The sequence below is a fragment of the Winogradskyella sp. PG-2 genome (assembly GCF_000828715.1).
GTDB lineage: Bacteria > Bacteroidota > Bacteroidia > Flavobacteriales > Flavobacteriaceae > Winogradskyella.
The window spans coordinates 1,891,102-2,121,787 of record NZ_AP014583.1; the positions used below are offsets into that span (position 1 = coordinate 1,891,102).

Below are 230,686 nucleotides of genomic sequence, written 5' to 3' on the forward strand. Positions count from 1 at the left end.
TTTGCACAGTGGGTACTATTTATTTCTGGGGGATCGCTTGTTGAAATGCTTCGTTATGGAATTACCAATAATGGACTGGTAAGGTTTCTTTCGGGAGCCACAGAAAAGAATAGGGATCAGTTAATAGGAGCTAATGTACTTATTAGCTTATTGGCAACTTTGATTATAGCCATGTTGTTGGTTAGTGTTAAATTAATTTTTGGTGATGTTATTAATACATCTTCGTACGTGCTCTTTTTTAGCTGGTATCCAGTTCTGGCATTTGTAAACCTTCCGTTTAACAATGCGCTTGTAGTACAACAGGCAAAAATGAGGTACGACAAAATTTTAATTATTAAAGCATTAAATAGCGGGTTGTTCTTTAGCTTTTTGGTAGTGAATACTTTTGTTTTAAAATGTTCTGTCTTAGAGATTACCTTAGTGTTTTTGGGTGTAAATACAATCACTTCTTTGGTTTGTATAGGTAAATCCTGGGATGGTTTAAAGCTAATTATAAAAGCGACTAAAACAACACTAAAAACCTTATTGAACTTTGGAAAGTACAGCACGTTTACACTTATTGGAACAAACTTATTGCGTAATGCAGATATTTTAATTATTAGTGTAAGCCCTTTTGGAAGCACTGCCGTAGCCTTGTTTAGTATCCCGTTAAAACTAACTGAGATCCAGCAAATTCCTTTACGAAGTTTTACGGCAACAGCTTTTCCTAAAATGTCAAAAGCGAGTTTAGAGGGAAAAACAAATGATGTAAGAGTATTATTTAATACTTATTCAGGTGCATTAACCTATTTGTTTTTTGCCGTGTCTATAGGAACCTTTGTTTTTGCGGAAGCATTTGTAATTCTAATATCCGGATGTCAATATTTAGATACCAAGATAATGGGAATAGATATTGTAGCTATTGTGAGAATATTATCGGTTTATGGTTTATTGCTTCCTGTAGATAGAATGACAGGGATTGGTTTAGACAGTATCAATAGACCTAATATTAACGCCTTAAAAGTGGCCATAATGTTAGGTGCTAATATTGTTGGTGATTTGATAGCTATATATGTCTTCAAGTCCATCGAAATGGTTGCTGTTTCAACACTTGTATTTACAACTGTTGGGATTATAGTAGGTGCTTATTTCCTAAATAAGACATTTCGTGTTTCTCTATTGGAAATTTTTAAGAGCGGTCATGCATTTTATAAAAGCCTTTGGCGTCAATCAAAACAATTTATCTAAGAGTTTTAGGTTTAACTAACCGATAATAGTATTTTATTTAGAAGCTACGATTAGAGATTGTGGCTTTATATTTTGGTTCAAAGTATAGGTCTTCAGGAATACATTAAGAAAACTTAATAACATTCCCTTATCAATAATAGTTTTCTATTCGTCTACACTTAATGATTATTAGTCGAAATCTAGCCGACATCACTCGGTTTAGAATTTATGTTTGTAATGTAAAGCATTTAATACGTCAAGTTTTACTGAATAAACAATGGACATATTTAAAAATCATATTAACCCTTTTGAAAATAACTCGGGCTCAATGCGCGTAACCAAGCTCAGTAGTGCAATTATACTTTTTGCACTACTCACTGTCTTGGGATTTGTTATTGTTAAAACTAAGGTTACAGGGGTTGCATTTTGTGTTGGTTTGTTTTTTGTTGTAGCCTTAATATATGTCATATTTAAATCCCCTAAAATCGGAATCTATATTAGTATCATTCTAGGCTTTTTTGCAATAGGTGCTTCACGATATGTGGAAGCTCCATGGGGATTAACTATAGATGCTTTACTGGTATTAATATATATTGCTTTATTCTTTAAGGCATTTAGAGTGAAACTAGCATGGCATAAAGCCAAATCTAGTTTAACCCTATTAGTTAGCTTATGGATGGCCTATGTGTTATTACAATTAGGAAATCCAGAAGCATTGAGTAGAGAAGCTTGGTTTTATGCAATGAGAGGGGTTGGTCTCTACCAGTTTTTAGCAATTCCACTACTCTTTATGCTTTTTAATAAGCAAAAAGATTTAAATAACTTTTTCATTATTTGGGGAATTTTGTCATTATTAGGAACCTTAAAAGGAATACAGCAATTTCAGTTTGGAGTAGATCCTTTCGAACAGCGTTGGTTAGAGTTGGGTGGAGCAGAAACACACATCCTTTTTGGGAAGTTAAGGATTTTTTCATTTTACTCAGACGCTGGGCAATTTGGTGCCTCTCAAGCACATGCGGGTGTTGTTTTTGGAATTTTGGCACTGTTCAAAAAAACAAATCTTCGACTTAGATCCTTTTTTATAGCTGTTGCAATAGGCGGTTTTTTTGGCATGATGATATCTGGAACCAGAGGAGCTATTGCTGTGCCAGCTATTGGTGGATTTGTATTTTTAATACTCAGTAAAAACATTAAAATTCTCATTCTAGGGGGAATGTTAGTTGCAGCTGCATACATATTTTTTGCACATACCACTATAGGACAGGGAAACTACGAAATTAGAAGAATGCGTACTGCCTTCGATCCTAATGAGGCATCATTGCAAGTTCGTTTATCCAATCAAAGAAAACTTAAAGGATATCTAGCAACAAGGCCATTTGGTGGTGGGCTTGGTGCTACGGGAAACTGGGGATTGCGTTTTACACCTCAGAGCTTTTTAGCCAATACAGCAACAGATAGCTGGTATGTAATGATTTGGGCAGATACAGGTGTGGTTGGATTAGGGTATTATTTATTTATGTTGTTTTTTATTCTTGTTTCTGGAGCTCGAAATGTCATGTTCAAAATAAAGGATCACAATTTAAAAATACAGATAACAGCGATTACCTGTGGTATGGCCGGCATTATGATGGCCTCTTATGGTAATGGTGTTTTTGGGCAAATGCCGACGGGGATACTTATGTACGCAACCATGGTTTTTATGTTTGTTTCTCCCCAATTAGATAAAAATAAAGCATTAAAAACTTATAAAATAATGGATTTATGAATTACAGAAGTATTAGCGATTTAAACGAAACGATATTAAGAAATCTTCATTTGATATCTAGAGATATAGATTTGGTAGTAGGTGTACCAAGAAGTGGAATGTTACCCGCAAATCTATTAGGGTTATATCTTAATTTACCTTATACAGACATCCATTCATTTATTAATGGCTTCGTATATAAGGCAGGTGCTAGAAGACAATTTTTTGACAGTTTGGACTATAAGAATATATTGGTTGTAGATGATAGTATTGCTTCTGGTTCTGCATTGGCAGAGTGTAAGGAGAACTTAGCACATCTAACATCAAAATTCAATTTTAAGTATGCAGTAGTTTATGCTACGCCAGGCAAGGAAAACCTCGTGGATTATGCCTTAGAAACTGTAGCTACGCCGCGTTATTTTCAGTGGAACATCTTTAACCATTCTACTTTAGATAAAGCGTGTTTCGATATTGACGGTGTGCTATGTGAAGATCCAACTAATGAACAGAATGACGATGGACCAAAGTATGTCTCGTTTTTACTAAATGCGGTACCATTATACCTCCCAGGAAGTAAAATAGGAACATTAGTTACCTCTCGATTAGAGAAATATAGAGCTGAAACCGAAACTTGGTTAGAAAACCATAGAATTAAATACGAAAGACTTGTAATGCTAGACCTGCCAGATATGAAAGCTAGGCAAAAAGCCAATTGTCATGGCATTCATAAAGCCAATGAATATAAAAAGAGCAAGTATAATCTATTTGTGGAAAGTGATTTAAAGCAAGCCATAGAGATCAATAAGCTTACTAAGAAGCCTGTGTTTTGTACAGAAAACTTCAAGATGATTTACAATTCTCAGTCTCTTACTTATAATATAAAAAGTGGTAAATATCTGCCGTTTGTAAGAGAATTTGCTCTCAAATTAAGAACGGTAATTAATAAGTTTAAAAGTAGAGAATTAGCAGTTAAATAAAACGAATTATTCACTATCAAAAAAATAATTACCATGGAAACTATAATTCAGATATTTCAATATTTAGGGCAGGGTACAGAAATGATATTTGCTGTCTACTTTGCAGTATCAACTCTATATGTTTTAGTGTTTGCTTCTGCAGGACATTTCTATAAAAAGCGCAAGCAAAATACGGATGACAAGCTTAGTAAAATGGCCATATTTATTCCCGCTTACAAGGAAGATGCTGTTATTGTAGGTGTTGCAAAGAAAGCATTGTTACAACAATATCCACCAAGTTTTTATGATGTTATTGTTATTGCAGATTCATTACAATCTAAAACGCTAATAGAACTTCAAAAACTACCTATTAAAGTAGTAAAAGTAAGCTTTGAAAATAGTACCAAAGCGAAAGCCTTAAATGCCGCTATACAAGATTCGGATAAAGATTACGATTATGCTATAATACTTGATGCGGATAATATTATGGAGTCTCATTTTTTAATGAAAATGAATACGGCTTTTCAGAATGGTTTTCGTGTAGTACAAGCGCATAGAAAAGCAAAAAATCAAAACACTTCTTTTGCTATTTTAGATGCGGCTAGCGAAGAAATAAACAATCATATTTACAGAAGAGGACATCGTGCTTTAGGATTATCTTCAGGGTTAATTGGTTCGGGTATGGGCTTTGATTACAAAATATTTGAGTCCATTATGAAAAAGATTACAGCTATTGGGGGATTCGATAAAGAGCTTGAGTTTAAATTGGCTCAAAAGAATATTTCTATAGAATATCTTCAAGATACTGTTGTTTTAGACGAGAAAGTTCAGAAGTCAACAGACTTTTCAAAACAAAGAAGACGTTGGTTGGCTACTCAGTTTGTATATCTAAAAAGATATTATAAATCTGGATTAAGAGCGCTTTTTTCAAGTGGTAATGTAAACTTATTTGATAAGGTTTTTCAGATGATAGTACCACCTAGAATTTTATTGCTTGGAATAACAATTATAACTGCACTTGTTTATTGCCTGTTAGATTTTGGATTAAATATTAAAACCTACGTATCTAGCTTCGTCTGGGTAGTAAATCTTACGCTTTTGGTTGTAGCTTTTGTATTAGCACTTCCAAGATCGTTTTACAATACCGCAACTTTGAAAGCAATGGCTTCTATGCCTTCTGCTTTTCTAAGGATGTTCTGTCTGCTTTTTAACTTAAAGGGAGCTAACACAAAATTTATTCATACATCACACGGTGTAATTAAAAGATAAGGAAAATGAGAATTGGTATAGAGGCACAGCGTTTATTTCGTCTGCAGAAGCATGGTATGGAAAGGGTTGCTCTTGAGTTAATTAAAAACTTACAAGTGTTAGACAAGGAGAATGAGTATTTCATCTTTGTAAAACCAGATGTCGATAACAAGGTTATCTCCAGTACTGATAATTTTCATATCGTTGAGGTTGAAGGTGGAGCATATCCTATTTGGGAACAATTCAAACTGCCTAAATTGGCTAAAGCTTACAACTGTGATGTTCTACATTGTACAAGTAATACAGCGCCTTTGGCTTTGAAAATACCATTGGTAACTACGCTCCATGATATTATTTTTAAAGAAAGAAGTGTACTAGAACAATTGACAAGTAGCGCTTCTTGGTATCAAAAAATAGGAAATCTTTACAGAAGATTAATTGTTAACAGCATAGTTAAGAAGAGCGAGCGACTTATCACGGTATCTAACTTTGAAAGACAAAATATTTCTAAAATTTATAAGTTAGACAATAACAAAATACAAACAGTATATAATGGTGTTAATGAGTACTTTAAAGCTGTAATTGATAACAAAACAAAGGCAAAAGTTAAACAGAAATATAATTTGCCAGAGCACTTCTTGTTGCATCTAGGAAACACAGATCCTAGAAAAAATACAGCACGTGTTTTAAAAGCCTTTTACATGTATATTTACGAATTTACAGAAGATTTAAAGTTAGTTCTTGTTGGTCTTAATCAAGCAAAACTAAGTACGATCTTAAAGTCTATTGACTTAGAAAAAGAGTTAAGTGATAAAATAATACTTACAGGGTATGTTGCAGACAAAGACTTACCAGTATTATTTGGTCTGTCCGAGTTATTTTTATTTCCTTCATTACGAGAAGGCTTCGGTATTCCAATTATCGAAGCAATGGCTTGTGGAACTCCTGTGATTACTTCAAATACATCCTCTATGCCTGAAGTTGCAGGTGATGCGGCTTGTCTGGTAAATCCAAACAGTACAGAAAACATTTATGAAGCTATAGTAAAAGTACGTTCGGATAAAAATTATAAAGAACAGCTAACTGAAAAGGGATTTACAAGGTATACCAAATTTACTTGGGAAAATACCGCAAAAAAGGTCTTGGGAATTTATCAGAGGTTTAACCACAACAATATATAGAAATGACTATAAGAGGAAAAGATATAGTAATAGTAGGAATTCAACCGTGGGATATTGAAATAGGCAGTAACTGTAAAAACATTGCTACAGAATTCGCTAAGCAAAATAGAGTGCTTTATGTAAATCCACCGTTAGACAGGATTACTAGATATAAGCAAAGGCAAAAGGAGACGATTCAAAAGCGAATAAATATTTCTAAAGGCTATCTACCAGATATTGAGAAAATTGAGTTGAACTTATGGAACCTATACCCAAAGAACATCGTAGAATCTATAAACTGGATTAATTCTCATCAGATATATATGTTTTTAAATAAGCGAAACGCAAAATTATTTGCTGACAATATTAAAGATGCGGTTAATCGCTTAGGTTTTAAAGATGTTTTGTTGTTCAATGACAGCTCAATGTTTTTAGGACTTCACTTAAAAGAACTATTACAACCAAAGTTGTATACTTACTATGTTAGGGATAACCTGGTTAAAGTACCCTATTGGAAAAAACATGGCGAGCGTATTGAGCCCATGATGATCGAGAATGCAGATGTTATCGTGAATAATTCAGAATACTATGTAGACTATAGTTCAAAGTATAACAAGAATAGTATTATGGTTGGGCAAGGCTGCGATGTTAGCATGTTTAACGATACAAATAATAGTATTGAAGTACCAGAAGAATTCAATGTAATTCAAGGACCTGTAATTGGCTACGTAGGGTCCCTTACGACATTGCGATTGGATATAGAATTATTAGAGTTTATTGCATCACAGAGATCGGATTGGAATATTGTTCTTGTTGGTCCAGAAGATGAAGATTTTAAACAATCTAATTTACATCAGTTACAGAATGTATTCTTTCTTGGGAACAAACCGGCAGACCAATTGGCATCTTATATCAAAGGCTTTGATGTAGCTGTTAATCCTCAGGTGGTTAATGAAATTACTATAGGAAATTATCCTAGAAAAATAGACGAATACTTAGCTATGGGAAAACCTGTAGTGGCTACAGAAACAAAGGCAATGCAGATGTTTAAGGACTTTGTTTATTTAGGAGAAACAAAAGAAGACTATATTTCGCTTATCGATAAAGCCTTAACAGAGCATTCAAAAACCAATGTAAAAGTACAAATAAACTTTGCTAATAAGCATACTTGGACAAATAGCGTAAATTATATTTACACGGCTATGGAATCAACTTTAAAACAACTACAGTGATGGAAATAGCAGCAAAAATAAAATCAAACAGCAAATTAAAAAGATTAGCGCACTGGTCAATCTTAATCCCCAATCAAGCCAGACCAAGGTTATGGATAAAATGGTTTGTAAACCCATTTATCCACAAAAGAGGAAAAGGATCTTGTATAAGAAGACGAACCAGATTGGATGTAGTGCCCTGGAATAAATTCAGTCTTGGTCAAGCGTCAACCATTGAAGATTTTTCAGCAGTAAATAATGGTGTAGGAGATGTTATCATTGGTAATAGGACAAGAATAGGTTTAAGTAATACCATAATCGGACCAGTAAATATTGGAAATGATGTAAGACTGGCGCAGAATGTTGTGCTTTCTGGATTAAATCATAATTACGCAGAGATCGATAGTCCAATTCATGAGCAGGGAGTTTCTACTAAGCCCATTATTATTGAAGATGAATCTTGGATTGGAGCTAATGTTGTCATCTTACCAGGTGTTACGATAGGCAAGCATTCAATTGTTGCGGCAGCAAGTGTAGTTACAAAAGATATCCCTAAATATACCTTAGCTGCAGGCAACCCTGCTAAAGTATTAAAGAAATACAATTTTGAAACTCAAGAATGGGAAAAGTTAAGTTGAAAGCAAGAATAACTCAAAATACGAATTTTTAAATTCCTATTAGGTAAAAATTTGAGACGTATTATACTCAATTGTTTACAACTAACGCATCATGAGGTTGATAGAATAAAGATTGAACTTTAATTGAAATTTTAATAATAAACATTGGGTTACACTAAATGATTTCTACTGAAGCTTCATTTAGAATAAATCATGTAATGAGATGGAAATTAGATTTTGATTCTCGTTAGAATAAAAAATTAGAAAACATAGAATATGAAAAGAAGAGATGTATTAAGAGGATTTTTTGGATTTACAGTTATAGGTTTGTCTTCTTATTATGGAACGAACTATTTTTTTAGAGATTCCACTTCAAATTTAAAAGACATCAGAAAATATTCAAGTCTCATTGCCGAATTAGTTGAAGTAATTATTCCGATATCAGATACTCCTAGCGCAAAAGATGCACAAGTCCATAATTTCATAATTAGTTATTTAGAGAATTGTGCTAGCCGCAAAGAATATAAAAATTTCATGAATGGATTAAATGATATTGAGTCTGAGAGTAAGACTAGATTTAATGAATTATACAAGGATTGTAGAGTAGATCAAAAGTATTTGCTTTTAAAAGAATTAGACGATTCTTCAAACAATTCTTTAATAAAGAAGATTAGTAATAAAATTATGGGAAGATCTTTTTTTGATTTGCTTAAATCCTTAACTATTGAGGGATATTGTACCTCGGAGGTGGGTGCAACAAAATTTCTGAGATATCAGCCTGTTCCAGGTAATTATGAGGCCATAACTAATATTAGAAAAAATCAAAAAGCTTGGGCAACAAAATAAAATTATGATGATAAATATGTCTGAAGAAAATACATTCGATGCTATTGTAGTTGGTTCTGGTATAAGTGGAGGTTGGGCAGCAAAGGAATTAACGGAAGCAGGATTAAAAACTATTGTTCTTGAAAGGGGGCGAAATGTTGAGCACATTAAGGATTATCCAACAGCGAATACGCATCCCTGGGAATTTAAGAATAGATCTCATTTGAATAAAAAGGAGATATCGGAAAGGCCCATACAGAGCAGTCATTGTGATGACACTAACAAGCATTTTTTTGTAAAGGATATTGAGCATCCATATATTGAAGAGAAACCATTTAAATGGATAAGAGGTTATCAGGTTGGGGGAAGATCTTTAACCTGGGGTAGGCAATGTTATCGTTGGTCTGATTTAGATTTTGAAGCCAATAAAAAAGATGGTTATGGAATAGATTGGCCAATTAGATATAAGGATTTAGAAAAATGGTATGATTATGTTGAACAATATGTAGGAATTAGTGGAGATTACGATAATTTACCTCATTTACCAGATGGAGTTTTTTTGCCACCTATACCAATGAATGTAATAGAAAAGCATCTAAAAAAGTGTCTTGATGAAAAATATACAGATAGGAAGGTGATTACCGGCAGAGTCGCAAATTTAACTGAATTTAAAAAAGGTCGTGGTAAATGTGTTTATCGAAATATGTGTAGTAGAGGATGTCTTTTTTCAGGATATTTTAGCAGTAATTCAAGTACTTTAAAGGACGCTAAAATCACTGGTAATTTAACAATTAGGCCTTACTCAATTGTAAAAGAGGTTATATATGATGAAGATAAGAAGAGAGCCATCGGCGTTGTTGTTATTGACAAAGAAACAAAAGAAGAATTAAGGTTTTTTTCTAAAATTATATTTTTAAATGCATCTACAATAGCAACTACTGCAATTTTATTGAATTCTATTTCTAAGTCATTTCCTGAGGGACTCGGTAATTCAAGTGGTCAATTAGGTCATAATTTAATGGATCATGTAATTAATGAAGGCACTTACGGTATACATGAAGGATTTATAGATAAATATTATGAAGGTAGATCTCCAGGGACTATTTATATACCTAGATTTCAGAATGTTAGTAAAAAGACAAAAAATAAAGAGTTTTTAAGAGGTTACGGTATTCAGGGTAAGGGAGAAAGAGAAAACTGGAGGTCAAAATCTAGTCCAGGGATAGGTCTAGAGTTAAAAAAGGCTTTGCAATATCCTGGGAAATGGAAGATTTCTTTGGGAGGTAGAGGAGAAGTTTTACCATATTTTGAAAATAAGATTTCTTTAGATTTTGATAAAAAAGATCAATGGGGAATTCCCTTGGTAAAAATCAATTTTAAGTATGGTGATAATGAAATTGCTATGATGAAACATATGACAAAGGCAAGTGAAGAAATATTATTGAATTCTGGCTTTAATAAAGTTCAAAGCTACAGGTCAAGCCCCACCCCAGGTTCAGCTGTGCATGAAATGGGTACGGCTCGAATGGGTAGAAATCCAGAATCATCGGTGTTAAATAAGCATAATCAAATGCACGATGTTAAAAACGTATTTATTACCGATGGTAGTTGTATGACATCATCAGGTTGTCAAAACCCATCTTTAACTTATATGGCTTTAACAGCTAGAGCTTGCAATTATGCTGTAAATCAAATAAAGAAAGGTAGATTATGAAAACAATAAAACATGCAATCATAACTGTAGGTTTAGGCTTCTTCGTAATTATAGTAATAATTCTAATTTCTAGAAGACCCATTTATTCAATACAGGCATCAGGTAAATTAGTAATAGTAAATAAACTAAGTAGTAGTATAATTATCTTTAATTTAAAAGAAGGCAAAAGAATATCAGAGATACCTGTAGAAATTGAACCTCATGAAGTTATATCTTTAAAAAACAAGAATGAATTTGCTATAACCAATTATGGTGCTCCTCATGTCGTAGGTGAAAGCATTTCTATTGTAAATGCCAAAACTTCACAAATAGAAAAAACGATAGATTTAGAAAAAAGTCCTCGACCTCATGGAATTACAAGAGCGTTAAATTCAAATAACGTGGTAGTTGTGACCGATATTGGGAATGAACTATTAGTTGTTAATACTCAAACAGGAAATATTGAAAAAAGAATCTCGACAGAACAAGAGCTAAGTCATATGGTTGTTCTACATCCCCATAAATCTTTAGCCTATGTAACCAATATAAATTCTGGTTCAGTCAGTGTAATTGACCTTGATATGGAAAAGGTTATTCAAATTATTTATTGTGGATCAGGGGCTGAAGGTATTGATATTACACCTGATGGGAGAGAGCTTTGGGTTACGAATAGTAAAGAAAATACAATTTCTGTTATCGATACTCGAACTAACCAAGTGTTAGAATTATTAAAAACTGGAAATGAAGCATTGCGGTTAAAATTTTCTGTTGATGGGAAATATTGTTTAGTTCCAAATTCAAAGGATGGAACGATAAGGGTTTATAATCAAAAAACAAAAAAACAAATAAAGATTATAAATGTTCCTGGTAAGAAAAACATAATTGATAGAATACTATATCATACTCCAAGGCCTGTTGGTATTTTAATGCACCCTAATGGGAACTATGCATTTGTTGCAAATTCTAATGCGGATAAGGTTGAAGTAATTGATATGAAAACGTTTGAAATTGTCAGTAAAATAGGAACAGAAAGAGTGCCTGATGGACTAGCCTTTATGGAATAATATTATTGTTTTAAATAGTTATCAACATCAAAAAAGGATGCAATTGTAAGAAGTGGTCCAAAATTTAGTCTACAGTAAGTAGCATTTCAACATTAGAAATTAGGATTTAAAAGAAAACCTACTCTAAACTTCATTTTTTAAAAATAGATTTATCATTCTATTAACTTAATTAAGATAAAAATGAGAAAGTATTTATTAATTTTCATTCTTTTGACGCCTATTATTTTTAGTTGTACGAAAGAATTTCAAGAAGAAGCTGCAGATTTTACAGATGAAAATCAAGATGAGACGACTTCATTAATTGTGCCTGATGGTCATGATCTAAGACCAGTCAATCTTCAAAATGCAACCATAATTTTGTCTGACGAATCTATTGCAGACATGGCTAAAATTAGAGTTTATAAAATTGAAGGTGAAACCAATAAATTATTATTCGAAGGAGCAGTTGAAAAAAATCAATCGTTAAATAAACAATTTTTAATACCAAACCATACTGAAACGGTGTTAATTGAAGCAGACCTTGCAACAAACACAAGACAATATTACATTTCACCAGACCAATTAGAAAATCTTATTTTAACAGATAATATTGTAGAAGAAGAAAGTGAAGAGACAGGAAAGTCTTTTTCTTCGGACGATCCGCCAAGTTGGAATTGTAATAACTATTCTGAGTTTAATGGAAGCGATGGGGGGAATTATAAAATAACTGGTAACTCGACACAAGGGGTAAATATTAATTCTAATACCAAAATTTATATTTGTAGTGGAGGTTCATGGACCCCATCTTATTTAAATGATAATTCGAGTAAATTAACAATATATGTAGGTCAAGGGGGGACTTTAAATCTATCAGGTACTATAAATTCAAAAATTTATAATGAGGGTACTTTTAATGGAGTAAATGCAAATATTGCTGAGGATTTTGATAACTGGGGATTAACTAATATTACTGGAAATCTTTCTGTATCCGATCATGTTCAGAATTTTGGTGGAACTATAAACATCACCGGTAACTTCAACAATAATGAACATTTTAAAAATGAGGGGGGATCAGTTATTATTGCGGGTCACGTAACGCTTTCAGATAAATTTGATAATAAAGAAGGTTCAGAATTGATTGTTTCTGGAAATTTCATTGTAAATGACGGTAAATTTAAAAACTATTGTTATACCACAATTTCAGGGACAGTAATAAATAATGATGAAGTAGAGTTTAAGAATGCATCATATACGCTCATTACAGGGGCATTCATGAACAATTCAAATAAAGAAGTTAAAGTCAAAGAAGGTTCTATATTTAAATGCGCAAGCATTATTTCAAGTGGCAATATTAAAGGTGATCATGCTTATTCTATAATTGAAACTGGCGCTATAACATTCAATGGTGGTAAGAAATTTAAAGGAGAGCTAGATATATGTTCTAACAGCTATACCAGTTCTATCGGAGATAATGATGTGATTAATACATGTTCTACGTTTATATCATCAAACTCATGCTCGCCTGGTTACAACAATATGGTTGATAATGATGGAGATGGAAGTGAAGGAGGCGTTGACGTTGACGATAATAACCCTGATATAGCAACTTATAATTATCCTCAAGGACAAGGTTTGTATTTTACATCTGTCTATGAAGATTTATACCCTTGTCAAGGAGATTATGATTTTAATGATTTAGTCAATAATTACAGTTATAAGGAAGGATTGAATAATGGGGATAACAACGACGGTCAAAATACTTATATCACAACTATTGAATTTAATTATAAGTTCCCTGCATTAGGAGGCGGTTTTAATAATGGTTTTGTATTAAGGGTAATAGATGGCGACAACGATGCTGTACTAACCTTAGATGCTTCAGATAGTTACGAATCAAGTCACATTACAAGATTACATGACAATAATAACGGCACCACCCTATTTGTATTTGCAAATCTTAAATCTATTTATGTCGATAATCCCGATGCTATAATTAATAGCGTACAAATAGACTACGCAAATATTCCAGTAATTTCTGGTACTGTAACTAAATTAAATGGTGCTTATGATGAATTTTTATTGAGAGATGGTGTGTCAGGGCAGGAAATACATCATTTATATAACACAATTCATATCAATTATCCAGCTTTGAATTTACCATCTATGTTTAATGATGACAGTAATTTTTCTGAGTGCGATGACTTGTCAACTGGTAGTAATTTATTTGTCAATGCTAATGGTTTCCCATGGGCACTTAACGACTTGCCAATTGATTGGCCATGGCCAAAGGAGAATACAACCATTCTAGAAGCTTATCCAAATTTTGATGATTTCGTTACTTCAAATCCAGATTTAGATTGGTACTCCGACATTAACGGTAATAGAAATAATTCTAAACTAATTTTTAACTAGAAATTAATAGTTAGTTGATTAAAAAGTCGCTCAAAGATTGGTAAAGCAAATAATCTAGAGCGGCTTTTTATCTGAAAGTATTTTAGCCATTTTAAATTGAGTTTATGACCCTTTATACGCACTTTTTAGATCATTTTTCATTTATCTACATTAAATGGCTAACTAACTCTCAAAAGCAGCTAGTGAAAGAAAAAAATAAAATTTAAAAAAATTTCTCCTTTATTTTGAGAATGTAGAAAAATAATAGCTCATGGGTAGAAAAATAAACATCCGAATTTTTATAGTATTACTATTGTTTAATAGCTCATGTGCTAAACCTGATTTTAATGATGGATCATCAGAGAATACAGATATTGAATCAATAAATATTCCTGACGGTTTTGACTACAGTACATACCGAAAAGTAGATATTAAGATTCATGACAACTCACCGTATTCTAAATATAATGTGTATGCTTACACAGAAGGCTTACATTCTGTAGGATATGAAACTTTTGAAAATCAGGCTGGGGAGATTGTAACTGAGGAGATATTTAAAAACGATGTTCTTAATAAACTGATTTTTTCGGGAGTTCCAAAAAATGGAATATTAGAGCATTCAGTAAATATTCCAAATTTTTATGATCAATTATATATCCGAAGAAAGGATAATTTAAAGTATTCAGCATCTGTTGAGTTAATTACAAGTGATCAAGTTGAACATTATTATAGTGAGGCCTCAAATAACAATTATGGGCGAGATAACGTTGAAGATTATTTGTATTGTGTTAACGGATCAGCTGAACATTTCCAGGTAAATCCATTAGATGGATCGTTAACTTATCTTTCCGATATGCCTATGGGCAGTTATACGGCTGCTATAGACCAAGAAAATGGACTAATGTATTCAATAGGTAAGAGTAGCCCGCATCCTTTAATGAAATACGATATTGCAAGTAATTCGTGGCAAATTATTGCAAATCTTGGAATCGGTGGGCCTAGATTAGATTTTAACGTTAATGATAGGTTGTTATATTTTTCAAAAAATGATAAATTATATACGTTTGATCCTATTGATGGCACAAATTTAAATATTTGGAACATTAATGGATTACATAACACCCATGGCGGAGATTTAGCATTTGCCGCAGATGGGACATTATTTTTATGCTCATTTTCTGGTTTATATAGACTGGAATTAAATGAGAATAATGAATATGATAGTGTTCGGATTAGTGGGGATAATTTACCTTTTCAGCCCACTTCTATGACATTTGATTCTAATCAAGATTTATGGTTGGCTAATAATGCTTCGAGTTCGGATTTAATTATAATGGATACAGTTACAGGTGGCTGGGAATATGTATATGGCATAAATTCAAACAATGGTACAGATTTTGGAAGAACAATTAATGATTTAAGCACTTTTAGGATTTTTTCAAATGATCCTGATGAAATCGATACTGATGGGGATGGTGTTGTAGATAACGATGATGCCTATCCTAATGATCCAGAAGTGGCTTATGAAGTTTTTACTCCTAGTAAATATGGTACGGGTAGTATTGTTTTTGAAGATTTATGGCCGTCTAGCGGTGATTATGATTTTAATGATATGGCTTTAAATTATAAAGCGATTGCATTATTGAACTCGGATAATTTAGTGGTAAGAGTGGATTTTTTATGCAATGTTAAATCTAATTCTGCTGGTTTTACAAATGGTATGGGTATAGAGATAGAAGGATTGGTGCCATCTGATATTGAAAGTGTTTCTGGCACTTCTTTTAGTGAAAACTATATAAGTTTAAATGCGAATGGTACAGAAAGTGCTCAAGATAATGCGGTCATAATTTTTACAGATAATTCCGATAATTTAATTACAGAGAGAACTATTACAATTAATTTTGTAAATCCTGTAAGTACTGCCATACTAGGCGAGGCCCCATTTAAACCATTTTTAATTGCAAATAAAGTTAGAGAGCACGAAATTCACCTTCCTTATAATGCAACAACTAAGCTTGGTCAAAATTTAGTAGAAACTAGTGGAATGCACGTAGATCCTGATGGTAATTATATATCCGACACAGGTTATCCTTGGGCATTAAGTATAATCCATGATTTTAAAGTTCCTAAGGAATCAGTAAGAATTTATGATGCTTATAACTATTTTAGTGATTGGGCTATTTCTGGTGGTAATAATTATAAGGATTGGTATAAAGATAATCCAGGTCATAGAAATGACAATTTGTTGGTCAACTAGAGTATTTAAATTTAAACCAAGGTGATAATATATAAGTTTAGAATTTTAAATTATAAAAAAGAAGCCTTTTAATTTTTAATAAATTTCAATTGGTAGGTATTCAACCTTTTTTCAGTAAAAGCAATAATTCTAAACTAATTTATTAAAGAGAAATTAGAGGTGATTTGAAAGTTACTCAACGATTGATAAGAAATACTCAATCTAGAGTGATTTTTTCATTTAAAAGAGATTTTAACCTTAACCGACTTTCGATTCTATTTATCAAAATTATAATTAATAATAAAGACAGTTTTTATTATAGTCTTTTCTTTTCGCTTTTCATAAAATGTTTTGTTGTTGAATGATAGTTCTATGTTTTTAGAACTTCACTTAAAAGAGTTTTAACCAGATCTATCTATGTACTGTCTTAGAGAAAATTTTATTAAAGTATAATAATTTTAGGTATAAAAATGTCTGTAGGTAAGGTGTTAAACCTTATCAAGACGTTAATTGACCATCTATCGAAACTAAAAGGTAATTCATCTATATTGAATGTAGGATGAAAGAATTATCTTAAAATACATGAATTGTGTGGCTAATTTTACTTGAGAAATATTACTATGGAAACTTTAAAAATATTGTTTTGGATACTATTAATTATAATTTTATATACCTACATAGGATATGGAATTCTACTATGGATTATGGTAAAAATTAAACGACTAATTTTTATTAAGAATAATACCAAGATAATTTTAAATCCATTACCAGAAGTTACTCTTTTGATTCCTGCCTACAATGAAAGAGATTATGTCAACCAAAAAATGGAAAATACAATGAGTCTTAATTATCCAAAAGATAAATTGAAAATAGTTTGGGTGACAGATGGTTCAAGCGATGGGACAAATTCAATGTTAGGGGGTTATGATAATGTTCAGCTTTTTCATCGCAATGAAAGAAAAGGTAAAATCAATGCTATAAATAGAGTCATGCCCCATGTAAAAACACCAATAGTGGTTTTTAGTGACGCGAATACAAACTTAGGGTTAGATTCTATTATACATATTGTAAATGGTTTTAATAACGATAAAGTAGGGTGTGTCTCTGGAGAGAAACGAATCGTTAACAAAGCTAGTGATTCAGCAGCAGGAGCTGGTGAAGGCTTGTATTGGAAGTACGAATCAAGACTAAAAAAATGGGATGCGGAATTGTATTCAGCTGTGGGAGCGGCAGGAGAGTTATTTGCTATTAGAACGGAATTATATAAGGAAGTTGAACCTGATACTATTTTAGACGACTTTATTATTTCCCTGAGGATAGCTCGACAAGGATATATGATACAATATAATCCTGAAGCATATGCTGTAGAAAATGCCTCAGCTAACGTGAAAGAGGAGTTAAAGCGAAAAATTAGAATTTCGGCAGGAGGTATTCAATCGGTCATTAGATTAAAATCTTTGCTAAATGTTTTTAAGTATGGCTTATTATCATTTCAGTATATCTCTCATCGAGTTTTGCGTTGGACAATAACACCTTTATGTCTATTGCTGATAATTCCTGTTTCTTTTGTATTGGCTTCCATGGAAGGGTTAAGCAACTATTCATTTTACAATATCGTTTTTTGGTTACAGATTACTTTTTATGTCTCTGCTCTTTTGGGTTGGTTTCTTGAAAATAATTCCACACGAATAAAGCTATTATTTGTACCATACTACTTTTTTATAATGAATTTAGCAGTGATATTAGGCTTTTTTAGACATATAGGTAATAATCAATCGGTTAATTGGGAACGCTCCAAAAGAGCGACTTAAATTAGAATTATTTACTAATTAAATAGTAGAAATAATGAATGTAGGATTAATTGTAGTAATTAGGACTCTTAAGAACGAGGCACATAAATTGTCTTTAACATCATCCATAAATAATATGAATGATGTTAAGGTGTGCTTGGTATGCAACAGTAATGATGCAAAAGTCTATGAAACCCTTACTGAAATTGCAGATCAGTGCAGTAATACCAATGTTGTTAATGCAAAAATGAAAAAAACGAGTTCAGCTTCAATTAGAGCAGGTGCAAGATTTTTACAGAATGAATTTAGTTTGAAGCATATTGGATATATATCAGAGATAGACCATTTAGAAGTATTAAGTGTATTAGAAAAATTCATAGAATATCAAGAGACAATTATAGCTTTAAATAAAAGAGAGAAAAATAATAAAAATGTAAAGCCAACATTTTACCAAAGTCTATTTTCTATTTCAGAATATTTAGAGAAAATAATAGCTAATTTGATTGTTTAGAGTCATTCTTAGAGTTTTTTATTGTTGTCTAAGATTCCAATATGCTCTACCTTACTATTTATCGATAGTAAAGTGTCATCTGTCCTATATATAAGCCATGGTAAAGAAAAATTCATAACTCATCAATAGAACCCTATAAATTTACATGCGAAATGATGGTTCTTAAAAGGATTAATACATTATAGATTATGAAAGAATTGATAAAAATTGGAGGCTCAATTGCTCTTCTGCTCTTATTTACTTGTACTCAACCAGAAATAGCTAATGATTTGCCTGAAGATGAAAATTTAGGTAGTTGGATAGACATTCCTTCTGGTTTCGATTACAGTACGCACGAGAGTGTAAACATAAAAATAAATGATAATTCTAATGCTGTTTATGAAGTCTTTGTAACTTCAAATGACCCTAATTTTTTAGGATCGAAAACCTTCATAGATGAGTCGGGTAATACTGTAACTGATGATGTCTACAGAGAGGATATAATCAACAAGCAAGTACTTAAAGGAATACCTAAAAACGGTATTTTAGAACAATTAGTGACTTTACCAAAATATTGCGAAAAAGTTTATATCAGAAGAAATAATAGATTGAACTTTTCTGGCGAATTTGTTAATGTTGTGAACGGCGAAGTCAATTATACATTTCAAAATTCAGCTGGTAGAAATACTACACAATTAGAAAGAAATGGGGTTAATGATTATTTGTATTGTGTAAATGGTCAAGGCGAGTTGTTTCAAATTGATCCCCTTAATGGTGATTTAACTATGATATCAGAGATGCCTATGGGAAGCTGGACAGCCGCCATTGATCAAGAAAGTTTAATGCTATACTCTATCGGAAGATCAAGTCCATATCCTTTGATGAGATACTCAATTGAAAATGATGAATGGTCTACAGTAGCCAACTTAGGTATGGGAGGCCCTAGGTTAGCTTATAATTCAAATGACAATTTATTATATTTCTCAGATAACAATGGAGTTTTGTTCACAATAAACCCTATATCTGGTGCGATATTAAATTCATGGCAGATTATAGGATTACACAATACTACTGGCGGAGATATTGATTTTGCAGAAGATGGGACTATTTACGTTTGTACATTTTCAGGGCTTTACAGTATTGAATTGAATCAGAATAATGATTATATAGCAACTAGAATTAGTGCAGATAATTTACCATTTCAACCTACATCCATGACCATTGATTCTAACCAAGAATTATGGTTAGCTAATAACGGATCAAATTCAAGTTTGATTATTATGGATACCACAACTGGAGGATGGCAATATCAATATGGAATAGGTGCTGGGAATAATACTAATTTTAATAGAACCATAAATGATTTAACCACACTTCGTGTTTATTCTGATAGTGTAGATACAACAGATACAGATGGAGATGGTATAATCGATTCGGAAGATTCCTATCCTGATGATTCAGAAAAAGCATTTGAAGTCTTTACGCCTAGTAAATACGGGAAAGGAACTATTGCTTTTGAAGACTTGTGGCCGACATATGGTGACTATGATTTTAATGATCTTGCATTTAGCTACAGAGCTATTGTTATTTTAAATTCAGATAATGAAGTTGTTCAAGTTGATCTCATTTGTCGTGTAAAAGCTAATGGTGCTGGCTACGATAATGGTTTTGGGATAGAGATAGATGGTTTATTGCCAGATCAAGTTGAAAGTGTCACAGGTACAACATATAGCTCGGATTACATAACACTTAATGCAAATGGAACTGAAGCTAATCAGGACAAAGCTGTAATTATACTAACAGATAATGCAGACAACTTTTTAAATGAAAGAACTGTTTCGATAACGTTGACAGCACCTGTAAGTACATCAGAATTAGGAGTAGCTCCATTTAATCCATTCATAATTATTAATCAAGAACGTCACAAAGAGGTCCATCTTCCTAATAGAGATAGAACCAATTTGGGAACAAATGTGAGTATTTCTGAAGGAATTAATTCTGACATTGATGGGAACTTTATTTCCGATAATGGAATGCCTTGGGGTATTAGCATTATTCACGATTTTAAGGTGCCAAAGGAAAATACAAGGATTGACAATGCGTATAATTTTTTTGTAGCTTGGGCTACTTCCGGCGGTGCCACACACAATGACTGGTATAAAGATAATCCAGGGTTTAGAAATGAGAATTTATTAGACAATTAAGAACAATATTAACCTATAAAAAATATGATTTATGGCCTTGCGAATTAAAGAAAAAAAGGTGTAATCATTGTAGAGGGTTTCCTTAAAACTAAGGCTGCATTGGCATTCAAAAACCATATAGATTTACTTTTGAAAAATTGCAGTGATGTAATTGTAAATTTAGAGAAAGTCTCAGAAATAGATGAAACATACAGAAATGGTATAATGAACAAATTGGTTTTTTCAGGTGTACCATTAAATGGCATACTAAGCCAGACAATTAATTGCCAAAATTTTGTGATAAAGTTTACATTAGAAGAAATGAAAATTTAAACTTTACTTCATCAATAGAGAATATCTATAATCAAAAAGTAAATTACAACTTTTTATCAGCAGATTTAATAACAAATGGAACATCACCAAATGACTATTTATTTTGTGTCAATGGTTCCGGTGAATTATTTGAAGTAGATTCTTTAGATGGCTTGCTTACGTATCTCTCTGATATGCCCATGGGCAGCTTTACTTGCGCTATTGATCAAGAAAATAAAGTTCTTTATTCAATAGGTAAAAGTAGTCCTTATCCATTGATGAAATATTCTATAGAGTTTAATACATGGGAAACAATTGCTGAACTTGGAATAGGTGAGCCAAGACTAGATTATAATGATGAAGATGGATTGTTATATTTTTCAAAAAATGATAGATTGTATACATTTAATCCTAATAATGGATCAAATTTAGATCAGTGGGTAATAAATGGCCTTCACAATGTTAGTGGAGGTGATTTAGCATTTGCTGAAGATGGAACATTGTTTTTATGCACCTTTTCTGGTCTTTACAGGTTAGAATTGGATGAAAATGATGAATACCAAAGCACAAGAATAAGTGCAGATAATTTACCATTTCAACCTACTTCAATGACTTTTGATTCTAATCAAGAGTTATGGTTGGCTAACAATTCAAGTAGTTCGGATTTAATCATTATGGATACTGTAACGGTAGGGTGGCAATATAGGTACGGAATAAATGCAAATAATAATTCAGATTATGGTAGAACGATTAATGATTTAACAACATTTAGAGTTTATTCAGAAAACCCAGAAACTATAGATACTGATAATGATGGTATTCCAGATCAAGATGATTCTTACCCAGAAGACCCAGATAAAGCATTTGAAGTATTTACACCAAGTAAATATGTTACAGGAACTATCGCTTTTGAAGATTTATGGCCTTCTGATGGGGATTATGATTTTAATGATATGGCATTAAACTATCAAGCTATTGCAGTTTTGAATTCAGAAAATTTGGCAGTTCAGATTGATTTTATTGCCAGAGTGAAGTCTGATGATGCAGGTTACACCAATGGCGTGGGCATAGAAATGGAGGGAATTAGCCCTTCTCAGATACAAAGTGTCATAGATCCTATATATACTGAAAATTTTATAAATTTAAATACAAATGGTACAGAAGTAAACCAAGATAATGCCGTCATTATTTTAACTGATAACGCAGGAAACTTAACAAACGAAACTTTTATATCGGTAAAGTTTGTAAAGCCAATTACAACCACAGAATTGGGGGTTGCCCCATTTAATCCATTCATTATTGTAAATAAAGAGAGAGAGAAAGAAATACATTTACCTTATTATAATACTACAAGTCTGGGCAATAGATTTTTTGATGTAGAAGGCGTGAATAATGACCACAGTGGTAATTACATTTCGAATAGTGGATTTCCATGGGGTATCAGTATAATTCACGATTTTAAAGTGCCTAAGCCATCTGTTGCTATAAATGAGGCCTATAATTTCTTTAATAACTGGGCGGAATCTGGTGGTACAGATTTAAAAGATTGGTATAAAGGTAATCCGGGAAATAGAAACCCAAGTTTGTTAAAAGACTAATGAAGGTATCTGATTAGACTAGAAGGATATTATACTTTGAATTAATATAAGAACAATAAATCTCAAATTTTTAAAAACACCATTTAAACGAGTATATGTGGTGAGTTCAGTTTGATTTTTTACGACTGCAACTTTAAAAAATGATTCATTAAGACAAAGTTCACATATCTATTGTTTGATAAAAAATTAAATACTCTTTTTTAGTTTAATTAGTTTTTGGGTCATAATCACATTATTTAATTGAAATAAGTACTATTTTTATTGAATTAAATTGCGTAATTATCAAGGTACTAAATTATTTAAATGGAAGCGTATCCAATAAAATTCAAACCAATATTAAAGGAAAAAATATGGGGAGGCGAAAAACTTTCCCAAATCCTAAATAAGGATTCAGATTCGAAAAATGTAGGTGAAAGTTGGGAGATATCTGGTGTACAAGAAAATATCTCCATAGCATCAAATGGGGTATATAAAGGACAGTCATTAAATGAACTTTTAACAACCTTTAAAAGTGATTTTTTAGGTAGAAAGAATCTTCAAAGATTTGGCGAAAACTTTCCACTATTAATTAAATTCTTAGATGCTAAGACACATCTGTCGGTTCAAGTACATCCTGATGATAAAATGGCTAGTGAAAAACACAATTCTTTCGGGAAAACCGAAATGTGGTACATTATGAATAGCGATGATGATGCAGAGATTGTACTTGGTTTAAAAAATAGTGATATCGATAAAAACCAGTTAGGTCATGTTAATGCAACAAATGTTGATTCTATTTTTAACACCATTAAAGTGAGGCAAGGTGATAGCTATTTTATACCTGCTGGTAAAATACATGCTATAGGTGCAGGTGTTTTAGCTGCAGAGATACAACAAACAAGCGATATAACCTATCGAGTTTATGATTGGGACAGAAAAGACGATAGTGGTCAAGGTAGAGAGCTACATATAGCTTCAGCCATAGAAGCAACTAAAGTATTTGAGTCTAGCGGTAAAAGTGATTATAAGTTAGAGAAAAATAAAACAAGTAATCTTGTAGATTGCGATTTCTTTACAACTAATATTTTTGAGGTAAATGGTGAACAGACAAGAGATTATAGTAGGTTAGATTCCTTTATAATTTTAATGTGTGTTGAAGGAAGCACAGAAGTTAGCATGAATAATAAAATGGAAAGCCTTAAAATGGGTGAGACTATTTTACTTCCAGCAACATCAGATAAAGTGACCTTTAACTCAGAAACAGGAAAATTACTAGAAGTTTATATTGATTAAACAAGGTTTTAAACTTTTCACTTTTATATCATTGCCAGATGCCATTAGTTATATTTGTGGATATAAAAGAATCTATGAGCCTAGAGCGTATACTTAAGCAAAGAAGTAACACTACTTGCGAATTATGTGGTGATACAGATAAGTTATCAGTTTATAATGTTCCTGATATTAAAGAGCGTGCAGATAAAACAGCCCTTTATGCCTGTAATATTTGTATTGAGCAAATGACTGACTCTGATCAAATAGATGCTAATCATTGGCGATGCCTTAATGATAGTATGTGGAGTGAGCATGAAGCTGTAAAGATTATGGCATGGAGAATGCTAAATAGAATTCAAGCAGACTGGACACAAGATTTATTAGGTATGATATATCTAGAAGATAATGTTTTAGAACTAGCTAAGGCATCTGGTGATGGGGAAGACCAAACTGATAAGTTAATTCACCGAGATGTTAATGGTGTAGTTTTAAATCATGGTGATTCTGTAGTTTTAATAAAGGATTTAAAAATAAAAGGTTCTAGTATGGTAGCTAAGCAAGGTGTCGCTGTTAGAAATATTAGACTAGACCGTGATAATGCAGAGTATATTGAAGGTAAAGTTGGGCCAACGCTAACAGTAATCATTACTAAGTATGTAAAGAAAATATAATTTCTCCACTTAGATAAGGCAAACTTGAAAACTGCAATAAATATAGAGTTCAATGCCTTAAAGCCTTAAAATTTTAGATATTTATACGAATTCTAGAAAGTTAAAAACGAATTAGTTTTTAGCCAATTTACTATTTTTTAATCCTATAAAAAGTGTGTTGTTTATCGAAAAAATAAACAGACTCTTCCGAATAATCTAGTCAAAATCACCATTTATCGATTTTATAATGTAACACTCGTAGATATGTGAGATATTGTGGTCATCCCTCTAAATAATAGTACACAAAATACTGGTGGATAGCCCCGAATTAGTATCAACGCTTAAACATTATTTATTATGGATTTAGAAATTACAAACTACAACAATCGTTTTCAGATTAAAGGATCTTTAAACAAATTAAACTTAAAAACTTTTAACGCCCACTTTGCTAACATTTTTGATAAGTTAGATGATATTCATATCAATATAGAAAGTGTAGAGAGTATAGATAGAGCAGGTGTGATGGCTTTAGCTAGATTACACAACGAGTCTATTAATAAATCAAAGAAATTATCTATCATAGGATGTGGATGCAAAGAACTTTATCAGCACTTTAAAGCTGAAGAGCCACAAGTTGCTGTTCCAGCAAACGCTATTGTAGTGGCTTAATCCATTTTTTGTAGTTTAAATCCCTCTTAATATATATTACATTAAGTGTTTCCGACTAGTATTCTTCTTGACCGTTGAGTACTCTTGGAAACACTTTTTTTATTCAATTGAGCTAGTTCTTAACAAGACATATCTGCCACAATTTTCCATTCTCCATTAATTTTTTTGAAGATAATAATAAAGACTCCATCTGCATCTCCAACTTCTCTTTTTAGATGATATTCTCCCATGACCCAATAATTGTCTCCTTCAATTTTAGAAATATCATTAATTACAAAATTAAGTGTACCACTTTCTGCTTTTGTAGGATAGCCTTTTTTGTAGTTGGCTAAAGTGTTTTTCCAACCTTTAGTAAGACCATTACTTCCATAGAATTTTAGAGAATCACTTTTCCAATAGCCTTGCATAAACCCTTCTAAATCATGATTGTCCCATGCAATTTCTTGGGCTTCCATGACTAATCGAATTCCAGCTTCTGCATCAGTACGGCTTGTTGTAGTTTGGTTGCTTTGCTCTGTTGTAACATCAGCTCTTACACTAATGCAGCTTACAAATAATAGTGCAATTACTGCGGTATAGATAAATTTCATAAGGTTGACTTTTAATTTCAACCTAAAAGTAATAACTAATTTTTAAAGCACACCTTTCTGTTTCTTTAAAAAAGCATCGGCTTGGTGTTGCATCAATTCACGAGCTTTTTTGCGCTTGTAGTTCATCACTTCTTCTTCATCAGCAATTTCATTATAAACTTTGTTATTAATGTCATTATCAGTTTTCACCAAAAGTTGACGTTCTGTAACCTGTTGCGTTGTCCAAGCTTTAATAGCAGTTTCCTGGTCTTCTAGCTTAAAATCAAATTCACCTTTAGGTGATAAGAGTTTTGCAAAGATTGGTGAGGTTTCAATAGCTAAGAATAATAGAAATATAAAAAATGATGGTAACCAAGGTAATTTACCTAAAGCGTTAACACGTGCCATTAAACCATCAAAATTATCAATTACTGGTTGTGACTGAGCAACGTTTGCGGTATAATCCCCTTGCAAAGTTGAAATCTGAGTTTCTATGGCTAAAATTTTAGCTTTATTATCAGTCTTTAATTGTTGTAGTTCTGCTAAACCAGCATCATGTTTTTCGCGTTTTTCTTTATAAACAGGTCCTTTGCCTAATAGCTTAGTGCCAGCTGTACCTTCGGCTTCAGAAATGTAGATGTCATATAAGGCATTTACTTCGGTCTCTTTGGTATCAATTTCTGCCTGCAATCCTAAAATCTGACTTTCTAATTCGGCAATTTGTGGGTCAAATCGTTGAGCAATTTGATTTTGATTCGCTAAGGCTAAATCATTCTTTTGCTCTAATAGAACCTGATTGATTTCTTTTTCAAAAATTTTGAGCTCTAAAGGTTTAGAGATTACAATAGCTATGATTACGGCTAGAAAAATTCGAGGAGTGGCCTGCAGAATCTCATCGATTACATTATCTCTTTTTTTGATTGTTGAAACTATATAACGGTCTAAATTAAAAATAAGTAAACCCCAAATTAGCCCAAAGAATACAGATGAATACAGGCTATCAAAAACCGTGTAAAGTGCATAACTAGAAGCTATAGTCGCCATTATAGCCGTAAAAAAAACGGTAGCTCCAATACCAGCATATTTGTTTTGTTCACCTATAGAACAGTCATTTAAAATATCGGTGTCTGCTCCCGAACACAGGATGAAGAATTGCTTAAGCATAAGGTTTGATTTTTGATTGATTGTCTATTAGAACGCTAAAGTTGTCTATTTGTTACATTTTTAGATTAAAAAAGCCTCATTAATGAGGCTTTTTTAATAAACTTAAATACTTATTTAAATAGTATTAATTTTTACAATAGGCGGATTTACTGAGGAAATGACTTCAGCTTTAGGGTTTCTTTTTATAAAACGTTTTGCCTTACTTAAATTAATCTCTTCACTATTTAAATAGAATTTTGCTCCAATACTACTAATCACATTAAAATGATCAATTCTATTATTGGATGTTAGTATGGGAATTGTATTTTCTATATTATTAGAAATCAAAACTATATAACCACTATGAGGTCTATTATATGGATAAAGTCTCATTTTTGAATTATTTTTAATCAAAGAGATTGCTTTATCTAATGTTAGATGAGTATTATAAAATGGTACTTTGGCGGGTTGTGCATCAACTTGAGTTAAGATAGCCCCTTTATTATTAGCCTTTATTAGAAAATCTATCATAACTTGTTGGTTACCTGCATTCGGGCCACCTTTTTCTTTTTTAGAATCTTTACCTTTTACTCCAACATGTATCGGTTTATTAGACATATAAACTAGAGGCTCTTTTGTATCTGTCTTTTGTGCATTGATATGTGTATTAGGATTCTTTTTTAATATGTCAATAGCTTTATCAGATGATATAGGCTTTAACTTATAAAAGAATTTAGCATTCGCTTTTGCCATTCTAATTACAAAATCTAAAGTAGATTCTGGTGCTGGTGGTGCTGGTGGAGGTGGAGGTAAAATATCACCTTTCTTATTTGTGATGAAACCATCTTTATTATAGTACGTTTTTTTGCCTTTGTAAACTGTATAGTAATGAGAATCAACGTTTTCTAACATCTCACAACCAGATTTTACACTTTTTGGTGTTTCTTTTATGATTTCATTTAAGGTTTTCTTTTTACCATTTTTATATTGAGCAGCTTTTGTTGGCGGAGGTGGGGGTGGTATTTTATTTATATCCACTTTATTACCTTGGCGATCGTAATACGTTGTTTCTCCATCTTTTGTTTTAAAGAAATACTCTTTTCCTGCAATCTTAGTTTTGCCCTCCTTATCTACAGGGATCTCAACAATTTCAACAACTTCTCCATTTATATTTGCTTTGGTTACACTTTCTGGGTTTTTGTCTCTGTATTTTTTAATTAGTTCCTTCTTATGCTTAATTTCTTGCTCTTCAATTACTTCTGGTCTTGGAGGTGCAGGTGGAGGTGGTACTTTTGAAAAATCGGGATACGATTCTGCATTCTTTTTTTGATCTTCAGACATTATGCCATATAAGTATTCTATTCTTTTTACATCCTTGACTTTTATGATTGGAAACTCGCTTTCAAGATCAGAATTACAGTGCTTAGCCAATTTATTATATTCTGCAATTTGCTTTTTTGTAGCACCTTGTTGTTCGCTAGCTTTTGCCTCTAGACCTAGAAAAGGATATTCAACAGCTTTTGTCTTCTGTTGCTGTGACATTCTATTATATATATCAGTAAATTTGATAAATTTTTGTTCGTCAATAGGTGGATACCAAGTAGCATCACTTGAAAGTTTTTTACTCTTGCCATGTATCTTTTTAGCCCAAGCATTATATGTTGCAACTTCTTTATGTGTTGGTAGTTTTTGCTGATGCGATATATGACTATTAATTGCAAATGGAGTATTACCTTTTACTCTATTTATGACCTGATTTGGAGTTACAATACGATAAAATCCATAGTCTTGAAGCGCATTATAAATAAACCAAGTTTCTTTGTTAGAAATCTCTTTGGATGAACTCACATGGATATTCATAATATTATTTCTAATCTCTGGTGTAATATCTTGGTGTAGTTGATTAAATACATTATTAAATGTTCGTTTAGTTGCTTTAATGCCATCTATAATATAAGAGCCATCATTTAAAATTTTTAAATCAATACTTCTAGCATAATTTTTATTTTTCTCAGGGCTAGATAACTTAACAACATATTTACCATCAGCGTCTTTTTGGGTTAACATCTCCGTGCTTTTGCCTTTATTATTAGTGGCAATAGATTTTGCTTTTTTAGCAGATATTTTTTCATTATCTAAATAGAAAGAAGCTCCTTGTTGTTCCATCTCTATAATGTATTCTAAAAACGATGGATTGTAATAATTCTGTGCTTCAGGACCGCCTTTAGATTTTTTTATTGGTGGTGGAGGTGGTGGAGGTGGTGGAGGTAAAGTTGCTTTTTCTTCTTTAGTTAAGTCTTTATATTCCTTATAGTACGTTTTGCCATTTAGTGTGATTTTCGCATAAGGTTTAATAGGTGCGATAGGTCGTTTTACTTTTGCTTTATTTACTCTAGATAGTCTAAAATACATGCCCCCAAGATCTGAGAATAAAGCATCCATTTCATTTTGTTCTTGCTCTGATTTTTTGATGTAGTGTGGTTTAGAGTTTCTTAGGGCTTCATATTTTTTATTTTTTTTATATATGCTTTAACTTGCTCTTTGTTTTCAGATGGTATAGGTTGAGCCGAAAGAATATCATGTTTTTTTAATTCTTCTTTTGTAAATGATTTATAAAGCCTGTCTAACCGAGCTTTTAAAATCTGCAAATCAGAAGACTCTATTTTAAGTCCTTGTAGATAGTTGTTTAATGCTATTGAGTATTGCTTTGTTAAAGCATTATATTTTTTAATGTCAGATTCTATATAAGTTTTTTCAAAGCCCACTTTTGTGTATAAATGATATTGGTATGATTGTGGAAATTTATTACTTCTTGCATTTTTATGAACAAAACTTCCTGAGTAATACACAATGTCCGTAACACTAAGATTATTTAATTTAGAATTAGGGATTGATTCTCCATTTAACCATAAAGCATATTCTGAAGGATCTTTCCATGAATTAAATTCTGAAACAGGTGGCCTTTTTGTATTTATGTCGGTTAAATTAATATTTGGAACTTTTGGCAATGGTTTTACAGAAGCACGTTGTTCATTGGACATTAGATCGTAGTATATAGTATAGGCACGCTCATATTTATTGCCTCTAATTAATTTAGTTTTTTCAACTGTTTCAATAAAGTCACGATACTCTTGCATTAATTTTTCAGAAGCTTCTTCAACATAAATCATTTCTAATTTGTCGGCTTCATCTAATTCATCTTTGATTTGTTGAACAAGATCTGTATTATCTTTTTCGACATATTCTTTTTCAGCAAAACTATAATATAGAATAGTGATAATTGGAAGTAGTAATAAACTACTAATCCAAATTTTGGTTTTTGATGTTTGTGTTTTCATAACTGTAAATCGTTTTTTGATGGATGAATAATTGATGGCACTGCTAAGTTGATACTCGTCAGTGTTTGATGAAAATTGTAATAATATATTTTGATAGGTTTTGGTGTCAATACCTTCTTGCAGTACGGCCTGATCGGCTAAGAACTCATGATTTAATTTAATATGATGTTTTAAAATGTAAACCAATGGATGAAACCAAAATACAATCTGAAGTAATTCTATAATTATAATGTCTATACTATGTAATTGTTTGGCATGCGTTTCTTCATGCAAGATGACTTCTTTTGGAATAGCGTTTGTTTGATATTTTGATTGATTAAAAAATATGTACTTAAAGAATGAATGTGGAATACGAAGTTCTTCTAATAATACATAGATAAAAGAACGTTCTAATACTTTTTCGTGCCCAGCGATTCGCTTAAACATTTTAAATAGATTAATAACAAAACGACCAAAGAATACTAAAACACCGATACCATAAATTAGCCAGAGTATTTTTTCTAAATTCCAAAATGGTGGAGTTACTTCTTCCATAACTTCATATATTGGCTCAATAGGAATAAATGTTTGAGCAACTTCAAAATCAGGTACAATAGGTTCGATGTAATAGGTAATTGTCAATAACGGAATTACTAACGCCAAAATCACTGATCCTAATAGGTAAAAACGTTTTAATTGATGCATTTTTTGACGTTCTAATAAGAGCACATAGACAAGCCAAAACACAAACAAGCAAGCCGAAAATTTTAATAGATAGGTTTCCATAATTACTTGTTTTTTATTTCTTTATCTATAATAGCTTTTAATGCTTTTAACTCTTCTTTGGATAAATCCGTTTTGCGTGTAAAAAATGATGCGAACTGCGATGCACTATCATTAAAAAAAGTTTTAATGAGTCCGTTAACATGCTTAGAGAAATAATCTTCTTTCTTTACCAAAGGGAAATACTCTCGAGATTTACCATAGGTTTTATAGTCTACAAAACCTTTACCAATCATACGCTTTAATAATGTTGCAACTGTAGTAGTAGCTGGTTTAGGTTCTGGGTAGATATCTAATAGGTCTTTCATAAAAGCCTTTTCGAGTTTCCAGAGATATTGCATTAGTTGTTCTTCAGTTTTTGAAAGTTGCATGTTCTACATATTTAGAATTAACTCTACAAATGTAGAATATAAAATTGAAATATCAAAATCACTAAAGCTAAAAACAGGTAAATTCTTATATTTGTTACAGCTGAAAAAGAAAATATCGAAATGAAAAATAGAACCATTTTATGTGTTTTAAGCGCAGTACTATTTATTAACGTATCTGCGTCTCAATCTATTCAAGATATTATAAATCAAGTTAGTAACGCGAATTTACAATTAAGTGTTGGTGAACTTTCTGGTGAAGAAGCAACGATGATAAATGGAAGCCTGCAGACTATCAATACTCGTGTACAAAGTAATAATGATTTAGCGGCAGATTATATTGAAGAACGGTTATACTCCTTTCCCAATCTTACAGTTAGTATTCAAGAATTTAATACTAATGGCAAAAATGTTATTGCCACACAAATGGGAAAAACTACTCCTGAGAACATCTATATTGTTTGTGCACATTATGATTCTGTAACTACATTTTGTGCAGATGATAACGCTACTGGAGTTTCAGCGGTCATAGAAATGGCACGTATATTATCAAATGAATGCACAAATAGTACGATAGTTTATGCACTTTGGGATGAATAGGAAATAGGTTTACTTGGAGCAAATTTTTATGCGCAACAAGCGGCTGATGAAACTAATGGAAATACAAGAGATAATATTTTAGGCGTTATAAATATGGATATGATTGGTTATGATGGTGATGCACCAGGTACAGCTGGAGATAACGATTTTGATATCGATGTCCGTAACATCGCAAATTCAGTTTCTATAAAAGATGATTTAATTACAATTTTAAATACTTATAGTTTTGATTTAAACCCTATTGTAGTAAATCCAGGTACAGCTGCTAGCGACCACTCACGTTTTTGGAATCAAGGCTATTCTGCAGTTTTAGTAGGTGAATCCTGGGAAACTAATGATCAGACACCAGATTATCATACTTCTGGAGATCAAAAAGAAGATATTGATTTTCAGTATATGACAGAGATTACAAAATTAATTACGGTATATTTAGCAACTGCCGCTGGATTTGATCCAACACTTTCTAATGCTGAGCTGTCTAATTCAGAAGTTATAATTTTTCCTAATCCAGTATCATCAGTTTTAAACGTTAGTAATAATAGTCTTCAAGACCTCAAAATTTCTATTTATGATATCACTGGGAAGTTGATAAAATCTAAAGAATCTAACTCGCAAAATATAGAACTCGATGTCAGGCAAAATAGAACAGGCGTATATTTTGTTAATGTAGCTTCAGAAACTAAATCTTCAACCTATAAAATTGTAAAAGAATAATTAGAGATTATAAGGACGTTCATTTATCCAATGAAACGCTCTACTTTTAAGCGGAAAATCATTGAGGTCTTTTTTAAATAACTTTACATTAATACTATCGTTTTTGAGCCTTCCTTCTAGTTGAAGATAATCTTTGTCTCGAGCCAAATAACTTAAGTTAAGGCTATCAGCATTACCCTTAACTCTATACATGCTAATCTTTTGATTTGTTGTATCAGTGATAAAATTATAACGTAATATCTGGTTATCCATTGTTTTTACAATAGCATTTCCTTTCCGTTCTATTATTAAGTAATGCCATCGTTGCGAATCTGTAATTAGAGGTGTGATGGTGTCACTATTTTTTATAAATAGTTCACTTTCCCAGATGCCATAAAATGAAGGCTTATGATTTTTATCACTTACATTCAGTTCTCCTAAATAACCTAAAAAACATGCTACAATTATAATTAATGGTACCATTATGTATTTTAAAGTCCGGATCGTTTTATGATAACTTGGAGATGAAATAGGGTAATAGTAGTTGTAACTTTCTGTTGACTTATTTTTAATAAAAACTGAGAAAAAACGCTTTATATCTGTAATAAAAATCATGGCTGCCATAAATACCAGATGAATTGAAAAAAGTTTAACAGGAATATCAAACATTAAATTCATCATGGCCACTTGTGTCATAACTCCAATAATAACAAAAGCGCCCAGAGTGGTAGTTTTTCTTGAGATTAATAACAAACCACCAATAATCTCCATAAGGCCTGCGAATATGCCAAAACCTTTAGAATAACCCATATACATCCATGCTAATCCCATTGGTGAAAATTCACCTAAGGGCTGTAATAAACGCAGTAATGATGGACTTTGAAATTGAATTTGAAATACTTTAACAAATCCATATAAAAACATAAATCCAATAAGGAAAATACGTACAATGACTAAAAACCAATAAAAGAGTTTGTTATAATTCTTTCTTTGGCGATCTAATATAGACCATATAGTAAAAATTATAACGGCTAAAACGACATTAACAAAAAGATTAATGTAAGCATAAGTATGGTCTCCACTTCCAAACCCACTTACATTGTAGTTATAGTCTATATTTAGAATTGTAGAGCCAATCCATCTATAAAGAGATTCAAATAATGGGCTCAAAAACATTAAAATGATATACAGAGCGAAATAGGAGAAGATGAATCTAAAAAATAGTTTACTCTTATTTTTCCAGTGTTCTATATGTTCTTGACTTAGTAACATTTATTTTTTTAATTCAGTAAAATATTTATAAAACCAAGGAATAGTCTCAATCCCTTTCAAGTAGTTCCAAATTCCAAAATGTTCATTTGGGGAATGTATGGCATCACTATCTAACCCAAAGCCCATTAAAATAGTTTTGCTCTTGAGTTCTTTTTCAAAAAGAGAAACAATAGGAATGCTTCCGCCACTACGTTGCGGAATTGGTGTTTTACCAAAAGTTTGCTCATAAGCTTTTGAGGCTGCTTTATAACCAATACTATCTATTGGAGTCACATAACCTTGTCCTCCATGATGTGGCGTTACTTTTACAGTGACACCTTTAGGCGCAATATTTTCAAAATGTGTTTGGAATAGTTCAGTAATCTCTTCCCAATCTTGATTTGGTACTAAACGCATCGATATTTTTGCAAAGGCTTGGCTAGCAATTACTGTTTTTGCTCCTTCTCCAATATAACCGCCCCAAATTCCATTAACGTCTAAAGTTGGTCTAATTGAATTGCGTTCATTAGTAGTGTAGCCTTCTTCACCATATACAGCTTCAATATCTAAAGATTTTTTATATGCCTCTAATGAGAAAGGCGCTTTTGCCATTTCGGCAAGTTCAGCATCCGATAAGTTTTCAACTTTATCATAAAATCCTGGTATGGTAATGTGGTTATTGTCATCATGAAGTGAAGCAATCATTTTAGTTAATACATTTATAGGGTTAGCCACAGCACCTCCATATAATCCAGAATGTAAATCACGATTAGGACCAGTGACTTCAACTTCAACATAACTTAAACCTCTTAAGCCAGTTGTAATAGAAGGTACATCTTTGGCTATCATTCCTGTGTCAGAAATTAGTATAACATCATTGGCTAGTTTCTTCTTGTTGTTTGCTACAAAGATTCCTAAATTGGCACTACCAACTTCTTCTTCACCTTCAATCATAAATTTAACGTTGCAAGGTAATTCGTTATTCGAGGTCATGTATTCTAGAGCCTTAACATGCATATACATTTGGCCTTTATCATCACAAGCACCTCTTGCAAAAATCGCACCTTCAGGATGTAAGTCTGTATTCTGTATCACAGGTTCAAAAGGTGGTGAATTCCACAAATCTAATGGGTCTGGTGGTTGCACATCATAATGTCCATAAACTAAAACCGTTGGTAAATTATTATCTATTATTTTTTCACCATAAACAATAGGATAACCATCAGTTTCGCATATTTCAACATGGTCACAGCCTGCATTTTCAAGACTTGTTTTTATAATTTCTGCGGTTTTTAAGACATCGTTTTTGTAAGCAGAATCAGCACTTATTGAAGGGATTTTTAAAAGTTCTATAAGTTCATCAAGGAAACGGTCTTTATTTGCATCGATGTAAGATTGAATAGATTGCATATTAGTGTTTGATTTATAACAAAAATAAGAAAAACTAATGCGAAATATTTCTTGTTTAATTGCTATTTGAATATTGAAACTATTGTTTATATTTGCAACCCGTTTTTACGGGAATTTAATGCAGGCGTGGTGGAATTGGTAGACACGCTAGACTTAGGATCTAGTGCCGCGAGGTGTGCGAGTTCGAGTCTCGCCGCCTGTACTATTATAGTTTAAAGCTTCTTGGAAACAAGGAGCTTTTTTTGTTTCACAAATTTTGGTATATACTGATTAAGAAAATCTTATTACCTTATAATATATCAAATTTTATTTACGATTACTTTTTAGCTCTATTCGGCGCATTGGCATAGTATCAATAGTTTCATAGAGTTTAGAAGGTTTGATAATGTCAGTAGTTTCAAACTTTATAGATCCATCAAGACCAATAAGGATAATCTTAAAATCTAATTTTTCTTCATTATAAAATTGAAAAATTTTCTTTGACTTTGTCCAAGTTTTATGTTTAGGATTGTTCAACTTATATGAGTCTAGAAGGACTTTGTAGATTATTAGTTTACGTTCGTTAAATTCTAAATTTTGATTTTTAAATAAATTCAACTGTTTTACTAACTTAGAGCTTTTAGGTGTTTTTGAAATTAATAATACGACGCGCTTATTCCATTTGTGTTCTTTTATATTTTGCACCTTAGATTGAGAAGTTAACATAAGTGCACCTGCAATTAAGATGAATTTTAATATGCTTTTCATGCTAATTTTTTATGAAATATAACAAAAAAAGAGCTTCACTAGGAGAAGCTCTTTTTTTGTTCAACTAATTCTTAATAGTTAAAGCTTTACTAGTTTGGTAGTCATAATTTGACTGTTAGCGTCTACGACTTTAACAATATACATTCCTGTATTTAAACTTGAAATATCGAAAATATCAGTTCTTGTATAGTTACCATTGAAAGACTTAACTAGTTTTCCTGTAATATTATAGATTTCAATATCCGATACGTTTCCATTTACACTAAATGAAGTATGTGATGGATTTGGATAAATACTAAACTTAAATAATTCATTAGTATTTACACTTAATACATTTGAACCAACATTTCCTAAAATTCTAAACTGCCCAGCAGGAATTGTAATTGATGTTGTTGAATTACTAACAGTAGTACTTCCTGTTTCATCCATTAAGTCATACCAAGTAGAGGTAACACCTCCAGGGAAATTTGTATTCACTGTTTGAGGAGTAACATCAAAATTAGCAAGAATAATAACATTTCTTAATTCATTTGAAGGAATTGAATTATCAAAAACATCAATTCTTGGAGTTAAGTCACCAGATGTTATCGCATAGTCTCCTTCGAAAACAGGTTCATTAATTTTTAATGCATGTAGTTTAGACCAATCTGCGTATATCTGACTTCTTAAAGCATCAGTTAACCAATTATTTGCCCACTGTGGTTGAGGTTTTGTATCAAGTTTACAACCATCATTATCATAACTTCCATCTTGACAAGTGAAAATGGAATTTTCCATACCCAATTCTCCAAAATGCCAAATCATTTTTGGACCAGGTACCATAACAGAAATTGCTCCCAAAGCTGACATTCTCGAAAGTGCAGTATTTAAATCTTGTACATTATGGCTACCATTACTAGTATTTCCAAAAGCAATGTTTTTATACATTAAGCGCTCTTCATCATGACTTTCGGGATAACCTACAACACGAGGGCCATTAAACCCGGTATGTGCGTTATGACCAATTCTACTAATATTTTTGTCACCAGTCTGAGCCATAGTAAGCTCATTATATGGATCAGTCATTTTCCCCCACATCATAATACCTTTACCTTCACCTAAACGATAATTTGCCCATTCTTTTTCTTCATTATCTGAACCTAGATGCTCAAAAATTACATAATGGTCTGGGTCAATTGACCAAGAATGATCTGCATATTCTTTTAATACGTCTACACGATCTTGTTGATAGTTTTGAGTACAACCAAAATCACCATCAAATGTTCCATTACCGCAGTTTTGTGTAAACCCTTTGGTTAAATCCCAACGAAAACCATCAATTTTGTATTCATCAATCCAATAGCTTACAACTTGTTTTACATAATCCCTAGTCAATGTAGAACTATGATCAAAATCACTTCCTACATTAAATGCATGTTGTGGAAAAACATTAAAATAAGGATTCTCAGTTGAAGGGCCTCCCCAACCATCACCATCAGGATCATCCATCCACATGCGGACCATCGGGTTACGGCCAAATGCATGATTAAAGGCAATGTCTAAAATCACAGCAATTCCATTCTGGTGGCAAATATCTACGAGTTCTTTAAATTTATCTTGCGTACCATAAAACTTATCTAATGCCATATGAAAAGCAGTGTTATAACCCCAACTTTCATTACCTTCAAATTCCATTACTGGCATTAATTCAATGGCATTGATATTTAAATCTTTGAAATAATCGATACGGTCAATTAAATCTTGGTAGTTTCTGTCGGCATCAAAATCTCTTACTAAAACTTCATAAACTATTAAATCTTCTTCTACTGGTTTTGTAAAATTTGTGACTTGCCAGTTATAAGGTGTTTGTCCTGTTTGCAATACAGTAACTTCTCTACTTTGACCAGTAGGATAAGTGGGTAAGTTAGGATACGTGCTTGCAGGAATAAAAGGATCATCAAAAGGAGATAATACTATTGCAGAGTATGGATCCGCAGTTTTCACTAAACTTGGTGAGTCAGTAACTGGATTGGTGTCATATACCCAATATTGGTAAGTTTCAATTTGCCCAGAAGTTAAACCAGTTATTTCTAACCAATATTTACCAGTACTTGGGTCACGTTTCATAACATCACTGTTGGTTGGCGTGTAGTTATTCCAACTTCCAGCAATTTGAATGAATTCTTTCCCAGGTGCAGTTAAGACTAAAGTTGCTTTTGTTGGATCAGTACCATAATTTATACCATCGTTAATCCCAGAAGGAAGCGCTTCTTCTATTACAGTTGGAGCAACGATAACTTCAAAAGAAGCTGAACCAGTTTCAGATGAAGATAATGGTGAACCATCTATTCTAACAGTACCATTAGTGGTAATATTATTTATTACACCTTGATAAGTTGTAAACCCATTACCTCCTGTTTGAAAAACGTTATTAAAATATAATTCAAAAGCACCAGGAGTTAAATTTCCTTGAAAATTTAAACTAGTTCTAACGGTTAAATTATCTCCAGAGTTAACAACAACTGTTGAACCTGTCGGTTCAATAATATTAATATTTACGATTCCTACTCTTAAAATGAAATCATCGCAACCATTGGCTTTTAACTCTTGAGTACCATCTTCATTTCTAAATACAATACCAAGTTGTGTAGCATTTTGCGCTTGAGTAGCATCAAGTCCATAGTATGTTTCGGGTGTAATTGTTATACTATGTGTGCCATCTCCATTATTAGTCATTTGGCCTACGCCATCATCTTGTCCCCAATTACCAATGACACTAAACCCAAATGCATTCGTATTATCACCTATTCCTGAGTGCATATAAACTGAACCAGGATTACTAATACCGTTACAGTCAGAATCTGTACTGTTAATATCTACAGTAATAGTAATTTGTTGATTTACTTCAAAAGCTGCAGGATTTGATGTGATTTGAGCATAAGCTTGAAATGTAAATAGTAATAAAAAAAATTGTAATGTTTTTTTCATAGCATTGAAATATTATAAGAAAGGCTATGTTATTGACAACATAGCCTTTTCAACTAATTATTATATATTAATAAATTTAGAAAACTTAGACTACTCTAAAGTAATGGTCTTATTTACCGTATCAATAGTTGTGTAATATTGACCATCTGTTCCAATAAACGCAAAATTTAAGTCACCATCTTCAGCATTCTCAAAATTTGCATCTATAGTATAACCAGCATCAGCAAAGAATGGATAGTTTTGTCCAGATCCCCAATCTGTAGCTGTTGTAAAGAATCTAAAGTTGTTTCCATCAACAGAACTAGTATAATTTACCCAACCAGCATAAACTCCATCACCTTCACACATTAATTGAACTGGTGTTCCCCAGTCCCAGCCAGCATCTGGTAAACCTGCACCAACAGCCCATAACTGATCTAAATCACAAGAACCTTGAGAAGTTGGATCGTCTAAAGTAATGGTTTTATTTAATGCATCTATAGTTAAGAAATATTTTCCTGAAGGACCAGTGAATAGGAAATTATTATCACCATCCATTGCATCTTCAAACATAGGATCGATAGTATAACCATCATCTATAAAACCTGGATAGTTAATTCCAGAACCCCAATCTGTTGCAGTAGTAAAGAATCTAAAGTTACCGTCACCATCAACATTGTTGATTAAATCAACGTTAACAGTATATACGTTAGTGCCTGTACAAACAGCACTTTGAGGTGTTGTCCAATCCCATCCTGTAAATTTCACAGCAGCACCAACTAAGAAGTATTCATCTAAATCACAAACTGCTGCTTGCGTATCAGTGATTTCTTGCATTACCATAGTTAAAGCTTGAGTAGGAGAAAAGTTCTCAGAACCTCCACCACCTAAAAATGATTTAAGTCTAAAATATACAATACCTGTATTTGGTTCTGGTGTTGTAGGATCTGCATCTAATCCAGCTTGGTTTGCATATGCAAGCATATCTCCAATTGTAATTGCAATTTCGTTACCAGTTGTTGCACCTACAGTTTCTAAATCTGTAAAATCACCTGAGATAGATTTCTCTAATTGGTAAGTTACATTTGTTGGAACATCTAGTGCAGCATTATTCCATGTAAAACGCTCTCCTAAGTTACCAGCAGTTTGTGGAGAAAGAATATATTCTGCTGAAAAATTGTTAGTGAAAACTAATTCACCATTATTATCTGTTGTGAAGACGACATCATCTTCTGTTTCACAACTATTAAAACTTATTAAGGCAAAGATGAAAAGGCCTAAAATTGATAATTTTTTCATGTTAATCTATAGTGTTAATTAGTATCCTGTATTTTGTTCTAAGTTTGTATTAATTCCTAAGTCTGTTGCAGGAATTGGCATAATGTCTCTGTAAGATTCAGTAGTTGCTCCTTGAGGAACTCCACCTTTCCATTGCCAAATACCTTGATTTGAAAACTGACCAAATCTTACTAAATCTTGTCTTCTATGCGCTTCAAAATATAATTCTCTTGAACGCTCATCGATAATAAAATCTAATGTTAAATCTGTTTCGGTAATGTTTCCACTAGTATCTCCATAAGCACGTTCTCTTAATTCGTTGATATATCCAACTGCTGTACTCATAGTGCCACCTCCACCTCTTAGTGTTGCCTCTGCATACATTAAATAAGCATCAGCTAATCTAAACATTGGAAAGTCGATATCAGTATGATCACCAGAAGAATCAGACCCTGGATTACCATTTACATCTACATTTCTGTATTTTGCTACGGCATAACCTTGATTAAAAGGTCCAACTTCTTCAATATCTTTGTTTTGACCGTCAGTGTATAAAAGCGCACGTCCATCTGCAGAATTTTCTTCTCCAGGAAATTGCTCAACAAATGTAGGTGTAGTACGGACTCCAAACCAGCCACCATTAATTCCAAAATCAGCAGGATTCATAGAACCACCAACTGGTGCATGTACTAGAAAAGTCATCCCGCCAAAGGCTTGAGTTCTTAAACCATCGAAAGGAATTGTAAATATAACTTCTTCTTGAGCTCCATTAGAATCATTATCTGCTAAGAAAGAATGGAAGTAAGGAATATTTGGAATAGAATATCCAGATCCGATAATATTGTTAATATAAGTAAGTACATCAGCATTACGTGCTGTGCCTGTATATACTTCGGCATTTAAATATAGTTTAGCTAAAACCATCCATGCTGCAGCTCTATCTGCTCTACCATATTCGTTCATACGTGGCGCAGCCATTTCAGCTAAAATTGCTAACAATTCAGATTCTACATAAGTAAATAAATCAGCACGTTGAATTTGCTCAGGAAGAAAAGCTCCTGAAGCATCATCTTCAGTTACAAACGGTGGATTAGCAAATAAATCCATAGCATGCCAATAAGTTAATGCTCTCATGAATCTTGCTTCAGCTCTATACGTTTGGATTTCTGCTCTCAGTGTAGCATCTACTCCACGACCATCTAATTTAGAGTCTGTAGTTTGACGTAAAAATTCATTAGTTAATGTAACTTGATACATTAATCTAGTATACATTGTTCTGATAAATTCGTTTCCAGAGGTCCATGTTTGACCATGCAAATCTTGAATTGTACCGTCATTCCAACCAATGATAGCTTCGTCTGTAGTTAACTCTTGCATCTTCCAATACAGTCTTAAATAGTTGGAAAATCCTTCATCTAAGCCGGCTAAATCAGGTGCACCAGCTGGTCCTTGTTGTCCACTTAAAGAAATACCTGCGTAAATTTTCGCTAAAGCTTCCTTATAAGCTGCAGGATCTTCAAATGCCGCATCAGCTGTAAGACGTTCGTCTTCTGGCTGTAAATTTAGTCTGTCATCACAAGATTGCATAAAAAATGCGAGTGTGATAACAACTAAAATACTTTTAATTGTTCTTAACATCATAGCTTTGTTGTTTATATAATTATTCATCATTTTTTAAAAAGTAAAGTTTAATCCTAATACAACATCTCTTGTTCTTGGATAGAAATTATTTTCTATACCATTCCCTATTTCAGGATCAAGACCACTGTATTCTGTTATTACAAATACATTTGTAGCTGTCAAAGATGCTCTCATCGTCATTTTTGAAAACGGGATCGTATAACCTAAAGATATATTATCTAATCTTACAAAATCTGCGCGTTCTATGTAAGCATCAGAAAATAAATTCTGATTTGCGAATCCTGTATTTAATACATCAGAATGTGCATTAGCTAAATAACCAGCCTGACCAGTAATGGCATTAATATTACCATTAGATGATGCATTGTTATTATAAACATAGTTTCCAAAACTTCCTCTAAACGTAAAGTTTAAATCTAAATTCTTATATCTAAAATTGTTTGTGAAACCAATGAATGCATCTGGCGTTGCTTTTTTGTAGGCCTGTCTATCTGCTTCTGTTATTTGGTTATCACCATTAACATCTACATAGGCTCCTTCAATTGGTTGACCTGCACTATCATATACTTGTCTAAAGACAAAGAATGTAGATGGGTCAAAACCTGGCTTCCATAATTGAATGTTGTTACCAACACCACCAGAAATACCACCAGTTTGTATAAAGAAATTAGGATCATCACTTAAACTTAATTTTGTAATTTCTTGTTCTTGGAAAGTTACATTGAAGTTTGTATCCCATCCAAAATCTTCTTTTTGAGCAATAACTCCATTTAAGCTAAATTCGACACCCTTACTTGTAATAGCACCAACATTTGTAGTAATTAAATCTGTAAGGTTAGAACCAGCAGGTACAGGTACTGTAGCTAATAAATCTTCAGTTTCTCTATAATAAGCATCAACTGTACCAGTTAATCTATTATTGAAGAAACCAAAATCTAAGGCAACATTATATTGCGTTGTTTCCTCCCATTTAAGTTCTTCATCAAAACCTTCTGGTCTTAATGTTTGTATAAAAATAGGTTCTCCATTCACAGTTGTACCAAATTGAATATTAGCTTGGTTATTTCTAGATGGAGTATATAAACCTAAGTAGCCATAGTTTGGACCAATCTCTTGTTGACCAGTAACACCCCAACCACCTCTAAGTTTTAAGTTAGAAAAGAAAGAATCTTCCATAAAGTCCTCATTCATTATTTTCCAACCTACAGATACTCCTGGGAAAGATCCCCAACGATTATCTTCGCTAAATCTTGAAGATCCATCACGTCTATAACTTGCAGAGATTAAATATTTATCAGCAATATCAAAACTCGCTCTTGCAAAATAAGATTCTAAGGCATTTCTGTTAATATCTGTATCTACTGTTACATTAGGACCAGAAGTTTCGTCTATATCTGTACGAACATAGAATTCTTGAAAAGCATGACCAGCTGTAACATCTAACTTGGTATTAATAGATTCAATATCCGTTTTATAGTTAAAGAAAAAATCTAGAGCCGTATTTCTATTTAGTCCATTAGAAAATCCTACAAAAGGAAAAGCATCATCATTATTAGGATTAGCAGGACCATAATTTGCTCCTTCATTTTCTGCGTAATCGATACCAGCATTTAAGTTAAATTTTAAACCTTCTAAAAACCATAGCTTGTAATCTATGTTAAAGTTTGAGATAACACGTTTAATACGTTGTCTGTTATTTGTGTTTTCTAATCTCCATACAGGATTAGCAGGAGCTAAAGCAACACCTAATTGCGTAAAATTACCATTTTCGTCCAAAACTGATTGTGTTGGGTCAAATCTAACGGCTTCTCCAATAGCACCGTCAGGAGCATAATTGTATTCATCTTGAATTGCTCTAGCAACTAAAGTTAATTTTAAATCGTTATCTAAAAAGCGATGTACAAAAGAAGTATTGAAACCATTTCGTTCATACAAATCTCCTAATAAAGGCCCTTCTTGTGATACGTGGTTAAAATTTACTCTAAAGTTAAAATTCTCATAACCTTTAGAGGCTGTTATATTATGAATTGCACCAATGCCTGTGGTGAATATTTGGTCTTGCCAATCTGTACTTGAATTCCCGAATGATGTAGAGGCAACCCCATTTTCAGAAGCTAATGCTCTGTATTGCTGTGCGCTTAATACATCTACAGTATTTGTTATACGTCTAGTAGAAGCTTGAAGTCCATACTCAACTTTTAAAGGTTGATTAGCAGTACCTTTCTTAGTTGTAATTAAAATTACACCATTAGAAGCTCTCGAACCATATATAGCCGTAGCAGAAGCATCTTTTAAAACAACAAAATCAGCAATATCAGCTGGGTTGATTGCATTTAAAGCATTACGGCTTCCTTGAGAACCACCACGCTGGTCAATAGGTAAACCGTCAATTACAATAAGTGGGTTGTTGCTTGCAGATAATGAAGCACCACCACGAATTCTAATTTCACCACCTTCACCAGCAGCTCCTCCGCCAGATGTAATTCTTACACCAGCAGCTTTACCAGCTATAAGTTGTTGAGGTGCGACAATGGCACCTCGATTAAATTCTTTGTCATCTACTTTTTCAACAGCACCTGTGGCATCTTGTTTTGTAGTAGAACCATATCCAATAAGTACTACTTCATCTAATTGAGCAGCATCTTCTTCTAAAACTACATCAATTTTCGATTCACCATTAAAGACAATTTCTTGAGTGGTATAACCTAAATAAGATATAACAATAGTTTCTCCTTGATTGACTTGCAGAGTATAGTTTCCATCAAAATCCGTGGAAGCACCTCTTGAAGTACCTTTAACAATGACGTTTACGCCTGGTAAAGGCATAGCGTTTGCTTTATCTGTTACTGTACCAGTGACGGTTGATTGCGCTATCAATGTAGCGGGTACCATGATGAGACAGAATAGTAAAGCATTTAAGAATGTTTTCATACAATGTTTTTAAGTTAATTGCTTAGTTTTTTGATTTATATTTTCACTTCTCGGGTTAAATCTATGTAAAATAAATATGTTATAAACGTTAAAACTCCCGTCAACACTAACGAAAACGTTTTCGTGTTAAAAACTTTTTTCGAAACACAGTATTAATAGAAAAAATAATGAAAAACTGAGGCTTTTTCAAAAAAAGCGTGTTAAAATTGAGAATTCAAAAAATCGTAAACTTTTTTTTAACTTATCTTCGCGAGTAACTTTTAGTTAAAATGAAACGAAAAATCACCCTCAAACAGATAGCTCGAGAATTAGATGTTTCTATCTCAACAGTGTCTAAAGCATTAAGAGATAGTTCTGAGATTAGTGCAGATACTATCCAAAAAGTTCAAGCTTTTGCTAAGCTATATAACTATCGTCCTAATAATATTGCTTTAAGCCTTAAAAACAGAAGGACTAACACTATTGGGATTATTATTCCTGAGATAGTACATCACTTTTTTTCAAAAGTGATTAGAGGAGTAGAATTAATAGCTAATAAAAGAGGCTATAATGTAATTATTGGGTTGTCCAATGAGTCTTTTTCCAAGGAAGTTATCAATATGGAAATGCTTGCGAATGGGAGTATAGACGGTTTTATATTGTCAATTTCTAAAGAAACACAGCAACTTCAAGATTATCATCATTTTAACGAAACTATGAGTCAAGGTATGCCTATTGTAATGTTTGATCGTGTTGTGTCAGATATGCAATGCGATAAAGTTATTGTTGATGATTTTAAAGGCGCTAGAAAAGCAGTTGAAAAATTGATAGAAAATGAATGCAAGCATATCGCTTTAATAACTACCAAGGATTATGTAAGTGTTGGTAAATTGAGAACTCAGGGTTATTTGGAGGCTTTGGAAGATCATAAAATAACTCCTCAAGCTAATTTAATATTGAAGGTAGATGACACTCTCGATTATGAAGTTCATCTTGATGCGCTCGAAAAAGAGATAGAGCAACTTTTTAAATCAAATAATTCTATTGACGGTGTTTTTGCAGTAAATGAACTGTACGCACTATCTGCTATGAAAGTGGCAAGGAAATTAGGATTAGATATACCTAATGATATACAAGTTATAGGATTTACAGATGGCGTTCTGTCAAAGCATGCTACACCAGGTTTAACTACTGTTAGTCAACATGCACAACAGATGGGTGAAAGAGCTGCAGATTTATTAATTGACAAATTAGAGAGTGAAAATGAAGAAGAAGATGAAGTCTACCAAACAGTAGTTATTCCTACCGATTTAATAGAACGAGAATCCACTAAATAGAAATTTAATATTGCTATTTTAAAATCTTTTATATCTTTACCGCATAATCAAAACTTATATTTTCACTTCTACGCATAAGTTTTGATAAGCATAGCTTGTCAGAATAGTATTAATTTAAACATACTATTTCATGGAAAAGCGTACACTCGGATTTTGGGAAATTTGGAACATGAGTTTCGGTTTCTTAGGTATTCAAATGGGTTTTGCCCTACAAAATGCTAATGTTAGTAGAATTTTTCAAACTTTAGGAGCAGAAATAGAAGACATCCCTATTTTATGGGTTGCTGCACCACTTACAGGTTTGATTATTCAGCCTATTATAGGTTATTTTAGCGATAGAACATGGCATCCTAAATTAGGAAGAAGAAGACCTTATTTCTTAATTGGAGCTATCCTTGCCTCTCTGGCATTATTCATTATGCCAAATTCACCAGTTTTATGGTTTGCTGCAGGAATGTTGTGGATTATGGATGCTTCTATTAATGTCTCAATGGAGCCTTTTAGAGCATTTGTAGGGGATAATCTACCAGACCATCAAGCCACAAAAGGATTTGCAATGCAAAGCTTTTTTATCGGAATTGGAGCTTATGTAGCTTCAAAACTTCCAAATATTCTTACCTATTATGGTGTTGCAAATACAGCTCCTGAAGGAGTTATACCAGATTCTGTAAAATATTCATTTTACATTGGAGGTGCAGTTTTTTTAATTGCAGTTTTGTGGACAGTTATAAAATCAAAAGAATATAGTCCGGAAGAAATGAAGGTTTTTGAAGAGGCTGAATCTAATAACTATAAAGTAGAAGAAAAATCAGAAAGTTGGTTCACTTCCAATGGAAAATCACATATTAAAAATGGTTTAATTGTTTTTATCATTGGTTTAATTACGAGCTATTTAATTTATAGGTACGAACTTAAAAAAGATTTATATGTTTTAACCATAGGCTTATTAACTTTTGGTGGTTTGTCATTAATTGTTTCAGGATTTATGCAGAAAAGTGGGAATCATAAAAATGGTTTTGTCGCAATAATGAATGACTTTCAGAATATGCCAACAGTTATGAAACAACTTGCTTGGGTTCAGTTCTTTTCTTGGTTTGCATTATTTTCAATGTGGATTTATATGACACCTGCAGTTACTGAACATATTTACAGTACTGTAGATGCAACTTCAGAGGCATATAATACTGGTGCTAATAGAGTAAATAATATGTTTGCTAATTATAATATAATAGCAGCTGCTGTTGCATTTCTATTGCCATTGTTAGCTAAACGTACCAGTAGAAAGTTTACACATTTTTTAGCTCTAGTTGCTGGTGGATTCGGTTTAATGTCTATTTATTTTATTAGTAATCCTACTTCAATAAATTTAGAATGGTTACCTATGATAGGAATAGGTATAGCATGGGCATCAATCCTTTCAATTCCTTACGCTATGTTATCTGGATCATTACCGGCTAGTAAAATGGGCTATTATATGGGAGTATTTAATTTTTTTATTGTAATTCCGCAACTTGTAGCAGCTTCCATATTAGGATTTATGGTTTCAAAATTTTTCAATAATGAACCTGTTTACGCTTTATTTGTTGGTGGAATTTCAATGATAGTTGCAGGACTTCTAACATTAAGAGTAAAAGATTCTATTTCAAAATAAATTTAATGAACAAAAAAGGATTCATATTCGATCTAGATGGTGTTATTGTAGACACTGCTAAATATCATTTTTTAGCATGGCAAAGACTAGCTAAAAGTTTAGATATAGACTTTACAGAAGAAGAAAACGAGCAACTTAAAGGAGTAAGTCGTGTACACTCATTAGAAAAAATATTAGCTTGGGGAAATAAAACTATATCCGAAGCTCAATTTACTGAGCTTATGGGTAAAAAGAACGAGGAATATTTGAGCTATATCGCAGAAATGAGTAGCGATGAAATTTTGCCAGATGTACCAAGGGTTTTAGAAACATTGATAGAGAAACAACAACCAATATCATTGGGTTCTGCAAGTAAAAATGCTAGAATTATTTTAGAACGTGTTGCATTAAAAAAACATTTTGATGCTATAGTAGATGGCAATGATGTTAGTAAAGCTAAACCAGACCCAGAAGTGTTTTTAATAGCAGCTAAATTATTAAATATAAAACCAAAAGATTGTATTGTTTTTGAAGATTCAGTTGCTGGTGTAGAAGCTGCAAATACAGCTAATATGATATCTATTGGTATAGGTAATGAAGCTGTTTTAGGTGATGCGCAATATGTATTCAAAGATTTTACTGAAATCTCAGATGATTTCATCAATAAATTAATCAATAATTAAAAAAAACATAGCCTTATCATTAAGGTTTTAAAAAAAAATAAATGAATCTAGATTATATCATACCAAATTCTTGGTCAATTGTAGAAGAAGGATTTCATCCAGATCGAGTTAAGGCATCAGAAAGTCTATTTAGTATAGGTAATGGTGCAATGGGACAACGTGCAAATTTTGAAGAGCAGTATTCTGGCTCAACATTTCAAGGGAGTTATATCGCAGGAGTTTATTATCCGGATAAGACAAGAGTAGGTTGGTGGAAAAACGGTTATCCAGAATATTTTGCCAAAGTGCTTAATGCACCAAACTGGATAGGTATTAACGTTTTTATAAATGATGAACCTTTAGATCTTAACACCTGTAAAAAGGTTGAAAATTTTAAAAGGGAGCTTAACATGAAAGAAGGTTGGTTGTCTAGAAGTTTTGTAGCCACCCTTCAAAATGACATTAAAGTTGAAGTCAATGTAAAGCGTTTCTTAAGCTTAGATATAGACGAATTAGGTGTTGTTGAGTATTCGGTAAAACCATTGAATACAGATGCTACAATTAACTACAAACCATACATTGATAGTGGTATTACAAACGAAGATACCAATTGGGATGATAAGTTTTGGGATACTTTGAATGTGAGTCACGAAAATAATCAGGCTTTCATTCAAGCTAAAACTATGAAAACAGATTTTTACACTTGTACGTTCATGGAGTCGCAAGTTTTTATCGATGGAAAATCAGTTATCATAGAACCAAATATAAAGGCTGATGCTAATTATGCTTCTTTTAGCTATAGCTATGAGGTAAAGCAAAATGAAATATATTCAATTCATAAGTTCGGTGGTTATACTGTAGATAGAAATCATAGTAAAAATGAATTGGTAAGTATTGCAAAATCAATTTTAAAGAAGGGTACAAAGTCAGGTTTTTCATTTTTGCTAAACGCGCAAAAAAATGCTTGGGCTAAAATTTGGGATATGGCTGACATTACTATTGATGGTGATGTTAAAGCTCAGCAAGGTATTAGATTTAATATTTTTCATTTAAATCAAACCTATCTTGGGACTGATCCACAATTAAATATTGGACCAAAAGGATTTACTGGCGAAAAATATGGAGGAAGTACCTATTGGGATACCGAAGCCTATTGTATTCCTTTTTACATGGCTACCAAAGATCAAAGTGTTGCAAGGAATTTACTAACCTACAGGTATAAACATTTAGAAAAAGCTATTGAAAATGCTGAAAAACTAGGTTTTAAAAATGGTGCGGCTTTATATCCTATGGTAACCATGAATGGTGAAGAATGCCACAACGAATGGGAAATTACTTTTGAGGAAATTCATAGAAATGGAGCCATTGCATTTGCTATTTTTAACTATTACAGATATACAGGTGACTATAGCTATATACCAGAAATGGGATTAGAAGTATTAATAGGTATTGCTCGTTTTTGGCATCAAAGGGCAACATTTTCAACAGAAAAAAATAAATACGTAATTCTTGGAGTTACAGGACCTAACGAATACGAAAATAACGTTAACAATAATTGGTACACAAACTATGTAGCACAATGGTGTATTAACTATGCCTTAGAAAATATAGAAAGGATAAAAGGTGGTTTTGAAGATGACTATACTCGAATTTCTGGCAAAACAAAAATTACGCATGAAGAATTAGCACTTTGGAAAAAAGTAGCTGATGATATGTATTTCCCATATTCTGAAAAACACAATGTTTATTTACAGCAAGATGGATTTTTAGATAAAGAATTAATTACAGTGGCTGACTTAGATCAGTCGCAACGTCCAATAAATCAAAAATGGTCTTGGGACAGAATATTACGTTCTCCATACATAAAACAAGCAGATACACTTCAAGGCATGTATTTCTTTGAAGATCAATTTACAACTGAAGAATTAGAACGCCATTTCGATTTTTACGAACCTTTTACAGTTCACGAAAGTTCATTATCTCCTTGCGTACATAGTATTCAGGCTGCAAAGTTAGATCGTATGGAACAAGCTTACACCTTTTATCTAAGAACATCGCGTTTAGATTTAGATGATTATAATCACGAAGTTGACGAAGGTTTGCACATTACATCAATGGCTGGTACATGGATGAGTATAGTAGAAGGTTTTGGAGGTATGCGTGTTAAAAATGACACCTTAACTTTTGAACCAAAAATTCCAGAGCAATGGAAAGCGTATTCATTTAAAGTCAATTTTAGAAATCAAATTTTAAAAGTAAGTGTAAATCAAAGTGAAACACATTTTGAGTTGGAAGGAGAACATGATTTACAAATTAAGGTAAATGGAAAATCAGTAACCATATCACCAAATGGTTTGGTAACAGTGTAAAACATTTAATTCTCCAAATTTGAGAACGTTAAAAAAGATATAAGTATGAAAAACAAATTAAGAAGTCTTTCAATATGCATGTTAATTTTAATGTCATCTTGTAAGGAGAAAACAAATACAGAGAACACGACCTCAGTTTCAAATGAATCTTTTGTTGAAATAAATGATATTAAAAAAATTGAACCACCAAATTGGTGGATTGGATTTAAGAGCGATAGTCTTCAACTTTTAGTAAAACACCCTAGTATTTCAGATTATAAACCAAGTATAACCTATTCAGGTTTATCAATAGAAAACGTTACAAAAGGAAATAATAGTAACAATTATTTATTCATAGATCTGGTAATATCTGAAACGACTTCAGCCGGTAAATTCAATATCAATTTTAAAAATGATAAAGGAGAAGAATTAATAGCAACTTATGAACTCAAGGAGCGCATAAAGTCAGCTGAGGATTATATTGGTTTTGATAGTTCTGATGCCATTTATTTAATTACTCCAGATCGTTTCGTCAACGGAATTACAGCTAACGATACACCTTTAGGAATTGAAGGTCATCCTGAAATGCTCGAAACCACAACAGATAAAACCAATGATTATGCAAGACATGGTGGTGATATTGCAGGAGTTACTAAATACATCGATTATATTCATGATTTAGGATTTACAGCAGTTTGGCCTCAACCCTTGTTAACCAATGATATGCATCAAGGATCGTATCATGGCTATGCGGTTACAGATTTATACCAGATAGATCCTCGTTTCGGGACTATAGAAGAATATAAAGATTTATCCGTAAAGCTTAAAGAAAAAAACATGAAGCTTGTTATGGATCAGGTTGCAAACCATTGTGGATTAGAACATTGGTGGATGAAAGATTTGCCATTTAAAGATTGGGTAAATTTTCAAGAAAACTATGAGAGTAATATTAAAAATTGGAACTGGGAGGTAACCAAGTTTTCTAATCACAGACGTACAACTAATCAAGATATTTATGCTTCTAAAGCAGATAGAAAAGGCAACAATGAAGGTTGGTTTGTAGATGCAATGCCAGATTTAAATCAACGTAACCCTTTTATGGCCAAATATATTATTCAAAATAGTATATGGTGGGTTGAAACTGCTCAGTTAGGGGGTATTCGTCAAGACACTTATCCTTATCCAGATAAAGATTTTATGAGTGATTGGGCTGGTGCAATAATGACCGAGTATCCAAACTTTAGTATTGTTGGAGAAGAGTGGAGTTACAATCCGCTACTTATTGGGTATTGGCAAGAAGGAGCAAATAACAGAGATGGTTACGATTCTAACTTAAAATCTTCAATGGATTTTGCCATGCAACAAAAAGTTGTAGAAGGTATTAAGGAAAAAGAATCTTGGGATAAAGGCTTAGTAAAAATATATGAAGGCTTAGCTAATGATTTTCATTATGCGAGCCCAAAAGATATTATGGTTTTTGAAGGCAATCATGATATGAGCCGAATTTTCACCCAAATGGATGGAGATATTGAAAATACCAAAATGGCAATGGCAACCTACTCTGTGATGCCTAGAATTATGCAGATGTATTATGGTACTGAAATCTTAATGAATGATTTTGCGAAACCAGGCGACCATGGATTAATTCGTACAGATTTCCCAGGTGGTTGGCAAGGAGATACTGTAAATGCATTTACAGGAGAAGGTTTGACTGAAGATCAAAAGAATATGCAGTCGTTTATTAAAAAGCTCTTTAATTATAGGAAGAATAGTAAGGCTATTCATGAAGGTAAAACAGTACATTTTGCGCCATTTGTTGGTACTTATTTTATGTATAGAATTCTTGGAGATGAAATAGTCGTTTTAATATTAAATAAAAACGAAGATATTATCACCATTGATCTCAATTACCAAGAAGAAATGGGACTAAAAGGGAAAACACTTAAGAATGTCATTACTGGCGAAACAAAGCTTTGGGGAGATGTCATAGAGTTAAAGTCCAAAGGTGTAACCATATTAACGACTAAGCTTTAATTATGAAAAAGATAATTTACATTTTAATTATTTGTTTAAGTTTTTCATGTAAAAACACAAAAGATACTAAAACAGATAATTTTGAAACGGATATTCAAAGTACTACAGCACATCAATTTAAAAGTGTTGATGAGGTAAAGCTTTACGCTGGTAAATTATTGAGATTTGATAGCTTTCCGTCTAAATATATTACACCTAGACCTGTAGATATTTGGTTGCCTAAAAATTATTCAAGTGATAAAAAGTATAATGTATTGTATATGCACGATGGTCAAATGCTATTTGATAGTAAAATGACATGGAATAAGCAAGAATGGAAAGTTGATGAATGGGCAACTCAATTAGTTGAAGAAGGAAAAGTTAAGGATTTTATTGTGGTGGCAATACATAACATTGCACAACTACGTTGGCAAGATTTATACCCTCAAAAGTCATTTAATTTTATAGATGAAAGTGTAAAAGATTCTCTAGTAGATATTGCAGGTAAAAAGAATATAAAACTGAATGGTGACAACTACTTAAAATTTGTCGTTGAAGAACTAAAACCCATCATTGATAGTTCTTATTCTGTTTATACTGATAGAGAACATACTTTCGTAATGGGTTCAAGTATGGGAGGTTTAATGTCTATCTATGCGATTAGCGAATATCCAATAGTGTTTGGAGGTGCAGCTTGTCTATCAACGCATTGGGTTGGAGCTATGCCAATGGAAGATAACCCATATCCTGATGGGATTTTTAAATATATGGAAGCAAATTTATCAAAAGCTGGCACACATAAATTGTATTTCGATTATGGTAATAAAACTTTAGATGCGCATTACCCACAATACGCACCGAGAGTAGATGAAATTTTAAAAGCAAAAGGTTATACAGAAGAAAATTCAAAGAATCTGTTTTTTGAAGGTACAGATCACTCTGAAAATTCTTGGAATAGTAGATTAGACCAACCAATAATATTTTTATTAGGAAAATAGTTTGTCATTCTGAACTTGTTTCAGAATCATCACAAATAAATAATATGAAACATATACTTCTATATATATCGGTTTTACTGTTTACAGTTACTATTACTGCTCAAAACGCAAACCGTATTTTTAAAAGTGCTCAAGTTGAAGGCCTATATGTAAAAGTTACAGTTAATGATGGTTACTACATTATCAACCCATATTCTTCAACTATTATAGAGACTACTTTTGTTCCAAATGGTGAAATGTTGAATTCAGAGTCACATGCAGTGGTTTTAAGTCCTAGTAATTCCACCATTGAAATAAACGAAAGAGCTAATGATATTCTAATAAATACTAATGGTGAACTTTATATTACAATAACAAAAAGCCCATTCCAAATCTCATACTACTACAAGGACAAGCTCATCACATCGGAAAAACAAGGCTACCACAAGAGTAAACATGAGCTAATGGACATGGTAAAAGGCAACATCGTTGCAGATTCTACCGAAAAAATAGAATTCAATCTAACCAAAGGCGAAGTGTTATATGGAGGAGGAGCAAGAGCTTTGGGCATGAATCGTCGTGGAAACCGGTTACCATTATACAATAGAGCGCATTATGGATATGAGACCAGAAGCGAGTTAATGAACTTTACATTACCAATTGTATTATCATCTAATCAATACATGATTCATTTTGATAATGCACCAGTAGGCTATTTAGATTTAGACAGTAAAGGTGATAATAGCTTAACTTACGAGACTATTTATGGTCGAAAAACTTACCAAGTCATAGTTGGTGAAACATGGTACGATATTATAAATAATTATACAATCTTAACAGGAAAACAACCCATGCTACCACGTTGGGCTTTAGGGAATTTCTCTAGTCGTTTTGGATACCATTCCCAAGAAGAAGTTGAAATGACCATTGATAAATTTAAAGAAGAGGAAATCGCTGTTGATGCTGTAATTTTAGATTTATTTTGGTTTGGAAAAGAGATACAAGGGACTTTAGGAAATTTTGAATTTTATAGAGATTCGTTTCCAGAGCCAATACAGATGATTAAGACTTTAAAGGCGAAAAATGTTGAAACCATTCTTATTACCGAACCTTATGTTTTAACAACTTCTAAACGTTGGGATGAAGCTGTAAAGGCAGATATCTTAGCCAAAGACTCTATTGGTAAGCCAGCTGTTTTTGACTTTTATTTTGGTAATGGTGGTATTATAGATATTTATAGCCCAAAAGGAGAACAGTGGTTTAAAAATATTTATAAAGGTTTGTCAGATTATGGTGTTAACGGATTTTGGGGGGATTTAGGTGAACCTGAAGTATTACCATCTTGGGTGAATTTTGAAAGTGGAACTGCAGACGAATTTCATAATATCTATGGTCACGACTGGGCAAAATTAGTTTACGAAGCGAGTTTAGAATCAAATCCTAACAGAAGACCTTTTGTTTTAATGCGAGCTGGTTACTCAGGTTCGCAACGTTATGGCATGGTGCCTTGGTCTGGTGATGTTAACAGAACTTGGGGAGGTTTCCAAAGTCAACCTGAAATTGCATTACAAATGGGAATGCAAGGTTTAGCTTATATGCATAGCGATTTAGGAGGATTTGCAGGCGATAACCTAGATGATGAGTTGTATTTGCGTTGGTTACAATATGGTGTGTTTAACCCAATTTTCAGACCTCATGCTCAAGAGAGTGTAGCAAGTGAACCAGTTTTTAGAAGTGAGAAAACAAAAGCTTTAGCTAATGAAGCTATTGAGTTACGCTATAAATTACTTGAGTATAATTATAATTTGGTTTATCAAAACAACCAATTTGGAAAACCGTTAATGCGCCCTTTGTTTTTTGAAGAACCAGAGAATAAAGATTTGTTTAACTATTCCAAAACCTATTTATGGGGAAATGATATTTTGGTGTCACCTGTTTTGGAAGCTGATATAACTGAACAAGAAATATACTTTCCTAAAGATAATGTATGGTTTGATTTTTATACAGATGAAAGATTTGAAGGTGGACAAACAAGAACTGTTTCGTTAAAGGAGAACTCAATTCCGACTTATGTGAGAGCTGGTGCTTTTATTCCTATATCAAAACCTGTGCCAAGTACTAAAGAATATAATAGTTCTTTAAAATTACACTATTATTTTGATATTACGAAAGCTGAAACTGAACAATACATTTACTCCGATAATGGAAGTGATACCAATGCTATTGAAAACAATGCGTATGAGGTTTTAGAATTTGAATCAAAATATAAAGGAACGAAACTAGAATTCGAATTTGAATATGAAACTGAACTTAAAGAAAGATATGGTGATTTGATGACAATAGTATCTGGAAAGAAATCAATTCATTTAATTATTCATAAGATTCCAAGAGAACCGAAATATATTAAGGTTAATGGTAGAAAAGTATCTGGAAAATGGGATTCTAAATCTAAGACAATATCAGTTTCGGGAGTTATAAAACCATCTGAAGCACTAAAAATCAAAATCAAACTAAAAAGATAAGCTATGAACAAAAAAATTAGCATATTAAGTGTCATTGCTTTAGCCTTCGTGTTTGGTTGTAAAAAGGAAATAAAAGAAACTTCCAATACCGAAGAAATGAAAACCCAAATGAAGAAAAAAGAAGTCGTTTACCAAGTGTTTACAAGGTTATTTGGAAATATAAATACCACAAACAAACCATGGGGAACTTTAGAAGAAAACGGTGTAGGAAAGTTTAATGACTTTACTGATAAGGCTCTAAACGAAATTAAAGATTTGGGAGTGACACATATTTGGTATACAGGAGTACCTCATCACGATGTAATCACCGATTACACAAAATACGGTATTTCAAACGATGATCCAGATATTGTGAAAGGTCGTGCAGGTTCCCCTTATGCAGTTAAGGATTATTATAATGTCAATCCCGATTTAGCTGTAAATATAGAAAATAGACTTGAGGAATTTGAAGCTTTAATAGCGCGTTCTCACAAAGTTGGGCTTAAAGTTATTATAGATATTGTTCCAAACCATGTCGCTCGTAATTATCAGAGTTTAACTAATCCTGAAGGAGCTTCAGATTTTGGTGCTGAAGATGATAAAACAAAAATTTACGACGTTAATAACAATTTCTATTACAATCCAGGTGAAGCTTTTAAAGTTCCAGAATGGAATCATGGTTACCAACCTTTAGGCGGCGAAAAACATCTACTCGCAGATAGTAAATTTGAAGAAGTGCCTGCAAAATGGACAGGAAATGGTTCAAGAGCATCACAACCAAATATCAATGATTGGTACGAAACCGTAAAAGTTAATTATGGTGTGTCACCAGACGGTAAAAAAGATTTTGACGAATTACCAGATGCTTATGCTGGTGAAGCTTATGAATCTCATTATGAGTTTTGGCAAGATAAAACCGTACCTAGTTCTTGGAAAAAATTTAAAAATATCGCCTTATACTGGACAGATAAAGGAGTAGATGGTTTCAGATTTGACATGGCAGAAATGGTGCCTGTAGAATTCTGGAGTTATATGAATTCGCATATAAAAATGAAAAATGCAGATGCCTTTTTATTAGCTGAGGTATATAATCCGAGTTTATATCGCGATTACATCAAGAAAGGAAAAATGGATTATTTGTATGACAAAGTTCAGTTATACGATACTATAAAACATGTAATGCAAGGTCATGGAAAAACGGATAATATTCCTCCAATTTTAGATGACTTAAGCGATATAGAACATCACATGCTTCATTTCTTAGAAAACCATGATGAGCAACGTATTGCGAGTCCAGATTTTGCTGGTAATGCATTAAAAGGAAAGCCAGCAATGGTTATTTCGGCAACTTCTACTACAGCACCAACAATGATTTATTTTGGACAAGAATTTGGTGAACCTGGAGATGAGGATTTAGGATTTGGTGACCCAACTAGAACTTCGATTTTCGATTACGGTTCAGTGCCAAGTCAAGTGCGTTGGGTAAACGATAATAAGTTTGATGGTGGGCAATCTACTGATGAAGAAAAAGAGCTTCGAGATTTTTATAAACGTTTATTGAATTTTACCATTAATAGTTCAGCTTTAGCAGAGAACTATCAAGACATTCATATATATAATCAACAGCATACAGAATGGTATAATGATAAAGTGTTATCTTATGTTCGTTGGAGTGACGATGAGCAGTTAATTATTATTTCAAATTTTAATGCAGAAAACACATATGGTTTTGAATTACAATTACCAGAAGATTTAGTTTCAAAATTAGAGTTAAAAGACGGTGAATATGAGTTAAAGGATCAATTATATAAGGCTTATTCGTCAACTTTAAAAGTTAATAACGGTAAAGCAAAAGTGCGAATAGATATTAAACCATTAGAATCTTTTATTCTTAAAATTAAATAAAGAACGATATGAAACATTTGAAAAATGTTCGTGAACACTCAAGCAATAGAACCCTTGTGAGTAAAAAATTAGTCCTATTAATTTGTATCAGTTTTATGATTTCAAATTGTGAAAATAAAAATAAATCAGAGGAAGTTGTAGTTGCTTCTGAAGTCTCTTCGGTAGCTGATGCACCTTTCGTTTGGGAAGGAGCTAACTTATACTTTTTGTTAACAGATCGCTTTAATAATGGTGATACTTCAAATGATATTAATTTCGATAGAACTAAGGAAACAGGAATGCTTCGTGGTTTTAAAGGAGGAGATATAAAAGGTATAACTCAAAAAGTAAAAGAAGGTTATTTTACTGACTTAGGAATCAATGCCATTTGGATGACACCAATTGTAGAACAAATTCATGGTGGAACTGATGAAGGTACAGGAGTGACTTATGGATTTCATGGGTATTGGGCAAAAGATTGGACACGCATAGATCCTAACTTTGGGACAAAAGAAGATTTACATGAGTTAGTAAAAGAAGCGCATGCTAGAGGGATTAGAATTGTACTAGATGCAGTAATTAATCACACAGGTCCTGTGGCAGAAAAAGATCCTGTTTGGCCAGATGATTGGGTAAGAACTGGTCCACAATGCAAATACGATAATTACGAGAATACAGTGACTTGTACATTGGTAGCAAATTTACCAGATATTAAAACAGAATCTAATGACAATGTAGATTTACCACCACAATTAGTAGAAAAATGGAAAGCAGAAGGACGTTACCAGCAAGAAATTAAAGAGCTCGATGACTTTTTTGAGCGAACTGGGCATCCAAGAGCACCACGTTTTTATATAATGAAGTGGCTTATAGATTACATTACCGAATTTGGCGTAGATGGTTACAGAGTAGATACTGTAAAGCATACTGAAGAATATGTATGGCAAGAGTTTAAAACGGAGTGTGATTATGCTTTTTCAGAATTTAAAGAGAAGAATCCGGAAAAGGTATTGGATAAAAGCGATTTTTATTTGGTAGGTGAAGTTTATAATTACAATATAAGTGGAGGTAAACTTTTCGATTTTGGTGATAGAAAAGTGAATTATTTTGAGCCAGAAAGCTTCCATAGTTTAATAAATTTTGAATTTAAATGGAACTCAAAAGAATTAAGTTATGAAGCATTGTTTAAAAAATATTCAAATATTTTAAATGGTGAATTAAAAGATTTTGGAACATTAAATTATTTAAGTTCACACGATGATGGAAGCCCTTTTGATGCTGTAAGAAAGAAACCTTTTGAAACAGCGAATAAGTTGTTATTATCACCAGGCACGTCTCAAGTTTATTATGGTGATGAATCGTCACGTTCATTAGTTATAGCAGGTACAGAAGGAGATGCTACTTTGCGTTCTATGATGAATTGGGATTCGATAGCTAAAAGAAAACGAACAAAAGAAGTGTTATCGCATTGGCAGAAATTAGGGAAGTTTAGAGCAAATCATCCGGCTGTTGGTGCTGGTGTTCATCAAATGATTACAGAACGGCCTTATTATTTCTATAGAAGTTATCAAAAAGAAGATTACAAAGATGTTGTAGTAATAGGTTTAGATGTGCATAAAGGTGCGAAATCTATAGATGTATCCAAGATATTTAAAGATGGTGATGTAATTTATGATGCCTATTCTGGTATTACTACAGAAATTAAAAATGGAAGGGTTATAATTGATTCGGAATATGACATAGTATTATTAGAAAAAATGTAAGTATGAAAACTCTATTATTATTATTATTTACCGCCTTAAGTTTGAGTCTTAATGCACAAGTTGATGGTGTAGGTATTAATACTGATGACCCACAAAGTACTCTAGATATTAATGGAAATCTATCTGTTAAACATGTAACGCTTACAGGGTCTGGTACTGCAACGATAATAGATGACGGTGTTTATTTGTCTATAAATCCAACATTAACTAATCAAGAGTTTCGTTTGCCCGATGCAACATTATTCCCAGGAAGAATATATATACTAAGAAATATTACCAATGGAATAGATGCTTTAATCACTACAACTGGGACAGACCCAACTGCAGGTGTTGGTGTTGAGTTTTTTGCTGGTGATAATAGTACATCAGGTACAAAAACAGTTACTTTAGCTGGAAATGATATTACAACTAAAACTTTAATTTTTATAAGTGATGGTTCTAATTGGACCTATGGTTTTTTAGGTTTTTAAAATGTCTTAACAAAAAGATTTTTGTAACAAAAGACCTGTAAGATAGTCTCACTTTTAACGACTATTTTAAATATTTGTAACTTTACTATTATATAAATCTTTTAGTTTTGGATATCAACGACAATATAGATTCACCCTTAATCATCAAGGTTAGTTTTAATAAGTTATTAAATCAATATAAAGATTTAATTGTGGCTGATAATGATTTTATTGCTACAAATGCGCGTCGCGTACTCAAGATAGCCGAGGATAATCCGATTTTGAGAGATGGATTTAGTGATTTAAAATTACTGAATACCTATGAGAAAGAAATAGAAGGAATTCTTCAAGATTCTTTTAGTCCTATTTTAACTAAAAATGAAATTAAGACGGCTTCTGTCCCATTTCAAGATGTTATTTTTAATTCTTCTAAGCGTTTTAAATCATTACTAAAAACAGCAGGTGATGATTTTGAATTGCAGATTAAAAATATGCCTACAGATCAAAGGTATATTATTGCTTGTACCATAATTTTAAACTTTTGTTATGGTTATAACCTTAATTTTAAGAGACCATTCTTTTATGAAATACCGGATGCTAATGGAATAATGCGTTATTATAAAATTTTATATAATGCAGATTTTACCGAAATAGTACCTAAGAAGAATGCGCCTAAAATTACTCAAGAAGATTATGATGAGTTATTAGATAATTTTGAAAATATTGATCTATGGAGACAAAAATTTCCTCCAAATAGTTACGAGTTTAAAGGCTTTGTAATTTCTAATATTTTTGATGTTACAGACGATCAATCGATTTCAAATATAAAATCATCTTTAATAGGTGAAGACAAGCGTAAAGATGAAAGCTTTATGAATAGCTTTTATGAAATCTTCCGTTCTCTATTTGGATTTAAAAATTTAGAAGTAGGATTTTCTATATTTAATGAAGAAGAAGGTTCTTTTGAGCGTGTTTATGGTGTGGGTATGAATAGTTTTTTACTTAATAAAGAAGAAAAACTATCTTGTGGAGATGCGCTTTGCGACTGGTCTTATAACAGACTAATAAAAGAGAAGTCTTATTTTTCTGTTTCAGATGTGGATCGACTTTATAAACTTTCAGAAGGTCAAGCGCCACATATTAAAGTATTGCACGATCAAGGTTTTAAGAGTGCCATTTTTGCTCCAATAGCAAATGACGATGGTTTAATGGGCATTCTAGAAATTGTTTCTACTGAGCCAAAGGTTTTAAATAGTATTATTGCCAATAAGTTGGTAGATGTAATGCCATTTATTGTATCTGCTGTTGAACGTTCTAAGAATGAAGAAGAGAACTTGATCGAAGCTATTATTCAGAAAGAGTGTACATCGATACATCCAAGTGTACATTGGAAATTTGAAAAAGAAGCTAAAAACTTTATTAAAGCTCAAATGAATGGTAATGAACCAAGCTTTAATAAAATTGCATTCGAAAATATTTACCCGCTTTACGGTCAAATAGATATTAAAGGGTCTTCTGATGCCAGAAATTGGGCAACACAACAAGATTTAACACTTCAACTAAACACTATAAAGCAAGTTTTAGATGCGGCTAGTGATTTAGAAGAGTTACCAATCTATGAGCAGTATAATTATCAAATTAATGAATTTTTAAATGGACTTTCTTCAAATTTTCAAGTAGATAGTGAGCACCAAATTTCAGAATTCATCAAGGAAGACGCAGAACCTCTTTTAAGGCACCTTTACATTAAAGACAATTTAAAGGATTTAATAGATAACTATTTTAATAAAATAGATGATGACGTAGATGTGTTATATCATCATAGAAAGCACTATGATGATACCATTGCTTTAATTAATAAAGAGATGGCTGCGCTTTTAGACCAAAAGCAAGTAGAGGCACAACTCATGTATCCACATTATTTTGAGCGTTTTAAAACAGATGGAGTAGAACATAATATGTATATAGGTGAGTCTATTACTAAAGAAGATAGTTTTAATCCAATATACTTATATAATCTTAGGTTGTGGCAATTGCAAGTGATGGTAGAAATGGAAAACTCATATTATCAAATGCAATCTGAATTTCCAGTAGCATTAGATGTTGCATCTATGATTTTGGTTTTTAATCAGCCTTTATCCATTAGTTTTAGAATGGATGAAAAACATTTTGATGTTGATGGTACTTATAATGCACGTTACGAAATCGTAAAAAAACGTGTAGATAAAGCCTATATTAAAGGAACAACAGAGCGCGTTACCCAAAAAGGAAAAATAAGTATTGTTTATTCTCAAAAAGAAGATGAAAGAGAATATATGAGATATATTAAATTCTTACAGTCTAAAAAGTACTTAGATGATGATGTAGAGGTTGTAGAACTTCAGGATTTACAGGCTGTTACTGGTTTAAAAGCAATTCGTGCAAGTGTATTATATCACAAAGAAAAAGACGATAAGGCCTTTTATACCTATGATGATTTAATGAAAGAAATTAAAGCTTAATTTACAATACATTATCTACTAAAGTTTCTGCTCCTGAAAATTGAAATGCTACTGCAAATGCGATAACACTTATAATAATGCCTATTGCAAAGACCGTATATGTAAGACGCAATAAACTATATTTTCTATTTAATACTAAGCCTAAGAAATATAGGTCTTTTGTTAGCGAACCATATAAGTAATCTTTGTCTTGCATCATTTCTTGCATAGCCCATTCAAACTCATCAAGCTTCATTTTATGAAAATTCCCAAAGAATAGAAGGTTAACTTTTTTATTAGCGACATCTTCTTTGGTGAATTTTCCTCCAGATACATTTGGTCTTGTGGCCAGTACAGATAATATAATTGAAATAACTGTAGATGCTGCAAATATAGCAGTAGGCCATATTAAATATGCGTTAGATGGATTATCTAACTTAGAAACCAAATTAGATAATACTAAAGAGATGATAATGGCATTTACGGATAGTAGAATATTGGCCTTAGTATCTGCAATATCACTTAACGTAATATGGTTTCTCAGCGCAACTCTAAACATTGTTTCAATACCACGATCAGGCAATTCTAATTTTTCTTTTTTAAAAGTTAATTCTTCTTTCTTTTGTTCTAACTTACTTGAATCTACTTTGGTTTTGTTATAATTCTGTAGAAGACTAGCTAGGTTTTTACTTTTTCGACCTTCCCACTTCTTTGTAGCTAAATCTGTATTAAAAGAATGGCTAGTTAAAAAAGAAATATTTTCTTGTAACCAATCTTGTTTAGATACTTTTTTATCAAGTGTCAATTCCCACTCCTTTCTAAGTAATGCGGCATAATCAGCATAATTTTTACTTGATAAATGAGCACAATCTGCATCTCTTATATAACCTTCAAGTTTGTTTTTAGGTTTATAATGCATTTGAGTTGCTTGAATAAGTTCTTTAATAACTTTTATACTTTCATCAGAAACGTTATTCAACTTTAAAAATTCTGAAGCTATTTTAGCACTTTCTTTTTCATGACCTTCAATAGTTTTTGTAAAACCAATATCATGAAACCATGCAGCAATAATGACCTGTTGTTTCTCAATCTCACTTAAATCACTTTCATTTGTTAATTCTATGGCTTTTGCAACAACACGTTGAGTATGCGCTAAATTATGATAAACAAATGAAGGGTCTAAATTCTCATTTAGATAAGAAGTAACGTATTTCTCTGCTTCCGCGATTAAGTTTTTCATATGCTGTAAATATGAGCCTAAATTAAGAATTATTTATAATCTTTTTCAATTACTATTTTAGTAACTTAACATTTATGATCTAAAGCAAGGTTGTTATTAGCTTTTTGACTTAGGTTTAGACAGAATTTAGTGGAATATAATTATCTTGTTAAAATACTAGTTATATAAAGCTAGAGAGACTTAAAATATGCGACTGAATATTAACGACACCTTTAATAAAGAATTACCCTCAGACTCTAAGACTGAAAATACTAGACGACAGGTTTTTGAAGCAACACATTCTTACGTAATTCCAAGAGTACCCTCTTATCCAAAATTGCTTCACGCTTCTATTGAAATGGCTGAAGAGGTTGGGTTAGATAAGGAATCTGTGAGCTCAAAAGCATTTATAGAAGTTTTTTCTGGTTCAAAAATTCAGCCTAAAACTAAACCTTATGCTATGGCTTATGCTGGTCATCAGTTTGGAAATTGGGCTGGCCAACTAGGAGATGGTAGAGCTATTAGTTTGTTTGAAGTAGAACATCATAAAAACCGTTGGGCATTACAGTTAAAAGGCGCAGGTGAAACACCATATTCTAGACAAGGTGATGGTCTGGCAGTTCTTAGGTCTTCTATTCGAGAATATTTATGTAGTGAAGCTATGTGCCATTTAGGTGTGCCAACTACAAGAGCATTGAGTTTAATGTTATCTGGAGATGATGTATTGCGAGATATGCTTTACGATGGTAATGCTAATTACGAAAAAGGCGCCATTGTTTGTAGAGTCGCACCAACATTTATTCGTTTTGGCAATTTTGAATTGTTTGCTGCGCGAAAAGATTACAAAAACCTTAAAAAGTTAGCAGATTATACTATTAAGTATTTTTATCCTCAATTAGGAAAGTCTTCTAAAGAGACATATATAAAGCTCTTTAAAGAAGTTGCGAATAGAACTTTAGATATGATTATTCATTGGCAACGTGTTGGTTTTGTTCATGGTGTGATGAATACAGATAACATGTCTATTTTAGGTTTAACCATTGATTATGGACCTTATGGTTGGTTAGAAGGCTTTGATTTTGGTTGGACACCAAATACAACCGATAGACAAAACAAGCGCTATCGTTTTGGCAATCAGCCAAACATTGGGCTTTGGAATTTATTACAATTGGCTAATGCTTTATATCCTTTGGTAGAAGAAGGAGAGCCTTTTGAAACGATCCTCAATCAATATCAAACAGATTTTGAAAGTAAGTCATTAGAGATGATGCGTTCAAAAATTGGACTTCAAAAGGAAGAAGATAATGATGCTTCATTAATAGCAGATTTAGAAGATTGTTTATTGCTATGGGAAATCGATATGACTATCTTTTTTAGATTACTTTCTAACCATAAAAAGGGAAATCCACAATATGGATTTGAAGTTATTAGGAAGGCTTTTTATGATTCGACAGCTATTAAAGATGAGGTTTTAGATAAATGGAAAGGTTGGTTTATGTCTTACGACCAAAGATTACAAATAGAAGAACTAATAGACCAACATCGAAAAGCCAATATGAATTTGGTTAATCCAAAATATGTACTTAGAAATTATATGGCGCAACTAGCCATTGATGATGCCAATAAAGGTAATTATAGCTTAATTGATGAATTATTTAATTTGCTTAAAAAACCTTATGATGAACAGCCAGAAAATGAAAAATGGTTTGTAAAACGCCCAGATTGGGCAAGACATAAAGTAGGTTGCTCAATGTTATCTTGTAGTTCTTAAAATAAAAAGAAGACTTATGAAAGCCATTTGGAATAATCAAATTATAGCAGAAAGTAACGATACCATTGTTATTGAAGGAAATCACTATTTCCCTCATGATAGTATTAACAAAGAATTTTTTAAACCTAGTGAAACACATACAGTTTGTTCATGGAAAGGTACAGCGTCGTATTATACCATTAGTATAGATGGAAAACAAAATACAGATGCGGCTTGGTTCTATCCAGAAGTATCAGAATTAGCTAAAGGGATTAAGAATTATGTAGCGTTTTGGAGAGGTGTACAAATTAAAGACTAGGGCTAAACTATGAAAAGTGCTAAACTAAAAATACAGAATAGAAAAGGTGTTACACTGAATGCTCATTTAGAATTACCAGCAAATCAAAAACCTAATTACTACGCCATTTTTGCACATTGCTTCACCTGTAGCAGTAGTCTTAGTGCTGTAAAACATATAAGTAGGTCATTAACTCAAGATGGGTTTGCAGTTGTTCGATTTGATTTTACAGGCTTGGGTCGTAGCGAAGGTAAATTTGCAGATAGTCATTTCTCAGCAAATGTTGATGATTTATTAGATGTACATGCATATATGGCAGAGCATTACAATGCGCCAAGTTTATTGATAGGTCATTCTCTAGGTGGCGCAGCAGTATTAGTTGCTGCATCAAAACTAGATACTGTTAAAGCTGTTGCAACTGTTGGTGCACCAGCAACTGTAAGTCACGTAAAGCATTTGTTTTCTCATAATATTTATAATATAAGAGCAGGTGAAACTACTGAAGTAAATATTGGTGGACGACCATTTGTAATCAATCAAGATTTTGTTTCCGAGTTTGATAAAACAGATTTGCCAGAAATTGTAAAAAATTTAAGAAAACCTCTGCTCATTATGCATTCACCATTCGATAAGATTGTTGGAGTTGAGAATGCACAGCAATTATATCATAATGCACATCACCCAAAAAGTTTTATCACTTTAGATGACGCAGATCATTTACTAACTGATGAAAAAGACAGTCGATATGTTGGGGAAGTTATTGGGACATGGGCAAAACGCTATTTCCCTAAAAGTGAAAATATAATGTTGAGTACTGAAGGTGAACAATTGGTTGGTCATTTAAACATTGTGGAGGATAATTTTACAACGTCTATTCAAACCAAGAATCATACATTTATTGCAGATGAACCTACAAGTATTGGAGGAAGTGATTTTGGACCCTCACCTTATGAATATCTTAATGCAGCATTAGCAGCTTGTACTGTAATGACATTAAAAATGTATGCCGAGCATAAAAAATGGGACTTACAAGAAGTGTTTGTTTATATCTCACATTCTAGAAAGCATAGCAATGATTTAAATGTTGAAATAGACAAGCCAAAATATCTTGATCACATTAGTAAAAAATTAAAATTTGTTGGTAACTTAGATGCAACTCAAAAAGAAAGATTAAAGGAAATTGCCTCTCGTTGTCCTGTGCATAAAACTATTGCTAGTGAGGTGATTTTTGAAACCCAAATAATAAAAGATTAATAGTGCAATTAGTTACAGCGAATCCAATTACTAAAGAACGGTTTTTAAATATTAGAAGTCGTACTGAAGCTATTTGTAAATCACTAAAGCCCGAAGATGTATCGATACAACCAATAGATTTTGTATCTCCACCTAAATGGCATTTAGCACATATCACATGGTTTTTTGAAGAGTTTGTTTTAACTAAGAGTAAACCTAATTATCAGGTTTTTAATAAAAACTTTGCTTATTATTTTAATAGCTATTACAATAATGTTGGTGAGCGTGTTATTAGGGCAAATCGTGGTTTGATGACAAGGCCAACTTTAGACGAGATTATAGAATATAGAGCATATTTAGATGAGCATATAGTCCAATTTCTTGAAAGTGACTTATCAAAAAGTGTCTATGATGTAATAGAAATTGGATTGCAGCACGAGCAGCAACACCAAGAGTTGTTGATCTATGATATTAAATATATTTTAGGGCATCAGCCATCATTTCCAAAGTTAGATTTCGAAGTAAAACTAAATCCTGAATTTAAATCCCAAGAGTTCATTAAAATAGATGAAGGTATTTACACCATTGGACATCAAGAAGACTGTTTTTGTTGGGATAATGAATTAGGTAAGCATAAAGTATATCTTCACGATTTTGAGATTTCAAATAAATTGGTAACCAATCAAGACTATATAGAATTTATTGAAGTTGGGGGTTATAAAAATTTCAATCTTTGGCACGCAGACGGATGGGATTATATTCAAAAAAATAATATAAAGTCACCTATGTATTGGCATAAAATTAATGGTCAATGGATGCAATATACACTTCAAGGTTTTATAATAATTGATAAAGATTTACCAGTAAGTCATATCAGTTTTTACGAAGCATTTGCTTTTTCACAATGGAAAGAAATGCGTTTGCCAACCGAGTTTGAGTGGGAAGTTGCTTCAAAACATTTTGAGTATGGACAACTTTGGGAATGGACTAATAGTGCTTATTTACCCTATCCAAATTACAGTAAAGCTGAAGGTGCAATCGGTGAGTATAACGGTAAGTTTATGGTAAACACTATGGTAATGAGAGGTTCTTCTATTGCTACACCCAAAGATCATTGCAGACCAACTTACCGTAACTTTTTTTCGCCAGAAATCAGATGGCAATTTTCAGGAATTAGATTAGTAAAATAAATGACAGATACTTTTGCACAAGATGTGCTTAATGGCTTATTAGCTGATAATAAACATCTATCTTCAAAATACTTTTATGATGATAATGGGAGTCGCATATTTCAAGAAATAATGAATATGCCAGAATATTATCTTACAGATGCTGAATTCGAAATTCTTTCAATGCAATCCAAACAAATCGTTGATGCTTTAAAATTTTCAACCCCTTTTAATATCGTTGAGCTTGGAGCTGGAGATGGTTTTAAGACTTTTAAGCTTTTAGAGTATTTGGCCAGTAATAATATTGACTTTAATTATGTGCCAATAGATATTTCTCAAGAAGCTATAGACCTGTTAACTGAGCGATTAAAAGAGCGTTTGCCAAATATTACTATTAAGCCTAAGGTTGGTGATTATTTCGAAATATTAAAAGAAAATAAGGAAAGTGATCACCCAAGTTTGCTTTTATTTTTGGGTAGTAATATAGGGAATTATAAAGAAGAGAAAGCTATAGAGTTATTACAGCTTTTTAATGACAATATGAATATTGGTGATAAGCTATTAGTTGGTTTTGATTTAAAGAAAAACCCAATTATTATTCATAATGCTTATTATGATAGTCATGGTATTACTAAACGTTTTAACTTGAATTTACTTTTACGCATAAATAGAGAATTAGAGGCCGATTTTAAGATGGATGATTTCGATTTTTACTGCCATTATAATCCTATTACTGGTGATGTAAAGAGTTATATTATTAGTTTAAGACAGCAGACGGTTCATATAAAGAAGTTAAATCAATCAATTAGTTTTGATTACAATGAACTTATTTGGACAGAACTTTCAAAGAAGTATAGTATTAGCAAAATTCGTAACTTAGCAGAAGCCGCAAATTTTAAGCTAACCTCTAACTTTTTAGATTGCAAACATTATTTTACAGATAGCCTCTGGGAAAAATAGTATGAATTTTAACCAACTAACCAAAATTTCTGATGAACAAATATTATAAATTTTGTCTCTTTTTAACTTTAATTTTAATTTGTAATGCATGTGCTACATTCAATAAACAAACTGTTACAGATACAGAAAAAAAATTACCTCATGATAAAGCGATTGAACATACCTTTTACTTAATTGGAGATGCAGGTAATTCGGAATTGAATGAAAGTACAGAAGCACTAAAAGCCTTTAAAACTGAATTAAATAATGCAGATAAAAATAGTACAGCAATTTTTTTGGGTGACAATATCTACGAAAAAGGATTGCCTAAAAAAGAATCTACAGACTACGAATTAGCTAAGTACAGATTGAAAATTCAGACAGATGCTACAAAAGACTTTAAAGGAAAAACCGTTTTTATTCCAGGGAATCACGATTGGTATCACGGCTTAGATGGGCTTAAACGACAAGAAAAGTTTGTTGAAAAAAAATTAGGTAAGAATACATTTTTACCCGAGAATGGTTGCCCAATTGAAAAAGTGCATGTTTCAGATGATATCGAACTCATCATTATAGATTCCCAATGGTATATTACAAATTGGAATAAACACCCAAAAATTAATGATGATTGTGAATTTAAGACTCGAAATGATTTTCTCGATGAGTTTAGTAGCTTAATTAAAAAAGCAAGAGGAAAAACAACTATAGTAGCATTACATCATCCGTTATATACAAATGGTTCTCATGGAGGACAGTATTCTTTTGGTAGCCATATGAAGCCTCTTCCTGTGTTAGGAACATTAAAGAATGTTATTCGTAAAACTAGTGGAGTGGCTAATGTAGATATACAAAACGCTCGATATAATGAGATGAAGCGTCAATTGGTGGCCTTAGCTCAGGTTAATAGAAAGGTGGTTTTTGTATCAGGTCATGATCATAATTTGCAGTATATAGTAAAAGATAATTTACATCAAATTGTTAGTGGCTCTGGATCTAAGGTTTCAGCGGTTAGAAATATGAATGCCAATTTTGGTTATGGTACTCATGGCTATGCTATTTTAAAAATTTATAAAGACGGTTCGTCTCACGTTCAGTTTTATTCAACAGATGACGAAAAACTAGTTTATGAAGGTCAAGTTTTACCTCCGAATGTAAAACCGGATCCAGCTAATTATCCGTCTGTATTTCCTGAAACTGTGGCCGCTTCAATTTACACTGATGATGAGGTTAAAGCGACAGGGACAAGGAGGTTTTTTTGGGGTAAACGTTACCGAAAGTACTATGGTACTAAAGTTAATGCTCCAACTGTGAATTTAGATACATTATTTGGTGGTTTGAAACCTGTGCGTAAAGGAGGTGGAAACCAGTCTAAGTCTTTACGTTTAGAAGATAAAAACGGAGCTCAATATGTAATGCGAGCACTTCGCAAACAGGCATTGCAGTATTTACAAGCTGTTTTATTTAAAGATCAATATATAGAAGGGCAGTTCGATGATACATCTACAGAAGATTTACTCTTAGATGTGTTTACAGGTTCTCATCCTTATGCACCTTTTGTTGTTGGTGATTTATCAGATGCAGTTGATGTTTACCATACGAATCCTACACTGTACTATGTGCCCAAGCAAAATGCATTAGGTGCCTATAATGCAGACTTTGGTAATGAGCTTTATATGATTGAAGAGCATACTTCAGAAGGACATAGTGACCTAGCCAGTTTTGGATTTCAAGATAAGTTGTTAAGTACCATTGATATGATGGAGAAATTGCATAAAGACGAGGATGTCGTAATTGATGAAGGATCCTATATTAGAGCACGGTTATTTGATATGCTTATAGGTGATTGGGATAGACATCAGGATCAGTGGAGATGGATTCAATTCAAAGAAGATGGGAAAAAAGTATTTCGACCAATGCCACGTGATCGTGACCAAGCCTTTTCAATAATGAGCGACGGGTTATTACTTGATTTAGCAGTAAAATTGCTACCTGCCGCGAAATTATTGAGAAATTATTCTGATGACTTAAAAGATGTGAAAGGGGTTAATTTTGAACCTTATCCATTGGATAAAGAGCTTATTGTGCAATCCGATAAAAAGGTTTGGAATGCTCAGGTGAAAATGATTCAAGACGGGTTAACGGATGAGGTAATCGAGACTGCATTTTTGAATATGCCAATAGAAGTAAGAGATGAAACAGTAGAGGAAATTAAAAGGAAGTTAAAGGCACGTAGAGCTAATCTTCAAAAGATTGCTGATCGCTATTACGATTTACTGAATAATGTTGCGGTCATCAAAGGAACCAATAAAGACGATTGGTTCGATATTGAACGTCTACCAAAAGGGAAAACAAAAATTACAGTATATCGCATTAAAAAAGGTGAGAAAAAAGATAAGTTTATTGAGCGAATATATAATCATAATGAAACTAAGGAAATTTGGATCTATGGTTTAGGTGAAGATGATGTTTTTCATGTTTATGGTAGTAATAGTGATAAGGAAATTAAAGTACGCTTAGTTGGTGGGCAGAATAAGGATACTTACAATATTGAAAAAGGAAAGCGTATTACTTATTATGATTACAAATCAAAATCTAGTATTGTTAAGACAAATAAAGGGCACAAAAAGTTTACGGATAATTATGATACTAATGCTTATGATTATCGTAAATTAAAAAATAATACTACTCAGGTTTTACCTTCTTTTGGTGCAAATCCCGATGATGGTTTCAGAGTTGGGGCAAATGCCACATATACTGCTTATGGGTTTGAGCGTAACCCATTTACCTCACAACAAAGACTTTCTGCGGTCTACTATTTTGCTACAAATGGTTTTGATTTTAATTATAAAGGAGAATTTGCTAATATTTTTCCTAATATGAATTTTGGCTTGGAAGCCCAGTTTAATAGTCCAAACTTCGCAGTTAACTTTTTCGGTTTTGGAAATGAAACCCCAAACCCTGAAGCGGATGAAAATGACGGATTGGATGTGAATATGGATTTTAATCGTGTAAAAATTAGAACCTTAAGTTTTATGCCATCATTGATTTGGCGCGGAGAAACGGGAGGAAGTTTGAAGTTTGGGATAAGCTATGAGAGTAATGAAGTAGAGCGTACCTCAGGAAGGTTTATAGAGAGTATTTCTGCTGATGATGCTGTTTTTGATAATCAAAATTTCTATGGTATTGACGCTGTATACAGCTATGTGAATAAAGATGATAATGCTTTTCCTACATTGGGGTTTCAAACGTTATTAAATACGGGTTATAAAAATAATACTACTACTACTAAAGGATTTGGGTATATCATATCAGAATTAGGGGTTGATTACAAGCTGGTGTCAAGCGGAAAGCTCGTATTAGCAACAAATTTGAGAGGGCATATAAATTTTGGTGATGGTTTTGAGTTTTATCAAGGGGCTACTTTAGGTTCAAAAACCGGTTTAAGAGGCTATAGATTTCAAAGGTTTACAGGAAAGACTGCTTTTTCGCAATCCACTGATGTTCGTTGGCATTTTGGGCGTTTAAAAACAGGGCTTTTGCCAATTCATATTGGAATATATGGAGGGGTAGATTACGGTCGTGTATGGCTAGAAAACGATAATTCAGATAAATGGCATAATTCTCTTGGTGGTGGGCTATTTGTTAATATGGCAGAAATGATGACCGCACAGTTGTCTGCATTTAATAGTAGTGATGGACTTCGATTTGCATTTCAATTAGGATTTGATTTTTAATAGTTAGTCAATGTTAAAACTATAAAGATTTCCGCCAGTTGTTCCATTACGCTCGTCTGTTATAAGAACTTTGGAGTTTGTTTTAAAGGTAACACCTTCTTTTTGTGAGTCGTGGTCAAAAGGAAGTTTTTTAATCTTGCCAGAGAAGAAGTCGTCATCTAGAAAATCACTTAATTTCCAGAGCTTATTGTGATTGAGAAGCACTACGATTTTTCCATCATCACTAATATCCGCAGCCGTTATTTTATTGTGTCTGCCATCTAAGTTAAAATCTGAATGTATAATAGCCCCATGTCTTCCCGCTTTATTAGGGACTTTAATCACAATAAATTTTTTAGTTTCTTTACTTATAATGTAAAACGAATTTTTAAAAAGGAAGAATGCTTCAAAATCCTTTGAACTTTGTCCTTTGGGTAATGTAAACTCTATAGTTTCCACTTCTAAAGTTTTCTTATTTAAATCTTCGCGATTTACTTTTAAAATTCGAAAATACTTTCGTTTTTCATTATTATTACCAAAGTCTCCTATATATAAATTACCATCTTTGTCAGATGTTAGGTCTTCCCAATCAATATTACTAGTATTAGTAATAAGAATGTCTCTAATTACATTTCCTTTGGAGTCTAAACCAAATAGTTTAGCATCATTTCCAGCATCTTGTATGGTCCAAATTATATCAGATTGTGTTGTAATTTCAGCTGCAGAAACTTCTTCTAAACTAGTATTAATATCACCTTCAATTTTTAATTGGCCAGTGGATAGGCAAGAAAATGTAATAAGAAAAATAAATATTAGTCTTTTGGACTTTATCATTGTAATTTTAAGCTTTTAATCTTTAACATTGAACAAGCACAAAGATATTATAATTATTGGAGGCGGAGCAGCAGGTTTTTTTGCAGCAATCAATATTGCTGAACAACATCCTGAATTGTCAGTTGCTATTTTAGAACGTGGTAAGGAAGGCTTACAAAAAGTAAAAATATCTGGAGGCGGTCGTTGCAATGTTACACACGCAGAGTTTATACCGTCGGAATTGGTACTGAATTATCCTAGAGGGGAAAAAGAACTTTTAGGGCCTTTTCATAGCTTCATGACAGGTGATACAATAGCTTGGTTTGAAGATAGAGGAGTAGAACTAAAGATAGAAGAGGATGGTAGAATGTTTCCGGTTTCAAATTCATCTCAAACAATTATAAACTGCTTTTTAAATGAAGCCCAAAAGTATAATGTTGAGATATTATATAACCATTCTGTTAAATCGATTAAGACAAGAGAAAATGATTTTTCAATAGAAACTTCCCAAGGTATTTTAGACTGTAATAAATTATTAGTTGCCACAGGAAGTAACCCAAAAATATGGAAGTTACTCGAAGATATTGGGCACACGATTGTACAGCCAGTTCCTTCTTTATTTACTTTCGATATAACGGATAAACGTATAAAAGACATTCCAGGTGTCGTTGCTAAAGATGTTGAGATAAAGGTTATAAATACGAATCTAGTTTCTGAAGGACCACTATTAATTACTCATGTTGGTATGAGTGCGCCAGCAATTTTAAAACTTTCAGCTTTTGGAGCCATAGAATTAGCTGAGCTAAAGTATAATTTTGAAATCGAAATCAATTTTACACGATTAGATGTTGAAACTTGTTTAGAGCAACTCAAAGACTTTAAACTCGGGTTTGCAAAAAAAGCAATTATTAATTCACCACAATTCGATTTACCAAAACGTCTATGGAAACAATTAATTTTAGCATCAAATATTAATGAAGTTGAGCGTTGGGCAGATATTAATAAACAACAATTAGAAAGTTTAGCATCTCAATTAACGAAAGCCAAATTTAGTGTTACAGGAAAAAGTACCTTTAAAGAAGAGTTTGTTACAGCTGGTGGTGTGGATTTAAAAGATGTTAACTTTAAAACGTTTGAAAGTAAACGAATTCCAAATTTATATTTTGCCGGTGAAGTTATTAATGTAGATGCAGTTACTGGAGGTTTCAATTTTCAAAATGCATGGACTGGAGCTTATATCGTATCTCAAAACATAAATAGATGAAAACATACATAGCACTCTTAAGAGGTATTAATGTGGGTGGGCATAAAAAAGTTCCTATGGCAGAACTTAGCGAATTGCTCACTAAATCAGGTTTTGAAAGCGTTAGGACATATATACAAAGTGGTAATGTGATTTTTAAATGCCGAGAAATTCCCTTGTCAAAATTAGCAAACGGAATTCAAAAATCGATAAAAGTTCATTTTGGTTTTGATGTATCTGTTTTAGTTAGAACAAGAGATCAGATCAATACAATTTTCGATAATTGCCCTTTTCCGGAAGAGAAAAAAGTAAATAGTTATTTTGCAATGTTAAGCGAAATTCCTGACAATGATTTAGTAAAGGAAGCTTGCGAGAAAACTTATGAAAATGAAGAATATAAAATTTTAAATGACTGTTTATATTTCTACTGCGCCAATGGTTATGGAAAAGCCAAGTTTAGCATGAACTACTTTGAAAAAAAACTAGAAGTTGCTGCAACATCGCGAAACTATAAAACTATGGTAAAACTACTTGCATTGTCTGAAAATTAAAGTAAGAACCTTTTTAAATTACTTATTTTTGCAAACAATCAAAAGAAGCAATAAAAAAAACTTGCCTTGTGGCAGTCTTTGTCTGATATTTAGTATTCATGATAGCACAAGATTTTATTCTCAAAACATATAATTCCAATATTAAGAATGGTTCTGTAAAATGGTCTTCACCAAGTAATATTGCATTGGTAAAATATTGGGGAAAAAAGGAACACCAAATCCCTGAAAATCCATCAATAAGTTTTACACTTTCAGACTGCAAAACGATTACTGAAGTTACTTACACAAAAAAGAAAGATAAAGCGTTTAGTCTCGATGTGTATTTTGAAGGAGATAAAAATGAAGCCTTTAAACCTAAGATTCAAACCTTTTTTGAACGCATTGAAGTTTATATGCCCTTTTTAAGAGACTATCATTTTAAAATAGAAACCTCAAATACGTTTCCTCATAGTTCAGGTATTGCTTCTTCAGCTTCTGGTATGAGTGCGCTAGCTTTATGTTTAATGAGTATTGAAGAAGATTTGGATGTAGATCATGCAGATGATTATTTTAATAGAAAAGCATCTTTTATCGCACGTTTAGGTTCAGGTAGTGCATGCAGAAGTATCGAAGGAGAACTAGTAGTATGGGGAAATAATGAAAGTACAGAAAGTTCTGATTTATACGGAGTAAAATTTGAAGGAGACGTACATAATAACTTCAAAAATTATCAAGATACTATCCTATTAGTTGACAAAGGAGAAAAACAGGTAAGCAGTACTGTTGGTCATAAATTGATGTTTGGCCATCCGTTTGCAAAACAACGTTTTTCTCAGGCACATAATAATTTAGCCGAGCTCAAATCAATTTTGGCATCAGGTGATTTAAAAGCATTTGTAAAGATTGTAGAAAGTGAAGCATTGACATTACATGCAATGATGATGACAAGTATGCCATATTTTATTTTAATGAAGCCTAATACATTAGAAATTATCAATAAAATATGGGCTTTCAGAGCTAAAACCGATTCTAATATTTGTTTTACACTCGATGCCGGAGCAAATGTTCATGTTCTATATCCTGAAAATGAAAAGGAGACCACTCTCGAATTCATTAAAAATGAATTAGTTAACTATTGTCAGAATGGTCATTTTATTTGTGATCAAATTGGGTTAGGTGCAAACCAAATAGGATTTTAATCCTTATATTTGTTAAAGCAATGGCTTACAAATCATGAAGGGACCACTATTTTATTCTAAGATTCTTTTATTCGGTGAATACGGAATCATTAAAGATTCTAAAGGCTTATCTATTCCTTATAATTTTTATAATGGAGCATTAAAGGTAGATGAAAATCCTACTGAAGTTGCTAAAGATTCTAACGCTAGTCTAAAACGTTTCGTTGCTTACCTAAGTAAATTAGATAAAAATTTAGTAACCTTTGATATAGAAAACTTACAAAAGGATGTAGATGGTGGTATGTACTTCGATTCTTCAATTCCTCAAGGTTATGGAGTTGGAAGTAGTGGTGCATTAGTGGCTGCGATTTATGATAAATATGTTTCGGATAAGATTACAGTTTTAGAAAATTTAACGCGCGAGAAGCTATTAAAATTAAAGACTATTTTTTCTGAAATGGAATCTTTCTTTCACGGAAAGTCTTCTGGTTTAGATCCTTTGAATAGTTACTTAAGTCTTCCTATTTTAATAAACTCTAAAGATAATATTGAAGCTACTGGTATTCCGTCTCAAGAGACAGAAGGTAAAGGAGCTGTATTTTTATTAGATAGCGGTATTGTAGGAGAAACAGCACCTATGGTTAGTATTTTTATGGAAAACATGAAGAATGAAGGGTTCCGTAGTATGCTCAAAGACCAATTTATAAAACATACCGATGCTTGTGTAGATGATTTTTTAAGAGGAGATGTAAAGTCTTTATTTAAGAATACTAAACAATTATCTAAGGTGGTATTGAATAACTTTAAACCAATGATACCAAAGCAATTTCATGAACTTTGGAAAAAGGGTATCGAAACTAACGACTACTATTTAAAACTTTGTGGCTCAGGTGGTGGAGGTTATATTCTTGGGTTTACTGAAAATATTGATAGAGCTAAAGAAGCCTTAAAAGGTCAAAAATTAGAAGTAGTCTATAACTTCTAAAAGTTTCTGTTATTCTGTTTTAAATCAGAATCTCACCAAAATTTTGTTTTTATGTTATCAAGAAAGCAGAAGCATATTATTCTCAAATTTTTCAGCCTGTTTTCTGTAGTACGAGGCTACAATATATTGGTTGTAGTTATTGCACAATATTTAGCATCAATCTATATTTTCGCTCCAGATAAACCTATTAAGTCAGTACTTTTTGATATTAATTTATTAATGCTAGTCTTAGCATCTTCTGCAACAATCGCAGCAGGTTATATTATCAATAATTTCTATGACTCAGAAAAAGATTTAATTAATAAGCCGAGAAAGACAATGCTAGATCGTTTGGTAAGTCAAAACACGAAGCTGTCATTTTATTTTGTGCTTAATTTTTTGGCTGTTGTTTTTGTCAGTTATGTGTCTTTTAAAGCAGTTATCTTTTTTGCATTATACATTTTTGCTATCTGGTTTTACTCACATCGTTTAAAGAAGCAACCTATGACTGGTAATATGGTCTCTGCTATATTAACAGTGATTCCTTTTTTCGCAATTTTCATTTATTATAGAAATTTTGAATTAGTGGTTTTTGCACATGCGATATTTTTATTCTTATTAATATCCATGCGAGAATTAGCTAAAGATTTAGAGAATATAAAAGGGGATTTAGCTTTAAATTACAAGACTATTCCTGTCGTATATGGAGAAAAAACATCTAAATTAATGCTAACTATTGTAGCAGTTTTGACAATTATTTCTGCTATTATATTGATCTTGTTTTTCAAAATTGGACATATGTATTATTTCTTTTACCTCAGTGTAATGTTACTTATTATTTTTCTACTTATACTTTGGAAATCGAAAACTAAAACACACTATTTAATCCTTCATAATATTCTTAAGTTTATTATTGTAGCTGGTGTATTTTCTATTTTATTAATTGATGTATCTATTGTTTTAAATCGTATCTAAAAGATGAATACTAGTTTAAAAATTGGAATGGCTCAAATCGCACCAGTTTGGTTAGATAAAAGTGCCACATTAAAGAAGATTGAAAATTCTATAATGGAAGCTGCTAAAGAAAATTGTGAACTCATAGTTTTTGGCGAAGCCTTATTACCAGGTTATCCATTTTGGTTAGCATTAACAGGAGGAGCAGAATGGGATAAAAAAGTGAATAAAGAATTACATGCACATTATGTGAGTAATTCCATTTGTATAGAAAAAGGTGAACTAGATTCTGTTTGTCAATTAGCAAAGAAAAATGAAATCGCCATTTATTTAGGTGTTATGGAACGACCAACAGATAGAGGAGGTCATAGTATCTATGCGTCTTTGGTTTACATTAATGAAGAAGGTAAAGTACAATCTGTACATAGGAAACTTCAACCTACTTATGATGAACGTCTAACTTGGGCACCTGGTGATGGTAATGGTTTACAAGTACATTCGCTAAAAGCATTTACTCTTGGTGGATTGAACTGTTGGGAAAATTGGATGCCTTTACCAAGAACAGCTCTATATGGTCAAGGAGAGAATTTACATATTGCGGTATGGCCAGGAAGTAATCATAATACAAAAGATATTACAAGGTTTATAGCTAGAGAATCTCGATCTTATGTTGTTTCAGTATCGAGTCTTATGTCTAAAGCAGACTTTCCAAATGGAACACCTCATTTAGATACTATTCTTAAAGATGCGCCAGATACTTTAGCAAATGGTGGCAGTTGTATTGCTGGCCCAGATGGTGAATGGCTAATAGAACCTGTGTTGCATAAAGAAGGTTTAATTATTCAATCTATAGATTTTAATCGCGTGTTAGAAGAGCGTCAAAACTTTGATCCTGTTGGTCATTATTCTAGACCAGATGTTACAAAACTGATTGTCAATACCGAACGCCAAACTACAGTAGAACTGAAAAAGAACAACTAAATTTCTAGCGACGCTTAATTTTGAATAGACAAAAGAAAACAGAAATTCTTGTACACTGTGCACAAATAGTAGCAGGACTTCTAATTATTATTCCTTTTTTCAATGCGACTTCGTGGACAAGGTTTATTGCATTAGCAGGGTTTTTATTAGTCATGTATAATTTAATTTGGTTTGTAAGAAACTCAGAAGAAATTCTTTACGAAATCTTTCCTACAAAACATAAAAGAGAAAAAAACCCAAGTTTTAAACATAAGATTTGGCAACATATTTCTGTTGTTTTATTTATGGGAGGGTTATTTTTTCTAATTTTTCAAATGGATAATATTGAAAATATAATAGAAGAACCTAAGTTTTGGAAAAGCTTTGCTTTAGTTGGTTTTGTAACCGGAATACTAAGTTTGTTTTTAATAAGGCTAATTAGACCTTCGGTTTTTGATGAGAGTGGAAGGCGCTATGCTATAATATTTGGCTTCATTCTAGGGTTTATGTCTATTTCAGCTGCAAGTGCCAGTTATTTTAACTCTAAATATGCAACTTCTAACATTGTTAAATCTGAGTTTATCGTAGAGCGAAAAAGTTTTGGTGGTAATCGAACAACAGCGTATTGGATTTTTATTGACATAGACAATTCTACAAAACGTTTTGAATTGAAAAAAACCTGTGGGATCAGATACAAGAGGGAGACATAGTTTTACTAGAAATTAAAAAAGGATTTTTTGATTATGATTATGTTCATAAAATTAGACTTAAAACAATTGTTAAAAATCATTCAAGATCTAAAGTTAGTTTTGCCAAGCTAGAGTAATCAGTTTAAAGAAGAACTCTTTTACTAATTTTAGACCATAATAGGTTATGAGTTAAGGTTGAGGTATATTTGCGCAAAATTTAGGCACTATGAGCAGAAATAAAGAAAGCAGAGGAAAAGGGAAATCTTCAGTAAGCCAAAATAACAAAGCAAAACCACAAGGTTTTAAAAATCGTAATACTCCATTTAAAAAGAAACAAAAGCCACAGAAACCATCTAATCCAGATGAGATTCGTTTAAATAAATATGTCGCTAATTCTGGGATGTGCTCTCGACGAGAAGCAGATGAAAACATTGCTATAGGTTTAGTCTCGGTGAATGGGAAAGTGGTTACTGAAATGGGTTATAAAGTAAAACGCACTGACGAAGTTCGTTTTGATGGTCAACGTATCACTCCAGAAGCCAAAGCTTATGTTCTGTTAAATAAGCCAAAAGGTTTTGCTACAACAACAGCAGAAGGGAAAGGAAGAACAGTTATGGATTTGGTGTCTAATGCAACTAATGCTAATATTAAACCGATTGGACGTTTAGGTAGAAATTCCTTGGGCTTATTATTGTTTACTAATGATGATGTAGTTGTACAAAAATTTACGAATTCTAAAAATGGTGTTGCTCGATTATTTCAAATAGAGTTAGATAAAAACTTGAAATATGAAGACCTTAAAAAGATACAAGAAGGTTTTAAAGTAGAAGGTAAGCTGATTGCTGTTGAAGAGATAAGTTATATACAAGGCGAGTCTAAAAACCAGATTGGTATTAAAATTAAGAATACAGGAAATACCATTTTACGTACCATTTTTGATCATTTTAATTACGATATCGTAAAAATTGATTGTGTAGCAATTGGTCACTTAACCAAAAAAGATTTACCACGAGGACATTGGAAACATTTAACTGAGCAAGAAGTAAATACTTTAAAAATGCTTTAATCATGGCCTAATTCTTCAAATAAGTTTTATAAAAGATACACCAGTTTTTTTTAATTTTCTTGCAACAAGACCTGTTAAAGTGCATATAATTTCGGTATAATCCTGTTTTTCAGTAAATAATACTTATATTTCAGTCCCAAATTATCTAGACTTAACATGAAATTCCTGAAAAAAACCTTAGGGCTAATTGCCTGTTTTATTTGTTTGTATTCATACAGTCAAAAGCAAAATAGAGATTTTGACTTAGAACAAAGTCCTTTAACTTCCATAATAGATTTATTACCTGAGATATCAATTGACTCAACAGAAAGTGAAATTTCTACTCATGTAGAAGCAATGATAGAATGGATGACTGAAGAGCATTATAAATCTAGTTATGCTCCAATCTTAATTTATGCAGAAAAAGGATTGTCTTTAGCAGAAAGAAGTCCTAATATCGATCATATACATAATGCAAGAGCAGTTATAGGCAATACATTGATTCGCATTAAAGATACAATCAGAGCTAAAAAATTATTTTTAAAGTCACTATCGGAGGCAAAAAAGACAAATGATAGTTCTCTTATTTTAAAATCTAAAGGGAATCTTGCAAACATTTATTATTATACGGAAGGTTATAAAGATAAAACGATAAGCTTATATCTTGAAAGCATTGAAATAGCATTAAAATTAAAGGATACAACCAAGTTATTCGTGTTGCATCATAACTTATCAAGAGCTTTTAATGAAGCTAAAAAGCCAGAACGTAGTGCTTATCATATAGATCAGACAGAATTTTATCTTAAGCTTTTAAACAATCCGCCGCATTATAAAGCAAGTCACCTTCATAATAAAGGCAGAATGTTTCTTTTATTAAATAAACCTAATGATGCTATTAAAAATTTTCAACAAACAATAAACATTAGTGAGACTGCAGAATATGCTGATGCATTAATTGAAGGTTATACAGGTTATAAGGAGGCTCTTGAAATGAAAGAAGATTATAAAGGTGTCTATGAAATTAATAAAAAGTTAGAGGTATATAAAGAGAAAAATGAAGAGAACGAAGCTAAAAATATTATTGAATCTGTTAGTGCAAAATTGAAAGTTGAAAATTATAAAGATCAGATAAAATCCAAAGAGCTAGAAAAAGAACTATTAGAGCATCAGGCAGAAGCTAAGACACTTTTACTTTTTGTTGTTTTAGGTATTCTAATTTTTATCTCAATAATTTTTTTGCAAACTTATAAATCTAATTTGAAACGCAAGGGGTTAATAAAAAACTTAAAGGATAAAAATCTAAAGTATTTAGAAGCTAAAAAGCAAAGTGATGAACTTACTAAATCAAAGGCAAAATTTTTTGCAACTGTAAGTCATGAGTTAAGAACTCCACTTTATGGGGTTATTGGATTAAGTTCTATTTTATTAGAAAATAATGAGGTGAAAAAACACGAAAAAGATTTAAAATCCTTAAAGTTTTCTGCAAATTACTTATTAGCTTTAGTTAATGATTTGTTGCACATTAATAAAATCGAAAGTAACAGTTTCTCAGAAGAGGAATCTACTTTTAACTTAAAAGAACTAACGTCTACAATAGTGTCTTCATTTGAGTATGTTAGACTTCAACATCAAAATGAAATTAGTATAAACATTCACAAAGATATTCCATCTTTACTGCGTGGAAATTCTGTTAGATTATCTCAGATTTTAATGAATCTAATAGGTAATGCGTGCAAGTTTACTGAAAAAGGTAAAATCAAATTAGAAATTAATAGCAAAGAACAATTTGAACATATGGTCAAAATCCAATTTGTTATTAGGGATACTGGTCCAGGTATAGAAAAAGCTAAATTGAAACAGATCTTCGATGAGTTCACTCAAATAGACTCTATGTCAGGTAAGTATCAAGGTACAGGATTGGGCTTACCAATTGTTAAGAAACTAGTAGAGCAAGCAGGAGGTGTTATATCAGTAGAAAGTGAATTAGGTAGAGGTTCAAAATTTAGCTTTGATTTAGATCTTACTATTTCTAATGAATTAGATAATGATAGTCCATCACCAATTTTAAATTTCAAGCAATTATCTAAAAAACGAATACTTATTGTAGAGGATAATCGTATAAATCAGACGGTGACAAAAAGAATTCTCGAAAATGAGAATGTAGAATGTATGATTGCTCAAAATGGTGAGGAGGCTGTTAAATTCGTGAAAGAAAACACATTCGATTTAATATTAATGGATATAAATATGCCAATTAAAAATGGTATTGAAGCAACAAAGGAAATAAGAACTTTTAATCAAGCGATACCAATTATTGCTTTAACGGCTGTAGAGATTGAAGAACAAAAGTATAAGATCTTTGATAGTGGTATGAATGATATTGTTCTAAAGCCATACGATATAGATAAATTTAAGAAAACTATAATTTTAAATTTAACCGCTAAATATAATGATTCATATCGTAAGCTAGGATAGGTGATTAAGGTTTATTTACTTCAACCGTGTATGTTGAGATTAAACTGCCTTTGATGTAGAAGTGTACATCAAAAAATCCATTAGAATTAAATTGATGTTCTAGAATTAATGAAGTATCATCAATTAGAATAGAAGTAGTTTTAGTTTTCCATAAATTAAAACCACTATCTATTAAAAATTTTATGTCTTCCTCTTTTAAGATCTCTTTTAATTTATACTTAAAAGTAACCTTTTGATGCTTTTTAATAGTATGATGCATTCGTTTTGGAAACTCATGAAGTGATAAGGTCTTATACGCCTTTCCATAGATAATAGGGTATGCCAAAAAACTTTCAAAAGAAGGAATGTCTTCTTCTAAAAGCCACCACTTCTTATCAATAGGAAAGTGATTAACGGCAAAAAGTTCTGGTTGTGTTAAAAAGAATCCGTTATTATAATTAAAAGAAAAGTGATTTGTTGCAGGATCTGGAGTTCCGCTAGCCCAAGTAGGATCGCATAGGTACCATTTGTTGTCTAATTTCACAGCATTCCATGAATGATTAGGCAAATCTAAATTTTCAATATCGGTTGTGCTAACACGACCATAACCTTGTACTATTTCACATTCAATATTAGAAAGTTGAGCTAGTTTTTTTACTAAATAAGCATAGCCAGTGCAAATGGTTCGTTTTCGCTTTAATAATTTTTTAAAAAGTGCTCTCCTAAAATCTCTATTCCAAGTTTTAAATTTTAAGCTATCATCTTTAAAGCGCTGGCGCTTATGTTTGTTTTTAAGATATAAACCATAGTCATTAGCAATATTGGCACAAACCCAACGATAAATAGCTCTAAAGCGATCTGCGTCTGTATTTAGATTAGAGGTGAGTTTATAAGAGAGGTCAGGTAGGTTTGTAAGGTCTTCGTAATTATAAGATAGAGCTATACTATCCGCTTTTTTAAAATTCACACTTTCAAAATCAGAGATTTGAGCATGAAATAGTAACGAAAAAAGAAATAAAAAAAGAAATTGTAGTGATTTCAAAAAAGCTGAACTATTGTCAATTATTGTATAGTTGAAATCTAAAACTAGACTTCAACTATACTTAATTTAATTTTTTTTGCGTTTAGATTTATAAGGCTTAGCAGAATCTAATGCTCCAATCATTTCTACTAAATCTTCTGTTAAAACTAATTTAATAAAAGTAGTATCATCTTTTATAGTAACCTGTTGGTTTTCAAAACCTAAATAGCTAAAGATTAAAACATCTCCTGTTTTAAGTTTTACTGGGAAAGTAAATTCACCATTAGAATCTGTGTTTACACCAGTACGCGTTCCTTGAAGAACAATATTTACACCCGGAAGTGCACCATCTTCTGTGCTAACAAGGCCTTTTATAGTGCGCTCGTTAGATATAACTTCTTTAGTTGGTGTAGAATTGGTTTGCGCATAGGTTGGATTAAAACTAAGTAGTGCAAACATCATAATGCCGATAAGGTTAATAACCTTAAGGGTTTGTTTTTGAGATAATGTTAATTGTGTTTTCATAATATCTTTGTTTTGTTTACATCTAAACTAATTGCTTTGGTTAAAGATATGAAATAGGGTTGAGTTATCCAGAGGATTGGTTGAGTAAAGTATGGGTTTTGATTAGTGAAGTTTTGTAGTTATGCTAGAATTAGTCATCAATTATACAAATGATTGTCCTTATTTAATTCCCAAATACGTTTTTACGTTTTCTTTCTTAAAATTGTTTTTTAAAAAAGGATGAGCTTCAGTATTAAATACGTACTCATTAAAATTAAAGACATCTTTATTCACTGATGCTAAATAAAAATACTTAAGAGTTTCAGCACAAAAATATGTAGCTATGTAATCTTTTTCCTTCATCGTACGTACGTCAGATACAGCATGAAAAGCAATTTCATTCATACAGCAGCTTTTTATATCTGACCAATATTTTTGAATCATTTTTAAATATTTTTCCTTGCCTGTGATTTGATGCAAATAGTATGCAGATTCTATTATTTCAGGATTTAATTCTGAGTTGCCATATTCAATTTTGTCTTCACAATACAGGTATCTGGTTGGCAATAAACCATATTTATCCCATAGCCAATCCCAAGTTGCCATAATATTTTCTGCGTTCTCTATATCACCATGAAGTGCTTGTATGGCTGAAAAAAAAGCATCATAAAGTGACATAGATTGTTTCACTATTTCACCAGTTTCCATATTTACACATGCATAAAATTGTCTTCCATTATAATCATCTGAATAGTACTGGTTAATTTTCGCAATACTATACTCCCAAACCTTTTCTATTTCGGGATCAGGGAAGAGCAAGTTACTTTTAAATAAGTATTCATAATAAGAATCCATTCCTGCTTGAAGGTAAGACCAGTTATTAGTCCATTCACCTGATTCTACATTAATAAGATCACCTGGAAATCCAATGTTCGATTTCCTTTTAAAAACGGCCATTGTTGCTTTCTTTGCTGCCTGATAATATTTAGGATTCTGTGAATAATAGCTTAAGATTCCGAATTCAAATAAATAAGTTGCTGCTTGTGCTGTATTTACAATATTCCCACTGCCTTTTCCGTGGTTGCCACTTGTTTTTCCTGTCTTAAGATTTACGGAATGATAAGGAATACCTGTTGGTGAATTAAATGCAGGTAATAATCGATCTCCAAAATCGATGGCTTTAGATAGAACATCAGGGTTTTTAGTAATATCATAAATGGCTAATAATCCACCAAGAATTCTAATGTTTACCTCAAATACTTGAACATATACATCTTTATCCCAGTTCATTTTGAGTGCATAATTCTCAATTTCTTTTGCCTCTTCTTTTAGTCCCATTACAGATAATGTACTATATGCATCTATTGGCGAAATTCCTAGTGAATGCTCATACCAATTAAATCCAGATTTAGATAATGGTAGTAATACATCCTTACCCCAAGCATAGGTTTTATAAGCATTCCAAGATCGAAGCATTTGTGCTTTAATCTCTGAAGATTCGTATTGTAATATGTCCTTGGAATTTAGATTCGTAGTTGATTTTTGCTTTTTTTCGGAATTAATGCAAGATGAAAATATAAGTAAAGCAATAAAAATAAAATTTTGGAATTTCATTATTTTTTCAAATTAGATCTATTTAAGAAAATCAATCATAGGCTTATTACACACCAGTATTATTTCTTTTCTACACGCAAAATTTTCTCCATTTTTCGACCTTTTGCCAATTCATTAATTAGCTTTTCCATTTGTCTTCATTGCTTATATAATTCAAACTCATCTTCTATTTCTTCAATACGATAACCACAAACAACTCCTTTAATCATGTGTGCATTGGGATGGATTTTTGCTTTTTCAAAAAATGTTCTAAAGGTTACTTTCTCTGCAATAAGGGTTTGTAATTTATTGTCATCAAAACCAGTGAACCACTCTAAGACCTGATGGAACTCCGCTCTTGTTCTACCGTGTTTTTCTGATCTATTCCAGTAAAGAGGTTAAATAGATGCAAAGATCATATTCGCAACTTTTTCATTTTTTTCAGATGTAACCTTCATTTTTTATTCCGTTTTATAATTCAGTTAAATAAATTTCCAATTATTGCAATCAGAATTATAATTCCGATTACTGCTCCAGAGATAGCAATATATAATTTCATAACTTTCTATTCATCTCTAAAGTCCGAAATCAGATGAGATTCCGTATTCGCAACAATTCCATTATTCGTCACGATCCGGTCAATGTTTTCCATATCAGAGTCGAGTAGAAAATATCTAATTGAGTCTCCAAATGGTTGCTCATTTATGTTAGCGTAAAATTTTATTCCGCTTTTATGTAATTCAGATTCGAATATGATTTTATCTTTTAGTAAAACATAAAGCTTGTAATATTCTTTGAGTTTTATGTCAAAATTATTTTCAGACAAAGTTGAGTTCATATTGCACCCAATGTATTTGTGTGTTGTTGGTTACGTGGTTAAGCAACTAAGTTAGCAAACAAATCACAGATAGAAAATTACAGCGGATATAAACGTAGTGAACTGGTAAAGCAATTTTCGTAAGTCGCCAGTGACCTAGCAATTAATTATAAACGTTGTTGTGCTATCGTTATTTTTATAAAATTACTATCAGTCATTGCACTATTAATAATCAGTTTAGTGATTGTCTGTTAGATATTCATTAATCATTTCAAGGTTTTTTTAACTTGTTTTTGGGCCTCACTAAAACCTGAAAGTTGAACAGATCTATTGTGTTTATTGTTTCTCAATATTCCAATAAACTCTATGTCATTAATAATATAGTTTAAAGCTGATAAGTCTTTCGGTCTTTCTAAATTCCTAATGTTTAGAGGAAAACCATATTTGATAAGATAATCACGAAATAAATTTAAACTGTACATAGAAAGACCTTCAAAACTTGTATTGTTAATCTGGTTTGAAAATTTAGAACAGTATATGGTCAAGTTATTATGCAAAGAATCTCGCAAGATGTTCGTTCTCGGGTGTTTATTCAATTTGTTGTATCCGAAATTTAATGGATCAAAAGATGTAACAGAATGAACTTTTGAAATAGCATTTAATAATGAGTCGGTTGACATATTATTACCATTAATTAATATATTGTCAATATTTTTATTGAATATTTTAATATAATCGATTTCCTCATTTAAATATAAAAGGTCTTGATTAAGGTCATTTTGAACTTCTTTTATAATTTGTTTTAATTCGTTTTTAAAAGTTACTTTTTGATTCCAATTACGACAAGTACAATTTCTCCAAGAGCATATTTAAAATACTTTCCAGTTTTATTTTTCTCCATAAGGTCGTATCGTATTTTTCTAAAGAATTTTATCATTGGTTATTGGCTGGTTATAATGAAGCACATCGTGTTCGTGTATGATTAGTAGCGAGCTAATATGCGCTACTTTTCGGAAAGTAAAATACAAAATTATAAAAGAATAGCGACTTGAATTAAGATTCAAATCGCTATTACTTGTGCGCGTTGTTAGTTATAGTTACTGAACTTCAACTTGACTCCATATCCCAGTTTCAGCAGTTTCTTTTGCATATTCTAGAAATGTTTTCGCTTTTCTGCCTAGAACTCGTTCAATATCATTAACTACCATTTGATTCTTTGGATTGGTTAAAACATGACTAAATAAATACTCGATTAACCAAACAACATCATTAGGTATTTGCATTTGCTTCATACCATCAATATACTGTTCTAATGTGATGTCATAGAAGTTTAATGGTCTGTTACTAGTCTTTGAAATGATATTCACAATATCCTTAAAAGTGATTAATTCTGGACCAGTTACCTCAATAATTTTACCATTATAAGTATCATCTAGTAAGACAGTTGCTGCTACTTCTGCAATATCATTAGCATCTACAAATGGAATTAAAACATCAGACAACGGTAATGCCACTTCTCCAGATAGAATAGGTTCTAAAAAGAAACTCTCACTCCAATTTTGGTTAAACCAAGAAGCTCTGACTATTGTATGATTCATGCCAGAATCCATTATAATTTTTTCACATGCTTCTGCTTCGATTTCACCTTTTCCAGAAAGTAATACCATTTTTTTAACTCCTAATTCTATAGCTAAATGAGTTAAACTTTCTATGGCTTCTTTGGCTCCTGGAACAGCTAGGTCAGGATAATATGTGACATACATTTTTTCAATGCCGTTTAAGGCTTCTATCCAAGTGTCTTTATTATCCCAATCAAAGCTTGGTGTTGCTTGTCTTGAACCAATTCTAGGCGTAATTCCTTTGTTTTGTAATTGTTCAACTACTCGGCGACCAGTCTTACCAGTTCCACCAATAACTAAAATGTTTGATTTCATAATTTTTGTTTTTTGAATTATGATACAAATCTATAGCAGCTATAAACCAACGACTTATTCGATAAGAATTATGATTTATTCGAAAAGAATTTTGAACTTTGCTAGGTCTATAGCCAAACTTTCTTTCAAAAGCGTTAGAGAAAGAACCTAAACTATCGTAACCTACAGCCCAAGCGGCTTCTTGAATTGTTTTTTGTTCGTTTTTAATTAAACTGTAGGCTTTTTTTAAGCATTCGTTTTGTAAGTATTTGAAAACAGGAACGCCAAACTGCGCTTTAAATTCTATTTTAAGGGTATTGGTATTGGTTCCAATTCTGTTGGCCAATTCTGTTAAGGAAGGTGGATTCTCTAAATCGGATAATAAAATTTCTTGGGCAAGATTAATTTTTTCAAGTTGCGAAGTATTAAATCTTGTGTTTTGTTGTTTTGCTAATTGCGCAAAATAATGAGAAAGTAAAGCAGTGATATGACTTTTATAAAACATCATTTTAATCTCACCCTCGTAAGTATTGCTAAAGAATTGTTCCACTAATAGAAACATTTCGGGGCTCATATTAAATACAGGGCCTTCTACATAATGATCTTTAGGGTGTACTAACTGATATAAAAATTGTTCCAAGAATTGACTTTCACCATTAGGTAATTTGTCTATGTTTCTTATTGTTGTAGCTATTACTAAACATTGCAGCGATTTTAGTTTGGAAACATGATGTTCAAACTCTACTTTGTCAGCTGCGTAAAATGATAAAACCATGCCTTTGGTATGATGGAATTCTTTGGTTTTTCCATCAAATTTTACGTTAAGACCAACATCTCCTGCACCATAAAATGCGATAGCTATTATAGGCTCGTCAAAAAAGCATCAATCGATTAAATTGTTGTCGGTAGAAGCTTCTTCCAATAAAATGGTATAATCATTTATGTCGATTATTTCACGATTCATTCTTTTTTTTATATCAATCAGGTTTAATTATTGCCAACGCCCACTGTGTATGGCGTAGTGAGGCGCGCCTCACGGAAAGCTATTGTTGCGCCTGATTAGCTATACACGCTGTTGTGTGTAGTATCGTTCGGAGTTCTCGTAGACTCGACTAAATATACATAAAATTAGCGAGGTGCGACAAACAGTGGGCGTTGGTATGTAATTAGTAGAAGGGCAGCGTTTGGAAAACGCGATTCTACGTGCCGTAGGCAATTACATACCAACGGTCTCGGCTATGAGTAGTTGCGTGGGTTAGTACTAAACTTTGCAAGTGCACACCAAACTGAAAATCTGCGAGGATTTTCAGAAGTAGGCGAGAACAAGCAATTACTTATAGCCATTGTTGGTAGCCGTTTTTTTTATTCAAATGCTTTTTTTATTTCTATTTCAGCCAATGCATTCCAACCTTGACGTTCATTTTCTTTAGTTTCTGCTACAATTTTTTTAAGTCTATCAACTTTATTCTGTTTGTATTCAGGTAAATTATATGTTGGCAAACCTTCAACTGCTTGAAAAAAATAGTCTTTTAGGTTGTAACATAAAAAGAAAAATTTGCCTACAACATATTCTTCTATTTCATAAGAAGAGTAAACTCGATAGTTTAATACGTTCCAATATTTTAACAATCGAATTAACTTTCTAATTTGATAATTATTATCTCTATTCTTGTCGTTTAATTTGTCTTTAAAAGTAAGTGGATAAGTTCCTATCCAAGTTGTATAAATTGAAGCAGGTGCAGGAATATTAAAAGTTCCCCAAGCAGGCACTAATTCAAATTTTATATGACTGAGTTCAAGTACAATTGTCGGTGATGATTGATATATTTCATTTTTAGAATAGTTTGCTTCTGCAAATCTTTTCAGTCTATTCATTAAAGTTTGAGGTGTCCATTCAGAACCATCTTTAAAACTTACTAAAAAATCTACATCTGAATTTGAGTCTTTACTTCTTCTTAAAATTGTTTTTCTGTCATATGAACCAAAAACAAACTTGCTTTCAATATTGTCGAAATAGTTGCCAAGTTTTGTTGATAGTGTGTTAATTGAAGTGTCTATTGATGTTCTTTCCCAATCAGAAATAGTAATTGAACTTGATAAGTCGGTTAAGTATGATAATACAGACATTTAAAATTTTGCTTTGATTGATTTAATTATGTTATCAGTTCTATTTTCATTTTTCGATTTTGATAGTTTGTAAAACCAATCTGGGACTTTTTCAGGTACTGTTCTTTCTGTGTATATAATATCCTGAATTTGTCTTAGAGTACTATCAGTTGGCATTTCTTGATTTTCAGAGTGATTGTTTAGAATTTCATCTATTTGACTAAGTGTTTCATTTTTTGACTTAATATGATTTTTTAGAGAAAGACTGTTTTGAACACCATAGATTAGAAAAGAAAGTGAAGGCGCAATGAGCAAAAGAATATCATAGAAACCAATGTTTTTAGCAACAAAAAAGCCAATAAAAATTCCGTAATATGCTACTAAAAGAATTATCAAAAAAGTTACATACCTCTTTCTTAGTTTTAATTCCCAAGAAAAGTTAATTCTCTGACAAAGAATTACAGCAATGGATTTAGGTAGTGAAGAATCAACTTCTAAAGAATACCAATTTGATAAATCATTTCCGTCATATTCTTTTGCAAGGTCAATGCAAGTATCAGTATTTACCTTGTTTTTACAAAGTATTTGATTCCAAGGGATTTCAAAGAGTTCTGTGTCAAATTGTTCTTGGATTTTTGCTCCTTGTTCAGTTTTTTTCTTTCGATAATTTTCTGTGACTAAATAAATAATTGTCCATAAAACACCAAAAGCACCTAAGTAATTGACAATATCACTTTTGTACATTCCAATAATTGGTAGAACAATTGCCATAAGAATACTTATCAAGTCAAATACTTGATATGTTTTGCACTGACTATAAGCAACTCTTTGAGCTTTAAGAAACTCAATGAACTTTGGTTCGTTTTGTTTTTGTGTTATTCTGTTCATTTCTCAAATGGCTACCAACTTTACAGTATATGGCAAGTAGCCAACGAGGAATTAAGTAAATAAAGAATAAATTAAATAACAGCAAATAGTATAAAATAAGCCTAACAGCTATTTGCTATATACATTGTTAGGTGTAGTTAAAATTATGTATAAAGTAATAACAGGAACAGCTAAAGAAGTAGAAAACCAACTAAATGACTATAGAAAAGATTGGCTTTTAAATATTGAAGGAATGTCTGCAACAAATGAACAAACAACAGTAATAATTGAAGTAGTGGGTAATAAGTAATTTTTATTACACCTAACACTTATATATGTTGTATTTATTAAAGATATATAATTTTAGTAATAAAACAGTCAATCTATTGTTTATAGTACTTCGACCAAGATTTAAATACGTCATTTTGTATATCAAAAATTAATCATAGGCTACATTTATATATGAAATACCTAATTTTTTAATTTGTTTTTTCTTAATATTAAAAACTAAAAATATATATAGAACTTCTTAAATCTTAATCTCTTTCTTTAATACAACTTCCCAAATAAAAGCAAAGAATACGATACTATATTCTAAACCAATAACCCATAAATTTTCAGATTTATCAGAAGTTCCTATAGCAACATAGGAGAGGTAGCTTAATATCATTACAAGGCTCCAAATCAAAGGAAATCTATAGTTAGTGAATATACAGAGAACAACAAGTGTTGCAATATACCATGGATGGACCGTTGTACTTAAAAATAGATAACATGTAAAAGCTAAAAGTATAGACGCTGTTAATTTAGGAAGAGTAGTATTTTGCTTTAAGAATGAAAGTCCTAAAATGATTAGTAATGAAATCAGTGGAAGTATTTTACCAATAATAGCAATCTCATTATAGCCAGTGATGGTATAACCAATTTCTCTAGCGATATAATATATACTGGCATTAAACTCAAAATTCCCAAACCAAAGCCCAACAGTTTTAGAGTAGTTATTTATAAACTCCATTGAGAAGAATGGAAGAAAAAATAGAATTATGGCTATTCCGATAATTAGATAAAAAACGGTTAGATTTTTTAGTCCATTAAAAGACGTTCTTTTCTTAGCAAACCAATAGAAAAACAGAGGCAAAAACATTAAAGGAATTAGCTTTACAGAAATAGAACACGCTAAAATAAATGCAGCCCATTTCCACTTACCAGAATGTAATAGGTATAAACTCCACACTAAGAAGAAAATCATGATACCTTCAAAATGAAGGTTTCCTGTGAGTTCAATAATAATAAATGGATTAAGTATATACCAAAAGATGCGATTAGAAGGTAATTTTAAACGCTCTAATAGTTTCTTTCCGATATAGAGTGTGCCAATATCAGCTGCAATAATTAGAGTACGCATTACAACTACAGAGCCTAGAATACTTTTCCCAGAAAAGAATGCAGCAATAGTAAAACACAACTGATTTAATGGCGGATAATTTGTAAAATGAGATGCACTAAGAGATCCCATGCCATTATATAATTCTTGGGCCTCACTAATAGGAAACTCACCATTTTGAATAAATGAATCTGGTGTATATAGATATGGATTAAAACCCTCTAAAATCATACGACCATCCCAGACAAAGCGATAAAAATCTTGTGATAAATTAGGAATAGCAAACAGAAATAATAACCTAAAAAGAATAGCCGAAATGACTAAAAGTCTAAAATAAAAACCTGTCGTCTTTATAATTTTAAAAGCAAATACAAACAAAGTAATATAAAGCAATAATAGCTTAGTAATGTCAGTTCTTACTACATCATAAGCAAAGGATAAATAGAAAATACTACTCAATAAGATAAAGAGTAATGGTATTTTATGATATTTAGAGACGTTGTTTAACACTGGTGTAAAACCAAAGATATAATTATTTAAAACGGAGGTATAGTCGTTTCAAAAAAAGATTAATAACTTTAGAGAACAGAAATTTTAGAAATGAGTCATTCTGTATACTTCAACTTTATTATAAAAAGCGACAAGTTCAGTGTTTATAAAGCAGTTTCTGAACCTGAGCACCTATAGAAATGGTGGCCTTTAAAATGTTCGGGAATTCCTCAAATAGGACAGGTATATAATTTTAATTTCACCGATGAGTATGACTGGTATGCTGAAGTTAAAAGCTGCAAACAATGGGATCATATTCATTTTAAAATGACAAAATCTGATGATGATTAGAACCCGACAACTTTTGGATTTAAACTTAAGGAAAAAGAAAAAGGAATTTGTCTTAACTTCTTTCATGAAGATTGGCCAGAATGTAATTCTGAATTTAAGCATTCCTCCTTTTGCTGGGCTATGCTATTAAATGCTTTAAAAGATTATTTAGAAAAAAGAACTATTATTCCGTTTGAAGATAGAGCTTAAACTTTAGAGCTTAGTGATTTAAAAAACACATAACCAAAGCCAATAAAAAGCATGAGGTGAAAAGGAAATAATCCAAAATCTCCACCTTGGTCACCAACGATAAAAGCAAGGTACATTCCAAATCCAAAATAGAGCATTAAAATACCTTCTATAATAACATTTGAAGATAAGTTTTTGCGTAGGTATTTATTGTTTTTCCAGTTGTCTTTGTACTTGCTTAAATTAAATTTAGGTGTTCTTACAAAGTCACTACGCTTACCAGCATGACCTTCTAAAACAGCAATTGAGTTGTGCAGAGAAAAGCCCATTGCTATTGAGAAGAACGTAAAGAACATACCAATGTACCCAAAAAACTTTTTAAAGCCACTACCATAAATACTTCGGTACATAAACCAGTAGCACACAAAAAATATTATTGTACTCATTATAAAGAAACTCATGATGTAAAAATAATCACGTAAATGAGCATATTCGTTCTTTATATATAACATCGGAATACTCAATATAGCTACAACAAAGATGCTTAGAAACATGGTGCTATTTAATAAATGTAATAGACCATGAATTTTAGTTTTTGTTGAGATATTTTTAGATGTTATAACGCGCTTTAGCATTTTTCTAAAGTTTTCAGCACCACCTTTATTCCAACGGAATTGTTGTGAACGTGCTGCACTAATAACAATAGGCAATTCTGCAGGAGTCTCAACATCTTCAAGATATTTAAATTCCCAATTTTTTAGTTGTGCTCGATAACTTAAATCTAAGTCTTCAGTTAGTGTGTCTCCTTCCCAATTTCCTGCATCAAGAATGCATTCTTTTCTCCAAATACCAGCAGTACCATTGAAATTAATAAAGTGACCCTTAGAATTTCTGCCTACTTGTTCTAAAGTAAAATGAGCATCTAAAGCAAATGCTTGAATTCTGGTAAGTAATGAGTAGTTTCTATTAATATGTCCCCAACGTGTTTGTACAACACCAATTTTTTCATTTTTAAAGTAAGGAATTGTACGTTTTAGCCAATTAGGTTGTGGTAAAAAGTCAGCATCAAAGATGGCAATAAATTCACCTTTTGCAATTTCCAAACCTTCTTTAAGTGCACCAGCTTTAAAACCAGTACGATCTACTCTTGTAATATGTTTAATATCTAAACCTGTTGCGGCTAATTCATCAACATGTGCCTTAGTGCTATGGATTGTTTCATCTGTAGAGTCATCTAAAACCTGAATTTCTAACTTGTTTTTAGGATAATCGATTAAGGCTATATTATCTAATAAACGTTCCATAACATACATCTCATTAAACACAGGAAGCTGAATGGTAACGTATGGTATCTCTTTTGGATTTGACAAGTCAAATTTCTCGCACTCGTCTCTTTTTTTCTTTGAAGAAAGATAATTGTATAAGAGATTTAATTGCGCCAATGCATACATAAAGATAAGCACAATGGCTATGGTGTAAACGACGATAATGAAGTAATGCAAGTAAATCACTTAAAACTATATTTAAATATCCATGCGAGGATTTTAACGCCTGCAAAGATAGCACCTTTTATCGTACCTGAAACTTTTGAGACACCTATTCTGTTTCTATAATTAACAGGGATTTCTCTATAGCTTAATTTTTGTTTTAAAGCTTTGAGTTGCATCTCAACTGTCCAACCATAGGTTTTATCCTCCATTTTTAAGTCTAAAAGTTTATCATATTTTATAGCTCTAAAAGGTCCTAAATCCGTAAATGTTGAACGAAAAAACAGTTTCATTAGCGCAGTTGCTAGCCAATTCCCAAAAATTTGAGGCCCAGTCATAGAGCCTTCTTCTCGCAATTCTTTCACTCTAGCACCAACAACAAAATCTACATTTTCCTCAATAATGGGTTGAACGATTTTGGTTAACTCTTCAGGATAGTCACTATAGTCTCCATCTAAAAACACAACGATATCTGGTCTCTCTGTATAATCAAAACTAGCAACGTAGTCCATGCCTTTTAGACAAGCGTAACCATAACCTTTTTTATGCTCTACTAAAACACTAGCTCCAGCTTTTTTAGCATGTTCTTCAGTATTATCAGTTGAATTGTTACTTACTACAATAACTTCTTGAACGTTTTTTGGAATATCTTTTATAACAAGAGGAATGGATTCTTCTTCATTATATGCAGGAATGATAACTACGATTTTAGTCATTAACTTTTTAGGTCTGAGAGTTTGTTTTCCTTCTTAAATGATTTTAAATCTGTCCATTCTTTAATCTGTTCGCCTTTAGAGTATTTTACTGCTGAGGTTAACTTTTCATTTTTATACATTAAGCAATACCCATTTTTTTGATTATTGCTTAATTGGCATTTATGATTAACTTTTTCATTTTCATCGTAGAACAACCACCAGTTTTGTTTTTTGCCATTTAAAAAATGGCCTTCTGAAGTCTTTTGTCTGTTTGCGCTGTAAAATTGCCAATAATTTGTGGGTTTTCCTAAATTGTATTCACCAGCTTTTTCTAATTGACCATTATTATAATAGAATCTCCAATATCCCTTTTCTTTGTCATTTAGGTATATACCTTGTTCTTTAAGCTTTAGATTGACGTAGTATGTTTTCCAATGCCCTTGTTTTAAGCTGTTTTTAAAAACAGCTTCTTTTTCAAGTTGGTTAGAACTGTCATATATTTTCCAGTAACCTGTTCTTTTCCTTTGTTGAGGATGCCTTGTGAATGTAGTATACCATTATCATGATAGAATTTCCAATAGCCAGTTTCTAAACCATTTTTAAAACGGCCTTGTTTTTTCAGTGTTTTATTTATGTAATAAAACTTCCAAAACCCAATAGGATTTTGGTCATCAAGTTGGCCTACTCCTTTGAGAATTCCTTTATTATAATAGGCTCTCCAATAACCAACTTCTTTATTATTTTTAAAATGGCCTTGTTTTTTTAGATTCCCATTATTGTGGTAGAACTTCCAATAGGCCGTTTTTAAATTGTTTTCTGACCAACTTTCAGCTTTTAAATTACCATTGGCATGATAAGTTTTTTGATAGATTTTTTGTCCAAAAGCGAACGATGAGAAAATTAAGAAAACAATAATTAATCGCATTATTTCTGATTTACAAGTTCCATTAGGTCAACATCGTTACCTAACAAAACCTCAGTCGGATTAATTCGTCCTTTCATACTATCATTTTCTAATTTTAACACTCCTCTTGGACAAACCGCCGAACAAATACCACAGCCAACACAACTAGAACGTACAATATTTTCACCTTTTTGAGCATAATGTCTTACATCAATACCCATTTCGCAACTGTTAGAGCAGTTACCACAAGAAATACATTGGCCTCCATTGGTAGTAATTCTAAATTTAGAGAATAAACGTTGTTGAAAACCTAGAATAGCTGCCATAGGACAACCAAATCGACACCAAGAGCGACTGCCTAACATTGGGTAGAAACCTGTACCAATAACACCTGAAAATATAGAACCAATATAGAAACCATAAACAGTTTTTAGAGTACTAGATTTTATGAAAAAGATGTCTCCATTAGTACCTGTAAAATACATTACAAATAAGGATAAGATAACTACAGCATATCCTATAGCTCCATACCGAGCATGTTTGCCCAATTCATTTCTTTTAAAGAACATGACTCCAGCAAATATTACAGTTAAAAATATACCAACACTTATAAGAAATGTTTCGTTACTTAACCAATAATCACCTTTTACATATACACCATTTTGCCAACTGCCTTGTAAGAAAGTACTAACTACGGCAACAGTCATTATTACAGAAAAAACCAAAACCGTATGAATTAACCAACGTTCTAATTTCCATGCAGACATTTTTTTAGTGGATAGATGTCTAAAAGAGTCTCCAGCGGTTTCTGCTAGTCCACCACAACCACAAACCCAAGAACAATACCATCGCTTCCCATATTTGTAGGTTAAAATAGGAGTGATTACTAATGTTGAAATAACTCCAAAAAGTATTAAAATGATTCCTATATTTCCTGTTTTAAGAAATTCTTTTAAGTGATAATCTTGAAAAAGATAGTAATTAAGAGGCCAAACACTTTTTAAATCATAATAAGGTATGCCGTTATTCATAACGTACATAAATTCTGGTATTAAATAAGCAAAACCTAATTGAAAAAACATCACAGAAACTGTACGTATTTGTTGGTAACGATTATGTCTGTATTTAAGAATGAATTTATAACCGAAAGCTAAGATCGCAACCGTATAAAGTGTACCATAGACGAACCATTGACTGGCATTTCGTCCACTTAAAAGATTACTTAAAGGATCAAAAAGTGCAATTAACCCAGTATTAGTTCCATTTGCTCCTTGTCCTAGCCCTAATAGTTCTTCGTAAAAATAGAGTACGATATAAAATCCCGTGAGGATTAAGCCAAGAATCCAACCCCAAACTCCTCGAGAAGAGATAGATTTAAACCACTGACCATCGTTTTTAATACCTTCTAATTTGTTTAAGTATGCTTCCCTAGAATAGACTATAGTCCCAATGACTATTAAACCAAGAGATAGTGATAAGAACAGTCCTTTATTTGGGAAATTTGTATTGAAAAGCGCCAATGTTAATATAAATAGACCAACAACTCCAATTACTAAAGCTACTTTCTGTTTTGTTGTAATATCTAAAGCATCTGGTTTTGCTAAAGACATACTATGATTTAATTTATTACTCATTTTTATACGGTTTGTAGTTGTTTATTGTAAGCGGTGAGAATGTCTTTTTCGAATTTTGAATAAAATTCAGGGTCAAAATTAGCTTCAGATAAATGATTCATTACGTAATCTATATCTCGTTTCTCAGTTAGCCATGTATCAAAAGTTTCATGACGCATTCTAATTCCGAAGGTATTAATGCCTAAGAATTCATTTGTGTCTTTATGATATGCTACTGTGATACATTTAGTATCATCTCTGTGTTTCCAATGAAAATGTTGCTCATGCTCTGGTCTGCCTTTAGCTCCAAACACCCAACCATAGGTTTGGTATTCTATATCCATAAATTTGGCAGAGTTAAACCAATGACCTGGTTTATATTCAATGCGATTACCACAAATGGTTTGCGCTAAAGTTTCTCCCATCATTCGGCCAGTGTACCATACTGCTTCAATTGGTCTTCGGTTACCAATAGCTTGGTGTTGTTCTGCACAATCACCTATGGCATATATATCTGGGATATTAGTTTCTAAAAAACGATTTACTTTAACTCCACGACCTGTTTCAATATCTGAATCTTTTAAGAAATCTATATTTGGTGAAACACCTGCCGTCAATCCAACAACATTACAAGGTAATTCTTCACCAGTTTCTTCGATAATTACAGATTTTACTTTACCATTTTCGTCAGACTTAATTTCTTTTAAATTAGTAGATAAGCGTAAATCGATATGATGGTTTTTTATGTGTCTATTAATCATTTCACTTTCTCCATCTGGTAAAACTCCATTCCAGAAACTAGACTCTCTAACTAAGAACGTCACAGGAATACTTCTAGAATTCAACATTTCAGCCAATTCTATTCCGATTAATCCTCCACCAACTATGACAGCACGTTTACACGCGTCTTTATTTGGTGCATGCTTTTCAAGATTTTCTAAATCTTGTTTGTGATACATACCCATAACTCCATCTAGATCTTGTCCTGGCCAACCAAATTTATTGGGTTTACTTCCTGTGGCAATGACTAGTTTGTCATATAACATAGTCTCACCATTTGAAAAATGAAGTGTCTTCGATTTAATTTCAACAGTTTTTACATACCCTTTTTTAAGTTCTATTCTGTTCTTTTTCCAGAACCAATCTTCGTAAGGTTGTGTATGTTCAAACTTCATGTGTCCCATATATACATACATTAAAGCAGTACGAGAAAAAAAATATTCTGTTTCGGCTGAAACTATAGTGATTTTTTTGTTGGAAAGTTTTCGAATATGTCTAGCTAGTGTAACGCCAGAAATTCCATTTCCTATGATAACGATGTGTTCCATTTAGGTTGTTGTTAGTTAGGTGGTCTGTCGAACTTAAAGGTAAGAACTTAATCGAAGTATTCAATTTAGAAAGGATTTAAATTAATCAAAGCTTGTAAGGTTTTGCGGTTAAGTAAGACTCTAAAATTCTTCTATAATTCTGTAAGTCCATGATTTTATGTTAGACAGAAGAGCCGTTAATCAAAATTTAAAATGATGAAATTATATACGATTTTAATAGCATTACTTTTTACCTTCAGTGTGAGCGCTCAAGATTTAGATACATTCTTTTCTAAGACAAATACGTTTTTAGGTGAATATGTAAAGAATGGAAAAGTTGCTTATTCTAAAATTAATGAAGACCAATCAACTTTAAATGAGCTCTTAAAAATAGCTGATGGCATTTCAGTTGAAACTTCGGATGCTAAGAACTACCAGGCGTTTTGGATTAATGTATATAATATTTCAGTAATAAAAGGAATTATAGATAACTATCCTACAAAGTCTCCATTAGATAATAGTGGTTTTTTTGATAAGACCACTTATAATTTGGGAGGTAAGAAAATCACGCTTAATGATATTGAGCACAAATTATTGAGAGCAAAATTTAAAGATGCACGATTTCATTTTGTGTTGGTTTGTGGGGCTATAGGTTGCCCTCCTTTAATTAGTAACGCTTATTTACCAGGAACATTAGAAACGCAATTAGAAACACAGACTAAGTTAGCTTTAAATGGAAGTTTTTTAAAGGTAAATACTAAGAAGAAAAGAGTACAAGCTTCAGAAATAATGAAGTGGTATAAGGAAGATTTTACTATGAACGGTATGTCTGAAATTGATTTTATAAATATATATAGAACAGAAAAAATATCAGAAAAATTTAAGCTCAGTTATTTCTCATATAACTGGAGTGTTAACAAACAATAAAAACAGAACAAACAACCAAATAAAAAAAGTGATGAAAAAAATAAGTATACTATTTATAGCTGTGATGATATCCTTTATAGGGTTTTCTCAAGAAGATGAAGATTCTCAAAAAAGTGTCATACAAGAATATACACCTTCTAAGTTATTAGATAAAGGACAATGGGATATTAAGTGGTTTAATAACTTATACACACAAACTGAAAGTACATTTAGTGATGGTAAAGAGCCAAGACAGACATTCTTTACATCTACCATAGATATTTTTACAGGAGTTTCTGAAAGCAGTAGTTTCAATGTTGGATTACTTTTAGAGTTTAGATCTAATGTAATAAACAACAGAAAAGCATTAGATGTGTTTTCTTTTGATGGTGAAGCAGGTACAGCACGTTCTGGTTTTACATCTTTTGCACCAGCAGTAAAATTTAACCCTTTTAAGAATGTATCTAATTTTACAATACAAACGGCTTTGCATATTCCATTAGTAGATCAAGAAACAGATGATGGTGTCTTTTTAGATCAAAAAGGGTTTGTTTTTCAGAATCGTTTCTTTTATGATTATACATTTCCTAGTGGAGACTGGCAGTTATTTACTGAGCTAAATACAGAATACAATTTTGGTAAAAAAGCAAGACAAGACAGTAATTTTGATACTATAGAAGGAAGTTTTGCTAATAATAGTTTAAACTTAACTCCAGGAGTATTTTTGAGTTATTTCCCAAGTGATAAATCTACAATATTAATTTTGGCTCAGCATTCTCAACGTATAGATACAGGCAATAATTTTGCACAAGATTTTACGGCTTTAGGAGGTGGTTTTAAATATCAATTAACTAAAGTTTTAAATATAGAAACGCTTTACACAAACTTTGTTAGAGGAAATAATACAGGATTAGGACAAACTTTTAATATAGGATTAAGAGCATTGTTTTAAGATTTACATAAATTAGGCACTTATTACTATTCATATGAGAATTTTTAAGTGCTTAATTATTGGTGTTTTACTTATTGCGTTATCAGCGTGTAACGGCCAGGTAGAAAAAATAAATGGTGTTAGTTTTGTCGCATCAGGTGGTTCAATAGATCAAACAAACGTTCAGCCTGTTGTAAATGTCAATGCTAATTATGCGGCCATAATGCCATTTGGGTTTATGAGAAGCTTAGATCATACTGAGATTATCCATAATACGGAGCGGCAGTGGTTCGGTGAAACGAGAGCAGGTGCAAAACAGTATATAGATGAGCTTCGTAAGAAGCAAATTAAGATAATGGTAAAGCCCCAAATTTGGGTTAGAAGAGGAGAGTTCACAGGACTCATTGAAATGACAGATGAAACTAATTGGAAACTTTTAGAGAAATCGTACTCCAGTTTTATTATAGAGTACGCTGAGCTGGCAGAGGAAGTGAATGCTGAAATTTTATGCATTGGTACAGAACTTGAAAATTTTGTAAAAAACCGACCAGAATATTGGAACACTTTAATTACTGAAATTAAAACTATTTATAAAGGTAAACTGACTTATGCGGCTAATTGGGATGAATATAAACGCACACCATTTTGGGATCAATTAGATTACATTGGTGTAGATGCTTATTTTCCAGTAAGTGATAAACAAACACCAACATTTGAAGATTGTATGAAAGGTTGGGAAACTCATAAACCAGTGATAAAAGATATGTCTGTAAAATATGAGAAGCCAATTTTATTTACAGAGTATGGTTATAGAAGTGTAGATTATTCGGGTAAAAAACCTTGGGTTTCTGATCGAAGTATGAATAAAGTAAATCTAGATGCTCAAGTCAATACAACTAAAGCGTTGTATGAAACTTTTTGGAAGGAAGATTGGTTTGCAGGTGGTTTTATCTGGAAATGGTTTAACAATTATGAAAAAAGTGGAGGTGTAGATAATCCAATGTTTACTCCACAGAATAAACCCGTGGAAGCGGTTATTAAAAGCTATTACAAAAGTAAAAAGTGAAATATTTAAAATACATATTAGTTCTGTTGGTTTTAACATCTTGTTCTAGTGAAGATTCTAATAGTTTAATAAATGATCCTAACTTATTATCTACGTATTTAGAAGATAAAACAATTGAAACAGGAGCTGTTATAGCTTGTTCTGCAAATAGTAGTACTAATTCAGAAGTTGTTGAAACCTACTTTTATCCCGAAGGCAATGCCTCAAATTTTAAATTATACACAACTAGTTCTAGCGATGTAGACCCGAATACATTTTCAAATTACAGATTAGTGACAATTAGTGATGTTCCCTTTTTTAATGGGTATTTGAGAAAATTTGAAAGATTATCAACCACTGAAGAATGGTTAATAGTCACTTATGAATTGGATGGGGAAATTAAGTTGTCTAATCCAATTAGAACAAAGAACTTAACACAGCCCTCAGTGTTTTCAAATGCAATAGTTATTAATCAAGAAGAAGCACTTATGCCAGTTTTTAACTGGGAGGCTAATTCAGGAATGAATAACGCTATCTTTTTTCAGGTTCTATCAACTATTGATGACGAATTGATTTCAGGGACTTACACTTATGAAACTCATTTTCAATATTACAAGACATCTAATGTAGTTTTGAATATAACAGATGGAATACCACCAGATCTTACCCTTGGACAAGATTATAAATTCACCATCATGGATGTCAGTGAAGATAATTGGGTAAACGAAGTATTTATATCACAATTTACAATAGAATGAAACGCATTATAATTCTATTTCTACTAAGTATTTGTTATTCTGGTTATTCGCAGAATAAAGTGGCTGATATAAAAGTGCAAGGCAATAAGAAACTGAAAAGTTCTTTTGTAAAGAAAATATCTAATATTAAGCCCGGAGTTGTGTTAGATTCTACTGTAATAGAAGAAGATATTAGGCTGCTTAAGCGTTTACCTTCAATAGCGCATGCCTATTATCAAGTATTTCCTGCTGAAGAACCTAATGAGTATAATGTCTTTTATAATATAGAGGAGAACTTTACCATTATACCATCTGCGAATGTTTATACCACCAATGATGATGAGTTTGCATATCGTTTAGGTTTATATGAATTCAACTTGTTTGGTCAGAATATCACATTTGGTGGTTTTTACCAAAAGGATATTTATGATTCTTATGCTATAAATTTAAGGGCTCCATATCTATTTTCTAGAAATTTAGGATTGGCAATTAACTTTCAAAACTTAACAACGCAAGAACCTGTATTTTTTGATAATACAACGGCAAACTATCGTTATAATAATGAATCATTTGAAGTTTTAGGGCTCTATCAAATTAATTTCACAAACCGAATAGAAGCAGGTCTTAATTTTTTCACCGAAGATTATAAATATAAATCAGGAGCAACAAATCCAAATGTACCACAAGATTTAGAGGTAAAAAAAATGCTCTATAAGGTTATTTATGAGTATAATAATCTTAATTACGATTACCAATATGTTGAAGGTTTTAGGAGTATTTTTAATTTCCAATATGTACATGCACGAGAAGATGGTCAGCTACCAGATTTTTTAATTGGTTGGAATGATTTTCAATATTTTAAACGCTTTGGGAAACGAGGTAATTGGGCCAATCGATTACGTTTGGGCCTTGCTACAAATAATGATACGCCATTCGCACCATTTGCAGTAGATAATAATCTAAATATAAGAGGTGTTGGTAATCTTATAGACAGAGGTACTGCTGCTATTGTTTTAAATACAGAATATCGATATACATTATATGAAAAAGGTTGGTTTTCTCTTCAAGGAAATGCCTTTGTAGATGCAGGTAGCTGGAGAAATCCAGGCGGAGATTTAGGTGATTTTGCAGATTCTCAAAACCTTAGAGTTTATCCAGGCTTAGGACTACGATTTATTCATAAAAAAATCTTCAATGCTATTTTTAGAATTGATTATGGTGTTGGGATTACACCAGATTCAACTCAAGGATTAGTTTTTGGTATTGGCCAATATTTTTAATCACTTATTTCAATTGTTTTAAAATCTTTAATGGCTTGGTTAGGTTCAATAATATTATAGCCTTTCCAAAAGTTTGGATCGTATTGTTTAAGATATGTTGGAGTCACAAGGGCCGTCTCTTTAAAGGTTTTAAAATCCAATTCTGATATGGTTTCGGATTCAAAAATAACGAGCTCTGTTTTTTCAATAGTTCTAATAATAAAATGAATATCCCCTTTTAGTTCATTTTGTTTTCTACGACCACTAACATTTTTGTTTTTTTCAATAACCTTAAAAGGTCGTTTTATACCTACTTTTTGCCCAAAAGTTTCATCTATGTATTTGAGCCTGTATTTTTCATTATCGTTTCTCTCGAAAATAATAGTGCCTTCTTTTAAATATTTTTTCATAGAAATGCCTAGTAAAGCAAAACGACTTAGAGGTTTTATGTTTTTATAATCTACCCTTACTATGGCAAAATCATCTGTATTAACATACATAGTGCCTGCGAAATCTTCACTACGTTTAGGCTGAAATGTTATAACATATACAAACATATCGTTGATATAAGCATAATTTGATATTTCAAATTCATAACGTCGAGATTTATGTATAAAATTGAGATCGTTTTCTCTATCAATAAAGTTGTTGTTTTCAAAGTTGTGAATCATCATTTTTCGCCAGCGAAGAAAGCCGAGTTTTCTAATAGAATCTTTTTTCTTTTGTTCAGCAATTATGGCTTCAGTGACTTGGTTGTCCTTTTCATTTTTATCTCCAAATAAAGATGAATCCATTTCCTCTTTAACACTAAACCAACCTGACTTTATTTTAAAGTAAGAATCACGTTTTACATATTTTTTAAAAATGTCATTAAAACGTTTTTCGTAATTATCTAAATTAATTTCTGCAGATTTATCATTTAAGCGACAGGCTTTAAGAATCTCCATTTTCTGATATTGTTTTGGTTCAATCTTTCCATATAATTCACCAAGTATTTCTGTATAGTTGCTATTGCTTTTTGGAACAATATCTAATAAACTATCTATAAGCTGTTGATTAATTTCTGGTATAGAAGATTTTTTTAGATTTACATCATACTTATCCATTTCGGTATAAGAAGATTCTCTAAAAAAGAGTTTACGCTTGGAGTAGTCTAATTCATAATTAGTGGCTAAACCTTCTTTAATTTTATCTAAGATTTCATCAATAGTATATTCTTTATTGGTAACTAAAACTTCATCTAAACTAAAAGTCTTTGGTTTTAAATAAATAGTTTCATTTTTAAAACCGAGTAATGCGATTTGCTTTTGTTCATAGCCTAAGCAGTTGATAATTAATGAGTCATTCTTTTTAATTGTACGTTTTATAGTCATATTAAACTCACCATTTTCATTACTAATAACTCCAGATTTTGAATTGAACTGAATTGAAGCAAAAACGATAGGTTTTTTTGTAATAGAATCTAAAAGTTTAGAAGAAAACGTTTCTTGCCCATAAGCGAATACTGTTGCAAAAAAAGTGATTGTAATGATAATGTGGTTGACCTTCATTTTGATTGATTTTGATGGCAAAGTATTAGTTTGACCTAATTTAAAAGTCCATTTTAAATCTTTATTAAGTAAGATTTATCTAAAGTTTAACAACTTTAAGAATATTAAGATTTTTGGTTAAATACTTTTTTAAGTACTAATTTTGATTTCTCAAAAAAATATAAATGCGAACAATAGCAATTGGTGATATACACGGAGGCTTAAAAAGTCTTATTCAACTTTTAAAGAGAGTAAAATTAGATTCTAATGATAAACTGATTTTTGTAGGTGATTATGTAGATGGTTGGAGTGAATCAGCCCAAGTAATCCATTTCTTAATTGAATTAGTTAAAACGAATGATTGTATTTTTATAAAAGGTAACCATGATATTTGGTGTGAACAATGGCTGGCTTCTGGGATTATAAATGACATTTGGTATATGCATGGAGGTAAAGAGACTATAGAAAGTTATAGTGGTTTCTCCAAAGAACAGAAATCAAAGCATTTAGATTTTTTTGAGGCAATGCCCTTGTATCATATTGATTCAGAAAAACGTTTGTTTATACATGCCGGGTTTACTTCGATGCATGGTGTTGAAAGAGAGTATGACAAAGTAGCCTTCTATTTTGATAGAACCTTATGGGAAATGGCATTGACTATGGATAAACGTATAGAAAAAGATTCTAAAATTTATCCTAATCGTTTAAAGCACTATTCCGAAATCTATATTGGTCATACACCTACAATTAATTTTGGTGAAAATCAACCCATGAATGCTGTGAATGTATGGAATATAGATACGGGAGCGGCATTTACAGGGAAATTATCTGCTATTGATATTGAAACAAAAGAAATCTTTCAAAGTGATACTCTGAAAGAATTGTATCCTGATGAAAAGGGAAGAAATAAATAATTAATCTAATATCAGACTTCCTTTCAGTTTAAATTCGTCAGCTATAGCATTTTCTTTCATTTTTTTAAAGAAACTAGGTGAGTTAAACTTTACGCCGTAGATAGTTCTATCTATTGAAATGTTGAATGTCAGTTCTTTATAATCTTCGTCTATTTTGATTGTAAAAGATTCAGTTTTAGAAATATCTTTAATGGTCATGATTCCAGAGATTTTTGCTTTACCATCAGTTAGCGCAACTCCTTTAGAAAGCTGAAAAGTAGCTTCATTATAGGTTTTGACTTCAAAGAAATCTTCGCCTTTTAGATGTTTTTTTAAATCTTTGTTTTCATGATTTAAACTTTTCATATTAATACTAATACGTAAAGATTTTATGGTGTCATTTTCAATTGTAATGTCTCCGCTTTTTACATCTAATGTTCCCGTTAAAGAATAAGCATTGAAAGCAGCTTTACCTGTCCAACTCAATTTACTTTTTTTAATGTTTACTGTTTTGTTTTGCCCAAATGTATATAATGAGATAAAGCAAAAAGTGATTACTGTGGTTATATATTTAATTTTCATAATTAGTTCTTTAAAAGGTTAGATGTTGTATTTATAGTTCCGTAGCCGCAAATGGTGTCTCCGCTTTCATTGACACCAATAAAATACCACATGGCCCAACCTCCAAAGAGTCTTGAATCTATACGCCAATTTTTTGACCATACATAGGGTTCGCCTTGAAGCATGATTTGCTTTTTTGTTCCAAAGTTTTTATCTAAATCTTTAAGGTCATAAGATTTACGAAGATTCCATTGGTCATTATAAAATAAGTAGGCTCCATACTCGATGATTTTTACCTCACTCTTTTTAGATAAAATTGCAGTGGCATGTTTCCAATAGTATTTGTCTTTTATTTTGATAGGATCATTTTCTTTTGGAAAGTGAATCACTTCAATTTCGACTTCTAGATTTTTTAACTTTTCTGGTACAGACTCATTTTCTGGAGTTCCGTAATCGACTTGCCCAATAGCGAATTGAAATAGAATTAGTAATAAAAATGTAATTTTTGTTTTCATCTTAATACGAGTTTATCATTGATGAAACAAAGATGGTGTAATACCTATTGCAAGTCGACTCGATTATAGATTTGAGATCTTTTTTAGAAATAAACAAGGTTTCAATTAAGAAAATGAGACTAGATTTATTCCTGTTTTAAGGCGCTTGGCGATTTTCCTGTTAATTTCTTTACAGCACGATTAAATGAAGCTTTTGAATTAAAGCCAGCTTCAAAAGCTAAACTTAATAACGTATAATTACTGTTTTTAGGATCTTTTAAAAGAGTTTTTAATTCTTCTATACGATATTCGTTAATGAAATCATTGAATTTTTTTTCAAAAACTATATTCAGACTTTTGGTGGTTAAATACGATTTTTCACCAATTGATTTGGATAAACTGGATAATGTGATATCTGGATTTTTATAAGCTTTTTCTTCTTCCATTAAAGCTTTAAGTTTTGAGGCAATAACTTCTAATTGTAGCCTTTCTTTTGGATCTAAAACAGATTTTATTTTAATAACCTGTTTATCTTTTTTATTAAAACCTTCAATTCCAAGCCAATAGGTTATTAAAGCCATACCTAAAAAAATAGGATAATGGTAAAACCTATTAAAGGCGTAATCAAAGAAAATATAATCAATAAGTACAACAGCAATAACTATGATTGAATAATATTTCATAATTTTTAAAACACGTTTTATCCAATTCGTGTTTTTAACTATGACTTTATAGTTTTCAGAAGTTGTCTTTATAAGTAGTTTTTCGGATTTATAGATGTAGAATATAATTAGAGCAGCACTAATAACATATTGGGTTGGTTTATGCATCCAAGCTACATAGCCCCAATATCCCAACCACGATAAGCTTTCTCGTGTTCCATCCCAAAAAAAGTTTTGCGGCTTTATATAATTACTCCAAGTAAATTCAATAATAACTGGTAAAAAATGAATCCAATCTTGCTTAAAATTTAATTTAAATCTTGGCGTAACATAGGCTTTAACAAAAAAGAAAATAAGAGCGCCATAAATCCAATTGTATTCTAACAGAATGTGATACCACGTATCATAATTACCAATACCAAAATGTTTTAAAACCTCCACTAAAAGTCTGTAAGCAAAAAACCAAAGTATAACTGCTAAGAATTTATTAGCAACTTTATTTAGGCTTTGTTTTTTCCAAAGTATAAAGCCATAAACAAGACCTTGAATCGCTCCAATTGATAATACTATAGCAAGAAATAATTTCTACGGGTTTCACTTTTTTAAGATACATAAGATGACTTATGATGCAATATTCTTTTTGTAATAAGCTAATATTTCATCTGCAGTAGCTCCTAACCAGCGTTTCACATAAATGGTCCAAAAGTGGTATTGAATTTTCCAGATGCCATGTTTTTTGTATAAACGTGCTGAGGTTCTAATTTTTTTATTGATAACTACATACTGTTTTCTGGCAAAGAGCTCGTTAATAAGGATATTATCTTCGTAAATGATATAGCTTTCATCATAGCCTCCAATATCTTCAAAAAGAACACGTGTTATAAACTGACTTTGGTCACCACCTCTACATGCGCGCCAAGAAAATTGAGTTAACCAACTTGCTAAGCGTAACCACCAATGGTTGCTGTCAAATTGCATTCTAAAACAACCAGCATTATTTCCTTTACTAACTTCATTAATTATAAGTTGGTCAAAATCTTTGGGGGGAAATGCATCTGCATGTAAAAAATAGAGAATATTTCCTTTTGACTGATTAGCGCCAGAATTCATTTGTTTGGCTCTCCCTTTTTTGGAGGAAACAAGAGAAACATTATTAAATGATGATATTATATTTTGAGTTCCATCACTGCTACCACCATCAACAACTATAATTTCTGATATGTTTTGTGATGTAGAATTTTTAATTATATGGTGCAATAAACTACCAATAGTTTGCGATTCATTTAAAACAGGAATTACAACTGAAATTTTACTCATTCAAATCCCAGTTATAAGCTTTGAAACTTCTCTTTGCTTTGTTAGAAATTCTAATCTCAGAATATTGATTAAGAAAATCAATTAAACTTCCATTTTCTTCAAAGTCTTTTTTAAACCATTTGAAGATTTTAGATAACATGATTCTGTCTTTAGAAAGCTCATTTTTTGAAGTGTCAGATAAGAACTCCTTAGTAACATTGGTTAATTGTTCTTCAAAATTAGAAGAAGTAAAGGCTTCGTTTTGAAGTTTTGGACAAGATTCTGATGCACAAACAATAGCAAAATGAATTCTAGGTTCGTTCATTTTTCGTAAAATCTTATGTTCTATATCATTGAGATTTTGCCATTTACCTCCAAATTTCCATAACCGTTGATCCCAAGGGTCTTTTATATTTTTTATACTTTTAGTTGGGTAGTTTCTAATAATTAAATCTATGGTTAAAGCGTTATAGGCATTGATCCAATAGGCTAGTTTATCTTCTTTAGACCATTCGTTTGTAGGTGTTTTTAACGTTAAAGAGTTTATGTATGATTTTAATTGCTTTGCATCTTTTTTAAACCCAGAATAGTTAACGTTTCCATTTTCACTGGCATGTTTTTCTAGAAGTTCTTGCCAAATGATATGGCTAAAAGATTCAAAAGTTGTATCATGTTCTACAATAGGTTCCTCTTCTATAATTTCAGATTGTTCTTGGGTTATTTCCTCTGTTTTCTGTGGTATTGATGCACTATCAATTGGTGGTTTAATAGCATCTGGGACTTCTTCAACAACAGCTATTTCCTTTATTTGTTGAGGTTGAGTTTCAATTGCTTTTTTTGTTCCAAAACATGAAATCACAAAAATTGCCAATACTAATATTAAGACTGATTTCATTTCTTTAATGGATATAATTCCTGACTTACAAAATCTTTTGGAAATGTTTCATCACCTTCAAAACCAAGTTCTATATCTCTACCATCATAGGGTATAAAATTGGTTCTAAAAATATAATCCCAAAGACTTAATGTTAGTCCGAAATTAACGCCATACCTTACATGTTCCGGTAAACCTTTAGCATGATGCCAAATGTGCATTTTAGGATTATTAAAAATATATTTTAAAAACCCATAATCCCAACCTAAGTTAGCGTGATTAAGATGACCAATAGCAATACTGAAAAAGTAAACTATTGCTACATCCTGAGAGCTATAATTAGCTATTAGTGCTAATGGTATAAAAAGTAATGATTTATAGACTACAGGCTCCATCCAATGGTAACGTAAATGTGCTGCAAAGCCCATTTCCTTTACAGAATGATGCACTTTATGAAAGTTCCATAACCAAGACGAACGATGTAATAAACGATGCGTATTCCATTGTACAAAATCTGACACAAAAAAGAATATTAAAAGGCCTAACCATTTAGGAAGATCATTGGAGTCAAATAATTGAAGTTTAGACTCCGATAATCCAACTAATCCTAAAGTATCATTAAATAAAGTGGAAACAGCATTTGATAAAGCAATTAAAATAATAAGATTTAGTAAAAAGAAATTGAAAAACATGTAGAAAGTGTCTAACCAAAAATCTTTTCTAAATAAGGCTTGTTGTTTTCTCCATGGGAAAGCAATCTCTAGAATCCACACTAAAAGAGAAATGGCAATAAGACCGTAAAAATAGTTATCCCAATGATTAAGGTCTATCAGTTCATATTTGAGATAGTTCCAGTATCCCGAATATGAATTTTTTATGATGTCTATGTATTTTTCCATCTCACTTCCCAAAAAAGTAGGAATCTCATTTTGTCATTCCTGCGAAGGCAGGAATCTTATTGTATTAGTTAGTGAATTCCTATTTTCACAGGAATGACAATTATTGCCTAGCAACAGCCTCCACCATCATAGTGATATGTTGATTCACTGATAAAAATATCATCTCTATTTAAACTTGCTAAAGCACCTGCAGTTTTATCACAAATAGCAAGCGGCTGATTCTTTAATAAAATATGACCATTTTTGTCATCAACATAATCATCATCACCAAAATAGATAGCTGCTTTACCAGTAAAAATACATGGACCATCTTCTGGCATAGGGTCTTTAATAGCTGCAACCTCAATAGATTCTATATAAATTAATTCATCCGTATTATAGTGTTTTGGGTCTAGTATTCTGTAAGGCTTACGCGCACGAATTTCTATAGTGCCAAAACCAGCATCAGTTAGTGCCTTTACATAGTCTGCAATTGGTAAACTTCCACTTAAGCATAACGCTCTAAGACGATCATCATTTCTCAGTTTATCATTCATGGGTTGTTCACATGTAGGGTCACTCATCACCAAACGTCCATGTGGTTTTAAAACACGATACATTTCTTCAATAGCTTTCTTTAAATCATCTGCTTTAAAAATATTAAATAAACAGTTTTGAGCTGCAACATCGATACTATTATCTTCTGCAGGAAGATTCATAGCATCCCCTTTTTTAAGCTCTACAAATTCTGATTTAAACCAATCATTTTGTTCTTCAGCTACTTTAAAATTCTTACGAGATGCTTCAAGCATTTCATCGACTACATCTACTCCTACAACCCCACCTTTTTGTCTATTAAAATATGAGAATTGTAATAATTCCATGCCTCCACCAACACCAACATATAGCATTTTTGGATTGTTAGTCAAGTCACGAGCATGCACTGTAGAACCACAGCCATAATTCATTTCTTGCATTATTCTTGGGATTTTTAATCCTGGTAATTCCCAAATCGGATTTGTAGTACAACATAGACCAACATCTGGAGTTAATGCGGCTTCTTTATATAAATCGTTTGTAGCCTCTAAATAGCTCATATTCTATAACGTTTTTATTAATTCTTTAAATAATGTAATCATATCTGGCTCTGCTTTTCCGGCCATGGCGATTATTTCAGCAATATCAACAGGTTTTAAATTATTTGGGTCACATTCGTCTGTTAAAACAGATACTGCTGCAGCCTTTAAATTTAGATGATTTGCAACTATAATTTCTGGGACTGTGCTCATACCAACAGCATCAGATCCAATTATTTTTAGCATTCTATATTCTGCCCTTGTTTCTAATTGAGGCCCAACAACACTTGCATAAACGCCTTTGTGTAATTTAATGTTGTTTTCTTTAGCAATACTTTCAAATTTTGAATTGATTTCGAGATCGTAAGGTGCACTCATATCTGTAAAGCGCTCACCTAGTTCTGAAACACCTTTAAAAGCTAAAGGGGAGCCACCTTGTAAATTGATGTGGTCATCAATAAGCATTAATTCGCCTTTTTTAAAGTTTAAATTAATTGCACCTGCTGCGTTAGAAACTAATAAGGTTTTAATGCCTAGTTTTTCCATAATACGTACAGGGAAAGTAACATCTTGTAGACTATAACCTTCATAGACATGAAAACGCCCTTGCATTACTACAACTTTTTTACCTGCTAATAAACCATAGATGAGTTTTCCTTTATGAAACTCAACAGTCGCAGTTGGAAAATTAGGGATATGATTATAGCTTGCTTCAGCAATAATATCAATTTCTCCAATGAGTTGACCTAATCCTGTACCAAGGATAATTCCGACTTCTGGATTATCAAATCCTTTTTTTTGTAAATATTCAGTACTCTCTGTAATCAATTTAATCATTCACTTACTCTTTGATAAGCCTTTTCATCACTGTTTGATTGTCGGCCGTTAAACTTACCAAATATACACCAGTTTTTAATGAAGATGAATTTATATTATGATTAATCGAAGTACTATTGTTTGAACTGTAAACTTCTTTCCCTAAAACATTATAAATCTTAATATTTAAGTCTAATTGATTTATGTTCTCAATGTTAAGATTGTCTTTTGCTGGATTAGGATATAATTTTATTGAGTTTTCTAGACGACGTTCTGATACATTTAGAAGTGCGCAATCTGATCCTGTATTTACACCTAAAGTAATATGTCCCCATCTTTCATTTATAGCAATACATTGTATTACAATAAAGTCATAATCACTAAGATTAGTGTCAGTCGTAATTGGAAAGGTCATCATTCCAGTAATTGGAGAAGTACCAGGTCCACCAAATCCACCAGCATCGTTTTCAAGTTGACCAGATATCTGTACAGCATCAGATCCTGAAGTTGCAATATCATCTTTTTTTGAAATGTACACGCGTAAATCTGCACCTTGAACAGTCATAAAATCATTTTCAAAAACAACGTTTTTGTCACCATTGGATTCAAATAAGATTTCACCAGTGCCACTTATACTATAAGCTGGATCGCTTTGCACAAATGAACCAGAGCGTTCACATTGAGAATAAATAAATTCAGAAGTTGTAGCCACAAGTAGTGCTACTAAAAGTAATTTTTTTTCATAATAAATTGCGTTAGTTTTTTTTGAAATACTTTTGAAAGACTTTATATGGTTTTAAGTCTTCGACATAGTCTATATCGTTAAGTGTTTCTAAAACATACACACTATTATGATTTAATTTTGAAATCGTTTGTTTATAAACCGTTTCTGTTCCCCATGCTTTGATATTGAATACTTTTGGGTGTAGTTTTTTCATTCCTAGAAGATAATAACCACCATCTTTAGCAGGACCAATAGCTACATCACTATGATCTAGTGCATTGAACGCATTTTCTATGATAGATTCGTTTAAGTCTAATAAATCACTGCCAATAATAATAACCTTATCGTAGTTTAATCTAAAAAGTGCTTCGAATGCATTTTGCATACGCTGACCTAAATCATCACCTTTCTGTAGTTTTTTGTTGAAGTGCTTAGTTTCCCAAATATCCTTTTCACTGATAGTTTCTGAGTAAAACACATAACGTGAAATATCAATTTTTAAGGAAACATCAGCTGTATGTTGGAGTAAATATTTATAAACATCTAGAGCATTCTTATCACCAATAGTTTTAGCTAATCGAGTTTTGCATTTTCCAAGTTCTGGGTTTCTTGTGAAAATAATTAGGGCATTTTTACTCATGCTTTTAGAAAACTTTTTTCCCAGAAGTTAGCCATTTTGACCACTCTTCAGAAAATGTATGTACATTTTCAGTGGGTTCATCATCAGTATCATAAACTGTGAAGTCATTGTTTTTCCATTCAAAAACACCTCCAAATAGATTGTAGACATTAGTGTAACCAGCTTCTTTGAGTTTCTCGCCAATATCTTCAGAACGAATTCCGACTGAACAATAAACCACTAGTGTTTTAGATTTATCAGTAACTTGTTTTTCTACAGCTTCAATATCGAAATGATCGTAGCCTACCTGAATGGCATTTTTAATATGGCTGACTTCATATTCTTTTATTTCCCTAGAATCTAAAATTATAGCTTCAGAATCTGGTAATGCCAATTCTTGTACAGAGATATAAGGAATACTTTCTGTATTATACTTTTTAAGCAATTTTGAAATGTTTTTCTGAGCAAATCCAATGCTAGAAATAAATAGAACTATAAGTAAAATTGTTTTTTTCATAATATTAAGCTACGGAACCTTGACAACTACTACCTGCACCTGCAGTGCAACCATAACAGTGTTGAGAAATGACAATATTTCTACCTTCAAGTAAGTCTTCATTATACTCTGATATGTGCTTTATCTTACTATTTACGGGTAATTCTAGCATCTGATTAAAATCGCAATCAAACAGATAACCATCCCAACTCACAGAAAGTGTATTGGTGCACATTACATTCTCCACAGCTGCAGGATTATAAGCTTCAATCAATGAATACATATAATCTTCATAATTTTCAGAGGCAATTAAATAATCTAAAAACCTGCTAATTGGTAAATTAGTAATTGCAAATAGATTATGAAACTGAATATTAAAATCTTCCAGCAATGCTTTTTTGAAATCTTTTTCCATTGAAGCCTGATCTCCAGGTAAAAATGCACCTGATGGATTGTAAACTAAATCTAATCGCAAATCGCTATTAAGCATTCCGTAACCAACAGCATTTAGTTCTTGGAGGGCCTTTATTGACTTATCAAAAACACCATCACCACGTTGCTTATCTGTTTTTCCACGCGTCCAGTGTGGCATTGAGCTTACGACATGTACATTATGCTTTTTAAAGAATTCTGGTAAGTCATAATATTTTTTATTTGCACGAATAATAGTGAGATTAGAACGCACAATAAAATCTTTTATGCCCGCTTTAGCAGCTTCTTCTACAAACCATCTAAAATCTGGATTCATTTCTGGCGCTCCTCCAGTTAAATCTAAAGTATGTGCTCCTGTGTTTTTAATCACTTCAAGACACTCTCTCATAGTGTCTCTGGTCATAATTTCTTTTCGGTCAGGTCCTGCATCTACATGACAATGGTCACAAACCTGATTGCACATATAGCCAACGTTTATTTGAAGAATTTCAAGTTTTTTTGCTTTTAACGGAAATTGACTGGTTTCAGAAATCTTAGCTTTAAACGTAGGTAGTTCTCCATTTTGGAATATACCATTCGAAAGGATTTCTAATTGCTTATTACTTTGTGCTAAATCGCTATGTCTTTTTTTAAGGGACTTTGTTGCCATTAATTAACCATCTAATTTATTAACCTTATTCATCATCTGCACTCCATGTACTAGAGTGGCTCCACTTTTTATTGCAGCACCAACATGTATCGCTTCCATCATTTCTTCTTTTGTCACTCCGCGCTGTAAAGTATCCTTTGTATAAGCATCTATACAATAAGGACATTGTTCAGTATGCGATACAGCAAGAGCTATCAATGATTTCTCACGAGCTGTAAGTGCACCTTCTTCAAAGACTTTGCCATAATATTCAAAAAACTTGTTCCCAAGTTCCTCATCCCATTCTGTTATATTTCCAAATTTCCTTAGATCTGCTGGATCGTAATACGTCTTAGACATGTGTAGTTATTTATAAAAATTACTAGAAATCAATATAGCACTTTTTGTCGAAGTAAAAACTTAAAGATTACAGAAAAAATAGAAAATATTTTCATCTAAAAAGCCTTACATTTAAATCTGTTTTTATTTAGCATGAAGAATTGGATAGAAATTTTATCAGAATTTAAAAAAAAGCAACAACCCGTTGCTCTTGTTACTGTAACAAAGTGTCATGGTTCAACGCCTTGCGTACTAGGCTCGCGTATGATAATTACAGAAGATAAAGAGATTCATGGTACAATAGGAGGAGGGAAGTTAGAGTTTCTTGCTATTGAAAAAGCAATGGCAGCTTTAAGCGAAAATAAAATAATAGAATCTGGTTATACATTAGGACCAGAATTTGAACAATGCTGTGGAGGAAAAGTTGAATTTATTATAGAACCTATGAATCAGACACCAGAATTATTTTTATTTGGAGCAGGACACATCGGAAAAGAAATAGTACAATTATTAGTTGGTACACCTTTTAAAGTTAATCTTATAGATTCTAGAGAGAATTGGTTTAATGAAAAGGAAATTGATGAAAGTATTAATCAATGTGAGGTAAGTGAAATAGATTTTAAAACTTTTAGAGATGCAGTACGTTGGGGAAAAAGTTGTTATGTTTTAGTGTTGACTCACAATCATGCTATAGACTTCGATATTATTTCAATGGCATTACAAAACGAAACTAAATTTCTAGGTTTAATAGGAAGTAAAACAAAAAAAGCACGTTTTAATAATATGCTCATTAAAGAAATGAATATTGAAGAAGGTATGAGTAATGTAGTTTGCCCAATAGGATTACCAATTGGTGGAGATACACCTAAAGAAATTGCAATAAGTGTAGTTGCTCAATTACTACAAGTGCATTATCAAGGGACTGCCGAATAAATGAAGAACAACAAATCCATTATTGATAAATTAACAGCGCTTTGGGCACTTAATGAATCTGGTTTAGGAGGGTTTTTACACGTCTTTAATACTCCTTTCACAGGCTTAATAGTTGGTGGTATTGCCATTTTGCTAATTAGTTTAATCTCCTATTATGCAGAGAACAAGTGGCAAGCTATTTTAAAAGCTTTGGTTATTGTTTTGATTATAAAGATGGCAGTTAGTCCATACTCGCCATTTGGAGCTTATGTTGCTGTTAGTTTTCAAGCGGTTTTTGGGGCGTTCTTATTTTCTAAATTTTCATGGAAAGGTGCGACTATTATTGTTTTAGGAATGGTAACTTTTTTAGAATCTGCGCTTCAAAAATTATTAATTCTAACCATTGTTTATGGCACTGAACTATGGGAAGCCATTAATTTATACGGAGTTTGGGTTCAGAAGAAATTAAATTTTATGTCTGAGACTTCTACAACGTCTTTTTTAGTAACACTATATCTATTAGTATATGGGATTTGTGGCATTTTAGCAGGAATTTTTATCAAGAACATTATAAAAATTATAGCAAATAAAAAGGAAACTGATTTTTATCTAGATCATGAGATTAGCACATCTAAGGATGAGAAAAAGAAAGTATCTTTTAAAACTAAAGTTATTTGGGTTTGGTTAATTACTGTTGCAGTAATAGTGTTGGCATTTTCATTTTTTGGAGGCAATTTATTCGGTTGGCAAAAGGCTATTTATATTTTATTACGAAGCTTTTTAATTTTAATGCTATGGTATTTAGTTATAGGGCCCTTTTTATTGAAAATGGTTCGAAAATACCTCAATAAAAAAGAATCACAGTACAAAGAAGATATTACTAATGCCATGGATTTATTTCCGTACTTCAGACGAATACTGTCTTATACGTGGCAAGAAACAAAGCATCTAAAAGGCTATGCACGTTTTAAATATTTTATGGCTAATAGCATTTCTAATTGTATTCATTTTAAAGTGCCTTCAGAGTGATATATATTCTAAAAGGTGATATCAGAACAGGGAAGACAACAGCCTTATTAAACTGGATTGAAAAGCGCAATGATGTGGATGGTTTACTTTGTCCTGATAATGAAAATGGAAAGCGCTACTTTTTAAAAGTGAAATCTAGCGAAGAATTTGAATTTGAAACTGAACAAGAACCTGAAAAAACGATAACAATCGGACGGTTTCATTTTTTAAAATCTGCTTTTGATGAAGCGAACGATTATTTAATATCGAAAGGGAAAGCCCAAAAAAGTAAATATCTCATTATTGACGAATTAGGAAAACTGGAATTGCAGCATACAGGTCTAGATGATGCAGCTAAAGTATTAATTCCTGATTGTATTTTTAATGATAAAAACCATCTAATTGTTGTGATTAGGACGTCTTTGATTGAGAAGGTGGTCGAACACTATCAGATAAAATCATATACTTTAATTACAAAGGAAGATTTAGCTAAAGAATGTTTCGCTTAAGGCATAATAAATTGCCATTAACGCAGAGAATATAGCACTTCCCAAAAAGCGCCATTTGAGTTTAAATCGATTTTGAATGATATAATTCGCTATAAAAGAAATAGGAATATTGACCAAAAATGACCAACAAGCGATTCTAAATACATCCCATAAAATTGATTCATCTTGGCCTAAAAATAGTTTAATAAATAGTAAATGTCTTGCGATCCAAATGGGATTAAAATATAAAATAGCCAACCCTGTTTTTGTCAGATTTGCTTTTAAGCCTTTTAGGTGTTGTGTTTTTTTGATAATCCAGTCAAAGTAATTTGGAATTTCTAATGCATAAACTGTTGCTCCAATGAATACCATTCCTAATAAGCGTATCAAAGAAAACTCATCTAATAACAGTGCAGCAATAGTATCTCCAGCACTATAAATAAGTGCGCCTTTTAATATGTTTTGTTTTCTGTAGTGTATTTCGATATGGCTATTATTTATTATGTAAACCCATCAAAACCTTTTCGGGAGTCATTGGCGCATGGAATTTTAAATCATAGTTAGGGTTAAATGCCATCATTGCATTCTGAATTGCAAAATAGGCTCCAATCCCATACATTAATGGAGGTTCACCAACGGCTTTAGATTTTAAAATTGCTAATTCGTGTCCTTTAGTTTCTACAGGAATAACTTCGACGTCTTTAGGAACTGAAAATATATCAGGAATCTTATAAGTTGATAGCGCATTTGAAAGTAATCGACCTTCATCATTATAAGCAATCTCTTCCATAGTCATCCAGCCAATACCTTGTGCAAGTGCACCCTCAACTTGTCCTAAATCAATCCCTTCACTCATACTTTTTCCATAATCGTGAACAATCTTTACCCAATCAAACTCGTACGTACCACGTGTACAATCTAAAGTTACTGTGGTAATAGCTGTGCCATAAACATGGTAAGCGAAAGGGTGTCCTTTTTCTTTGGTTTTGTCAAAGTGAATTTCTGGCGTGGCGTAATGTGCATTTTCGGTTAATGCCACACGTTTTAACATGGCACTGCTTATGAGTTCTGTCCAAGATAACTCAGACTTTTTATCATTTATGTAAATGAACTCATCTTTAAGCTCAATGTGTTCTGGTTTCGTATTTAAATCTTCAGAGGCGACGAGTTTTAATCGCTTTAATAATGAATTACAAGCCATCAAGGTTGCTTTTCCATTTAAATCTGCAGTAGAACTCGCAGCAGAAGGTGAGGTGTTAGCAACTCTTGTTGTGTTGGTGGTTTCAATCTTAATTTTTTCTATTGGGATTGAAAATACTTGCGCTGCAATTTGCATCATTTTGGTATTTACACCTTGTCCCATTTCTACTGCAGCTGTACTAATCCCAACACTACCATCTAAATAAATATGAACCAAAGCACGTGCATGATTCATTGATGTATTGGTAAATGAAATACCAAAACAAATAGGCATAAACGCAATACCTTTTTTAAAGCTTGTATTATTCTTGTTGAATTCTTCAACGTCGTGTTCTAAAGCATCACTACTGAATAATGATTTCGCAGAATCCCATGTGTTTTTAGCTTCTACTTTTTTAGCAATCTGTCCATAAGAAAACGTATCGTTTTCATCTAACAAGTTAATCTCTTGAATTTCTCTAGAAGTCACTCCAATTTCTGAAGCTGCTTTTGCAATCGCAGATTCTATAACATACATACCTTGTGGTCCACCAAAACCTCGAAAAGCTGTGTTGGGTGGTAAATTGGTTTTACAACTTAAAACCATTGTTTTTACATTAGGAATATAATAACTATTAGTAGCATGAAATAGCGTACGTTCAGCAATAGCAGGAGATAAATCGGCTGCAGCACCAGAGTTCTGAAGAAACTCAGCTTCATATGCCAATATCTTTAAATCCTTAGATAAACCAATTTTATAAGTGCTTTCATAAGGATGACGTTTGCCTGTCATATGTAAATCGTCATGACGATTTAGTATTAATTTTACGGATTGATTTAAATGATAAGTGGCCAAAGCTGCCATTACAGCCCAAGGGGTTGCCTGGTCTTCTTTTCCACCAAAACCGCCTCCAAGACGTGTGACATCAACTTCAATTTTATGCATTGCAAGGCCAAGTACATTAGCTGTTGTTTTTTGAACAGCTGTTGGTCCTTGTGTTGATGAGGTGATTTTTATGTTACCATTTTCCAAAGGTTCTGCATAAGCTCCTTGTGCTTCAATATATAAATGCTCTTGTCCGTTTGAAAACGTTTCACCTTCATAAATATACTCGCAATCTTTGAATGTGTTTTCGGTGTCACCTAAACTAAAAGAGCGTGGTGCATTAATAAAACTACCTTTAGCTTTAGCTTGTTTTGCAGTTGTAATAACTGGTAACTCCTGAATGTCAATTTCAATTAAGTTTCTAGCTTTTCTTGCAATGAATTCAGATTCTGCAATAATAAGTGCAATTGGCATTCCCCAAAAATGAACCTCATTTTCTGCAAATAAAGGTTCATCTCTAATGATGCCTCCAATCTCGTTTTCGCCAGGAATATCTTTATAGGTAAAAATACGTTCTACACCGTCCAAAGCTTCTGCCTTAGAATAATCGATGGACTTTATTTTGCCATGTGCTTTTCGTGAATCAAAAACCACAGCATGCAAGGTGCCTTGTCTCACATTAACATCATCAACATATAAAGATTCGCCACGAACATGAGTATATGAATCTAAGTTTTTTATGCTTTGCTTTAAAGCTATAGAAACAGCATCTAGTTTAGAGTTAAGTTCAGTATTTGATTTGTTTTTATGCATGCTGAACAAAATCGTTTAAGGTGAATGTTTTCGGAAATAATTCTGTAAAATGTGCAAAGAATAATTGGCGTCCTAATAAGCGTTTGTAATCACTTGAGCCTCTAACATCACTGATTGGACTGATTTCATGTTGAAGGATGTCATTGGCTTCTAATATTGTTTCAGAAGTCAACGGTTTTCCTTTTAAGAACGTAGAAGTTTTATGTAAATACTTTGGAATGGCAGCAACACCACCAATAGATACATGTGCTTCTGAAATTATATTATTTTCAATAGATATATGAATCGCAGAGTTAACACTTGCAATATCTAAATGAGTGCGTTTACACACTTTTTCAAAATTGAAATAAGATGCTTTTGTTGGTAATTTAAAGCTGATGTTTTTTAGAAGTTCTTGGTCTTTTAAATCATAGGTTTTGTAGCCTTTATAAAAGTCTTTAAGTGCGATAGTTCGCTCTTTGTTGTCTTCATTTATAATAGTGATGTCACTATTTAAGGCTAAAAAGAAAATCGTCATATCACCAATTGGTGAAGCATTGACTAAGTTTCCGCCAAAGGAAGCCATGTTTCTAATTTGTTCTGAAGACACCAGTTTTAAATGTTTTTTTAAGTTAGGCAAAATAGCATTGAGTTCCGTATGATTCCATAAATCTGAAACGGTTGAATTTGTGCCAATAGTACAAATACCATTCTCTATAGAGATACCTTTTAAATAGTCTTTCTCTGCAATAAGATGTACAGCACTATCTATTAAATTATCAGCTTGTTGTACATATAAATCGGTTCCGCCAGAGACATATTTTCCTTTGGGTTGATTTATATCTTTAGCCTTTAAAGCTTTTAATCGTTTTGGGATATCTTTAAAATACTCAGGAATAAACCCGTTTTCAATTAACCAATTAAATGATTGATTCTCTTGATGCTCTAATTTTTCAACCACTTGATGTACTGCTTTTTCAATGGCTTTATAGCCTGTGCAACGACAAATATTACCACTAATAGCATCAAGCGCATTGCTATAATTTTTTTCTGAATTTGATAAAGCAAAACCCGTTAAGGATACCACAAAACCAGGTGTGCAAAATCCACATTGTGTGGCATAATTTGCTTTCATGGCTTCTTGTGCAGTCGTTAATTTGTTTTTAAGATTTGTGCCTTCAACGGTTACAATATGTTTACCATGTGCATTTCCTAACGGAGAAATACAAGAGGTGATACTTAGGTATTCAATAGTGTTATTTTTTAATTCTCCAACTAAAACTGTACACGCAGCACAATCACCTTCACGACAACCAATTTTAGTTCCCGTTAGACGTTGTTCGTAGCGTACAAAATCCAATAAAGTCATTCCAGAATGATCTGAAGTGGTAATGGTTGTTGTTTAGAATGAAGGATATCATATATTAATATTCAGTCTTGTCTTCTTTTTTAGTCCACTCTTGGAATGGTTCTAAAGCAATCTCTCGAGCTAATTGCTCAAAAGGAATGCTTCGTTCTGCATAAGGTAACGGAATTTCTTTATAAATAAACTCATCATCAAAGCCAATATTGGCAGCATCTACTTGATTACTTCCGTAATAGACTTTATCTGGTCTAGCCCAATAAATAGCACCTAAACACATTGGGCAAGGTTCACAAGAGGTGTAAATTTCACAACCATCTAACTGAAAAGAATCCAAGTTTTTGCATGCATCTCTTATCGCGGTAACTTCGGCATGAGCGGTTGGATCATTAGTTGAAGTCACTTTGTTGTTACCACGCCCTACAATTTTACCATCTTTAACGACGACGCATCCAAATGGACCTCCTTCATTATTATTCATGCCTTTTAGAGCTGCCTTAACAGCTTCTTTCATGAAGTGTTGTTTATTATGATCTGACATTAATTAGCTTTTTTTTGAAGTAAATTTTAGTATTCGAATTTAAAAATACTTAACAAGCTAATATACCAATTTTAAAATTTTCTGTCGGGATGAAAAGGATTTAAATATAGTGTTGGCTTCTTATTAGAAATAATCTCAGAAACTAATAAGCCTGTCGCAGTTCCCATACTCCAACCCATCATTGCGTGACCAGCTGCTATAGTTAGATTTTTACATTTTTTTGATTTTCCTATATATGGCAAACCATCTGGTGATACAGGTCTTAAACCGCAAGCTGCGTCATCTTTTTCTAATTGAGTTAATTCAACATTAGGGTAATAACGTTTAGCTGCATCTGCAATAGCATCAACTCTAACTTTATTAATATTATGGTTGATGCCAGCAATTTCCATTGTTCCTGCAAATCTTGTAAAACCATTCATTGGTGTTACTGCAGTTTTGGCTTCAGCTAAAATGGCTGGAATTGTAATTCCTGTTCCTTTTTCAGTATTTATTCGGTAGCCTTTTCCGGCTTGTAATAACAATTTAAGGCCTAATTTTTTACTTAAAAGAGAACTCCAAGAACCAGCAGCTAGAATTATTTCGTCTGCAATTAAAGTTTGTTTATTAGTTTTTAGAGACGAAATATTTTGATTTTTTACTGTAATATCTTCGACTTTTTCATTCGTGTAAATTGTAACTCCGCAATTAGTTAAATGTGTTATCATATCCTTCATAAACTCATGAGGTGTCGTATGGTGATCACATTCAAAATAGGCTGCTCCAATAACGTCTATTTCAACATTTGGCTCTAATTCTTTAATTTCTTTAGGTGTAACTCCTTTAGCTTTTAGTCCAAGGTCTGTAGCCATTTCCGCTAGCTTTAATTCTTCATCTAAAAGCTTTTGCGTTTGACAAAGCATAAAAAGACCTTTCTTATCATAATGGGCTGTAAAGTTTTCTGAAGTTTTTATTTCTTCATATAATTGCTGACTCAACACTGAAATATCTCTAATAACAGGCCCAGCTTTTTTAACATGATTGGCACTACAAGATTTATTAAAAGCCCAAGTCCATTTTAAAAAATCTAATTCTAATCGAGGCCTAATGTATAAAGGGCTAGATGAATTAAACATCCACTTTAAGCCTTTTTTCATCACACCCGGTGCAGACAATGGAATGATGTGACTTGGTGAGAGATAACCAGCATTAACATAAGAGGCACCTGCATCTAAATTAGATTGATCAACAATAGTAACTTGATGACCTTCTTTTTGAAGATAATAAGCAGAACATAATCCTATAATTCCACCTCCGATTATAATGACATTTTTACTCATATTTAAATGACTTGAAATCCATAAGCATAGGGATCATCCTCTGGATCAATTGTTATTGTATTTTGTCCGTAAACTTTTGCCCAACCTTTAATGCTAGGTATAATAGCTGGGCTATTTCCAAGTTTAGTTTCTTTTTCTACACAACCGATAAATGTACTACCAATATAACTCTCATGAATATAATTCTCACCTACTTTTAGCTTTCCTTTTGCATGTAATTGTGCTAATCTAGCTGAAGTACCTGTTCCACAAGGGCTTCTGTCTATGGCTTTATCTCCATAAAACACAGCATTTCTACCATGAGATTTTTTGTCAATTGGATGACCTGTCCATAGCATATGTGTAACATCTTTGATAGTGTTATTCTCAGGATGAATAAACTCATTAGGATACTTTGTATTAATACGATCTCTTACAACTTGAGAGTATTGGATAATTTTACTAGCTGTAAAATCATGCACTCCAGAAAAATTCTGCTGTGGATCTACAATGGCATAGTAGTTTCCTCCATAAGCAACATCAAATTTTATTTCACCAAGTTCAGGACATTCAATAGAAAGTCCTTTAGCTGCTAAATAACTTTTTACGTTCGTTAGTTTTACCCAATCGACCTTGTTATTTGTTTGTTGGTACTCAATTTCAACTAAGCCAGCTGGTGCTTCCATTTTTATCTTTCCAGGTGTTTTAGGAGTTATTAAACCTTCTTCTATAGCAATAGTGATTGTTCCTATAGTACCATGTCCGCACATTGGTAAACAACCAGAAGTTTCAATAAAAAGTATAGCAAAATCATTTTCTGGGTTGTGAGGTGGATACAGAATACTGCCACTCATCATGTCGTGACCACGAGGTTCAAACATTAAACCTTTTCTAATCCAATCGTATTCTTTTAAGAAATGTTGACGTTTTTCACTCATAGTATTTCCAATGAGTTTAGGACCACCTTCTTTAATCACTCTTACTGGGTTTCCGCAAGTGTGGGCATCAATACAAACAAAGGTGTGTGCAACCATTTAAATATTATCAGAAGTTTGTTTATTGTTTACTAATCTTGAAATACCAAGAGGATTTTCATTTTTTAATTCATTAGGGAGTAATTCATTTGGCCAATCTTGATAACTGAATGGTCTTACCCAACGCTTAATAGAATGAATGCCTACAGCTGTAAAACGACTATCTGTTGATGAAGGATATGGTCCTCCATGAACCATAGATGGACAAACTTCAACACCAGTTGGTACTCCGTTATAAATAATGCGTCCAACACGATTTTGTAATGCTGAAACTATTTCAGGATGGTTTGAAGCTTCATCATTATCTGCAATCAACGTTCCTGTTAATTGACCTTCAAGATTAGAAATTATGGTTTTTAATTGTGTTTTGTTTTCACATTGAACAACAATTGAATAAGGTCCAAATACTTCTTGATGTAGGGTTGGGTTTTCTATAAATGTTTTCCCTTCAACAGTAGTAATAGCTTGTCTGGCATAGTTGGTTTGTACATCAGATTCATAATCTGCAGTAACTGTAAGACGAGGTTGCGAAATTGCCTTTTGTTTATTGTGTTCATACGCTCCAATAATATTTGGATGCAGCATACAGGAAGGTTCTATCTTAATGATTTCATTGGATAAATTTTGAACAAAATTTGATAGCCCTTCACTTTTAACTCCTAATAATAAACCTGGATTTGTGCAAAATTGACCTGTACCTAAAGTTATTGAACCTGCATAAGTTTTTGCTAAACTTTCATTTCTATTTTTTAAAGCTTCAGGTAAAATTACAACTGGATTGATACTTCCCATTTCCGCAAACACAGGAATTGGTTCTTCACGTTGTGCAGCTAAATCATATAATGCTCTTCCTCCTTTAATACTTCCTGTAAAACCAACAGCTTTTACACCAGAGTGTTTTACTAATTCTCCTCCAACATGAATTCCGCTAGAATTTATATTAGAAAATACACCATTTGGCATATTAGTCTTTTTTGCAGCTTTTATAATAGCAGAAGCGACTAATTCTCCAGTTCCAGCATGCATTGGATGTGATTTTACAATTACAGGACAACCAGCAGCTAAAGCTGCAGCAGTATCTCCACCAGCAGTGGAGTAGGCTAATGGAAAATTACTAGCTCCAAATACAACAACTGGTCCTAAAGGAATTAGTAGTTTACGAATATCAGATTTTGAGATAGGTTGACGATCTGGTTGTGCTGTGTCTATTGTTGCTTCTACCCAAGAGCCTTCAGTGATTAATTCAGCAAAACTTCGTAATTGCCCGACGGTTCTTCCACGTTCACCTTTCGCTCTGCCTTCTGGTAATCCAGTTTCAGAGCAGTAAGTTTGAATCAATTCATCATCAAGCGCTAAAATTTCATCTGCAATTGTATTTAAAAATTTCGCTTTTTGTTTTCCTGAAGTCGTTCTAAATGGTTTAAATGCTTCAGATGCTAATGCAACTGCTTCATCAATTTCTTCAGAAGTGGCTTCTGTAAAAGTAGAATCGTTTTCAATATTTAATTGTGGATTAAAGGTCTGGTAGGTTTTAGAACCTTTAGCTGATAATTGATGTCCTAAATAGTTTTTTCCTGTGATCATCCTTACTTTTTTTAAATGTTTTTTTCAAATTTACTGGTTTGTAAACTATTTTTTTAAATATTTCAAAAGCTTAACCTATTAAGTCTAGAACTTCAAGTCTTTCTTTTGCCAGAATATATCTTGTACGGACATCATCAATTTGCTGCTGAGTTAATTTCTTGCCAAAAGTACGAAGCCCTCCAGCAACATCGTTATGATGAATTCCCATAGCGAGCTTAAGGTATTCCATAAGCAATGGCTGAGCATCGAGATAGGATAATGAATTTAAAGCCTGAGAAATTTTGTTTGCCTCAACCCATTCTCCATTTAAAACATACTCCTGCATCGTAACACTAGCTTTTGGGAAGACACAACCTACACCTGTAATTCCACCACATGCTCCGGCTAATCCTGCATATACAGTAACTGTATCGACACCTGCTAAAACTTTTAAATCTTTGTTCTCTAACGTCAGCGTTTCAATAATTGAAACATCTATAGTCGATATTTTAAGAGCGGTTACATTAGGGAGAACAGAAAGTCTTTTAAGAAGGTCTGTTGAGAGCGCATGATAACCGGCTGCATCAGGATTGTTATATGGCATAACTGTTACGCCTACATCTTTTGCAGTTGCTTCAGAAAGTGCATAGTACTCATACATTTCTTTTTCAGAAGGAACCGCCTTAGTTTTTGGCGGCATGACCATGACTGTATCAACTCCAACTGTTGCAAGTCCTTCAACGATTTCAGTAAGTTCTTCCTTAGTTTCTGCTGCTGCTCCACTAATCAACGGGACATTGTATTCTTTAGCAACCTCAGATAGGGATTTAAGTAAGGAAAGACGCTGCTTTGTGTTCAGGTAGCTATTCTCACCCAGAGTTCCAGAACCCACAAGTCCGCTCATTTTGCTTCCGCCCTTTCCTTGAGCTTTTAAAATATCTGCTGCCTGTTTTTGTGTTGCATCAAGGTCAATTTCAAGAGCGCCTGATTTTGATTCTTTCAACCATGTAAACACGGCTGGCATTACGCCATTCCATTGTATGCTCATTAGAATTTGTTTTGTTAAATAACTTTTGGCGTAAAATTAATTGAGTTGTGTAAGAACAAATAATGATTTTTTATTCTATAATAATACTATATTATCAATTTATGTTTATTTAGCACTATTTTTGAGTAGTATATGATCATTTTTATTTGAAAGTATTACCATTTATTATTCCAAAGCCAGAAAGAGGCGGTTTGATTTATCAGGTTGACAAAGTAAATTTGTTTTATGATAAATTGCATCAGCACGAAGAAATTCAATTGAGTTTTATCCTTGAAGGAAACGGAACTTTAGTTGTTGGTGATACCATAAATAATTTCACAAAAGGTGAAGTTTTAGTCATTGGAAGTAATATTCCACATGTGTTTAAGAGTGATAAAAGTTCACAAGAATCACATATGCTAACGCTTTTTTTTACGGAACACTCTTTTGGTGAATCGTTTTTTAATCTTGAAGAGTTAAAAGATATTCAGACTTTTTTTGAACGTTCTAAATATGGGTTTAGGCCACAGTCTCATATTGAAGAAATGAAAAATCTATTCCTTAAGCTTGAAAAAGCTTCAAAGCTAAATCGATTTATAATTTCATTACAGTTATTGAATTGTATGGTAAAATCAGACTATACAAGTTTATCGTCATTTGTGTATGATAAAAAATACAGCTTGGTTGAAGGTGACCGAATGCGAAATGTATTTGAATTTACATTAAATAACTATTCGGAAGAGATCTCTTTAGATACAGTTTCAAAAGTAGCAAACATGACAAAGAATGCCTTCTGTAAGTACTTTAAAAAACGAACCAACAAAACTTATATTCAATTTTTAAATGAGTTTAGAATAGAAAAGGCAAGTAAATTATTAAAAGAAAAAAGTGATTATAGTATTGCTGAAATTGCCTATATGTCTGGATTTAGAAATATTTCTAATTTTAATAGAGTATTTAAGAAGTTAAAAGGAGAGACTCCGTCTAAATTTAAATAAATTAAAAACCCAAACATATAGTTTGGGTTTTCTGATTAATAGCACATTAGTTTAAGCAACACATTTGGAAATGGGAACGGATGTATTTGCGTTAACTTTAAAAATTGGTTTCAAGAACCTTGCCAATTGATCAAATTCGATTAAAAATGCATCATGACCATGAATGGATTTAATTTCATGAATGTTTACATTTTGCTTTAAACTTTTTAACTCAACAAATGTGTTCCAGTTTTCTTCTGGTTTAAAGAATAGATCTGAATTAATTGTTATTAAATGTATACATGAAGATATTTTTGAAGCAACTTCTAAAAAGCCTTCTCTTCCCTTAGCAATATCTATAGTTCTTAAGATTTGATTCATCATTTTATAAGCAGATAAGTTAAAACGATTACTTAAGTTATCACCATGATAATTTAACCAAGATTCAATATTAAAAAGTGAATCATCTCTTTTAGTTCTTTCGAATTTTTGAGTTAGAGATTCTGGCGTGCGATAAAGTGTCATTGCATGCATTCTTGCATCAGCTAATGGCTCATTAGAATGGTTTAATATAGCATCTTGTATATGACAATTTGCAATGAGCCAATCTGTAGATTTCCAATCGGTTGCAACCGGAATTAAATGCTCAATTAAATTGGGTTTTAGAGCTGCTAATTCCCATGCAATACCTCCACCAACTGAACCTCCTATAACAGCAAAAAGCTTTTCAATTTTTAGTTGTTCTAGACCCAACGCAAACAGCCTAGCTATGTCTCGAGCCGTAAAATATTTATAGTTTTCAATTAAGTTTTCAGGTTTATTGTCATACCCATTTCCAGGGATATTGAAGGCTAAAATACTGTATGAATTAGTGTCAATACATTTATTGTCTCCGATTAAATCGTTCCACCAACCATGCTCTCCTATGACTTTAGAATTTGCTGTTAGTGCATGATTTACTAATACAACAGGAGCATCATCTAATGTTTTTCCAAATGTTTGATATGATAGATTAATGCTAAAGGTTTTTCCACTACCTGTAACATAATCAGGAATATTTATATATTTTAATTCTTTCATTCTACTTCCTGCGAAAGCAGTAGTCTTTTAATTACTATTTTAACTCAATAAACAGATGCCTTTATATTATAAAGACATCTGTTTCTAAACTAAACAACACTAATAAAGGCTAATTTTGAAGCGCTTGTTTTTCTTTAACAACAGAAAAGGCTTCTTTTAAATCAGCTTTTAAATCTTCAATATTTTCTATTCCGACAGATAAACGGATTAAATCTTTAGTCACTCCGGTAGTTTCTTGTGCTTCATCACTTAATTGTTGATGCGTTGTACTAGCAGGATGAATAATCAATGATTTAGTATCTCCAATATTTGCCAATAAAGAGAATAGTTTTGTGGTATCAGCAATAGTTTTTGCAGCATCATAGCCACCATCAGCACCAAATGTTACGATACCACTTTGTCCTTTAGGTAAATACTTTTGAGCCAGTCCATTATATTTACTTGTTTTTAACCCTGGATAGTTTACCCAATTTACTTCAGGTTGTTCTTGCAACCATTTTGCTAGCTCGAGCGCATTCTTACTATGCTTCTGAATACGAATTTCTAAAGTCTCTAAACCTTGAATAATTTGAAAGGCATTAAACGGGCTCAATGCTCCACCATAATCACGTAGACCTTCAATTCTAATCTTAGCAATAAATGCTGCGGCACCAATAACTTCACTGTAGACTAAACCATGATAACCAGCTGACGGTTCTGTAAACTCTGGAAATTTTCCGTTGCTCCAATCAAAAGTACCTGCGTCAATGATAATACCTCCTAATGACGTTCCGTTACCATTTATATATTTTGTCAACGAATGAATAACGATGTCTGCGCCATACTCAATAGGATTAAGTAAATATGGTGTAGCAACTGTATTATCTACAATTAAAGGTACTTTGTGCGCTTTGGCTGCAACAGAAATGGCTTCAATATCTAAAACATCGAGTTTTGGATTACCTAAAGATTCTACAAAAATAGCTCTTGTGTTTTCTTGAGCTGCTTTTTGAAAATTTTCAGGGTCAGATGGATCTACAAATGTTGTTGTAATACCATGTCTTGGAAGTGTTACACTCAATAAATTGTATGTTCCTCCATATAAACTATTTGACGCAACAATGTGATCACCTGCGCGTAAAAGTGTAAGTAATGTAGTAGAGATGGCTGCCGTTCCTGAGGCAGTTGCTACTGCTGCAATTCCTCCTTCTAAAGCTGCTAAACGTTGCTCTAAAATATCGTTCGTCGGATTGTTCAGACGCGTGTATATAAATCCTGGTACAGAGAGGTTAAATCGTCCTGCTGCATCATCTGAATCATCGAAAACATAAGCTGTAGATTGATAGATAGGTACAGCTCTTGTACCTCCTGTTTGATTGGTGTCATGTCCTGCGTGCAACGCTTTTGTTGCGAATTTTTGTGTACTCATTTTTCTAGTTTTTTTGAGTTAAAATAAATTAATTCAAAAGCCAAATAAGCTTCGAAAGAAGCATACTTAATAGAAAAATGTTATAAAGAAAATTACTAACTATAGATTTGTAATTAGTTTGAGTTATCTATCCGAATTTGCAAAAAATGACTTGCGCTTTCAAGTAGAATTTAGCACCTTCTTAGTAAATCTAAGGGTTGCTAAGGTTTCAAAGGGTCTAATCCCTCCACCTTTCTTGATAACATTTCAGTAAGTGTTTGAACTTTGTGAGCACAAATATTGCGACACAAAAATTTAAAAACCAAATTTATTTTTAGTTTTTATGCTTTTTTTATGATTTTAAGAAAATCAAGGCGCATATTTTGCCAAATATTTATTTTGAATAATCTGGCCAACAGGTTTGTTTTCAATCTTACTTTCTAACCAAGAAATTATATCTAAATATAGGAATGCTCTGCGCTCAAATGGATGGTCTTCAAAAGTTTTTAGAGTGTTAAGTAAATCTCTAAATGCATTTTTTAAGTCGTGAGGGTAAATATCTTGAAGCCCTCTAATAAATTTTATCATTTCCTTTTGCACCTCATGCAAATCGTTCATTTTAATTAAAAACTTGTAAGTACTTCTTAGTAATGTTTCTAAATGATAATCTAGTCCGGCTTCATAATGGGCTACAAGATTTAATACTCTAGAAAAACAGAGTAAGTCTTCTCGCATAGAAAGTGATTTATTCGAGATAATCTTATCTAAATACGCTATACAAGCTTTATTGTTGCCAACCCCAAAGTGCATGCTAGCAAACTTGTAATAAAAGACCATTTTATGATGTTGATCGATTCTGTCACTAAAACTAATAAGCTCATTTTCAATATGAGGAATCAATTTTAAGCCTTCTTCGAAACTTCCATCAATAAAATGTTGATTAATACTATGAAAATTAGTGTAAAGGAAAACTAGAGTAGAAACATTTTCGTCTTTATTAAACTTTTGGTCACCTACAGTAGTTTTAAAGTGGTCTAATTTCTTTACAAATTTTGTCTTATTTCTAATAAAATAGATAGACTCTAAAAGGTAATTATTTCCTTTTAAAAAGAAAACAGGATTTAGATTAATCATACTTGGGTTTTGATAAAATAAATCTACCCATTTAGAAGCATATTTATAACAATTTAAAAAATCTTGCATTAAAAAACTGTACCATAAATGTGCTTTGTAAAGCCATAATTTCTCTCTAAAACCAACCTCTTTTAAATTGAATTTAGGTAGCCTATCATTGAAGTATTTAGTGACGATTAGACTTTCTTTCTCATTTTTAACATAACCTGTTTTTAATATAATACTATAAAGCTGTAAGGATAAGTTTGAGAGTTTACTTGCAATAACGTTTTGAGCGCTCAAATCTCGAGCTTGTACTGCCAATTCATCAGCTCGATTACTGATACTTCTAGTAATATATTGAGATTCAATAATTTTTTCTAGTTCAACAATTTCAAAAGCCATATTTTTTTCTTCATTAACTATGGCTAAATATTTGGCTTTATCTAAAATTTTTAAACTCTGTTTGTATAAACCTTTATGATATAAAATAGAAGCAAAGTCCAACTGTTCTCTGATTTGAGAACGTACATTTTGATGTGACGGATTTAATTTTAGGCTTATTAAAACCTGCTTGTATAAATGTGCTTTTACATTGGCAAGCTGTGTTTTTTTTACGATACCTGTTTTTAAAATAGCATTTTCGTTATAACCTTTTGCTTTGTCTAAAAGATTAAAAAGTTTTAAGAATTTAGAATCGGAATTGACACCTAGTCTCCCAACGTACAGTTTGAACTGTCGTTTTTCAGATTTCGTTAATGACTTTACTAACGAAAATAAATTATCTTTTTGGTCTTTAGTTGTCAATTTAAAATAGATTTAAATATTTGATAATCAAATACTTGATTTGCAAATTTGATTTTGAACATCGTAAAATTAAATCAAGAGTAAGGCATTTAAAAAATTTCAAAACTTAAATTCGTAAGACAATACTAAACTATATTTTGATATATGTCAAATAACAATATACAAATCTTCGATACAACACTTCGTGATGGTGAGCAAGTTCCAGGTTGTAAACTCAACACAGAACAAAAAGTAGTGATTGCGGAACAGTTAGATGCTTTAGGCGTTGACGTTATAGAAGCGGGCTTTCCAGTGTCAAGTCCAGGTGATTTTAAATCGGTTGAAGCCATTTCAAAAATTGTAAAGAACGCTACTGTTTGCGGTTTAACACGTTCAGTAGAAAACGATATCAAGGTAGCTGCAGAGGCTTTAAAGTATGCTGTAAAATCAAGAATACATACAGGTATAGGGACTTCAGAATCTCATATCGTCCATAAATTTAAAACAACTCAAGAAGATATTTTAGAGCGTGCTTTTGCAGCTGTAAAGTATGCAAAGTCTTTTGTTGAAGATGTTGAATTTTATGCTGAGGATGCAGGGCGAACAGACAATGAATATTTAGCAAGAGTATGTGAGGTAGCTATTAAAGCTGGTGCAACAGTTCTTAATATTCCTGATACTACTGGTTATTGTTTACCAAGTGAATATGGTGCTAAAATCAAATATTTAAAAGAGAATGTAAAAGGTATTGAAAAAGCAATTTTATCATGTCATTGCCATAATGATTTAGGTTTAGCGACAGCTAATTCTATTCAAGGTGTTATAAATGGGGCAAGACAAATTGAATGTACTATCAATGGCATAGGTGAACGTGCGGGAAATACAGCTTTAGAAGAAGTGGTGATGGTTTTAAAACAACATCCTTACCTAAATTTAGACACTAATATTAACACGTCTATGTTATATGGAATGAGTCAATTGGTGAGTGATAGTATGGGTATTTATACACAGCCAAATAAAGCGATCGTTGGCGCAAATGCCTTTGCGCACAGTTCTGGAATTCATCAAGATGGTGTTATTAAAAATCGGGAAACATACGAAATCATTGATCCTAAAGATGTTGGTGTTACTGAGTCTGCAATTGTATTGACTGCAAGAAGTGGTAGAGCGGCTTTAGCTTATAGAGCTAAAAATGTAGGTTATGAATTAACTAAACTACAATTAGATGATGTCTATGCTAACTTCTTAAGTTTTGCAGATAGAAAAAAAGAAATTAATGATAACGATATCCATCAAATCATTGAGACAAGTAAAGTTTATGAACAAATAATTTCAGCTTAGATGTCAAAAAAAACATTATTCGATAAAGTCTGGGATTCGCATGTGGTCAGTAGTATAGACAATGGTCCACAGATTTTGTATATAGATAAGCATTTAATACATGAGGTTACGAGTCCGCAAGCTTTCAATGAATTGGAAGATCGCGGAATTCCTGTTTTTAGACCCAATCAAATTGTGGCTACAGCAGATCATAATACTCCTACATTAAATCAAGATCAACCAATTAAGGATGCATTGTCTAGACAACAACTAGAGGAACTATCAGAAAATTGTAAAAAGAATAATATTACATTATATGAGTTAGGACATAAGTATAATGGAATAGTGCATGTAATGGCTCCAGAGTTGGGCGTGACACAACCAGGCTTGACCATGGTCTGCGGCGATAGTCACACTTCAACGCATGGTGCCTTCGGAGCCATTGCATTTGGCATAGGAACAAGTCAAGTCGCCCAAGTTTTTGCGAGTCAATGCTTGTTACTAACCAAACCCAAGAGTTTAAGAGTAACTGTTAATGGGAAATTAAAAAATGGCGTCTTACCAAAAGATGTCATTCTTTATATTATTTCAAAACTAGGAACTAATTCTGGTACAGGATATTTCTGTGAATATGCTGGGAATGTGTTCGAAGAGATGAGTATGGAAGGTCGTATGACTGTATGTAATATGAGTATTGAAATGGGAGCTCGTGGCGGAATGATTGCGCCAGATCAAACAACATTCGACTATGTGAAAGGAAGAAAATTTGCACCTCAAGGCGAAGCTTTTGATAAGAAAGTTGCCTATTGGAAAACGTTGCCAACAGATGAAGGTGCTGAGTTTGATCAAGAATATAGCTTTGATGCAGAGGATATAGAACCAATGATAACGTATGGAACAAATCCTGGAATGGGAATTAAGATTTCTGAGACAATTCCCGTAGATGAGAATCCTTCGTTCAAAAAGTCTTTAGCTTATATGAATTTTGAAGCTGGTGAAAGTTTAATAAATAAACCTATTAATTTTGTTTTTATAGGGAGTTGTACTAATTCTAGGATTGAAGATTTTAGAGTAGCAGCAAACTTTATCAAAGGAAAGAAAAAAGCTGATAATGTTACAGCATGGTTAGTGCCAGGAAGTAAGCAAGTAGAAGCTCAAATAATTGAAGAAGGTCTGAAAACAGTTTTTGATGAAGCTGGTTTTGAATTACGTCAGCCAGGTTGTTCAGCATGTTTAGCAATGAATGACGATAAGATTCCTCAAGGGGAATATTGTGTGTCAACGTCAAATAGAAATTTTGAAGGGAGACAAGGTCAAGGTTCAAGGACTATACTGGCAAGTCCATTAGTGGCTGCAGCGACAGCTGTTGAAGGTAAAATTATAGATATTTCAAAACATTTAAATTAATGGAAAAGTTTACAACATTACAATCTAGAGCCATTCCATTAAACATTGAGAATGTAGATACAGACCAAATTATACCAGCACGTTTTTTAAAAGCAACAGATCGTAAAGGGTTTGGTGATAATGTGTTTAGAGATTGGAGATATCATAAAGATGGATCAGTAAATTCTGATTTTGTACTTAACGATTCCAAATATTCTGGTAAAATTTTGGTTGCTGGCGATAATTTTGGATGTGGATCGAGTAGAGAACATGCTGCTTGGGCAATTACAGATTTTGGTTTTAAAGTCGTTGTGTCTAGTTTTTTTGCAGACATATTTAAAGGAAATGCCTTGAACAATGGCTTGTTACCTGTACAAGTTTCAGTTACATTTTTAAGTGACTTACTTCAGCAAATTGAGTCAAATCCACAAACAGAATTAGAGGTTAATCTTGAAAGTCAGACGATCTCAATAAAAGGTTCAAAATTATCTGAAGCTTTTGAAATAGATCCTTATAAAAAAACTTGCATGATTAATGGTTACGATGATATCGACTACTTGGTCAACAATAAAGAACAAATTGAAGCTTTTGAAGCTCAAAAAATATACTAACAAATTTTAGATGAAATTAGATATTGCGGTATTGCCAGGTGATGGTATAGGTCCAGAGGTTACAGCCCAAGCTATTAAGGCTTTGAAAACGATTGCTTCAGAATTCAATCATAATTTTAAATTCACCAATGCAGATGTTGGTGCTATAGCTATAGATAAACACAATGATCCATTGCCAGAGACAACTTTAGACTTATGTAAGTCTACAGATGCTATTTTATTTGGATCTATTGGTCACCCGAAATATGATAATGATCCATCAGCAAAAGTACGTCCAGAACAAGGACTTTTGAAGTTGAGAAAGGAACTAGGCTTATTTGCTAATATCAGACCAGTTAAAGCATATCAAACTCTGATAGATAAATCACCTTTAAAAGAACATATCATTCAAGGTACAGATATTAGTATCTATAGAGAATTAACAGGCGGGATTTATTTTGGCGAAAAACAATTGAGTGAAGATGGGAATACAGCTTCAGATCTATGTTTGTATTCACGTGAAGAAATAGAACGTATTACACATTTAGCTTTTAAAGCTGCACAATCTAGAAGCAATAAAGTTACTTTAGTAGATAAAGCTAATGTTTTGGAAAGTTCAAGACTTTGGAGAAAAGTGGTTACTGAAATTTCGGAAGACTATAAAGATGTTGAATTAGATTTCTTGTTTGTAGATAATGCAGCGATGCAAATGATTTTGAACCCAAAACAATTCGATGTTATTTTAACTGAGAATATGTTTGGTGATATTATTAGTGATGAAGCTAGTGTTATTGGTGGTTCTATAGGGTTGTTGGCCTCAGCATCGGTTGGGAATAAGTATGCCATGTTTGAGCCAATACATGGATCTTTTCCTCAGGCAACAGGAAAAGGGATTGCAAACCCAATTGCATCTATTTTATCTGCAGCAATGTTATTAGAGCATTTTGATTTACATGCAGAAGCTGAATTAATAAAGCAAGCTGTAGAGAAATCATTGAAATTAAATATTGGAACTCCAGATATTAATACTAAATACGATAATGTAACAACGAGTAAAGTTGGAGAATTTATTGAAGACTTTATCAGTAATCCAAACGATACCAATATGAACTTTACAAATATTCACTTAGGTCAATCAACAATCATATAATGCCAACACAACCAAAGCTTACACGATTTAATCAGAATGTCATGTCTAAGTATCAGATATACAATAGTATATTTATGACTTTACCATTTGATACTACAAGAAAAACGGGTGCGTTATTGCCTTTGTTTCATGAGACCTGTCAAAAAGGATTTGCTAATAAGGACAATCCTACGACAATTGTCGAAACGTTCTTTAAAAAATATCAAGCGAGACGTTCTCCTCAGAGTCAGATTAATTTACTGTTTAGATTCATTCAGTATATAGAGCGTCAGGTTGTATTATTTGATGCTATTGAAGATGCTGCTTTTCCAATGGTAAATAATATGGATGGTATAGGTACTTTAAGAAGTCTTAAAGAATCAGTTAGTGCTGATAATAAAATGGAGACGCTTCAGAAATATCTTGAAGAATTTAAAGTGCGCATCGTATTAACAGCACATCCAACTCAATTTTATCCTGGTTCTGTATTGGGGATTATTACAGATTTAACCGAAGCTATTCGTGAGAATGATTTGCTAAGGATTAATGATTTATTAGCTCAGTTAGGAAAAACACCATTTTTTAAACATAAAAAACCATCTCCATATGATGAGGCTGTGAGTTTAATTTGGTATTTAGAAAATGTGTTTTATAAGTCTTTTGGAACAATATACGATTACATTCAGCAAAATATATTTGATGGTAAACACATTGAAAATGATATTATAAATATTGGTTTTTGGCCAGGAGGAGATAGAGATGGAAACCCATTTGTGACTCCAGAAATCACGTTGAAAGTAGCGAATCGTTTGCGTGCAACAGTAATTAAAAATTATTATAGAGACGCACGTCGATTAAGAAGAAAGTTGACTTTTGAAGGTGTTGAAGAACGGATAGTAGTTTTAGAGACTGAACTTTGGAAGATTATTGTGAATAAGAACTCTAACCTAACTGCAGAGAGTTTTGCTTCAGAATTAATGGTAATTAAAGATGTGATTGTAAGAGAGCATCAGTCGCTTTATGTTAATGAAGTTAATAGTCTATTAAATAAAATTCATCTTTTTGGGTTCCATTTTGCGAACTTAGATATTAGGCAAGATAGTAGAAAGCATGCACAGTTTTTCAACGATATGGTGAATGCTTTAATAGATAGTGGAAGTTCTATTTTTCCCAAAAACTATCATGACTTATCAGAAAAAGAACAAGTCAAAATTTTATCAAAGGTTAAAGGTGAAGTTGATTTATCTTTAATAAAAGATGAAGAAACTTTGAAAGCGTTAAAAACCATGAAAGCTATTAAAACCATCCAAGGGACTAATGGTGAAAAGGCTGCAAATAGATATATCATTAGTAATAATCAAACAACACTACATGTTATGCAGTTGTTTGCTATGCTTAAGCTAGTTGCTTTTCAAGACGAATTAACGGTTGATGTCGGTCCACTTTTTGAAACGATTACTGATTTAGAAAATGCACCTGCAGTTATGGAGGAGTTATACACGAATCCAGAATATGCCGCGCATTTAAAATCACGTGGGAACAGACAAACGATAATGCTAGGTTTTAGTGATGGTACTAAAGATGGTGGGTATTTAATGGCGAATTGGGCTATTTATAAAGCCAAAGAGAATTTAACAAGAGTATCTCGAGAATACGGAATTAAAGTAATTTTCTTTGATGGTCGTGGTGGACCTCCTGCTCGTGGTGGTGGAAAAACGCATAATTTTTATGCATCTCTTGGACCAACTATTGAAGATAAAGAAGTGCAATTAACAATTCAAGGGCAAACTATTAGTTCTAATTTCGGAACTTTGGAATCATCTCAATACAATCTTGAACAATTAATAAGTTCTGGTATTCATAATAGCTTAAGTGATTCAGATTTAAGTATGCTTCCTGAAAATAGAGATGTGATGACTGATTTGTCTGAGCGTAGTTATAAAACATATTCAGATTTTAAAGCACACCCAAAATTCATTTCTTATTTAGAGCATATGAGTACATTAAAGTACTATGCAAAAACTAATATAGGGAGTAGGCCATCTAAGCGTGGTAAAGCAAAAGGTTTAGTGTTTGAAGATTTAAGAGCTATTCCTTTCGTTGGATCTTGGAGTCAATTAAAGCAAAATGTACCTGGCTTTTTTGGTGTTGGTACAGCTTTAAAACATTATGAAGATACTGGCGAATTCGAAAAAGTACAACGTCTATTTAAAACCTCAGATTTCTTTAAGACATTAATCGAAAATAGTATGATGTCTTTATCTAAATCATTCTTTGACTTAACAAGATATATGGCAGAAGATGCTGAGTATGGAGAATTCTGGACTATTATTCATGCTGAATATGAAACATCAAAACGTTTAATCTTAAAGTTAACGGGTTACAAAGAATTGATGCAAGAAGAACCAGCTGGTAGAGCTTCTATTGCGGTAAGGGAATCTATTGTATTACCATTGTTAACCATACAACAGTATGCGTTAAAGAAAATTCAAGAGTTAGAAAAAGCTGGCGTAGAACCAGATGATGAACAAATGAAGATTTTTGCGAGTATGGTAACTAGGTCATTATTTGGTAATATTAATGCGAGTCGTAATTCGGCTTAATAACTTTACATTATAATTAAAAAAGCTTGCTAAGTTTTTACTAAGCAAGCTTTTTTGTGTCTAAAAACTAAATCTTAAAAAAGCCCTAAAGCAAATTGCTTATAGGGCTTTATAACTCACAACTAATAATTTATTAAACAATCAATTTTAAAACTCTTAGTGCTCGTTTAATCTAAAGTCTGGGTATGCTTCCATTCCATGTTCGTGTGCATCTAGACCTTCTAATTCTTCGCGTTCAGAAACTCTTATTCCTACAGTTTTCTTCATTATAAAAATGATTAAGAATGAAGATACTAAACAGATAGCAGCGTAAGATACTACGCCAATAAGTTGACTAAGAAACTGTGCTCCACTTGCAAGATTTCCAAAGATTCCAACTGCTAAAGTTCCCCAAATACCACATACTAAGTGTACTGCAATGGCTCCAACAGGGTCATCTAATTTCAATCTATCAATTAATGATACAGCAAATACTATAATTGCACCCGCAATTGCACCAATAAGAATAGCATCAGTTGGGCTCATTTGATTTGCACCAGCTGTAATACCAACTAGACCTCCTAAGATACCATTAAGGAACATTGTTAAATCTAAATTTTTATAGCGAGTAAAAGATACTAAAGCAGAAACAACACCACCAGCTGCAGCAGCTAAACATGTAGTTACTAATGTTAATGATGTTAATGAAGGATCTGCTGATAAAACAGAACCACCATTAAATCCAAACCAACCTAACCATAAAATAATTACACCAGCAGTGGCTAATGGAATATTATGACCAGGAATTGCTTGTAGTTTTCCATCTTTGAATTTACCAATTCTGGAACCTAATAAGCAAACAGCTACTAGAGCAGCCCAACCACCAACAGAGTGGACTAATGTAGAACCTGCAAAATCATAAAATGGTGTTTCCATGGTATGTAAAAATCCTTCTCCCCATTTCCAAGAACCTGCGATTGGGTATATTAAACCAACGTAGATAATTGTGAAAACCATAAATGGCCCAATTTTCATACGTTCTGCTACAGCTCCGGATACAATTGTTGCTGCAGTTGCTGCGAACATACCTTGAAATAAGAAATCTGTCCAGTACGTGTAACCTTCATTATATGCTAAGTCTAAAGCACCATCTACCATAGGTGCATCTAATCCAAATCCAGCAAATCCAAATAAGCCTATATCTCCAGATTCAAAACCAGGATACATAAGATTGAATCCGACTAAACAGTAAAGCAATAAACCTACTGTGATAATAAATATGTTTTTAAATAATATGTTAATCGTATTTTTTTGACGTGTTAATCCGATTTCTAAAAATGCAAATCCTAAGTGCATAAAGAAAACTAGCGCTGTACAGATCATCATCCATACATTATTTGTAGTAAATATTTCCATGTGTTTATTTTAAAGTTTGTCCTCCTTTTTCTCCTGTTCGTATTCTGTAAACCTCTTCGATATGAGATACAAAGATTTTCCCATCTCCAACATCTCCTGTAGCTCCAGCTTCTAGTATTGCTTTTACAGTTACATCTTCAAAGTCATCATTGACAACGATAGATAAATAGCGCCTTTGAATATCACTCGTACTGTATGATACTCCTCTGTAAACGTGACCTTCTTTTTCGTTTCCAAGTCCTGTGACATCCCAATAGGAGAAGAAGTTTACACCAACTTCGTGCAGTGCATTTTTAACTTTAGAAAACTTAGATTTTCTAATAATTGCTTCAACTTTTTTCATAAAAAATTATTTAAAATAGTTAGTTTGACGACAAATCTATATAATATTAACCTATACCCTATAGGAAAAAGGGGTAATAAAGTAATTTTTGTAAATATTATATTTTATACCCTATATATTTTAGGTTTAAATAATTTTTGTGTTGAATTTTGTCTTTTTTTGAAATATTGATAAAAACAAAAACCTTTGGGATTTATATTCCAAAGGTTTTCTTTCTAACAACTAAATTATATAAACAATTTTAAGACTTTGTTAAAGACTTATTTAAATACATTGATTAATCATTACCCCTATCTCGTTTTCCTGGATAAGCAATTTCGCCATGTTCAGAAAGGTCGAGTCCAACAGTTTCTTCTTCTTCAGTAACACGAAGACCCATGGTAGATTTTAATATTTTAAAAACTATGAAAGATAATACAACTGCCCAAACAGCATAAGCTAAGCTTCCTAAAGCTTGTACGCCTAATTGGCCTGCACCACCACCATTAAAAAGTCCGATACCACCATCAGCGTCAATGCCCCAAAGACCAATAACCACAGTTCCCCAAACGCCAGCTGCACCATGTACTGAAGCTGCTCCAATTGCGTCATCGATTTTTAGTTTTTTCTCTATAAATTCAATTGAAAATACAACTATAACACCTCCAATTAAACCTGCAAAAACAGCTCCTATCGCAGACATGTTCCCACATCCTGCTGTAATACTTACTAAACCTGCTAAAGCTCCATTTAACGTTTGAGGTAAGTTCGGTTTTCCGTACCAAATCCATGTTGTTATTAATGCTCCTAATCCACCAGCTGCTGCTGCTAAATTTGTGATTAAAACCACATTAGAAGCTCCAACTGCATCAGCGCCTCCCCAAGCTAGTTGAGAACCACCATTGAAACCGAACCATCCTAGCCAAAGAATAAATACACCTAATGTTGCAAGTATTTGGTTGTGACCTGGTATTGGGAATACTTTACCGTCAACAAACTTACCAATTCTTGGTCCTACCATAATAGCAGCTACTAAAGCAGCCCATCCACCAACAGAGTGTACAATAGAGGAACCAGCAAAATCAATAAATCCAAGTTCTGTTAACCAGCCTGTTCCTTGCCATTGCCATCCACCAGCTATTGGGTAGATAAGAGCTGTCATTACAACTGAGAATATAACATAAGTAGAATATTTTGTACGACCAGCAATAGCTCCAGAAACTATGGTTGCGGCTGTGGCAGCAAACATGGTTTGAAAGAATAAATCAGCTCCTTCACCTTGCATTAATCCACTCCAGAAAAACCACCCATTAGAAGTATCTCCATACATTAATGAATAACCAACTAACCAATAAGTTAGTGAGCCAACACAAATGTCTAACAAGTTTTTCATTGCTATATTGGCAGCATTTTTAGAACGTGTCATTCCTGTTTCAACTAATGTGAAACCAGCTTGCATAAAGAATACTAAGATACCAGAAAGTAGCATCCAAAGCATTCCCATGTCGCCATTTATAGCAGCAACTGCAGCTTCAATTTCTGTAGGTTCAACAGCATCTTGCGCTATTGAAAGACTTGGGATAAGTGTTAAGAAATTAGTTAACATAATTATTTGTTTTAGTTAGTGTTTTTTTAGAACGAATAGATAGCAGCCAATACAAAAGATCCTAAACTTTTAGTTGCTGCTAGGTCGTTATCAATAAATGCATCATCAGAAGCGCTATCAAATCTAATTTCTGGTTTTATTATTAAATTATCTTCAATTGTAAAGCTTCCAGTTATTGTTGCAGCTATAACACTTGTGTCTTCTACACCAGATCCGATAGCTCCGAAAGCGCCATCTTCAGCAAAGTATTCCGTTCTTAATCCAATAGAGAAAGTGTCTGAAACCGTATATTGAGGATAAAGAGCTGCGCCCATAAATCCACCTGCATCATCTTCAAGACTTAAATACGCAGCATTAATTCCTAAGAAGAATTCGTCTGATATATTAAATCCACCAGTAAAATCAATCTCAAAGAAAGAAGGGTCTAGTAAAACATTTAAAAACTGGTCTTTGTAACCTAATTGAGCTCCAGCGGCATAATCTCCAGTTGGATTGAATTCTGTTAAATCAGTGTCATTGAATACACCAAGCATTAAACTAAAATCATCAGACAAAGCGAAATCAGCTTTCAAACCAGTATGGCTAAATGGGCCATAAGAGAATAAATAAGATGTGCTATAGTTGAAGTTAGCAACTGGCGAAATAACTTCGTAACCTAAAAATGTATTAAAGTTACCCATAGTTAATGTTACATTTTCACTTACGTTCCAGTATGCATATAATTGATTAACTATATCTCCAGTAGCTGAATACATCGGAGAAGCAAAAATTGCGTCTGTTCCTCTTGGGCCAAATACAAGATCTGCAACAAATCCAACTTTTTCGCCTTCGTAAGAAGCAACAAGATTAGCCATACCTAATGAGAAACCAGGTAAATTAGCAAAAGAAGATCCTGGTGCAATTGCGTTTTCATCGTTAGGTGCTGTTAAATTAGCTCTGTAATATGCATCTATACTACCGCTAAATTCAAATGATTTTTTTTCTTCTGTTTCTTCTTCTTGAGCAAATAAACTACATGCGATAAAAAACATTGAAAGGGTAAATAATTTTTTCATAATAATTATAATTTTAAAAATAGTTAGTTTGTGGACAAATCTATATTAAAATTAATTCTAACCTCTAAAAAAATAGGGTTAAAATGTGATTTTTATGAATATAATATTTTATACCCCCTAAATTTTAGGGTTAAATTATTTTTAAACGATTTTTTGATAAATTGATAATGCTGATAATCGCATTTTGCTAAGATTTAATAGTTGCATGTTTGCGAAATCGTTTTCGTGGTTAAGTACCGTATTTACTGAGTATTTTTAATTAACTAATCAACATTATATGCCGTTATTATTGCCAAATTTGCATTTAGAAAGCCCTTAATTATCGATATGCGAAAAGTGTTTCTACTTTTTTTTAAATAGGATTTTAGCCTATATATTAGAGGTGTAATAGGGCTTTAAAAACGCCTTTAAAATTTTCTGAATTATGCTGAAGAAACAAGGACTTTATTTACCGGAATTTGAACATGAAAATTGTGGTGCAGGATTTATATGTAACCTTAAAGGTGAAAAAACAAATCAAATAATACATGACGCATTAGAAATTCTTGTAAAGCTAGAACATCGAGGAGGAGTAAGTGCTGATGGTAAAACTGGAGATGGTGCTGGACTATTAATAGATATTCCTCACGCATATTTTAAACGTGTTTGCGGTTTTAAGGTTCCTGTTAAGGGGAAATATGCTGTTGGAATGGTGTTCTTACCAAAAAACAGAAACCAATACAAGTTTTGTAAAGACACGTTCGAAAAGGAAATCATCTCACAAGGGCTTTCTGTAATTGGATGGAGAGAGGTTCCTGTGGATTCTACACAATTAGGAGAAATAGCATTAGCATCAGAACCAAATATAGAACAGCTTTTTGTCGGAAAATCAAATGAAGTCTCTGAAGCTGACTTTAAAGCTAAACTTTATGCGGCAAGAAAGATAACAGAGCATATAGTGAGAAAATCTAAGATGTCTCAAAGTTCTTATTTCTACGTATCGAGTTTATCAATCAATACCTTAATATATAAAGGTATTATAATGCCAGAAGATATTGGTCCTTATTATAAAGACTTACAAGAAGACGATTTGGTAACGCGTTTAGCGTTAGTACACCAACGTTTTTCTACCAATACTATGCCGACTTGGGAATTGGCGCAACCGTTTCGATTTATGTGTCAGAATGGGGAGATTAATACGCTTCGCGGAAATGTAAGTCGAATGCGTGTTAGAGAAGAGATTATGAAAAGTGATGTTTTTGGGCCACAAATAGATAAGTTGTTCCCAATTATTTTACCAGGAAAATCGGATTCAGCGTCAATGGATATGGTAGTTGAATTGTTAACTCATACACGACGTTCTCTACCAGAAGTGATGATGATGATGATTCCAGAAGCTTGGGAAAAACATGCAACCATGTCACCAGAACGTAAAGCCTTTTACGAGTATAATGCTTGTATTATGGAGCCTTGGGATGGACCAGCTTCAGTGCCTTTTACAGATGGTAATTATATAGGAGCACTTTTAGATAGAAATGGTTTAAGACCTTCAAGATATACAGTCACTAAAAGCGGAAAGCTTATTATGTCGTCTGAAATAGGTGTGGTAGACATTGCACCTGAAGATGTAGAAAGTCACGGTCGTTTGGAGCCTGGGAAAATGTTCTTGGTAGATATGAATCAAGGACGAATCATCAATGACGAGGAAATTAAAAGTAAGATCGTTAAAGAACGACCATACCAAGAATGGTTGGATAAAACTAGGTTGCATTTAAAAGACATTCCTTATACAGGTGAAACATGTCCGATTGAAACTTTAGATATTAAAACAAGACAACGTTTATTTAACTATACGTACGAGGACATTCAGGAGGTTATTACACCAATGGCTCAGAAAGCAAAAGAGGCTTTGGGTTCCATGGGAATTGATACACCTTTAGCAGTTTTATCAAATAAACCTCAGTTAATTTCAAACTACTTTAAGCAATTATTTGCTCAGGTTACAAATCCACCTTTAGATGGGATTAGAGAAGAGATTGTAACGGATATTAGTCTGTCGTTAGGAAAGGATAGAAACATATTTAGCATTACTGAACGACAGTGTAGAAAGCTAAAAATTCAGAATCCAGTAATTTCAAATGATGATTTAGCAAAAATTAGAAACATACAAGTTGAAGGTTTTAAAGCGGAAACAATTGAGTTATTGTACCAAAAAGATAAAGGTCTTAATGGGCTAGAAGATGCTTTGGATAATATTATTATTCAAATTGAAAAAGCACTGACTAGAAAAACAAACATTATCATCTTATCAGATAGAGGTGTAAACAAAGTAATGGCACCAATTCCGGCATTGTTAGCGTGTTCTTATGTTAGTCATCAAATGAACCGTTTGCGTAAACGTTCTTATTTCGATATAATTATAGAATCTGCGGAACCACGTGAGCCTCATCATTTTGCAACTTTATTTGGATATGGAGCAAGTGCTGTAAATCCGTACATGGTAAACGAAATCATTAGAATGCAAGTTACGGATGGTTTCATTACTGATATGGATGAGCAAAAAGCGGTTGATAATTTCAATAAAGCTATTGGAAAAGGAATTCTTAAAGTAATGAACAAAATAGGAATTTCAACATTACGTTCATATAGAGGTTCTCAAATATTCGAAATTGTTGGTTTTAATTCTCAATTCGTAGAAAAATATTTCCCATACACAGCATCTAGAATTGAAGGTATTGGATTGTACGAAATAGAAAAGGAAATAGATAAACGATATCAGCATGCTTATCCGAGTAATGTGCTTGATAAGCGTTTAGGCTTAAATATTGGTGGAGATTATAGATGGAGACGTAATGGAGAAAAGCATTTATTTAATCCAACAACAGTTGCGAAATTACAACAGGCAGTTAGATTAAGTGATCAAGCGAGTTATGATGTTTATGCTAAAAATATCAACGAGCAATCTAAAAATTTAATGACAATCCGTGGGTTGTTTGAATTTAATAATATCGATCCAATTCCTATTGAAGAAGTTGAACCTTGGACAGAAATCGTAAAACGTTTCAAAACAGGCGCCATGTCTTATGGCTCAATTTCAAGAGAAGCTCATGAAAATTTAGCCATAGCGATGAACAGAATTGGTGGGAAATCTAATTCTGGAGAAGGTGGAGAAGATAGAAAACGCTTTCAGCCTGATGTTAACGGAGATAGTAGAAACTCTGCAATAAAGCAAGTGGCTTCTGGTCGTTTTGGTGTGACGTCTCATTATTTAACGAATGCCAAAGAGATTCAAATTAAAATGGCTCAAGGAGCAAAACCTGGAGAAGGTGGTCAATTACCTGGTGAAAAAGTGTTGCCATGGATTGCTGCAGCCAGAAATTCTACACCATTTGTAGGTTTAATTTCGCCACCACCACATCACGATATTTATTCTATAGAAGATTTAGCACAATTAATTTACGATTTAAAAAATGCAAATCGAGATGCAAGAATTAATGTCAAATTAGTATCAGAGGTTGGTGTTGGTACTATTGCAGCAGGTGTGGCCAAAGCAAAAGCAGATGTTGTACTTATTGCTGGTTACGATGGAGGAACAGGTGCTTCTCCATTAACCTCATTAAAACATGCAGGCTTGCCATGGGAACTTGGTTTAGCCGAAGCACAACAAACTTTGGTGCTAAATAATCTAAGAAGTCGAATTGTTGTAGAATGTGATGGTCAATTAAAAACAGGTCGTGATGTTGCAATTGCAGCATTATTAGGGGCAGAAGAATTCGGATTTGCAACAGCACCATTAGTTGCTTCAGGATGCATTATGATGCGTAAATGTCATTTAAATACTTGTCCTGTCGGAATTGCAACACAAGATAAAGAGTTACGTAAAAACTTTAAAGGCACACCAGAACACGTTATTAATTTCTTCTACTATATAGCTGAAGAGTTAAGAGCGATTATGGCAGAGCTTGGATTTAGATCAATGGCAGAAATGGTTGGCCAAACCCATAAGATAAATGCTAACAAAGCCATTAAACACTACAAAGCTAAAGGTCTAGATCTATCATCGATTTTGCATAGACCAGAAGTTTATAATACAATGACGGTTAAGAATACTGAGAAGCAAGAACATAATTTAGATAATGTTTTAGATTTCAAAATTTTAAAGGATTCTCATCGTGCGTTATATAGAAAAGAGCAGATGACTTTATCATATCCAATTAAGAATACTAACCGAACTGTTGGTGCGATTGTGAGTAATGAAATTTCAAAAATATATGGTCATTTAGGGTTACCAGAAGATACCTTAAATATCAATTTTGAAGGTTCAGCGGGACAAAGCTTTGGTGCTTTTGGTGCACATGGCTTAACTTTTAAACTTGAAGGAAATACAAATGATTATTTAGGTAAAGGCTTGTCTGGAGCTAAGCTTATTGTAAAGAAACCTGCAAAAGCAGATTTTGTAGCAGAAGATAATATTATTATAGGTAATGTGTGTTTATTCGGAGCAGTGAACGGTCAGGCTTATATCAACGGAATAGCTGGAGAACGTTTTGCTGTAAGAAACTCTGGCGCAACTGCCGTAGTAGAAGGTGTAGGTGATCATTGTTGTGAATATATGACTGGTGGAAAAGTAGTTGTACTTGGTAAAACGGGTAGAAATTTTGCAGCAGGAATGAGTGGAGGTGTAGCTTATGTTTATGATCCAGAAAACAAGTTTGTAAATGGTTTATGTAACACTGAAACGATTGCCTTTGAAAAGATTCTCAAGAAAGATGCTAATGATTTAAAAGGACTTATTGAGAAGCATGTAAAATACACCAATAGTGATAGAGGATCTGAATTATTGGCGGATTGGCAAACAAGTTTAAGTCATTTCGTACGTGTAATGCCAACAGAATACAAAAGGGCTTTAAAGCGTTTAGAGACAGAAGAACAAATGGTTGAAGAATTAGAAACAGTATAGGACAATGGGAAAAGTAACAGGTTTTAAAGAATTCGAAAGAAAAGATGAAAAGTACACATCTGTAAAGGATCGTGTTAAGAATTATAAAGAGTTTACAGTGCCTTTAAATGATAAGGACATGACGGAACAAGGGTCGCGATGTATGGATTGTGGAATTCCATTTTGTCATAGTGGTTGTCCACTAGGTAATCTAATTCCAGATTTTAACCACATGGTACATCAAGGTGAATGGCAAAAAGCCTCTTGGATTCTACATTCAACAAATAATTTCCCAGAATTCACAGGGCGTCTATGTCCTGCGCCATGCGAGCAAGCATGTGTTTTGGGTATAATTGAAGATCCAGTATCGATAGAAAATATTGAAAAAAATATTGTAGAGCGTGCCTTTAAAGAAGGTTGGATTAAGCCACAGCCACCAAAAACAAGAACAGGTAAAACCATTGCTGTTGTTGGTTCTGGTCCTGCAGGTTTAGCTGCAGCGCAACAACTAAATAGAGCTGGTCATACAGTTACTGTTTTTGAGCGAGATGATGCTATTGGAGGTTTATTACGTTACGGAATTCCTAATTTTAAAATGGAAAAAGGTATCATAGATCGTCGTTTAGCAATCCTTGAAGCGGAAGGCATTGTCTTTAAAACCAATGTTAATGTTGGCTTAAATTATGATGTTGAAGATTTAAAAGCCTTTGATGCGACTGTCCTTTGTGGTGGCGCAACTGAAAGACGAAGTTTACCAACTCCAGGCATAGATGCTGATGGAGTTGTACAAGCCATGGATTTTTTAACACAACAAACTAAGGTTGTTTTTGGTCAGAAAATTAAAGATCAAGTTTTAGCTACAGATAAAAACGTCATTGTCATTGGAGGTGGCGATACAGGATCGGATTGTATTGGTACATCGAATCGTCAAGGTGCAAAATCGGTAGTTAATTTTGAAATTATGCCCAAACCACCAGGTCATCGTTCACCTACAACACCTTGGCCTTATTGGCCGTTGCAATTAAAGACGTCTTCTTCTCATAAAGAAGGAGTGGAACGTAATTGGTTAATTAATACAAAGGAATTTGTAACTGACAAAAAAGGGAAATTAACCGCTTTAAAAACGGTGAATGTAGAATGGGAAATGATTCCTGGTGAGCGTCCAAAATTAATAGAAATTGCAGGTACAGAAAAAACTTGGCCATGCGATTTAGCTTTATTGGCTTTAGGTTTTACAGGTCCAGAATATACAATTGCAGATCAATTGGGTTTAGATAGAGACGTGCGATCTAATTATAAAGCGAGCTATGGTAAATACCAAACTAATATTCCAAACATTTTTACAGCTGGAGATATGCGTCGAGGACAATCCTTAATTGTTTGGGCAATTTCTGAAGGAAGAGAAGCTGCTCGCCAAGTTGATATATACTTAATGGGTAAATCTGATTTGGCAACTAAAAATGCTGATGGCGATTTGGTAGGGTTGTAAATAAATTATACAATGAATCTTTCTACTGCTATAAAATATAAGGGTATGTCTATTTGTTAGAGTAGAAGTAAAAGCATCTGTTTTCAGATGCTTTTTTTATTTAGGATACTTAGCTCGAATATCATCTAAACACAAATTATGAATACTACCAATATGAGAGTGTTCTTTTTCTAAATCTGGTTGATAGGTGTTATTTTGAACTTGACCGCCAATTTGCTGATACGCTTCTCTAAAGGACATACCATTCACTACTAAATTATTAATGCTATCTACTGTAAATAAGTATTTATATTTATCATCGTTGAGATCAACGTCTTTAACAATGATTTGTTGAATGGCATAATTAAAGATGTCTAAGATGTCTTTTACATCTTCAAAAGCATTGATAATATTCTCTTTTAATAATTGAAAATCTCTATGGTATCCACTTGGTAAATTGTTAGTGATTAAAAGCATTTCAGTATGCAACGCCTGAATTTTATTACTCTTTCCTCTAATGAGTTCAAACACATCAGGATTCTTTTTGTGTGGCATAATACTGCTACCAGTAGTCAACTCATCTGGGAATGAGATAAACCCAAAATTCTGACTCATGTATAAGCAAATATCCATGGCGAAACGCGCCATGGTATTACATAAACCGCCTAATGCACTCGCAATTGCACGTTCACTTTTTCCTCTACTTAATTGTGCAGCAACAACGTTATATTTTAAAGTGGAAAAGCCTAATTCTTTGGTAGTAATATTTCTATCGATAGGAAATGAACTTCCGTAACCAGCTGCGGAACCTAATGGGTTTTGATCTGCAATTTTAGAAACTGCATTTAATACATGCACATCATCGATTAATAATTCTGCATAAGCAGAAAACCATAAACCAAATGAAGAAGGCATGGCAACTTGTAAATGCGTATAACCTGGTAACAATTGTTTTTTGTGAGTTTCAGCTAAATCTAAAAGTGTATTGAAAAACGTTTTTGTTTTGTTATTAATAATTTCAAGATTGTCCTTATAATATAATTGAAGAGCTACTAAAACCTGATCATTTCTAGAACGTGCAGTATGAATTTTTTTACCTACATCACCTAAGGTTTTTGTGAGCTCGTGTTCAATTTTTGAATGTACATCTTCAAATGATCCTTCTATTATAAAAGTGCCTTTTTCAATAGATTTTGATAGACCGTTTAATCCTGATTTAAGTTGTTGTAATTCATCAGAAGTGATAATTCCAATAGACTCTAACATTATCGCATGTGCTAATGAGGCTTGAACATCATATTTAGCAATTTGCATGTCAATTTTTCTGTCGTTTCCAACTGTAAATTGTTCTATTTTTTTATCTATTGAAAATCCTTTATCCCAAAGTTTCATAATACCTTATTTAGTAATTTAATATAAATGTCAATCCCTTCTTCAATCTCAGCTAAATAAATAAACTCATCCGCTGTATGTGATCGTGTGCTATCTCCAGGTCCTAATTTTAGAGATGGGCAACTCAAAACTGACTGATCTGATAATGTTGGCGAACCATAGGTTTCTCTTCCTAAGGCAATACCAGCTTTTACCAAATCGTGATGCACAGGAATAGATGATGAATTCAATCGCAAACTTCGCGCATTGATACTCGCACATGGAGATTTTTGCGTTAATATATCTGCAATTTCCTGATTAGAATATTTATCATTCACACGAACGTCAACAACCAAATCAACTTCAGATGGAACAGCATTATGTTGTTTTCCAGCATTAATTTGAGTTACTGTCATTTTTACATCACCTAGAACAGGTGATTTCTTTTCAAACTTATAATCTTGAAACCATTTTAAGACATCAATCGTATTATAAATGGCATTGTCTGTATTTGGATGTGCTGCGTGACTGGCAGTTCCTTTCACTTTTGCGTCAAAAACGACCAAGCCTTTTTCTGCAATTGCCAAATTCATTAATGTTGGTTCACCAACGATAGCAACATCTATATTTGGTATGACAGATAACATACTATTTAATCCATTTGGTCCACTACTTTCTTCTTCAGCAGAAGCAACGATAACTAAGTTGTAGTTCAGGTTTTTCTTTTTGTAGAAGTATGTGAATGTTGCGATTAAAGACACTAAACAACCACCAGCATCATTACTGCCTAAACCATATAATTTCCCATCTTCAACAATGGCTTTTAATGGATCTTTCGTATACCCATTATTAGGTTTTACCGTATCGTGATGTGAGTTTAACAGTAATGTTGATTTACTCTCATCAAAATATTTATTGGTTGACCAAATATTATTTTCGCTTCGTTTATAAGGAACCTTATTTGTAGTAAACCAATTTTCAATGAGTAATGCCGTCTTATCTTCTTCAGATGAAAACGACTGTGTTTCAATGAGCTGCTTTAATAAAGCTATAGCTTCTTTTGTGAGTTTTTCTATCATTTTTGAATGGTTGTAAAAAGCGCATTAGTGGTAAATAACATACTTGGTTTTCCGATACAAACTTTTTGTACATGATGATTTATCGCATGAAAGCAGTTGTTTAGTTTTGGTAACATGCCTTCAAATATGATGTTGTTATGCTTTAATGTTTTATAGGTTTCGGTGTTGATGGTTTCAATAACAGAATCGTCATTTTCTAGGTCTTCTAATACACCATTTTTCTCGAAACAATAATAAAGCTCTGTGTTGTAGATAGAAGCAAATCCAATCGCTAATTCAGAGGCTATTGTGTCTGCATTTGTGTTTAATAATTGCCCTTTTTCATTATGAGTAATCGCACAGAAAACAGGTGTGACAGAATTATTTAATAGCACTTCAAGGGTTTTAGTGTTAACTTGTTTTACATCGCCTACAAAACCGTAATCTATGGGTTGAGTTGGTCGTTTTACAGATACAATTGAGTTTCCGTCTGCGCCAGAAAATCCAATAGCGTTACAATCATTTACTTGTAATTGAGCAACTATCTTTTTATTGATTTTACCAGCATATACCATTGTAATAATGTCTAAAGTTTCGTTATCTGTGATACGTCTGCCTTCATTCATTTTTACAGGAACATCCATTTGTTTGGCTAACTGTGTCGCTAGCTTTCCACCTCCATGCACTAATATTTTTGGTCCGTTAAGGTGAGCAAACTGAATTAGAAATGATTCCAAAGATTGACTGTCGTCAATTATATTACCTCCTATTTTTATGATTTTTAGTGTTTCCATATTAGATATTTTCTAATAATTGTTTCAACACAACTTGTGCTGCAAAAGTTCTATTGTTAGTTTGTTCTATGACGACAGATTGTTCGCTATCTAAAACGGCATCTTCTACAACAACATTTCGTCTTACTGGTAAACAATGCATAAATTTGGCATTACCTAATTTTGCCTTGGTCATCATCCAATTTTTATCTTGACTTAAAATCTTCCCATAATCATTATAACTGCTCCAATTTTTCACATACACAAAATCAGCATCTTTTAATGCGTCTATCTGATTGTAATTAATAGTTGAGTTTCTAGTTATTTCTGTATTCAATTCATAACCTTTAGGATGTGTAATCGTCAAATCTACATCTAAATCTTGCATCATTTCTACAAATGAATTCGCAACTGCCTGTGGTAACGCTTTTGGATGAGGTGCCCAAGACAATACTACTTTCGGCGTCTTTTTTTCTGTTAATTCTGAAATGGTTATTGCATCTGCTAGTGCTTGTAATGGATGTGCTGTAGCACTTTCCATATTGATGATTGGTACTGATGCATGTTTTTGAAAGTTATTGAGCACATATTCTGATTCATCTTTAGCCTTATCTTCTAATGTCGGAAATGCTCTTACAGCAATAATATCTGCATATTTTGAAATGACTTGAGCCGCTTCCTTGATATGTTCAGATGTGTTGACATTCATAACCGTTCCATCTTCAAATTCTAAATTCCAAGCGTCATTTATATTTAAGATCATAACATTCATGCCTAAATTTTTCGCAGCTTTTTCTGTACTCAATCGTGTACGCAAACTCGAATTAAAAAATAGCATAACTAGGGTTTTATGCTTTCCTAAATCTTCAAATTCAAAAGGGTTCATTTTTAATAATATCCCCTCTTTTATAAGTTCTGAAACGTTAGAGATGTCTTTTAAAGTTGTATATTTTTTCATCTTAATTTAATTCTTTATGTAAAGCATCAAAAAATCTATCAATGTGTTTTTTCTGAACGGTTAAAGGAGGAAGAATTCTAATTAAATTAGGGTTCTTAGCTCCTCCTGTAAATATGTGATGTTTAAATATGAGTGTTTTTCGTAATTCTGAAATCGGAAAATCAAACTCTAATCCTAACATTAATCCTCTTCCTTTAATGGTCTTTAGCTTTGGTAATGTTTTGGCTTTTTCAATAAAGTACTCGGAAATATCTGAAGCATTCTGCATGAGGTTTTCCTGCTCTAAAACTTTTAAAACTGCGCTTGTTGCCGCACAAGCTAAATGATTGCCACCAAATGTGGTGCCTAATAAACCAAAAGAAGCTTTTATTGATGGATGAATTAAAATCCCACCGACAGGAAATCCGTTACCCATACCTTTAGCAATTGAGATAATATCTGGTGTAATATGATGTTTTTGAAAAGCAAAAAAATCGCCAGTTCTTCCAAATCCGGATTGTACTTCGTCAGCAATTAATGCTGTTTTGTATTGCTTGCAGAGTCTATCTAGTCCTTGATAAAATTCAGTTGTACTTTGGTCTAATCCACCAACACCTTGTATAAATTCTATAATTATAGCACAAGTTTCATTTTGTTTTAAAATTTGTTCAACTGCATATAAATCGCCTAATTCTATGATTTCGACTTCTTGTTGTGCATTAATAGGTGCGATAATTTTCGCATTATCTGTTGCTGCAACTGCAGCAGATGTACGACCATGAAATCCATTTTTAAAAGCAATTACTTTTTTCTTTCCATTATGAAATGAAGCTAATTTTAAAGCATTTTCATTGGCTTCAGCACCTGAGTTACATAGAAATAATTGGTAGTCTATACAACCCGTAAGTTCTTCTAATTTATCTGCTAATTCAACTTGAAGTGGATTCTGAATGGCATTACTATAAAAGCCTAATGTTGAAACCTGATTTGAAATAGCTAACACATATTCTGGATGTGAATGCCCAATAGAGATCACAGCATGTCCTCCATAAAGATCTAAATACTCAATATTTTTATCATCATAGACATAAACATCTTTTGCCTTTACAGGCGTAACATCATATAAAGGGTAAACATTAAATAAACTCATATCTGCTCTTCTTTTATGGTATTAATTTTATTGAACGAAGCAACCATACCTTGTATTAATGACGAGCTTAATCCTTTATGTTCCATGTGATTTAAACCAGTAATTGTACAACCCATAGGTGTGGTTACTCTGTCAATTTCTTCTTCAGGATGATCTCCATTGGTAATTAATAAGTTGGCTGCACCTTCTGAGGTATGCATTGCTAGTTCTTGTGCTTCTTTAGCGTCAAATCCTAATTGAATTGCAGCTTGCGTTGTGGCACGTATTAATCGCATCCAAAACGCAATTCCACTGGCACATACTACTGTTGCAGCTTGCATTTGAGATTCAGGTATTACTAGTGTATGTCCTAATCTATTGAAAATGGCTTCTGCAATCGGAATACGTTTTTTACCTTTTTCATTACTACACAAGCACGTCATTGATTTCCCGACTGCAATAGCAGTATTTGGCATAGCCCTTATGATAAATTGGTCATTGCCAATTTGAGATTCAATTTTTGGAATTAAATAACCTGTTATAGTCGAAATCACTACATGATTTTCCGTCAAATATGGTTTCACGTCGTTTAATATTTGCTCAAAATGTGCTGGTTGTACAGCAAAAATTAAAATATCAGACTGCTTTGTAGCCTCAATATTATCAGTAGTTAACACAACATTTTTGTAGCCTTCGAATTCTTGAATGTCATCTAAATTCCTTTTAGTTAAATACAATGTTGTAATTGCATTGTTGGTTATCAATCCTTTTGCGATAGACTTACCTAAGTTTCCTGTTCCTATGATTGCGATTTTCATGTGTATTAATTTTAAAAGAAATTAGCTTTAAGATTTAATCCTTCTGTTTCATTAAAACCAAAGGCTAAATTCATGTTTTGGATTGCTTGTCCTGAAGCACCTTTTAAAAGGTTGTCTATAATGCTTGTAACCAATAATTTATTATTGTGTTTATGCAAATGAATAATACATTTATTAGTGTTTACCACTTGCTTTAAATGAATGTCTTCATCTGATACAAACGTGAATGCTGCATTTTTGTAATAGTTCTTATATAGTGATTTAGCATCTTCTAATGTACCATTAAAAGTGGTATAAGCAGTTGCAAAAATTCCTCTTGAAAAATTACCACGATTTGGCATAAAATGGACCTCAGAATCAAAATCACCTTGTAATTGATCTAGGGTTTGATTTATTTCACCTAAATGCTGATGTGTAAATGCTTTATAATGCGAAAAGTTATTATCTCGCCAAGTAAAATGAGTGGTCTTAGATAAAGATGTTCCTGCTCCAGTAGCACCTGTAACTGCATTGATATGAATATCTTTACTAATTAAATTAGCATCTGCTAATGGTAATAGAGCTAGCTGAATTGCTGTTGCAAAACAGCCTGGATTTGCAATATAATTAGCAGCTGCAATAACTTCTTTTTGTAATTCTGGCAATCCATATATAAAGTCTTTTCCATTAAAAATCTTATTGGCTTCAAGTCTGAAATCGTTACTTAAATCAATGATTTTTGTGTTCTCAGAAAATGTGTGTTGATTTAAAAATGCGGTTGAATTACCATGACCCAAACAAAGAAATAATACATCGACATGAGCATTAATTTCATTTGTAAAACTCATTTCTGTAGAACCTACTAAATCTTGATGTACCTTGTATAGTTTATTGCCTGCATTCGATGTGCTAAACACAAAATCTATCCTTGTTTGCTCATGATTTAATAACAATCTAATCAATTCGCCTGCTGTATATCCAGCACCTCCTATAATTCCTGCTTTAATCATAATCCTGAATTTACCTGTTGATAGATTTTGTTTTGATTGCCAACGATTTTAATAAAACCTTTAGCTTCATCTGCTGTCCAACCTTTATTTTCTTCACCATAACTTCCGAATTTGGCATTCATTAAATCATGCTGAGATGAGATTCCATCTAGAGTGAAATGATATGGTTTCAATGTTACAGTAACATCACCAGAGACATTAGTCTGACTGTTCTGTAAAAAAGCTTCCATGTCTCGCATTACTGGATCTAGATATTGACCTTCGTGTAAATGCATGCCGTAGAAATTAGACATGTAATCTTTGTGTTGCAATTGCCATTTCGTTAAGGTGTGCTTCTCTAAAAGATGATGTGCCCTTATGATGATTAATGCTGCTGCAGCTTCAAATCCAACTCTGCCTTTAATACCAACAATAGTGTCACCAACATGAATATCTCTACCAATAGCATAAGCTGATGCTAAATCATTAAGTAGTTCTATATTCTTATCCGCTGAATCGGCTTTTCCGTTTACAGTTGCTAATTCACCTTTCTTAAAAGTCAATATAACTTTCTCTTCGCCATCTTTCTTTAACTGTGAAGGGTATGCAGATTCTGGTAGTGGTTGTTCTGAAGTCAAAGTTTCTTCTCCTCCAACACTTGTTCCCCAAAGCCCTTTGTTAACTGAATATTTGGCTTTGTTCCAAGACATGTCGATACCATTTTCAATGAGGTAATCGATCTCTTGTTGTCTTGTTAATTTACCATCTCTAATAGGTGTAATTATTTCAATTTCTGGCGCTAAAGTCTGGAAAATCATATCGAACCTTACTTGGTCATTTCCTGCTCCTGTACTTCCGTGAGCAATATATTTAGCATTAATGCTTTTTGCATATTGAATAATTTCAATGGCCTGAATAATACGCTCAGCACTTACTGACAAAGGATACGTGTTGTTTTTAAGTACATTTCCAAAGATTAAATACTTAATCACTTTATCATAATACGATGCAATAGCATCAATATTTTTATACGTAGAGACACCCATTTTGTAGGCGTTACTCTCAATGGTTTTAATTTCTTCTGAAGTAAAACCACCTGTATTTACGCTTACTGCATGTACATCATAACCTACTTTACTTAAACTTACAGCACAATAAGATGTATCTAATCCACCACTATATGCAATTACTAATTTGCTCATTTTTTGTCTTTTTTTAAGAACATAGATTGTTTGATATTTTTCAACCTTGTCCAAACTTTTTTATCAATTTTTTGTTTTTCTTTAGTCACCTCTTCCTTTTTATTAGGATCATAAAGCATACCAGTGCACAAGCACATTTTTTGCTCGGTTCTTGTTAAGACGTCAAAATTTTTACAAGTCTGACAGCCTTTCCAGAAGGATTGATCATCTGTTAATTCAGAGAATGTTACAGGCTTATAACCTAAATCACTATTCATTTTCATTACAGCTAGACCAGTAGTGATACTAAAAACTTTTGAGTCTGGAAACTTGGTTCTAGAATGCTTAAAAATCACTTTTTTGATTTTCTTGGCAAGACCTTGCTTTCTGAAATTTGGATGGACAATTAATCCTGAATTAGCAACAAATTTTCCGTGTCCCCAAGATTCGATATAGCAAAAGCCTGCAAATTGATCTCCATCTAAAGCAATAACCGCATTACCATTTTCCATTTTGGTAATGATGTATTCTGGTTGTCGCTTTGCGATACCAGTCCCTCTGACTTGTGCAGCTTCTTCGATAGTTTTGCAGATGATGTCTGCATAAACTGTATGTGATTTATCAGCAATAACAATTTTCATTGTAATTGAGTTTTAATTTAATAATGTGTTTTTGTTTTTGAAATCTGAACCGGACTCACCTAAGTTCAATACATTGAAATACACCCTAAGGGCGACGCGGAAAAAAGCGGCGTACAAAATCATGATTATCTGAAGAGATAATTAAGTGTTGAAACGGATATTTGAAATTTGATTTGTACACAATAAAAAATAAAAAATGAATATAGAGTTAACTGCTAAGTAGAAGTATTAGCGGCGGCGTATAAGTCTGGGTGCTCTATAATTTTGTGCAATCATAATGCCAATTTACATATTAAATTATTAATGACAAGAGATAACATCTTCTTTTATATAATATTTATGAATTTCTAAAAAAATGACTTTTCAAATTATAAATATCTCATTGAGATGCTGTTTTGTTTAAAGAATATAATCAGTACTTACAAAGTTTGAAGCCCTAGAATCTAATAAATCCTTTAAAATTGCATTGTTGTAATCGTTGTCTTTTGAAGCTACGAAAGTTCTAATTGAAAATGAACGTAAGGCATCATGAACACTCAAGGTTGCTACTGCTGAATCTTTTCGACCTGTAAATGGATACGCATCTGGTCCACGTTGACAAGAGCTATTTAAATTCACTCTACAAACTAAATTTACGAGTGTATCAATTAAAGGTGCTAAGGTTTTCACATCTTTACCAAATAAACTTACTTGCTGTCCATAGTTTGAATCTGCCATTTCGTCTAAAGGTTCTTCTATATCTGAAAATGGAATAACAGGAATTACTGGGCCGAACTGTTCTTCTTCGTAAACACGCATTTCTTTTGTTATAGGATACAAAACTGCAGGGAAAATATAATTCTCAGTAGTATCACCTCCTTTAGAGTTAATAATTTTTGCTCCCTTTTCGATGGCGTCATCTATTAATCCTTGGATATACGATGGTTTATCTGGTTCTGGTAAAGGAGTTAATTTAACTCCATCTTCCCAAGGGTTCCCAAATTTTAGAGCATCTACTTTTTCTGAAAAACGTTTATTGAATTCCTCTACGACTACTTCATGAACATATAATACTTTTAGTGCCGTACAACGTTGTCCATTAAAAGATGTTGATCCTGCAATACATTCGTTTATGGCTAAATCTAAATCAGCATCTGGTAATACAATTGCGGGATTCTTAGCTTCTAAACCTAATACCATACGCAAACGGTTACTTTTTGGATGTTCGTTTTGTAATGCATTTGCCGATTTACTGTTTCCAATTAAAGCCAAAACATCAACACGCCCATCTCTCATAATAGGTGTTGCTATAGTTCGTCCTCTTCCATAAATAACATTTACTACACCTTTAGGAAAACTATTTTGAAAAGCTTCTAATAATGGCGATAATAATAAAACACCAATCTTAGCAGGTTTAAAAATGGTAGTATTTCCCATCATTAAGGCAGGAATTAAAAGTGCAAATGTTTCATTTAATGGGTAATTATATGGGCCTAAACAAAGTACTACTCCTAATGGGCCTCTTCTAATATGTGCATTAACACCAGAGTTTTTTTCAAATTTGGCACTATTACGATCCATTTGTTTGTAATCTTCAATGGTATCGTAAATGTATTCAACAGTTCTGTCAAATTCCTTTTCTGAATCCGGAAGGTTCTTACCAATTTCCCACATTAAAAGTTTTACAACTTCTTCTCGCTTGGTTTTCATTTGCTCAACAAACTTTTCCATACAAGCAATACGATCTACTACTTTCATTGTTGGCCATAAACCTTGCCCTTTATTATAAGCAGAAACAGCAGCATCTAGTGCAGATAGTGCTTCTTTTTTACCTAAAGTTGGTATAGTTCCAAGTAAAGTTGGTTTATAGTCTTTTGTCGAAGATATTGTAGAATAAACATTGGATGTATCACCTCTCCAAATTTTTAATTCGCCTCCTACTAAATAACTGTTTTGATTTACTATTGATGTAATCTTAAATGGCTCTTGAATTTCTGAAAAAGAGGTTGTCATTTGTGAAAATATTAGTTAAAATTATAGAGCTAATTTCAAACAATAAATCCATGTAACCAACTATAAATAAAAGAATTACTGAATTCTCAGTTATTTAATCTAATAAATAGTTATAACTCATCACTAAAACGTTTTAGCAAAATAACAATTCAATTTTGTTGATTCAAAAACAAGGAAAATTAGACTAAAAACTGAAATAAATCGGGCTTGTCATTAAGATAATCTCCATAAAAGTTATGAAGTTTCATTTTGGTAATTAAAGGCTGCAAATCTTCTGGTGATTTTAACTCTAAGCCAACAACAGCAACATCGTTATCTCGATTTGCTTTTTTGGTATATTCAAAATGTGTAATATCATCTGTAGGACCTAAAATGTCAACTACAAAATCTCTTAATGCTCCTGCACGTTGTGGAAACTTTATGATAAAATAATGTTTTAGATTGGCATAGAGTAGAGCACGTTCTTTAATTTCTGCAGTTCGTGTTATATCATTATTACTGCCGCTAATGACGCAAACTACATTTTTACCTTTAATTTCATCTTTAAATTGTTCTAAAGGGCAAAGGCTAAGTACTCCTGCAGGTTCTGCAACGATAGCATCTTTATTGTATAACTCCAGTATAGTCTGGCAAATCTTGCCTTCATCTACACTAACCACGCGATGCAAAGTCTCTTTACAAATAGCGAAATTTAAATCACCAACACGTTTTACAGCAGCACCATCTACAAAATTATCAATAGACTTTAATTCCGTGTTTTTATTTGCACGTATGGAAGTTAACATTGCAGCAGCACCTTTAGGTTCTACACTAATAATTTTTGTTTGAGGTGATAATAGTTTAAAAACAGAAGATAATCCTGCTGCAAGCCCACCACCACCAACTGGAACAAAAACGTAATGAATTGGATGTGTTTCAGCTTGATCTATTATTTCTAAGCCAACAGTTGCCTGACCTTCAATAACTTTTTGGTCATTAAAAGGGTGGACAAAAGTTTTGTTCATGTCCTCACTTTGTTGCTTAGCTGCATGATAAGCATCATCAAAAGTGTCGCCAAGTAATACAACATCGATATAATCTTCGCCAAACATTTTTACCTGTTCAATTTTTTGACTAGGTGTTGGAGAAGGCATAAAAATAGTGCCTTTTATTTTTAAAAGTTTACATGAAATAGCAACGCCTTGTGCATGGTTACCAGCACTCGCACAAACAATTCCATTTTCAATTTGAGATTCATTTAAAGATGAAATTTTATTGTAAGCTCCTCTAATTTTATAAGAACGTACCTCTTGTAAGTCTTCTCTTTTAAGAAAAATATTTGCTTCAAAATGCTTAGAGTATCTAGCATTTTTAATTAAAGGTGTTATTGAAGCAATACCTTTTAATTTTTCTGCAGCAGCTTCAATAGCTTTTAGTGTGGGTCTATATACTGTTGTTGTGTCTTCCATGTTACTTCCCATAAAAAAGGGAACTGTTTATTCTATATTTATACTAAAACTGAATCTTCGGTTTTTACATCTGATTTAATGACTTTCATTGCTGTCATAGCAGCACGTAAACGTTGACCAACAGCTTCGATTGGATGATTTCTAATTGCATCATTAATCGCTATTAATTCTACATTATCAACTCCGTTTGAATTTGAAAATGGTGTTCCGATAATACTAGTATCAACTGTTTTCATAAAATCAGTTAACAAAGGTTTACAAGCATGGTCAAATAAATAACAACCGTATTCAGCTGTATCAGAAATGACTCTGTTCATTTCAAATAATTTCTTTCTTGCGATTGTATTTGCTATTAATGGTAACTCATGTAAAGATTCGTAATACGCTGAATCTTCTATGATACCTGCACTAATCATGGACTCAAATGCTAATTCCACACCAGATTTTACAAATGCAACTAAGAGTACTCCATTGTCAAAATATTCTTGTTCAGAAATATGGTCTGTTGTTAAAGCGGTTTTTTCAAAAGCTGTTTCACCTGTTGCTTCTCTCCATTTTAATAAATTCACATCATCATTCGCCCAATCTTCCATCATTGTTTTTGAGAAATGACCTGAAATGATATCATCCATGTGCTTTTCGAATAATGGACGCATAATAGCTTTTAATTCTTCAGATAATTCGTAAGCTTTTATTTTGGCAGGATTAGATAAACGATCCATCATGTTAGTTATTCCACCATGTTTTAAAGCTTCAGTAATAGTTTCCCAACCAAACTGAATTAATTTTGCAGCATAACCAGGCTCTATTCCTTCTTCAACCATTTTATCAAAGGATAGAATCGCACCAGTTTGTAACAAGCCACAAAGTATGGTTTGTTCTCCCATTAAATCTGATTTTACTTCAGCAATAAAAGAAGACTCTAAGACACCTGCTCTGTGCCCTCCAGTCGCAGCAGCATAAGCTTTGGCTTGAGCCCAACCTTTTCCTTCAGGATCATTTTCTGGATGTACAGCTGTTAATGTTGGTACACCAAATCCACGTTTGTATTCTTCTCTAACTTCTGTTCCTGGACATTTTGGTGCCACCATGATTACGGTTAAATCCTTACGAATTTTAGTGCCTTCTTCAACAATATTAAAACCGTGCGAGTAACTTAAAGTTGCCCCTTTTTTCATTAAAGGCATAATCGCTTTTACAACATTAGTATGTTGCTTATCTGGTGTTAAGTTCAAAACCAAATCTGCAGTAGGAATTAATTTTTCGTAGGTACCAACTGTAAATCCGTTAGAGGTTGCATTCTTATATGAATCACGTTGCTGGTCTATAGCTACTTGACGTAAAGTGTAAGAAATATCTAAGCCCGAATCTCTCATATTTAAACCTTGGTTAAGACCTTGTGCACCGCAACCAACGATTACAATTTTCTTTCCTTTTAATGCGTTTACACCATCTTCAAATTCTGAAGCATCCATAAAGCGACATTTTCCTAATTGCTCTAATTGTTCTCTTAATGGTAATGTGTTAAAATAATTTGACATTGTTTTAATTTTTAATGTTGAAATGCTTCTAGCATTGTTGATATTCTCATTTCTTCTTTAGTAACTGCAACACGTCCTGAACGTGTGAACTGCATAATCCCGAAGGCATTTAATTCTCTATATAATAAATCTATTTCTTCTTTTCTCCCAGATTTTTCAATAGCAAAAAAATCTTTGTTTACGGTTACAATTCTAGCATTACTTTCTTTGATTATATTCTGAATTTGACGTTCATCAAATAGTAATTCTGATTTGATTTTGAATAAACATGATTCTTGATAAATGATTTCGTCTTCAGTATGATAGTAAGCTTTAATCACTTCGACTTGCTTCTCAATCTGTCCGATAACTTTTTTCATTTGAGACTCAGTAATATTAACTACTAGAGTAAACCTTGATACACCTGCAATTTCGGAAGGTGAAGTGTTTAGACTCTCAACATTCATGTGTCTTCTTTGGAATATAGCCGAAATTCTATTCAATAATCCTATATTGTTTTCCGTATATATTGAAACGGTATATTGTTTCTTTTCGTTTTCCATAATTACTCTAATCTTATATCTGAAACACTTGCTCCTGTAGGAATCATTGGGAAAACATTGTCCTCTTTTTCAACTCTTACTTCTAAGAAATATGGATCATTACAATCTATCATTTCTTTTATAGCAGCTTTTAAATCTTTTCGCTCTGACACCTTTTTAGCATCGATATGATACCCCTTGGCTATGGCTACAAAATCAGGGTTTACCATCTCTGTCGATGCATAACGCTTGTCAAAAAATAATTGCTGCCATTGACGCACCATACCAAGAAATTCATTATTCAATACCACGATTTTAACAGGTACTTTTTGCTGAAAAATAGTGCCTAATTCCTGAATATTCATTTGGTAACCTCCATCTCCAGCAATCATAACAACTTCGCGATCTGGTGCAGCCATTTTTGCTCCAATTGCTGCTGGTAAAGCAAACCCCATGGTTCCTAAGCCACCTGATGTAATATTACTTTTCGTTTTATTAAATTCTGCATAACGACATGCAATCATTTGATGCTGACCAACATCACTAACAATAGCGGCTTCTCCTTTGGTTTGAATATTGATTTCCTTCAATACTTCCCCCATAGTTAAGCCTTCTTTTGTAGGATGTAAATCATTTTTAATGACTTTGTCGTATTCTATTTTGTATAGATCTTTAAATTTTTGATGCCATTCGTTATGCGAATTTGCATTCAATAGTGGTAATAAATCTTTTAAACTTGCTTTAGCATCACCAAGAACTGCGACATCAGTTTTTACATTTTTATCAACTTCAGCAGGATCAATCTCAAAATGAACAATTTTGGCTTGTTTTGCATAGGTTGCTAAATTCCCTGTAACACGATCATCGAAACGCATTCCGATAGCGATTAATACATCACACTCATTAGTTAATACGTTTGGTGCATAATTACCGTGCATACCTACCATACCCACATTTAAAGGATGTGACGTAGGAATTGCCGAAGCACCTAGAATGGTCCATGCAGAAGGAATTCCTGCTTTTTCGATAACTGCTTTAAATTCTTCCTCGGCTTTACCTAAAATAACACCTTGTCCCCAAACTATTAATGGCTTTTTTGCATTATTAATAAGTTCAGCTGCAGTTTTTAATGAATTTTCTTCAGTACTTGGAACAGGTTTGTAACTTCTTACGCCTTTACATTTTTCGTATTTAAAATCAAACTCTTCAAACTGAGCATCTTTAGTAATATCTATTAAAACTGGTCCTGGTCTTCCGCTTTTTGCAATGTAAAATGCTTTTGCGAATACTTCAGGAATTTCTGAAGCTTTAGTAATTTGATGATTCCATTTTGTAACCGGAGTTGAAATACCTACAATATCAGTTTCTTGAAAGGCATCACTACCTAATAAATGAGAGCCTACTTGCCCAGTAATGCAGACCATAGGCGTAGAATCTATTTGAGCATCCGCGATACCAGTAATTAAATTGGTAGCTCCTGGTCCTGAAGTTGCAATAGCAACACCGACCTTATCAGAAATACGCGCATAACCTTGAGCAGCATGAGCAGCTCCTTGTTCGTGACGTGATAAGACGTGATGAATTTTATCTTGGTATTTAAATAATTCGTCATAAACAGGCATAATTGCTCCTCCTGGATAACCATAGAGAACCTCCACACCTTCTTCAAGCAAACATCTAACAACGGCTTCGCTTCCTGGAATACGCTCGGTTGTTTTTGTGTCTTCAACTTCGTTTTGTATAGTTTGTGTTTCTTTCATCTTCTCGTTCTATTAAAATTCATCAGTAACACAGCCTTTAGAAGCTGATGAAACTGTTTTTGCATATTTATAAAGCACACCACGTTCAAACTTCAATTCTGGTGCTTTCCAATTCTGTCTTCTTTTTTGTAATTCTACTTCAGAGACTTCCACTGAAATGGTGTTTGTTTCTGCATCTATTGTTATAATATCTCCATCTTCAACAAAGGCCAATGTTCCTCCTTCTTGCGCTTCAGGCGTAATATGTCCTACGACAAAACCATGAGTTCCGCCAGAAAAACGACCATCTGTAATTAAGGCGACATCTTTTCCTAAACCTGCTCCCATAATAGCAGCAGTAGGTTTTAGCATTTCTGGCATTCCTGGACCTCCTTTTGGACCTTCAAAACGAATAACGACTACATCTCCTTTTTCTACTTTCCCATCTCTTATGCCATAATTGGCTGCATATTCACCTTCAAACACTTTTGCCTTTCCTTTAAAACTTAAGCCTTCCTTTCCAGTAATCTTTGCAACACTTCCTTCGGTTGCTAGATTTCCGTAGAGCATTCTTAAGTGTCCAGATATTTTGATAGGCTCTTCTATGGGCTTAATGACATCTTGACCTTCAGTTAAATCTGATACATCTAATAGGTTCTCAGCAATTGTTTTTCCTGTAACAGTTAAACAATCACCATGAATCAATCCTTTTTTAAGAAGGTATTTTAATACAGCTGGAATACCTCCAACTCCATGCACATCTTCCATTAAGTATTTGCCACTTGGTTTTAAATCTGCAAGGAATGGTGTATTGTCACTTATATCCTGAAAGTCTTTAAGTGTAAAATCTATTTGAGCTGCTCTTGCAATAGCTAAAAAGTGAAGTACTGCATTTGTAGAGCCACCTAAAATAGTTACTAGTCTCACGGCATTCTCAAGAGATTTTCTTGTGATGATGTCAGAAGGCTTGATATCTTTTTCGAGTAAAACTCTTAAAGCTTCTCCAGCTCTTATAGATTCTTGTTTCTTCTCATCACTTAGTGCCGGATTAGAAGAGTTGAATGGTAGCGTCATACCTAAAGCTTCAATTGCAGAAGCCATAGTATTTGCTGTATACATTCCTCCGCAAGCGCCAGCTCCAGGACATGCTTTTTCAACTATATTTTGATATTCATTTTCTGTCATGGTTCCAGCAACTTTGCTTCCCCAAGCTTCAAAAGCTGAAACGACATCTAATTTTTTTCCATTATGGCAACCAGAATCAATAGTTCCTCCATAAACTAAAATTGATGGACGATTTAAGCGAATCATTGCCATCAATGCACCTGGCATATTTTTATCACAACCAACAACAGTAACCAAGCCGTCATAACTCATAGCTTGTACTACAGTTTCCATAGAATCTGCAATAATATCTCTTGAAGGTAAAGAGTAGCGCATTCCTGGAGTTCCCATAGAAATTCCGTCACTTACACCAATAGTGTTGAAAATTAGTCCAACAACATCTTCATTCTTTGTACCTTCTTTGACCAATTTTGCAAGGTCATTGAGGTGCATATTACAAGGATTTCCTTCATAACCTGTACTGGCAATACCGACAATTGGTTTAAAAAAATCTTCTTTTGTTAATCCAATAGCATGCAACATTGCCTGAGCAGCTGGTTGTGTTGGATCTTGTGTAACAGTTTTACTGTATTTGTTTAATTGACTCATAGTTTTAATATGGCAAAAATGACTTGCTAAATCTAAATTACTTGTTATGTTATATTTTATAGTCTATTGTTCTTTTTTTTAATCTAAATTCAACACTGGTAACGATTAATTAAATATCTGTTTATCAATTGTTTAGATAAATATAAATATGATGTTCAAGTGTGTTAATTTTTTGCATAAAAAAAGCCTTCCGATTAAGGAAGGCTTAAAATAAATTTATGTTTAATTCATCATAGCATTCCTTGGCTTCGTGAAATAACCACGACGCTAATAATAGATGTGATAAAAATGACTTGTTTACTCATTGTTGATTCTAATATTGGAAAAGAATTTTTAATGCCTAAACTTTAGGAATAAAATTATTCTATTTTAAGTAGCTAGTAACCATAATCAAAAACGTTTTCGGTTCATAAATCGATTATTCAAAGGAATATAATTCTTGTCGACTAAAAATTATTTTTAACTTATTGCCATTAAATCGACTTCTTATGAATAGAAAAATACTTGTATGGTCTATTACTGCTGCGCTTGCAGGTTTTCTCTTTGGATTTGATACTGTGGTGATTTCTGGTGCTGATAAAAAGCTACAAGCTCTATGGGGTTCTTCAGATGCTTTTCATGGTTCGGTAGTTATGGCTATGGCTTTGTGGGGAACTGTTGTTGGTGCATTATTTGGTGGCATTCCCACTAATCGATTAGGCAGAAAACAAACTTTAATATGGATAGGAATTTTCTATTTAATATCTGCTATCGGTTCTGCCTTAGTTAACGACCCATATAGTTTTGCTTTTTTTAGATTTTTAGGTGGTATTGGAGTTGGAGCCTCAACGATTGCAGCTCCTGCATATGTCTCGGAAATTTCACCTGCAAAAGATAGAGGGCGATTAGTTGCTTTATATCAGTTTAATATTGTTTTGGGCATATTAATAGCATTTTTATCTAACTACCTACTTAGAAATATTGGTGAAAATGCTTGGAGGTGGATGATTGGTGTTGAAGCTTTTCCTGCATTAATTTATACGTTTTTAATTTTTACGGTACCTAAAAGTCCTCGTTGGTTAATTTCTAAGCATAGAGATGAAGAGGCTAAAGAGGTTTTAGAACTTATTAATCCTGATGGAAATGCAGATGAATTAATGGAAAATATAAAGGTTGAAAGTCAAAGTCATTCTAAAGGGGGAAATATCTTCATGAAGAAATATCGTTTTCCGTTAATGTTAGCATTTTTAGTAGCTATGTTTAATCAGTTTTCGGGTATTAATGCGTTTTTATATTATGCACCAAGAATTTTTGAAGAAGCTGGTCTTGGAGAGAGCACAGCGCTACTGAGTAGCATTGGTATTGGTATTACTAATTTGCTGTTTACTTTACTGGGTGTGTTTTTAATTGATCGACTTGGTAGAAAAGTACTAATGTATATCGGGTCAATTGGTTACATCATTTCGCTATCATTAGTCTCAATGGCATTTTTTTTAGAATGGGAAGGATTGGCAGTACCTATATTTCTATTTCTTTTTATTGCCTCTCATGCCATTGGACAAGGAGCTATTATTTGGGTTTATATTTCTGAAATTTTCCCAAATCATTTAAGAGCAAGTGGTCAATCTTTTGGCACCTCTACACATTGGGTTTTAGCAGCAATAATTCCTTCATTGGTGCCTGTTTTATTTTCGAGTATAGGTGCAGGAACCGTATTTATGGTATTTGCCATAATGATGGTATTTCAATTGTTGTTTGTGATTTTAATGATGCCAGAGACCAAAGGAATTTCATTAGAAGAGTTAAGTAAAAAATTAATTCGAAGTGATAAGTAAAATTAGATGAAAAAAATTGTATGCTTTGGCGAAATATTATGGGATGTTTTTCCTGCTCATAAAAAAATTGGAGGCGCACCTTTAAATGTAGCTCTACGACTAAAGTCTTTTGGCAATGAGGTTGTTGTAATAAGTAGCGTAGGTCAAGATTCTGATGGAAAAAAGTTGTTAGATTTTATAAAGGAAAGTAATGTCAATTGTGATGAAATTCAAGTAAATAAGGAATATAAAACAAGTCATGTAAAAGTGATGCTAGATAATAAAGGTTCGGCATCATACACTATTGAAAAACCTTGCGCTTGGGATTATATAAAACTTACTGAAAGTTCTAAAAGATTAGTTGAAGAATCGGATGCATTTATTTTTGGGAGCCTCGTTACTCGAATAGATTTTTCTAGAGCGACTTTATTAGAGCTATTAGAATTTTCAAAATTTAAAGTTTTAGATGTTAACCTTAGAGCACCTCATTACGATATTGATTTTTTGAAGGAACTCATGGAAAAATCTGATTTTATTAAATTTAATGATGAAGAGCTTTTAGAGTTTTGTGAGTATTTCAATTTTAAATCAGATTGTATAGAAGAACAAATTAAGTTTTTGTCAAAGGTTACTAATACTAGTCAGATATGTGTGACTCTTGGGAGTGAAGGAGCAATTTTATTTATTAATAATTCTTTTTATAGAAGTTTAGGTTATAAGGTAATAGTTAAGGATACAGTTGGGTCAGGTGATTCATTTCTTGCAACTCTCATTGATGGATTATTGAGTAATAATCAACATCAAGATTCTATAAATTTGGCCTGTATTATTGGCGCTTTAGTTGCTTCAAAAAATGGAGCAAACCCAATTATAGAGATAAATGAAATACAATCTATTAAGCAAACATAAAATCAGCAAGAATTTCTAATAATTAATTCTGTGTCAATAATTATAGTTTTATGAGTAATGGGATGTCCTTTTTGCTTACAATCTATTTCGTGAAATAAAACTTCTACAGATTTTTCTCCAGTTTGTTTCGCATTTTGTTCTACTGAAGATAGGGTTGGTGTTATTACGGTTGACATGAACCAATTACTAAATCCTAATACAGCTACTTCTTCAGGTATTTTTATTTTCTTTTCGTTAAGGTAATTGATTACTCCAATGGCTGTCAAATCTGTAATTGTACAGATAGCATCAATAGTTTTACCATGATCATTAATTAGCTTTTCAGCATTGTTGTAACCTTCATTGAAATCTGCATTAGGACATGTGTAAACTAAGGAATAATCAAATACTATATTATTCTCCTCTAAAGCTTTTTTATAGCCAAGAAATCGATCAATAGAATTTTGTGGATTTAAATCTCCTCTAAAATAAGCTATGCGTTTATAACCTTTTTTAATTAAATAAGATACAGCGTCATAAGATGCTTTTTTATCATTAATAATAATTTTGGAACAATTAATAAGTTTAGTGATTTTGTCAAATAAAACTAGAGGGATGTCGTAATCAATAATTTTTTGTAAGTGATTAAAATCATTTGTGCTATTAGATAGAGAAATTAAAATACCATCAACCCCTTTATTTATTATAAATCGACCTGTTTTTTTCTAAAGTAGCATCTTCATTAGATTGCATTAACATTACCATATACCCTCTATCTTCAGCTTCTTTTAAAATCGTATCAATAACACTAGAAAAATAATAGTGCACCATACTTGGGATAATGACACCTATAGTTTTAGATTCTTTGCTTCTGAGGCTTTGAGCAAAAGCATTTGGAGAGTAGTTAACAGATTCTGCTAATTCTAAAACACGTTGTTTAGTTTTTTTACTTACATCAGGATAATTTTTTAGAGCTTTAGAAACTGTAGAAATAGAGATGTCTAAAGTTTTAGCAATTTGCTTTAATGTTATCTTCTTCATTCTATAAAATACAATTCTAAGCTTAAAAATTAAAATTTAATTACAATATGTAAAAAAAAGATATTTTGAAAAAAAATATTCCATTTATACATAAATATATAGTAAATTAATACTTTACGAAAACCTTTTCGTAATTTTTTTGAGGGTTTTTATTCAATTCATTTTGCTGAATCTTTAAAAAAATGCAATTTGCTTCTTTATTTAATAATAAATTAACATTTTTTTATTAATTTGTTAAAAAACTAATTAAACTAACTAAATATGACACAAAATCTTTTGAGAAAAATTGTATGTAGTTTTTTCTTTGTTTTAGGAGGATTACTATATTCCCAAACTGTGACAGGTACTGTCTCAGACGCTTCAGGTCCATTACCTGGCGTAAACATTATTGTTAAAGGTACCACAAATGGTACTCAGACAGATCTTGATGGAACTTACACTATTAACAATGTTGAATCAGAAGACATTCTTGTTTTTAGTTATATTGGTTTTAAAACTCAAGAAATTCCTGTTAACGGACAAACGACTATTAATGTTACATTAGCTGATGATGCTGCTGGATTAGATGAAGTAGTTGTTATTGGTTATGGTAGTACGACTGTAAAAGATGCTACTGGAGCAGTTACTGCAGTTAAAGCAGAAGATTTTAACGGTGGTATTATTTCTTCACCAGAGCAACTTATCCAAGGTAAGACAGCTGGTGTTCAAATTACATCTGCAAGTGGTGAACCTGGAGCTGGTATTTCTATAAGAATTCGAGTTTCTAACTCTATTAGATCAAATAATAATCCTTTATTTGTTGTAGATGGTATACCATTGTCTGATGAAGGTACAACACCAGCAGCTGGCGGTATCGTAGATGGAGGAGATACAGCAAGAAATCCATTAAACTTTATTAATCCTAATGATATAGAGAGTATATCAGTATTGAAAGATGCTTCTGCAACTGCTATATATGGATCTAGAGGTGCAAATGGTGTTGTTATAATAACAACAAAAAGTGGTAAAAAAGGAAAAGGCGGCGTATTTGAGTTTAACACAAATATTAGTCATTCTTCTGCAGCAAATCGATTTGATTTATTTGGAGCAGATGAATATAGAGCTCGTCAATTAGCCATAACAGGACAAGCTCTACCAGCAGTAGATGATGTTGGTGGAAATACTGATTGGCAAGATGTGATTACCAGAAAAGCACTTTCTATTACTAATAATCTTTCTTATTCTAGAAACTATGGTTCTGGTAATATTAGAGGTACTTTTTCTTACGGAAAGCAATTAGGTGTCTTAGAAAATTCAGGACAAGAGCGTATTACAGGAAGAATTAATGCAAGTAATAGATTTTTAAATGATAAATTACGTGTAAACGTTCAATTATCTGCATCTCGAGTTAACGACGAAGCGCCACAAATTAGTGGTCAGTCTGGTGCTAGTGGAAATTTAATTGGTGCAGCATACGCAGCACCTCCTACATGGCCTAATAATCCAAATTTTGCTGTGGATGGGAATCGCTTGAACCCAGCAAACATTTTGGAAAATTATCTAGGGGAAACTAAAACGAACAGATATCTTCTTAATGGATCTGTTGGCTATGATATAACAAATGAATTTGCAGCTAAGGTTAATTTAGGTTATGATTACTCTGATGCTTTCGCAACATCTGCGGTAAGTAGTAATTATAACAACAGTGGTCGTATCACTGGAAATGGTCAAGCTTCAAGAAATACTTTAGAAGCAACAAGTAAATTATTAGAGGCAACATTAGCTTATAAGAAACAACTTGACAACGTTACAATTGATGCGTTAGCGGGTTATTCTTTCCAAGATTTTAGAAGACAAGGTTATAACTCACAAGGTTGGGGAAGCGCTCGAAGCGATTTAAACGGAATGAATGATGCCTTAGAAAACGCAATAAATGAGATTGCAGGATCAATTACTCAACCTTATCAACAATTTGGTTACGACTCTAATGGGAATAATTGGTTAAATAGTATAATACCATTTGATGATTCAGGATCTTTACCAGCAGGATTTGGATCTGGTTATCGTTCTTTATGGGTTGACACTTTTGATAACACAGATGAGTTACAATCTTATTTTGCGCGTGTGAATGTGTCTTTAAACGATAAATATTTATTTACGGCAACAATGAGAGCTGATGGGTCTTCTCGTTTTGGTGAAAATAACAGATATGGTTATTTTCCATCGGGAGCATTTGCATGGAAAATTAACGAAGAGGATTTTATAGGTGATAAGATTTCAACTTTAAAATTACGTTTAAGTGCTGGTGTTACTGGTAATCAAGGAGGTCTAGGATATGCTAACTATTTAAAAAGACGTCGTTTTGCAGGGCCAGGAATATCTAACGATGGGACAGTAGTTGATCCAGGTGTAGAAACGATTTCTCAAAATAACCCAGATTTAAAATGGGAATCTACAACTGACTTTAATGCAGGTTTAGATTTTGGATTTAATAATGACCGTTTAAGAGGTTCTCTAGATTTTTACAGAAAAGAAACGAAAGATTTATTAATAAGACGGGCGGCAGCTGCACCTGCTTTTGATCCATTCGTATTTATTAACCTTCCTAATGGTACAGTAATCAACCAAGGTGTTGAATTTGCTTTAGGATACGATTTTATTCAAAAAGAAGATACGAGCTTCTCTGTTAACTTTAATGTTGCTTATAATAAGAATACTGTTGAAGGGTTAGAAGGTTTTGAAGCTGACTTTGCAGCGTTAAATGGACCAGGTCTTACTGGAGCTTTTGCACAAAGATTAGGTGAGGGACGTTCTTTATTTTCTTATTATTTAGCGGAATATAATGAAACTAACGGTACACCAGATTTTGATTCAACAGATAAAAGTTTTATTGATAAAGATGCTTTACCAGATGTAACGACAGGATTGTCATTAAACTTTAGCAAAGGTAATTTTGATGCTAGCGCTTATTTTACAGGTCAATTTGGTTTTTACGTATATAATAATACAGCCAATGCATTTTTGAATGGACCAACATTTGCGACTTCTAGAAACGGAACACCTGAAGCACTTGATTTACAATCTCAAGAAGTTTCAACATTGTATCTAGAAAAGGGTGATTTCATAAGATTGCAAAATGTATCAATAGGTTATAATGTTCCTTTAAGTGGAGACGGAGGATTACAATCCCTAAGATTTTCTTTAAATGGTCAGAACTTATTTTTAATAACTGATTACAGTGGTTTAGATCCAGAAGTATCTTCTAATACTGGTGATTTAGGAAGTGGAATTCCTAGTGCTGGAATCGATTATTTATCTTTTCCAAGAGCTAGAACATTCACTTTAGGAATTAATGCGAAATTTTAAAAAAAACAACTATGAAAAACTATTTTAATTTAAAAACAAAGATTTTAGTCCTTTCTGTCCTATGCATTGGGTTATCTTCTTGTACTGATTTAGAAGTTGAACAAACAGATTCAGCATTAGATACAGAATTTACTGGAATTGAAACAAATGATGAATCTGAATCACAAGTATCTGCAATGTATAATAGCATTAGAGGATATGTTGGAGATCAAGCAAATTTATTCGCATTGAGTGAAGTAACTACAGATGCGTTATTAATTCCTACGAGAGGATCTGACTGGGGTGATAATGGAATTTGGAGACAATTACATCAACACTCTTGGACACCAGACCATGCTTTTATTACTAATGTATGGAACCAGTGGAATGAGTTGCAACTTACAGCAAGTGAGGTTTTAGATTCTAGATCTGTAGCCTCTACTGAAAGTGTAGGACACGCACATTTTTTAAGAGCATTAGGAATGTTTGTTATATTAGACAATTTTGGGCAAATTCCTTTCAGAGATACAACTTTAAGCCCGCTTACAAACCCAGAAGTACTAACAGGTGCTGATGCTGTTAACTTTATTATCAGTGATTTAGAAAATGCAATATCAGATATGCCAAGTGCTAGTGCAGGTGGAGATAACGTAAGGGGTTCTAAAGCTGCTGCTAGGTATTTATTAGCAAAAGTATTACTTAACAAGCATGTATATACAAGCGGCTCACCTGACGCGGCAGATATGTCTAGAGTAGTAACTTTAGTTGATGCTATCGGAGCTGACGGTTTTGCTGCTCAAGCTGGTTATTTTGATATTTTTAGAGAAAGTGCTGATACTGAAACAGTATGGTATGTGAATACTGGTGTAGGTAACCGTATTTTTAATGGACTACATTATAACTCTACTTCTGCAGGAGGTGGTGGTTGGAATGGATTTAGTACACTCGCAGAATATTACGACCTATTTGAAGGTGATATGAACAACAATAGAGTGGATGCTAGTGGAAATCCACTTGATGGTCAAGAAGAAAGACGTGGGGGTGTTCCTCCGTCTGGTGATGTTTCTGGGACTGAAGGTTCTAATGTAGGTTTTGGTTACTTAATTGGTCAACAATATAATGTAGATGGTACACCACTAAACGATAGATCTGGTAATCCATTAAGTTTTACAAGAGAATTTACTAATGCTGCTACAGGAGAATTAAGTTTAACAGATAATGACGAAGTAAGTGGAATAAGAATGATGAAGTATAATCCTCGTTATGGAGGATTTACTGAGCATGAAATATTCTTCAGATATTCGGATGCGCATTTAATGAAAGCTGAGGCTATTATGAGAGGTGGTGCTTCTGCAGATACACCATTAGGACTTGTAAATCAATTAAGAGCCCTTAGAAATGCAAATGGTAATACACCACCTTTAGGTAGTTTATCTGAACAAGATTTAATAGACGAAAGAGGAAGAGAATTATACATGGAATTTTGGAGACGAAATGATTTAATTCGTTTTGGTCAGTATACTAGAGATTGGCAGTTTAAAGATGCAAGTGCTGTAGGAAATTCTGAAAAGCATGTTTTCCCTATTCCAGCAAGTCAGGTAATACTTAATCCTAATTTAACACAGAATCCAGGTTACTAACCTATTTTCATAACAATTATTTACAAAGAGAGCTTTTTTAAAGCTCTCTTTTATATTAAAGTCATCTAGTTTACTTTGAGAAACGTTTTTTATATTCTAATTGTTTTTTGTTTTTATTCATGTAAAAATGAATTTAATCAAGACACACTATTTACAGAGGTTGCAGAATCTAACATAGAATTTAATAATACATTAGAGTATTCAAAGGAATTAAACATACTTAATTATTTATATTTTTATAATGGTGCAGGTGTCGCTATAGCAGATTTTAATAATGATAGATTAAGTGATATTTATTTTACAGGAAACCAAGTTTCGGATAAACTTTATTTAAATAATGGTGATTTTCACTTTAAAGATGTTACTGAAGTAGCTTATATAAATAACAATGAAGGTTGGACAACTGGTGTAACCACTGTAGATATTAACCAAGATGGCTTAATGGATATATATGTATGTAAGGTCAGTAAACACCTAAACCTTGAAAGTCACAATCTGTTATACATAAATCAAGGTACGAATGATGATGGTATTCCTCAATTTAAAGAGCAAAGCCAACTGTATGGATTAAACTTTTCGGGCTATTCTACTCAAGCTACTTTTTTTGATTACGATTTGGATGGTGATTTAGATATGTATTTACTTAATCATTCACTTTATCCTAACAGTAATTACGGTACAGGGAAAAAGCGTTTAGGTTTTGATGTTTCAGCAGGAGATAGATTGTTTAAAAATGATAATGGTTATTATAAAGATATATCAGAAGAAGCAGGAATTTATCAGGGAACTATAGGTTATGGGTTAGGTATATCTGTAAGTGATTTAAATAATGATGGCTATCCGGATTTATATATTGGGAATGATTTTTTTGAAAACGATTACTTATACATTAATCAACGAGATGGCACATTTAGAGAGATTAATGCAGATGACTCAGCTTTAGGGCATACGTCACATTTTTCAATGGGTAATACGATAGCAGATATAAATAATGATTTAAAATCAGATATCATTTCTATGGATATGCTTCCAGAAGATCTGAAAACTTTAAAGAGTGCAGCAACAGAGTATAACTATCCTATTTATCAGCGATATATTAAAAATGGCTATAATCATCAATTTATGCAAAACACCTTCCATCTTAATCAGGGTAATGGTAAGTTTTCAGAAATTGGTTTTTTAAGTGAAATTGCAGCTACAGAATGGTCTTGGTCACCTTTGACCGCAGATTTTGACAATGATGGGCTAAAAGATCTTTATATTACCAATGGTATAAAAGGGGTTACAAATGATATGGATTTTATAAATTTTATATCAAATAAAACCATACCTAAGCATTTGGGTTCAGACATTACTTATACGTCTAAGGATATCATAAAAAAATTACCACAAAAAAAAGTACCCAACTATATATTTAGAAATATTGATGGTTTAACATTTGAGAATGTTACAGAACAGTGGATGGCTAAAAAGCCAACATTTAGTAATGGTGCAGCGTATTCTGATTTGGATAATGATGGGGATATAGATATTGTTGTAAATGAAGTGGATGAACCTGCTAACATTTATGAAAACCATACTTCAGAAAAGAAAGCAAATGATTATATAAAAATTGCATTTAAGGGCAGTCAAAAAAACAGAAATGGAATAGGATCAAAAGTTATTATTTATACAAAGCATAAGAGGTTGATGGGAGAAAATTATACCACTACAGGTTATCTTTCTGCTAAAGAACCATATTTACATTTTGGACTTGGAACAGATTCGAGTATAGATTCTATACAAGTTGTTTGGCCCACTAAAGTATGGCAAACCATTGTGGAACCAAGAATGAATGAAAGTCTAACAGTAAATTATTTGGATGCAAAAGGTGATTACTACAAGGATATAAAGCTTTCTGATAAAAATTATTTAAGCTCAATTAATTCCCTCATAACCTATACTCATAAAGATCAAGAAACTTTAGATTTTAGTAGAGATCCATTATTGCCATATAGTTTGTCTAATAACGGACCTGATATAGAGATAGGAGATTTAAATAATGATGGCTTAGAAGATGTTGTTATTACTGGTGCAAAAAAACAAGCTGCTGAGGTTTGGATTCAAAACAAAGAACAAAAATTTAAAAAATTAGAATCAATAGCTTTAAATAATGATGCGATTAGCGATGATACAGCGATTGCATTAGTAGACGTTAACGGAGATGGCAAAAAAGAAATTATCATAGCAAGTGGTGGTAATGAATTTAAACGAGGTAAAGCTATAATACCTAGATTGTATTATTTTAATAATGGTGAAATTGTAAAGGATTCTACTCAATTTAAAGACGTTGAAGTAAATGCGTCTAAAGTTTCAGTTTTAGATATAGATAACGATGGTGATAAAGATATTTGTATTACTGCAAATGTAGAGCCTCATCAATTTGGTGAAACACCAAAGCAATACATTTTTGAAAATAATGGTAAAGGAAATTTTGAGGATGTTACTGACCAGATATGTAAAGATTTTAGAACCATAGGTAATGTATATGATATTGTCTGGAAAGATTTAGATAGTAACGGATTTAAAGATGCTATTGTGGTTGGGCATTGGATGCCGATTACCATTTTTATGAATGACGGCAAAAATTTAAATATATTAAATTCCAAAGAGTTGGCAGATACATCTGGATGGTGGAATACATTAATAGCTGAAGACTTTGATAACGATGGAGATATTGATATCATAGCTGGAAATTGGGGACTGAATACAAGACTGAGAACAAGTGAAGCAGAGCCTATAAATTTATACAGACAAGATTTCGATGATAATGGTTCAAAAGAAACAATAGTGACTTATTATTATAAAGGTGTCGAAACCACTATTGCTAATAAAGATGAATTAGTAAAGCAATTACCTAGACTAAATAAAAACTTCCTTTCTTATAACACCTTTGGTGAAGCCACCATTGAAGAATTGTTTGGTAAAAGTCAATTAAAAAGCGCAAATCAAAAACAGGTGTTTGTATTAGAATCTTGTTATTTTGAAAATGTTGGAAACTCAACTTTTAAAACACATAAACTTCCTTTATTGACTCAAAATTCATCCATTAACCACATATTAGTAGATGATTTAAATTCAGATGGATACAAGGATGTTATTTTGACGGGTAATAATTTCGAAATAAGCACGCAACTTGGACGTTTAGATGCATCCCATGGCATTGCATTAATCAATGATAAAAAGGGCTTTTTTAACACTAAAAATTTGCCTTTATTTGATATATTTGGTCAGGTTAGAGACATAGAGCCATTAATACTCAATGATGAAAAAATCTATGTAGTTGGACGAAACAAAGACAGTCTTTTATTCTATAAAAAACAAAATTAAAAATGCTCAAATTCAAGAGATATAATCTTATCCATATAGTTTTTATTTTCGCTTTAATGAGTTCTTGTGACTCTGAGAAAAAGACTATAGTTTCAGAGATAAAAGAGACTACATTATTTACCTTGTTGCCCTCAGATGAAACAGGTATAAAATTCACTAATAAAATTGAAAATCAAAAGAACTTCAATATTTTCAAATACCGAAACTTTTACAATGGAGGTGGTGTCGCTATAGGAGATATAAATAACGATGGACTCCCAGATATTTACATGACCGCCAATATGGGTGAAAACAAACTTTTCCTTAATAAAGGAGATTTAAAGTTTGAAGATATTACGGAATCAGCAGGTGTAAACGGTAATAAACCATGGTCTACAGGAGTGGTTATGGTAGATATTAATGCGGATGGATTATTAGATCTTTATGTAAGTAATGCAGGTAATATGGAAGGTAATAATCATGATAATGACCTGTACATAAACAATGGTGATTTAACATTTACAGAAAAAGCAAATGAGTTTAATCTTGCTAAAACAGGCTTTTCTACACATGCTACCTTTTTTGATTATGATAAAGATGGTGATTTAGATGCTTACATTTTAAATAATAGTAATATACCAGTAAGTAGTTTAGGCTATGCAGAACAAAGAGATGTTAGAGCTCAAGATTGGGAAAATGTACCTCACATATTTAGAGGAGTGGGTGATATGTTATTGAGAAATGATGGTGATACTTTTACAGACGTAAGTGAAGATGCTGGTATCTACGGAAGTCTTATCGGTTTTGGGTTAGGTGTTATGGTCACGGATATTAATCACGATTTATATCCAGATTTGTATGTGTCTAACGACTTTTATGAGCGCGATTATTTATATATCAATAACCAAGATGGCACTTTTAGAGAAGCAATAAAAGAGTACACACCACATCTTTGTTTATCTGCTATGGGTGTAGATATTTCAGATATAAATAATGATGGACTTCAAGATATTTTTATAACAGATATGTTACCTGAAAAAGAAGAGCGGGTAAAGGCGGTTATGGAGTTTGAAGGTTATAACATATTTGAGTTAAAGCAGCAAAAAGATTTTCATCAACAGTATATTCAAAATACATTACAATTAAATAATGGTAATGGGTCTTTTTCTGAAATTGCATACTACAGTGGTGTAGAAGCTACAGATTGGAGTTGGGCAGGTTTAATTTTTGATATGGATAATGACGGTTTTAAAGATATTTATGTGACCAATGGCATTAATCATGATCTTACAGATTTAGATTTTGTTGACTTTTTTGCTAATGAAATTGTTCAAAAATTGGCGCTTACAGGTAAAAAAACAGCTATCGATTCTATTATAGAGAAAATGCCAATTAAACCTTTGCCAAATTATGCTTTTAAAAACAATAAAGACCTCACCTTTAAAAATGCTTCGAAAGATTGGGGAATGGAACAACCAGGAATGTCAAATGGTGTGGCTTATGGAGATTTAGATAATGATGGTGATCTAGATGTTGTAGTTAATAATGTGAATATGGAGGCTTTTGTATATCAAAATAATACAGAATTTATTACTGAAAACAATTTTGTAAAACTCAGATTAGCTGGCGCAGATAAAAACCCTTTTGCAGTTGGAGCAAAAATTAAATTATATTTTGAAAATAATGAAATATATCAAGAGTTAACACCATCTAGAGGATTTCAATCGTCAATGGAATATCCCTTAACTATTGGTTTAGGTGAGACTGCAACCATAGATTCTATAAGAGTTATTTGGCCAAACAATACCACACAATTATTAAAAAATATTGAATCTAATTCCACTTTAAAGTTAAGTCAATTAGAGGCTAATGAAAAATACGTTCCCCAAAATGAAGAGTCACAAAAACCATTCTTACAGAGTCTTGAAAACAAAGGATTAATTGCACATAAAGAAAATAATTTCAACGATTTTGATTATGAAGGTTTGATTGCCAATAAGTTATCTCAAGAAGGGCCAGCTATGGCCATTGGTGATATAAATAATGATGGTAATGATGATGTTTTTGTTGGTGGTGCGAAAGGACAGTCAGGAATAGTATACTATCATAAAGGACATGGTATTCTAAGTAATAAGTATCAAGACGTATTTGCTAAGGATGCTTCTTTTGAGGATACAGCAGCGTCGTTTTTTGATGTAGATAATGACAATGATTTAGATCTTATAGTAGGGACTGGAGGTAATGAACTTACTGAAAAAAACAAAAAAGGACTTAGGCTATACATAAATGATGGAAAAGGTAATTTCAGTAAGTCAGAGAAAGAGCTGCCACAATCTTTTACCAATATCTCAGTAATTGCACCAAATGACTTTGATAACGACGGAGATATTGATGTTTTTATTGGATCAAGAAGTGTTACAGGTATTTATGGAATTAACCCCAAACATTTGTTTTTAGAAAATCAAGGTGAAGGTAATTTTGCTGATGCTACTGAGAAAATAGCATATCACATAAAAGATGCAGGTATGATTACAGATGCCATTTGGAGTGATATAAATGGTGATGGTAAAACTGATTTAATAACAACTTCAGACTGGGGAACGGTAAATACATTTTATAACAACGGAAAACAGTTAGGTATTGCTGATACGTCTTTAGATAACTTAAATGGTTGGTGGAATACCATATACGCTGAGGACTTAGATAAAGATGGAGATATCGATTTAGTATTAGGAAACAATGGTACTAACATCCATTACAAACCAAAAGATAATTCACCACTAAAAATGTGGATTAATGATTTTGATAACAATGGTACTATTGAGCAAATTATTACGCAGCATAGAGATGGAAAAGATTATCCACTGCACCAAAAAAAGGAAATCACAGCACAATTAGTATCTCTCAAAAAGCAAAATTTAAAAGCTTCAGATTATGCAGTAAGAGCAATAGATGAATTATTTTCTAAGGATTTACTTGATAATGCTATAGTAAAGCAAGTTGATATTGCTGAAACCGTAATCGCTATAAATAACGGTGAAGGTAATTTTGATATTAAACCTTTACCAAACAGAGTTCAGTTTTCTTGTGTATGCGATATTACATGCTCGGATGTAAATAATGACGGAAATTTAGACATCATAATGGCAGGAAATAATTATGAATATAAACCTCAGTTTTCACGAATAGATGCTAGTTATGGTCACGTACTTTTAGGTGATGGCGACTTAAATTTTGAATGGCAAGATTATAAGACGAGCGGTTTCTTTGTTAAAGGAGAAGTCAAACAAATTCTGCCATTAAAAGATAAAGACGGAAAATCTTATTTCATAACTGGAATTAATAATAGTCAACCAAAATTATTTCTTAAAAATGAATAAATTTTGTTGCTACATATTGCTATTACTTATCTGCACAAATTGTAAAGACAAAGACCAGTTGTTTGATAACTTATCTGCCACAAATCAAGGTATAGATTTTATAAATACAGTCACAGAAACAGATAACCTAAACATACTTGATTACCTTTATTTTTATAATGGTGGTGGTGTAGCTGTAGGTGATATAAACAATGATGATTTACCAGATATTTTTCTTTCGGGTAATCAAGTTAAAAACGCACTATACTTAAATAAAGGTAACCTACAGTTTGAAAATATTTCGAAAAAAGCTGGAATTGAAGGCATAAGTAGTTGGAATACAGGTGCTGTAATGGCAGATATAAATAACGATGGCTTTTTAGATATTTATGTTTGCGCTGTTGTTGGCATTAAAGGGTTTACAGGGTATAACGAACTCTTTATAAACAATGGTGATAACACATTTACAGAACAATCTAAAAAATATGGGCTAGACTTTGATACTTACAGTTCTAACGCTGCTTTTTTAGATTATGACAATGATGGTGATTTGGATATGTATTTATTGAATCACGCAGTGCATACACAAGAATCATATGGACATGCCGATTTAAGACAAAATAGAAATCAGCAAACAGGAGACAAATTATTAAGAAATGATGACGGCTTTTTTACTGATGTAAGTGAGGAAGCAGGGATTTTTGGTGGAGCTAATAGCTATGGATTGGGTTTAGCAGTAAGTGATTTTAATAAAGATGGTTGGCCAGATATATATATTGGTAACGATTTTCATGAAGACGACTACTTCTATTTAAATAATGGAGATGGAACGTTTAAAGAATCACTTAGAGATTATTTTGGACATACAACACGATTTTCAATGGGTAATGACGTTGCAGATATTAATGCAGACGGATGGCCAGATTTAATATCTTTAGATATGTTACCAGAAGATGAATTGGCTTTAAAGAGCTCAGAAGGTGATGATAATATCCAGACTCAAAAGATGCGAGTTACTCAATACGGTTATCATTATCAGTTTACAAGAAATATGCTGTATTTAAATCGTCCAGATAGTCATTTTGAAGAAGTAGCGTTACAAGCGAACATAGCAGCAACGGATTGGAGCTGGAGTGCATTATTTGCAGATTTCAATCACGACGGGAATCAAGATTTGTTCATATCTAATGGCATACCAAAACGTCCAAACGATATAGATTATATAAAGTTTATATCGAGTAATCAAATTCAACAAAAGATAAATAACACTAAATTAGTTGACCAAAAAGCACTAGATATGATGCCTTCTGGTAAGGCTCATAATTATATCTTTAAAGGTTCAGATAAATTAAAATTTACCGATATGTCTGAGCAATGGATATCTAATGATACCCTTGCCTCAGCAGCTACAGCATTGGCAGATTTAGACAATGATGGCGATTTAGATATTATTATAAATAACCTTAATAATTCACCTTCTTTGTATATCAATACAACAAAAACTGAGACAAACTATCTAAAAATAAAACTTAAGTATTCTGATAAAAACACATTAGGAATAGGGACTAAATTATATGGGTATAGTAATGGGAAAGTTCAGTATAGAGAGCTATATACCGTTAGAGGTTTTCAGGCATCGTCTCAGCCCATAGCGCATTTTGGTTTAGGGAATTCGAATCAATTAGATTCTTTAAAAATAGAATGGCCAAATGAGACTTACCAAATATTATATGATGTTAAAGCGAATCAGACTAAGATAATAACTCCAGAAAACATACAAAAAACAATCAGCCCAACGCTTACTAAAGATAAGCCTTTGTTTAAAAGGGTAGAAGGTAATTTAGGTATAAATTTTAAACATGAAGAAGATAACTATTCCGATTTTCTAAGACAAAAATTAATGCCGTATCAGGCTTCAGATAAAGGACCTGCTGTAGCCTTAGGCGATATAAATAACGATGCTAAAACGGATGTATTTTTTGGAGGCTCTAAACGTATAAAAGCACAATTGTTTGTTCAGAATGACTCTGCATTTGTGCCTTTTCCTGATGCTAATTTTGAATCGTTAGCTATAAAAGAAGATGTAAAAGCTGCTATTGCCGATTTTAATGGGGATGGTCAAAATGATATATTCATAGGTACAGGAGGTGCTGATTTTTATGGTAAATCAAAATCACTTTTAGATACATATGTTATTAATAATGATAGTGTATTTGAAATTGGAGAACTTCCCGAGATGTACCAAAACTCCTCTGTTGTAGCACCTTATGATATCGATAATGATGGCGATCTTGATGTGTTTGTAGGTAATTATATGATTACTTCAGATTTTGGGAAATTACCAGAGTCTACTCTTCTAATTAATAATGGTGGAAGCTTTACAGCTAAAAAAATGGAAACAGGAATGGTTACAGATGCCATTTGGGACGATTATGATAATGATGGTCAAAAAGACCTTATTGTTGTAGGTGAGTGGATGACACCAAAATTCTTTAAAAATCAAAATGGTCAACTAAAAGAATCTAATATCATAAATCAGAAGATAAAAGGTTTGTGGCAAGCTATTCAGCCATTTGATATTGATAAAGATGGTGATATGGATTACCTCTTAGGTAATTGGGGATTAAACTCAAAATTTAAGGCTTCAGAAGATTATCCTCTTAAAATGTTTTATGCAGATTTTGATGATAACAAACAAACTGAAACTATAATATGTATAGAGAAAAATGAATCTTATTATCCTTTGGTTGGTCTAGATGATTTAGCTGGACAGTTAGTTTCATTAAGAAAAAAATTCAATACTTATAAAAGTTTTGCAGGTAAGTCCATAGAAGACATATTTGATAAAAAGACACTATCAAAAGCTGGAGTACTTGAAGTAGAAACCTTGCAATCTGGATACCTCAGAAATGAAGATGGAAAATTTTCTTTTGTACCTTTCAATGAGGCGTTACAAACAGCACCAATTTTAGTATTTTTGGAATCTGATTTTGATGCAGACGGTGAAACAGAAGTATTAACTGCTGGTAATTACTTTGGTGTAAAACCTTACCATGGAAGATTTGACGGGTTTTCTGGTGCGTTATTAGAAAATGATGAAGATATAACTCTGGGTTACAGATTAGGACTTAATTTAAAACATAAATCCGTAAGACATTTAAGCCTTTTAAATGCCTTTGGTAAAAGTTATGTATTAGTAACATATAATAATGATGCCGCTGAGGTATATGAAATTTTAAAACCATGAAACGAGCATCTTCAAAATTTTGTCAGTCAAGAATAATTATTAATGGCGAACAGCATGTGACCATAAAAAAAATAAATATAAACACATGAAAAGATTTTCAATCATAATTTTAGTATTTACAGTATTATGGTCTTGTCAAAATAAGGAAAATATTATTGTAACTACAGAAGATTATCATGCTTCCGTTGATAAAGTAACACAAGTTATGGTTCATGATATATTCTCACCTCCTGTAGCAAGTAGAGTTTTTGCATATCCTAATATCGCTGCTTATGAAATTATGGCTTCAAAACATTCTGACAATAATTCTTTAGTAGGACAAATTGCCCAACTTACTAAAATACCGCAACCTAAAGATACTACGAATCTAAATTTTGAATTAGCTGCACTTGTAGCACACATGGAATTGAGTAAACGCTTAATCTTTTCTGAGCAGATGGTAGAACAATTTAGAGATAGTTTGTATACAAAATGGGAAGCTATAAATTCTAAGCAATTTGAAATATCTAAAACATATGGTGAAGAAGTAGCTGACTTTATTGGTGAGTGGATGGATACTGATAATTACAAAGAAACGAGAACCATGCCTAAGTTCTCTGTCTTTTCTGATGATCCTTCACGTTGGCAGCCAACACCACCTGCTTATATGGATGGAATAGAACCACATTGGAATAAAATACGTCCATTTACTTTAGACTCAGCAGCTCAGTTTAAACCCGTTCCACCACCAAGTTTTTCTATGGATAAGGAATCTGATTTTTATAAGGAGTTAGAAGAAGTTTATGCTATTAGTAATGAAATAACAGAAAAGGGTGATACCTCCGAAGAATTACAAATTGCACAATTTTGGGACTGTAACCCATATGTTTCAATTACCAGAGGGCATTTAATGTTTGCGACTAAAAAAATTACACCTGGTGCACATTGGATAGGAATTACAAAGATTGCTTGCAGAAAAAGCGACTATGATATGATGAATACTATAAATGCATATACTAAAACGTCTTTAGGTATTTTCGAAGCATTTATTAGTTGTTGGGACGAAAAATATAGAAGTAACCTAATAAGGCCAGAAACACTTATTAATAAACATTTTGATGATAGCTGGAAATCTATTTTGCAAACTCCACCATTTCCAGAATATACAAGTGGTCATTCGGTAGTATCTGGATCTGCTTCGACGGTTTTAACAGCTATTTTTGGAGATAATTTTCAATTTGATGATGATACAGAAATACCTTATGGTTTACCTGTAAGATCTTATCAATCTTTTGATAAAGCAGCAGATGAAGCAGCTATAAGTAGGCTTTATGGAGGTATCCATTACAGAGCTGCAGTAGGGATTGGTTTACAGCAAGGAAGAGCATTAGGAGATTTTGTGGTCGATAAATTAGAAATTATAGCTAAAGGTAAATAATACAATAGAGCGTAAATGACTAAAAAAATAATATGGACAGCCTTAATAAGTGTAATTATTGCATTAGTGATTTACTTATTCATTTATCCTGCTGATTATAAAGTAACCTTTGAAGCTAAAGCACTTCCAGGTACTATAAATCAAACACTAAAAGTTTGGAATACTGAAGTTGATGGAGAGATACAATCTCAAAGAGGCATAAATAATATGGAGCAACGTATTGCATTTGGGGATTCAATTCATATATATAATTGGTCTTTTAAAGCTTTAAATGATTCAACATCGTCAGTTACAGTTCATATAAAAGATGAGAATAATAGTCTTCAAAATAGATTGCGAAAACCGTTTTTTGATATTCCAATACAAAAGCAATCAGCGAAAACAGTAACAAACTTTTATGAGTACTTAAATGACCATTTAGATAATTTCAAGGTTACTTATGAAGGCGAATCAGATTTAAAATCTACGTTTTGTGCTTATGTGCCTCTTAAAGGGAAGCAATCTGATAAAGCAAATGGTATGATGCAGAATTACACGTTATTAACTAGTGTTATGGCTAATAATAATGTCGAGCTTAATGGTCCACCTTTTGTTGAAATAACTCATTGGGATATTGAAAAAGACAGTATAAACTATAATTTTTGTTTTCCAATAATTAGATCTGAGAAATTGCCAACACACACTATAATAAAATACAAACGCATATTTGCAAAAAAGGCATTAAAGGCAACCTACAACGGAAATTATATCACATCGGATAGAGCCTGGTATACCTTAATGAGAAAAGCAAAAGACTTAAATAAAGACATCCAATTAACTCCCGTTGAGTATTTTTACAATAATCCAAACTTTGGCGGTAATGAGATAAATTGGAAAGCAGAAATATTTATGCCAATAGAATAGTAATGGCAATTTATGATAGGAGATAAACTAACATATCATTCAAATTTCAAAAAAAATAATAATGAGATCATCTCTGAGTTAAAAGAAAAATTCTTACAAAAAAAACGAATTTGCATTGCTGTTGCTGGTGAATCTGGAAGCGGAAAAACGTCTCTGGCTTATGCTTTATTCCTAGATCTAGAGAAAGAATTAGGCATTAAAGGGTTTACATTTCATGGTGATGATTATTTTCGTTTACCACCTAAAGATAATCATAAACAAAGATTAAATGATATTAATAATGTTGGTACAGTTGAGGTAAACTTACAGTTATTAGATCAACACATTGCTTCATTTTTAGATGGAGATGAAAGATTGATAAAGCCTTTAGTCAACTACGGTGAGAATACAATAAGTGAAGAAATTATCTACCCAAGTGTTTATGATTTTTGTATTGTAGAAGGGACTTACACTATGCTTTTAGAAAAACCTTCATATAAGGTGTTCATAGAGGATTCATATAAAGATACAAAGCTGAATAGAGCTAACAGAGCAAGAGATATCATGAACGATTTCAATGAACAAGTTCTTGAAATTGAGCATAACATAATAAAGAAACAAATCAAATTTGCAGACTTAACTGTAAAGAACAATATCTAATAGGATTGTATATCCTATATTTTAAGTCTTAGTGTTAGTAAATAAGATTTGTTGCTTTAAATTTTAAATCAGACTAATATGAAACATTCATTACGTAAAAACAACTATTTTCTAAGTTGATGTTATGAATATTCCATGTGACTATATTAACTTATAAATATTAACACATGAAACTAACTAAACCAAGATTATCGTTTTGGCAAATCTTCAACATGAATGTTGGATTCTTAGGAATTCAATACAGTTTCGGTTTGCAACAAACAGCTATCAACCCAATCTTTTTATATCTAGGTGCACCAGAAGATATGCTACCTATTTTAAATATTGCAGGTCCAGTAACAGGATTAATTGTACAACCTATAATAGGAGCGATGTCAGATAAAACCTGGTCTAATCGTTGGGGAAGAAGAAAACCCTATTTTTTAATTGGAGCATTATTAGGTAGTCTATGTCTATTTGCATTTCCGCATAGTCCAATATTATGGTTTGCGGTGGGTTTATTATGGATTTTAGATGTTGGTAACAATATGGCTATGGAACCTTACAGAGCATTTGTTGGTGATAAATTACCAGAAAAGCAATTAAGCTTAGGTTATCAAATGCAAAGTCTTTTTGTTGGAGCTGGAATACTTTTAGCTAATGGTTCAATTATTTTGTTTCAAAAATATCTTGGGGGTGATTCTGTCGAAGTCGCTGGTAAAATCCCTCAGTGGTTGTATTATTCATTTTATATCGGTAGTATTCTTTCAATTACAACGATATTATGGTCTGTTTTAAAAACACCAGAAATTCCACCTTCAGAAGAAGAATTAAAAGATATTAATCACATCAAAAGTCTTCCGTTTAGTAAGCGCTTATCACAGCCCTTTCAAGAAATCGCGCACGCTATAAAGCATATGCCAAAATTTATGTGGAAAATTGGAGCCGTATATCTTTTTCAATGGTATGCACTATTTATTTATTGGCAATTCATCACACCATTGTTTAGACAGACCTTAGGTTTTTCAATTTCTGAAGCAGGTGCACAAGCTGCTAAAATGAGTACTACATACAATATTGTTACGATGGTTATAGCATTGGCATTGGTGCCTCTAACATTACGTTATGGTGGTAAAAAAATATACGCTTACAGTTTAATAGGCACAGCCTTAGCATTATTCACGATTCCTTATATTTCTGACCCAACAATGGTATTAGCTCCAATGATACTTTTTGGTATTGGTTGGGCAGCTATGATGGGTATTCCATACACCATGGTTTCAAAAGTTGTTTCTCAAGAACGGCGTGGTGTTTATATGGGTATTTTAAATATGATGATTGTTATACCAATGTTTATACAAACTTTAACATTCGGTCCAATTTACAAGTATTTATTAGGGAATAATGCAATAAATGCCATGCTATTTGCAGGTGCATTTTTTGTTATGGCAGGTGTATTAGCAATGCGTTTAAATGTGCCAAAGCCCACTGAAGATTCTGAATTTGAAGTGTCACAAGAGTAATAATTAAATGAGTTAGGTATGAAAAACTTAGGGATTAAATTATCATTATTTTTAAATTATTTCGTTTTTGCTTTTTTACTTAATAGTGTTGGCTCAGTTATTTTGCAGGTTCAAAGAGCATATGATATTGAAAAAGATACGGCAAGTCTATTAGAAGGTTTTAAAGATTTCCCTATAGCTATTGCTGCATTTATTCTAGCGTCTTTTTTACCAAAATTAGGCTTGAAAAGAGCCATGCTATCTGGTTTATTGATTGTTTCAATATTCTGTTTTCTAACGCCTTTTTTAAATGAGTTTTGGTATTTTAAATTACTTTTTGTCGCTATAGGTATTTCATTTGCTTTAATAAAAGTTTCTGTATTTGCTACAATTAGTTTAATTACAAATAATGAAAAAGAGCATAGCAGTTTCATGGGTATTTTAGAGGCTGTTTTTATGGGAGGAATATTACTTGGGAATATTCTTTTTAGCTTCTTCATTGATGATGATAACCCTAAATCAGAACATTGGTTGAACATGTATTGGTATATGGGTGGCTTATCTTTGGTAGCTTTTTTTATTTTAATTACAACAAAGTTTGACGAAAGCAAATCTAAAATTGAGAAGCGTTCTTTTAAGGAAGATTTTATTGAGATGTTTAAAATAGCTCTGAAGCCATTAGTCTTAATTTTTATTGTTAGTATATTTCTTTATGTACTTATTGAGCAAAGTTTCCAAACTTGGTTTCCAACATTTTATGAGAGTATCCTTAATACACCTGCGAGTATGGCTATTCAAGCTGGTGCCGTTCTTGCTGGAGCAACAATGATCGGGCGTTTTATTGGCGGTATTATTCTGAGTAAAGTTAAGTGGGTTTATGTATTAAGTATTTGTTTAATTATGGTAGCAATTATTGTTATGCTGGCATTACCTCTTGCAAATTCAGTTTCAATAGATAATGAGATTTCATGGTTAAGTGCTCCGCTGGTAGTTTATTTAATGCCATTAATGGGTCTATTTATAGCTCCAATATACCCTACTTTAAATTCAACAATTTTATCATCACTTCCGAAGCATATGCATAGTTCCATGGCTGGTCTAATAGTGATTTTTTCTGCTTTGGGAGGAACTACAGGTTCAATGATTACTGGAAATATTTTTAAAATCTATAGCGGAACTACAGCATTTTATTTTTCACTAATACCAATTGTAGCAATTTTTATTATTATTTGGATTTTGTATAGAGCTATTTCAAAAAATTAATTTTAATGTAACAAATTATTGATGGTATTTATATTGAACATTGAAGAAACCCTCCAGAAATTACTTCAACAAGAAGACACAGATGGTGATAAAAAAATAACCATTGAGGATAATGGACCAAAAGCTTTTAAATTAACTTCTACAGAAGGAAATCAAACAACTATAAAAGGAACATATCAACTTTCAAATCTTTTACAAGAGTTGGTTATTCAAAAGCAACAGGGTAAAACTGAAGCAATAATAGATTTTCAGAATATTGATGAGTTACCAGCGAATAGAATCTCTAGAATGATTAGAGATTTTTATTGGAAAGGATTGACTAGACGTATGGATAAATCAGGAATTGAGGCATTAATTTCAGATACTAAAAACGATAGTTTAACAGCCAAAACACTTCCAGTATATATTCCGTATTCTGACGATTTAGCTTTTAATTATTACAAGGATTTAGAAACTGACCTTCCAATCAAAGCCATTAAATTGCCTAAGGACATCACACCAGATTTTGTGAAGTCTATAAATAATGCGCCTGGTATTTTAAGTTTAAAATTAGAGAATAAAAATGGTGATATAGAAGGCGTTCCTTTTGTGGTTCCCGGAGGTCGATTTAATGAAATGTACGGTTGGGATAGCTATTTTGAAGCTGTTGGTTTACTCTGTGATGGAAAGGTTGAACTTGCCAAAGCTATGGCTGATAATTTTCAATATCAGATTGAACATTATGGTAAAATCTTAAATGCGAATCGGAGCTACTATTTAACCCGAACACAACCACCTTTTTACACGAGTTTGATTTCTGAAGTTTTCGAAGTCACTCAAGATAAAGACTGGTTAGCGAGCCATTTAAAAACAGCAATAAAAGAATATGAAACGGTTTGGATGGTTGAAGGCAAGCGATTAACTTCAAACGGGTTAAATCGATACTATGCAGAAGGAATTGGTTTTCCACCAGAAACGGAAGAAGGTCATTTTGACGAAGTCTTAGAATCTTATGCAAAATCACATTCACTTACAATAAAAGAATTTGTTGCAGACTATCAGTCAGGTAAAATAAAAGAACCAAACTTAGATATCTACTTTACACACGATAGAAGTTTAAGAGAATCTGGCCATGATACCTCTTGGCGTTTAGATGATGTCTGTGCAGATTTAAATACAGTTGCTCTCAATAGTTTATTATATAAATACGAATCTGATTTTGCCTATCTAATTGATACTTATTTTGATTGTGTTTTTGAGGGTTATCATGGTGCATATTGGTATACAATTGCTCATGAAAGGCTAGAGCGAATGTATAAGTTCATGTGGAATGAAGATAAAGGGCAGTTCTTTGACTATAATTTTAAAATGGAAGAGCAATCACATTTTGAAAGCGCCTCTAATTTTATTCCGCTTTGGACAGGAGTAAATAGTGAAGATGCAAAAAAAATGGTCGATTCATTAATGGCTCAGCTCAAAGAAAAAGGTGGCATTGCTGGTACATCTAGAGCAATGAACGCTAAACTTCCTGAAAATGCAATTCAACGTCAATGGGATTATCCTAATGGTTGGGCTCCACACCAAATGATGGTTTGGAGAGGGTTAAAAATTCAAGGTTTTCAGGACGAATTACAAGAATTAGTCTATCGTTGGTTATATATGATTACTAGGAATGCAGTAGATTATAATGGTACAATTCCAGAAAAATATGATGTTGTTGCTGCAACGCATAAGGTTTTTGCGGAATACGGAAACGTAGGTACAGATTTCGAATATATTACACAAGAAGGTTTTGGCTGGATGAATGCCTCTTTTCAATATGGACTACAATTATTAAATCAAGATTTAATTCAACGGCTTAATAACTTAGAAACACCAGAATCAATATTCAAATTATAATATGAAATCATTACAACTCATTTTATCTAATAAACGCTACTTCTCAATTGTGTGGGTCTTTAGTTCATTAAATATAATGATTGGAACATGGGTATTATATATTCCTCAGGTAAAAAATAAATTACAATTAGACGATTCTCAAATAGGATTTGCCTTGTTCTGTTTGGCGTTGGGCTTATTGTTTTTTATTCCTGTAGTACCGTTGATTACCAAAAAGATTGGAATAGGAAAAGCAACATTTTTTGGTATATGTATTTTTAGTGTCGCTTTCATTGGTCCATTAATTGCCCCAACATACGTAATGTTATGTGTCTCTCTTTTTTTAGTTGGCATCTTTTCAGGATTAACAGATATAGCCATGAATACCGTAGTATCTGAAATGGAGAAATCAGATGAGGTGAATTTTATGTCTGCTGCTCATGGTTTTTTTAGCTTAGGAGGAGCCATAGGTGCTTTAGTTGGTTCAGTTTTAATTGGTGTTTTTGATTCACCATTATATCACGTTATGATTATGACAACTTTTGTTATAATTACAAACCTACTTTTATTTAGACAGTATTTTAATATAAGAGAAGTAGAAGAGGTCTCTGAAGAAAAGCAAAAGCTTCCTATGAAATTACTAAAACCATTAATAATTCTTGGGTTTTTAGCTATGGTAATTATGGGTAATGAAGGAGCGATTGAGCACTGGAGTTCAATTTATTTAACTGAAGTTGTAAAAGTATCTTCAGAAAATTTGGCAGGTTTAGGATTTACCGTTTTTTCTATAATGATGACTATTGGACGTTTTTTTGGTGACGGAATTAGCGCAAAAATAGGCTCTGATAAAATAGTAATACTAGGCTGTACTTTAGCAGCCGTAGGATATGTATTTGTACTTCTAAATGGACTTATTTTAACAGTTTTAGGCTTTGGTATTATTGGTCTTGGTTTATCAGTTATCATTCCAGAGCTGTTAAGAATTGCCGGAACAACAAAAGGAATTGCAGCTTCGAAAAGCATTTCGTTCGTTTCTGGTGTAGGTTTTGTCGGATTTTTAGTTGGTCCAGTAATATTGGGTTATATTTCAGATAGTTTTAGTTTAAAAATGAGCTATGTGTTTTTATTAAGCATTACTTTGTTAGCAACTTGTATTGCTGTTTTTAAACTAAAAGCGAAATAAGTACCAAAAACAATACATGTTTAATAGAAAGGCACAATTAGAAAAGCTTAAGGCGACAGCTCAATTTGATATTATAGTCATTGGTGGTGGTGCCAGCGGATTAGGTATTGCTGTAGATGCATCATCTCGAGGGTTTAAAGTCGCTTTGTTTGAATCTCATGATTTTGCAAAAGGTACATCAAGCAGAAGCACAAAGTTAGTGCATGGTGGAGTACGATATTTGGCACAAGGAAATATTAAATTAGTTACTGAGGCCTTAAGAGAAAGAGGTTTGCTTCAAAAAAATGCTAATCACTTATTCAAAAGACAGGCATTTTTAATACCGAGTTATACGCAGCTAAATAAATATTTTTATGGAATAGGATTAATTGTGTATGATTTATTATCTTTAAGAAAATCAATCGGTGGCTCAAGAATCATTTCTGCAAAAAAGGCTATTAGTAGAATAGTAAATCTTAAAAAGCATAAACTTAAAGGAGGGGTTACCTACTTTGATGGGCAATTTGATGATGCCAGATTAGCATTGAATTTAGCGCAAACAGCATGCGAGTCTGGAGCTATTATTCTAAATCATTTTAAAGTAACTGATATGCTTAAAGATGATGAAGGTAATCTCACCGGAATTGCTGTCACTAATACCGAAACGGATGAAATCATTAAGGTAAAATCTAAGGTAGTTATAAATGCTACTGGTGTATTTTCTAATAAGATTTTAAAACTTGCAGGTCGCAAAAAAAAGAGTCTCAAAATAGTACCTAGTCAAGGTATTCATTTGGTTCTAAATAAGTCGTTCTTGGATGGTGAAACGGCATTAATGGTGCCTAAAACAAGTGATGGACGTGTTTTATTTGCGATTCCTTGGCATAATAAAGTGGTGGTTGGTACAACAGATACTCCTATTAAAAAGCCAAGCTATGAACCTAAACCTTTACAGGAAGAAATAGATTTTATTTTAGAAAATGCTTCAGAATATCTTATAAAAAAACCCAACAGAAAAGATGTGCTATCCGTTTTTTCAGGATTAAGACCTTTGGTTGCACCAGAAGGTGATAAGAGTAATACCAAAGAAATTTCAAGAGGGCACAAAATTATACATTCAGAAAGTGGATTACTCACCATTGTTGGTGGTAAATGGACAACCTACAGAGAGATGAGTGAAGATGTAGTTAATGAAGCTATTATAACTCATAATTTGCCCAATGTAAAATCTAAAACAAGAGTATTACCAATTCATGGGAATCTAAATGGGACTGATAGAAAAGATCTAGATAAAAACCTATGGTTTTATGGAAGTGATGCTACCGCATTAGAGCAACTAATAAATTCAGAAGATAGTTATAGAGAACAGATCCATCCTAATTATCAATTTAATACAGGTCAGGTGATCTGGGCTGCAAGATATGAAATGGCAAGAACTGTTGAAGATGTGCTTGCAAGACGAATTAGATTGTTGTTTTTAGATGCACAAGCAGCTATGGAATGTGCTGAAACAGTTGCTGGTATTTTACAAAAAGAATTAGGAAAATCTGATTCGTGGAAACTTAATCAAATAGAAGAATTTAAGAACCTAGCGCAAGGCTATTTAATTTAAAAGATATGTCTCAACAACTCATTCTGGCACTCGATCAAGGTACAACATCTAGCAGATCTATTGTTTTTGATGCAAGTGGAAACAACATTGCTTCATCGCAACAAGATTTTGAACAAATTTTCCCTAAAAATGGTTGGGTTGAGCACGATCCTGAAGCCATATGGCAATCGCAATTAAAAACTATAAACGAAGTACTTTCAAAAGATGCTTATAAAATAAAAGATATTTCTGCAATTGGTATTACCAACCAACGCGAAACTACCATAGTTTGGAACAGAAAAACTGGCGAACCTATTTATAATGCTATTGTTTGGCAAGATCGAAGAACAGCTGCTTTTTGCGATCAGTTAAAAGCTAAAGGCTATGCTGAAGACATTCAAGAAAAAACAGGATTAATCATAGATGCTTATTTTTCTGGATCTAAAATTAAATGGATATTAGATAATGTGCTTAAGGCTAAAGATTTGGCTGAAAAAGGCGAATTGTGCTTCGGTACAGTAGATACATGGCTAATCTTCAAGCTAACAAAAGGCAGCGTCTATGTTACGGATGTTAGTAACGCATCACGTACCATGATATTTAATATTCATACACTGAAATGGGATAAGGAATTGCTAGAGTTGTTTCAGATTCCAGAAGCAATGCTTCCAGAGGTAAAGTCGTCATCTGAAATATATGGCTATGCAGAATTGTTTGGTGAAAAAATTCCAATTGCAGGAATCGCAGGTGATCAACAAGCTGCGCTTTTTGGTCAACTATGTACAAAAAAGGGCATGGTAAAGAATACTTATGGTACAGGCTGTTTTCTATTAATGAATACAGGGAAGACACCAGTAATATCTCAAAATCAATTATTAACGACTATAGCTTGGCAAATCAATGGTAAAACGCAATATGCTCTAGAAGGTAGTGTTTTTGTTGGTGGTGCCGCTGTTCAATGGCTAAGAGATGGATTGAATTTAATTGATGATGCCAAAGATATTGAGGTTCTTGCCAACAAAGTGGATGATAGTGACGGAGTTATTGTTGTGCCTGCGTTTACAGGTTTAGGCTCACCTCATTGGGATCCTTATGCCAGAGGTAGTATTCAAGGTATTTCGCGAGGGACTAATAAATCGCATTTAGCAAGAGCTACTTTAGAAGGTATTGCATTGCAGGTTTATGATATAGTCAAAGCGATGGAGAATGACGCTAATATGCATTTAAAAGAATTGAGAGTAGATGGAGGTGCTTCAGCAAATAATTTGCTATTACAAATACAATCAGATATTTTTAATTGTGATGTTGTAAGACCGACAAACTTAGAAACCACTGCTCTAGGTGCTGCTTATTTAGCAGGTTTAGCAGTAGGTGTGTTTAAGAATAAAAAACAAATTCGTAAGCAGTGGCAAAAAGACAAAACATTTACTCCAAATACCAATACCGAAAAACAATTAAAATTAATTGCACAATGGCATAAAGCTGTTAACCGCAGTAAAAATTGGGTTGTAGAATAGTTCATTATTAACTTAATTCGTATATTGAAAATTATATTTATTATTAATTATTATAAAATGAAAAAGTATCTAAATCTAAGTATTCTTGTATTGACAATAACTAGTTTTACACTATTTAATTGTGGTGGAAAAGAAGAGGAAAAAGAAGAAAAAACAACCTATGACTTTAAAAAGGATAAAAGCACTAAAAAAGATACTAATCTAGCAATTTTAGGTATTATTGGTGATGACAACATGCAATTTAATAAAAAAGAATTGCGAGTAAAAGCGGGTCAAAGAGTAAAACTTACTTTAAAACACAATGGTAAAATTGATGTCAATATTATGGGGCATAATGTTGTGATACTTAAAAAAGGAACTGATAAGGCGGCTTTCGCTGCTAAGGCTGCAATAGCTAAGGATAATGGTTATATACCTGAAGGAACAGATGAAGTTATTGCGCATACTAAAATGATTGGTGGTGGACAAATTACTACTATTGAATTTGATGTCCCAGAAGTAGGTGAATACGATTTTATTTGTAGTTTCCCAGCGCACTTCGCTTTAATGCAAGGGAAATTTATTGTAGAGTAAGCGTTAATAATTTAGAAGTTGGAAGCATTTTTATAAGCCTCTATTACTGATAATTCGCCTTTTTTGCCATCGATAGAGTTGCCATGTTCCATCCCTAATATTCCCTTGTACCCTTTATCATAAATATGTTTAAATACATTTTTATAATTGATTTCTCCAGTAGAAGGTTCGTTACGACCTGGGTTGTCTCCAATTTGGAAATATCCAATTTCGTCCCAAGTGGCCTCAATATTTGGAATTAGGTTACCTTCTTGAATTTGTTGATGATATATGTCGAAAAGAATTTTACAAGAAGGTGAATCAACTGCTTTGCAAATTTGATAAGCTTGGGGGGACTCACTCAAAAACAATCCTGGATGATCCCTAAAATTAAGAGGCTCTAATACCATCACTATACCATGAGGTTCAAGTAAGCTTGATGCTTGCTTTAAACTTTCTATTACGTTTGCTGTTTGATAATCATCATCTAGTCTTAAATCGACATGACCAGGAACTACAGTCATCCATTTGGCATTAATGCGTTTGGCGACTTCAATACTGTTTTTAATATCGTCAAGAAATTCTAATCTATAGGTCTTATCACCACTTGCAAGATTAGGTTTGTCCCAATATATTTTGTGAGCGACAAATACACCCATCCTCATGTTTAATCCTTGCATCAATGATGAAATAGCCTTTTGTTCATCAATAGGTCGATGCCTCATTTCGTTATCTTCATATGAACGAAAACCCATTTGATGCATGAAGCGAATTTGGTCGAATAAGTTTTCACTCGCATGTGCTTTGAACATACCTTCATGAGGCGCAAAATCGAGTTTAAAATGATCTGGTTTTTGCGAAGAACTAGCAAAAACTCTCGAAGGGATTGCGCTAGTAGCGGCAACTGCTAGTGCAGTGTTTTTTATAAAATTTCTGCGTTGCATTATAAAGACCAGGCTTTACCACCAGTTAACTCTTGTAAATCACCACATTCGTAAGTTGATGGAATTGGATCGTATGGCATTACGTTTTCACCAATTTGCTCATTGGTTCGGTACGCATTTATAGTCAACCATTTTAGATTATTTAACAACTCATTTTTGGTAGGCTTAATATATTCTTTAGTCCCACTTATAGCATTAGCATGATCACTCCAAGGTTTTATAGGATTTGCTTCGCGTTCTTCATCAATTTCATCTTCAACTAGCATATACTTATCTAAAATAGCCTTGTAATCTTCGGGCGTTTTTTCATCTAAATTTTCAGCATCACCTTTTAAAATGTTAAGAATTTCAGAAAATGTTGAACGCATGTTTTTTTGTTCGTGTTCATCCATAGTTTCCGATACATATTTGTCAATAAATTCAATGACATTTAGCTCAGAAGCTGCAGGTAATGTTTCAGTTTTAGGTAATATAATATCAACAACATTGCTTGTGAAATTAGTTTCATCTACATTAAAAAAGACAGGCTTCCATCCTTCAGGTGTAGAAGTGCAACTCTGTAATAAACTAATTAAAGATGGTGTTACAACTACAAAACCAGTTGCTAAGCCTAAATTTTTAAGTGCTTCTCTTCTATTCATAATTAATAAGGATTAAGCGTTATTTTTTTTAAATTCCTTTGTGGCATGGTCTACTGCTCTCGCTGTAAAAGCCATATAACCTAAAGAAGGATTATGACATGCAGCTGAAGTCATGAAAGCTCCATCGGTAACATAAACATTTGAACAGGCATGTATTTGATTCCATTTATTTAAGACCGAGGTTTTAGGGTCGTCTCCCATACGAGCAGTACCCATTTCATGAATACCTAGTCCCATAACGTATTTATCTCTGTTATCAAATCCAACTACATTTTTAAAGCCTGCATTTTCGAGCATTTCTATACCTTGTGCAACCATATCTTTACGCATAGCGTTTTCGTTTTCACCAAATTCAGCATCAAAAGTTACAGTTGGTAAGCCCCATTCATCAAGTTTTTCGTAATCTAGATACATGCGATTTTTATGATCTGGTAAAGTTTCTCCAAAACCAAAAAGTACCATCTGCCATTTACCTGGTTTCATTATAGCTTCAGTTAATTTTGGTCCATATTTTAATTCAGCAACTAATTCTGAAAAATCTTCACGTGAAGCTCCACCTTGGTAGCCATATCCTCTCTTGAAGCTTCCATTATTTGTTTCTCCTCCTAAATTTCTAAAACGAGGTACATAAATACCGTTTGCTCTTCTACCTTTATAATATTTATCATCAAAACCTTCTGCATCTCCAACAGCACCTACGTGGAAATGATGATCCATTATATTATGACCCAATTCTCCACTATCATTTCCTAGTCCATTAGGGAAACGTTCAGATTTTGATTGCATTAAAATAGATGTTGATGCTATAGCAGAAGCACACAAGAAAATTACTTTGGCTTTAAATTCTATTTTTTCTTTAGTTTCAGCATCAATAATACGAACACCAGTTGCTTGCTTTGTGGCATCATCATAAATTACTTCATGTACTATAGAATTTGGTCGTAATGTCATATTACCTGTAGCTTCAGCAGCAGGTAATGTTGATGAATTACTACTAAAATATGCGCCAAAAGGACAACCGCGCATACATCTATTTCTGTATTGGCAAGTACTACGACCATCTCCAGGCTTTGTGCCTTCTGTAATATGGGCAACACGACCAATGGTGAGTACACGTCCGTCATCGTAGTTCTCCGAAATGTTATCTTTTAAGTGTTCTTCAACACAGTTAAGATTCATTGGTTTTAAAAGTTTTTGATCCGGAAAATGTTCCAAACCTAAGTTTTCACCACTGACACCAATATATTCTTCTACGTAGTCATACCATGGTTCAATATCTTTATAACGAACAGGCCAATCTATAGCAACACCATCTTTTTTGTTTGCTTCAAAATCAGTATTACTTAAACGATAACTTTGCCTTCCCCACATGAGTGAACGACCACCTACATGATAACCTCGCATCCAATCAAATCGTTTATCTTCATTATAAGGGTGCTTAAGATCGTCAACAAAGAAATGTTGTCTTGCTTCATGTGTTGTATAACCAGTTCGGTTTTGCTTAAATTTTCTACGTAGTGTATCTGTCGTGGGTTTTCCTCCATTTGGTAAATCCCAAGGGTCAAGATTTGCTGTCGGATAGTCTTCTCTGTGTTTTACCATTCTACCTCGTTCAAGAACCAATGTTTTTAAGCCCTTTTCGCATAATTCTTTTGCTGCCCATCCTCCAGAAATTCCTGTGCCTACAACAATAGCATCATATTCTGTTGTTTCTACTTTAGTGTTGTTATTCATAGTCTTAATTTAATCGATATCGTGAAATTGATAATATTTTTCCAATAAATTTGAGAAAAAATCAAAAATTATCAAATATATTTTTTGAAAACAGAAAATTAGCTATTTTGCATGGTATAATTGTTTAAAATTTTTCAGTGAAAGTAAACAAACAAGAAATTGGGCCTTATGAAGTGGATGGCGTGGTCTATCATGCAGACACTTGTTTGCCTTTAATTGATGCTCACGACAGGAATAAAATAAAATTTAAGGCCTTAGCGCGCCATACGTATCCAGGTGATCGATTAGATGATAATACCTTAGGGTTAAATAGTATAGGCTATTGGGATGCTAATGAACCTCAGGATTGGGGTTTAGATTGGCACAGAAATGAAGGTATAGAATTTCATTTTTTAGAATCGGGTACAATGCCTTATTCTCAAGAGAATAAGGAGGTTGTGCTAACTCCAAATCATTTAACTATTACTAGGCCTTGGGAGGCTCATAAGGTTGGTAATCCTAATATAGGAATGGGCAAGTTTTATTGGGTGATTATTGATTTAGGTGTAAGACGTCCGCATCAAGAATGGGTTTGGCCAGATTGGATTACTTTAACAGAAAGTGATTTAAAGCAGTTGACTAACTTTTTAAGACAGGATGAGAAATCCATATTAAAAACAGATCAGCGCATACGCGATTGTTTTAAACGTATAAATAGTGCTGTAAATACAGATAAGAAGGGTAGTAATGCTTCGCGAATACGTTTACTAGTAAACTATTTATTGATTCTGATTTTAGATTTGTTAAAGACAGAAGATATTGTGCTTGATGAATCTTTGATAGATAGTTCGAGAAGTGTTCAGTATTTTTTAAAAGAATTAGATAAAAATTTATCTGAAGATTGGACTATTGAGCGTATGTCCCGTAGCGCAGGTGTTGGTCTTACTAGATTCACACATCACTGTAAGCAGCTAACAAACCTTACTCCAATGCGGTACCTTACTATGCGGAGATTAGAAATGTCTAAAAAAATTCTTATTGAAAACCAAGCTTTAACGGTTGGAGAGGTGGCTTATTCATGCGGATTTACTAGCAGTCAGTATTTTTCTACGGTATTTAAAAAGCACGAAAAGTGTTCGCCGAATGAATTTAGGAAATTACGTCAAATAGATTTATCTCTAACAGCTTATCCTGAAGTTTAGATAATTTTGTTTAAATTCTTTCACTGAATAAAAGTAAACATCGAATCTTATCTAATTGATTATTTTTCAATTCTAACACAAATTACAATATAACTAATGAAACATTATTTAACTATTCCGATCATTTTTTTATTGCTAGCTACTTTAAGCTGTAAAGACGATAAAAACGAACAAGTAAAGCAAGATGACAAGATCAAAGAAATGAATAATGAACAATTTTTTAAGCTATCCTTGGCGCAGTGGTCATTGAATGAAAATATTAGATTTCAAGGTATGGATCCTTTTGACTTTGCAAGAATTGCTGATTCTTTGGAATTTGAAGGCTTAGAATATGTAAGTCAGTTGTACAAGCCCTTCTATGAAAAAAATGGTATTGACGCATTAGTTAAGAAGTTAGCCGAAGAGAGTAAAAAATACAATCAAAATAATATTCTTATAATGGTTGATAACGAAGGTGATCTTGCAGACCCAGACGAAGCTAAACGTGATGAAGCTGTAGAATTACATAAGAAATGGGTAGATGCAGCTGCTGCATTAGGTTGTCATTCCATCAGAGTAAATACTTTTGGAACTAATGACCCAGATATTTGGCATAATGCAGTTGTGGATGGTTTAAAAAAGTTATCTACTTATGCGGCAACCAAAAACGTAAATGTACTTTGTGAAAATCATGGATGGTTATCATCTGATCCAGATAAACTAATGAAAGCACTTAATGAAGTTAATATGGAAAATTGTGGTACACTTCCAGATTTTGGTAATTGGTGCATAAAACGAAAAGATGGAGAAAATTGGGGAGAATGTGAAGAGGAATATACTGATAAGTATAAGGGAATTGAATTATTAATGCCCAAAGCAAAAGCAGTAAGTGCAAAATCATATGCATTTGATGAAAACGGTAATGAAACTACATTAGATTATGTTAGAATCTTACAAATAGTTAAAGATGCAGGTTATAGGGGCTACATAGGAGTTGAATTTGAAGGTGGTCTGCCTGAAGAAGAAGGAATTGTTTCTACTAAAAATCTATTAATCAGTGCAAACCAAAAACTAAAATAACTAATATGAAATCATCTACTTCCGTTAAGTTATCAATAATGATGTTTCTCGAATTTTTTATTTGGGGAGGTTGGTTTGTAACTATGGGTTCTTTTCTAGGAAATAACTTAAGCGCATCTGGTGCAGAAACGGCAATGGCCTATTCTACACAATCTTGGGGAGCCATTATAGCACCTTTTATTATTGGATTAATAGCCGACCGTTTTTTTAATGCTGAAAAAATATTAGGTATACTTCATATAGTTGGTGCAGTTTTAATGTATTTAATGTCACAAACTACTGATTTTAGTGTGTTTTACCCTTATGTATTAGGTTATATGATTGCTTATATGCCAACTCTAGCATTAGTTAATTCGGTTGCTTTTAATCAAATGAATGATCCTGCAAAGCAATTCCCTCATGTAAGAGTATGGGGAACTGTAGGTTGGATTTTAGCAGGTTTAGTAATTAGCTTTGTCTTTAAATGGGATTCTATTGAGAATATAGCTAATGGTATGTTGTCTAATACATTTTTAATGGTGTCAATTGCTTCAGCTATTTTAGGTATTTTTAGTTTTATACTACCAAAAACACCTCCAAGTATTTCTAAAGATGATAAAGTAGGTCTATCAGATATTTTAGGCTTAGATGCTTTAAAATTATTGAAGGATACTAACTTCTTAGTGTTCTTTATATCATCAGTTTTAATATGTATCCCTTTAGCATTTTACTATCAAAATATTAGTCCGTTTTTAACTGAGTATAAGGTAGAGAATTCTACCGCTTGGGCTTCATTAGGTCAAATGTCTGAAGTATTGTTTATGTTGTTGTTACCGTTCTTCTTTAAAAAGTATGGTTTCAAAAAAACGATTTTATTCGGAATGTTAGCTTGGGGAATTAGATATGTTCTGTTTGCATATGGTAATGCAGGAGATTTATTTTTTATGATTGTTCTAGGTATCGCTTTACATGGAATTTGCTATGATTTTTTCTTTGTTTCAGGTCAAATATATACGGATTCTAAAGCTGGTGAAAAAGTAAAAAGTGCAGCTCAGGGACTCATAACATTAGCAACTTATGGTGTAGGTATGTTAGTTGGATTTTGGGTAGCTGGACAAATTGTAGATAAAAATTTAATTAGTGAAGGTTTGCATAGTTGGAAAGATATTTGGGTATTCCCTGCAATTTTTGCAGGTGCAGTTATGCTTTTATTTGCTTTATTATTTAAAAACGAAAAAATAGAATATAAAGATTCATAAGTACATGAGTAATAAAATACGACTTGGCATTTTAGGTGGAGGTGGAGATTCGCTTATTGGAGTTTTACATAGAGTAGCATCTTCAATGTTCGATAGATATCAACTTGTTGGTGGATCTTTTAACCCTTCGTTAGATGAGAGCATCAAGTTTGCTAATCAGATTGGAATCCCAACAGATCAAGTTTATAAAGATTTAGATACACTAATCGAAAAAGAATTAGAACTTCCTGAAGATAAACGAATTGAAGTTGTGTCTATTCTAACTCCTAACTTTTTACATTTTCCAATGGCTAAAAAATTACTGGAAAATGGATTTAATGTCATTTGCGAAAAACCAATGACTACGACATATGAAGAGGCAAAAATTCTTCATGAGATACTTAAAAAATCTAGTACAGTTTTTGCAGTTACGTATACCTATACTGGTTATCCTATGGTACGTCAAATGCGACAAATGATTGCAAATGGTGACATCGGAAAAATTCAAAAAATTGATGCGCAATATTATCAAGGATGGATAAATTCCATAATTCACGATAAAGAACAACGCAAATCGACATGGAGATTAGATCCAGAAAAATCAGGTATTAGTTGCTGTATTGGTGATATTGGTACACATGCTTTTGATATGGTGGAGTATATGTCTGGCTTAAAAGTGAATTCAATATTAGCAGATTTAAATTACTTGTACGAAGACAACCAAATGGATATAGATGGTACTGTTTTAATTCATTGCGATAATGGTGTAAAAGGGGTTATTCGAGCTAGTCAGATAGCAACTGGGGAAGAGAATAATTTTACAGTCCAAATATATGGTGATAAAGCCGGATTAAAATGGGAACAAGAGAATCCGAATTACCTCTACTTATTAGAAGATGGACAACCCTTACGTGTCCTTAAACCAGGTCATGGCTATAATAGTAAGCTATCTTTAGATGGTACAAAATTACCTCCAGGACATCCAGAAGGTATATTCGACTCAATGGGAAATATTTATAAAGGTGTAGCTAAAGCGATTAGAAATGAGACTTATGACCATGGTGAGTTTCCAACGATGATTGATGGTGTTCGTGGCATGAACTTTATTGAAAAGGCAGTTGAGTCGCATAAGGCCGGAAACGTATGGGTAGAAATAGATAAACATTAATTGAGCATGAAAACGATTAAAGGGCCTGCAGTATTTTTAGCGCAATTTATGGATGATAACGCTCCATTTAATTCTTTAGATGGACTTTGTCAATGGGCGAGTGATTTGGGTTATAAAGGTATACAGATACCAACGGACCCAAGTTTAATAGATTTAGGAAAGGCAGCTGAAAGTCAAACTTATTGTGATGAGTTTAAAGGAAAAATAAATTCCTATGGATTAGAAATCACCGAACTCTCAACACATCTTCAAGGGCAGTTGGTTGCTGTACATCCTGCATATGATATTATGTTCGATAATTTTGCACCAAATCATTGTAAAGGTAATCCTAAAGCGAGAACAGAATGGGCTACTCAGCAAGTAAAAGATGCTGCAACAGCAAGTCGAAGATTAGGACTGAATGCACATGCTACATTTTCAGGCTCACTTTTATGGCATACAATGCATCCATGGCCACAGCGACCTGATGGATTAGTTGAAATGGGTTTTGGAGAACTAGCAAAACGATGGCTACCAATTCTTAATCATTTTGATGAACAAGGTGTCGATGTTTGTTACGAAATTCACCCAGGTGAAGACTTGCACGATGGTGTAACTTTCGAGCGCTTTTTGGAAGCAACAAATAATCATAAACGTGTCAACATCTTATACGACCCTTCACATTTTGTATTGCAGCAACTAGATTATATTGAATATATAGACCATTATCACGAATTTATAAAAGCCTTTCATGTCAAAGATTCAGAATTTAAACCTACAGGTAAGAAAGGTATGTTTGGTGGCTATGGTGATTGGAAAGATCGTGCAGGACGCTATCGTTCGCCTGGAGACGGACAAGTAGATTTTAAAACAATTTTCACAAAGCTTACGGAATATGGTTGCGATGTTTGGGCAGTTATGGAATGGGAATGTTGTATTAAAAGTCCTGAACAAGGTGCACGAGAAGGTGTTAAGTTTATACAAGATCATATTATTGAAGCTACCGAAAAGCGTTTTGATGATTTTGCTGGAGCTGACGTAGATAAAGAACAATTAAGAAAAATACTAGGAATTTAAATAGCATAGAAATGAATAAATTTTTGATTTTAGGCCTTTGCCTTTTAACCTTTGCATCATGTAAAGAAAACAAAGAAAAAGAAGTGGAAAAAGACGTAATTGAAATAGTGGAGGAAGAAACTAGTAATGAATGGACGATTTTGTTTGATGGCACATCATTGGATAATTGGAGAGGCTATTTATCTGAAGAAATGCATCCAGAATGGACTATTGAGGATGGTGAAATGACTTTTACTCCTGGTGAAGAAGGAGGTAAAAATATTATCTCCAAAGACACGTATACAAATTTTATTTTGTCTTTAGAATGGAAGATATCTGAAGCAGGTAATAGCGGTATTTTTTGGGGAGTTTATGAAGATGAAAAATATACTGAAGCATATATGACAGGGCCAGAAATACAGGTTTTAGATAATGCTAAACATCCAGATTCCTTTGTTGCCGAAGGAACTCACAAAGCAGGTTCATTATATGATATGATAGCTTGTCCAGAAGAGCATATTAATCCTGCTGGAGAATGGAATCTTTGTGTTATTGAAGTAAATCAAGATGCCAACTTAGCTAAAGTGAGTATGAATGGTACTGAAGTTATGAGTTTTGCATTGCATGGAGAAGACTGGGGTAAAATGGTGGCGGACTCAAAGTTTAAAGATTGGGAAGGTTTTGGCAAATACAGAACGGGTCACATAGGGTTGCAAGACCATAGTGACAAGGTTTGGTATAGAAATATTAAAATAAAGAATCTAGACTAGACTAACTATATTTTCTAAGTTGAGCTTCCCAAGGTTGGAGTTCTGTTATGGAATGTAAAGCTTCAAGGTTTGAGATAATCAATTCGCTTGCGTTTAAATTTAATTCTAGATGCTTTACAGGTTGAACGTTATCACTAAAATTTAATAATATGATATAGTGATCATTTTCATCTGAGCGTGAATATATATATAGATTTTCATCATCTTCATTCATACACTCATAGTCACCATAAACCATTACTGTATTAGCTTTTCTAAATGCTATCATCTGTCTGTAAAAGTTTAGAATAGAATGGGCATTATTCTCTTGAGTCTCAACATTTATTGCTTCAAAATTAGGATTAACTTTTAACCATGGTGTGCCTTCTGAAAATCCTGAATTTTTAGTTTTATCCCATTGCATTGGTGTTCTTGCATTGTCTCTACTTTGTCTATGAACTAATTTTAAATAGTCTTTCATGTCCTCACCTCTAGCTATTGCTTCATTCCAACTACCTAAGGTTTCAACATCATTATAATCTTCGATAGAAGGGTAAGCAACATTAGTCATTCCTATCTCATCACCTTGATAAACATATACAGTGCCTCTGAGTGTGAATAAAAGCAACGCTAAAAGCTTTGCAGATTCGTTATGATATTTAGAATCATTCCCAAAGCGAGATACCATTCTAGAAAAGTCATGGTTACCTAAAAAGATACTTCCCCAACCTTTGTCTTTTAATTTGGTATCCCAATCATTAAATACTTTTTTAAATTTAGGAAGAGAAACATCAATTGGGTCGTATTTCCCTCCTGGACCATTGTCTATAAACATGTGGTCAAAGTGAAAAATCATATTAAGCTCATTTCTACTATCATCAACATAATCAAGGCCATTACTTAAATCAATACCAGGACCTTCACCAACGGTCATAATATCATATTTAGACAATACTTCTTTATTGAGTTCATTTAAATATTGATGAATTTTTGGTCCATTAGCATAATAGTTTTTAATAGTCTTACCATAATCTTCAGGATAAATACTATCGGGAAACTCGAGTTGTTTTGAGATTAAAGAAATCACATCCATTCTAAACCCGTCAACTCCTTTTTTACACCAGAAGTCTACAATATCATGTATTTCTTTACGCACTTTAGGATTCTCCCAATTTAAGTCTGGTTGTTTTTTAGTGAAAAGATGTAAGAAATATTCATTAGTAATATCATCTTTTTTCCAAGCCGAGCCACTAAAAAAGGATGTCCAATTATTTGGTGGGTTACTGTCTTTTGAGCTCTTCCAGAAATAGTAATCTCGATAAGGGTTGTCTTTAGATTTACGAGATTCTTTAAACCACTTGTGTTCATCAGAACTATGATTTAGTACTAAATCCATAACAAGTTTTAGGCCTCTTTGATGCATGCCTTTAAGTAAAAGATCAAAAGCTTCTGAACCGCCAAACTCTTTAGAAATAGCTTTGTAATCTGAAATATCATAACCATTATCATCATTAGGAGATTCATAAACGGGACAAAGCCAAATTATATCGACTCCTAGTGATTTGATATAATCAAGCTTTTCTATAATACCATAAATATCACCTAAACCATTCCCTGTTGTATCTTTAAAAGAGCGTGGATAAATTTGATACACTACTCCTTCTTTCCACCAAGTTCGTTTCATAAGTACTTTAAAAAGCTTTTAGGAAATAAGGTAGGTCGCTAATACCAAAATGACAATAAAGATACCTATTGGTTTAGTATATATCCATGGAGTCGTGTCAATGATTTCAGTAACTTCAGGAACATATATATCTTCGTCCTTTTTAGGCTTTACAAATCTAAATATTAGCATAATCACCATGTTAATAACAAACAGTATACCCATGATATGTAAGAAATGCGGATAAGCCTTAGCCTTTATAATTGCTAACTCATTTGCGTCTGTAATGCCATTAGCAGTAGCTTCTGTCATTGTAGTTTCTATAGTATTTGGTCCTAGATAGAGTAAACTAAATAAGTACATCAAAACACCAGCAACTAAAACTGTTTTGGCACCAATAGCTGGAACTTTTTTAGATATAATTCCTGTTAATACTACAGCTAAGATAGGAACACTTAAGCTTCCTAAAGCTTGTTGTATATAATCGAATAAACCTCCAGGAGCGTTAGCTATAAATGGGGCAATACTCATCCCGATTAGTGCAAGTATAAGTCCAGCAATTTTTCCAGCTTTTACAGATTGTTTTTCTGTTGCATTTTTATTAAAATTCTGCTTGTATAAATCTGAACCAAAAAGTGTTGCACTACTATTTAATAAACTGTTAAATGAACTTAATACGGCTCCAAATAATACAGCAGCAAAAAAGCCAATAAATGCAGTCGGCAAAACTTTTTTAACTAATGCAGGATATGCCTGATCTGCATTGTCTAAGTTTCCTTCAAAAACATGCCATGCAATAATACCTGGTAATACAACTATTACAGGAATTAAAAATTTCACAAATGCAGCCGCGATCATCCCTTTTTGTCCTTCGGCTAAATTCTTGGCACCAAATACACGTTGTAAAATAGACTGGTTAGTTCCCCAATAATAAATCTGAGCTATCATCATACCAGTGAAAATAGTTCCAAAGGGAATTGAAGACGTGACATCACCAACAGCATTAAATTTCTCAGGATTACTGTTCCATAATGTATTAAGACCATCCGTTACATTTCCATCACCAATAACACTTAGACCAAAAATTGGTATTAAAAGTCCACCAACTAGTAATCCGATTGCGTTAATTAAATCGGAAACTGCAACGGCTTTTAATCCTCCAAAAATGGCATAGATAATTCCAATAACACCTATACTCCAAACGCACAGCCAAATAACTCCAGATTGAGACATACCTAACAATTCCGGCAAGTCAAACATAGTGCTAAATGCTAATGATCCTGAATACAAAATAGTTGGTAATAAAACGATTCCGAATGCAATTAAAAATAGAACTGCAAGAATAGCTCTCGTCTGTTGATCAAAACGCCCCTCGATAAATTCTGGGATTGTTGTTATGCCAGAACGCATATATTTGGGTAAAAGAAAAATAGCTGTTACAACAATTGCAATAGCAGCAAGTGTTTCCCATGCCATAACTAAGATGCCTTCAGAAAATGCTTGACCATTAAGACCAACGATTTGTTCAGCAGATAGATTGGTTAGTAGTAATGAGCCAGCAATGGTTAATGCTCCTAGGCTTCTTCCACCAAGATAAAAACCATCAGCGGTTGATTCATCTGTTTTTCTTGTAGCATACCATGCAATAATGGCTACTAAAGCAGTAAAGCCAATAAAGGTTATAATTGATAACATATAAATTAGAAGTTAGTTAGTATAGCAATATATGAAAAACCAATTAAGGATAGTCTTTTTTCGTATTTGAGTTCCTTTAAAATAATCGAAAACGTTTTCGATTAAATTTTAAATTTGTTTTTTGTTGATAGGTTTGGAATAAGAAAAAGGGTTTGTAAATTTAATTTTCTGAACAAATTAAATATTTAAATTAAAAGCATGGAGGATGCGACTAAGAATATGGAAGCCCAATTTAATGGTGTAATGCTTAATGCATATCCAGATAGTATTGGAGAAAAATTAAGCGATACAATTAGAATGCTTCAAATGCCAGAGTTTAAAGATGCTTTTTCTTTGTTCTATATTTTGCCAACTTTTTTTAATAGTGATTTAGATAGAGGCTTTTCTATAGTAGATTATAATCTTAACGAAGAATTAGTTTCTGAAGATGATTTAGAAGCATTAGATAGATTAAATATTATGCTGAAATTTGATATTGTTTTAAATCATCTATCAATAGGTTCGCCACAGTTTAAAGATCTTTTAAAGCATGGTGAAAAATCTAAATACAAAGATTTTTTTATTAATTGGAATTCATTCTGGAAAGAAAACGGAACGATGAATGACAAGGGTATTATAATACCAGATGAGGTATTTTTGAATAAGCTTTTTATGAGAAAATCAGGATTACCAATACTAAATGTAGTTTTTCCTGATGGTTCCGAACAACCATACTGGAATACGTTTTATCAAAAAGTAAACTATAACAAACTTAGTAGTGAAGACTTAAAATCTGTAAGTGGATTAACGACTTCTCAGTCCGAATCTATTATAAATAGGGTCAATGAGAAAGTTGATGAATTAATGAGCTTTAACGATTTGGATTTAGGTGAAAATAATATATTTCAACCTGCTGTAATTCAAATTTTAAAAAGGAATAGATCATATCTAGGTCAAATGGATGTGAATGCAAAATCCGAGTTGGTTTGGTCTTTTTATGAAGAAACTCTTGCCAAATTAAAAAGATTTGGTTGTAAGATTTTAAGACTTGACGCTTTTGCTTACCTACATAAAGCTGTAGGTGAGTCTAACTTTTTTAATACTCCTGGTACTTGGAATCATTTAGAAAGAATTAAGAAGATTGCAGATGAAAATGAATTAATTCTATTGCCAGAAATCCATGCGGAATATGGTTCTTCTCTCCATGATGAAGTTGCAAAAAAAGGTTTTCAGATTTACGATTTTTTCTTACCTGGATTAATGATTCATACTTTAGAAAAAAAGTCAAGTACAGCACTTTTAAATTGGGCTCAGGAAATAGAAGATAAGAATTATCACGTTGTAAATATGTTGGGCTGTCACGATGGGATTCCAGTATTAGATCTAAAAGGAAAAGATGTAAACGGTAATTATTGTAAGGGATTATTAGAGGATAGTGAGATTGAAGATGTTATGAGTATAATCATAGAACGTGGAGGTAAGGTTAAGAATTTATATGGTCCAACCGGAAAGAAAATTTCTTATTATCAAGTTAACGCTACTTTCTTTAGTGCACTGGGAGAGGATCCTCAAAAATTAGTATTGGCTAGAGCAATACAATTATTTATGCCAGGTATTCCACAAATTTGGTATTTAGATATTTTTGAAGGTAAAAATAATTATAACGCTGTTGATAAAGCTGGTGAAGGAGGTCACAAAGAAATTAATCGTACAACATTAAAGATTGAAGACATAGAAAAAGCACTTCTAAGTGAACCAGTTTTAAAGCAATTAGATTTGATAAGGTTAAGAAATACGCATAGAGCATTTCAAGGTAATATTACTATTAATCAAAGTAAACCATCTACAATTGATTTTCTTTGGGAGAATAACCAGGATTTTGCGAGACTAAAAGTAGATTTAAATCTATTGATTTTTGATATTAGTTATTCCAAATAATTCTACTAAAAATAAAAACCCAATTTATAAATTTAGTTTTTATTTTTAGTACATAATTAATTTATAAACTAACCACCAACAACTTCAATAGGATATAATTGATTACCAGTTTGAGTAATTTCTAAGTTTGGTATAAAGTATTCATAACCAATAACTTGATTACGGCCACGATCTATAAAGGCTACTTGTTGATTATCATCATAAACAATAATTATTCTTAATTACTTTTAATAATAAAAGACGTTGAAATAACAATTTTTTTAATAATTTCATTACAAAATTGTATTTTATCTTTTGTTTATGTTTTAAAACCAAAAAACCCGATTCAATTGAATCGGGTTTTTGATGGTGGTGCCTCCAGGAATCGAACCAGGGACACAAGGATTTTCAGTCCTTTGCTCTACCAACTGAGCTAAGGCACCAATTGCTTAATTAAGCGGGTGCAAATATATATGCAATTTTATTATTCTCAAAAATAAACTTGTAAAATTTGATTTTATAAATTTGTAAACTAGAAATAGTTTATGAATCTTATCGTTGATGTTGGAAATACCTATGTAAAGTTTGCCATTTATATAAAGGCAGAGTTAATTTATAAAACGAGTTTTAAACTTTCAGAGTTAAAAAAAGAATATAAATTATTGAAAAAGGATTTTCCTAAATTAAAATCTGCTATTATTTCTTCTGTAGGACGTTTGTCTAATAAGCAAATAGAAGTTATTGGTGACGACTTAAAAGTTGTAGAATTAAATTCTAAAACAAAAGTCCCTTTTAATAACTTATATAAAACACCAAAAACTTTAGGAGTAGACCGTGTAGCATTAGTTAGTGCATCTGTTGACCAGTTTCCTGATGAAAATGTATTAATTATAGACGCAGGTACATGTATTACCTACGATTTTATAACCGATAAGAATGACTATTTAGGAGGAGCAATTTCACCAGGAATTAGATTGAGATATAAAACTCTTAATAATTTAACAGCAAATCTCCCGTTATTAGATACTAACCAACCAAAAACAATAATTGGAGACTCTACAGAATCATCGATTCATTCTGGTGTTGTATTTGGTGTTATTAAAGAAATTGATGGTGTTATCGACCAATATCTTCAAGAATACCCAGATTTAACAGTTATTTTAACAGGAGGCGATGCTAAATTTTTGTCAAACCAATTAAAAAATAGCATATTTGCGAATTCAAATTTCCTATTGGAAGGTTTGAATTTTATTCTAGATTATAACAAAAAATAATGATAAAACGTCTCATTGTAATTTGTATTACAATTATTAGTTCTAGTGTTTATGGCCAAACCGGAACAGCATCTCCATACTCTTTTTATGGTATAGGTAGTCTTAAGTTTAAAGGGACTGTAGAAAATAGAAGTATGGGAGGAATTAGTGTGTATTTAGATAGTATACACATAAACCTTAGGAATCCTGCGGCTTATGCAGGTAAAAATCTAAATGGATTAAATTTTGATGGCGAAAGTAGACCAGTGAAATTTTCAATTGCTGGTACCGCTTCAAATTCTACATTAAAGAGTAACTCAGGCGAAGCAAAGACAAATAGTTCTACTGTCGATTATTTAGCCATGTCTGTACCAATTGGAAAATTTGGTTTTGGTTTTGGACTATTGCCTTATACTTCTGTAGGATATAAACTCGATGATTTTAATGATGATGACAGATTGTTAAATCGTTACTTTGGGGAAGGAGGAATTAATAAAGTGTTTGCTGGTTTCGGTTATCAAATATCAGATAAATTAAGTATTGGGGTAGATTTTAATTATAATTTCGGAAATATCCAAAATGCAGCAATTGGTGTTGGTTATACTCCAGAAGGTGATCCGGTAGATTATCAAACAAGAGAGCTTAATAGATCTGATTTAAGTGGATTAAATTTTAATTTTGGGTTTGCATATAAAACGATGGTTTCGGATAAATTAGAATTATCGGCAACAGCAACATATTCTCCAGAGAGCAAGCTTAATTCTGAAAATAGAAGAGCCTTTTCAACAGTGACACTAGATGGAACTACATTTGATGTTACAAGTATAAGAAATACCATAGATGTAGATTTAGGTGCTTTAGACCTTGAAACTTCTAAATTAACTTTACCTTCAACTTTATCTTTTGGTGCAGGTTTAGGGAAACCAAAATCATGGTTTGTAGGTGCTGAGTATACATTACAGAATACAAGTGATTTTTCTAACCCTATATTTAATAATGAAATTTCTGCCTTTGAGAATGCGTCACAATTTGCTGTAGGTGGATTCTTTATTCCAGATTATAACGCTTTTTCAGGTTACTATAAACGTATAGTATACAGAGCAGGTTTTAACTTTGCGAATACAGGTTTAGTAATAAAAGATGAATCAATTAAGGAGTTTGGCATATCTTTTGGTTTAGGTTTACCAGTTGGAAATCGCAGTTTATTTTCTAATGCTAATTTAGGTTTAGAATTTGGACAACGAGGAACAACTAATAAAAACTTAATCCAAGAGAATTTTGTAAACTTAAATGTAAGTTTATCTTTAAACTCTAGATGGTTTAAACAAAGGAAGTATAACTAACAATAATAATAAAATGAAGACGAGAATTACTACACTGCTACTGGCACTTTTTGTGAGTTTCAACGTAGGTTTTGCTCAGCAAGATGAGGAATGTATGAACAATCTATCAATTTTTGATAGCTATGTAAAAAGCAAGAAATACGATGATGCTTATGGACCATGGAAAATTGTGCGTAACAAATGTCCAAGATTTAACAGAGCTATTTATGCTCATGGAGAAAAGATATTAAAGCACAAGATTGAAAACTCTACTGGAGCAGATCAAATAGCACATATCAATGATTTAATGTTATTGTTCGATCAAAGTAGAGAGCATTTTGCTTCTAAATATGATCTTGGTGAAATTTTAATTGATAAAGCTAACTTATCATATAAGTACAAAAAAGAACTAGGTAAGACTAATGATCAATTGTATAACATGTTCGATGATGCTGCTCAGAAGGATCCTAAAAACTTCACTAACGCTAAAGGGCTTTATACGTATTTCTCACTTATAGTTGATCTGTTTGATGGTGGTAAAAAAGAAGCTCAACAAATGTTCGATAAGTACGATGATGTTATTGAAATGATAGAGGCTATAGAGACGACTTATACAGAAAAGTTAAATAAATTAGTATCTAAAGAAGAAGCAGGGACTGATCTTACAAAGAAAGAGTTGAAGTACAAGAAAAATTACGAAGCTAATTTGAAAGCATTTGAGACCGTAAAATCTAGTATGGATCAAAAGCTTGGTAAGAGAGCAACTTGTGAGGTTTTAGTACCATTATATCAAAAAGATTTCGAAGAGAATAAAAATAACGGTGTTTGGTTACAACGTGCAATGAACAGAATGTACGCTAAAGGTTGTAAAGAAGATCCTTTATTCTTAAAGTTAGTAGAACAAAAGAATAGTATAGAGCCTAGCGCAGATACAGCATACTACCTTTATTTACTTACTGACGAACAAAAATATTTAGATCAAACAATTTCTTTGTCAACAGATCCTTTAAGAAAGGCAAAACTTTACAAGGGATTGGCTAATGATCTTAAATCTAAAGGTAGATATGGTAAAGCAAGACAATATTATAACGAAGCTTTAAAATTAAATCCTTCAGATGGTTCTCCTTATTTAGCAATTGCCGCTATGTACGCGAAGAGTGCTAACAATTGTGGAGATAGTAACTTTAATAAGAGAGCTGTATTCTGGTTAGCAGCTAATACTGCAGAAAGAGCAGGTAGAGTAGATGGACGTTTAAGGTCTGCAGCAGCAAGAACTGCTACGAGTTATAGAACTAGTGCTCCATCTAAATCAGACATTTTCTCTGCAGGAAACAAAGGGCAAACCATTAAAATTGGATGTTGGATTCAGCGTTCAGTTAAGGTCCCAGGTTAATGATAAAAAAGAAATTACATATCATAAAAAACATAGTCACAGCAATTGCTGTGACTATGTTTTTTTCATGTAATAATGATTTTGATGAAGTTCAGAAGGTTGGTATACTTCAAAATCAACCAATTGGTGAAGCCGAAAACATTGATTTAAAATATACGGAACTTAAGAATGATACCGTAAAGCTTCAAGCCAACCTAATTAGTCCCAAGATGCTAGATTATTCAAATAGGGATTTTGCGTTTTCTGAATTTCCAGACGGTCTTAAGCTTAAGATTTACGATGATGATAATAATATGACTACGATCACATCACGATATGCTATATTCTATTCAGAAACAGATCTAATCGACTTAAGGGGTAATGTGGTTATTGCAACGTACACAAAAGACACCTTATTTACAGAACAGCTTTATTATAGTGAAAAAATGGAATGGGTGTTTACCAATCAACCATTTTACTATAAGCAAACTATAGGATTTACAAAAGGAAATGGATTCGACGCTGATAAAGATTTTAATAACTTCCAGATGTTAGAAATGGGAGGAGATTTTGAACTCGATAATTGATTACCTTTGTGTAATAAATATTTTTATTTCCCATGAAACAATTACTAGGTCTATTTCAATATGTGTATTTAATTTTTGCGGCACTTTTTCTTTGGGATGCTATATCTAATTGGTCAATTGAAAGAAGTCGTTCTTATATGTCGTTACTTTTTGTAGCGCTTGCAATTTTCATGTTTTTCTTCAGAAAACGTTTCAGAAAAAAGTTTGAAGACAGAAACCAACAGTAATACATGACTGTAGATATAATCATTATTATAACTACACTGATACTTTCTGCCTTTTTTTCGGGTATGGAAATAGCTTATGTTTCATCCAATAAAATTCATATAGAATTAGAGAAGAAACAAGGTGATTTTTTAGGGAGAATTCTAGATAAACTTACAGCAAAACCATCTAAATATATTGCTACTATGCTTATTGGTAATAATATAGCCTTAGTTATTTATGGTTTTAAAATGGGTGATGTCTTGGTGCAATGGTTTCAATCCATTTTACCTTCAGATAATAGTGTGCTTATATTTTTGTTAGATGATTGGCAGCTTTTAACTCAAACCGTAATCTCTACTCTTGTTATTCTGGTAACTGCGGAGTTTTTACCTAAAGTATTCTTTCAAATCTATGCAAATACATTATTGAAGGTTTTAGCTTTACCTACATACATATGTTATATCATTTTTTCTTGGGTTTCGGATTTTGTACTATGGATTTCCGATGCTGTTTTAAAATATATATTTAAAGCTTCTGGAGAAGATGTCGCTTTAGCTATGACCAAAGTTGAATTAGGGAATTATATAAGCGAACAAATGGAATCTGTTGAAGACCATGAGGATGTAGATAGTGAGATTCAAATTTTTCAGAATGCGCTAGAATTTTCAGAAGTGAAAGCACGAGAAGTTATGGTACCTCGTACAGAAATCACTGCAGTTGATATTTCTGAGTCTATTGAAAACTTAAGTCAATTGTTTATTGAAACTGGTAGGACAAAAATTATTGTTTACAAAAATAATATTGATGATATCTTAGGTTATGTACATGCATTTGAGTTATTTAAAAAACCTAAAACAATAAAATCAATCATCATTCCGATTGGTTTTGTTCCAGAAACTATACTAGTTAAAGACGTACTGAATATTCTGACTAAAAAACGTAGAAGTATGGCTGTAGTTATAGATGAGTATGGCGGAACTTCCGGCATAATGACTGTTGAAGATATTATAGAAGAGTTATTTGGAGAAATTGAAGATGAGCATGATACTATAGAAATGATTGAAGAACAAACGAGTGAAAGTTCGTTTAAATTTTCTGCACGCCTAGAGGTAGATTATATTAATGAAACTTACAAGCTAAATCTTCCGGAAAGTGAAAACTATGAAACTTTAGGAGGTCTAATTGTTAATGCTACTGAAGAAATTCCTCAAGAAAATGAAGATGTGCAAATAGATAATTTTAAGTTTACAATCGCAGAGGTATCTTCAACAAAAATAGATGTAGTTCTTTTAAAAATACTCGAAGTAGATTAGTATACCATCAACTCTTATAAAAACTACACTTCTCCTTTTATTATTTACTAGAAAATACTATTTTCGCAGACTTATTTATACCAAATAAAGACTAGATAAAAAGACTATGGCAGTTTTAAATAAAATTAGACAACGTTCACTGATACTGATATTAGTAATCGCATTAGCATTATTTTCATTTGTAATTGGTGATTTATTCAAAAATTCTGATGCCTTAACTGGTGGTGCACAAGATGTTGTTGCTACTATTAATGGAAAAGATATTAATCGTACAGATTTTCAACAAAAGGTGAAAAACTATCAGGATAGATCTGGTGGAAGACAGACGTCTACACAGTCTATGAATGCGATTTATAATCAAGAGCTACGTAAAATTGTTTTACAATCAGAATTTGACGAATTAGGATTGTCTGTAGAGAAAGATGAAATGAGAGATTTATTGAAGACCAGTTTTTCTTCTTATCCAGAATTTCAAGATGAGAATGGTCTTTTTGATGTAAATAAATTAAACGGTTTTATCGCTAACTTAAAAGATTTACAAGGTGCTAATCCAGATACAGCCCCTTTAGGAAACTTCTTGGTGAATTATGATAGTTGGACTAATAATGAGCAAACAATTGCTGCAAATGCTGTTCAACAAACGTATTACAATATGATAAAAGCTGGAGTTGGTACAACGATAGCTGAAGCTGAAGATGATTATTTTGGTGACTCTAAGACTGTAGATGTTCGTTATGTACAAGTCCCTTATACAAGTATAGCAGATAGTTTAGTTGAGGTGACTAAAAGCGATATAAAAGCTTACATGAAAGACCACGAAGAAAAATTCAAAGCGGATGCTTCTAGAGAAGTAGTTTATGTTGAATTTAAAGAGGAGGCGTCTAAAGCTGATGAAGATAAAATTAAAGCAGACTTGCTAGATTTAAAAAACGATAAAGTAGAATATAACAAAGTTTCAAAACTCAATGACACCATTCCGGGTTTAAACAATGTTAAAGATGTTGAGGAATTTGTAAATTCTTATTCTGATGTAAAATATGATAATTCATTTTGGAGAGCCGCACAATTACCAGCTGTTGCAAAAGACACGTTAATGAAGTTGAGTGTCGGTGATTATTTTGGCCCTTATAAAGAAGGTGAATATTATAATTTATCTAAGGTTATTGCAACGAAGCAATTACCAGACTCAGTGAAAGTACGTCATATCTTAATTCCTTTTGCTGGTGGACAAAGAGCAGATGCATCTATTACTAAAACACCAGAACAAGCAAAAACTACTGCAGATAGTATTTTAGCTCAAATTAACAGTGGAAAGCGATTTATGGACTTATTAGAATTATCTTCTGATAAAGTAAGTAATGAAAGTGATGGTGAAATAGAGTTTGCATACAATGCAGGTATGGCACCAGAGTTTAAAGCTTTTTCTTTCGATAATAAAATAGGTGATGTTGATGTAGTTGGTACATCTTTTGGTTATCATGTTATCGAAATATTAGAACAAAAGAGTTTTAGTAAAACAGTGCAATTGGCAACTATAGCTGATAAAATTGAGCCATCAGACCAAACCTTAAGTGATGTATTCAATAAAATGTCTAAATTCGAAATAGCTGCTAAAGATGCTGATTTCAATGAATTGGCACAAGAGCGTGAATTAACAGTAAAGCCAATTACATTTAAAGAATTGGACGAGAATATACCAGGTTTAGGAAGTCAAAGAGAAGTAGTACGTTGGTCATTTGATGATGATACTGATGTTGGTGATTACAAAAATTTTGCAATATCTAATTTTGGGTTTATTGTAGCTAAAGTAATCGAGAAAAAAGAAGAAGGGCTAATGAGTGTTGAAGATGCTTCTATAACAGCTATACCAGAAATAAGAAAAGAGAAGAAGGCGAAAATGATTCGTGATAAGATTTCTGCGACAACCTTAGCAGATATATCTAAAAATCAAGGGCAAGGTACAAGAACCGCATCTGCAGTAACTTTAAAGAATACAACTTTATCTGGTGCAGGTGTTGAGCCTAAAGTAGTGGGAGCTGTGTTTGGATTAGCTGAAGGGGCAACGTCTAAACCAATTGACGGTGATAAAGGTGTTTATGTTGTTGAGGTGACAAAAATCAACGAAGCGACTAAACTAGATAACTATTCTGCAATAATGAGTAGATTAAGCACTGAGCGAAGAAATGCAGTACAAACTAAAGTGTACCAAGCATTAGAGAAGGCTGCTGATATTGAAGATAACAGAGCAAAGACAGTTTATTAATATACCTTTTAAAATATATTTTGGAAGAAGGCTTTACAGAAATGTGAAGCCTCTTTTAGTTTAGAACCATTTCCGAATACGGAATAACAATATCAAAACCTTTTGAATTAAAATAAGATGTTGGGTTATCTTCAGATGTTACTAAAACAAAATCTCCGCCCCAAGCACCTAAACTTTTAATGGATCCATTATGATCCTTGAAAAGTCGCGACTTAATAGTTTCTTGTTGAATTAAATTGGAGATTATATTTTCATGTGAGTTAATAAGCTTTTCAAATTCAGAAAGTGAATTACAAGTTGTCATAGCCTCTGTAATCATATTAATTTCGCCTAAAGTTTCATTGGTAATTTTAGCGTTCTTTTTATAGGCTGAAATGCCATCTCTACTATTTTGTTTTTGATTAAGATATACAAAGTAAAGTTGTGATTTAAAACTAGGATTAAACTCTTTAGCTTCGACTAATGGTTTCTGACTATATCTTAATTGATATGATATTGGTGTATTGTTTTGAGCACATGCAATATCATAACCACTACCTTTAAATGTTTTTTCTAAGAGCTTGTATGCATCTACTTTTGCCCAATCTGCAATGTTATTGATAAGTGTTGATGAGGTGCCCAAACCCCAAAGTCGATTAAAATCTTGGTGAGTTGTAATTGTATAACCTTGTTTAGTATTTAAAAATTCGGGATTCAAACCATATGTTGCTTTTAAGATTTGAATTAATCTTTTAGAAATATCTGTAAAGTTTTTTGCTTTTAGGCTTAAACTATTTGAAGCTTTAGTTATTAAGAATTCATCTTCAAACCAAAGTTGATTTAATTCATTATGACTTTTCCAGACAATGGTATTTAAATTATTAGTTTCAATGTTTAAACTCTGCCCATATTTTGTTGGGATAGCTAATGCTTTTGCACCATCTAAGACTACATATTCTCCTGTAAGTAATAATTTACCGTTACTTCTAAATGTTCCCAAATTTAATTTCTTAGATTTTCAATAGCTTCAACAACAGCGCTATGTGTCACTATATTGGTTTTAAAATGCGTTACCAATTTTGATTTTTCTTCTGCTGTTGCTTCAAACTGATTTAAAATATTCATCAGATGCATCTTCATATGACCTTCTTGAATGCCAGTTGTTGTTAATGACTTTACGGCACCAAAATTTTGTGCCAATCCCGCAACTGCAACAATTTTCATCAAGTCTTTTGCTTTTGGCTTTTCTAACATTTCTAATGAAAACTTTACTAAAGGGTGCAAACTAGTTAAACCTCCTACAGTTCCTAAAGCTAATGGAATTTCAATCCAGAATTTAAAAGTGTCATTTTCAATAGAACAATGAGTTAGACTAGAGTACTTATTGTCTTTTGCAGCATAAGCATGGACTCCAGCTTCAACGGCTCTAAAATCATTTCCTGTTGCTAATACTACTGCATCAATGCCATTCATAATGCCTTTGTTGTGTGTTACAGCTCTAAAAGGTTCAACTTCTGCAATATTAATTGCTTGTTTAAATTTCTCTGCAAAGATTCCAGGATCAGAAATATCTTTACTTTTTAAGTCAGAAATTGGACATGAGACTTCGGCTCTAACAATGCAATTAGGTACATAATTTGAGAGAATACTCATCACTATATCTAGCGGGTTTTCTAAATGTATATCTGCTTCAGCTTTAAACGTACTTGCAAATTGCTCTAAGCAAGAGTTGATAAAATTTGCTCCCATAGCATCCAAAGTTTCAAACGTAGCATGCAATTGGTAATAGTGGTCTAAATCTTCAGACTTATTTCGTAACTCAATATTTAAAATACCTCCTCCACGACGTTCCATATTTTTAGTAATATGAGAAGTTGAGGAGATTAACTTTGGTTTTATGGTATCAAAAAAACTTTCTAATTGTTTAAAATCACCTTTGAATATAAAGTGAACTTGGCCTATTTTTTCAGTCGAGATTACTTCAGCTTTAAACCCACCTCTGTCATACCAAAATTTTGCAGCCTTACTAGCTGCCGCAACTACAGAACTTTCTTCTATAGCCATAGGAATGGTAAATAGTTTATTATTTATTAAAAAGTTAGGAGCGACACCCAGTGGTAAATAATAATTAGTTATTGTATTTTCGATGAACTCATCGTGTAATTTTTGTAGTTTTTCATCTGAATTCCAATACTGCTTTACTAGTGTTCGAGCATTGTCTTTATTAGTGAAATACGAGTCTAAAAGCCATTCAATCTTTTCAGATTTTGTTAGCTTAGAAAAGCCAGAAATAGCGTTTGGCATATTTATTATAAATTTTAAGTGTAAAGATACTTAGGATTGGCATAAAATGTGTGCATTAGCTATCATTAATTGCGGATTTACTGTTAATAATGCCTATTTTTTGCATAATTTTTAGTAAACTTGGCATTGCTATATTGAAAAATTACATAGATGAAACATTCTGATTTTTTAACCTTCATACGTTAAATGCTGCTAAAGAGAATGTTCCATGTGACTTTAAAATAGAAATAAAAAAACACATGAAATTAAGACACATTGTTGCAATTGTAGGATTTTTAACAACCTCATTAATTTATTGTCAAGATAAACAGATTTCACTCCAAGATATTTGGAGTGGTGAGTTTAGAATAGAAAGAATGCAAGCCTTGCATTCAATGAAAAACGGTAAACAATATTCGGTTTTAAATTTCGATAGGCAAAGTAGAACAGCAACGATAGACATTTACGATTATAAAACTTTAGAAAAAGTAAAGACCTTGGTATCATCTTCAGACTTAGAAGAGATTCAAGGTTTTTTTGATTATAGCTTCAGTGAAGATGAGTCTAAGGTGATCTTAACAACTAATTCTAAACCAGTTTTTAGACGCTCAACACTTGGGGAGTATTACATATATGATATTGCCTCTAAAACGTTAACGAAAGTGTCTGATGATTTGGTTCAAGAACCTACATTATCTCCAGATGCAACTAAGATAGCTTATGGATTTGAAAATAATCTTTATGTTAAAGACCTAGCTTCAGGACAAGTGAGACAAGTGACTAAAGATGGTGAAAAGAATAAAATCATCAACGGTATTACGGATTGGGTATACGAAGAAGAATTTAGCTTCGTAAGAGCTTTTGATTGGAATGCTAGTGGCAATCAAATTGCATTTATTCGTTTTGATGAATCTGAGGTGCCAGAATTTTCAATGGATGTTTTTGGTTCAGGTTTGTATCAAACACAGCAAGTATTTAAATACCCTAAAGCTGGAGAAGCAAATTCTAAAGTATCTCTGCATTTATACGATTTAAGTACTGATAAAACTCAAGAGCTAAAAGTCGATAAGACTTATAATGACTTCTACATTCCTAGAATAAAATGGACTAAAGACGCTAATGTTCTTAGTGCGCAGTATATGAACCGTCACCAGAATGAATTAGATCTTTGGATGATTAATACAAAAACTAACTCTTCTAATTTAGTTTTGGCTGAAAAAGACAAGGCATATATTGATGTGACTTTTAACTTAACGTTTCTAAAGGATAATAGCTTTATATGGACAAGTGAAAAAGATGGATATAATCATATCTATCATTATGATAATGATGGAAGTTTAATTAATCAAGTTACTAAAGGTGACTGGGAAGTGACTAACTATTATGGTTTTAACGAAAAAGAGAATACCATTTATTACCAGTCTGTAGAAAACGGATCGATAAATAGAGATGTCTATTCTGTTAAGTTAAATAGTAAAAGTAAAAAGCGATTAACTAAAACTGATGGTACTAATAGTGCTTCATTTAGTGCAGACTTCACTTATTTTATTAATACACATTCTAGTGCAACAACTCCACCAGAATACACGCTTAATAGTTCTAAATCGGGTAACGTTGTAAAAGGTATAAAAGATAATGATCGTTTGGCTCAGAAAGTTGGAAGTTTTGTGACTTCTAAAAAAGAGTTCAGTACCATTAATGTAAACGGAAATGATTTAAATATGTGGATGGTGAAACCAGCAGATTTTGATGCGAATAAACAATATCCATTATTTATGTATCAATACTCTGGTCCAGGCTCACAGCAAGTCGCTAATCGTTGGAACGGAACAAATGATTATTGGTATCAAATGCTAGCACAACAAGGCTATATTGTGGCTTGTGTAGATGGAAGAGGTACTGGTTTTAAAGGTGCTGATTTTAAAAAGGTAACACAGAATGAATTAGGTAAATACGAAGTTGAAGATCAAATTGCTGCAGCTAAAAAATTAGGAGCTTTACCATATGTTGATGAAACTAGAATGGGAATTTGGGGCTGGAGTTATGGAGGCTTTATGAGCAGTAATGCTTTATTTAAAGGCAATGATGTTTTTAAAATGGCAATTGCTGTGGCACCAGTAACAAGTTGGAGGTTTTATGATACAATCTATACAGAGCGTTATATGACGACTCCACAGGAAAATCCAAGTGGATATGATGAAAATTCACCGATTAACCATGTCGATAAATTAGAGGGAGATTTCTTGTTGATCCATGGGTCTGGTGATGATAATGTGCATTTACAAAATACTATGCGTATGGTTGAGGCATTGATTCAAGCAGATAAGCAATTTGAATGGATGATTTATCCAGATAAAAATCATGGTATCTATGGCGGAAATACACGCTTACACTTATATAAAAAGATGACTAATTTTATCAATAAAACTTTAGGTGATAAATTAGAGAAGGCTGAAGTAGAAGCAGAAGAAACATCTAAAATTAAAGGTTAAACTAACAATAACTAACTAAATATAATTATATGGAATTTAAATTTGGAGGTTCAGCAGAGAACCAAAAGACCGTTTTA

178 protein-coding genes, 2 tRNA genes, 2 pseudogenes and 1 riboswitch (2 of these 183 running past the window's edge) are annotated in these 230,686 nt (G+C 32.6%); of the genes and pseudogenes, 99 read left to right on the plus strand and 83 right to left on the minus strand.

The features are described from left to right. The 19 genes from WPG_RS08460 to WPG_RS08555 all read left to right on the plus strand — a co-directional run. Positions 1-1,227, plus strand: partial view of a lipopolysaccharide biosynthesis protein gene (locus WPG_RS08460; RefSeq protein WP_045471286.1) — the 3' portion only. Its footprint begins 126 nt before the window's first position; 1,227 of the gene's 1,353 nt are visible here — the last part of the coding sequence; the start codon falls outside the window, past its left edge; the stop codon is at positions 1,225-1,227. Positions 1,228-1,483: 256 nt separating this feature from the next. Continuing rightward, positions 1,484-2,971, plus strand: a complete 1,488-nt coding sequence (locus WPG_RS08465) for an O-antigen ligase family protein (RefSeq protein WP_052471196.1) — start codon at positions 1,484-1,486, stop codon at positions 2,969-2,971. Continuing rightward, positions 2,968-3,927 carry a phosphoribosyltransferase gene (locus WPG_RS08470; protein WP_045471288.1) on the plus strand — a complete coding sequence of 320 codons (960 nt, stop codon included), beginning with the start codon at positions 2,968-2,970 and terminating at the stop codon, positions 3,925-3,927. The genes WPG_RS08465 and WPG_RS08470 overlap by 4 nt, the downstream gene beginning before the upstream one ends. Positions 3,928-3,960: 33 nt before the next feature. Continuing rightward, complete coding sequence (locus WPG_RS08475; RefSeq protein ID WP_045471290.1) at positions 3,961-5,175, plus strand: glycosyltransferase; 1,215 nt, start codon at positions 3,961-3,963, stop codon at positions 5,173-5,175. A 5-nt stretch (positions 5,176-5,180) separates the two neighbouring features. Beyond that, entirely contained in the window at positions 5,181-6,335 is a 1,155-nt protein-coding gene (locus tag WPG_RS08480) for a glycosyltransferase family 4 protein (RefSeq protein WP_045471292.1), read from the plus strand. Positions 6,336-6,337: 2 nt separating this feature from the next. Further along, entirely contained in the window at positions 6,338-7,546 is a 1,209-nt protein-coding gene (locus WPG_RS08485; protein WP_045471294.1) for a glycosyltransferase, read from the plus strand. Continuing rightward, entirely contained in the window at positions 7,546-8,163 is a 618-nt protein-coding gene (locus tag WPG_RS08490) for an acyltransferase (RefSeq protein WP_045471295.1), read from the plus strand. Before WPG_RS08485 ends, WPG_RS08490 begins: the two co-directional genes overlap by 1 nt. 255 nt (positions 8,164-8,418) lie before the next feature. Next, on the plus strand, positions 8,419-8,988 hold the full coding sequence (locus tag WPG_RS08495; protein ID WP_052471197.1) for a gluconate 2-dehydrogenase subunit 3 family protein: 570 nt from the start codon (positions 8,419-8,421) through the stop codon (positions 8,986-8,988). A gap of 7 nt (positions 8,989-8,995) precedes the next feature. Further along, entirely contained in the window at positions 8,996-10,681 is a 1,686-nt protein-coding gene (locus tag WPG_RS08500) for a GMC oxidoreductase (protein WP_084221638.1), read from the plus strand. Next, complete coding sequence (locus WPG_RS08505) at positions 10,678-11,724, plus strand: YncE family protein (protein ID WP_045471297.1); 1,047 nt, start codon at positions 10,678-10,680, stop codon at positions 11,722-11,724. The genes WPG_RS08500 and WPG_RS08505 overlap by 4 nt, the downstream gene beginning before the upstream one ends. A gap of 180 nt (positions 11,725-11,904) precedes the next feature. Further along, positions 11,905-14,115: an LruC domain-containing protein gene (locus WPG_RS08510; protein WP_045471298.1), complete on the plus strand. Its 2,211-nt coding sequence runs from the start codon at positions 11,905-11,907 to the stop codon at positions 14,113-14,115. Positions 14,116-14,365: 250 nt separating this feature from the next. After that, positions 14,366-16,351: an LruC domain-containing protein gene (locus WPG_RS17400; RefSeq protein ID WP_052471198.1), complete on the plus strand. Its 1,986-nt coding sequence runs from the start codon at positions 14,366-14,368 to the stop codon at positions 16,349-16,351. 599 nt (positions 16,352-16,950) lie between these two features. Then, positions 16,951-18,141 carry a glycosyltransferase family 2 protein gene (locus WPG_RS08520; RefSeq protein ID WP_045471299.1) on the plus strand — a complete coding sequence of 397 codons (1,191 nt, stop codon included), beginning with the start codon at positions 16,951-16,953 and terminating at the stop codon, positions 18,139-18,141. Between the two features lie 34 nt (positions 18,142-18,175). Further along, complete coding sequence (locus WPG_RS08525) at positions 18,176-18,631, plus strand: hypothetical protein (RefSeq protein WP_045471301.1); 456 nt, start codon at positions 18,176-18,178, stop codon at positions 18,629-18,631. A 188-nt stretch (positions 18,632-18,819) separates the two neighbouring features. After that, positions 18,820-20,814 carry an LruC domain-containing protein gene (locus WPG_RS17405; protein ID WP_052471199.1) on the plus strand — a complete coding sequence of 665 codons (1,995 nt, stop codon included), beginning with the start codon at positions 18,820-18,822 and terminating at the stop codon, positions 20,812-20,814. 263 nt (positions 20,815-21,077) lie between these two features. Then, positions 21,078-22,703 (plus strand): LruC domain-containing protein, encoded by a 1,626-nt coding sequence (locus WPG_RS08540; protein ID WP_045471303.1) that lies wholly within the window; start codon positions 21,078-21,080, stop codon positions 22,701-22,703. A 303-nt stretch (positions 22,704-23,006) separates the two neighbouring features. Continuing rightward, positions 23,007-23,975: a type I phosphomannose isomerase catalytic subunit gene (locus WPG_RS08545; protein WP_045471305.1), complete on the plus strand. Its 969-nt coding sequence runs from the start codon at positions 23,007-23,009 to the stop codon at positions 23,973-23,975. Between the two features lie 74 nt (positions 23,976-24,049). Then, positions 24,050-24,625 (plus strand): PhnA domain-containing protein, encoded by a 576-nt coding sequence (locus tag WPG_RS08550; protein ID WP_045475367.1) that lies wholly within the window; start codon positions 24,050-24,052, stop codon positions 24,623-24,625. Positions 24,626-24,961: 336 nt separating this feature from the next. Continuing rightward, positions 24,962-25,273 carry a hypothetical protein gene (locus tag WPG_RS08555; protein WP_045471306.1) on the plus strand — a complete coding sequence of 104 codons (312 nt, stop codon included), beginning with the start codon at positions 24,962-24,964 and terminating at the stop codon, positions 25,271-25,273. A gap of 119 nt (positions 25,274-25,392) precedes the next feature. Here WPG_RS08555 and WPG_RS08560 read toward each other — a convergent pair whose 3' ends face one another. From WPG_RS08560 to WPG_RS08580, 5 genes are all read right to left on the minus strand, one after another. Further along, a complete protein-coding gene (locus tag WPG_RS08560) occupies positions 25,393-25,863 on the minus strand; it encodes a YybH family protein (protein ID WP_045471307.1) in 471 nt (156 codons plus the stop codon). Positions 25,864-25,905: 42 nt separating this feature from the next. Continuing rightward, on the minus strand, positions 25,906-27,006 hold the full coding sequence (locus tag WPG_RS08565; RefSeq protein WP_045471308.1) for a DUF4407 domain-containing protein: 1,101 nt from the start codon (positions 27,004-27,006) through the stop codon (positions 25,906-25,908). A gap of 114 nt (positions 27,007-27,120) precedes the next feature. Next, positions 27,121-29,427 carry a hypothetical protein gene (locus tag WPG_RS08570; protein WP_144374444.1) on the minus strand — a complete coding sequence of 769 codons (2,307 nt, stop codon included), beginning with the start codon at positions 29,425-29,427 and terminating at the stop codon, positions 27,121-27,123. Between the two features lie 50 nt (positions 29,428-29,477). Then, entirely contained in the window at positions 29,478-31,088 is a 1,611-nt protein-coding gene (locus tag WPG_RS17410; protein ID WP_052471200.1) for a M56 family metallopeptidase, read from the minus strand. 2 nt (positions 31,089-31,090) lie between these two features. Continuing rightward, on the minus strand, positions 31,091-31,456 hold the full coding sequence (locus WPG_RS08580) for a BlaI/MecI/CopY family transcriptional regulator (protein WP_045471312.1): 366 nt from the start codon (positions 31,454-31,456) through the stop codon (positions 31,091-31,093). A gap of 267 nt (positions 31,457-31,723) precedes the next feature. Here WPG_RS08580 and WPG_RS18595 point away from each other — a divergent pair. Then, positions 31,724-32,464: pseudogene (locus WPG_RS18595) on the plus strand (M28 family metallopeptidase); the annotation flags it as partial. Further along, positions 32,450-32,767: a T9SS type A sorting domain-containing protein gene (locus WPG_RS18600; RefSeq protein ID WP_231850286.1), complete on the plus strand. Its 318-nt coding sequence runs from the start codon at positions 32,450-32,452 to the stop codon at positions 32,765-32,767. The pseudogene WPG_RS18595 and the gene WPG_RS18600, both read left to right, overlap by 15 nt. Here the strand turns inward: WPG_RS18600 and WPG_RS08595 are convergent, their stop codons facing one another. Together WPG_RS08595 and WPG_RS08600 are read right to left on the minus strand one after the other, a co-directional pair. Continuing rightward, entirely contained in the window at positions 32,768-34,018 is a 1,251-nt protein-coding gene (locus tag WPG_RS08595) for a DoxX family protein (RefSeq protein WP_144374445.1), read from the minus strand. Continuing rightward, the gene (locus tag WPG_RS08600) at positions 34,019-35,407 is read right to left on the minus strand and encodes a dipeptidase (protein ID WP_045471320.1); all 1,389 of its coding nucleotides are present in this window, start codon (positions 35,405-35,407) and stop codon (positions 34,019-34,021) included. A 120-nt stretch (positions 35,408-35,527) separates the two neighbouring features. Here WPG_RS08600 and WPG_RS08605 point away from each other — a divergent pair. Next, a tRNA-Leu gene (locus WPG_RS08605) sits at positions 35,528-35,609 on the plus strand. A gap of 104 nt (positions 35,610-35,713) precedes the next feature. Here WPG_RS08605 and WPG_RS08610 read toward each other — a convergent pair. From WPG_RS08610 to WPG_RS08630, 5 genes are all read right to left on the minus strand, one after another. After that, the gene (locus WPG_RS08610) at positions 35,714-36,154 is read right to left on the minus strand and encodes a DUF4174 domain-containing protein (RefSeq protein ID WP_045471322.1); all 441 of its coding nucleotides are present in this window, start codon (positions 36,152-36,154) and stop codon (positions 35,714-35,716) included. Between the two features lie 78 nt (positions 36,155-36,232). Next, positions 36,233-39,121, minus strand: coding sequence for an alpha-amylase family glycosyl hydrolase (locus WPG_RS08615; protein ID WP_045471324.1), 2,889 nt, complete (start codon positions 39,119-39,121; stop codon positions 36,233-36,235). A gap of 90 nt (positions 39,122-39,211) precedes the next feature. Beyond that, positions 39,212-40,399, minus strand: a complete 1,188-nt coding sequence (locus WPG_RS17415; RefSeq protein ID WP_052471201.1) for a SusE domain-containing protein — start codon at positions 40,397-40,399, stop codon at positions 39,212-39,214. Between the two features lie 18 nt (positions 40,400-40,417). Next, on the minus strand, positions 40,418-42,016 hold the full coding sequence (locus WPG_RS08625; RefSeq protein WP_045475375.1) for a RagB/SusD family nutrient uptake outer membrane protein: 1,599 nt from the start codon (positions 42,014-42,016) through the stop codon (positions 40,418-40,420). 36 nt (positions 42,017-42,052) lie between these two features. Continuing rightward, a complete protein-coding gene (locus WPG_RS08630) occupies positions 42,053-44,950 on the minus strand; it encodes a SusC/RagA family TonB-linked outer membrane protein (RefSeq protein WP_045471326.1) in 2,898 nt (965 codons plus the stop codon). A 269-nt stretch (positions 44,951-45,219) separates the two neighbouring features. Between WPG_RS08630 and WPG_RS08635 the strand changes: the two genes are divergently transcribed. The 11 genes from WPG_RS08635 (at position 45,220) to WPG_RS08685 (ending at position 62,994) form a co-directional block, all read left to right on the plus strand. After that, complete coding sequence (locus tag WPG_RS08635) at positions 45,220-46,266, plus strand: LacI family DNA-binding transcriptional regulator (protein WP_045471329.1); 1,047 nt, start codon at positions 45,220-45,222, stop codon at positions 46,264-46,266. A gap of 130 nt (positions 46,267-46,396) precedes the next feature. Continuing rightward, positions 46,397-47,917: an MFS transporter gene (locus WPG_RS08640; RefSeq protein WP_045471333.1), complete on the plus strand. Its 1,521-nt coding sequence runs from the start codon at positions 46,397-46,399 to the stop codon at positions 47,915-47,917. A gap of 5 nt (positions 47,918-47,922) precedes the next feature. After that, on the plus strand, positions 47,923-48,579 hold the full coding sequence (gene pgmB, locus WPG_RS08645) for a beta-phosphoglucomutase (protein ID WP_045471336.1): 657 nt from the start codon (positions 47,923-47,925) through the stop codon (positions 48,577-48,579). Between the two features lie 41 nt (positions 48,580-48,620). Continuing rightward, a complete protein-coding gene (locus tag WPG_RS08650) occupies positions 48,621-50,927 on the plus strand; it encodes a glycoside hydrolase family 65 protein (protein WP_045471339.1) in 2,307 nt (768 codons plus the stop codon). A 45-nt stretch (positions 50,928-50,972) separates the two neighbouring features. Continuing rightward, on the plus strand, positions 50,973-52,940 hold the full coding sequence (locus WPG_RS08655; protein WP_045471342.1) for a glycoside hydrolase family 13 protein: 1,968 nt from the start codon (positions 50,973-50,975) through the stop codon (positions 52,938-52,940). A 2-nt stretch (positions 52,941-52,942) separates the two neighbouring features. Then, the gene (locus WPG_RS08660; RefSeq protein ID WP_045471345.1) at positions 52,943-53,917 is read left to right on the plus strand and encodes an alpha/beta hydrolase; all 975 of its coding nucleotides are present in this window, start codon (positions 52,943-52,945) and stop codon (positions 53,915-53,917) included. A 44-nt stretch (positions 53,918-53,961) separates the two neighbouring features. Beyond that, positions 53,962-56,418, plus strand: coding sequence for a TIM-barrel domain-containing protein (locus WPG_RS08665; RefSeq protein WP_045471348.1), 2,457 nt, complete (start codon positions 53,962-53,964; stop codon positions 56,416-56,418). Between the two features lie 3 nt (positions 56,419-56,421). Then, entirely contained in the window at positions 56,422-58,302 is a 1,881-nt protein-coding gene (locus tag WPG_RS08670; protein WP_045471351.1) for an alpha-amylase family glycosyl hydrolase, read from the plus strand. A 95-nt stretch (positions 58,303-58,397) separates the two neighbouring features. After that, positions 58,398-60,044 carry an alpha-amylase family glycosyl hydrolase gene (locus WPG_RS08675; RefSeq protein WP_045471354.1) on the plus strand — a complete coding sequence of 549 codons (1,647 nt, stop codon included), beginning with the start codon at positions 58,398-58,400 and terminating at the stop codon, positions 60,042-60,044. Positions 60,045-60,046: 2 nt separating this feature from the next. Then, positions 60,047-60,514 (plus strand): hypothetical protein, encoded by a 468-nt coding sequence (locus WPG_RS08680; RefSeq protein ID WP_045471357.1) that lies wholly within the window; start codon positions 60,047-60,049, stop codon positions 60,512-60,514. 107 nt (positions 60,515-60,621) lie between these two features. Next, positions 60,622-62,994, plus strand: a complete 2,373-nt coding sequence (locus WPG_RS08685; protein WP_045471359.1) for a GAF domain-containing protein — start codon at positions 60,622-60,624, stop codon at positions 62,992-62,994. Position 62,995: 1 nt separating this feature from the next. Here the strand turns inward: WPG_RS08685 and WPG_RS08690 are convergent, their stop codons facing one another. Next, positions 62,996-64,213, minus strand: coding sequence for a Pycsar system effector family protein (locus WPG_RS08690; RefSeq protein ID WP_045471361.1), 1,218 nt, complete (start codon positions 64,211-64,213; stop codon positions 62,996-62,998). 187 nt (positions 64,214-64,400) lie between these two features. On the opposite strand from WPG_RS08690, the gene WPG_RS08695 reads away from it, so the two are divergent. Genes WPG_RS08695 through WPG_RS08720 form a run of 6 tightly spaced genes read left to right on the plus strand, consistent with a single transcriptional unit; the run spans position 64,401 to position 73,315 of the window. Next, positions 64,401-65,963 carry a protein adenylyltransferase SelO gene (locus WPG_RS08695; RefSeq protein WP_045471363.1) on the plus strand — a complete coding sequence of 521 codons (1,563 nt, stop codon included), beginning with the start codon at positions 64,401-64,403 and terminating at the stop codon, positions 65,961-65,963. Positions 65,964-65,979: 16 nt separating this feature from the next. Further along, positions 65,980-66,261: a DUF427 domain-containing protein gene (locus tag WPG_RS08700; protein ID WP_045471365.1), complete on the plus strand. Its 282-nt coding sequence runs from the start codon at positions 65,980-65,982 to the stop codon at positions 66,259-66,261. A 9-nt stretch (positions 66,262-66,270) separates the two neighbouring features. Beyond that, positions 66,271-67,494, plus strand: a complete 1,224-nt coding sequence (locus WPG_RS08705; protein WP_045471368.1) for a bifunctional alpha/beta hydrolase/OsmC family protein — start codon at positions 66,271-66,273, stop codon at positions 67,492-67,494. Positions 67,495-67,496: 2 nt separating this feature from the next. Continuing rightward, the gene (gene egtB, locus WPG_RS08710; protein ID WP_045471371.1) at positions 67,497-68,663 is read left to right on the plus strand and encodes an ergothioneine biosynthesis protein EgtB; all 1,167 of its coding nucleotides are present in this window, start codon (positions 67,497-67,499) and stop codon (positions 68,661-68,663) included. Continuing rightward, on the plus strand, positions 68,664-69,602 hold the full coding sequence (locus tag WPG_RS08715; protein ID WP_045471374.1) for an L-histidine N(alpha)-methyltransferase: 939 nt from the start codon (positions 68,664-68,666) through the stop codon (positions 69,600-69,602). Positions 69,603-69,634: 32 nt separating this feature from the next. Next, positions 69,635-73,315 carry a metallophosphoesterase gene (locus tag WPG_RS08720; RefSeq protein ID WP_045471377.1) on the plus strand — a complete coding sequence of 1,227 codons (3,681 nt, stop codon included), beginning with the start codon at positions 69,635-69,637 and terminating at the stop codon, positions 73,313-73,315. Between the two features lie 3 nt (positions 73,316-73,318). Here the strand turns inward: WPG_RS08720 and WPG_RS08725 are convergent, their stop codons facing one another. Next, positions 73,319-74,128: a hypothetical protein gene (locus WPG_RS08725; protein ID WP_045471380.1), complete on the minus strand. Its 810-nt coding sequence runs from the start codon at positions 74,126-74,128 to the stop codon at positions 73,319-73,321. Between the two features lie 28 nt (positions 74,129-74,156). Between WPG_RS08725 and WPG_RS08730 the strand changes: the two genes are divergently transcribed. The 9 genes from WPG_RS08730 to WPG_RS08770 all read left to right on the plus strand — a co-directional run bounded on the left by WPG_RS08730 (position 74,157) and on the right by WPG_RS08770 (position 84,145). Beyond that, positions 74,157-75,371, plus strand: a complete 1,215-nt coding sequence (locus WPG_RS08730) for an NAD(P)/FAD-dependent oxidoreductase (protein ID WP_045471383.1) — start codon at positions 74,157-74,159, stop codon at positions 75,369-75,371. Then, complete coding sequence (locus WPG_RS08735; protein WP_045471386.1) at positions 75,368-75,901, plus strand: DUF1697 domain-containing protein; 534 nt, start codon at positions 75,368-75,370, stop codon at positions 75,899-75,901. Before WPG_RS08730 ends, WPG_RS08735 begins: the two co-directional genes overlap by 4 nt. 98 nt (positions 75,902-75,999) lie before the next feature. Next, a complete protein-coding gene (locus WPG_RS08740) occupies positions 76,000-77,079 on the plus strand; it encodes a diphosphomevalonate/mevalonate 3,5-bisphosphate decarboxylase family protein (RefSeq protein WP_045471390.1) in 1,080 nt (359 codons plus the stop codon). Positions 77,080-77,113: 34 nt separating this feature from the next. Further along, positions 77,114-78,043 carry a mevalonate kinase gene (locus WPG_RS08745; protein WP_045471393.1) on the plus strand — a complete coding sequence of 310 codons (930 nt, stop codon included), beginning with the start codon at positions 77,114-77,116 and terminating at the stop codon, positions 78,041-78,043. Between the two features lie 51 nt (positions 78,044-78,094). Then, positions 78,095-78,997 carry a geranylgeranylglycerol-phosphate geranylgeranyltransferase gene (locus WPG_RS08750; RefSeq protein WP_045471396.1) on the plus strand — a complete coding sequence of 301 codons (903 nt, stop codon included), beginning with the start codon at positions 78,095-78,097 and terminating at the stop codon, positions 78,995-78,997. A 3-nt stretch (positions 78,998-79,000) separates the two neighbouring features. Continuing rightward, positions 79,001-79,957, plus strand: coding sequence for a carbon-nitrogen hydrolase family protein (locus WPG_RS08755; protein ID WP_045471399.1), 957 nt, complete (start codon positions 79,001-79,003; stop codon positions 79,955-79,957). 20 nt (positions 79,958-79,977) lie between these two features. After that, positions 79,978-80,646, plus strand: a complete 669-nt coding sequence (locus WPG_RS08760; protein WP_045471402.1) for a hypothetical protein — start codon at positions 79,978-79,980, stop codon at positions 80,644-80,646. 205 nt (positions 80,647-80,851) lie between these two features. Then, the gene (locus WPG_RS08765; protein ID WP_045471405.1) at positions 80,852-81,691 is read left to right on the plus strand and encodes a pseudouridine synthase; all 840 of its coding nucleotides are present in this window, start codon (positions 80,852-80,854) and stop codon (positions 81,689-81,691) included. Positions 81,692-81,847: 156 nt separating this feature from the next. Continuing rightward, positions 81,848-84,145 carry an ATP-binding protein gene (locus WPG_RS08770; RefSeq protein ID WP_084221553.1) on the plus strand — a complete coding sequence of 766 codons (2,298 nt, stop codon included), beginning with the start codon at positions 81,848-81,850 and terminating at the stop codon, positions 84,143-84,145. 4 nt (positions 84,146-84,149) lie between these two features. Here the strand turns inward: WPG_RS08770 and WPG_RS08775 are convergent, their stop codons facing one another. The 9 genes and pseudogenes from WPG_RS08775 to WPG_RS08815 all read right to left on the minus strand — a co-directional run bounded on the left by WPG_RS08775 (position 84,150) and on the right by WPG_RS08815 (position 92,966). Further along, positions 84,150-85,091 carry a transglutaminase domain-containing protein gene (locus WPG_RS08775; protein WP_231850159.1) on the minus strand — a complete coding sequence of 314 codons (942 nt, stop codon included), beginning with the start codon at positions 85,089-85,091 and terminating at the stop codon, positions 84,150-84,152. A 141-nt stretch (positions 85,092-85,232) separates the two neighbouring features. Then, positions 85,233-85,670 (minus strand): carboxypeptidase-like regulatory domain-containing protein, encoded by a 438-nt coding sequence (locus WPG_RS08780; protein WP_045471411.1) that lies wholly within the window; start codon positions 85,668-85,670, stop codon positions 85,233-85,235. A 159-nt stretch (positions 85,671-85,829) separates the two neighbouring features. Continuing rightward, positions 85,830-87,263 carry a glycoside hydrolase family 47 protein gene (locus tag WPG_RS08785; protein WP_045471414.1) on the minus strand — a complete coding sequence of 478 codons (1,434 nt, stop codon included), beginning with the start codon at positions 87,261-87,263 and terminating at the stop codon, positions 85,830-85,832. A gap of 59 nt (positions 87,264-87,322) precedes the next feature. Then, positions 87,323-87,700, minus strand: a pseudogene (locus tag WPG_RS17765) (DUF2200 domain-containing protein). A 107-nt stretch (positions 87,701-87,807) separates the two neighbouring features. Further along, positions 87,808-88,080, minus strand: a complete 273-nt coding sequence (locus WPG_RS08790; protein WP_045471417.1) for a hypothetical protein — start codon at positions 88,078-88,080, stop codon at positions 87,808-87,810. Between the two features lie 1,076 nt (positions 88,081-89,156). Next, complete coding sequence (locus WPG_RS08800; protein WP_045471422.1) at positions 89,157-89,993, minus strand: NmrA family NAD(P)-binding protein; 837 nt, start codon at positions 89,991-89,993, stop codon at positions 89,157-89,159. After that, a complete protein-coding gene (locus tag WPG_RS08805) occupies positions 89,956-90,747 on the minus strand; it encodes a helix-turn-helix domain-containing protein (protein WP_231850160.1) in 792 nt (263 codons plus the stop codon). The genes WPG_RS08800 and WPG_RS08805 overlap by 38 nt, the downstream gene beginning before the upstream one ends. 587 nt (positions 90,748-91,334) lie before the next feature. Then, the gene (locus tag WPG_RS08810; RefSeq protein WP_045471425.1) at positions 91,335-92,099 is read right to left on the minus strand and encodes an SMODS domain-containing nucleotidyltransferase; all 765 of its coding nucleotides are present in this window, start codon (positions 92,097-92,099) and stop codon (positions 91,335-91,337) included. Then, positions 92,100-92,966 carry an S-4TM family putative pore-forming effector gene (locus tag WPG_RS08815; protein ID WP_045471428.1) on the minus strand — a complete coding sequence of 289 codons (867 nt, stop codon included), beginning with the start codon at positions 92,964-92,966 and terminating at the stop codon, positions 92,100-92,102. A 145-nt stretch (positions 92,967-93,111) separates the two neighbouring features. On the opposite strand from WPG_RS08815, the gene WPG_RS18200 reads away from it, so the two are divergent. Further along, positions 93,112-93,255, plus strand: coding sequence for a hypothetical protein (locus WPG_RS18200; RefSeq protein ID WP_171817168.1), 144 nt, complete (start codon positions 93,112-93,114; stop codon positions 93,253-93,255). A 219-nt stretch (positions 93,256-93,474) separates the two neighbouring features. Here the strand turns inward: WPG_RS18200 and WPG_RS08820 are convergent, their stop codons facing one another. The 6 genes from WPG_RS08820 to WPG_RS08850 all read right to left on the minus strand — a co-directional run bounded on the left by WPG_RS08820 (position 93,475) and on the right by WPG_RS08850 (position 101,364). Further along, positions 93,475-94,839: a mannosyltransferase gene (locus tag WPG_RS08820; RefSeq protein WP_084221554.1), complete on the minus strand. Its 1,365-nt coding sequence runs from the start codon at positions 94,837-94,839 to the stop codon at positions 93,475-93,477. Between the two features lie 515 nt (positions 94,840-95,354). Further along, on the minus strand, positions 95,355-96,788 hold the full coding sequence (locus WPG_RS08825; RefSeq protein ID WP_171817206.1) for a cellulose synthase family protein: 1,434 nt from the start codon (positions 96,786-96,788) through the stop codon (positions 95,355-95,357). Positions 96,789-96,844: 56 nt separating this feature from the next. Further along, entirely contained in the window at positions 96,845-97,540 is a 696-nt protein-coding gene (locus WPG_RS08830; protein WP_045471431.1) for a glycosyltransferase family 2 protein, read from the minus strand. Between the two features lie 424 nt (positions 97,541-97,964). Beyond that, positions 97,965-98,444, minus strand: coding sequence for a toxin-antitoxin system YwqK family antitoxin (locus tag WPG_RS17420; protein ID WP_052471204.1), 480 nt, complete (start codon positions 98,442-98,444; stop codon positions 97,965-97,967). Next, entirely contained in the window at positions 98,444-100,057 is a 1,614-nt protein-coding gene (locus WPG_RS08845) for a 4Fe-4S binding protein (RefSeq protein WP_045471437.1), read from the minus strand. Before WPG_RS08845 ends, WPG_RS17420 begins: the two co-directional genes overlap by 1 nt. Before the next feature lie 2 nt (positions 100,058-100,059). Next, positions 100,060-101,364: an NAD(P)/FAD-dependent oxidoreductase gene (locus WPG_RS08850; RefSeq protein ID WP_045471440.1), complete on the minus strand. Its 1,305-nt coding sequence runs from the start codon at positions 101,362-101,364 to the stop codon at positions 100,060-100,062. 192 nt (positions 101,365-101,556) lie between these two features. Here WPG_RS08850 and WPG_RS08855 point away from each other — a divergent pair, with 192 nt between their 5' ends. The 5 genes from WPG_RS08855 to WPG_RS08875 are packed head-to-tail and all read left to right on the plus strand — an operon-like array spanning position 101,557 to position 106,242. Next, positions 101,557-102,270, plus strand: coding sequence for a DUF547 domain-containing protein (locus WPG_RS08855; protein ID WP_045471443.1), 714 nt, complete (start codon positions 101,557-101,559; stop codon positions 102,268-102,270). A gap of 31 nt (positions 102,271-102,301) precedes the next feature. Then, positions 102,302-103,201 carry a hypothetical protein gene (locus WPG_RS08860; RefSeq protein ID WP_045475385.1) on the plus strand — a complete coding sequence of 300 codons (900 nt, stop codon included), beginning with the start codon at positions 102,302-102,304 and terminating at the stop codon, positions 103,199-103,201. A 34-nt stretch (positions 103,202-103,235) separates the two neighbouring features. Continuing rightward, positions 103,236-104,246 carry a glycoside hydrolase family 113 gene (locus WPG_RS08865; RefSeq protein WP_045471446.1) on the plus strand — a complete coding sequence of 337 codons (1,011 nt, stop codon included), beginning with the start codon at positions 103,236-103,238 and terminating at the stop codon, positions 104,244-104,246. Beyond that, a complete protein-coding gene (locus tag WPG_RS08870) occupies positions 104,243-104,983 on the plus strand; it encodes a hypothetical protein (protein WP_144374446.1) in 741 nt (246 codons plus the stop codon). The genes WPG_RS08865 and WPG_RS08870 overlap by 4 nt, the downstream gene beginning before the upstream one ends. Then, positions 104,980-106,242 carry a POTRA domain-containing protein gene (locus tag WPG_RS08875; RefSeq protein WP_045471453.1) on the plus strand — a complete coding sequence of 421 codons (1,263 nt, stop codon included), beginning with the start codon at positions 104,980-104,982 and terminating at the stop codon, positions 106,240-106,242. Before WPG_RS08870 ends, WPG_RS08875 begins: the two co-directional genes overlap by 4 nt. On the opposite strand, the gene WPG_RS08880 is transcribed toward WPG_RS08875, so the two are convergent. Further along, a complete protein-coding gene (locus WPG_RS08880; protein WP_045471456.1) occupies positions 106,239-107,771 on the minus strand; it encodes a carboxypeptidase-like regulatory domain-containing protein in 1,533 nt (510 codons plus the stop codon). The genes WPG_RS08875 and WPG_RS08880 overlap by 4 nt on opposite strands. A 164-nt stretch (positions 107,772-107,935) precedes the next feature. On the opposite strand from WPG_RS08880, the gene WPG_RS08885 reads away from it, so the two are divergent. Next, positions 107,936-108,664 carry a metallophosphoesterase family protein gene (locus tag WPG_RS08885; RefSeq protein WP_045471458.1) on the plus strand — a complete coding sequence of 243 codons (729 nt, stop codon included), beginning with the start codon at positions 107,936-107,938 and terminating at the stop codon, positions 108,662-108,664. On the opposite strand, the gene WPG_RS08890 is transcribed toward WPG_RS08885, so the two are convergent. The 13 genes from WPG_RS08890 to WPG_RS08950 form a co-directional block, all read right to left on the minus strand. Beyond that, a complete protein-coding gene (locus tag WPG_RS08890) occupies positions 108,665-109,225 on the minus strand; it encodes a YceI family protein (RefSeq protein WP_045471461.1) in 561 nt (186 codons plus the stop codon). Between the two features lie 2 nt (positions 109,226-109,227). Continuing rightward, positions 109,228-109,719 (minus strand): hypothetical protein, encoded by a 492-nt coding sequence (locus WPG_RS08895; RefSeq protein ID WP_045471464.1) that lies wholly within the window; start codon positions 109,717-109,719, stop codon positions 109,228-109,230. Between the two features lie 125 nt (positions 109,720-109,844). Further along, positions 109,845-110,801, minus strand: a complete 957-nt coding sequence (locus WPG_RS08900) for a helix-turn-helix domain-containing protein (protein ID WP_231850161.1) — start codon at positions 110,799-110,801, stop codon at positions 109,845-109,847. 180 nt (positions 110,802-110,981) lie between these two features. Further along, positions 110,982-111,677 carry a TIGR04283 family arsenosugar biosynthesis glycosyltransferase gene (locus tag WPG_RS08905; RefSeq protein WP_045471470.1) on the minus strand — a complete coding sequence of 232 codons (696 nt, stop codon included), beginning with the start codon at positions 111,675-111,677 and terminating at the stop codon, positions 110,982-110,984. Then, a complete protein-coding gene (locus tag WPG_RS08910; protein WP_045471473.1) occupies positions 111,670-112,551 on the minus strand; it encodes a DUF547 domain-containing protein in 882 nt (293 codons plus the stop codon). The genes WPG_RS08905 and WPG_RS08910 overlap by 8 nt, the downstream gene beginning before the upstream one ends. After that, complete coding sequence (locus tag WPG_RS08915) at positions 112,548-113,429, minus strand: sterol desaturase family protein (RefSeq protein WP_045471476.1); 882 nt, start codon at positions 113,427-113,429, stop codon at positions 112,548-112,550. Before WPG_RS08915 ends, WPG_RS08910 begins: the two co-directional genes overlap by 4 nt. A gap of 107 nt (positions 113,430-113,536) precedes the next feature. After that, entirely contained in the window at positions 113,537-114,505 is a 969-nt protein-coding gene (arsM, locus tag WPG_RS08920; RefSeq protein WP_045471479.1) for an arsenosugar biosynthesis arsenite methyltransferase ArsM, read from the minus strand. Positions 114,506-114,508: 3 nt separating this feature from the next. Beyond that, entirely contained in the window at positions 114,509-115,321 is an 813-nt protein-coding gene (locus WPG_RS08925) for a purine-nucleoside phosphorylase (RefSeq protein ID WP_045471482.1), read from the minus strand. Between the two features lie 4 nt (positions 115,322-115,325). Further along, positions 115,326-116,012, minus strand: a complete 687-nt coding sequence (locus tag WPG_RS08930) for a T9SS type A sorting domain-containing protein (RefSeq protein ID WP_045471486.1) — start codon at positions 116,010-116,012, stop codon at positions 115,326-115,328. Between the two features lie 43 nt (positions 116,013-116,055). Further along, a complete protein-coding gene (locus tag WPG_RS08935; protein ID WP_045471489.1) occupies positions 116,056-116,664 on the minus strand; it encodes a TIGR04282 family arsenosugar biosynthesis glycosyltransferase in 609 nt (202 codons plus the stop codon). A gap of 4 nt (positions 116,665-116,668) precedes the next feature. Then, entirely contained in the window at positions 116,669-117,160 is a 492-nt protein-coding gene (locus WPG_RS08940; RefSeq protein ID WP_045471492.1) for a rhodanese-like domain-containing protein, read from the minus strand. Between the two features lie 4 nt (positions 117,161-117,164). After that, a complete protein-coding gene (gene arsS / locus WPG_RS08945) occupies positions 117,165-118,220 on the minus strand; it encodes an arsenosugar biosynthesis radical SAM (seleno)protein ArsS (protein WP_045471495.1) in 1,056 nt (351 codons plus the stop codon). A 3-nt stretch (positions 118,221-118,223) separates the two neighbouring features. Then, a complete protein-coding gene (locus tag WPG_RS08950) occupies positions 118,224-118,559 on the minus strand; it encodes an arsenosugar biosynthesis-associated peroxidase-like protein (protein WP_045471498.1) in 336 nt (111 codons plus the stop codon). 132 nt (positions 118,560-118,691) lie between these two features. Here WPG_RS08950 and xdhC point away from each other — a divergent pair, with 132 nt between their 5' ends. The 3 genes from xdhC to WPG_RS08965 are packed head-to-tail and all read left to right on the plus strand — an operon-like array spanning position 118,692 to position 120,967. Then, positions 118,692-119,471 (plus strand): xanthine dehydrogenase accessory protein XdhC, encoded by a 780-nt coding sequence (xdhC, locus tag WPG_RS08955; RefSeq protein ID WP_045471501.1) that lies wholly within the window; start codon positions 118,692-118,694, stop codon positions 119,469-119,471. Continuing rightward, entirely contained in the window at positions 119,472-120,479 is a 1,008-nt protein-coding gene (locus WPG_RS08960; RefSeq protein WP_045471504.1) for a hypothetical protein, read from the plus strand. Further along, the gene (locus WPG_RS08965; RefSeq protein WP_045471506.1) at positions 120,476-120,967 is read left to right on the plus strand and encodes a nucleoside-triphosphatase; all 492 of its coding nucleotides are present in this window, start codon (positions 120,476-120,478) and stop codon (positions 120,965-120,967) included. Before WPG_RS08960 ends, WPG_RS08965 begins: the two co-directional genes overlap by 4 nt. Here the strand turns inward: WPG_RS08965 and WPG_RS08970 are convergent. The 8 genes from WPG_RS08970 to WPG_RS09005 form a co-directional block, all read right to left on the minus strand. Continuing rightward, positions 120,944-121,336 (minus strand): hypothetical protein, encoded by a 393-nt coding sequence (locus WPG_RS08970; protein ID WP_197539912.1) that lies wholly within the window; start codon positions 121,334-121,336, stop codon positions 120,944-120,946. The two genes, WPG_RS08965 and WPG_RS08970, sit on opposite strands and share 24 nt — an antisense overlap. 103 nt (positions 121,337-121,439) lie before the next feature. Then, positions 121,440-123,764: a xanthine dehydrogenase molybdopterin binding subunit gene (locus WPG_RS08975; RefSeq protein ID WP_084221555.1), complete on the minus strand. Its 2,325-nt coding sequence runs from the start codon at positions 123,762-123,764 to the stop codon at positions 121,440-121,442. Then, positions 123,757-125,136: an FAD binding domain-containing protein gene (locus tag WPG_RS08980; protein ID WP_262507866.1), complete on the minus strand. Its 1,380-nt coding sequence runs from the start codon at positions 125,134-125,136 to the stop codon at positions 123,757-123,759. The genes WPG_RS08975 and WPG_RS08980 overlap by 8 nt, the downstream gene beginning before the upstream one ends. 31 nt (positions 125,137-125,167) lie before the next feature. Next, on the minus strand, positions 125,168-125,647 hold the full coding sequence (locus tag WPG_RS08985) for a nucleoside deaminase (protein ID WP_045471515.1): 480 nt from the start codon (positions 125,645-125,647) through the stop codon (positions 125,168-125,170). 71 nt (positions 125,648-125,718) lie between these two features. After that, positions 125,719-126,966, minus strand: coding sequence for an NAD(P)/FAD-dependent oxidoreductase (locus tag WPG_RS08990; protein ID WP_045471518.1), 1,248 nt, complete (start codon positions 126,964-126,966; stop codon positions 125,719-125,721). Between the two features lie 2 nt (positions 126,967-126,968). Beyond that, positions 126,969-127,979, minus strand: a complete 1,011-nt coding sequence (locus WPG_RS08995) for a 4-hydroxyproline epimerase (RefSeq protein ID WP_045471521.1) — start codon at positions 127,977-127,979, stop codon at positions 126,969-126,971. Continuing rightward, positions 127,980-129,563 carry an aldehyde dehydrogenase (NADP(+)) gene (locus tag WPG_RS09000; RefSeq protein WP_045471524.1) on the minus strand — a complete coding sequence of 528 codons (1,584 nt, stop codon included), beginning with the start codon at positions 129,561-129,563 and terminating at the stop codon, positions 127,980-127,982. A gap of 70 nt (positions 129,564-129,633) precedes the next feature. Further along, complete coding sequence (locus WPG_RS09005; protein ID WP_045471527.1) at positions 129,634-130,590, minus strand: dihydrodipicolinate synthase family protein; 957 nt, start codon at positions 130,588-130,590, stop codon at positions 129,634-129,636. Positions 130,591-130,736: 146 nt separating this feature from the next. On the opposite strand from WPG_RS09005, the gene WPG_RS09010 reads away from it, so the two are divergent. Beyond that, entirely contained in the window at positions 130,737-131,567 is an 831-nt protein-coding gene (locus WPG_RS09010; RefSeq protein WP_045471531.1) for an AraC family transcriptional regulator, read from the plus strand. Between the two features lie 51 nt (positions 131,568-131,618). On the opposite strand, the gene WPG_RS09015 is transcribed toward WPG_RS09010, so the two are convergent. The 3 genes from WPG_RS09015 to WPG_RS09025 form a co-directional block, all read right to left on the minus strand. Further along, complete coding sequence (locus tag WPG_RS09015) at positions 131,619-132,626, minus strand: alpha/beta fold hydrolase (RefSeq protein WP_045471533.1); 1,008 nt, start codon at positions 132,624-132,626, stop codon at positions 131,619-131,621. A 109-nt stretch (positions 132,627-132,735) separates the two neighbouring features. Further along, positions 132,736-134,034: an O-acetylhomoserine aminocarboxypropyltransferase/cysteine synthase family protein gene (locus WPG_RS09020; protein WP_045471535.1), complete on the minus strand. Its 1,299-nt coding sequence runs from the start codon at positions 134,032-134,034 to the stop codon at positions 132,736-132,738. A gap of 120 nt (positions 134,035-134,154) precedes the next feature. Then, positions 134,155-134,279, minus strand: a riboswitch (SAM riboswitch). Positions 134,280-134,382: 103 nt separating this feature from the next. Next, positions 134,383-135,933: a hypothetical protein gene (locus WPG_RS09025; RefSeq protein WP_045471537.1), complete on the minus strand. Its 1,551-nt coding sequence runs from the start codon at positions 135,931-135,933 to the stop codon at positions 134,383-134,385. Positions 135,934-136,077: 144 nt separating this feature from the next. Between WPG_RS09025 and WPG_RS09030 the strand changes: the two genes are divergently transcribed. Genes WPG_RS09030 through WPG_RS09050 form a run of 5 tightly spaced genes read left to right on the plus strand, consistent with a single transcriptional unit; the run spans position 136,078 to position 142,940 of the window. Further along, complete coding sequence (locus tag WPG_RS09030; RefSeq protein ID WP_084221556.1) at positions 136,078-137,253, plus strand: 2-isopropylmalate synthase; 1,176 nt, start codon at positions 136,078-136,080, stop codon at positions 137,251-137,253. Further along, positions 137,254-138,639 carry a 3-isopropylmalate dehydratase large subunit gene (leuC, locus tag WPG_RS09035; RefSeq protein ID WP_045471539.1) on the plus strand — a complete coding sequence of 462 codons (1,386 nt, stop codon included), beginning with the start codon at positions 137,254-137,256 and terminating at the stop codon, positions 138,637-138,639. Then, positions 138,639-139,229: a 3-isopropylmalate dehydratase small subunit gene (gene leuD, locus WPG_RS09040; protein WP_045471541.1), complete on the plus strand. Its 591-nt coding sequence runs from the start codon at positions 138,639-138,641 to the stop codon at positions 139,227-139,229. Before leuC ends, leuD begins: the two co-directional genes overlap by 1 nt. 10 nt (positions 139,230-139,239) lie before the next feature. Next, positions 139,240-140,358 (plus strand): 3-isopropylmalate dehydrogenase, encoded by a 1,119-nt coding sequence (leuB, locus tag WPG_RS09045; RefSeq protein ID WP_045471544.1) that lies wholly within the window; start codon positions 139,240-139,242, stop codon positions 140,356-140,358. Beyond that, positions 140,358-142,940: a phosphoenolpyruvate carboxylase gene (locus WPG_RS09050; protein ID WP_045471548.1), complete on the plus strand. Its 2,583-nt coding sequence runs from the start codon at positions 140,358-140,360 to the stop codon at positions 142,938-142,940. The genes leuB and WPG_RS09050 overlap by 1 nt, the downstream gene beginning before the upstream one ends. A gap of 156 nt (positions 142,941-143,096) precedes the next feature. Here the strand turns inward: WPG_RS09050 and WPG_RS09055 are convergent, their stop codons facing one another. The 4 genes from WPG_RS09055 to WPG_RS09070 all read right to left on the minus strand — a co-directional run bounded on the left by WPG_RS09055 (position 143,097) and on the right by WPG_RS09070 (position 147,318). After that, positions 143,097-144,335 (minus strand): ammonium transporter, encoded by a 1,239-nt coding sequence (locus WPG_RS09055; protein WP_045471550.1) that lies wholly within the window; start codon positions 144,333-144,335, stop codon positions 143,097-143,099. A gap of 4 nt (positions 144,336-144,339) precedes the next feature. Then, positions 144,340-144,678 (minus strand): P-II family nitrogen regulator, encoded by a 339-nt coding sequence (locus WPG_RS09060; protein ID WP_045471553.1) that lies wholly within the window; start codon positions 144,676-144,678, stop codon positions 144,340-144,342. Positions 144,679-144,955: 277 nt separating this feature from the next. Next, positions 144,956-146,263 carry an ammonium transporter gene (locus WPG_RS09065; RefSeq protein WP_045471556.1) on the minus strand — a complete coding sequence of 436 codons (1,308 nt, stop codon included), beginning with the start codon at positions 146,261-146,263 and terminating at the stop codon, positions 144,956-144,958. Positions 146,264-146,289: 26 nt separating this feature from the next. Next, positions 146,290-147,318, minus strand: a complete 1,029-nt coding sequence (locus tag WPG_RS09070) for a porin (RefSeq protein WP_045471559.1) — start codon at positions 147,316-147,318, stop codon at positions 146,290-146,292. Positions 147,319-147,742: 424 nt separating this feature from the next. On the opposite strand from WPG_RS09070, the gene gltB reads away from it, so the two are divergent. Together gltB and WPG_RS09080 are read left to right on the plus strand one after the other, a co-directional pair. Then, positions 147,743-152,257 carry a glutamate synthase large subunit gene (gene gltB, locus WPG_RS09075; protein WP_231850162.1) on the plus strand — a complete coding sequence of 1,505 codons (4,515 nt, stop codon included), beginning with the start codon at positions 147,743-147,745 and terminating at the stop codon, positions 152,255-152,257. A 4-nt stretch (positions 152,258-152,261) separates the two neighbouring features. Continuing rightward, positions 152,262-153,725, plus strand: coding sequence for a glutamate synthase subunit beta (locus WPG_RS09080; protein WP_045471562.1), 1,464 nt, complete (start codon positions 152,262-152,264; stop codon positions 153,723-153,725). A 96-nt stretch (positions 153,726-153,821) separates the two neighbouring features. Here the strand turns inward: WPG_RS09080 and argH are convergent, their stop codons facing one another. The 15 genes from argH to ilvD all read right to left on the minus strand — a co-directional run bounded on the left by argH (position 153,822) and on the right by ilvD (position 171,534). Then, positions 153,822-155,096: an argininosuccinate lyase gene (gene argH / locus WPG_RS09085; protein WP_045471565.1), complete on the minus strand. Its 1,275-nt coding sequence runs from the start codon at positions 155,094-155,096 to the stop codon at positions 153,822-153,824. Then, positions 155,093-156,154, minus strand: a complete 1,062-nt coding sequence (locus WPG_RS09090; protein ID WP_045471568.1) for a M20 family metallo-hydrolase — start codon at positions 156,152-156,154, stop codon at positions 155,093-155,095. The genes argH and WPG_RS09090 overlap by 4 nt, the downstream gene beginning before the upstream one ends. Beyond that, entirely contained in the window at positions 156,151-156,927 is a 777-nt protein-coding gene (argB, locus tag WPG_RS09095; RefSeq protein WP_045471571.1) for an acetylglutamate kinase, read from the minus strand. The genes WPG_RS09090 and argB overlap by 4 nt, the downstream gene beginning before the upstream one ends. Position 156,928: 1 nt before the next feature. Next, positions 156,929-157,864 (minus strand): acetylornithine carbamoyltransferase, encoded by a 936-nt coding sequence (locus tag WPG_RS09100; RefSeq protein WP_045471574.1) that lies wholly within the window; start codon positions 157,862-157,864, stop codon positions 156,929-156,931. A 1-nt stretch (position 157,865) separates the two neighbouring features. Then, entirely contained in the window at positions 157,866-158,993 is a 1,128-nt protein-coding gene (locus tag WPG_RS09105) for an aspartate aminotransferase family protein (protein ID WP_045471577.1), read from the minus strand. Next, positions 158,990-159,790, minus strand: a complete 801-nt coding sequence (gene proC / locus WPG_RS09110; RefSeq protein WP_045471580.1) for a pyrroline-5-carboxylate reductase — start codon at positions 159,788-159,790, stop codon at positions 158,990-158,992. Before proC ends, WPG_RS09105 begins: the two co-directional genes overlap by 4 nt. An 11-nt stretch (positions 159,791-159,801) precedes the next feature. Further along, positions 159,802-160,779 carry an N-acetyl-gamma-glutamyl-phosphate reductase gene (argC, locus tag WPG_RS09115; RefSeq protein ID WP_045471583.1) on the minus strand — a complete coding sequence of 326 codons (978 nt, stop codon included), beginning with the start codon at positions 160,777-160,779 and terminating at the stop codon, positions 159,802-159,804. Continuing rightward, positions 160,776-161,960, minus strand: coding sequence for an argininosuccinate synthase (locus tag WPG_RS09120; protein WP_045475392.1), 1,185 nt, complete (start codon positions 161,958-161,960; stop codon positions 160,776-160,778). Before WPG_RS09120 ends, argC begins: the two co-directional genes overlap by 4 nt. After that, positions 161,957-162,580, minus strand: a complete 624-nt coding sequence (locus WPG_RS09125) for a GNAT family N-acetyltransferase (protein ID WP_045471586.1) — start codon at positions 162,578-162,580, stop codon at positions 161,957-161,959. Before WPG_RS09125 ends, WPG_RS09120 begins: the two co-directional genes overlap by 4 nt. A gap of 399 nt (positions 162,581-162,979) precedes the next feature. Further along, positions 162,980-164,572 (minus strand): NADP-dependent glyceraldehyde-3-phosphate dehydrogenase, encoded by a 1,593-nt coding sequence (locus WPG_RS09130; RefSeq protein WP_045471589.1) that lies wholly within the window; start codon positions 164,570-164,572, stop codon positions 162,980-162,982. Between the two features lie 179 nt (positions 164,573-164,751). Further along, entirely contained in the window at positions 164,752-166,020 is a 1,269-nt protein-coding gene (ilvA, locus tag WPG_RS09135) for a threonine ammonia-lyase IlvA (protein ID WP_045475394.1), read from the minus strand. A 38-nt stretch (positions 166,021-166,058) separates the two neighbouring features. Then, positions 166,059-167,561, minus strand: coding sequence for a ketol-acid reductoisomerase (gene ilvC / locus WPG_RS09140; protein ID WP_045471592.1), 1,503 nt, complete (start codon positions 167,559-167,561; stop codon positions 166,059-166,061). A gap of 11 nt (positions 167,562-167,572) precedes the next feature. After that, positions 167,573-168,103: an acetolactate synthase small subunit gene (ilvN, locus tag WPG_RS09145; RefSeq protein WP_045471595.1), complete on the minus strand. Its 531-nt coding sequence runs from the start codon at positions 168,101-168,103 to the stop codon at positions 167,573-167,575. Positions 168,104-168,105: 2 nt separating this feature from the next. Beyond that, a complete protein-coding gene (gene ilvB / locus WPG_RS09150) occupies positions 168,106-169,842 on the minus strand; it encodes a biosynthetic-type acetolactate synthase large subunit (RefSeq protein WP_045471598.1) in 1,737 nt (578 codons plus the stop codon). Positions 169,843-169,854: 12 nt separating this feature from the next. After that, on the minus strand, positions 169,855-171,534 hold the full coding sequence (gene ilvD / locus WPG_RS09155; RefSeq protein ID WP_045471601.1) for a dihydroxy-acid dehydratase: 1,680 nt from the start codon (positions 171,532-171,534) through the stop codon (positions 169,855-169,857). A gap of 488 nt (positions 171,535-172,022) precedes the next feature. Between ilvD and WPG_RS09160 the strand changes: the two genes are divergently transcribed. Further along, positions 172,023-173,348 carry a sugar porter family MFS transporter gene (locus WPG_RS09160; protein WP_045471604.1) on the plus strand — a complete coding sequence of 442 codons (1,326 nt, stop codon included), beginning with the start codon at positions 172,023-172,025 and terminating at the stop codon, positions 173,346-173,348. Between the two features lie 6 nt (positions 173,349-173,354). Then, a complete protein-coding gene (locus tag WPG_RS09165) occupies positions 173,355-174,236 on the plus strand; it encodes a carbohydrate kinase family protein (RefSeq protein WP_045471607.1) in 882 nt (293 codons plus the stop codon). Positions 174,237-174,238: 2 nt separating this feature from the next. Here WPG_RS09165 and WPG_RS09170 read toward each other — a convergent pair whose 3' ends face one another. Beyond that, positions 174,239-174,922, minus strand: a complete 684-nt coding sequence (locus tag WPG_RS09170; RefSeq protein ID WP_316929991.1) for a substrate-binding domain-containing protein — start codon at positions 174,920-174,922, stop codon at positions 174,239-174,241. Next, on the minus strand, positions 174,912-175,256 hold the full coding sequence (locus tag WPG_RS18885) for a LacI family DNA-binding transcriptional regulator (protein ID WP_316929932.1): 345 nt from the start codon (positions 175,254-175,256) through the stop codon (positions 174,912-174,914). Before WPG_RS18885 ends, WPG_RS09170 begins: the two co-directional genes overlap by 11 nt. Before the next feature lie 261 nt (positions 175,257-175,517). On the opposite strand from WPG_RS18885, the gene WPG_RS09175 reads away from it, so the two are divergent. From WPG_RS09175 to azu, 15 genes are all read left to right on the plus strand, one after another. Beyond that, a complete protein-coding gene (locus WPG_RS09175) occupies positions 175,518-178,601 on the plus strand; it encodes a SusC/RagA family TonB-linked outer membrane protein (protein ID WP_045471610.1) in 3,084 nt (1,027 codons plus the stop codon). A gap of 11 nt (positions 178,602-178,612) precedes the next feature. Continuing rightward, positions 178,613-180,220: a RagB/SusD family nutrient uptake outer membrane protein gene (locus WPG_RS09180; RefSeq protein WP_045471613.1), complete on the plus strand. Its 1,608-nt coding sequence runs from the start codon at positions 178,613-178,615 to the stop codon at positions 180,218-180,220. A 75-nt stretch (positions 180,221-180,295) separates the two neighbouring features. Continuing rightward, on the plus strand, positions 180,296-183,589 hold the full coding sequence (locus tag WPG_RS09185) for a VCBS repeat-containing protein (RefSeq protein ID WP_052471205.1): 3,294 nt from the start codon (positions 180,296-180,298) through the stop codon (positions 183,587-183,589). Positions 183,590-183,591: 2 nt separating this feature from the next. Beyond that, positions 183,592-186,948: a VCBS repeat-containing protein gene (locus WPG_RS09190; RefSeq protein ID WP_045471616.1), complete on the plus strand. Its 3,357-nt coding sequence runs from the start codon at positions 183,592-183,594 to the stop codon at positions 186,946-186,948. After that, positions 186,941-190,174 carry a VCBS repeat-containing protein gene (locus tag WPG_RS09195; RefSeq protein ID WP_045471619.1) on the plus strand — a complete coding sequence of 1,078 codons (3,234 nt, stop codon included), beginning with the start codon at positions 186,941-186,943 and terminating at the stop codon, positions 190,172-190,174. Before WPG_RS09190 ends, WPG_RS09195 begins: the two co-directional genes overlap by 8 nt. Positions 190,175-190,259: 85 nt before the next feature. Beyond that, positions 190,260-191,591 carry a vanadium-dependent haloperoxidase gene (locus WPG_RS09200; RefSeq protein WP_045471622.1) on the plus strand — a complete coding sequence of 444 codons (1,332 nt, stop codon included), beginning with the start codon at positions 190,260-190,262 and terminating at the stop codon, positions 191,589-191,591. Positions 191,592-191,606: 15 nt separating this feature from the next. Then, the gene (locus WPG_RS09205; RefSeq protein ID WP_045471625.1) at positions 191,607-192,494 is read left to right on the plus strand and encodes a transcriptional regulator; all 888 of its coding nucleotides are present in this window, start codon (positions 191,607-191,609) and stop codon (positions 192,492-192,494) included. Positions 192,495-192,506: 12 nt separating this feature from the next. Beyond that, on the plus strand, positions 192,507-193,133 hold the full coding sequence (locus WPG_RS09210) for a hypothetical protein (protein ID WP_045471628.1): 627 nt from the start codon (positions 192,507-192,509) through the stop codon (positions 193,131-193,133). Between the two features lie 167 nt (positions 193,134-193,300). Continuing rightward, a complete protein-coding gene (locus tag WPG_RS09215; RefSeq protein ID WP_045471631.1) occupies positions 193,301-194,635 on the plus strand; it encodes an MFS transporter in 1,335 nt (444 codons plus the stop codon). An 18-nt stretch (positions 194,636-194,653) separates the two neighbouring features. Beyond that, on the plus strand, positions 194,654-195,877 hold the full coding sequence (locus WPG_RS09220) for an MFS transporter (RefSeq protein ID WP_045471633.1): 1,224 nt from the start codon (positions 194,654-194,656) through the stop codon (positions 195,875-195,877). Between the two features lie 21 nt (positions 195,878-195,898). After that, positions 195,899-197,755, plus strand: a complete 1,857-nt coding sequence (locus WPG_RS09225; RefSeq protein ID WP_045471635.1) for an alpha,alpha-trehalase — start codon at positions 195,899-195,901, stop codon at positions 197,753-197,755. Position 197,756: 1 nt separating this feature from the next. Continuing rightward, positions 197,757-198,917 carry an MFS transporter gene (locus WPG_RS09230; RefSeq protein ID WP_045471637.1) on the plus strand — a complete coding sequence of 387 codons (1,161 nt, stop codon included), beginning with the start codon at positions 197,757-197,759 and terminating at the stop codon, positions 198,915-198,917. 16 nt (positions 198,918-198,933) lie between these two features. Next, positions 198,934-200,508 carry a glycerol-3-phosphate dehydrogenase/oxidase gene (locus tag WPG_RS09235; RefSeq protein WP_045471639.1) on the plus strand — a complete coding sequence of 525 codons (1,575 nt, stop codon included), beginning with the start codon at positions 198,934-198,936 and terminating at the stop codon, positions 200,506-200,508. Between the two features lie 5 nt (positions 200,509-200,513). Further along, positions 200,514-202,004 carry a glycerol kinase GlpK gene (gene glpK / locus WPG_RS09240; protein WP_045471641.1) on the plus strand — a complete coding sequence of 497 codons (1,491 nt, stop codon included), beginning with the start codon at positions 200,514-200,516 and terminating at the stop codon, positions 202,002-202,004. Positions 202,005-202,061: 57 nt separating this feature from the next. Beyond that, positions 202,062-202,577, plus strand: a complete 516-nt coding sequence (gene azu, locus WPG_RS09245) for an azurin (RefSeq protein WP_045471644.1) — start codon at positions 202,062-202,064, stop codon at positions 202,575-202,577. Positions 202,578-202,588: 11 nt separating this feature from the next. Here azu and WPG_RS09250 read toward each other — a convergent pair whose 3' ends face one another. Genes WPG_RS09250 through WPG_RS09260 form a run of 3 tightly spaced genes read right to left on the minus strand, consistent with a single transcriptional unit; the run spans position 202,589 to position 205,875 of the window. After that, the gene (locus WPG_RS09250; protein WP_045471647.1) at positions 202,589-203,500 is read right to left on the minus strand and encodes a hydroxypyruvate isomerase family protein; all 912 of its coding nucleotides are present in this window, start codon (positions 203,498-203,500) and stop codon (positions 202,589-202,591) included. After that, entirely contained in the window at positions 203,500-204,141 is a 642-nt protein-coding gene (locus WPG_RS09255) for a gluconate 2-dehydrogenase subunit 3 family protein (RefSeq protein WP_045471650.1), read from the minus strand. The genes WPG_RS09250 and WPG_RS09255 overlap by 1 nt, the downstream gene beginning before the upstream one ends. 12 nt (positions 204,142-204,153) lie before the next feature. Further along, positions 204,154-205,875 carry a GMC oxidoreductase gene (locus WPG_RS09260; protein WP_045471653.1) on the minus strand — a complete coding sequence of 574 codons (1,722 nt, stop codon included), beginning with the start codon at positions 205,873-205,875 and terminating at the stop codon, positions 204,154-204,156. A gap of 137 nt (positions 205,876-206,012) precedes the next feature. On the opposite strand from WPG_RS09260, the gene WPG_RS09265 reads away from it, so the two are divergent. The 6 genes from WPG_RS09265 to WPG_RS09290 all read left to right on the plus strand — a co-directional run bounded on the left by WPG_RS09265 (position 206,013) and on the right by WPG_RS09290 (position 212,305). Continuing rightward, positions 206,013-207,056: a helix-turn-helix transcriptional regulator gene (locus WPG_RS09265; protein ID WP_045471656.1), complete on the plus strand. Its 1,044-nt coding sequence runs from the start codon at positions 206,013-206,015 to the stop codon at positions 207,054-207,056. Positions 207,057-207,152: 96 nt separating this feature from the next. Beyond that, positions 207,153-208,115, plus strand: coding sequence for a sugar phosphate isomerase/epimerase family protein (locus tag WPG_RS09270; RefSeq protein WP_045471659.1), 963 nt, complete (start codon positions 207,153-207,155; stop codon positions 208,113-208,115). 5 nt (positions 208,116-208,120) lie between these two features. Continuing rightward, complete coding sequence (locus tag WPG_RS09275; protein ID WP_045471662.1) at positions 208,121-209,353, plus strand: nucleoside permease; 1,233 nt, start codon at positions 208,121-208,123, stop codon at positions 209,351-209,353. Between the two features lie 4 nt (positions 209,354-209,357). Beyond that, positions 209,358-210,500 (plus strand): Gfo/Idh/MocA family protein, encoded by a 1,143-nt coding sequence (locus WPG_RS09280; protein WP_045471665.1) that lies wholly within the window; start codon positions 209,358-209,360, stop codon positions 210,498-210,500. Between the two features lie 6 nt (positions 210,501-210,506). Further along, a complete protein-coding gene (locus WPG_RS09285; protein WP_045471667.1) occupies positions 210,507-211,556 on the plus strand; it encodes a sugar phosphate isomerase/epimerase family protein in 1,050 nt (349 codons plus the stop codon). Positions 211,557-211,567: 11 nt separating this feature from the next. Continuing rightward, positions 211,568-212,305 (plus strand): DUF1080 domain-containing protein, encoded by a 738-nt coding sequence (locus tag WPG_RS09290; protein WP_045471669.1) that lies wholly within the window; start codon positions 211,568-211,570, stop codon positions 212,303-212,305. Position 212,306: 1 nt separating this feature from the next. Here WPG_RS09290 and WPG_RS09295 read toward each other — a convergent pair whose 3' ends face one another. Next, the gene (locus tag WPG_RS09295; RefSeq protein ID WP_045471671.1) at positions 212,307-213,968 is read right to left on the minus strand and encodes a glycoside hydrolase family 13 protein; all 1,662 of its coding nucleotides are present in this window, start codon (positions 213,966-213,968) and stop codon (positions 212,307-212,309) included. Between the two features lie 18 nt (positions 213,969-213,986). Further along, positions 213,987-215,642 carry a solute:sodium symporter family transporter gene (locus tag WPG_RS09300; RefSeq protein ID WP_045471672.1) on the minus strand — a complete coding sequence of 552 codons (1,656 nt, stop codon included), beginning with the start codon at positions 215,640-215,642 and terminating at the stop codon, positions 213,987-213,989. A 198-nt stretch (positions 215,643-215,840) separates the two neighbouring features. Between WPG_RS09300 and WPG_RS09305 the strand changes: the two genes are divergently transcribed. Then, positions 215,841-217,559 (plus strand): glycosidase, encoded by a 1,719-nt coding sequence (locus tag WPG_RS09305; protein ID WP_045471674.1) that lies wholly within the window; start codon positions 215,841-215,843, stop codon positions 217,557-217,559. 346 nt (positions 217,560-217,905) lie between these two features. Here WPG_RS09305 and WPG_RS09310 read toward each other — a convergent pair. Further along, a tRNA-Phe gene (locus WPG_RS09310) sits at positions 217,906-217,981 on the minus strand. A gap of 102 nt (positions 217,982-218,083) precedes the next feature. On the opposite strand from WPG_RS09310, the gene WPG_RS09315 reads away from it, so the two are divergent. From WPG_RS09315 to WPG_RS09345, 7 genes are all read left to right on the plus strand, one after another. Continuing rightward, positions 218,084-218,812 (plus strand): type III pantothenate kinase, encoded by a 729-nt coding sequence (locus WPG_RS09315; RefSeq protein WP_045471677.1) that lies wholly within the window; start codon positions 218,084-218,086, stop codon positions 218,810-218,812. Next, the gene (locus WPG_RS09320) at positions 218,812-220,134 is read left to right on the plus strand and encodes an outer membrane protein transport protein (protein WP_045471680.1); all 1,323 of its coding nucleotides are present in this window, start codon (positions 218,812-218,814) and stop codon (positions 220,132-220,134) included. Before WPG_RS09315 ends, WPG_RS09320 begins: the two co-directional genes overlap by 1 nt. A gap of 13 nt (positions 220,135-220,147) precedes the next feature. Beyond that, positions 220,148-221,506, plus strand: coding sequence for a tetratricopeptide repeat protein (locus WPG_RS09325; protein WP_045471684.1), 1,359 nt, complete (start codon positions 220,148-220,150; stop codon positions 221,504-221,506). After that, the gene (gene lptC / locus WPG_RS09330; protein ID WP_045471690.1) at positions 221,506-222,072 is read left to right on the plus strand and encodes an LPS export ABC transporter periplasmic protein LptC; all 567 of its coding nucleotides are present in this window, start codon (positions 221,506-221,508) and stop codon (positions 222,070-222,072) included. The genes WPG_RS09325 and lptC overlap by 1 nt, the downstream gene beginning before the upstream one ends. A 32-nt stretch (positions 222,073-222,104) precedes the next feature. Next, complete coding sequence (locus WPG_RS09335) at positions 222,105-222,299, plus strand: hypothetical protein (protein WP_045471693.1); 195 nt, start codon at positions 222,105-222,107, stop codon at positions 222,297-222,299. Between the two features lie 3 nt (positions 222,300-222,302). After that, on the plus strand, positions 222,303-223,592 hold the full coding sequence (locus tag WPG_RS09340; RefSeq protein WP_045471696.1) for a hemolysin family protein: 1,290 nt from the start codon (positions 222,303-222,305) through the stop codon (positions 223,590-223,592). 106 nt (positions 223,593-223,698) lie between these two features. Then, positions 223,699-225,855 (plus strand): SurA N-terminal domain-containing protein, encoded by a 2,157-nt coding sequence (locus WPG_RS09345; protein WP_045471699.1) that lies wholly within the window; start codon positions 223,699-223,701, stop codon positions 225,853-225,855. 55 nt (positions 225,856-225,910) lie between these two features. Here WPG_RS09345 and WPG_RS09350 read toward each other — a convergent pair whose 3' ends face one another. Further along, positions 225,911-226,834 carry a GYDIA family GHMP kinase gene (locus WPG_RS09350; protein WP_045471702.1) on the minus strand — a complete coding sequence of 308 codons (924 nt, stop codon included), beginning with the start codon at positions 226,832-226,834 and terminating at the stop codon, positions 225,911-225,913. 2 nt (positions 226,835-226,836) lie between these two features. Next, a complete protein-coding gene (locus WPG_RS09355) occupies positions 226,837-228,138 on the minus strand; it encodes a hydroxymethylglutaryl-CoA reductase, degradative (protein WP_045471705.1) in 1,302 nt (433 codons plus the stop codon). Between the two features lie 239 nt (positions 228,139-228,377). On the opposite strand from WPG_RS09355, the gene WPG_RS09360 reads away from it, so the two are divergent. After that, positions 228,378-230,609 carry a S9 family peptidase gene (locus tag WPG_RS09360; RefSeq protein WP_045471708.1) on the plus strand — a complete coding sequence of 744 codons (2,232 nt, stop codon included), beginning with the start codon at positions 228,378-228,380 and terminating at the stop codon, positions 230,607-230,609. Positions 230,610-230,638: 29 nt separating this feature from the next. Further along, a protein-coding gene (locus WPG_RS09365; RefSeq protein ID WP_045471711.1) for a peptide MFS transporter crosses the window boundary here: on the plus strand, positions 230,639-230,686 show its start. Its footprint extends 1,542 nt past the window's final position; the window shows 48 of its 1,590 coding nt (coding positions 1-48); it begins with the start codon at positions 230,639-230,641; the stop codon falls past the right edge of the window.

Bases quoted from the DNA above. Each gene is read 5' to 3' on its own strand.
- WPG_RS08465 (WP_052471196.1), top strand. From the start codon at position 1,484: ATGGACATATTTAAAAATCATATTAACCCTTTTGAAAATAACTCGGGC.
- WPG_RS08470 (WP_045471288.1), top strand. From the start codon at position 2,968: ATGAATTACAGAAGTATTAGCGATTTAAACGAAACGATATTAAGAAAT.
- WPG_RS08475 (WP_045471290.1), top strand. From the start codon at position 3,961: ATGGAAACTATAATTCAGATATTTCAATATTTAGGGCAGGGTACAGAA.
- WPG_RS08480 (WP_045471292.1), top strand. From the start codon at position 5,181: ATGAGAATTGGTATAGAGGCACAGCGTTTATTTCGTCTGCAGAAGCAT.
- WPG_RS08485 (WP_045471294.1), top strand. From the start codon at position 6,338: ATGACTATAAGAGGAAAAGATATAGTAATAGTAGGAATTCAACCGTGG.
- WPG_RS08490 (WP_045471295.1), top strand. From the start codon at position 7,546: ATGGAAATAGCAGCAAAAATAAAATCAAACAGCAAATTAAAAAGATTA.
- WPG_RS08495 (WP_052471197.1), top strand. From the start codon at position 8,419: ATGAAAAGAAGAGATGTATTAAGAGGATTTTTTGGATTTACAGTTATA.
- WPG_RS08500 (WP_084221638.1), top strand. From the start codon at position 8,996: ATGATAAATATGTCTGAAGAAAATACATTCGATGCTATTGTAGTTGGT.
- WPG_RS08505 (WP_045471297.1), top strand. From the start codon at position 10,678: ATGAAAACAATAAAACATGCAATCATAACTGTAGGTTTAGGCTTCTTC.
- WPG_RS08510 (WP_045471298.1), top strand. From the start codon at position 11,905: ATGAGAAAGTATTTATTAATTTTCATTCTTTTGACGCCTATTATTTTT.
- WPG_RS17400 (WP_052471198.1), top strand. From the start codon at position 14,366: ATGGGTAGAAAAATAAACATCCGAATTTTTATAGTATTACTATTGTTT.
- WPG_RS08520 (WP_045471299.1), top strand. From the start codon at position 16,951: ATGGAAACTTTAAAAATATTGTTTTGGATACTATTAATTATAATTTTA.
- WPG_RS08525 (WP_045471301.1), top strand. From the start codon at position 18,176: ATGAATGTAGGATTAATTGTAGTAATTAGGACTCTTAAGAACGAGGCA.
- WPG_RS17405 (WP_052471199.1), top strand. From the start codon at position 18,820: ATGAAAGAATTGATAAAAATTGGAGGCTCAATTGCTCTTCTGCTCTTA.
- WPG_RS08545 (WP_045471305.1), top strand. From the start codon at position 23,007: ATGGAAGCGTATCCAATAAAATTCAAACCAATATTAAAGGAAAAAATA.
- WPG_RS08550 (WP_045475367.1), top strand. From the start codon at position 24,050: ATGAGCCTAGAGCGTATACTTAAGCAAAGAAGTAACACTACTTGCGAA.
- WPG_RS08555 (WP_045471306.1), top strand. From the start codon at position 24,962: ATGGATTTAGAAATTACAAACTACAACAATCGTTTTCAGATTAAAGGA.
- WPG_RS08560 (WP_045471307.1), bottom strand. From the start codon at position 25,863: ATGAAATTTATCTATACCGCAGTAATTGCACTATTATTTGTAAGCTGC.
- WPG_RS08565 (WP_045471308.1), bottom strand. From the start codon at position 27,006: ATGCTTAAGCAATTCTTCATCCTGTGTTCGGGAGCAGACACCGATATT.
- WPG_RS08570 (WP_144374444.1), bottom strand. From the start codon at position 29,427: ATGGATGCTTTATTCTCAGATCTTGGGGGCATGTATTTTAGACTATCT.
- WPG_RS17410 (WP_052471200.1), bottom strand. From the start codon at position 31,088: ATGGAAACCTATCTATTAAAATTTTCGGCTTGCTTGTTTGTGTTTTGG.
- WPG_RS08580 (WP_045471312.1), bottom strand. From the start codon at position 31,456: ATGCAACTTTCAAAAACTGAAGAACAACTAATGCAATATCTCTGGAAA.
- WPG_RS18600 (WP_231850286.1), top strand. From the start codon at position 32,450: ATGACAGAGATTACAAAATTAATTACGGTATATTTAGCAACTGCCGCT.
- WPG_RS08595 (WP_144374445.1), bottom strand. From the start codon at position 34,018: ATGTTACTAAGTCAAGAACATATAGAACACTGGAAAAATAAGAGTAAA.
- WPG_RS08600 (WP_045471320.1), bottom strand. From the start codon at position 35,407: ATGCAATCTATTCAATCTTACATCGATGCAAATAAAGACCGTTTCCTT.
- WPG_RS08610 (WP_045471322.1), bottom strand. From the start codon at position 36,154: ATGAAAAGCATATTAAAATTCATCTTAATTGCAGGTGCACTTATGTTA.
- WPG_RS08615 (WP_045471324.1), bottom strand. From the start codon at position 39,121: ATGAAAAAAACATTACAATTTTTTTTATTACTATTTACATTTCAAGCT.
- WPG_RS17415 (WP_052471201.1), bottom strand. From the start codon at position 40,399: ATGAAAAAATTATCAATTTTAGGCCTTTTCATCTTTGCCTTAATAAGT.
- WPG_RS08625 (WP_045475375.1), bottom strand. From the start codon at position 42,016: ATGTTAAGAACAATTAAAAGTATTTTAGTTGTTATCACACTCGCATTT.
- WPG_RS08630 (WP_045471326.1), bottom strand. From the start codon at position 44,950: ATGAAAACATTCTTAAATGCTTTACTATTCTGTCTCATCATGGTACCC.
- WPG_RS08635 (WP_045471329.1), top strand. From the start codon at position 45,220: ATGAAACGAAAAATCACCCTCAAACAGATAGCTCGAGAATTAGATGTT.
- WPG_RS08640 (WP_045471333.1), top strand. From the start codon at position 46,397: ATGGAAAAGCGTACACTCGGATTTTGGGAAATTTGGAACATGAGTTTC.
- pgmB (WP_045471336.1), top strand. From the start codon at position 47,923: ATGAACAAAAAAGGATTCATATTCGATCTAGATGGTGTTATTGTAGAC.
- WPG_RS08650 (WP_045471339.1), top strand. From the start codon at position 48,621: ATGAATCTAGATTATATCATACCAAATTCTTGGTCAATTGTAGAAGAA.
- WPG_RS08655 (WP_045471342.1), top strand. From the start codon at position 50,973: ATGAAAAACAAATTAAGAAGTCTTTCAATATGCATGTTAATTTTAATG.
- WPG_RS08660 (WP_045471345.1), top strand. From the start codon at position 52,943: ATGAAAAAGATAATTTACATTTTAATTATTTGTTTAAGTTTTTCATGT.
- WPG_RS08665 (WP_045471348.1), top strand. From the start codon at position 53,962: ATGAAACATATACTTCTATATATATCGGTTTTACTGTTTACAGTTACT.
- WPG_RS08670 (WP_045471351.1), top strand. From the start codon at position 56,422: ATGAACAAAAAAATTAGCATATTAAGTGTCATTGCTTTAGCCTTCGTG.
- WPG_RS08675 (WP_045471354.1), top strand. From the start codon at position 58,398: ATGATTTCAAATTGTGAAAATAAAAATAAATCAGAGGAAGTTGTAGTT.
- WPG_RS08680 (WP_045471357.1), top strand. From the start codon at position 60,047: ATGAAAACTCTATTATTATTATTATTTACCGCCTTAAGTTTGAGTCTT.
- WPG_RS08690 (WP_045471361.1), bottom strand. From the start codon at position 64,213: ATGAAAAACTTAATCGCGGAAGCAGAGAAATACGTTACTTCTTATCTA.
- WPG_RS08695 (WP_045471363.1), top strand. From the start codon at position 64,401: ATGCGACTGAATATTAACGACACCTTTAATAAAGAATTACCCTCAGAC.
- WPG_RS08700 (WP_045471365.1), top strand. From the start codon at position 65,980: ATGAAAGCCATTTGGAATAATCAAATTATAGCAGAAAGTAACGATACC.
- WPG_RS08705 (WP_045471368.1), top strand. From the start codon at position 66,271: ATGAAAAGTGCTAAACTAAAAATACAGAATAGAAAAGGTGTTACACTG.
- WPG_RS08715 (WP_045471374.1), top strand. From the start codon at position 68,664: ATGACAGATACTTTTGCACAAGATGTGCTTAATGGCTTATTAGCTGAT.
- WPG_RS08720 (WP_045471377.1), top strand. From the start codon at position 69,635: ATGAACAAATATTATAAATTTTGTCTCTTTTTAACTTTAATTTTAATT.
- WPG_RS08725 (WP_045471380.1), bottom strand. From the start codon at position 74,128: ATGATAAAGTCCAAAAGACTAATATTTATTTTTCTTATTACATTTTCT.
- WPG_RS08735 (WP_045471386.1), top strand. From the start codon at position 75,368: ATGAAAACATACATAGCACTCTTAAGAGGTATTAATGTGGGTGGGCAT.
- WPG_RS08740 (WP_045471390.1), top strand. From the start codon at position 76,000: ATGATAGCACAAGATTTTATTCTCAAAACATATAATTCCAATATTAAG.
- WPG_RS08745 (WP_045471393.1), top strand. From the start codon at position 77,114: ATGAAGGGACCACTATTTTATTCTAAGATTCTTTTATTCGGTGAATAC.
- WPG_RS08750 (WP_045471396.1), top strand. From the start codon at position 78,095: ATGTTATCAAGAAAGCAGAAGCATATTATTCTCAAATTTTTCAGCCTG.
- WPG_RS08755 (WP_045471399.1), top strand. From the start codon at position 79,001: ATGAATACTAGTTTAAAAATTGGAATGGCTCAAATCGCACCAGTTTGG.
- WPG_RS08765 (WP_045471405.1), top strand. From the start codon at position 80,852: ATGAGCAGAAATAAAGAAAGCAGAGGAAAAGGGAAATCTTCAGTAAGC.
- WPG_RS08770 (WP_084221553.1), top strand. From the start codon at position 81,848: ATGAAATTCCTGAAAAAAACCTTAGGGCTAATTGCCTGTTTTATTTGT.
- WPG_RS08780 (WP_045471411.1), bottom strand. From the start codon at position 85,670: ATGAAAACACAATTAACATTATCTCAAAAACAAACCCTTAAGGTTATT.
- WPG_RS08785 (WP_045471414.1), bottom strand. From the start codon at position 87,263: ATGAAATTCCAAAATTTTATTTTTATTGCTTTACTTATATTTTCATCT.
- WPG_RS08790 (WP_045471417.1), bottom strand. From the start codon at position 88,080: ATGAACTCAACTTTGTCTGAAAATAATTTTGACATAAAACTCAAAGAA.
- WPG_RS08800 (WP_045471422.1), bottom strand. From the start codon at position 89,993: ATGAAATCAAACATTTTAGTTATTGGTGGAACTGGTAAGACTGGTCGC.
- WPG_RS08805 (WP_231850160.1), bottom strand. From the start codon at position 90,747: ATGGTTTTATCATTTTACGCAGCTGACAAAGTAGAGTTTGAACATCAT.
- WPG_RS08810 (WP_045471425.1), bottom strand. From the start codon at position 92,099: ATGTCTGTATTATCATACTTAACCGACTTATCAAGTTCAATTACTATT.
- WPG_RS08815 (WP_045471428.1), bottom strand. From the start codon at position 92,966: ATGAACAGAATAACACAAAAACAAAACGAACCAAAGTTCATTGAGTTT.
- WPG_RS18200 (WP_171817168.1), top strand. From the start codon at position 93,112: ATGTATAAAGTAATAACAGGAACAGCTAAAGAAGTAGAAAACCAACTA.
- WPG_RS08825 (WP_171817206.1), bottom strand. From the start codon at position 96,788: ATGTATGCATTGGCGCAATTAAATCTCTTATACAATTATCTTTCTTCA.
- WPG_RS08830 (WP_045471431.1), bottom strand. From the start codon at position 97,540: ATGACTAAAATCGTAGTTATCATTCCTGCATATAATGAAGAAGAATCC.
- WPG_RS17420 (WP_052471204.1), bottom strand. From the start codon at position 98,444: ATGCGATTAATTATTGTTTTCTTAATTTTCTCATCGTTCGCTTTTGGA.
- WPG_RS08845 (WP_045471437.1), bottom strand. From the start codon at position 100,057: ATGAGTAATAAATTAAATCATAGTATGTCTTTAGCAAAACCAGATGCT.
- WPG_RS08850 (WP_045471440.1), bottom strand. From the start codon at position 101,364: ATGGAACACATCGTTATCATAGGAAATGGAATTTCTGGCGTTACACTA.
- WPG_RS08855 (WP_045471443.1), top strand. From the start codon at position 101,557: ATGATGAAATTATATACGATTTTAATAGCATTACTTTTTACCTTCAGT.
- WPG_RS08860 (WP_045475385.1), top strand. From the start codon at position 102,302: ATGAAAAAAATAAGTATACTATTTATAGCTGTGATGATATCCTTTATA.
- WPG_RS08865 (WP_045471446.1), top strand. From the start codon at position 103,236: ATGAGAATTTTTAAGTGCTTAATTATTGGTGTTTTACTTATTGCGTTA.
- WPG_RS08875 (WP_045471453.1), top strand. From the start codon at position 104,980: ATGAAACGCATTATAATTCTATTTCTACTAAGTATTTGTTATTCTGGT.
- WPG_RS08880 (WP_045471456.1), bottom strand. From the start codon at position 107,771: ATGAAGGTCAACCACATTATCATTACAATCACTTTTTTTGCAACAGTA.
- WPG_RS08885 (WP_045471458.1), top strand. From the start codon at position 107,936: ATGCGAACAATAGCAATTGGTGATATACACGGAGGCTTAAAAAGTCTT.
- WPG_RS08890 (WP_045471461.1), bottom strand. From the start codon at position 109,225: ATGAAAATTAAATATATAACCACAGTAATCACTTTTTGCTTTATCTCA.
- WPG_RS08895 (WP_045471464.1), bottom strand. From the start codon at position 109,719: ATGAAAACAAAAATTACATTTTTATTACTAATTCTATTTCAATTCGCT.
- WPG_RS08905 (WP_045471470.1), bottom strand. From the start codon at position 111,677: ATGAGTAAAATTTCAGTTGTAATTCCTGTTTTAAATGAATCGCAAACT.
- WPG_RS08910 (WP_045471473.1), bottom strand. From the start codon at position 112,551: ATGAAATCAGTCTTAATATTAGTATTGGCAATTTTTGTGATTTCATGT.
- WPG_RS08915 (WP_045471476.1), bottom strand. From the start codon at position 113,429: ATGGAAAAATACATAGACATCATAAAAAATTCATATTCGGGATACTGG.
- arsM (WP_045471479.1), bottom strand. From the start codon at position 114,505: ATGAGCTATTTAGAGGCTACAAACGATTTATATAAAGAAGCCGCATTA.
- WPG_RS08925 (WP_045471482.1), bottom strand. From the start codon at position 115,321: ATGATTAAATTGATTACAGAGAGTACTGAATATTTACAAAAAAAAGGA.
- WPG_RS08935 (WP_045471489.1), bottom strand. From the start codon at position 116,664: ATGAGTAAAAATGCCCTAATTATTTTCACAAGAAACCCAGAACTTGGA.
- WPG_RS08940 (WP_045471492.1), bottom strand. From the start codon at position 117,160: ATGAAAAAAACAATTTTACTTATAGTTCTATTTATTTCTAGCATTGGA.
- arsS (WP_045471495.1), bottom strand. From the start codon at position 118,220: ATGGCAACAAAGTCCCTTAAAAAAAGACATAGCGATTTAGCACAAAGT.
- WPG_RS08950 (WP_045471498.1), bottom strand. From the start codon at position 118,559: ATGTCTAAGACGTATTACGATCCAGCAGATCTAAGGAAATTTGGAAAT.
- xdhC (WP_045471501.1), top strand. From the start codon at position 118,692: ATGAAGAATTGGATAGAAATTTTATCAGAATTTAAAAAAAAGCAACAA.
- WPG_RS08960 (WP_045471504.1), top strand. From the start codon at position 119,472: ATGAAGAACAACAAATCCATTATTGATAAATTAACAGCGCTTTGGGCA.
- WPG_RS08975 (WP_084221555.1), bottom strand. From the start codon at position 123,764: ATGCATAAAAACAAATCAAATACTGAACTTAACTCTAAACTAGATGCT.
- WPG_RS08985 (WP_045471515.1), bottom strand. From the start codon at position 125,647: ATGTCAGATCATAATAAACAACACTTCATGAAAGAAGCTGTTAAGGCA.
- WPG_RS08990 (WP_045471518.1), bottom strand. From the start codon at position 126,966: ATGAGTAAAAATGTCATTATAATCGGAGGTGGAATTATAGGATTATGT.
- WPG_RS08995 (WP_045471521.1), bottom strand. From the start codon at position 127,979: ATGGTTGCACACACCTTTGTTTGTATTGATGCCCACACTTGCGGAAAC.
- WPG_RS09000 (WP_045471524.1), bottom strand. From the start codon at position 129,563: ATGATCACAGGAAAAAACTATTTAGGACATCAATTATCAGCTAAAGGT.
- WPG_RS09005 (WP_045471527.1), bottom strand. From the start codon at position 130,590: ATGAGCATACAATGGAATGGCGTAATGCCAGCCGTGTTTACATGGTTG.
- WPG_RS09015 (WP_045471533.1), bottom strand. From the start codon at position 132,626: ATGAAAGAATTAAAATATATAAATATTCCTGATTATGTTACAGGTAGT.
- WPG_RS09020 (WP_045471535.1), bottom strand. From the start codon at position 134,034: ATGAGTACACAAAAATTCGCAACAAAAGCGTTGCACGCAGGACATGAC.
- WPG_RS09030 (WP_084221556.1), top strand. From the start codon at position 136,078: ATGTCAAATAACAATATACAAATCTTCGATACAACACTTCGTGATGGT.
- leuC (WP_045471539.1), top strand. From the start codon at position 137,254: ATGTCAAAAAAAACATTATTCGATAAAGTCTGGGATTCGCATGTGGTC.
- leuD (WP_045471541.1), top strand. From the start codon at position 138,639: ATGGAAAAGTTTACAACATTACAATCTAGAGCCATTCCATTAAACATT.
- leuB (WP_045471544.1), top strand. From the start codon at position 139,240: ATGAAATTAGATATTGCGGTATTGCCAGGTGATGGTATAGGTCCAGAG.
- WPG_RS09050 (WP_045471548.1), top strand. From the start codon at position 140,358: ATGCCAACACAACCAAAGCTTACACGATTTAATCAGAATGTCATGTCT.
- WPG_RS09055 (WP_045471550.1), bottom strand. From the start codon at position 144,335: ATGGAAATATTTACTACAAATAATGTATGGATGATGATCTGTACAGCG.
- WPG_RS09060 (WP_045471553.1), bottom strand. From the start codon at position 144,678: ATGAAAAAAGTTGAAGCAATTATTAGAAAATCTAAGTTTTCTAAAGTT.
- WPG_RS09065 (WP_045471556.1), bottom strand. From the start codon at position 146,263: ATGTTAACTAATTTCTTAACACTTATCCCAAGTCTTTCAATAGCGCAA.
- WPG_RS09070 (WP_045471559.1), bottom strand. From the start codon at position 147,318: ATGAAAAAATTATTTACCCTTTCAATGTTTTTTATCGCATGTAGTTTA.
- gltB (WP_231850162.1), top strand. From the start codon at position 147,743: ATGCTGAAGAAACAAGGACTTTATTTACCGGAATTTGAACATGAAAAT.
- WPG_RS09080 (WP_045471562.1), top strand. From the start codon at position 152,262: ATGGGAAAAGTAACAGGTTTTAAAGAATTCGAAAGAAAAGATGAAAAG.
- argH (WP_045471565.1), bottom strand. From the start codon at position 155,096: ATGAAACTTTGGGATAAAGGATTTTCAATAGATAAAAAAATAGAACAA.
- WPG_RS09090 (WP_045471568.1), bottom strand. From the start codon at position 156,154: ATGATAGAAAAACTCACAAAAGAAGCTATAGCTTTATTAAAGCAGCTC.
- argB (WP_045471571.1), bottom strand. From the start codon at position 156,927: ATGGAAACACTAAAAATCATAAAAATAGGAGGTAATATAATTGACGAC.
- WPG_RS09100 (WP_045471574.1), bottom strand. From the start codon at position 157,864: ATGAAAAAATATACAACTTTAAAAGACATCTCTAACGTTTCAGAACTT.
- WPG_RS09105 (WP_045471577.1), bottom strand. From the start codon at position 158,993: ATGAGTTTATTTAATGTTTACCCTTTATATGATGTTACGCCTGTAAAG.
- proC (WP_045471580.1), bottom strand. From the start codon at position 159,790: ATGAAAATCGCAATCATAGGAACAGGAAACTTAGGTAAGTCTATCGCA.
- argC (WP_045471583.1), bottom strand. From the start codon at position 160,779: ATGATTAAAGCAGGAATTATAGGAGGTGCTGGATATACAGCAGGCGAA.
- WPG_RS09120 (WP_045475392.1), bottom strand. From the start codon at position 161,960: ATGAGCAAATTAGTAATTGCATATAGTGGTGGATTAGATACATCTTAT.
- WPG_RS09125 (WP_045471586.1), bottom strand. From the start codon at position 162,580: ATGAAAATTGTTATTGCTGATAAATCACATACAGTTTATGCAGACATC.
- WPG_RS09130 (WP_045471589.1), bottom strand. From the start codon at position 164,572: ATGACAACCTCTTTTTCAGAAATTCAAGAGCCATTTAAGATTACATCA.
- ilvA (WP_045475394.1), bottom strand. From the start codon at position 166,020: ATGGAAGACACAACAACAGTATATAGACCCACACTAAAAGCTATTGAA.
- ilvC (WP_045471592.1), bottom strand. From the start codon at position 167,561: ATGTCAAATTATTTTAACACATTACCATTAAGAGAACAATTAGAGCAA.
- ilvN (WP_045471595.1), bottom strand. From the start codon at position 168,103: ATGGAAAACGAAAAGAAACAATATACCGTTTCAATATATACGGAAAAC.
- ilvB (WP_045471598.1), bottom strand. From the start codon at position 169,842: ATGAAAGAAACACAAACTATACAAAACGAAGTTGAAGACACAAAAACA.
- ilvD (WP_045471601.1), bottom strand. From the start codon at position 171,534: ATGAGTCAATTAAACAAATACAGTAAAACTGTTACACAAGATCCAACA.
- WPG_RS09160 (WP_045471604.1), top strand. From the start codon at position 172,023: ATGAATAGAAAAATACTTGTATGGTCTATTACTGCTGCGCTTGCAGGT.
- WPG_RS09165 (WP_045471607.1), top strand. From the start codon at position 173,355: ATGAAAAAAATTGTATGCTTTGGCGAAATATTATGGGATGTTTTTCCT.
- WPG_RS18885 (WP_316929932.1), bottom strand. From the start codon at position 175,256: ATGAAGAAGATAACATTAAAGCAAATTGCTAAAACTTTAGACATCTCT.
- WPG_RS09175 (WP_045471610.1), top strand. From the start codon at position 175,518: ATGACACAAAATCTTTTGAGAAAAATTGTATGTAGTTTTTTCTTTGTT.
- WPG_RS09180 (WP_045471613.1), top strand. From the start codon at position 178,613: ATGAAAAACTATTTTAATTTAAAAACAAAGATTTTAGTCCTTTCTGTC.
- WPG_RS09190 (WP_045471616.1), top strand. From the start codon at position 183,592: ATGCTCAAATTCAAGAGATATAATCTTATCCATATAGTTTTTATTTTC.
- WPG_RS09195 (WP_045471619.1), top strand. From the start codon at position 186,941: ATGAATAAATTTTGTTGCTACATATTGCTATTACTTATCTGCACAAAT.
- WPG_RS09200 (WP_045471622.1), top strand. From the start codon at position 190,260: ATGAAAAGATTTTCAATCATAATTTTAGTATTTACAGTATTATGGTCT.
- WPG_RS09205 (WP_045471625.1), top strand. From the start codon at position 191,607: ATGACTAAAAAAATAATATGGACAGCCTTAATAAGTGTAATTATTGCA.
- WPG_RS09210 (WP_045471628.1), top strand. From the start codon at position 192,507: ATGATAGGAGATAAACTAACATATCATTCAAATTTCAAAAAAAATAAT.
- WPG_RS09215 (WP_045471631.1), top strand. From the start codon at position 193,301: ATGAAACTAACTAAACCAAGATTATCGTTTTGGCAAATCTTCAACATG.
- WPG_RS09220 (WP_045471633.1), top strand. From the start codon at position 194,654: ATGAAAAACTTAGGGATTAAATTATCATTATTTTTAAATTATTTCGTT.
- WPG_RS09225 (WP_045471635.1), top strand. From the start codon at position 195,899: ATGGTATTTATATTGAACATTGAAGAAACCCTCCAGAAATTACTTCAA.
- WPG_RS09230 (WP_045471637.1), top strand. From the start codon at position 197,757: ATGAAATCATTACAACTCATTTTATCTAATAAACGCTACTTCTCAATT.
- WPG_RS09235 (WP_045471639.1), top strand. From the start codon at position 198,934: ATGTTTAATAGAAAGGCACAATTAGAAAAGCTTAAGGCGACAGCTCAA.
- glpK (WP_045471641.1), top strand. From the start codon at position 200,514: ATGTCTCAACAACTCATTCTGGCACTCGATCAAGGTACAACATCTAGC.
- azu (WP_045471644.1), top strand. From the start codon at position 202,062: ATGAAAAAGTATCTAAATCTAAGTATTCTTGTATTGACAATAACTAGT.
- WPG_RS09250 (WP_045471647.1), bottom strand. From the start codon at position 203,500: ATGCAACGCAGAAATTTTATAAAAAACACTGCACTAGCAGTTGCCGCT.
- WPG_RS09255 (WP_045471650.1), bottom strand. From the start codon at position 204,141: ATGAATAGAAGAGAAGCACTTAAAAATTTAGGCTTAGCAACTGGTTTT.
- WPG_RS09260 (WP_045471653.1), bottom strand. From the start codon at position 205,875: ATGAATAACAACACTAAAGTAGAAACAACAGAATATGATGCTATTGTT.
- WPG_RS09270 (WP_045471659.1), top strand. From the start codon at position 207,153: ATGAAACATTATTTAACTATTCCGATCATTTTTTTATTGCTAGCTACT.
- WPG_RS09275 (WP_045471662.1), top strand. From the start codon at position 208,121: ATGAAATCATCTACTTCCGTTAAGTTATCAATAATGATGTTTCTCGAA.
- WPG_RS09280 (WP_045471665.1), top strand. From the start codon at position 209,358: ATGAGTAATAAAATACGACTTGGCATTTTAGGTGGAGGTGGAGATTCG.
- WPG_RS09285 (WP_045471667.1), top strand. From the start codon at position 210,507: ATGAAAACGATTAAAGGGCCTGCAGTATTTTTAGCGCAATTTATGGAT.
- WPG_RS09290 (WP_045471669.1), top strand. From the start codon at position 211,568: ATGAATAAATTTTTGATTTTAGGCCTTTGCCTTTTAACCTTTGCATCA.
- WPG_RS09295 (WP_045471671.1), bottom strand. From the start codon at position 213,968: ATGAAACGAACTTGGTGGAAAGAAGGAGTAGTGTATCAAATTTATCCA.
- WPG_RS09300 (WP_045471672.1), bottom strand. From the start codon at position 215,642: ATGTTATCAATTATAACCTTTATTGGCTTTACTGCTTTAGTAGCCATT.
- WPG_RS09305 (WP_045471674.1), top strand. From the start codon at position 215,841: ATGGAGGATGCGACTAAGAATATGGAAGCCCAATTTAATGGTGTAATG.
- WPG_RS09315 (WP_045471677.1), top strand. From the start codon at position 218,084: ATGAATCTTATCGTTGATGTTGGAAATACCTATGTAAAGTTTGCCATT.
- WPG_RS09320 (WP_045471680.1), top strand. From the start codon at position 218,812: ATGATAAAACGTCTCATTGTAATTTGTATTACAATTATTAGTTCTAGT.
- WPG_RS09325 (WP_045471684.1), top strand. From the start codon at position 220,148: ATGAAGACGAGAATTACTACACTGCTACTGGCACTTTTTGTGAGTTTC.
- lptC (WP_045471690.1), top strand. From the start codon at position 221,506: ATGATAAAAAAGAAATTACATATCATAAAAAACATAGTCACAGCAATT.
- WPG_RS09335 (WP_045471693.1), top strand. From the start codon at position 222,105: ATGAAACAATTACTAGGTCTATTTCAATATGTGTATTTAATTTTTGCG.
- WPG_RS09340 (WP_045471696.1), top strand. From the start codon at position 222,303: ATGACTGTAGATATAATCATTATTATAACTACACTGATACTTTCTGCC.
- WPG_RS09345 (WP_045471699.1), top strand. From the start codon at position 223,699: ATGGCAGTTTTAAATAAAATTAGACAACGTTCACTGATACTGATATTA.
- WPG_RS09355 (WP_045471705.1), bottom strand. From the start codon at position 228,138: ATGCCAAACGCTATTTCTGGCTTTTCTAAGCTAACAAAATCTGAAAAG.
- WPG_RS09360 (WP_045471708.1), top strand. From the start codon at position 228,378: ATGAAATTAAGACACATTGTTGCAATTGTAGGATTTTTAACAACCTCA.